The organism is Mesorhizobium sp. Root695 (genome assembly GCF_001428185.1).
In the GTDB taxonomy this organism is placed as follows: Bacteria; Pseudomonadota; Alphaproteobacteria; order Rhizobiales; family Rhizobiaceae; genus Mesorhizobium.
The window spans coordinates 1-197,330 of record NZ_LMHO01000006.1 but is presented as its reverse complement, the minus strand read 5'-3'; the positions used below and the strand labels follow the sequence as shown (position 1 = coordinate 197,330).

Sequence of the window (197,330 nt, the reverse complement as noted above, 5' to 3'; positions counted from 1 at the left end):
GACCGCGAAGAGAAGCGAGTGACCCGCGGGGCGACACGGTCCGAAAAAAACGCAACAGGAGCTTGACCTCAACAACCCCAATCAGAGAAGCCTGCTAGATAACGCCGGTGACCATGGAGACGCCTGCAACCGCAACAAGGGCCCCTGCGGCACGGACCAGAGTTTCGCCACGCGCGCCGGCCTTGCTGGCCATCAGCAGCCCGAGGGCAAGGCCCCAGGCATGCAGCAGCGCGGTCGCAATAACGAAACCAGCACCGTAGGCAAGGCCATTGACGGTTTCCGGCATTTCGGCGCCATGGGCGTAGCCGTGGAAGAAGGCGAAGAAGCCAGCCAGCGCCATGGCAACGGCAATTGCGGTTCTAAAGCCAAGCGCGACCGCGGTTCCGAGCACGACGATCGACAGGCCGATGCCAAGCTCGACAAAGGGTACCAGCATGCCAGCGAAACCGACGGCGCCGCCAATGGCCATGACCAAAACGAAGGCAGCCGGCACTAGATACAGCGCCCGCCCGCCCAACTGGGCGGCGAACAGACCGACCATGACCATGGCGAGCACATGATCGACGCCGCTGATCGGATGCCAGAAGCCATTGGCAAAGCCACCTCTATCGCCAACCCCCACATGGGCGGTGGCAATCGTCGAGCTTGCGGCTAGCATGGCCATAGCGGCCAATGCGGTAATCGGAGTTCTTTTCATCTTCAGTCTCCTTCCATTCGGGTTGTTGTCGGTAATCATGACTGCCTCCCAGTTTCGGCGTGGTGTCGACAACACGCCGAAGGCCGCCTCCACGGAGAGCGCACAAGGCTCGCGCTATTCTGGGTTCAAACTGGTTCGATCAAATGTCTGAATCCGTCCATACATTCTTGAACGAATGCCAATTCTGCCTTGGATTGCGAAAACCCTTGACCCGGGGGTGATAGCAGACGGAGCCACGTTGCAAAGTCAGCATTGGCAGCGCTGGCAGATCGTCCATGATCAGTGCGTGGGCCTTTCGATACAACTTGCTTCGTTGATCGTCGCTCTGGACTTGCCGAGCTTTGTCTAGCAAGCGATCCACGGCGGGACTGGAGTAATATCCTGCATTGAACCCGAACGGCGAGATGTTCCGGGAATGCAGCACTTGCTCCAGCCAAACATCGCAGGACATGCCCCAGCTCATCTGCGAGAGGCCTGCGCCAGCCGGCAAGCCGGATCGCCATTCGTTGCAATACGAAACCCAGTCTTCTGTCCGCACAATCTCTGCGCCGAATCCGATCGCCTCAAGATTCCTCGCCAGATACTCGCAAATTCGGGTGGGCACGAGTTGGCCAGAGCCGGCGCTCGCCGTCATGATGCGCAATCGCCAACCCGGCGGGACGTCTGCTTCCTTCAAAAGCTGCCGCGCACGCTTGGGATTGAATTCATAAGGAAATTTATACCCTTCATCGAAGGACGGCGAAGCAGGCGGTAGCATGCCGGATGCGACGGTGGTGTGTCCACGGAAGATGCTATTGCTCAATCCTTCCCGATCAACTGCGTGTGCAATGGCGTGACGCACTCGAACGTCGCTCAGGACCGGATCGTTCATGTTGAAAATGAAGTACCAGACATAGGGCACCTGGCTTTCAATGACCACAAATCCGCGCCGTTCTAATTCGTCGAGATCGCTCCCCTCTAGGCCATAGGCCAGATCGACATCGCCACTGAGCAATGCGTTGTACCGATCTTCAAGGCTTGGATATGGCTTGAACTCAATACCTTTGAGCTTGGGCGTACCACCCCAGTAGTCTTCATTCCGCCGTAGCCGAACGCCACTGCCGAAAGCTGTTGAAAAGCGATTGTCGATACGAAATGGGCCGGTGCCCGGCGCATGGTCGGCAATGCCTGAATTGCCGTGTTTTTTCAGGGCCGTTGGACTGATGAAGACATGCGCACCTGGTGCGTCCTCCTGTGTCATATAACGGAGGAACTCGGGAAAGGGCTCCTTTAGCGTGAGTAGGATCGTAAATGGCGCCAAGACTTTCACGGACTTCAATGCTTCAAGTCCAATTCGGTTGTAATCTGCCGCCACAGGCGAATATTGAGGCGCCTCACGATTCCACATACGGTCTATGTTGAACCGAACAGCATCAGCATCGAACCGGGTTCCATCGTGGAACCGCACGTCCTCCCGCAGGCGAAACAAATACTGAAGCCCGTCGCCGGAGATCTCGACCGAAGTGGCAAGCGCAGGGATAAGCCGCGTCGGACTGGCTACTTCATCCTCCAGATCGTCCTCATATAGGCTCTCGAACATCTGCTGGACAACTCTGCCAGTATTCCAACCGCCAAACGAGGCGGGCGGATCGATCGCGTCCACCTCCCAGTCAAGGGCGACGCGAAGAACAGAGTCAGGGGTGCTTGGAGATGCCATCATAATGCTTCCTTCGGCTTAAATCGAAAATTTGGATCGCTCAACTCCGACCCGCAGGCCAGAACCTGGTCGGCGACCTTGGTCATCGATGCGCGACCTTCCAGGGACCACCGCCGGATGCATTGATACGCATGCTCCTCGCTGATCGATCGCTCCGCCGCGAGGAGCCGGACCGCGTTGTTCACGACGCGACGCGACCGCAGGGTTTCGTCCAGCTTCGCGATCTTACTGTTCTGCCGGCGTTCGAACCGGTAACGTGAACTTGCCACCGTCAACGTCGACATTATCCCGAAGGGGTGGATGGGCTTACCGATGACGGCATGCACATCCGCTTCAAGCAGTTCGCGGACGATTGTGGGGCTCTCATATTCGACGATGCCGATGAGGGTGCCGTCGCGGCCTCTCTTCAGGGTCCTCACATCGAGTGAAGGGTGGCCGCCGAAAAGGCAAAAGACGACATCGGCATGAGCCGGCCAACGATCGGGTACCGGCCACAGGGTGTCGACCTGGCATCCGATCCGCTTCAAGTGGCGGACAAGTTCATCACAGTCCGAATCCCGTGGATGGATCACACATGCTCGAAGTTTACGCAATTCACGGATCAGCGCCTCACCGGACATTGTCGATCTCCTCGATGCGGCCAAGGCCCACATAGTTCACAAGGTACGGGTCCGGTTTCATCGCCCTCTTAAACTCCGCGACGACCCCGAATTTTCGCCCCGACTCCGTCATCCCGATTCTAGGCCAGAGGTAGGTATGGCCGTTGTCCGGATCGACCATGACCACGCCCTGGGGAGCCGAGATCTCGAGGCCGAGCACCTCTGCGCGAAGCCGTTCCGGATCAAGCGTTCCTGAGCGTTCCAGCGCTCGCGCAAAAAGCAACACGGTAAAATAGGCAGCCTCCGCACAGGCGTCGGCCGGGCGCTTGGCTCCGAAACGTTGGTGATAATTGGCAACGAAAGAGCTATTTCGCGGCGACTGCACCGTTTCAAAATAAGGCGCGGAGACAATGTGGCCCGGCCGGGGCTCGAACCACATTTCTTGGAGGTGTGCCTCGTTGGTCGTAAGGGAGGCGATCGGCATTTCGGCCGGATCTAGTTTCTCGGCCGCGTATGCATCGTAAAGTGCTGCGATTCCCGGCCCCACCACCGTTGAGAAGATGACATCGGCGCCGAGCGATCGCGCTTCCCTGATCACATCCAGAAATGCATCCCTCTGAGCGTCGAACGGCAGATAGTATTCGCCGACGATACTACCCCCGATTTCGGATAGGAGGTCGCCCATGATCCTGTTGGATTCTCGCGGGAAGAGATAGTCCGTGCCGACGCACATAAGCTTTCGTCCGAAGCGCGGAAACAGATATTCGGCGAGCGGCAGGTGCAACTGGTTGGGGGCAGGGCCGGTGTAGATGACGTTGGACGAATATTCGAATCCCTCGTAGCCGATCGAATACCAGAGCAACCCTCCGCGACGCTCGACTACCGGAACCACAGCCTTTCGGCTGTAGGACGCCGAGCAGCCGAATATGTTGGTGACGCCGCGGTCCATGACGAGCGAACTAGCGAGTTGGGTATAGCGCTGCGCGTCGGAAGCCGGATCCAGGATCAAGGGAGAAATCGGCTTTCCAAGTACCCCGCCTGCTGCGTTTATCTCCGAAATGGCGAGTAACGTTCCCTGCAACTGCGAAATCTCCGCAATCGCCGTGATCCCGCTTCTTGAGTATAGGACACCTACCGGCCATGTACCTTCCGAACGATAGGACTCCTCAAGTTCGCCAACCCCGGACATCTCGTTTCCTCCCTGCTAGGTTGCAAACAGGCGCAGTGGATTACGCTGATGCTGCAGCATCGCAATATCCAATTCGAGCGTGGTCGAACTCATGTCGTCCAGATCCAAGAGAAGGGCAGTTTCTGCCGCCCGAACAATAGTCGGGACACATTGATAGAGATGAACCTGCGCCTCGGCCGATCCCATCCGGCCGAGTCGCACGGCTGCTGAAAGGAGACCGTTTGCTGTGCCACGCAACTCCGCTAGGAGCGTGTTTTCAATGCTTATTCCCCTGGAGGCCGAAACGGCTGCTGCGACGACGGCGAGGTTGCCGGCCTCGCGCAGCTGCACTTCGCGGCAGAACGGATCGAGTACCTCGTGCGGCCAGACTTGAAGGGCGAGTGTCGCCAGTTGGCGACCGCACGAGGTCGATGCCTTCCGGGCCGGAACCGATAGCTTTGTGGCCAGAAGACGCTCGTCGACATCATGCAATTGGTCGAGATCGGCCACCGAAAACATTCGATGTGCATGGGCGGCGGCAACGGCGTCGCAGCGGCCCGATCCATGGAGCAGCACCGCTTTGACCACTTCCGCGATCTGAGTCGAATTCTTTGGAAGCTCCTCCAGAATTCCTTCTAATCCGCTGGAATGGACGTAACGCCCAATCGGCAGCGAACTGTCGGCCAACTGAAGGGCCGTCAGGAAACTCGTGTCTATCACGAGTCCTGCCCACATTTCATTCATGAGCGTGCCCTGTCATCAAAAGGGGGCAAGAGGCACCTAGCCGAACGTAGTCGAAACGCAGCGACAGCTCTCCGAGCTGGAGGTCTCGAACCGTCTTCGTCATGAGGTCCTCACTCGACAGCATCGGAACGAGGACAGAGCAACCGTCGACCTCGACCGGTACGTGCTGGTTGCCGAATGCATGGCCGATAAGAGCAGCCTGCCGAACAATATCCGGAACCGATCTGGTCTGGCTGAGGTCCACGATGAGGGCGAGTTCCTCGGGCCTGCACACGACCACCGTGTGATCCTCGCTGTTAAATAGGACAGCGCCGTGAAAAAGGTACTGGCTGTGCTGCATCGATACCGCGAAATCGAGCCCGCCCTTCGTTCGCCGCCGAAGCCGCCGCTTGCCGGCGTCCACCCAAGGCACGTCGATGAAATCCAACGCACCGGCGCAGCATTGCTCTATGTCCAAGGCGCCAACTATTCCGTTCGAGATAAGCATTGGACCTATTTCCTCTTAGATGGCGCTGGCGCCCCAATCATCTGCATGCGAATTCGTGACCAAGCGTCTTCCATGAGACGCGTGATTGTTGAGGATGACCGGGCGAGGACACGGACGATGATGCCTACCGCTCCTGGGAGGGCGCCCACGCCCAATTGAAAATCCTCGCCGGTCATGTCCAGAGATGAAGCGGCATCGTGAACGCCCTTTGCGTTGCCTCCTGGAGTGAGCGCCAGCAGGTTTCCCGAGTAGAAAAAGGAGCCAAGGACGCCTCTTATATTGATCGGCATCGTCGTCGGTTCCATGAGTATACGGTCCGTGAAAAGCGTGCTTCCGTCGACCCTAATCCGCGTTTCCAGTTTGAGGTGGCTGAATGCGAAAATTTCGCCGCGCGCCAACCGTCCCGGCGCGATGATCTCGCTCGCAATGAGCATGGATCCGCGATCGAGATCGATCGTAGTCTCCTGATCGTAGGAGGATTGCGCCTGCGGGATGAGCTGGTCCGGTAGGTATTCGATGTACGACCCCTGTTTTGCCTCCAGCAACACCCTCTGAAATCCTGATCCGTCGAGCATTCGGTGGAGCTTGGTCGCGGACGTGCTGGTGACATGAAGCTTTCCCCCGTTGCGCGCAGCAATCCGCAGCTCCAGCTGGTCGCCGCTAAACACCGCGCCCGACGGATTCTGGACATAAACGAAAGCCATGCCAGGCTGGCTCTCGTCCAGAAAAAGCGGTGTGGTGAAATGTAAGGGAAATCTCTGGACCCGCCGCATCAGGTGTGTTTTTCCCCGGCAGTCGGCTGCAAATTCCAGGTCGAGTAGGCCAGACGAGCGTGTCATGCCCAATCAATGAACCGCACAGCCGAACAAGGCATCCCTTTTTATAGTGGTAAAGACCTCCGAAGCACCCTCCGGAGCCCGCAAATTAGTGTAGATGGTCGCCTTATGAGGGCGGTTGACCTGAACGTCGTGGCGGATGCGGTTCAAATCAGCGCCCACATGCGGAGCGAGGTCGACTTTGTTGACGACAAGGAGATCGGCCTGGAGCATTCCAAGCCCCCGCTTGCGCGGTATGTCGTCGCCTGCAGCGCAGTCGATTACGAAAATCCAATAGTCGACGAGTTCGGAGGAGAATGTCGCCGCCAGATTGTCCCCCCCGCTCTCGATAAGGATCAGATCAAGCGGGTTGTCGCGTTCCAACGTGTCAGCGGCCTGAATGTTGACCGAAGGATCCTCGCGGATCGCGGTATGAGGGCACGCGCCGGTTTCAACGCCGATGACAAGAGTCTCTTCGATGAGACCGCTCGCCTTGACCCGAATCGCGTCCTCCAGAGTCACGAGGTCGTTGGTGATGACCGCAACCTTCAGTCCCGCCTCATGGATAAGGGGCAGGAGACGCTCGATTAGCCTTGTCTTCCCGGAGCCCACCGGACCACCGATGCCGATACGGACGGCCTTTGCGGACATGAAACTCTCCTATTTCAACGTATAAAGGGCACCAAGCGGCACCCTGCTGACCGGAAGTGACGTGCAGTGCTCACCGTCAACTTCCACTCTGTAGGTTTCCGGATCTACCGTTATCTCCGGAACTTTGTCGTTCCAGAGCATGTCTCGCTTGGAAAGCTTTCGTGTTCCTGACACCGACACGCAACGTGCTCGCAGGTCCAGCTTTCCGGCAATATTCAGATCGATGGCCCGCTGGGACATGAAACGCATCGAAAGCGACGGGGCAGCGCGTCCGAACCAGCCCCATTGCGGTCGGTAGCGCAGGGGCTCGCAGCAGTAAAGAGAGGCGTTTGCCTCACCCATCACGGCCATCACCGGGAAGCCTGACTTGAAGACGGCCTCCGGCTTGACGCCGAACAGCCCTGGCTTCCAGAGCACGAGATCGGCCAGTTTGCCCGGTTCGAGGGAGCCGACATATTTATCCACGCCGAACATGCGCGCCGGATTGATGGTGTATTTAGCGATGAATCGCTTGATCCGGGTGTTGTCGTTGCCGCTGCCGACGTCTTCTGGGAGGGCTCCGCGCTGGGCCTTCATGCCTGATGCGGTCTGCCAGGTGCGGGCGATGGTTTCGGCAATGCGTCCCATCCCCTGGGAGTCCGACCCTATGGCGCTAATGGCGCCAATATCGTGGAGCACACCTTCGGCGGCGATGGTTTCGTGGCGGATCCGAGATTCGGCGAAGGCAATATCCTCCGGCAATCTTGGATTGAGGTGATGGCTGACCATCGCCATGTCGAAATGCTCGTCGAATGTATTGACGGTGTATGGATTAGTCGGGTTAGTCGACGAAGGCAGGACGTTCTCGAAGCCGCACACTTTGATGATGTCGGGGGCATGCCCCCCGCCGGCACCTTCGACGTGGTATGCGTGAATGGTGCGCCCGTCGATTGCTTTCAAGGTCCGCTCGAGGAACCCAAACTCGTTGAGCGTGTCAGTGTGCAACTGGATCTGCACGTCCATCTCGTCAGCAGCCACAAGCGCCGAATGGATCGCGGCCGTTGTGGCGCCCCAATCCTCGTGAATCTTCAGCCCTGCGGCCCCTGCCTCCAGCTGCTCTATCAGGGGCTTAGGGCTGTCCGAGGCCGCCTTTCCCAAGAAACCGAAATTGAGCGGGAACGCCTCGGCTGCCTGGAGCATATGTCCGAGGTTCACAGTACCGGTGGAGGCGATCGGAACGGTGGTGGCCCCAAGCCCACCGCCGAACAGGGTGGTGATACCACTGGCCAGCGCCTCTTCGCACTGGCCAGGGTCGATGAAATGGACGTGGCAGTCAAGGCCGCCCGCGGTAACGATCAGGCCCTCCGCTGCGCGAACGTCTGTGTTGGTTCCAACAATCAGTTTCGGGTTCACGCCGTCCATAATGCGAGGGTCGCCGGCCTTGCCAATCCCCGCGATCAGGCCGTCCTTGATCCCTATGTCGGCTTTGATAATTCCGAGGACCGGATCGATGATGGTAGCATTCGTTATCACCAGGTCGAGTGCACCATCTGCCGCAGTGATGTGGCCATGACAGCCGGTGCCCACTCTTAAGGTTTTTCCCGCCCCGAAGACGAGTTCGTCGCCCCGGACCAGGAGATCCTGCTCGACTTCCGCCCAGAGATCCGTGTCCCCGAGACGGACCCGGTCTCCCGTTGTGGGCCCGTACAGTTCGACATATTGACGGCGCGACAGCATCTTAGCCATGGTTAGCTCCCCTGAACCCTTCGGCTGCTGCGCGTGCAACCGCCCTGCGCTTCACCTCCGGGTTGTCCAGGTCACCATCGGTCAGGTTGTTAAGTCCTTCTACGCGCCGCTCGCCGCCGATGGCGACAAGGTCGACTGTCTTCTCGTCCCCCGGCTCGAACCGGACCGTTGTTCCCGCCGGAATGTCGAGACGAAAGCCAAAGGCTACGGCCCGGTCAAATTCCAGCTCGGGGTTTACTTCGAAGAAGTGGAAATGCGAGCCGATCTGAATGGGACGGTCGCCAAAGTTGCGAACGACCACACGCGTTGTCGCACGACCGACATTAATCTCTATTCCTTCTTTCGCCAGGCGATAGCCGCCTGGTTTGTCCTCCTCCTCGCTATCCTGCGGCAGGCCGATGGGGTCGTGGACACAAACGAGCTTTTGACCGTCCGGAAACATCGGCTCGACCATTAGCATTTCCAGAAGCGGCACGACGCCCGGCTGAACGTCCTTGGGTTGCAATACGGTACGACCCAACGCCATCAATTCCGAGACCGAACTCCCTCTTCTGGCCCCTTCGTGGATGGCATCGGCTATTACCGCTCTGGCCTCCGGCAAGTTCAGCCGTATTCCTTCGGCCAGGCGACGACGAGCCATCCCCGCCGCCGCGAAAATTAGAAGTCTGTCGCTTTCCCTGTTGGTCAGATACACGAGATGCCCTTGCCAGTTCGAAGCCTTTTTCCGGAAATGATCAGAGGCTTATGTGGGCCACGATCTTTTCGTGCGTATCCGGGTCGCGTGTGTTTCCGGACCCCGATATTTCGCCCTTATCCAGGAGGACGTATCTATCGGAAACGGCGCGTGTGAACGGAATGTTCTGTTCAACCAGCAGAACGCCGAGGCCCGAGCGATCCCTCTCCGTCTTGATAATTTTCACCAGATTGGAGATGATTGAAGGCTGCATGCCTTCGCTTATCTCGTCGATCAGGAGCACCTTGGCCCCGACTGAGAGGGAGCGTGCCATCAGCAGCATCTTCTGTTCGCCGCCACTGAGCGTGCCGGCTTTTTGCTGCAACCGCTGGAGGAGAAACGGGAAGCAACGGGCAATCGTCGCCTTTGTCTCGTCCCAGCTTGCCGAGCCACGCATCGCCAAGCGAATGTTTTCGTCGACCGTAAGGTCTTGAAATAACGCTTTTTCCTGCGGCACATAAGCCACGCCAAGCCGGGCAATCTGATGGGGCCGGCAGTCGCTGATGGCATGCTGCGCCATCGACACGGAGCCTGAAAACTTCGGCAAATACCCCATGATCGACTTGAGAAGCGTACTCTTTCCCATGCCGTTCTTGCCGACCATAGCGACGATTTCGCCGCGGCCAATCTCCAAGTCCAGGTTCCGTATTACGGTCGCCTGTCCATATCCGCTGCTGAGACCATTCACAGCAAGCACTGCTTCCGTCATGATGTAATCCTCCTCAGTGCCCGGACCCGGCATAGACTGATTTGACGAGCTCGGAATTCACGACCTCATCAACCGAGCCGTTAAGAACAATCCGGCCTTGGTGCAGAACGATCACCCGTGAAGAAATCTCGCGGACGAAATCCAGGTCGTGCTCCACGAGCAGAATGCAGAGTTGCTCCGTTCTGGCGAGTTCCGTCAGGATCGTTCCGATCAGCGTGCGTTCAGACTTGGTGAGACCGGCCGTGGGCTCATCCAGAAGGACGACCTTAGGCTCGAGAGCCAACACCATTGCCAGTTCGAGCGCTTGCTTCTTTCCGTGCGACAGCACTTGAGCAGGTACGTTGAGATCGCTGTGCAGACCCGTGGCCCGGACGACGTGCATGGCGGAAGGCGGAAGGTTGCAAACTCCGGATTTCTGCCACTTAGACAAGGGATCGAGGCGCGCCCGGGCTATCTGGAGGCACTCGCCGACTGTCAAGCTGTCGAAGACGTTGGCCATCTGGAACTTGCGGCCGACACCAAGACGCACGCACTCTTCAGGCGGACGATGAGCGATGTCGTGGCCAGCGATTGAAATCGTGCCGCCGCTGCGCTTTGAGCCGTCGGCGATGCAGGTCATCAGGGTCGTCTTGCCCGCACCGTTGGGTCCCACGAGACTGACGATCTCGCCATAGGTGGCTTCGAAGTCGATGCCCGACAGGACCTCCAGGCTGCCGAACCGCTTCTCGACCCCACTCACGACAAGCGCCGGTCCACGGGACTCAACCCCAATGTTGTTGCGACCGCTCCTACTCGCCTGGCGCAGTTGCAGCTGAGAGTGTTGCTGCGGCTGGGCTATGCCGATGCGATCGCGAAACCAGTTGGCGGCATTCGAAATTAACGGCAGGATCCCGCGCGGCAGGGCCACGATGACCGAAACAAAGACAATTCCGATAGCAAGCTTCCACACGAAGGGAAAATCGCCTTGCAGGTGCGCACTGGCGTAGTCGATGATGATCGTTCCAATCACGGGACCGAACAGCGTGCCACGCCCGCCCAGGGCGACCCAGATCAGTAGCTCAGTTCCGAACGTGAAGCCGGCGATTTCGGGGGCAACCACCATCGTATAGTTGGCGTACATCCAGCCGGCTATGGCGCCGATTGCGGCACAGATCAAAAAGATCACTGCCTTGATATTGGAGGTGTTCAAGCCGAGATACTTGCACCGTTGCTCGTTTTCCCGGATCGCGGTCAAAAGCCGTCCAGCGTCGCTGCGCGTGTACATCCAGGCCACTGTCGTTAGCACGACCAGCCAGACCCCGACGGCCCAGAACCACGCCTCAGAGCTGAGGGGAATGGTGTCGAAGCCGGTCAGGCCGCTGCTCGAGCCGGTATAGGTTCCACCGGAAAACAGAAGCTGCGTGACGATGATCGGCAAGACGAGAGTGATTACCGACGCATAGAGCGCCGACGCGCCATGCCAGAAAGCCAGGAATGCCACCAATCCGGCGAGCGCGACCGCGACCGCGATGCCGATCAGGAGAGCGGCGAACGCATATTCAGCCGAAAAGCCGCCATAGGTGAAGACCAATGCCGTTGCGTAGGCGCCGACCGCGAAGAATGCCGACTGACCGAAAGTCAGGACTCCGAGGTAGCCCCAGAGGATGTCGACCGACAGCGCGATTGCTGCATAGATCATTGACCTCACGAGCACGTTTATGGAATACGCATCCATGAAAAATGGCGCAGCACCAACGCCGATCAGAGCGATCGAGGCGACAATCATCATCCTTGTCAGCGGGCGGACCTGGGGTCGTTGAAGGGAACTGCTTCCCAATTCATTTACGTTTGCGTTACTCATAGGAAAACCCCTGGGGACGGATGCGGAGTATGACAGCGGCCAGAACAGCAATCGTCATGCCGCCGAGAACCGAACCGAAATAGTTGCTCACGACGACTTGGGCGCCGCCCAGAACAACGCTCGCGACGCCTAGGCTAAAAAGGGAGGACCCCGAAACCAGCACGAGCATGAAGGCGCTGATTAGCCAGGCAACGCCCATGTTTGGATCGACGCTGGACAGCGGCGTTATCAGAGCTCCCGCCACCGCCGCCAAACCGGAGCCGAGCGTGAACGTGATGGAGCGGACGAGGCCGCTGTTGATGCCGAGTCCCCGCGCAAGGTCCTCGTTCATGATGACCGCGCGCGTGGAAAGGCCTAGCGATGTGCCCCGAAGCGCAGCCGTCAAGCCGAGGCCGAGCAGCAATGCAAGGGCCGTCAGGATTAGCCGATAGGTTGAGTAGGGCTCACCAAGGATGCTGATGACGCCTCTGATCGGAGGCTCGGCAAAATGAACGCCGCGATCAAAGACAAGGGTGATGATCTGCCCGATGATGATGCTCAGGCCCCAGGTGGCCAAAATGGCATCGAGGGGGCGATTGTATAACGAGCGCACCACGACACGTTCCATGCCAAGCCCGACAATTCCACCGAAAATCGCCGCCAAGGGTATGCCAATCCAGGGATTTAGCCCCATCGCAGTGGCGATGACGGCAGCATAGCCGCCGATCGTCATCAATCCACCATGCGCGAAGTTAATGAGCTTCATGACGCCGAACACAAGAAGCAATCCTGACGATACGATGTATAAGATTGCTGCCGTTGTTATGATATCAAGTAGTACCGGAACCATCTAAGTCTCCGAGATTTCCTCTGTGGCGTGCTGTATTGATCCCAGACGAACGGCGAGGTTCGTTCATCACCGCATCTGGCGAACCACAGCATCGGCACTATTTTATTGGTCAACAGAGTCAGGCGGCGGAATGCGCCGCCTATTCTGGTCACAGTTTGGGGCATTGCTCGCCCGGATCCACGTTGGCGTAGGATCCGATGATCTTGGTGTCGCCCTGAGCATTGACCTGTGCGAGATACATCGTCAGCGGAGCATGGCGCTGTTTCGACATCTGCACCGGACCGCGGGGACCGTCGAAAGTCACTTCGCTCAGAGCCTTCACAACCGCATCCGTGTCCGTCGTCCCGGCCTTCTTAACCGCCAGGGCGTAGAGATGAACGGCATCGTATTGCGGCACGGACAGTTCATTCGGCGTTTCGGTCTTTTCCCCGAATTTCGCATGCAGGGCTTTCAGGAACTGCGCATTCTTCTCCGATTCGATACCGGTGTAGTATGTGCCGCCGAGATAAATCCCTTCGGCGTCGGGTCCAAGCGTCTTAGCGGTACCTTCATCGAGCGCGTAGCTGCCATAGTTGGCGGTGATGCCGGCCGACCGCAACTGCTTCGTGAACGTCACGTTTGGCGCACCGGCGGCAGTCGAGGTGATGATGGCGTCCGGGTTAGTCGCGCGGATCTTGCTGACGATCGCCGTCCAATCCGTCGCATCCATTGGGTTGTATTCTTCTCCGACGAGCGTTCCGCCCTTCTCGGCGATGTACTTGTTCGTATCGCCAAGAAGTCCCCGGCCAAAGGCGTAGTCGCTGCCAACCAGGAAGAACGTCTTTGCGCGATGATCCTTCATGAAGTAATCAACCATGAGGGAAACCATCTGCTGCGGCACCCAGGCGTCGATGTGCTGATATTTGTTGCAGGAGGCTCCTTCGTAGAAGGAGGTGTAGATGTACGGAATCTGCCCCCGCGTGATGATTGGCAGGCCGGCGTTGCGGGCTGCCGTCGTTTCCATTGCAATGATCGCGTCGACCTTCTTTTGAAAGACAAGGGAGTCGTAGGCCTTCTGGGCTCCGGCCGCGCCGGACGCGTCGTCGGCCACCTCTACAACCAGCTTTCTGTTCAGCAACCCGCCGGTATCATTGATTTCGGAGACTGCAAGTTCGGTCGCCTGAATGACAGACGGGGCCACGACGCTGTTTGCGCCGCTCAAGCCGACAGGAATCCCCAACACGATCGGATGGTCTTCCGCAACTGCGCTCCCGGCCCACAGGGCAGTTATGGCAAGCAACACTGAAATCTTCTGCATCGATTCTTTCATTTAAGTTCCCCTTTGTGATTTTTGCCCTCTCAAAGTGCCAACGACATCCATCCGTTGAGCAGACGGCAACCGTCAGCCTAGCGTAGTGGTGTCAACAATTTTGAGATGGATGTTTAACCAACAAATCCGCGCGTCGAGGCAATTGTCCTGAGCGTGGCACGTGGTCTAAGGGTGGCTGTCCCGCCACCATTAAAATGATGGCACATATTCAAAACGGCGTCAACGATTAGTATTCGAGGCTGCGTCACTTCACGGGAAACCACAGCGGGCCTAGCATACCCAGGGCGCGGCTCGCGCAGCGACGCTCCGGTTGAACGAAGAGCCTGATGTGGACGATGGCGCGCCGGTTTGCGGGTTAGGGTCTGTTTTGAAGGATCGCGTGTGTTGAGGCGCAATCCTCATACCGGAGCAATGAGGTGGGCCGATATGAGCCCGCGTCGCCGACATATATATAATAGAGACATGACGCAGCAAGCAACGGTCCTATAAACACGTCGTGGCGAAGTTTCCCAACATTGGGCCGCTATCCGGACCGGCTTGGCCCAGGACATCCCTGCCTTCCAGGTGCATGTGGTCTGGACCGGGATCTCCATCGCCGGCCTTGAATCAGAGGCTGTTCGCTGCGGTTTTCTACTGCCTGACGTTGAGCCATGCCAGCGGCGAGACCCGAAGCTCGGCTTACCACTTGGTCGCGTGAGAAACGCCACCTGAACGCAGGGCTTGTACGCTTAATGTTTCCCATCGGTGAGAAACAGCGCAACCGCCATTGCCCGATTGCGGACGTCGAGCTTATCGTACAAATTTTTCAGATGGTACTTGACCGTGTTCTCCGAAATGCCAGTCCTGGCCGCAATCTGTTGATTGGTCCAGCCATTGGTGAGTACAGTGAGCAATTCCAGTTCGCGCGTCGTTAGGCATGACAACGGCGTTTCGTTGATTTTGGAGACATCCATGAAAGGTATGCAGATGCGGCCGTTTGCGACTGCGGCAACCGTGTCGAACAGAACGCTGGGATCTTCGAATTGATAGCAGAAGCCGTGGGCACCGAGGCGTACACACCGCTTCAGAATGCTTATGTCGTGATCATTGCAGAAGATGACCACGCGCATCGCGAACTGCAGACGCCGAAGTTCGATCAGTAGTTCGCCAGCGTTCATGTCGGATAGCTTCCAGCCGACGATTGCGATGTCAAAGGCCGTCTGCGTCTCCTCAACTGCTTTCAGAAACGCCTTGCCGCTCTGGACGCCGGCTGCGAAGTCGAAACGTTCGTCGCGGCTGATGATATCGCGCAACGCCGAGATCACTAGCTGATTGCGCTCGGCAATGAGCAGCCTTTTCGGCCATGTCGACTTTTCGAGGCCGCCGCCGTGCATCGATCAACTGCAAGCTTCGAGAGCAAACGCCCGGCCGGCTGCACGGAAGGGCGTGGTCAAAGTGTTGGCCATCAGCAGCGCAATCGTCATCGGTCCTACGCCGCCGGGGACGGGCGTTATGGCGCCTGCCTTTGGGGCGGCTTCTTCAAAAGCCACGTCCCCGACCAGGCGGGCTTTGCCGTTGCCGCCGCCGGAAATACGGTTGATACCGACGTCGATCACGGTCGCCCCGGGCTTGACCCAGTCCGCTTTGATCATTTCAGGTCCACCAACAGCCGCAACAGGGATGTCGGCGCTTCTGCACAGCTTCGGAAAGGTCTTAGTGCGGCTGTGGGCGATGGTCACGGTGGCGTTGGCGTGCAGCAGGAGATTGGCCATCGGCTTGCCGACAATTTTAGAGCGTCCGACCACTACAGCGTTGAAGCCCGACATATCACGGCCATGCACGCGCTCGATAAGAACCATCGATCCGGCCGGCGTGCAGGGCACGAAGGCGGTGTCGAGTTGGCCCGTGCCGAGCTTGCCTACATTGATGAAGTGGAACCCGTCGACATCCTTCTCCGGCGCGATCGTCTGGATGATGCGACCGAAATCGATGTGGTCCCGCAGGGGTAACTGTACCAGGATCCCATGGATCCCAAGATCAGCATTGAGCTTTTCGACTAGCGCGACCAACTCGTCCTCGGTCATGTGGGTCGGCAGCGCATGCTCCGTCGAATGGAACCCGCACTCCTCGGCTTTCTTGCCTTCGGGCGCGACATAGACCTGACTGGCCGGATCTTGGCTTACTATGACCACAGCGATACCCGGAACCACACCGGTTTCCCTGGTCAGCTGCTGGGCGACTACTTTGAGCTTTGCAAGCACATCCGCTGCAACCGCAGTGCCATCGTTTATCTTTGACATATTTAAACTCCTTCGGCCTGCCCTGCTCAGCTAAGGCCTTCGATGTCGCCGTTGTCGTTGAGGTAGATGTTTTCCGAGGATGGCTTCGAGGGCAGACCGGGCATGGTCATGATCTCGCCGCAGATGACGACGACGAAACCGGCGCCGGCAGACAGCCTGACCTCGCGCACCGGCACGGTGTGGCCGGTCGGCGCGCCGCGCAGGTTCGGGTCGGTCGAGAAGGAGTACTGCGTCTTGGCCATGCAGACCGGCAGGTGACCATAGCCGGCTTCTTCCCAGGCCTTCAACTGGTCGCGCACCGACTTGTCGGCGATCGCCTCGGAGCCGCGATAGATGCGCTGGACGATGGTGTTGATCTTCTCGAACAGCGGCATGGCGTCAGGATAGAGCGGCGCGAACTGCGAGGCGCCGGATTCGGCCAGCGCCACCACCTTGTTGGCGAGATCCTCGATGCCGGCCGAGCCATGGGCCCAGTGCTTNAGGATAGAGCGGCGCGAACTGCGAGGCGCCGGATTCGGCCAGCGCCACCACCTTGTTGGCGAGATCCTCGATGCCGGCCGAGCCATGGGCCCAGTGCTTGCACAGGATGGCTTCTTCGCCCATCGAGGCGACATAGTCCTTCATCGCCTGGATTTCAGCGTCGGTGTCGGAATAGAAGTGGTTGATGGCCACGACCGCCGGCACGCCGAACTGGCGGATGTTCTCGATGTGGCGGCCGAGATTAGCGCAGCCCTTCTTCACCGCCTCGACGTTTTCCTTGCCGAGGTCTTCCTTCTTGACGCCGCCATTCATCTTCATGGCGCGCACGGTGGCGACGATGACGGCGGCCGCCGGCTTCAGGCCCGCCATGCGGCACTTGATGTCGAAGAACTTTTCCGCGCCCAGATCGGCGCCGAAGCCGGCTTCGGTGACGACGTAGTCGGCAAGTTTCAGCGCCGTCGTGGTGGCGACGACCGAGTTGCAGCCATGCGCGATGTTGGCGAACGGGCCGCCATGCACGAAGGCCGGGCTGTTCTCCAGCGTCTGCACCAGATTGGGCTGCATGGCGTCCTTGAGCAACACGGCCATAGCGCCATCGGCCTTGAGGTCGCGGGCATAGACCGGCGACTTGTCGCGGCGGTAGGCGACGATGATGTCGCCGAGGCGCTTTTCCAGATCCTTGAGGTCGGTCGAAAGGCACAGAATCGCCATGACTTCCGACGCGACGGTGATGTCGAAGCCGGCCTCACGCGGGAAACCGTTGGCGACGCCGCCGAGCGAGCAGATGATTTCGCGAAGCGCGCGGTCGTTCATGTCCATGACGCGGCGCCACACCACGCGGCGGGTGTCGATGCCGAGCTCATTGCCCCAGTAGATGTGGTTGTCGATCAGCGCCGACAGAAGGTTATGCGCCGTGGTGATGGCGTGGAAGTCGCCGGTGAAGTGGAGGTTCATGTCCTCCATCGGCACGACCTGCGCATAGCCGCCGCCGGCGGCGCCGCCTTTCATGCCGAAATTCGGTCCAAGCGAGGCCTCGCGGATACAGACGATCGCCTTCTTGCCGATGCGGTTCAAACCGTCGCCTAGGCCCACCGTCGTCGTGGTCTTGCCTTCGCCGGCCGGCGTCGGGTTGATGGCGGTGACGAGGATCAGCTTGCCGTCCTTGTTGCCCTTTACCGACTTGATGAATTCAGCCGAGATCTTCGCCTTGTCGTGGCCGTAAGGCAAAAGATGCTCGCTCGGAATGCCGATCTTCTGGCCGATTTCCTGGATCTGCTTCTTTCTGGCGCTGCGCGCGATCTCGATGTCGGACTTTATTTCGGCCATGTTTCCCTCCGGAACAGTGTTCGATCCCGGCAGTGCCGGATCGAGATGGGTTCAAAGACGTGGCGACCGCTGACCTGCCGCGCGGAAGACGGGCCAGCCTATTCGCCATCAAAAGCGTGATCGTAATGGGCCAGACGCAGCCATGCACAAGCGTCAGCCAACCGGCTTTTGCCAAGCGATTCGGCCTGCTTTGACGAAGCAAATTTGCGGCCGATATCCCTCGGCTCGCGGTTGAGATCAGACGAGGCCGGCCGAAATGCCCAGCCCCAAACCGGCGACGATCCCACCGGTCAGTCTGACAAGCGGCGAGCCGCCAATTGCAGCGGTGTCCGCGCCAGGCGCCATCCCTGCGGCGTTGAGCGATGCCGTCGTGAGCACGAAACGCAGCGCGGAGCCGGTGCCGCTGCCATCAACGTGCATTTCGGCAACGGCAGGAGCCAGCTGAAACCACCTCCAAATAGATGTCCTACTGGGCGCGCGGCACGATGACCAGGACATAGTCCTAGCCGCAAAGCGGATGAGAGAGAACGGGAGCAAGCCCATCTTCGCGGCCGGTTCCGGGATGAACCTGAGCCGCTGCGGTTGCAAGCGAGATGCAGTCATCAGAAGCGATCTAGTCATAGGGCTTCTCCAGTTGGTCGGAAACAATGCCGGCTGAAAGCTTCCCCGGCTGACGGGGAAGCTTTCAAAGCCTAGATTAGGCAAAGGTCTTGGTGCGGGTGTCGCCGGGATCATACAGCGGCATCACTGACAACTTCGCATCCGCTCGTTTGGCATTCTTCAGCACGACCGCAACGTCCAGGCTCGGAACGGCGTGCGCGGGATTGACATAAGCCATTGCGGTTCCGCGCTTTCTGGTCGGCGAAAAGGATCCGCTGGTGACAATTCCGATCTCGAGGTCGCCGACAACTATCTTGTCGCCGGTTTCAGCCACGTCACCGGACGGAATGTCGAGCCACACCATCCGGCGGGTTACCCCTTCGCGGACAATTCGCTGCAAGGCCGCCTTGCCTATGAAATCCTCTTTTCCAAACTTCACTGCAAAGCCGATGCCGGCTTCGAAGGGATTGGTGCGACGATCATGGTCCTTGCCGACCAAAAGATATCCGGCTTCCTGACGGAGGCTCTCCAGAGCGGCCTGGCCACATGGAACAATGTCGTAGGCCTTGCCAGCCTTCATCACCAGGTTCCAAACGGTCGGCCCTTCACTCGACGCGAAATGCAGTTCGAAACCGGCTTCACCCGTGTAGCCCATGCGCGCAATGATGCATTCGATGCCAGAAATCTTTGCCGGTCTGAAGCGGTAGTAGCCTATGGTGGACAGATCGATGTCTATCAGAGGCTGCAGCACGCGATTCGCCTTCGGCCCCTGCAGCGCAAGCGTTGTATGCTCGTCGGTCACGTTGGTGGTGGTCACGTCGTACGACTTCGCCTGCTTGCAAATCCAGGCGTAGTCGTCTTCCGAACCACTGATGATCATGTACTTGCTTTTGTCCAGGCACCAGATCGTGCAGTCGTCGATCATCTGACCGTCTTCGTCACACATCGCGGTGTATTGCACGGAGCCCATCGTCTTCTTGGAATAGTCGTTCGTCGCGAGCATCTGGATCAACCGAAGCGCATCCGGCCCTTCGATCACGAATTCGCCCATATAATCCAGATCACAAAGTGAAACGCTCTCGCGAGTAGCCGAGTGTTCGCGGGAATGTCCGACGCTGTACTCCCAGGGCAGGAAATAGCCGAATGCCTCGATCATTTTGGCCCCATACTCAAGGCCGCTTTCGTAAAACGGAGTCTTCTTCATCGCTAGCTTCTCCTCGCCAGTGCGCAAAAACAAAAAAGCCCCCGACGGCGCCATCGCGCCAGTCGGGGGCTTCAAATACCCCAATTCCGATGCAGCTAGCCCGCTGCATCCCCTTTCTTATTTTCTTCTCCCGGTTTCTGTCAAGACTTATTGTGACGCGAGGTACCCCCGGCAGAACAGCCCTTGTTGCGCTATAGCCGCGACAAATAGATTTCCGCACGGAAGCCCGGATGCCATACTGTGAAGGTCGCCGGAACTTCAAACGGGTGGCTATGCGCGATTCGCCATTAATCGGGTTCGGATCCCGAGGTCAGGGACACGCCCTCCTCGCAATCTTAGCCAATCGAAGGTACGCCGGAAGCTGCGGACACCTCGGCATCCTCGCTTTCAACACAGACTTATCTGGTGGCAGTTAATCAGGGTCTTCCTCAATTTGTATGGTCATCGAGGACATGAGTCAGCAGCGAGGAGATCGGCGCCGGCTCGTCTGTACATGATCGTTTGAGGGCCGTCAGGCGGTTGATCTGCCCTCCATTTAGCCATTCCTCCAAGGGAAGCGTCGTCTCAAGTGAGACGCTCGACTGGGAGACGTTGCCATTCGCGGCATCGATCCGGCTTAGCCATGCCTATAAGGCTCCGCTGCGCCTCAATCGGTGCTATATTTTCGTAGCTGGCTTGGGGGCAACTTGAATTGATCGCGGAAGCACTTTGAGAAATGCGACGAGGAGATGAACCCACAGGCGACCGCTACGTCCATTACGGGCATGGCCGTCAGTTCGATCAATTGCCGCGCTTTCAATAACCGAAGCGAGAGATAATACCGCCGCGGCGTCATCGAAAGATGCTGAACGAACAGGCGTTCCATTTGGCGACGCGACACTGACCCGCGTCGCGCGACCTCTTCGAGCGGCATCGGATCATCAACATGCGTTTCCATGATATGGATGACGGGCAACAGCTTTTTGCCGGCATTTGCATAACGCAAGCCGGGCGGTGCTGATTGGAAGCTGGCGCCGTCACGCGAGCGGTCAGCTATTACATGCTGGCAGATACTGCGCACCAGCTCAGCACCGGACCTCTCTTCGACGAGGACCATAGCGAGATCGAAAGCCGAAAGCCCACCGGCACAAGTAACGATATGTCCATCGCGGACGAACAGCGCGTCGTCGACAGCGAGGCCGTTGAAGGTTTCTGACAAGGCTGCCTTCGTGTCCCAATGAACAGTGCATCTGACTTCGCTCAGCACTCCAGCGTCGGCAAGAAGCCAAGTCGCGGTGCCAAGAGCGTAAATTGGAACGTGGCTGCGAACGCAACGTCGTAAGAACGCGCGTAGGTTATCAGTGGTGTGATGCTTCACTCCATCTCCCGCGAATATCATCAAAGTGCGGCGCCGTTCGAGCAACAAGGATTTTTGGCGCTCGTCGAAGCTGCCGGCTACTTCAACCGATATGCCGCTGGCGCTCTCGACAGATTCACCGTCAAGGCTCACTACCTGCCATCGGAATAGGGTTCTGCTAGAAAGCGAGTTGGCAAGACGCAGCGGGTCAATCAGCGACGACAAGCACAGTTGCGAGAAGCCCGGAAACAGCAACACGATAAAGCTGATCGGTTCGTGCTCTCCAGGGTGCGACGCCAGCTCACCGACGGTAAGATTCGCCTCGGTCCGGCAGCCTCCAACCTTAAACGTTGCGGGCTTGTCAGGTGCATTCATGTGGCGATCTCCATATCCGATGTCGAAGCCGCCTTCAGAGATGATTGCCCGCAGAGATGTTCCGTGGCCGGACATTTTGCGACTCTTCCTGGTTGAGCCGCTGCCGGAACGCCGAGATGCTCCATGAAGACTAAGAGTTTTGTGCGGTTGCTCGATCGAGATATTGCTAGACGGTTACCTAAGAGTCGACTAACCCGCATCTGAAATAGGCTGGACGACGACGCCTTCATCGCCGCGTCGAGGTCGGCGTCAGAAGATGATCGCCGATTTGCGCCGCGGGCGGAGCAAACGGCGGCGTCGACGTCTTCGATGTCGGTCTCGGCCGCAAGTACGATGAGGGGCTTGAGCGTCTCGAAGTTACGGTCCGAAAGAGGAGCAACCCGACTCCCGCCGATCAGGGGATCCTGTTTTTCGCTCGCTGACACGTCGTTCATTTTGCTTCTCCGATGCCGTCAGCCCCGGCGAGAGCTGGCTTTCGTCCAGGGTTTAAGCGCAGAAATCGAAGCGTCAACATCTTCGATTGCTCGACGGATTGCCCCGTTTTGGTGGCGCTGCCGTCAAAAACCTGATCCATCTTGCCTTCTTAGAGTCGGGAGAAAATGGTGCACTGCCAAAACCTCGGATAAGCTTAGCTATCGCATCAGCACGATTTGGATGTCGGCAACATTCGTGCCGGTGGCGCCAGTGATCAGCAGATCACCCGAACAGGCGAGTGCGTGGTAGGAATCGTTGTTCTCAAGGCTGCAGACCGGATCATGGCCCAGTTGTCGCATCCAGTCCGGTGAACCCGCGTCGACGATGCCGCCTGCAGCGTCGGTGGGACCGTCGAGACCGTCGGTTCCACCGCTGAGAAACACCCACTGTCTGTCGATAGGTTTAAGTTCGTTCAGCAGGGCGAAGCACATGGCCAGTTCCTGGTTCCGCCCGCCCTTGCCGTTGCCTTTCACCTTGACCGTCGTTTCGCCGCCGCAGACCACGGCGACCGGCCCATTGCGTTCCGCGGCAATGCGCGCGATGCGATGAAGCTCCGCAGCAGCGTCGAGCACATTGCCCTCAAGCCAATCGCTCGCGTGGAAAACCGAACCGAATTTGGCTTCGGCCTTGCCAATCACCGCTCGCACGCTGATCGCATTGCTTCCGATGACGATGTTCTCGACATTGTCGAAGTCAATGGCGGTCGCATCAGGGCTGGCTCCCATCTGCTCAAGCCGGCGCTTGAGGGCGTCCGGCAGGTTCTGCCACAGCCCGTATTTGTCGAGCACCTCAAGCGCCCGGGACGCGGAGTTGCGCGGCCAGGCAGTCGGGCCGCTGGCGATCGTGGCGATATCGTCGCCAGGAACATCGGACAGGATGAGCGACAGCACCCGGGCCTTCCCGGCAAGGCGGGTCATCTGACCACCCTTGAGACGGGAGAAAATCGGCCTGACGGCGTTGATCTCGCTGATATCCGCCCCGCAGCGGATCAGCGCATTATTAAGGGCAATCTTGTCGGCGAGCTCCACGCCGGCTGGCGGCGCGCACAGCAGGGCCGAACCACCGCCGCTAACCAGCACGAGAACCAGATCGCCGTCTTGCGCGCGCGAAACCGCGTCTTCGATTGCGGCTGCGCCGGCAATGCTGCCTTCGTCGGGGATCGGGTGTCCGCCTGCGATCACCTCGACGCCATCAATCGGTTCCAAATTCTCGTGGTTGGTGAGCGCGATAGCTGTCAGCAGCCTGCCCCGGACAAAAGGCATGGCGGCCTGTGCCATCGGACAAGCCGCCTTGCCGAACGCGACCAGAACGATCCGCGACGCTTGCTCGATCATCGCCCTGCGTTTGATGAGTGCAGCCGCCATCGCCTGCTCGGGATTGGCCGCGGCCACGCCCTCGCGAAAAAGCGCCACCGCTTCCTGCCGCAGAGACTTGAGCAGGCTGGCGGATTGGGTGATCATTTTCAGGCTACCTTATCCGGCGCAGGACGGCCTTCGAAGAAGGCGGTTAGATTCTCCACCGCCTTCATCCCCATCGCAACGCGTGTTTCTTCGGTCGCCGAGCCGAGATGCGGAAGCAGCACCACGTTTTCCAACCGCATCAGCCGTTCGGGAACCAAAGGCTCTTCGGCGAAGACGTCCAGTCCCGCGCCCGCAATGGAGCGGTTTTCGAGCGCGTCGATGAGCGCACCCTGATCGACCACGTCGCCACGCGCCGTATTGATCAGGAACGCGCTGCGCTTCATTGCGCCGATGCGCCTGGCGTCGATCAGGTGGCGATTTTCAACTCCGCCGGGGCAATGCAGCGATACGAAGTCCGATTGCGCCAGTATGCCCTCGATGGTCGGCAATTGGGTTGCTCCCATCGCCCGGACCTCGTCGTCATCGACCGGTGAGCGGTTGAAGAAGACGATCTTCATGTCGAAGCCGAAATGGGCGCGATTGGCCACTGCCTTGCCGATGCGGCCCATGCCGATGATGCCCAGCGTCTTTCCGGAAAGCCTGGTTCCAATCATGTGGGTCGGGCACCATCCTGCCCATTGGCCGGCCCGCAATTGCCGCTCGCCCTCGCCCGTGCGTCGGGCGACGGCAAGCAGCAGGCTCATGGCAATGTCGGCCGTGCAGTCGGTCAATACGCCCGGTGTGTTGGTCACGGCGATGCCACGTCGCCGAGAGGCTTCCAAGTCGATGTGGCTGAAGCCCACGCCGAAATTGGCGATCAGCTTGGTGCGCGGGTCCTCATTGGGAAAGACCGAGGCGGGAAGCTTGTCGCTAACAGTGGGCAAGACGGCGTCGAAATTCAGGAACGCTGCCTTGAGTTGCGTTGGTGTCAACGGGATGTCGCTGGCGTTCAAAGTGGTGTCGAACCGCTCCGCAAGGATTCGCTCGACGACGGCCGGCCAACGCCGGGTCACAATTATGCGCGGCTTCATGAGATTCCCTGCTGATTGAAGGCGGGTCAGCGGCCAGCGCTGACCCTGATTGGGCGGAAGCCGGGGATTACGCCGCTTTCTTGTGTTCTGCGAGCACACCGGCGACCGTCGGTCCGAATGCGGCCGGCGTCGGCACGATGACAACGCCGGCCTCGCGCAGGATTTCGACCTTCTCCTGGGCCGACTCGCCAAAGGCAGAGATGATCGCGCCGGCATGGCCCATCCGCTTGCCCTTCGGCGCCGAGAGACCGGCAATGTAGGCGATCAGCGGCTTCTTCATGTTCCACTTGGCCCACTCCGCCGCTTCAGCTTCCTGCGGTCCGCCGATTTCGCCGATCATCACCACCGCATCGGTGTCTTCGTCCCCCTGGAATAGTTCCAGCATGTCCTTGAAGGACGACCCATTGATCGGATCCCCGCCGATGCCAACGCTGGTCGACACGCCGATGCCGAGCGCTTTCATCTGCGAGGCAGCCTCATAGCCAAGCGTGCCAGAACGTCCGACGATGCCGACCCGGCCGGGCAGATAGATGTTGCCCGGCATGATGCCCATCAACGCCTGCCCTGGCGTGATGATGCCCGCACAGTTCGGCCCGATCAACTTCATGCGGTCTTCGAAGCGATAGCGCCGCATGTAGCGCTTAACGTGCATCATGTCCTGCGAGGGAATGCCGTCGGTAATGCAGACGCAGAACTTGATGCCGGCATCCGCTGCCTCCATGATCGAGTCGGCGGCGAAGGGTGGCGGCACGAAGACGATGCTCGCATCGGCTCCGGTTTCGCGCACCGCACCCTTCATGGTGTTGAAGACCGGAACGCCGAGATGGGTCTGTCCGCCCTTGCCCGGGGTGACACCTCCAACCACCTTGGTGCCGTAGCGTTTCATATCCTCGGCATGGAAGCTGCCGATCTTGCCGGTAAAGCCCTGCACGAGGACACGGGTGTTCCGATTGAGCAGAATTGCCATATTTTCCTCCCGTCAGCCTGCTTTTTTCATAGTAGCCGCTTGCCACGCAGCAACCGCCTTTTCGGCGGCCTCGGCCAACGTGTCTGCGACGATCACGTCCTCACCGGATTCGGCGAGGATGCGTTTGCCTTCTTCGACATTGGTGCCGGCCAGCCGCACCACGAGCGGAACGTTGACGCCGACCTCACGGATCGCCTTGATGACGCCTTCGGCCACCCAGTCACAGCGGTTGATGCCGGCGAAGATGTTGACGAGGATGGTCTCGACATTCTTGTCGCCCAAAACCGCGCGGAACGATTTCGCAACCCGCTCGGGCGAGGCGCCGCCACCGATGTCCAGGAAGTTGGCCGGTTCGCCTCCGGCAATCTTGATCATGTCCATCGTTGCCATGGCCAACCCGGCGCCGTTGATGATGCATCCGATGTTGCCGTCGAGGCCGACATAGGACAGGCCGCGGTCGCTGGCGAAGGTTTCGCGCGGATCCTCCTGCGACTTGTCGCGCAATTCGGAGATTTCTGGGCGGCGGAACAGCGCGTTCTCGTCGAACGACATCTTGGCGTCCAGAGCCATCAGATTGCCGTCACGCGTAATAACGAGTGGATTAATCTCGAGCATCGAGGCGTCATAGTCGCGAAACACGCGGTAGCAACCAAGCAGCGTTTCGGTCGCCTTGCCAATCAGGTTGCTCTCGAGACCAAGCCCGAAGGCGATCTCGCGCGCCTGATACTGCTGCATGCCCGCGCCAGGGTCGACGGTCGCGCGAATGATTGAATCAGGCTGCTTTTCCGCGATCTCTTCGATCTCCATGCCGCCTGAGGCAGAGGCGACGATCATCACCCGCTCGGCCTTACGATCGAGGACAAAGGCGAGATAGATTTCCTGGCGGATGTCGACGGTCTCTTCGATATAGAGCCGCGACACCAGCTTGCCGCGCGGCCCGGTCTGGTGCGTCACCAGCTTTCTGCCCAGCATTGCCTCGGCCGCATTGCACACTTCCTGGTCGGACTTACAGATGCGGATGCCGCCAGCCTTGCCGCGCGCACCGGAATGGATCTGCGCCTTGACCACCCATTTGCCGCCGCCGATCTCGCTGGCACGGTATGTCGCCTGCTCGGGGCTATAGGCCAGACCGCCGCGGGGAATGTGGACGGAATAGCGCGAGAGAAGTTCCTTCGCCTGATATTCGTGAATGTCCATGTCGAGTTCCTCTTCAGACGTGTGCGGCAGTGCGCGGCTGAGCCGACCGCTCGATGGCCTCGTGCGTCACCAGGACGTTGCGCGCCATGCGTTCCGACGCAGCGTCGATCATCTTGCCGTCCAGCGCCGCGGCGCCCTTGCCCTGCTCTTCCGCTTCCTTGAGCACCTCTATGATCCGGCGGGCGCGGGTGACTTCCTTCTCAGGCGGCGAGAACACATCGTTGGCAAGCTCGATCTGGGAGGGATGGATCGCCCACTTGCCTTCGATGCCCAGGGCTGCGGCGCGCCGGGCGGCCGCCATGTAGCCGTCGGGATCGGAGAAATCACCGAACGGACCGTCGATGGCGCGCAGACCATAGGCCCGGCAGGCAACCGTCATGCGCGACAAGGCCGCGTGCCACTGGTCGCCGGGGTAATCGGGGTTCAGCCCGCCGATGTTGACGGTGCGTGCCTTGCAGCTTGCGGCATAGTCGGCGACGCCGAAATGCATTGCCTCCAGTCGTCCCGGAAAAGCAGCGATCGCCTCGACATTGGCCATGCCGAGCGCCGTCTCGATCAATGCCTCAAGACCGACACGCGTCCGAAAGCCTTTGGCCATTTCGATTTGGTTGACCATGGCCTCGACCATGTACAGATCGGCCGGGACGCCGACTTTCGGTACCAGGATCGTGTCCAAGCGGTCGCCGGCCTGTTCCATCACGTCCACCACGTCACGATACATATAATGCGTGTCGAGGCCGTTGATGCGCACCGAAACGGTCTTGCCCTTGGCGCGCCAGTCGATGTCGTTCAGTGCCTGGATTATATTCTTGCGCGCCCTCTCCTTGTCGGGCGGGGCGACCGCATCCTCGATATCGAGAAAGACGAAGTCGGCGGCGCTGTTGGCTGCCTTGTCGATCATCTCAGGATTCGATCCTGGAACCGCGAGCTCGCTGCGCTGGAGACGCAACTTGCGAAGGTGGTTGATGGTGTGGCTCATGATCTTTCCTCCCGATTGACTGGTCATGCCGCCTTGGCGAGCGTGGTTTTGTTCGAAAGACAGAAATGCTCGATCGCCGCGCCGACACCTGATCCGGCAGCGATCTTCACGCCGCAGTCGAGCAACGCCATTTCGGCAGCTGAGAGTGCCCCGCACACCATCACGTCGTTCAGCCAGCCGAGATGGCCGATGCGGAAGACTTTTCCGGCGACCTTGCTGAGGCCGACGCCAAGTGAGGTGTTGTAGGCTTGGTAAGCCCGCCGAACGACCTCCGCGCTGTCGATGCCGTCAGGGACCAGGACAGCGCTGACCGTGTCTGATTGCCACTTCTGCTCCTTCGCGCAGAGGCGGAGTCCCCAGGCATCGACCGCCCTGCGCACGCCGCCGGCAAGCCGGTGATGGCGGGCAAAGATGTTTTCGAGGCCCTCCCCGGCGATCAGGTCGAGCGAGGCGCGCAGGCCGCGCAGCAACTGGGTTGCCGGCGTGTAAGGGAAGTAGCCGGTATCATTGGCCTTGATCATGTCGTCGAAGGAGAAATAACAGCGATGGTGCTTTGCGGTCTTGGCCACCGCAAGCGCCTTCTGGCTAACGGACAGGAAGCCCAGTCCGGCGGGAAGCATGAAGCCTTTCTGCGAGCCGCTGACAGCGCAGTCGACGCCCCATTCCTCCTGCCGGAAATCGATCGAGCCGATCGACGAGACGCCATCGACAAACAGCAGTGCGGGGTGACCGGCGGCGTCGAGCGCGGCGCGGACGGCGGCGACATCGCTGGTGACGCCGGTCGCGGTCTCGTTGTGCGTGCAGAACACTGCCTTGATCTGGTGCGTCTTGTCGGCCTGCAGCCGCTCGGCGTATATCTCGACCGGCACGCCGGTTCCCCATTCGCAATCGATGGCGTCAACCTGCATGCCGAAGCGTTCGGCCATGTCGATCCACAGATGCGAGAACTGGCCAAAGCGAGACATCAATACCTTGTCGCCCGGGCTGAGCACGTTGGTCATCGCCGATTCCCAGCCGCCGGTTCCCGACGAGGGGAAGATGAACACACGGCCCGTCTCATTCTTGAAGACCTTCTTCATGTCCTCGAACAGCGGCAGGGTGAATGCAGGGAAGCTCGGCGAGCGCATGTCCTCCATGGAGACGTTCATCGCCTGCCGGACCGATTCCGGAACATTGGTCGGCCCCGGTACGAAAAGGTGATTGTATCCAGCCATGACTTCTTCTCCTCAGTTCGACGCAAGGGACCGGGTCAGGACCATGTCTGATCAGGACCGTTGTCTGATTTCCCATGAGGAATACCTTCTCAAAGAGACCGGAAAAACACCTGTCCGGATAGGAAATGTCGCCGCTCGGCATCGGAAAAACCCCAGAGTGAGGAGGCAGGAAAAAACCGAACGGATAGGCTGGACCTACCCGTCGGAAGGCTTGCGCGCGGGCGTGGCCGATGTCAGCCGTGGCGATGTCAAAACCATGACTGTGCCGATCGGAGGCAATTGGGATGCCTCGGCCAATGCATTAATGGCGTTGCCCCTATAAATCTCCGGCTACAGCCGATCCCATCGCAACGGCATCGGCTGATATTCCGATCGATGTCAGTGCGGCGTTGCCGTGTCGGATCGGCGCAGCAGCAAGGGGTGGACTATCAAAAATGCGTCGCGTCCGATGAAATTCATGTCGCGCGCTTTAAATCTTTGTTTTCATGCATGTCCAATACCGATCAGGACTTTGGTGACATGCATCATATGTGGCTGGACACCTCGAACTACCGGCATTTCCACGACCGGTAGTGCCGTTGCGAACGGCCTGATGTGCGCCGGTGGGTTCGGTTTCGGTCGTTGGAGCCGATTGCTGGTGGCGATTTCGGCATCGCGGCTGCGTTTTCCGCGCTAGCATGCGGGGGCAGTTCGCCCTTGGTGCCAGACATGGCGGGTGAAATTGGAGGCGAGATTGGCCATGTCGATCCTTGTCTGGCCAGCGCGATACCGATGGTCCGCCCGAAAACAGGCCCCTGCGAGACTTGTGCTGCGCGAAGCGCGGATTTTTGAGCGTCGGCCATTGGCCCGTGCCATCGCCTCGCTCATCGGCCGGCCTTGAGCCGATGGTGTTCTTGTACAGCACGGTTCGAAGCTGCGCCCCGTCATAAGCCGAGCAGTTGGTGTCGTTCCAGCCGCGGATGAAGCCGTGGGGCGATCGATCGAGGCATGGTTCTTGTAGCCGAAGGCGGGAACGGCGATATCGCGCTGCTCCGTCTTTCCCTCCTCGCCGGCCTTGGCCTTCGAGAACTTCACCGTCCAGCGCGTCCCGGTCCTTCTGGCGCAGCTTGGCTGGCTTCTTCTGACACTCGTCCGGCACCTTTCCTGCCTTGATGTCGGGCCTTTCGGCATCGCTGTTGCGCTGCTTCGGCGCCGCCACGATCGTGGCATCGACGATCTGGCCGCCCATCGCCAGATAGCCCGCCTTGCCGAGGTGCTTGTCGAACCGGGCAAACAGGCTCTCCGCCGCCCGAGCCTGCGTAAGGTGTTCCCTAAACACCAGATCGTTTTGGCGTCGGGAACCTTGTCGCCGAGCCCCTGCCCGAGGAACCGCATGAAGGAAAACCGGTCGTGGATCTGAAACTCGGCCTGATCGTCCGAGAGACTGTAGAGCGCCTGCAGCACCATGATCTTGAACATTATCACCGCATCGAAGGGCGGCCGGCCGCCTTTGGCGCCATCGGACCGCTTCAGCGCCTTGGCCAAAGGCTTGCGGAAAAAAAGGCACCACCGTGTTCAGCTTCTCCAGTGGATCGCCGGCCTCGCTCAGCCGCACATAAGGCTCATCAATGTCCCAGAACCCCGCCCCTCCCCGCATCCAACGCCTCCGAGCAAATCACCAGGCGAAGTGAATCAAAATGCGCTCCCGATATGCGAGGTTTATCGAGGTGTCCAGCTGGCTATAGAGTGTGGGGCCGTCGTGGAGGCGGAGGGGCGCTCCTATGGCGCGGCTGCGACCCCGCGGCGTTCGTAGCAGAGCGCAAGCATCAGCCTTGCACCATCGGCAAATGTCGGGCGACCACCTTCAAGCGACACCCTGTCAGCCGGCCGCAGGATGGCGAAAAGCGCGTCGAGCGTTCGCCTTGGGAGCAGGTCGGTACAATCACTCATCCGACAGAAGATGGAGCTGATCATCAAATGCCGTCCATCGACCTGGATCCTGGGTTCGTCCGCGTCGGCGCCCCGTTTGTCACAGAACTCTAAAGCATCTTGAAATGCCAGGTGCAGCCCGATCGGCGCGTGCCCATCGTGAAGCGGAGCCAGAAATTGCGATGCTTCGCAGCGGCCGCCATGCGGAAAACAGCATACATCAATCTTTTCCATGAAAACGATGGCCTCCACTCGATCACCACCTTGCTCAGCGCACTTGTAACCGTGACGCTGACGTGGATTGGACTTTGCCTATCTGTTAAGTCTAGCTCGACGAAAGCGGCAGATGCCGCCTCCAGATATGTCTCGGTCTGATGCTCGGGACAAGTTCGAAACGGTCGTCCCGCTGGATCATATCGCCGAGCGCAGCCAAAAACAGCGGATTTTGTCCAGCGATCATGACCCTGACTCTGTTGACTTCATACATGGGCGTATCATCAATCCCGGCATATCGATGCTCAGCATCCTACACTCCCGCGCTAAATTTGCGCTTCCCACGCGACCCAAATCACTCGTATATTGGGAACTTGCGTACCAGCGCGCACACCTCATCGCGAACCTCACGCTCGACGGCAGCGTTGCCATCTTCTCCATTGGCCAATAGCCCGTCGACGACCTTCATCGTCAGTTGGCCCACCAGGCGGAAATCCTCGGCAAGAAAGCCGCGTGTCGTGCAGGCGGGCGTCCCCAACCTGACTCCCGACGTGATAGCGGGGCTTTGCGGATCGAAGGGAATGCCGTTCTTGTTGCAGGTGATGTGAGCGCGGCCAAGTGCTGCCTCCACGGCCTTTCCGGTAAGCTGCTTGCGGCGCAGGTCGACAAGCATCAGATGCGTGTCGGTTCCACCCGAGACGATGTCGACGCCGCTCGCCGCGATGGTTGCCGCCAGCGTCTTGGCGTTGGCGACGACGTTTGCCGCATAGCTCTTGAACGCGGGCGTGAGAGCCTCGCCGAATGCAACCGCCTTGGCGGCGATGACATGCATCAGCGGTCCGCCCTGCAGGCCGGGAAACACCGATGAGTTGATCTTCTTGCCAATCTCCTCGTCGTTGGATAGCACCATGCCACCGCGCGGCCCGCGAAGCGTCTTGTGCGTGGTGGTGGTCACGACATGCGCATGCTGGAGCGGATTGGGATGGACGCCGCCGGCGACGAGACCGGCAAAATGCGCCATGTCGACGAACAGCTTGGCGCCGACCTCGTCGCAGATGCCGCGAAACACCTGGAAGTCGATGATGCGGGGATAGGCCGAGCCGCCGGCGAGTACGACTTTCGGGCGGTTCTTGAGTGCAAGGTCGCGGACCTCGTCATAGTCGATCCGCTGGTCTTGCGGCCTCACGCCGTAGGAGACGACATTGAACCATTTGCCGGACTGGTTGACCGGAGAGCCATGGGTCAGGTGCCCGCCAGCGGCGAGATTGAGCCCCATGAACGTGTCGCCCGGCTGCATCAACGCCATGAACACCGACTGGTTCGCCTGGCTGCCGGAATTGGGCTGGACGTTGGCATAGGAACAGTTGAACAGCGCCTTGGCGCGATCGCGTGCCAGGTCTTCGACCTCATCGACATACTGGCAGCCGCCGTAGTAGCGCCGGCCGGGATAGCCCTCGGCATACTTGTTCGTCAGCACCGAGCCTTGCGCCTCAAGCACGGCCTTGGAGACGATGTTTTCCGAAGCGATCAATTCGATCTCCTCGCGCTGCCTGTGCAACTCGCGATTCATCGCCGCGCTGACGGCCGGATCGGATTCGGCCACGCCTGCGTGGAAGAACTGGTCCAGGCTGCCGAGGCCCGGTCTTGTGGGAACGTTCATGAGGACCCTCCTGTTCAGGCGCGACAGCGCCGTCCCTAGTTTCTAGCCGGTCCATCCAAGGCCGGCGGATATGCAATTGATCGACAGCAGAAGCGCATTGATTGCCCGCTTCGGACTTGGTGTTGAAGCATTATGTGTTCGGACCTCGTGCAGCAGTTGGACCTGAAGCCGGTGGATGTCGTCCATCTGCGGACGAATGCGGTCGAAGTGACGCTTGAATGCCGGGAAGCGGGTCGACAGATCGACTCGTCCGGTGATCTCCCCAATCATCCGACGCGTCAGCTCATACTCGGAGGCGATCTTCCTGTGGATGCGCTCGCCGGTTTCTGGTTCGCTGACAAGCCCAGCGTAGAGGCGACCGATCTCCATGTCGGCCTGGTAAAGCGTCTTATCGACCTCGTCGACGATGAGGCGGAAGAAGCGCGAGCGCTCGAACATCTGCTTCAGCAGGTCCGCGCCATGGTCACCGCGCACTGTCACAAAGGAATTGAGCGCGCTGCCGATCCCATACCATCCGGTCAGCAGATGGCGGTTCTGGCTCCAGGCGAAGACCCATGGGATGGCGCGAAGATCGGCGATGCTGCTGGCGCCGAACCGGCGCGGCGGGCGCGATCCGATTTTCAGCAGTGCAAGTTCCTCGACCGGGCTTGCCTGGTTGAAATAATCGATGAAGCCGGGCTCGTTGATGAGGCTGGCGTAAGACGCCTGCGACATGCCGGTCAGTGCCTCGAGCGCCTCTTCGAACTCCGGATTGTCCTTTAGTTCGGCCTCGTCGGCCGACTTGACGCTATGGGCAAGCACGCTCGCCGCCAATATCTCAAGTTGATAGAGGCCCGTCCCGCGATTGGCGAATTTCGATGACACCACCTCGCCCTGCTCGGTCACGCGCATGACGCCACCGACCGTTTGCGCCGGCTGTGCCGCGATCGCCCTGCCGGTCGGCGCGCCGCCACGGCTGACCGATCCACCGCGACCATGGAAAAAGCTGATCTTGATCTGGTTTTTCTGGCCGGTCCGGGTGAGGCGCTTCTGCGCCTTGCTCAGTTCCCAGTTGGAGGCGAGGAATCCGCCATCCTTGTTGGAATCCGAATAGCCGAGCATGATTTCCTGGCGGTTACCAAAATCGCGTATCGAGCGGCGAACAATCGACGTGCCGAGCAACTGGTCCATAATCTCGGGAGCGGCCCGCAAGTCCCCGATCGTTTCGAAAAGCGGCACGACTTTGAGCCTGATCGTGCCCGAGCCGTCGAGCGCGGTTGCCAGACCGCAATACTGGGCGACGAGATAGACGGCCAGGATGTCCTCGGGCGACTGCGTCATCGACAGGATGAAGGCGCCAATCGACGTGCTGCCGGTGCCCACCGCGGCATCGCGAATCACGTCGAACAGATCGAGGAGCTCGCGGGCCTCCTCGGTAAGCTGGTTACGCTTTATCTCGAGCCGTTCGCCGGCATGAAGGCCTTCGCGGATGCGCGCCGACCATTGCGGGGTTCCCGGGCGGGGTGCCGTCGATTGTGCTGGGGCGACCGCGGCAAACAGTTCGGCCAGGACCCGGTTCACCACCGTCGAGTTCTGTCGGATATCGAGCGATACGGTGCGAAAGCCAAAGCTGTCCAGCTGCCGCAGCAGCGGCTGAACGAACCGCTTGGCGATCAGGCTGCCCCCGATCCGATCGAGCACGTTCGACAGCGAAAGTAGATCCTTCCTGAAGGACTCTTCGTTCGGGTAGGCAACGCCGCTCCCCTGACCGCGCAGCGCCTCGAGCCGGCGCAGCATGGCGGCGGCGAACTGCCGAAGCGGCTCGTCGGAATTCCTCGCCGCGATCTCTTGCCTCCCGCCGCTCTTTTCAAGCGCGACCGCCAGCGCCGGCCCAAAGACCTCTGGGATGTCGACAACGTTCGAGCTCGCGCTCAGCACCGTGACCAGACGCCGGACCTGTCCCTGATACCACTCGATCGCGGCATTGCGGCATTCAGACAGGGCAAATGCCGTAATCTTCGCCGTCACATAGGGATTGCCGTCGCGGTCGCCGCCGATCCACGAACCGTAGCGCATGAACGGCGGCGCCTTGAGATCATACTGCGGATAGTGACGCCGCAAAGCTCCGTCGAGCGTCTCGTAAAGCTGTGGCGTCGCCTCGAAGATCACCTCACGGAAGAAATGCAGCCCCCAGGCGATCTCGCGCTCGACGGACGGCCGTTCTAGCCGCAGCTCGCCGGTCATCCACAAGATCTCGATCTCGCTCTTGAGATCGCGGATCAGCAACTCGCGCTCGCGCGGCGCCCATCTTTGCTGTTCCAGCTCGGTCAGCTTGCGGTAGATGCGGCGGTGGATTTCGAGCACCGTGACGCGTTTGGCCTCGGTGGGATGCGCCGTCATGGTCGGGCCAACGCAAAGACTGTCCAGCACCTCCTGCACCGCTTCTGGCGAATAGCCGCGCGCGGCTATGTGGCCGATGACATTGGAAAACGATCCGACGACCTCGTCGGAGCCGCCGGCCTGCTCAAGCTCGCGGCGTGAGCGCATTGCGTTGAGTTCGTTGGCAATGGCGAGCAGCTGAAACCAGACTCCGCTAGCCTGCAAAGCGGCAATGCGCCGCTCTTTGGGAAGCGTGTGGAGATCGACCAGCCCGTTGAGCACCTCCGCTATGTCGGGCTCGCGCTCATTGACGACGGACAGCAACAGGCGAAACAGGAGGCTTCTCGCATCCTCGCGGAAACCAATTGGCCGGCTTTCCTCCAAGGCGTCACCCTGTTCTTCGTAAGAGCGGTGTGTGTGTTCCAGGAGCGTGATCATCTTCGTGCCTTCGCGGCCTGCTGAAGTACCTAAGAGTCTGCCGATATTCCTAGTAGAATAAAATTTTTATGCCGGTGCATTGCGCATCCAGTGCACGCTGCATGTGACACCTTTAAGCAACGTTTTTTGCCTGTGAGGAACGCCCGAACGGGTAGATTCGGCATTCATTCGGGTAGCGTAAGCACTGATCAATTAGTGACCGCGAAGATCGCTCCCGGTTGGGAAAGAGCGCGGTTCCACGGCCAGACTTTGCGCAAGGAAGGATCGTAGCTGACCCTTGATCCCCGTTGCTCTCCGGCATCGGCCGGGATGATCAGCGCGCCACGGCTGGCCGGCTGATGAGTAGATCATCAGCTCATCTGACTAATGGTCTCAAGGGTCATGTAGCGCGCTCGTGGCACGGCCCGTTCATCATTCTGTCCGAGCAGCAAGGCGCCGACGAGGCGGACAAAGGCATCGTCATTGGGAAAGATGCCGACGGCCGCGGTACTCCGCTCAATCTCGCCGTTGAGCCGCTCGATTGATGGAGTGAAGCTTGTCTCCTTCGGAAAGGTCATGTAGGCGAGCACATCGTGTTCGGCTTCATCCATGATGGCGGCGAGCTTCGGTACCTTCGGCCGGATCTGATGAGCAACGGCGCGTCATTGCACGCTTGCGGCCTCGGCCGTCTCCTGGGCAAACGCGATGGCGATGAAGGCCGTGGACCCGGCGCCCCCGCTCCTGCCGGCATGCGCCAGCACGTTGCGCATAAATGAACCCGGCAGCGTGCTAAGATGATCAGTGTTTCTTAAACGCGATCCACATGATAGCCGCGCAAACTCAGATTGCAGTGCCAACTCAACCGGCCTTATGGGATTTTGCTCCTGGAGCCGTGAATCAAAACAGTTTCAGCGCGTCGGAACCGGATGCTCGCCACGGTAGTCGTAGAAGCCGCGGCCGGTCTTGCGGCCGAGCCAGCCGGCCTCGACATACTTCAGTAGCAGCGGACAGGGGCGGTATTTGGAATCCGATAGGCCCTCATGCAGCACCTGCATGATCGACACGCAGATGTCGAGGCCGATGAAGTCGGCAAGCTGCAGTGGCCCCATCGGGTGGTTGGCGCCGAGCTTCATGGCGGTGTCGATGGCACCGACGGTGCCGACGCCCTCATAGAGCGTGTAGATCGCTTCGTTGATCATCGGCAGCAGGATGCGGTTGACGATGAAGGCCGGAAAATCCTCCGAAACTGTGATCGTCTTGTCGAGCTGCTTCACATAGGTCTTTGCCGCTTCGAAGGTCTGATCCTCGGTGGCGATGCCGCGCACCAGCTCAACCAGCTTCATCAACGGCACCGGGTTCATGAAATGTATGCCGATGAAGCGCTCGGGCCGGTCCGTCTGCGCGGCAAGCCGCGTGATCGAGATCGATGAGGTGTTGGTCGCCAGGATGGCTTCGGGATTGAGCTGCGGGCAGAGCTGGGCGTAGATCTTGCGCTTGATCGTCTCGTCATCGGTCGCCGCTTCGATCACCAGATCGGCGCCGGCCAGATCGGCCATCGCCGTCGCGGCGGCAATCCGCGCCATCGCCTGGTTGCGCAGCTTCTCATCAAGTGTGCCGGAGCCCACTTGGCGGGCCATGTTGCCGCTGATGGTGGCGATGCCTTTCTCGACCGGTCAGGCGATATATCGTAAACCAGCACCTTGTAGCCCGCCAGCGCCGATACGTGGGCGATACCGTCCCCCATTTGACCCGCACCGATTATGCCGATCTTTTTGTCATTGCTGCCATCCCATCTTATTCCGAGCGGGTCCAGGTGTTCCTTCAAGAACCAGTCGTCGTGTTTCGCCATGACAAGACCCAAGCTCCTAGGTTGCTATGCGGTCCAGCATAGCAACATACTCGCGCCTTCTGGGGCCGGTATAGAGCTGCCGTGGACGGCCGATCTTCTGGTGCGGGTCCTCGATCATCTCCTTCCACTGCGCGATCCAGCCAACGGTGTGGGCGACCGCGAACAACACTGTAAACATGGTGGTGGGGAAGCCCAGCGCCTTCAACGTGATGCCGGAATAGAAGTCGACATTCGGGTAGAGCTTCTTCTCGATGAAATAGGGATCGGTCAGCGCGATCTTTTCCAGCTCCATGGCGATGTCGAGCAGCGGATCGTCCTTGATGCCGAGCNTTCGGGTAGAGCTTCTTCTCGATGAAATAGGGATCGGTCAGCGCGATCTTTTCCAGCTCCATGGCGATGTCGAGCAGCGGATCGTCCTTGATGCCGAGCTCGCCAAGCACCTCATGCGCCGTCTTCTGCATGATCTTGGCGCGCGGATCGTAGTTCTTGTAGACGCGGTGGCCAAAGCCCATCAGCCGGAACGGGTCGTTCTTGTCCTTGGCGCGGGCGATGAACTCCGGGATGTGGTCGACATGCCCGATCTCGCCCAGCATGTTCAGCGCCGCTTCATTGGCGCCGCCATGGGCGGGGCCCCACAGGCAAGCGATACCGGCCGCGATGCAGGCGAACGGGTTGGCGCCCGACGAACCGGCGAGACGGACGGTAGAGGTCGAGGCGTTCTGCTCGTGATCGGCGTGCAGGATGAAGATGCGCTCCATGGCGCGCGCCAGCACCGGATTGATCTTGTACTCCTCGCACGGCACCGCAAAGCACATATGCAGGAAGTTGGCGGCGAAGTTCAACTCGTTCTTCGGGTAAATGAAGGCCTGGCCGATATGGTATTTGTAGGCCATCGCGGCGATCGTCGGCATCTTGGCGATCAGCCGCATCGAGGCGACCATGCGCTGGTAAGGATCGGAAATGTCGGTGGAGTCATGATAGAAGGCCGACAGCGCGCCGGCCATGCCACACATCACCGCCATCGGGTGCGCGTCGCGGCGGAAGCCGGTGAAGAAGCGCGACATCTGCTCATGCACCATAGTGTGGCGCGTCACACGGTAATCGAAATCGTCCTTCTGCGCCTTGGTCGGCAGTTCGCCGTAGAGCAGGAGATAGCAGACTTCGAGGAAGTCGCCGTGTTCGGCCAACTGGTCGATCGGATAGCCGCGATGCAGCAGAATGCCGGCATCGCCGTCGATGAAGGTGATCGTCGAATCGCAGCTTGCCGTCGAGGTGAAGCCGGGATCGTAGGTAAAGGCGCCTGTTTGATCAAACAGCTTACCTATGTCTATCGCGTGGGGACCCGTCGTGCCCGGGTGGACGTCAAGTACGCACTGGCGCCCGCCCATCTCCAAGACTGTAGTTCCCAAGTCCATTGTCGCACTCTCAATCGGAGGACGGTGGGATCGCATGACACCGAAGCCAGGCTTATAATGGCCCGTTGCACGAGAAAGGCTTACGCGAGCGCTAGCTGAAGCGCCCACCTAAACGACTAGCTCTCAAGCAATCACGCGACGAACTGATTCATGGTGTTTTGAATGCCGCCCGCCGTCAGCGCCGCCTCACCAGCGAAATACTCCTTGTGGTCATCGCCCAAATCGGAGCCGGCCATGTTCTGGTGTTTGACGCAGGCAATTCCTTGACGAATTTGGCGGCGCTGCACGTTGGCCACGTATCCCAACATCCCCTGTTCGCCGAAATATTCCTTGGCGAGATTGTCGGTCGACAGCGCGGCTGTGTGGTAGGTCGGCAAGGTGATCAGATGATGGAAAATGCCCGCACTGGCGGCCGCGTCGCGTTGGAAAGTGCGGATCTTTTCGTCAGCTTCGAGCGCGAGCTCCGAGCTGTCGTAATCTGCGCTCATCAGCTTCGTGCGATCATAGCTGGCAACCTCCTTGTCTTGTGAGAGCCAAGCGTCGAAAACCTGCTGCCGAAAGTTCAGCGTCCAGTTGAAAGATGGTGAGTTGTTGTAGATCAGCTTCGCGTTGGGAATAACCTGGCGAATGCGGTCTACCATGCTTGCGATCTGCTGGATGTGCGGCTTTTCGGTTTCGATCCAAAGAAGATCCGCGCCGTTCTGTAGGGCAGTGACGCAGTCCAAGACACACCTGTCCGCACCGGTGCCTTCCCGGAACCGGAAGAGGTTGGAACGGAGCCGCTTTGGCCGGAGGATCTTGGAGCCTCGGGCAATTAGGACGTCTCCGTTTGAAAGCTCGCGATTGGCAACTTCTTCGCAATCGAGGAAGGAGTTGTAGAGGTCACCGATGTCGCCCTCCTCGGCACTGAACGCGATCTGCTTGGTGAGACCGGCGCCAAGTGAGTCGGTGCGCGCGACGATAATTCCATTGTCGACCCCAAGTTCAAGGAAGGCATACCGACAAGCGCGGATCTTGGCGACGAAATCCTCGTGCGGAACCGTGACCTTGCCGTCCTGATGGCCGCACTGCTTTTCGTCGGATACCTGGTTCTCAATCTGGAGCGCACACGCCCCGGCTTCGATCATTTTCTTGGCCAGCAGATAGGTGGCCTCCGCGTTACCAAACCCAGCATCGATGTCAGCAATGATGGGCACGATGTGGGTTTGGTAGTTGTCGACTGAGTCCAACAGCCGGCGCTCGTGTGCTGCATCGCCGCGTTCTCTTGCCTTGTCGATTTCTCTGAAGATCATGCCAAGCTCGCGAGCATCGGCTTGACGCAGGAATGTATAGAGCTCCTCGACCAACGCAGGAACGCTGGTCTTCTCGTGCATCGACTGGTCGGGCAGCGGCCCGAACTCGGAACGAAGCGCCGCTACCATCCAGCCTGACAAATAGAGATAGCGGCGATCGGTTGAGCCGAAATGCTTCTTTATTGATATGACCTTTTGTTGCCCGATGAATCCATGCCAGCAACCAAGAGATTGGGTGTACTTGCTGGAATCTTGATCATAGGCGGCCATGTCTTGTCGCATGATAGCAGCGGTGTACTTGGCGACGTCGAGGCCGGTCCGAAACCTGTTCTGCAGCCGCATGCGTGCGACTGCTTCCTCCGATATGCCTCGCCAATTCGCATTGGCCCGAATTACGCTGACTGCTTCTTCGAGAGTGTTCAGGTACGACATCGTTCGTGCAAGCCCTTTAATGAAGATTTCATTGTCTAGGCTAGCTCGGATTGGGGGCTCTGTAGAGGGCCGTTTTTGTCATGCTGTAAGACTTTACAGCTGTTGTTGGTAACTATGTAATGTTTGTAATCGTGTCCCACCTAAGCGGCGTTCGGGGTAGGCGTTACGGCCGGGGGCGCATCATGGATGCGGTGGAAATGGCTTCATCGTGATTGCTTGCAAGGGCCAAGCCGGCAGACTCGCCCCGACCCTCTCGGCAGCCCTCGGCCACCCCAAATTGCCGGGCGCTTCGCCACCACTTTCAACTTCGTGATGCGTCGCGGGGTACGGCTCTTTGGTCCAAACATTCAGACGCCGGAGAGCAGCGCATGGCCCATAACATCGAAGACCCAGCCAAGGATGAATATTTGTTAACGGAACAACTTTACAAAAACGCTTTGTGATGTTGTAACTTCGGGATGCAAAAATCCGGTGTATACCTTGGCCCCCGGTTACGGCGGCTTCGCAAAGATCTAGGCCTGACGCAGGCAAATATGGCCACCGAAATAGGCATATCGCCATCGTACATTGCTCTGATGGAAAGAAATCAGCGACCGGTCACTGCGGAGGTGCTGATTCGTCTGGCAAAGACCTATACAATAGAGCTCTCGACCTTAATGGAGGACAAGGATCCGAGCTTGGTGGATCGGCTAAAAGCCACAATGAAGGATCCCATATTCGCCGATATTGAAATCTCGCTGGTCGAGATCGCTGATCTCTTGAGTAACTTTCCGGGTTTTGCGGACGCGATGCTCCGCCTGTACACGGCTTACAGGAGCGAACAATTTGCTCTCGCGGACCTGCAGCAGCTAGCAGGCAGCCGAGGCAACGTGGACGGCCAAACGGATCCAGTTGCTTCTGTTAGGGTATTCTTGGCAGCACACCGAAACTGCTTTCCTCAGCTAGACTCAGCTGCTGAGACAAAGGCTCTGGAAGTCAATCATGCCGGTGGACTGGTAGCGTTTCTAAAGCATCGACATGGGTTGAGTGTGCGACGCTTGCCGCACGACGTCATGATGGGGTCGGTTCGGCGCCTCGATCGGCACCGGAGAGAAATCCTGCTCGATGACGGACTCGATGTAGCTAGCCAGAATTTTCAGTTAGCCCAACAGCTTGCCTACCTGGAGGTCAACGACGAAATTCAGAAGACTGTTGAGGGCGCAAACCTCGTTTGCGAGGACGCCCGCCACCTCGCTCATCGCGCGTTAGCTGGGTACTTTGGTGCCGCGGTTTCTATGCCCTATGCGCAGTTTGCGAAGGCAGCCGAAAGCAAGCGATACGATGTCGAAGCCATCTCCCGGCAATTCAACACAAGCTTCGAGCAGACAGCTCATCGCCTGACTACACTGCAAAAGCCCGGCCAAGAGCGCATACCATTCTTCTTCATCCGCGTCGATAACGCCGGAAACGTTTCGAAGAGGCTAGATAGCGCCAATTTCCCATTTGCGCGGCACGGAGGCGGATGCCCTTTGTGGAGCTTGCATCAGGTATTCACTTCACCAAGAACTGTCGTGACCCAATGGCTGGAGTTGCCTGACGGTCAGCGCTTCTTTTCGATCGCAAGAACGGTGAGTTCGGGCGGAGGAGCTTATGCGTCCGCCCGAGTGACGCGTGCTGTGGCTTTAGTATGCGAAGCACGCCATTCCGAGCGAATGGTTTACTATGACCGCAATATCGCTCCCGTGTACACTCCAATCGGCATATCCTGTAGCCTTTGTCATCGGGCTACATGCTTGTCTCGCTCAGAACCGCCAATCGGGCGTAGCATATTGGCTGATGCCTTCAGACGTGCCGAAGCTCCTTTTGGCTTCTCTGACTGATTGTCAGAAGCCAAAGATCCTAACTATCAGGCGAGTTCCGGATTGCCACGCGCTATGACGTCGTCTGTCTTCAAGAACTCCAAAACATCGGAGGCGATCCGCGAGACGGGATACGGCGCGATCTGGCATGGCCAGAAATCTTACAACGGTGTCGCTATCCTAACTCGCGGAGCAGACCCCATCGAGCGCCGACGCGGGCTTCCCGGCGACCCGGACGACAGCCATAGCCGCTATATCGAGGCGGACGTTAGCGGGCTCGTTGTCGGCTGTCTTTACCTGCCAAACTGAAACCCCGCACCCGGTCCCAAGTTCGACTACAAGCTGCGCTGGTTCGAGCGCCTGATTAGCTACGGCCAGGATCTGCTTGCAGCGGGAGCGCCGACCGTGCTGTGTGGAGACTACAATGTCGTTCCAACTCCGATTGATGCCGTGGTGCCGCGACGATGGATTGGCGATGCGGTTTACTTTCCCGAGAGTCGTCAGGCCTATGCCAAGATGCTTGAGGACGGCTGGATAGATGCAGTCAGGCGCATCCATCCCGAAAAGGGGGTCTATACTTATTGGAATCACTCCTATGGCGGCGGCTACGACAAGAGTTCTGGCCTGCGAATGGACCATTTGCTGGTCAGTCCCTCGTTGTCGCCCAGGCTTGGCGATGCCGGGGTAGATGTTGAGACCCGAGGGTGGGAGAAGCCGAGCGATCATGCGCCGGCATGGATAGAGCTTGAGTAGCCCGATTTTGAGGGGTCGAATTCCGTCAGCGATTCAGACGGCGTTCTTGCAGCAGGCTTCAGACGGTGCCGCGCTTGTCCGAAACTTGTTGCATATTTCGGGCATGCCCGACAGCGTTCACCGGTCGCGCGTGCTTGCACGGATCGAGTCCAAACCCGACGAGATCTGGACCCCAGGCGACTTTGCCGATCTCGACACGCGCGCCGCGGTAGACAACACCCTGCAGCGCCTGGCTGCTGCTCAAGAGCTTCGCCGGATCGACCGCGGTCTCTATGACCGGCCGCGCCACTGTGCCGGACTACCGCGCCGTGATCCGTGCCGTGACCCGCCGCGATAGATCGAGCCGGTGCCCAACATGGTCGATGCGCTTGCGCGGACTACGCCAATACGACGGCTATGATCTTCGGCACTCCACCGAGCTTCGATGACATTATGGCATCGGCGCACCAGATAGAGCAGGACCTTAACAGTCGCACCTAGCAGCCCATACTGGACCGCCGCCGCTCCATTCTGGCCGCCGCCTTTCTTGCCACGCGCAACTCGTCGATCGTGGGCTGCCTCCAAATCCGGTGGTCAAGCTTCGATCCGGGACGCGAGGGCCACGTTTTCACCAGTTCGGCGAGTGTAGCGGGGCGCCATTGCCCCCAAATGCTGAGATTGGGATATCGGCGTAAGAGGCACGAAGGATCTCCGGATCGACCGGCTCGCCATCGCAACCGACAAAGACCACGATGCCATATGCAGATGTCATCACGGGCCGACCAAAGGGCGGCAGGTTATCCGGATCTAACGGATAGCGTCGGCGTCGGCGTTCATTGGCGCGAGCACGCGAGGCTCGTTCCTTTCCGACCCGCGATTAGCTTCTCGGCGTTTCTTGCGCTCTTCTGGTTCGTTGCGCCTGGCCGCCTCCTCGATCCGGCTCCAGTGCCGGCGCAGGACTTCATATGATCGGTAGGGGACCGTCCACGCTCGGCGATCGCCATCCCAGGAGGCAAACGGCACCTCGCGCATTTCGTCAACGAGGGTGCGGGAATAGGGCGTAACCACTTCCAAATGATCATGAAGGCGCCGGAGATACTTCGAGACGATGGGATCAAAGATGAAGGCGTCGCGGCCTTTGAGATGGGCATGCGTTTGCGTCTGCGAAAGCTCTCGTTCGAGCCATCGATTGAAACGCTGCGCGGCGGCTTTGCCTGGAACGAACCATGCCTTCAAATCATCGTTCCAGCGGGCGCGAGGAAAGGTCTTTCGAAACCGCTCGACCGTCATGCGGTCATATGGAAATGCCGCCCTCGCGCCAGAACGATCGTTGCCGTTCGAACTTTCCTTGCTATCGTTCATGCTTGATCAACGCTCTGCAGTCGGCAATCGCTTGTCCCAGAACGTTTGAACCAGGTGCTCGGTTCTGGGCAACCCTCGATTCGGCCTTGTGATGGACACCCTTGTTCATGGCGACACGGTCGGCGCTTGTTTCGGGTAGACCGGGAACTCCGGGGCGAGCGTCAGCCGCAAAACCGCGATCTGGGGAGCACAAGGATGCGCTCTACACAGCCGGCGATCTCGACAGCCGAAAGGCCCTTGGTGGGATTGTCCACGACGGGCCGGTGGAGCGACCGGATAAGAACTCGGCACGCTCAACCAGCACCGGAGTTTCATCCGCGGTTTCGCCGGTCAGGACTTCCTCGAGTAGCTTGTTCGCGAAAGCTTGGATAGATCTCGGGGCGATGTCCTCGACCGGCTCGCCGTACGCGGGTGACATCAAGAAGTCGGCGGTTTCAGCTGGACGACGGCGGCTGTCGCGCTCTCGTCGCGGCTGAGACCAGCCAGACAAGACGATGGCGGTCAGCGATGTCGTCTGGCCGTTCGTGGGTGGCGTCCGCGCTCAACTGCGAGCCGGCGCTGCGGGATCGACCTCGCCTCCGAATCGATGGCTTCATCGTGTCGATTGGATACGTTTGCGCCCGGCTGATTCCGGTTTATGGAGTAGCACTCGGTTGCGGCCGGTTTGCTTGGCAAGATAGAGCGCAGCATCCGCCTGACGCTGTAATTGCTCCGGTGAGATGGCGCCATCAGCACTTTGAGCCGCAACTCCAATGCTTAGGGGACGCAGCGCGACACGCGGGATCCAGGGTTCGGAAAAAGCGGCGGCCTCAACGCTCTTGCGGATTCGCTCTGCCACAGAGACGGCCTCTTCTTCATTCACCCCGGGCAGCAGCACGAGGAACTCTTCGCCGCCGTAGCGGGCCACATGATCGCGATCGCGCCTGACGTTGTCCTGGATAATCCGGGCGACCTCGACCAGACAGCGATCGCCCTCGGCATGGCCATGGTGATCGTTCAGCTTCTTGAAGTGGTCGATGTCGCACATCAGCATCGCGGCACCGTCTGGGCAACGTCCGCCACCGCCCCACAGGTGGTCGAGCCTTTCCGTCATCCAGCGCCGGTTGGCGATGCCGGTGAGCGGATCGGTACTCGCCAGGAGTTCCAGCCGATCGTTCGCGTTCGCCAGTTCGGCGACCCTGTGTCTGTCGCGAAGCTCAAACAGGAAGGTCTTCTGCGCGAGAATTGTCATGATGCGGCGCGCGGCGACCGTTGCGAAAATACCGCTGGCGAAGAACTGCGTCGCAGCCACGGCACTGCCGAGTTCAATAGCCGGGTTCAGCAGCTGAAAAATGAGATAGAGACCCGGCGCCAAGGCGGCGATGGTCAGTGTCCAGGCCAACGGGATGCCGAAGATGATGATGGCTGTAATGGCTACGAACAGCATGACGTTCAAATGCCGTTCGTAGAACTCGCCACCAGCGAGTACGCCCACCAACGCGACCGACAATAAGATAAGAAACATGCCTGCTATCAGCGCTGTCCCCTGCAACCAGGTCGCCCGCGGTTGTCGCCAAACAAGGTCGATGCCGATAGCCACGGGCGGAATGATGGCGCCAGGCAGCAGCATGGGCACCGCGATCCCCCTTGGAAGGATCAGCATATTGAGCGCCAGGGTCAGCACATCCAAAAAGCCACCCAGATCATCCAGGCACGGATGATCTTCGCCGTTTGCGACCAGATGCGTGTTCGAAACAGGTGTTTGATTTCGCCTTTGAGGCGGATATCGCGCGTGCGCCGCGCCAGAAGTTGGTCAACTTCTGCAGTTATGGCAGGGTTATCCTGCACGTCGCGGTGTATCCGATCTAACACAGTCGATTGGCCCTTAAACTGCTTTCTCCTCAACATTTGTGCGACCCGTCCGGTCGTAGGCTTCGAGCGAACATACACGGCTATCCTGAAGAATTGATTTCGAGCAGGAACTGCCGCGAATTTGGTCGTCCACGGCAGCAGTCGCGCCGGTCGATGTCGCGCGCGGTCGCCGGGCAACCACCTAACCGCCTCACTGTCGCGTCGAGCTGCTCTGGGCTTTAGACAGCAGAAGCACGCCTATGTCATCAATGTCAGCTCGGACTTGCCTTCTCGCCTATAAGGAGTGGTGCAGAATGTGCGCCGGCCCTGCTTGCGTCCCTCGACATCAAGCCGACGCTGGACATGATCTTCTATCGTCAGGCGCCGGATATTGTCCGGCTTCTCTCGCATGGATATTACATCGCCGTAATGCATGCGCTGCAACGGATGATCGGGGATAGCCTCGTTGACCTCATCCGCGATCCGGTCAAACATTGCCAATGACCATTCACCATCCTCGGGATCGATGCAGACGGGATGCCCGGTTGAAAGCTCAGCTCGCCTCAGACCGACTAGGAGTGCCTTGGGCTCGATATCGGCACCAATCAACTCGAACACCCGTTTGGCCAGATGTTCCAGGCTGAAACGAAAATGGGATTGATACCCCCACATGAACAGTTTGATAGTGTTCGGCTTCACTGCTTCTCCTCAAAGAACCAAGTCCATCAACTTCACCAGACCCGCCCGCTCCAGAACCGTCAGTAGTTGTTCCAGAAGAGTCTTAGGCTGGTGCGGAATCTTTCATAATTTGCAGTTGACCAGCAAACGTCTTGGTAGTCGCGCACAAGCCAGTGAAGCTCGTTCGCGCACGTCAGGTCATCCCTGTTCGAGTTCTGAATGAAATTGAGGCAGTTGTTCACGGACATTAGGTGGCTATAGCCGTACTGATTGCTCGGGACGTTATAAAGAAGGCCTTCAATGAAGTACGAGGGTGCAACCCCAGCGTCTAGATAGCCTTCCTCGATCATGCGGTTTCGCATGTTTTTGAAGACGCGGAATGTCCTCTTCACCCAGGAACCCGTGGCTTGGTTCTTGTTCGACAGGTTGTCCCGGTGCTGGCGCGGGTAGTTAACGATACGACGGCCGTTCGCGGTCTCGAATACGATGCCTTCCTTATACTGGGGCTCCATGAGGCTTCTGAGGGGCGAGAGATGAGCACCGCCACCCGTTCCCTGCCCCGCACCATCGGCGCCCACGCGATCCTGCTGACCTACACTGCGATCGCGCTGTTTCCGGTGATCCTGGTGATCATGAATTCGTTCAAATCCCGCGCGGGAATCTTCGGCGCGCCGCTGACGCCGCCGACGCCGAAAACCTTTGACCTGATCGGCTACACCACCGTGATCGGCCAGGGCGACTTCATCCACTATTTCCAGAACAGCCTCGTCGTCACCGTCGCCTCGCTGTTCTTCGTGCTTTTGTTCGGCGCCATGGCTGCGTTTGCGCTGTCGGAGTATCGCTTTCGCGGCAATTCGCTGATGGGTCTCTATCTCGCGCTCGGCACCCATATATGACGTGTAGTGCCGGTGCTCTGCCGAAACGAGCACATTCGCATCCCGACGGTTGCCGCTTGCCGGAATGAAAATCGCCTTGTTGCCTACCGTGACACCGGCATAGTGCCGCCTCAGCCAAGCGGCCACGTCTCTCTTGAAGTCTGACAACTCGTAGTCAGATGCAACGCGGTTACGCTGGTATGCCGCCTGCTCGCCCGCCTGAAGGTCATCGGTATTGTGATAGAACGTGGAGGTGAGGCGGATAATGATATCAACGTCGCTGTCCGCATAAATGTTCGTGTCGTTTGCGTAGGAACCCTGAAGAAAGTCGTCGAATGACTTCAGGTAGTATGGTGACTCGGTGCTGTTCAGAACGGCTCTGATAGCCTCGTGGGTGACTTTGGACTGCGTCACTGATCCCTGATGGGACCACGTCTGCAACTGCTCGTCTGAAATAGGCATAAGGTCTCCGCTAGAGCAGAAGCGCCCGGATCGCAGTTTCCTGCTTGCCGAACGAGTCCCGGCCGCGGGTATGAATCAGGTCAAGCTTGGACAGGTCGTGTTCAAGAAGGTCGGTTTCCATTGACGGTTCGGTGAATGCTTCGCTGACGCGGACGGTCTCGATGTCGGGAAAGAGTACGCGGCGAAGCTGCTCCATCGACTGGGAATTAATATTGAAGGTTTTCTGAATCAGTTCGGCTTCTTCCGCCCAGGAGATGAGCCATGCCTTCGTGAACTTCTTCACGCGTGGAACAGGATAGTCGCCGACGCCGACGTTCAGGACCTTGATGCGTTCGTGGGGCACCTTGTACGCGCGAACGGCATCTGCGATCGCGTAAAGTGTCGGGTTGTTAGCGCAGAACCCACCATCCAGCAGCAGAAGCTCATCCCCGTTGATTTTGAGCTGCCGCCTCGCGAAGAATGGGTAGGCAGAACAGGACGCCTGCACGGCGTCGCTTAGAGTGCAGCCGAACCCGGGAACGAAGGTCGCGGCGCGGCCGTGAGCCTGTTTTGGGTCGGACTTGAATATGATAGGTGTCTCCATCACCCACTTGGTCGCGACCACACCCAAGCCGGTCTTTGCCGCATAGAACTTCTTCTTCTTGAAAATCTCGTCGCCCAGATTTTTCAATGCCGCCGACCGATTCGCCTTGTCCCTGGGACGCATCACGTCGGGCACGTGTTTCCGGTAAAGCTCAAGGATTTTAGAGACCGGCGTGCCGATGGCTAGGAGCGTGCCGATGATCGCGCCAGTACTGGTTCCGAAAATGAGGTCGAACGCCTCATGAAGGGGGCTTGCCGAGCATGGCCTCGACTTCGTGAAGCACGCCCAGGGTGTAGAAGCCCTTCGCTCCACCTCCATCCAAGGTCAGGACACGAAAGGGTTTATCGGCAGCTAGGTCCGCCATTGATGCCCTCAAAGAAAATGATCATTTGATGTAGGAGCTCACGCTCAATAACAAAAGGGTATCAGCTAAACTTGGTCTTCTTTATCACTGACATTCTGCTGCACTGCAGCGAGGGCAGACTCAATAATAGGCGTTCATTACGACAAGGTTGACCTCCACCACAGACAAGAAGGTGCGGAGCGACTCATATTCGCGTGCTTCAGCCGAAATATCGGCTTTAAGATCGCGCAACCACAGAGGCCAATTCACTTATAAACAGGTTTCGCCCATAGAGTTGCACGCCGCGATGTTTCACTCTTGAGCACGATATGTTCCTGCAATAAGCAGGAAGATATGAAGATTCTAAATTTGGCCGGCATCTGCAGAATCATTAGAAACAAGGTATGTAAAAAGGCAATGGAAGCTGCTGAAAATACACCCTCCCCGGCAAAACCGTTCAGGGTCCTGTGTCTCGACGGCGGCGGCATGCGCGGCATCTACACTGCTGCGTTTCTCGACCGTTTGCTCGACCAATATCGCAGGATACGCAAGGTGGAACATCTCGACCTGGGCCGAGGCTTCGATCTCATCGCCGGAACAAGCACGGGTGCCATCATCGCCTGCGGCGCGGCCATCGGCCGCCCTATGAGCGACCTCGTCAATCTCTACCGGGACTGGGGTGGTCGAATTTTCCCGGAACGCATCACCGAGAGCAAAGGGACGCTTTTTGCTCGCATCGCGAAGGGTGGCAACATCGTCAGAGCCGGCGACGCGGCGCTGCGAAAAGCCCTCAGTGCGGAACTCGGGGACATCACCATGCTCGATGTCTATAGAAAGCGCGGAATTTCGCTCTCGATCCCCACAGTGGCCATGAGCACGCACCGGGCGTGGGTCTTCAAGAAGACAAAGACGAGCGGCGTCCGCGACGACAATTATAAGCTTGCCGATGTTTGCCTGGCTTCGAGTGCGGCACCGATCTACCGGTCTTTGGCAGCAATAAAGAATCCCGACAGCAAGCACGAGCAGATCGAGGTTTTTGCCGACGGCGGACTGTGGGCGAACAACCCGGTCATGGTGGGGATGCTGGACGCGCTTATGAACGCGGAAAATGGGCAGCCAATCGAAATCTTCTCCCTGGGCACCTGCTCGCGGCCTGAAGGCGAGGAGATTTCGCCGACAAAGGTTCATAGGTCGATGCTTCAGTGGAAGCTCGGCGCCGATGTCGCGCCGCTCAGCATTACGGCCCAAGAGTTCGCTTTCGACAACATGGCCCGCATGTTCTCCAATGTGTTGAGCAAATGCGGCAAGGACGTCCACCACGTCCGCTTCCCGCAGCAGAAGATCCCGGCGTCGAAACTCGAGTATCTCGGTCTCGACGACAGTAGGCCCGAGGCGATGAATGCCCTCATGAGCCAAGCCTCGACAGACGCCGACATGGTCAAGAGCGCCTGTGACGACGCTCGGAACCCGCAAGGTCAACTAATCCACAATCTCATGATGTCTCTGCCCACGATGCCGGAGACGGGCATACCCAAGGAGCTTTTCCAATGAGAGACTGCCATCTCCAGGTAGCGAAATACCAGCGCGAAGAAGTGCGGCTGCCGAACGAAGCCCGCAAAGACATCTTTGCAAGGGCAAAGACCAACCGCAAACGCCTGAAGGACGGCCTCGCCGCGAACGAAGATCCGACCCCAATCGGCCAGCGGACGCAGGGCTCCTACGCCATGCGCACGATGATCGTCGAGAAAGACGAGGACTATGACATCGATGACGGCGTCTATTTCAAGAAGGACGACCTCGTTGGGCCGAAAGGAGGCGATATGACGCCTCTAGCGGCCCGCGATATGGTGTGGGATGCGCTCTATGACAAGCGTTTCACCATTCCCCCGGAAGTCCTCAAGAACTGCGTGCGGGTCTACTACAACGAGGGCTACCACATCGATGTACCCGTCTACCGCCACGTCATCGTGAAGGACGCCTGGACGGGAAAGGAAACGGACCATTACGAACTGGCCAGTTCCAACTGGAAACGCTCGGATGCACTGGCGGTAACGTCGTGGTTCCAGGGCTTCAACAAGGAAAGATGCGCCAACGCATCCAAGGACGGCGACAAGGGGCAGTTCGTTGAGGTCGTCAGGTTGCTCAAGGCCTTCGCGCGCAGCCGGACAAGTTGGAAGGGCAAGATTTCGAACGGTTTCGTTATTTCCAAGCTCGTGGCCGATCTTTGGGCCGGGGTCGCCGACCGCGATGACAAGACGCTGCGCAATGTCGCCAAGGCGATCAGGGACAAGCTTTCGTGGTCGCAAGCAGTTAAGCACCCGGTTCTCGACGAGAATATCATCGAGGAGGGGAATGCGAAGGCCAAGTTCCTTCACGACAGGCTCGATGAGAAGCTGAAGCATCTCGACGTTCTTGACGAGGGGGACTGCGACCACGAAAAAGCGATGAGCGCCTGGGACAATTTCTTCAACACGGACTGGTTCTCCCAGCAACCCGATCCGGACGGGGCGAAGTCGCTTACCCAGAAAGTTGGCCCAGCGATCAAGCGGGGTGAGACCCGGTACGCCTGAAGGCGCGACTCATGCTAACCATCGCCCAGGCAGTTGATGCCGTCTCAGCACTTTTCGAGCGTTATCGGCCGGAGTACATGGGTTACCGGGCCTGCGAGGACGGCAAGGGGCGGCCGACAGGCCGTCACCTGTGGCTGTTCGAGGTTTGGGGCCACGTTCTGTCCATCGTGGCCGACACCGCGTTCCCGTATTCGCGGCCGAACGCCTATATCGTCGACTATGATGCCTCTCAAAACCTGCCGCATGTCGAGCTCGATGGTCGCTTTTGCCTAACGAAAATCGAATTTTCGACCGATCCCGCGGACGCCGCCCGACAGGTGCTGGCGGAAGCTCTCGAACTCCTTGACGCGCATCAGACCGGCGCCGAAGACCACGATCTCCAGGAAGACTTCACCAACTACTGGAACCAGCGCGCCGACGTCGCCGGCCCGGCGCTTTCGTTGCTCTACCAGGAACGTGCTTCGAGTGGTTCCTATGTCCTAGCTGGCAACGAGGTCTTCGCCTTTGCCAGCAAGGAATTGATGGTCCGGTGGTGGGGCAATCGGAACGGGGCGCCTCCTAGGCACACGAATGCCGCCTTTTTCGTCGACCTCAAACAGTTTCCTTTACCTTCGGAGTTCCCCGCGGACTCTAAAAGCCTTCTCGAGCTCCTCCAGACACACGCCGTCGATGGGGGAGAAGCAATGTTAAAGGCTTTGAGTATGGTCCCGAACGGGGTCATCCTGGTCCTGGTCGGCAATGCGCCTTCCGGCCACCGCCAGTTTGCTGGCATCCGGCTGCTGAAAACCCTTCTCCCCCATAAGGCTGGTTCGCGACGCAAACCTCAACTCAAGCTTCGACCCGGGGCCAAGATCGCCGTTGGCGACCTTCTCGGACACTACAACATTCAACGCTTGCACACGTCACTGCTTGACAGTTCGGCGTCCCGCAGCATCATCGCCCTGACCGATCTCGCCAAGAAGAGAGTGGTCGTGGTCGGATGTGGCGCAATCGGCGCTGGTGTGGCGCGCCTGCTTGCGAAAGCGGGCGTCGGCCGTCTTGATCTCGTTGATCATGAGAACCTCGGCTGGGAGAACATTCGACGTCACGAACTCGGTGGCCGCAGCGTTCGGCATTCGAAGGCGCAGGCCTTGGCGTCGGACCTACGGCAAGACCTACCGGAAATCGTCCAGGTGAGAGCTTTCTCGAAAACCGTTCAAGACCTCGTCGTGTCCGGAAGCGACATACTAAAAGGCGCGGACCTTATCGTGGCAACTACAGGGTCATTGCACGCCGACGTCTTCATCGCCGATCTCGCACGGCAGGAAGCTCCACCGATCGCCGTCGTGTTAGGCTGGATGGAGGCATGGGGCGTGGCCGGGCACGCTTTGCTGCTGTCGGGAAATGGCGCTCGGTTCATGGACGGGTTTGAGAATGGTGTTCCTCGGCGCCCTGCCTCGCGAAACGATCGTCAGCCACCCAAGGAATGCGGAAACTCCACGACACCGTTCGGAGCGGTTGAGGTCGTCGCGGTCCAGGCGATGATCGCTGAACTGTGCCTCGATCGATTGCTGGAGCCAGGGTTGGCCGACACATGGCGGACATGGTGGACGTCAGATCGGAATCTTGCCCGCGCCGAAGGGCAATGGACGGAGAGGTTCATGGCGACGAAGCCCGTGGCATCGGTATCAGGAGTGATGGAGCAACAGTGGCCGTAATACTTGAAGGCACTTCAGTCATCGCACAGTTCGATCGCGTTACGGTCCGGTTCTCATCAAACGTCCTCGCAGTCTTCAACGCCCGTCGACAGACGGGTTGGTTCAGCAAGGAGGCCGGGGGACAGCTGTTCGCCGATATCAAGGCCGACCTTTGGCACGTGCTAGCGGCGACCGGCCCAAGGTCGGCGGATCGCCGGGGCCGTTTCCACTTTTGGCCGGACCGCAAGGCTGAGCAGAGGGAGATCGACCGGCATTTCGCTGAGGGACTTCAGTACGTGGGAGACTGGCATACGCATCCGCAGAAGATCCCTGTTCCGTCTCAGAACGACATCGCCAGTATCGAGAACGTAGTCAGGGAATCGACCCTTTATACTCCGGGCCTGTTGCTTTGCATCGTAGGTCTGGCACCGTTTCCAGATGGGTTACACCTATCTTTCCACGCCTGACGGCGGCTGATCTCTGGGCCGCAAGCGTCAACGCTTCATCGCCTAACCCAATCCTCATCCCGATCGGAAAATTCGGGCATGATGTCGCCCGCCAGCAGCCTCTCCTTCGACAGCAGCCCTGCGTCCTCGAGCGCCTCGAAATCCGGCAGCTGGCGCAGCGTGTCGAGCCCGAACTGCGACAGAAAATTTTTGGTCGTCACATAGGTATAAGGCGCCCCCGGCTGCGGGCTGCGCGGCCCCGAGGCGATCAGCTCCTGCGCGCGCAGCACGCCGATCAGGTCGCGCGATACTTCCTTGCCGAAGAAGGAAGACAGCTCGCCCCGCGTGATCGGCTGGAAATAGGCAATGCACATCAAGACGAGCGCCTCCGCCGGCGACAGTTCTTTTGCCCCCTCGCCCGCCGCCTTGCCGAAGGCGGCGCGGATGGTATCGCCAAAAATTTTCTTGGTCCGGTGCTGCCAGCCGCCGGCGACCGCGACCAGCTCGTAGGGGCGGCCGGCGAGCTCGGCGCGGATGTCGTCGATGACCAGCTCCAGATTGCAGTTCTTCCCGATGACGCGCGCCAGCACCTCGCGTGGCACCGGTTCACTGGCCGCAAAGATCACCGCTTCGACGCGGCCCATCCACTCGCGCCAGCGCAGCTCGGCCGGAAGGTGCTCCAGCTCGGTATCCAGCAAAGCCGGCTGAACGTTTGGCTTCCGGCGGGCAGACGCTTCGCTCATCGCTACAACCCAAACAGCCGGAATGTGGGGCGGCCGGAGAGCTCGCGCACGGCCTCCAGTTGCTGCAGCCGCTCGAACAGCCGCCGCGATGCAAAGCGCGACAGATTCTTCGTCGTCAGCGATCCGGAGACGGCGTCTTCACTGAGCAGCAGAAAGATTACGTCGCCGGCACCTTTGGCGCGCAGTTTTGGCGCCAGCGCCAGGAGTTTTTCGGCCCGGCGCGACAGCTCGGCAGCCAACCGGCAGGCCTCCGCCGCCGCTTGAACCAGCGCGACGCAGACCGCGCGCTCAAGATTTTTTTCGCCGGGCCGGATGCGCCGGCCGCCGCTGGCCTCGGTGCGGAAGGATGGTCCAAAAACCTGAGCCATCAGCAGCGGCAGCGACCGCGGCCAGCGCAGGCTGTGCGCCAGCACCAGATCAGCGAGCCACCAGGCAAAAAGCTCGCAGTCGGGGCGTACGGCGACGACGTGAGCGGCAATCGCCGCGGCGGCGAACGGCGCCGGCCGCTGCAACCCCGCCAGTCTTTCGATCTCCGTGCAAAGGTCGGCGAGAGCCGCGCCGTCCCAATGGAACCCTAGTTGGTCGACGATCTTTTCGAGCCGGTCGGGCGTAGCGGCGGGCGGCTGCCCGGCCAACTGCCGCCAGGCGCCAAAGACGGCGCCGGCGGGACCGGGATCAGCACCTGGGGGACGCAAATGCCAGGCGTCGCGCAGGGCGGCCTCGTCTTCTGAGCGCCCGGCGAGCCGCATGCTGGTGGCGGCACAGCGAAGCGCCAGCCTCTGCCGCCAGGCGTCGGACCACGAAGGGGCCGCCCTGGCGAGGCCGTCGAGCGAAGCCAACGCGGCGCCGGCCTGGAAGGCGGCGTTAGCATCGTTGAGAACGCCGCCATGAGCGAGCGCCCAGGCCGGCACGGTCGGAGGCGCGGCGGGGCTGGCGGTCGCGGGATCGAGGCGAATCATGGTTTTGGAGCGTAAAGCGGCCGTGCGCTTTGCGCCATCATTTTCACGCCTAAACGCACAGCCTGTCGTAGCGCTGAAATGAACGATAATGTTGCATTATCGTTCGTTTCTGCGGTAGAGGCGGTAGAGTGAGAAATGGCCATTTTCGTCGCGCAGAAGCCCGAAAATCACGCCCAGCGACCCTCCGGACCATCCCACAGCGCGACGGTCTTTCCTGTAACGGCTACGATAGCGCCTGACGCTTTCAACCCGGCAGGCGCGAGCCTGTCACCGGCCGATAAAAGATCACACGTACCGACGGAACAAGCTGGCTGAGGTAATCGAAATCGCCAACATTGCCGGTCAGGACCGTCGCCCCGAGCATACCGGCCTGGTGAAAGATCAGCGCATCGTTGAGGAAGCGACGTTCATACCCCTTCCCTTTCGGCAGATGGCTCAGCCGGAACAACAGGCCGGCCAGCATGCCGGCGCGTCCCCAGGTGGTGGCGTCGGGTGCATGCAGCCGGTGCGCCGGAATATCCTCGATCGTATCCGCAACGGCTCCCAGGACCGACTTCGTCGTCGGGTGCGCCGGGTCGAGCCGGCCGAACACGTGGCTGAGCTCGGCAAGGCAGACGGCCGAGTGGTGACAGAGCCGATACGTCAGAAGGTTATCGACCGCTTCGGGCGTACGTCCCTGCAGGACATCCAGATAGACGCTGGTGTCGAGGAGCAATACGCCGCCGACAGGCGGCTGGTCACCTGCCCAGGACAGGGCGGAATCTGGTCGCCGTTCCAGCCCTGCCCTACGCCGCTGTGGTTTTAGGGACCGCAGTGCGCCGCCTAGATCAAATGCCAAGATCGATATCCGCGGAGATGCTGCCCTTGCGGGCGACGAGCCGGGCGCCGAAATCATCCTCAAGGGCCAGCCGCGACAAGGCGAGCTCTAGCAGTTCGGTGTCGGAGGTCACATGAGCGCGCTTCTTTGCCGCCTCGATCAATTCCGACGGCACCCTGCCGGAAAGGCGGGTGTTCTTGGCCGCGCCAAGCAGGCCGACCGCCCTCGCCTGCTCAAGCACCAGACGGTTGCGGGTGTGGGCGATCCGCTCCTCGCTTGCGGCTGCCGCTGCTCCACGTATGGTCATCTTGGGATCTCCATCTGTTGAACGGAATATAAAGGATGTTGAACATGAAAGCAAGGAGAGACCTCCCCCTGAGAGGCCATCCCTGGATCGGAAAGGCCCGTCGCGCTCCGCTGATGCGATACCAGGACCGGAGCGGAGGCAATTCCCGCAGCTATTCCGTCACACAGCTCGCGGTGGACAAATCCGGACTTTGGCCGCACCTTCGCTCGCAAGAATCGCATTGCTGCGACATTAGAATGGACGAGGCTGGATGGGCAAAGCCCGTAATTTGATGGTGTCCACCGACGCAATCGACGCCGATGACCTGCCGGACATTGTCGACGTCGTCATGGAGATGGGGCGGCCGGATGAAGGCCCCTCCCCTCCCCCGCCGGTCCTTGACCCGCGACAGACATCATTGCCTACACATCTCGAAAAGCTTGCCGACCGCGCGCGCGATTATGTCGAGGCAGCAAGTTCGGCGAACACCCGTCGCGCCTACGCAGCCGACTGGAAGCATTTTTGCGCCTGGTGCCGGCGCCAGTCTTTTGATCCCTCGCGGCCGGACCCGCAGACCGTCGGCCTCTATATTACCGCGCAGGCTTCGGGCACTGGAAGGGACAAAAAGGCGGTGGCGACGATCGAGCGCCGCCTGTCATCCCTGACCTGGAACTACACGCAGCGCGGCCAATCGCTTGACCGGAAGGACCGTCATATCGCCACCGTGCTCGCCGGCATCCGCAACACGCACGCTGCCCCGCCCCGACAAAAGGAGGCTGTCCTGCGCGACGATCTCATCGCCATGCTGGAGACGCTCGATCGCGGCTCGTTGCGTGGCCTGCGCGACCGCGCCATGCTGCTGCTCGGCTTTGCCGGCGGCCTGCGCCGCTCCGAAATCGTCGGCCTCGATCTTGCCCGGGATCAAACCGAGGATGGCCGCGGCTGGGTCGAGGTGCTCGACAAAGGTGTTCTTGTGACGCTGCGCGGCAAAACCGGCTGGCGCGAGGCCGAGATCGGCCGCGGTTCGTCGGACGCGACCTGCCCGGTTGTCGCGCTCGAGACCTGGCTGAGGTTTGCCCGCATCGCGCATGGCCCCTTGTTCCGCCGTGTTACTGGTCAGGGTAAAACGGTCGGCGTCGATAGGCTCAACGATCAGGAGGTGGCCCGGTTGGTCAAGCGCACGGCCTTGGCCGCCGGCGTGCGCGGCGATCTCTCCGAGGGCGAGCGGGGACAGAAGTTTTCCGGACATTCACTGCGCGCTGGCCTGGCTTCCTCTGCCGAGGTTGATGAGCGTTATGTGCAGAAGCAGCTTGGCCACGCCAGCGCCGAGATGACCCGCAAGTACCAGCGGCGTCGCGACCGTTTCCGGATCAACCTCACTAAGGCGTCCGGGCTCTGAAAAGCCCTCTCTTTTCCCATTGAGCGAACTCGACACCATTACACCGTCCTCCCCCTTGGCGCTTATCGTGAGGCAACGGACTGATGAGTGCTGCCCCCTCTCCTCCGACGAGCTATCACCTGGAACGCTTTGCTTAGCGTCTTCAAGGGAGGTGAAAGACAACATGGCGCTTTGCAATGTCGGGTCAGAACGCGGTCGAGTTTGATCTGCAAATACTCGTCATAGGCTCAGAGTGTCGTGATCACTTGCCAGGCACCGGTGCGGAGCGCCTTAGGAAGCCGACAAGAACTGGGCGTGACGCCTGGGTAAGCAGGATTTGTGCTTGGATGGTAGGCTTTGTCCGCAGACAAAATCGCCGAATTGTGCAGCATATTCAGTTGCATGAATCATATTATTGAGCCCCGTTCCGCGACCGTTAAGCTTTTGTTAACTTTAAATTTCTTGCCCGGGCGAACGAATCGGACATAATGACGGTTGCTTGGCGCTTTTACGTCAAAAATCGTTTTTAGAGAGTCTCGATCGAATGAACGTGAACTCGCCCGTTCCTACAAAGATCCCGCTGCTGTTCGAGAAAAGCATCCTCGATCAAGGCGACCAGATATCGAAGAAGTTGCACCTGCTTTCGATGCAGCGCTTCCCTCCCCACGCGAAGAAAAATCTTCGTTCGTTCTCGCTGGCGGAGGTTGCCACGTATCTGGGGGTTTCCCAGAGCCATCTGAAGAAACTGCATCTGGAAGGAAAGGGACCGGTGCCTGAAACCTCGACGTCGGGCAGACGTTCGTACACTGCTGAACAGATGCTTGAGCTGCGCCAGTATCTGGACCAGTACGGTCGATCTGACGCCCGCATGTATGTTCCCCATCGGCGGCCCAGCGAGAAGCTTCAGATTTTAGCTGTGGTTAATTTCAAGGGAGGCAGCGGGAAGACCACTACAGCTGCCCACCTCGCCCAATACCTTGCGCTTACCGGTCACCGTGTCCTAGCGGTCGATCTCGATCCGCAGGCGTCGCTTTCTTCATTGCATGGGTTCCAGCCTGAACTCGACCAGACGAAATCCCTTTACGACGCGATTCGTTATGACGACGAGAGAGTGCCTCTCTCCGAGATCATCAAGCCGACGAATTTCCCGGGCTTGGACATCGTCCCAGCGAACCTAGAGCTCCAGGAATTCGAATACGACACGCCTCTGGCAATGACTGACAAGTCTTCGAATGCGGGCAGGGCGTTTTTCACACGCATCTCGAAGGCATTGATGGAGGTCGACGATCGCTACGATGTCATAGTTATCGATTGTCCGCCGCAGCTTGGCTACCTGACGATCACTGCACTGACCGCGGCGACTTCAGTGTTGATCACGATCCATCCGCAGATGCTCGATGTGATGAGCATGGGCCAGTTTCTGCTGATGCTCGGGAACATCCTGGAGCCGATCAGAGCGGCCGGTGCCGAGGTGAATCTGGAGTGGTATCGCTACCTTGTTACTCGATTCGAACCTACGGACCAGCCGCAAGCGCAGATGGTGGCATTCCTGCATACGCTGTTCGGCGAATTCATCCTAAAGAACCAGATGCTGAAATCAACGGCGATTTCCGATGCGGGGATTACCAAGCAGACCCTCTACGAAGTCGAAAAGAATGCGATGACCAGGTCCACATACGAGCGGGCAATGGAAGCCTTGGACGTCGTTAATGGCGAAATCGTAGCTTTGATTCATGAAGCATGGGGGCGCTGACTTGTCTGCTGACAAAAGTGCACCTTTTCCAAATGTATTCAACGGCCTACGCTGCCTGGAGGTAAAATATGGCACGTAAGAATCTTCTTTCTGGACTCGTAGAAGCGGAAGCCGGCGAGCGGGAGTCATCTACCGCGGCTGCAGCATATCCGATCCGCGGAGCGTCAAAATCCATGATCCGTTCGGTCAACGAGTTGGCAAAGCAAGCGGATGCGTATCTTGAGGGCGAGCATGTCGTGGAACTCGACCCAAGCGCAGTCGACGGCTCGTTCGTTTCCGACCGCATGGGCGACGACCAGGGGCAATACCAAGAGCTGCTGGAAGCTATTCGGGAAAGGGGGCAGGATTCTCCCATACTTGTCCGTCCGCATCCAGGCTCCGACGGCCGCTACATGATTGTCTTCGGCCACCGCAGAGTCCGAGTCGCTCGTGAGCTGGGACGGAAGGTAAGGGCAGTCGTCAAGGAGATCGACGACAGGGCCCATGTAATTGCCCAGGGTCAGGAGAATTCCGCTCGTGCAAATCTTAGCTTCATCGAGAAGGCGATGTTCGCAAAGCGTCTTGAGGATTTGGGGTACGACAGAGATGTGATCTCGTCAGCATTGGCCTCGAACGCCGCTGCGGTATCAAAGATGGTATCAGTCGTCTCAAGAATTCCGGCGTCTGTGATCGGCAAGATTGGATCTGCTCCGTCTGTGGGCCGCGAGCGGTGGGTTGAGCTGTCTCTCCTCGCCGGCAAGAAATTCGAAATGGTTAATGCAATCTTGTCCGAACCAGAATTCGGTGAGTTGGAAAGCAACGAACGTTTCGAAAAGCTGCTGGGAGCCCTGAATGCGAAGGGGAAGCCGGTTCGCAAGGTAGGTCTGAAGTCCCAAGCACAATCCTGGGTCCCGGAGGACAAAGCAGTTAGCGTCAGCGTTAAGAAGGCAGGCAAGGCCATCACGATCGCCGTGAAGGAGATGGACGGCAGCCGCTTTGGTACGTGGATTTCCGATAATCTGAGCAACCTCTATGAGGCGTTCAGAAAGTCGGAGCAGACCTCAACAGGAGACTGAAACCGCAAAAGAAAAAGGCCCCCGAACGTCACCGTCGCGGAAGCCCTTCTCGTCTGTCGCAAGCTGAGAATCGCATTTCCCCGAATCACTGTCAAGAGTCGTGGCGCCGTTTTGGCGAGCAGATTTCTTTTGCCTAATCGAAGGTGAAAGAAAATGGAGACGGGTATTGCAACGACGCCCTTTGGGCGGCGGCCGATGTCGCTTGCCATGCTGGCAGCGCAAAACGATTCACGTGAAATCCCCAAGGGCAGGGTCGTCGACAAATGGCAGATCTACCGCAACCTCTGCGAGGGCAAGAGCATCGTCGGCATCGGCGATCGTGCGCTGGCCGTCTTGAATGCGTTGCTATCATTCTATCCTGACAGCGAATTGAGTGAGGAAAACGACCTCATCGTCTTTCCCTCGAACGCACAGCTGTCGCTCAGGGCGCACGGAATGCCCGAGCCCACAGTCAGGCGCCACCTGGCGGCTCTTGTTGACTGCGGGCTGATCATCCGTCGGGATAGCCCGAACGGCAAGCGTTACGCCCGCAAGGGCCGGGGAGGGGAGATCGAGGAAGCATTCGGCTTCTCCCTGGCGCCGCTGCTGGCCCGTGCTTACGAGATCGAGGCGGCTGCCGAGCGTGTTCGTGCCGACAACCGGGCGCTCAGGCTTATGCGCGAGCGGATCACCTTGCACCGCCGTGACATCCACAAGCTGATAGAGGCGGCCCTTGACGAAGATGTCCCGGGCGACTGGGGAGGCCTGTGGAAGCGTTTCCGCGGCGTTGTGGAGGCAATTCCGCGCCGAGCTTGCATTGCCGAGCTCGAGCCTATCGTTGCCGAGATGGCCGCCTTGCGTGATGATGTGGATAAGCTGCTGGAAATCCATATGAAATCCACGTATTCGAGCGGCAATGACTCTCAAAACGAGCGGCAGCAATCTGATTCAAATACCGACTCTATTTTTGAATTTGAACCTGCTTTAGAGAAAAGCGGGGCGACGGCCGCGCCCAGTACGAGGTCCGCAGAGGCGCCGAAAACATACCCACTAGGGATGGTGCTGAAGGCTTGCCCCGAAATTGCGGATTATGCCGTCGACGGGATCGGCAATTGGCGCGATCTCATGATAACGGCCGCCCAGGTGCGGGGATATCTGGGCGTTTCGCCGTCTGCGTATGAGGAGGCGTGCCATGTGATGGGCCAAGAGATCGCGGCGATCGTGATTGCCTGCATTCTGCAAAGGGCGCAGCACATCAACTCGGCCGGCGGCTATTTGCGGGTACTGACCGAAAAGGCGACGTCAGGGCAGTTCTCTGTCGGGCCGATGCTGATGGCGGCGCTCAAGGCGAACGGCGCGATGGCGAAGATGACGGGATGACGATCGCCGATCCCGCAGCTTGTCGCTTTGCGCCCAGCTCAAAGCCAATGCGGCCTTTTGGGTCGTTGGTTTCGTCGACCAGCAGCAGTCTTGGTGGTTGTCCGCGCGTCTGACCGACAAGGCACAAGGGTGGGGCAGTATCCGAGAGTCTTGTTTCCAAGCATACGATGCTGGCACTGCTCAATTATCGAGGTGGCGTTAGCGCCCCCACCGCTTGGCGCCAAAAGGTCGTCAAACAGGCCCAAAGACTTGCTATGAGGGCCATTTGCTGCATGTATCTGAAACAGCTGCGGCCAGTGCGGTCGGCCAGCGGACAGGTAGACACTTACGGCAAGGAAACACCTTTATGGCGACTGGAACGGTAAAGTGGTTCAACGCGACCAAGGGCTTTGGCTTCATTCAACCCGACGGTGGTGGACAGGACGTGTTTGTCCATATTTCTGCTGTCGAGCGCGCTGGCCTATCGACGCTTGCTGACGGCCAGAAGGTCAACTACGAGATAGAACAGGATCGGCGGACGGGTAAATCGTCTGCCGGCAACCTGAGCAAGGCTGGCTGAACCAGGCACTCAAATTGGCAATCGCATCAAGCACGCAAGCTTCAGTGCACCAAGAGGACAGGTCTGGTGGCCTACCGGCATGTTGTTGAAGTGTCACCTTTGCTGACCCATATGCGCGGTGCGTCGGATGTTTCCTCCCATTCGTCCGGCGCGTTCCCCTCTGGAGGTTTTAACCTTCATACCTGGCCGGACCTTGGTCCGGCCTTTTTCTTGCGCGCGAGAAACGGGTAAACTGAGGTGACGAGGCCCGGCGGTGATTGCGCGATCTCGCAGCCAGAATTGGGCAGTATCGCGTTGCCACTTCATCGGTGAATTGAGAACCATGGTCAGAGCGGTTAAGCCGATGGCTTATATTCGCCAGCCCGGCTGGCGAAGACTGACCTAAGGCCGTTTCTCGGCCTGCCATTCTCTCCGGTCATTCGAAGGACAATGGCAATTCGCCGCCTGCTTTTGCCGATATTTTCACAAGAGATGTGGAAGAATTGACTATTCTGCAGGATTGTCGAAGACCATGGGCAACCCGCGTGTCGATGCCATCTCGACCACCAGTTCTTCGATAGCTTGGTCGGAAAGGCGGGTCTGCAGTATCGTACGAATCCGCTTGACCAGTTCGTGCACCGGCAAAGGCAAGAGATCCTCGGCATCATCGATAAGCCGACTGACTTCGATCACAACGTCAGCATCGATGTCGCTCGGCAAATTTCGCATATGCCATCTCCGATCGAGGTAGATATTGCCGGTCTACCTGCCCGTTGTCGAGAGGCGCGATGTTCCGCTTCGGCCTCAGTCGCTGCGTAGGATTTTCGCTTCTAACGCCGCTACAACGAAGGCCCGTCTAGCTACCGGCGGCTGTGCTTCACCACGCAGAACCTGAAGACATGCATCCATAGCCAGTTTTCGCTTGTTCGTCTGATGAGGGAGACTCCGCAGCAGGATCGTCGCTGCGTCGTTCACATCGAATATGACGCGCTCACGGTCATGCCGGCCAAATTGGACCACCACGGGCCGGACGAACCTGCTCGACATGCAATTGCACTCTCAATTCCGACCGTGACACGGTCTTCGCGTATCATGACGTTGGGTCAATTTATACAGGTATTGGCTGGGCACAGAAGAGAAACTGCAGTTGCTCAATCTCGAGAGAAGTTGCCTGTCCAATTTCAGCAGGCAGCTACCTCAATCCGGAAGCGCCTCGGTCTTCTCGCGCAAGGAAGCACAGCGGAATTCTGTAGCGTCCGGAAGGTGAAGCGGCGCTTGGTCCCAGGCTCGGGCTTTCCTGAAGGCCGCGCCTTCCTTCCTGGTTGCAAGCCTTGAAGAGGCTGCTGCCGCAATGGCGACGCTTCTGAGGCCCCGCGGTGCCGGGAGAGGAAGAGGGCGGGCGGGGTGCGGTGGCGGGTAAAGGTCCGGGAGAGAGTCTTCCGGCGCCCGCCCAGGAGCAACGCCCATGACCCAGATGGAAATTCACACACCCAAGCGCAACGAGCGTGCCGGTTACAAGGTCGACGTCAGCCGCGGCCAGCGCATCGGCCGCGTGTCGTCTGAATGGTTCAACCGGCCGGCGGACGATCGACACCTGTCACTCACCGACCTGCGGAATTCGGTGAAAAGACGGTCGGAGCGCAGCAAGACCCGCATCGTCGAAAGTGAGCTGATCCGCGTCGAGGCCAGCCGCGACGACCCGGAGCGCCTGAGGCTAATGTTGCCCGATGCGTCGGCCCCAGTTGCTCCCACGCATTGGAGTTTTGGCCAACTCGCCAGCCTGGTCGGCGCACCGGCCACCTATCTGCGCCAGCTTCCGGCTCCGCTCGCGGCGATCAACCTACAGCATGGTCTCCTCAACCATCGCGCCGAGCAGGTTAAGACGCTGGAGATCGAGAACGGACGCCTCGAGTTGCGGGCGGTAACAGGCCCTGACTACGGCAGAATATTTGACTCAGAGCTGGTGGACGCCGTGCAGAAGATCGCCGGCAACGGTACCGGCGATACCCGCTGGAAGGTGCCTGGTGTGCTCGACTGGTCGACCTGTATCTACAATCCGCACGTCGACATCTCCCGCGACACCACGACGCTCTATGCGTCAGATCGCGATGTCTTTGTGTTCCTCGTCGACGATCTGAACCCGATCGAGGCCGGGCGGCTGCCGAATGGGGAACCGGATCTCTATTTCCGCGGCTTTTATTGCTGGAATTCCGAAGTCGGAGCCCGCACCCTCGGGATCGCCAGCTTCTATCTGCGCGCGGTTTGTCAGAATCGCAATCTGTGGGGGGTGGAAGATTTCGAGGAAATCACCATCCGCCATTCAAAATACGCGGCCTCCCGGTTCGCCCTTGAAGCCGAGCCGGCCCTGATCCAGTTTGCCGATTCCTCGCCCATGCCGTTCGTCAACGGCATCAAGTCGGCGCGGCAACGGATCGTTGCCAGGGACGACGAAGATCGCCAGGGCTTCCTGCGCAAGCGGGGCTTCTCCAAGTCCGAGACCACGAAGATCATCGATACTGTTCTCATGGAGGAAGGCAGACCGCCGGAATCGATCTTTGATTTCGTGCAGGGCATCACGCGGGTCGCGCGCGACAAGCCGCATCAGGATGTCCGCCTGGACATGGAGGGCAAAGCCAAGAAGCTTCTCGATTTCGCCGCCTGATCCCGCGGAGGCCGGCAACGAACACTTCCGTTGCCGGCTTCGCCTCCGGGCCGTCCCCATCAATCCCAGCGCTGTCCTCCGAAGCAGAGGACGGCGCTCTTTTCGTGGGAGAACCCGGTGACGCCAATATGCTGGAGGCCCCTCGGGCGGCTCGGCCGCGTCGAGATCCGCGAGCCGGGGCCGGATCGGCGTGAGGCCTGGAGGCAGAGGGGGGAGGGGAGGGCTTCTGACGGGCTTGGAGGTTCGGGGAGAGGCCCCGGGCCGCCCGTCATGGAGAACCTGACCATGGCAAAGAACGCCATTCAGAAGATCGCGATGAACGCCGCAGAGAACATTCCCTATGACAAGCTGATGCTATCGCAGAAAAATGTCCGAGGCATCAAGGACGGCGTGTCGATCGAGCAGCTGGCCAAAGACATCGGACGGCGAAAGCTGATCCAGAGCCTGAACGTCCGTCCCGTGCTCGACGGCGAGGGCGAGGAGACCGGCACGTTCGAAGTGCCCGCCGGCGGCCGGCGTTATCTCGCGCTTGGCATCCTTATTAAGCAAAAGCGCCTGGCGAATAACGAGCCAATCCCCTGCATCGTCAACCGCGGGCAGGAGACCTCGGCCGAGGAGGATTCGCTTGCCGAAAACCTGCGGCGCGCCGACCTCCATCCGCTCGATCAGTTCCGGGCCTTCAAGACGCTCAGGGATCAGGGCCTCGATCCGGACGAGATCGGCGCCCGCTTCTTCGTATCGCCGGCGACGGTGAGGCAGCGCTTGCGGCTGGCATCGGTGTCGCCAAAACTTCTCGATCTCTACGAGAAGGACGAAATCCGGCTCGAACAGATCATGGCGTTTTCGATCTCGGACGATCACGCGCGACAGGAGCAGGTCTGGGAGCGGATTTCCAGCTCGCACACGCAGGAACCCTATTACATCAGGCGCCTGTTGACCGAGACGACGGTCCGAGCCGACGATCGCCGGGCGGTCTATGTCGGCGCCGAAGCCTATGAAGCAGCTGGCGGCGTGATCCTGCGCGACCTCTTCGAGCAGGATGCCGGCGGTTGGTACCAGGATGCGGCGCTCCTCGAGCAGCTTGTCTTCGACAGGCTGAAGGTGGATGCCGAGGCGATCCGGGCCGAAGGCTGGAAATGGGTTGAGGCGGCAATCAGCTTTCCCTATGGCCACACCTCCGGCATGCGGCGCATCTACGCCGAGGCGCAGGAGCTCAGCGCCGAAGAGATCAAACGCTACGACGCGCTGAAGGCCGAATACGACAAGCTGGATGCGGACTATGCTCAGGCCGAGGATGCCGACGAAGCAATCGAGGCGAAGCTCGACCAACTGGGTGCCGAACTCGACGCGATCGATGATCGTCCTCAAAGCTACGATCCCGCCCAGAAGGCCATTGCCGGTGTGTTCGTCACGCTTGCCGCGAACGGCAAGCTCCAGGCCGAAGCCGGTTTCGTGCGGGCCGAGGACGAGCCGCGGACCGAGACCGGCGACGTCGACGAGGGCGAGGAAGGGGGTGCCGACGGTGGAACCGGATCTAATGGCGATGACCATGGCGATGGTGTTGTCGTCAACGGCAAGCCGGTGAACGAGACGTCCGGTGACGATGGCGAGGACGCTGGCATTAAGCCACTGCCCGATAGGCTCGTCTTCGACCTGACCGCGCAGCGGACGCTGGCATTGCGCAACGCACTCGCCGGTGACGTCGATATTGCCTTCGTCGCCGCACTCCATGCCTTCGTCCTGCAGATCTTCTATCGTTTCGCGCCGGACACGTGCCTGGAGATCAGCCTGAAGAGCGGCAGCTTCAGCCAGGTCGACGGTCTTGCCGAGACATCCTGGGCCAAGCAGATCGCCGAGCGGCACGAAGCCTGGGACCGCGATTTGCCCGATGAGGCGGAAGGCCTGTGGGACTTCCTTCTCGGCCTCGACGAAGCAAGCCGCAAGGCGCTGTTCGCGCACTGCGTCTCGCTGACACTCAATGCGGTGGTCGAACCCTGGAACAGGCGACCGAAGGCGCTCGTTCATGCAGACGTGCTTGGCCGCTCGCTCCAGTTCGACATGGTCGACGCCGGCTGGACGCCTATGGTCGAATTCCTCGGGCGACTGACCAAGGCGCGGATTCTACAGGCTGTCCGTGAAGCGCGTGGCGCGGACTCCGCGCAGCTGATCGACCACATGAAGAAGGACATCATGGCCCGTGAAGCCGCCCGTCTTCTCGAAGGATCGAACTGGCTGCCCGAGCCGCTGCGCCTGGAGGTCGATGAAGTGGTTGCCGATGCTGGCGACGCGGTCGCCGGCGACTTGTCGGATAAGGCGGCTCTCGACGGCGATGCCGCCGAGCTGCCGTCCTTCCTCGCCGACGATGCGGGTCCGCCCTCCGATGAGCCGGTGACCATCGACGGCGACGAAACGGACCACCTGCAGGCCGCCGAATAGTCGGCCTCACGCTCGCACCAGGGCCCGGCACTCCCGCCGGGCCCAATCCAGTTCCAACTCACTCTCGAGCCCGGGATCGCCATCGCGACCCCGGGCGCTTGCGTTTCATGGAGATCGACATGTTCGACTGGAACAGAAGCTGCTCCTACGACGAGCAGCAGAAGGTTTCCACACCACAGCCCGTTCACGACTGAAGAAACTTGCCGCTGAACTAAACCTGTCATCGGACAGCTATGACCTGCGCTCAAACAAAGCGGGTATCGCCGTTTGCGGTGAAATTACCCTGCACCATGACCACGCCTACATCCAGGTCGGCCAGTTCGGTTCGTCCTCAGGTCACGGTATCCTGATCCGCACCTGCAAAGGCCGTAAGGACTACACCGGCGGGGCCAACCACTTCGTTGCACCCGGCATGCTTGACGATATCCCGGCGCTCGCCGCCGCCGTCCGTGCCATAACCGGGGTTGGTCGAGACGCTTCGCGTTCCTCCGAACGATGCGCCGCCTGAACCCCTGCAAACCCCATCATCGCCGATGCACGCGCCGGCCGCGGGCTCGGCCCGTCCCAGCCACAACACAGCAAGCAGTTGCCATGGCGCGGTGATGCCGCGCATGGCCGACCTGCCTTCAGGAGAACCTTATGACCGCACATCCACCCTTCAGGAAGGTGCTCGACGGCCTCGCCACCCGCGAGCAGATGTTCCAGCTGTTCAGCCGTCACAAAGACGCTCCCAGCATCGATCCGCTTTCCGGCACTCCCTATTCAGCCGAGTGGTTCGAGATCAACGCGTCAGAATATCACTTCATGCTCGATTTGCTGCCGCCGCTCTTCATGCGCACCGGCATGTTCGGAATGTCTGAGTATAAGGCCGGCAACGTCACCAGCGTATTCTTCGCGATCCGGATCTGGGGCCGCGAGCGCTGGTTTCATGGCTTCTGCGATCTCACGGATCTGCAGTCGCCAGACAAGATGCGCGCCGCCATCATCGCCCACGAGACCCGCGCGAGCGACAGCATGACCCGCGCGGAAAAGCTCGAGGCGATCTGGAACATAATCCCTGTCGAGCTCAGGGGGACCGCCCGCAACGCAGACCCCGAGACCGGGTGGGCCGGACATCAACGCAAACGCACGATTCTCGTTAACGCCGGGAGGCATGATGCTGCCTCGATGATCTGTCGGATCTCGAGATCGTCGAGTTCCTGTCCAAAGTGCGATTGCGTCGGAGCTGACGAAGGAAGGCGACGATGGATATCTATGAGAACCGCGCCTCGACGGCGAAACCTCTCCATCACGGTGACCGACTTTCGCTCAATGTATGCACCCGCGTCCATCCTCAGCTGTTGAGACCTTCGAGACCGTATGGCCAACTGCCCCGAGGAAATAAGCGTCCGCCCTCAGAAAAACGTCTGCTCAGTGCCCGCCACGCGGGAGGTATCCGGCATTGCGTAAAGCGCCGATGAACAGGCTGGCCGGGCCGGCGATACTCGTCCTGGCCTGCGTTGCGAGCGGCAGCGTGTTCCAGTCCTCCAACGGAGCGATAAAGCTGGAGAAAGTACCATTGACCATGCAATGGCTGGTCAACAAGCCTTGCTTATCAAGCACCAGAACGCCTGTCTGATTGCTTGGATACCGGATAGCGGCGACGCGCTGAAGTTCCATGTCGCCATCGATGCGCAAATTGAAAAGCAGCACGCCCTGGCTTCTGTGGGCGACTTCCGCGACTTTTTCCGCGAAAGGAACAGAAAGCGCACGAACGCTGTCGACCGCCATCCCGAAAACAAGCGCGTCCAGCTCTTCCGCCGCCATGAGAGGATTAGTTCCCAAGAATATAAGGATTGCAATCGGTCCAGCCGGATTGTGCACAGTCATCGCACTCCGCCGGCTAGACGCCTGAGCATCGCGTGTATGGGGCAGCTCTCTCTCGGTAGGCATGTTTGCCCCCGTTGATTGAGCCGATTGCCCTAGGCCCATGACACACCGCTTGCTCGTTGCGGGGTTTCTCCGATAAAGCACGGCGAAAGCGATAAGATACATCGGGTACCCGCTAACCCGGGCAGCGACTTGGATTGCAAGTCATGCTCACATCAAGGAAGAGACTATGAAGCGCCAGATCCGGCCATTCATCGTGGAAATGAAACAGAAGCGCGACCTGCAAAAGCCAAGCCATTCGATCTGGGGCGATCTTGACCTGTCCAAAATTGCCACTGAGATGACACAGCCGGACTATGCTGCTCAGCTGCCAAATTCCCAGGTCATTGACTTCAGTATAAGACCCCTTGATGCTGAAGAAGGAGATAAACCACAAGCGGAGTATATGATGGCCGATATTCAGGACGCTCAGACTGTTCAGACGACAGTTGCCCCAGCCAAAGTGGAAGTGCCTGAATCCAAGAAGAAAGTTCCGCGAGCAAAGAAAGCGAAGGCAGAGCTCGTAAAGCCGGTCCGCAAGAACGGAGCGAAACCTGCGCCCCAAGCCGCGGAAGCTCCCGTGGTAGCTAAGACCGCCCGCAAGACATATTCCGAGAATGAACGCACCCAGAAGCTTGCCCAGATCGAGAAATCGATCGCTGCCGGCGCGACCAGCAAGATTGCGGTCGGCCAGGCCGGCATATCGGAGCAGACCTACTATTATTGGAAGAGGGCTGCCGCACCTTCCTCTGACAGCGGCGATCTTCGCGATCTTGTCGCGCTCGAAGAAGAAAACAAACGTCTGAAGAACCTGCTTGCCGACCGTCTGCGCAAGGAAAATGCCGAGCTCAAGAAGAAGCTGGGCCTAGCCTAAGGCATACTGAGGCGCGTTGGAAATTCCGCCCGACGCTCAAAGGGGTAGCGGCGGCATATCGCCTTCGCCGACCCGCCACACCCAGGAGCCGATCTCCGGTCGCGCGGCGATCATTTCGTCGAGCGACGCTTCGTAGTTTTCGTCCGCTCCGGCCGGAACGACAAAGAGCGCTATCGGCTCGTCCCTGTTCTGAAGCAACGCATTGGCGATCGGCTGGTCGGGGTGCAGATCAAAGCGCAATCCCTTCACGCTCTTCTCGCGAAGGCGGGCGAGCCCATCGACGAGCCTTTTCTCCGGGACCGTCTCGTAGGGAATCCAGTTCTCGGAGACCACCATCAACGCAATCTCCTCGACAATGGCGAGGCCGGCCGGGTTCAGTCCGAACGTCGCGATCGTCATGAGATGCGAGCTGGAATCCGCTGCCCACAGGGACAATTCTTTTTCAAAACGCGCCTGCAAGCGGCGATGCAATGCATCGTCGATGATGAAGGCAAAACCGGGCAAATGCCTGATGACGAGTTTCTGACCGGAACGGGCGGGAACCATCTCCTTCATCTCGCCCACCAGGACGAGCAACTTTCGGGGACCTGATTTCGGCGGGAGCGCCGTGCCGAGAACCGCGTTGCGACGCTGTTCGATGGCTTGCCTGTGCTCGGCGCGAAATGGCTCGGGCACGAACAGGATATCCGCGAGAGGTCCGCCCCTCACTGTCATTTGCCCGGCAGCCTCGAGCAGATGCCAACGGACATTCCACCAATGCCGCTTGCCGGCCCACCTCGATGTCCAGACCGTCAGTTCAGCCTCGTGCCAGAGATAGTGAAGCAGGCCACGTAGCGACAGCCTCCTGGGATCGGCCGTTACGCTGGCGGAACTTTGCCCCGCAGGCACCGATGCCGCACGGCTCCCCGTCTTCGACAGGCTGAAGTCCAACTTGAGGGCGGCCATCCCGCTTTGCGGATCGAGTTGTACCGCGCTCCCCATCAAGGCGCCCAGGCCGGACAGTTCGTAAGGCGATTCATATGAATCGCAGGACGGATCATGCCCGCCGCCGCTCAGCGGCATGCGCTTGATCAGATGAAGGTCACCGATGCGGGCGATGTACATCTGGCAGCCCGGCTCGCTGCACAGGCACAGCGGGCGCTCGCTGCGGGCATAGGCGTTCGCCAGCGCCGACTGCAGGTCGGGCGCTCCCTCCTCATAGACCGCACTGCCAATTTTGAACCGTCGCATCCCCTCCACAGCTCCAGGTCGCCGCCGCATCCCTGTGCGCGCATTCAAGTCATGGGTTTGCAAAGAGCGCAACCCCTTTGGTGCATCGGCGCCAGAGGCAGAGGGGAGCCGGGAGGAGCGTGGCCCGGCTGGCGCGCAGAGAGTGTCGGCGCGGGCGCCACTCCCCTCTCGCCAAGGACATTTCCATGAACATTGTTTCGACCACCTCGACCATTGCCCGCACGGCTGCTTCCCTCGCCGCACCGGCACAAGACGCCATCGACACCGCCCAAGCGATCCATCAGGCGGCAATGCGGCTTCTGCCTTTCCTCGAGCAGGGCAAGCCTGTCACCACCGCCGCACTGCGCACCGCCATGACGACCAGTTTTGGCGGCAGCGATGCTCAGGGGTTCTGGGTCTGGAAGGACGCCTATGAGGCGCTCGAAGTCGCCCAGGTGCTGTTCTTGCGCCGGTTCGGCCCGGCGATCCTGTCGCGGTCGAGCACGTCTCAGGCAACGCTGGCGATGATCAAGCGCATCGCGGATCTTCTTCCCACCCATACGCGACGGTCCAACGAGAGCAAGGCCATGCAGCAGCTGTCGACGCCCTTGCCGCTCGCCTTCGTCACGGCGCACGCTGCGGCGATCGCATCTTGCGACCTCGTTCTCGAACCCTCCGCCGGCACCGGTCTGCTCGCCATCCACGCCGAGATGACGCGCGCCTCGATCGCGCTTAACGAGCTTGCCGCGACGCGGGCCGATCTCCTCGGCTTGCTGTTTCCACGGTTCTACGTCTCGCGGCACGACGCCGCCCATATCGACGATCATCTCGACGCGGCTATGAAGCCGTCTGTCGTGCTGATGAATCCACCGTTCAGCGTCGGCGCCTATGTCGACGGCCACGTCACTGACGCGGCATGGCGGCATCTCTTTTCCGCATTCGCCCGCCTGCGCGCCGGCGGGCGCCTGGTAGCCATCACCGGCACCGGGCTGTCTCCCGAAAACCCCAAATGGCGGCCGGCCTTCGAACGCCTGCAGCAGCAGGGCATCGTCATCTTCACCGCGGCGATCGACGGCCGTGTCTACGCCCGCCATGGCACCACCACTGATACGCGCCTGACAGTTATCGACAAGGTACCGACCGCGGACCCGAAAAGCTTCGTCCGGTCGCCGAGCAAGGCCACTGATGTCGAAACGCTGCTCGCCTGGATCACGGATCTGCCGCCCCGGACACCGGGTGGCTTTCCGGATTCGATCGGCACCCTATCGAACGGGATCCTGCGCAATGCCGCCATGCAGATGGCCGCCCGATCCGCGGCGAGAGCCGGACCCGTTGCGGCCGTTGCCGCCGTTCCGCAGGTCATCCGGCCAGTCCGCCCTGTTGTCCTCCGGGCAAAGCCCACCCGCCCCATCATCGCGAGCACCACCCCGGCTGTTCCCCTCGCCTATGAGCTGCGCGACTGGATGCCGGAGGACGGCGGCCGGCTCACCGACACGATCTACGAACCCTACGCGCTCCAGTCGATCGACATTCCCCGCGCAAAGCCGCATCCGACGCCGCTCGTGCAGTCAGCCGCAATGGCCGCCGTCGCGCCGCCAAAACCTTCCTATCGGCCGCTTCTTCCTGATGCGATCATCGACGAGGGCCTGCTGTCGGACGCCCAGCTCGAAAGCGTCGTCTATGCCGGCGAAGCCCATTGCGGCCATCTCGCCGGCACCTGGACGGTTGACGAGACCTGCGATGCCGTCTCGGCCGCGCCAGAAGGGGCTGCGAACGCTGTCCGTTTCCGCCGTGGATGGTTTTTGGGCGATGGAACCGGCTGCGGCAAGGGACGGCAAGTCGCAGGCATCATCCTCGACAATTGGCTGCAGGGGCGCCGCCGTGCGATCTGGATTTCCAAGTCGGACAAATTGCTCGAGGACGCTCAGCGAGATTGGGCAGCACTTGGCCAGGAAAAACTTCTCGTCCAGCCGCTGTCGCGCTATCGGCAGGGCACGCCGATCCGCCTTGCCGAGGGCATCCTGTTCACGACCTACGCGACGCTGCGCTCGCAGGAACGGGAAGGCAAGAAATCCCGAATAGCCCAGGTCCTCGACTGGGTTGGCCAAGAGGCGGGGAGGGCCGAAGGCCCGACAGGGAACGCAGAAGAGTCGGCAGGGAGGGCCGAAAGCCAGACAGGAATTGGAGAAAGCCCGTCGGGGGCGAAAAAATCGTTCGATGGCGTCATCGTCTTCGACGAGGCCCACGCCATGGCCAACGCCGCCGGCGGCAAAAGCGAGCGTGGCGACGTAGCGCCGTCGCAGCAGGGAAGGGCGGGACTGCGGCTGCAGCACGCCCTTCCCGATGCCCGCATCGTCTATGTCTCGGCAACCGGAGCCACGGGGGTCGAGAACCTCGCCTATGCGCAGCGTCTCGGCATCTGGGGCAGCGAGGATTTTCCCTTCGCCAACCGCGCCGAATTCGTCGCCGCGATTGAGGATGGCGGTGTCGCGGCGATGGAAGTGCTCGCCCGAGATCTCAAATCGCTCGGTCTCTATACGGCGCGTTCGCTCTCTTATGACGGGGTTGAATACGACCTGCTCGAGCATGCGCTGAGCGACGAACAGATCCGCATCTACAACGCCTATGCCGATGCATTCCAGGTCATTCACAACAACCTGACCGCCGCACTCGAGGCGACCAACATCACCAGCGAGGCCGGCACGCTGAACCGCGACGCAAAATCGGCGGCGCGTTCAGCCTTCGAGAGCACCAAGCAGCGCTTCTTCAGCCATCTCATCACCTCAATGATGACGCCGACCCTGATCGGCGCGATAGAGCAGGACCGCGCCGACGGTCATTCGGCGGTCGTGCAGATCGTCTCGACCGGCGAGGCGCTGATGGAACGACGCCTTGCCGAAATCCCGACCGAGGAATGGTGTGACCTGCATGTCGACGTCACGCCGCGCGAGTACGTCGGCGGCTACTTGATGCACTCCTTCCCAACCCAATTGTTCGAGGAATATTCGGACGCGGAAGGGAACGTCTATTCGCGGCCTGTCCACGACGAAGATGGCAATCCGGTTCAATGCCGCGAGGCCGTTCGCCGGCGCGACGAGATGGTCGAAAAACTCGCATCGCTGCCGCCGGTCGGCAGCGCGCTCGACCAGATCATCCACCACTTTGGCACCGACACCGTCGCCGAGGTGACCGGCCGGTCGCGCCGCATCGTGAAGAAGACCGGCCGCGACGGCATCGACAGGCTGGCCGTGGAAAACCGCCCTGGCTCGGCCAATCTCGCCGAGACCCAGAGTTTTATGGATGACGACAAGAGCGTTCTGATTTTTTCCGACGCCGGCGGCACTGGCCGCTCCTATCATGCCGATCTCGGGGTCAGGAACCAGAGGCTGCGCAAGCACTATCTGCTTGAGGCTGGCTGGCGCGCCGACAACGCCATCCAGGGTCTCGGGCGGACCCACCGCACAAATCAGAAGCAACCGCCGCTGTTCCGGCCCATGGCCGCGAACGTGAAAGCCGGCAAGCGCTTCCTGTCGACGATCGCACGACGGCTCGACACGCTAGGTGCGATCACGCGCTGCCAGCGCCAGACCGGTGGTGCCGGGCTGTTCCGTGCCGAGGACAATCTCGAAAGCCCCTATGCCCGCGCGGCGCTCAGGCAGTTCTATCATCTGCTGCACCAAGGCAAGATAGAGGGCTGTTCGCTCACAACCTTCGAGACCGTGACCGGGCTGTCTTTGACGACCGACGAGGGCGGGCTGCGCGACGAACTGCCGCCGATCACGACCTGGCTCAACCGGCTGCTGGCGCTGCGCATCGAGACCCAAAACCTGCTGTTCGAGGTGTTCGAGCAACTGATGACGGCGAAGGTCGAGGGCGCGATCGCTGCCGGCTCCTATGACAAAGGCCTGGAGACGATCACGGCGGAGAGTATCGTCGTCACCGATCGCCGCACCGTCTACGCGCACCCAGTCTCGGGCGCGCAGTCGCATGTGCTGACCGTCGCGCGCAAGGACCGAATTCGGCCGCTCAGCCTCGTCGACGCGCTGGCCATCGTCCGGGCCGAGCCGCAAGCGGTTCTGCTGGTGAACGCCCGTTCCAACCGTGCGGCGATCCGGCTGCCCACTGCGAGCCTGATGCTCGACGACGGAACCATCGAACACCGAGTGCGCCTGCTGCGGCCGACGGACGAACAGCGCTTCGGGCTCGACGCCCTTGCCGAGACCCACTGGCAGCCCGCCGACCGGAATCTGTTCTGCGACCTGTGGCAGGCAGAGGTCACTGCCGTCCCGGAGTTCACCACCAGCACCTTTCACATCGTGACGGGCCTGCTGTTGCCAATCTGGCGTCGGCTGCCGGATCATGATTGCCAGGTTTACCGGATCCAGACCGATGCCGGCGAGCGCATCATCGGGCGTCACATCGCGCCGACCCTTGTGGCGACCATGTTGCGCAATCTGGGTATCGATCATGTACCGGCGCTCGCCCCGCAAGATGCCTGGACCGGGCTCGTTGAAGGCAGGATCGGACTGCAACTCGCCGATGGCCTGATCCTGCGCCGCAGTCGGGTCATGAACGACCACCGTATCGAGCTGATCGGCTTTACCGACGCTTTTGTTCCCCGGCTGAAGGCGCTGGGGCTGATCTCCGAAATCATCTCCTGGAAGCTCCGGCTGTTCATCCCGACGTCCGCGCTGGGGTCCGCAATCCTCGCCGCGCTGCTCGACCGCCATACGCTGGTCGGCGTCACCGACCGTACTGCAGCGGCTTGAGGGGGAGGCGATCATGTCCGGTTCGGCCTCCGAGCTGGCACGCCGCCTTGGCGAACATGCCGAGGCGGTGTGCCGCGAATATCTCTCCAACGGCCATCGCTGCGGCAACTACTGGATGGTCGGCGATGTCCGCAACACGCGCGGCCGCTCCATGCATGTGCGGCTCAATGCAGTGGGCGGCAAGGCAGCCGGAAAGTGGGTCGACGAGTCGTCGGGGGAACATGGCGACCTGCTTGACGTCATCGAGCTGAGCTGTGGTCTGGTCGACTTCCGCGAGGTCGCGGACGAAGCACGTCGCTTCCTCTCCATGCCGCTGCCATCGCCCCAGCCTGCGCCCCAGCCCCTTGGCGCGCAGCGCCAGCCTGCCGCGGCACGCGGCTCCCCCGACGCTGCGCGTCGCCTGTTCGCCATGTCTCAGCCAATCGTTGGCACGCTGGCCGAACGATACCTCGCCGGCCGCGGCATTCTGCTCTCCGTGCATGAGCGTACCCTGCGCTTCCATCCCGGCTGCTACTACCGGGATTTCGTGACCGGCGAGACGCGGACCCTTCCTGCCCTCATCGCCGCTGTCACCAGCTTCGACGGGAAGATCACCGGCCTGCAACGCACCTGGCTTGATCCCTCGGGTCAGGGCAAGGCGCAACTCGCCGATCCACGCCGCTCACTGGGTCATCTCCTGGGCAACGCCATCTGGCTTGGCCTTGAGCCCGGTGCGCTCGCCCCGGTCATGGCCGCCGGCGAGGGGTTCGAGACGATGGCGTCGCTTAAGGTGGTGATGCCGGCGCTGCCGGTTGCCGCCGCCACTTCGGCCAATCACCTCGCCGGCCTGACCTTCCCGCCTGGCTGCCGTCGCCTCTACATCGCGGCCGATGCCGATGCCGCCGGCCGGCACGGCATCGAGCGTCTCAGCCAGCGAGCCGGCGAAGCCGGAATCCTCGCCCTGGTGTTGCGGCCGCAGCTCGGCGATTTCAACGACGACCTGCGTCATCTCGGGCCCGCCCGTCTCGCGGCATGGCTCAGCGACCAGCTGGTCCCGGAGGATGCCCGTCTCTTCCTGCCGCTCGGATGAACGCGTCGGGCCGGCACGCGGGCCGGCGCGGCGTCGCCGGACAGCCTGCAGACATGGCGGCGCTCCACCAGAGAGGCCGCGCCCGCGGCCTGCCTGAGAGGCGACCCCTGCCACCCCCCGGTCACGGCCGCAACGGCTGCGCCGTCCTTCGCTCGCGCTCCGGCCTTCGGTGCGGCCGCGCCCGGGGCGCGGCCGGGATGCGCTGTCAGGCCGCGAAGGGCGCGGCCATAACCGACGGAGACACGCCATGACCTACGAGCTTCCCCTCGACGACGCCTACGAGCCCTACCACGCCTCCTCGCCGACCGACCGCGTCATCCTCGAACTGCAGATGTACGGCCATCGCCCGCATCAGGACGAACCTGATCCTCGGCCACTTCCCGACGACGAAGTGATCCGGGCCGGGCTTGCCGGGATCGTGGAAACCTTCGCCGGCATGCTCGGCGACACGAGGCTCGAACCCGATCTCGACGACCTGCTCTGGTCCTTCGCAAACGTCTTCCACCGTGCCGCCGAGCGTGTCGCCCGCAGCCTCGACCGCAACGAGGACGCGCAGCGTTCGAGCCAGCAGGAGCAGGACGGCTCCGAGGTGAAGTCGGTCGATCTCGAACGGCTCACGGCCGAAGGCATCACGTATATCGAGCGCCGCAACGTGCTCGAAATCATGCGCGATGAGGCCGCCGACCTCTACGAGGCACAAACCGGATCGGCATGGCGGCCGCGCACCGGCTCCAAGGTCAGCCACCAGGCTATGACCGCGGCGGTAATCGACTCCCGCGACTTCCTCGCCGCCCGTCGCCACGCCGAAACCGAGGTGCTCGTTCCAGCCGGGACCAAGATCGCCTTCGCCGGCGGCCTCGACTGCAACGATCACGACCGGATCTGGGACGCGCTCGACAAGGCTCGCGAGAAGCATCCCGACATGGTTCTGCTCCACGGCGGCAGCCCGCGCGGCGCCGAGCGCATCGCAGCCTGCTGGGCCGAGAGCCGGAAGGTCACCCAGATCGCCTTCAAGCCGGACTGGAGCAGGCACGCCAAGGCCGCTCCGTTCCGCCGCAACGACCAGCTTCTCTCGGTGGTACCCTACGGCCTGATCGTCTTTCCCGGCTCCGGCATCACCGACAACCTTGCCGACAAGGCCCGTCGGCTGGGCATTCCCGTCTGGCGGTTCGCGGAGGGCGGCGCGTGAGCGCCGTTTTCTTGCAAATCCAGAAAATCCAGATAATATGGAGACTGATCAAGGAGTCCAGCCATGCGCCAGTTCACGACGGGGGATCTCAACAAGCAGGTCGGCGACGTCACCGACGTTGCCAGCCGCGAACCCGTTATTCTCACCAAGCACCGGAAACCCCGGTTCGTGCTGATGAGCTACGAGCACTACGAACGGATGCGCATCGGCGGCGATCCCCGCCGTGCATACCATGTCTCCGAAATGCCGGAGGAACACACGGAACTCTTCGCCGCCGAGATCGACCGATTGGCGCGCGGGGAAGGATACGATGATGAGCGGTAGATTTCTGCCTGGTCAGGTGATCTCCTACCCTTATCTTTGGGCATGGCAACACGAGCGCGGCGAAACGGAAGGCCGCAAGAGCCGGCCGACCTGCGTGGTCATCGCTGTCCGCGGCGCAAGAGATGGCCTGACCCATCTCGCGCTCCTGGCGATAACCACTCAGCCACCGACCAGCGATCGGATCGGTTTGGAAGTCTCCGCTATCGAGTGTCGGCGCGCCGGTCTGACCGATCTCAAACGCTGCTGGATCGTGGTTGACGAATACAACTACGATATTGCCGAACGCTCCTAGTACATCGAATCCGACGGTAAGCCCCTCGGTCGGTTCAGCAAGGCATTCATGATGAAGATCGCAGGCGCCTTTATCGAAGCGCGCAGCGAGGGCCGCCGCGTCAGCCGTCTGGATTGACGTTCTCTTTTCGGCGCCATGCGCTCGATCCAGTACGTGAGCCTCTGGCTGGCCGACAAAGACAACTAGCTCCAAGCGCGAAGCGCCACTAGCCAGATGCGCGTAGCGCCTCCGGCAGCGGCAAGGTCCGGGCGCGCCGGCCTGCGGCCGGCCGGGCTCTCGTCGCGGCGTCCCGCCGCTCCCCGAGCCGGCTTTGCCGTCTCGGCCTTCGGGTGACGATCCCTAGCGCAAGGTCAGGGGGAGAGGGCGGCCGGCGCGGGGCGGGGGACGCGGGAGAGAAGGGAAAGCCACCATGTCGATGATATTCATAGGCGGATCACGCGAGATATTCGAGCTGCCGGAACCTGCCATCGCTCGGATCGGCGCAATCGTTGCTGCCGAGCACGGCGTGCTGGTTGGCGACGCGCCTGGAGCCGATGCCGAGGCGCAGGGTCTGCTCGCCGGGTACAAGTACGAGCATGTCGGGGTCTTCCATGCCGGCAAGGAACCCCGAAACAATCTGAGCGACTGGGCCGCCTACCATGTTCCTTCTCCTGACGATGCCACAGGGGACTTTGTCCACGCCGCCAAGGACCGGGAGATGGCGCGGCGCGCCGACTTTGGCATGATGGTCTGGGACGGCGCATCACCCGGCACGGCCGTCAACGTGCTTCGGCTCGCGATCGCGAACAAGCCGTGCGTCATTTACGATCAGACCAGGGGCCGGATGGCGACGACGTACAATGTGGAGGACTGGTGTGCCATGCTCCGCCATGTCGATCCGGACATTCGCCGCCAGGTCGAAGCCCCGCATGATGCCGGACGAGCGTCTGGCGTTGCCAGAATGATGGATGCGGTCCTGCCGACAGCCGGGCGGGTTCAATCCGATATGTTGGTCCGGCTTCTCGTCGCCCAATCCACTTGTATGAGCGGACGGAGCCGGCCCCTTTTCCACGCGCAGAGCGCCGGGCGTTGTGCGGATGATCATCTTGACCCGTCTCGCCTCTGAAGCGGGTGCAAGCCTGCCGAACAACATCCTGGCTTGCCGGGTCATCCAACCTGACTGCGCGGTATCGTCCCGAGGGGCGTGAAGTTCGCTGCCAGCCGGCTCCGATCTCGAAACCGCTATGCCGCCATACCGAACGCGCAAGGCGGTCACGCGCCGGGCTGCTGTTCGATGTGTTGGCAATGCCGACGACATGACCCGAGAGGCTGCAGCATGTTCCTGCGATCCGCCAGCGTTGTGTCGGCGGTCTGGCGATGGCGGCCTGAGTTCTTTTCCTTCGGTCGCATCCGGGGCCATTCCCGTTTCATGTCGCCTTTGTAGACGACCGCCTGCTTTGTGCGGTCAACCCCCGTTGGGGGTACACTCGGCGAATATTCAGGAAAATTCGATTTCTGTTTTTGGTCTGCGGGCAGGCGAAGGGCCTGCCCGCAATTTTTCGGCAAATAGAATTTTCCAGAATTTTCGCCGAGATGACCGCAGCAGGACGGCCCTCTCCTTTGGCGCCATCGGGAATGGTCCCGATCCAACCGAAGGAGAACTACCATGGCCACCACGATCGCAAACCTCACCACCAAGGCCGACGGCTCGATGGAAGGCGTCTTCGCCACGCTCCGGGTCAATGCCCCGATCACCCTCATTCCGAACACCAACAAGTCGCGCGAGGACGCCCCCGACTACCGGATCGTCAACAAGCGCACGGGCTTCGAGATCGGAGCCGGCTGGCATCGCATCTCCCAGCGTTCGGGCGAGGAATACCTCTCGGTCAAGCTGGAAGCCCCGGAGATCGGCGTGATCTTCGGCAATCTCGCTCCCGCCCCCGGTGGCGAGGAAAACAAGAAGGTCATCCTCTGGAACAACCCCCAGTGAGGCATCGGTGGCCGGCCCCGCAAGGGGCCGGCTCCCCACCGGCCAAAAGGAGGTTGCAATGAGCCGCTATACCATCACTGTCACTGGTACCACCGGAAAAGTCCGCTCGGATCCAGACGCTGTCATCGGCTACGACCCGCCACTTCGAACCCACTTCCTTCAAGCGTTCCCGCACGAAGAAACCGACGAGCCCGGTCTTTGGCTCGGGACCCACGATCGCGCGTTCGAAACGCTTGAGGATCTTCACCGCGCTGCCATCTCACACGGCTACGACTTCATGCCGCTGTCGCCCGAACTGGCCGCAAAGCTGGCCGACGACAAAGCGGCAGCCAGCGGGCGTCCGGTGCAAAACGCAATCCTCGGCCAGGTGCTGAAACACCTCAACCAACCCAAGTAGGCAACACGTCTCAGGGCCCGCGACGGAGTGTTCCGTCGCGGGCCCTTTTTTTGCGCGTCGCAAAAGAGCCACGAACATCACCCGCTACAGCAAGAGACAGCGACTCCAAACCGCCGATTATTCCTTCGGCAGCTTGTGCTTATGAATGCGGATATAGTCCTGCACGGCCTTTCGCAGCAGTTCGGTCATGCTGTGCCCGTTGCTGATCGCCAGCAACTTGAACTGCCGCTGCTCCGCAGCCGTCAGGTAGTAGCCGCAGCGGATCATCTCCTCCTCGCGAATCTTCTTTCCGGCGATGGGGTCCCTTTTCTGACCCTGCCGCAGCAGCTTGCGGAAATCGGGCCCGACTGCCGGGGACGGCTTTGTCGGTACCTGCACCTGTGGCGCAGCTTGCTCCTTGATCCCTGACGTCTCGACCTTCGGCGGGATGAACATGCTGGGCAGCGCCGGCGGCTGCGTGGAGATCGCCTTCATCATGCGGGCTTTCTTGTCTTCACCGGGTTTCGGTGCGGTTTCTTCGCTCATGCCGCGTTCCTTGTGGCTGCGATGAAGGTTTGCAGAAGGTTGTCAAAGACCCCTTCACTCTCGGCAATCGCCTTCGCATCGGGCACATCGGGGCTGTAAAGGGTCTGCCCGGTCTGGAGGTCACGGTAGGCAACGCGATTGTGCAGGACGTGTTCTGCAATCGGCGTGCCGTTGGCCTGGATGATGGCGCGCAGTTCGGTCAGGGCTCGCGCCCTGCCATCGATGATGGTCTGCTTGGTCAGCACGAATATCGCAGGCAGCGGTCTCCCCCGGCTCTCGACCGCCAGCGGGATGTAGTGGTCGGTGATCTGGATGGCGGCGGTCACATCGTCGAGGGCAAAATAGACCGGCACGACGACGATATCGGCGGCGAAGAGCCCGGCCATGAGGTTATCGTTTGTGGTGCCTTCCGTATCGATCAAGACGACCGAGCGTTCACCGTTGTGGGTGGCTGCCGCGCGAAGGATTTCCTGCGGGGTCATCGCGCTCACCATCTGGAGCCTGTCAGGACAATTGCCAGCTTCGCCCAGCATCTGAAACCAACGGTTCATGTTCTGCCGCCGGTCGCCGTCGATGAGAGTGACCGAATAGCCCCTATGCAGCGCGACAGATGCGAGGGCACGCAGCATCGTCGATTTGCCAGTGCCGCCCTTTGGGATCGCAGCGGAGATGATCATGGGGGCCTCCTTCCGGCGTTGTCTCCTTGTCTCCATGTTAACATGGAGACAAGTCATCATGGACACATGAAACAAAATCACGGTCGAAACATCATGACATAGTCGATGGGGAAGCCTGGTTTGGCAACCCAGGCGCGCACAGATAAGGGCTCGCTAAAGATGCAGTTTTTGCGCAGCTGCTTTCGTCAGAAAAGAAGGTCCGGTGGCCCATCGACTGCGCATTTCCGAGTAAGCTTTGCCGGCTGCGCATTGGGCCCGATGTATCCATGTTAACATGGATACAAGTCGCCAACGCATCATAGACACATCGCATCAAATCACGATGGGAATATTTCGCCCGCGCTGCTGCCGCTGACAACTGGGCTAGTGAGAAGACGCGCCCATAACTCCCTTTCCTCGTTTTCTTTTCTTATTGGCAGGATAGCTTATTTTGTGATACACACAAAACAGGCGGCGCGGCCCTGGTGGGCCTTAGAGCCCGCAAGCGGGCTTGAGAGATGGATGCAGACGCCCAGAAACCAACGGCGAAGAGCGCGTCACGGCGCTATGGCGAGGTGACGCACATCCGGTTTTCGGCTGACGAGCTGGCCAGCCTCAAAGCCATTGCGGAGCGGGAGGGCGTAACCGTCAGTGAGGTCGTCCGGCGTCTGGTGCGGGCTGAGGCCGGACATCTGCCTGTCACGTCAGAGGCGTTGCGGCCGGCGATCGTGGACATGACCGTTCAGCTGCGACGCGTCGGCATCAACTTCAATCAGGCCGTGCGCGCCATGAACGACGGCCGAGTTGCCCAGGACGAGGATCTTGAACAGGCGTTGATCGCGGTCGGCGAGCTCGTGCGGCGGTTCCGCGACGAACTGAAGGCAATGACTGGCGGGTCCCGCAAGGCGAGGGAGGCCATGCCATGAGCGGTCGTCTTGCTGGCTATGCGGCCGAAATCGAACGCTATCTGCGGGGCGCTGCCGGCGTGAAGCGTGAGGAGCTGGACGACGACAAGTCACTGACGGGCGCCCGACGCGGGGCCAGCGAATTCCAGGCGATGAAGAGTTATGAGCGGACCGGTGGCGGCGGGCGCCTCGGGCAAGGACAAGCCGGCACGACTGTAGGTGGCGGCAGGAACGCCCCTCGTTCGTCGCCGGCAGGGACAGGAGTGATGGGGAGTTCCGTCTCCAGCGGGACTCCGAAGTTCATGGCTGCGAGCTCGCCCAAGGCCGCTAGCGCGCCGATCATGGTCTATGGCGCCACGCTCGCCGGTTTCCGGCCGGAAGAAGAGGAGGAAGACTGGAAGCGGCGCGGCGGCGGCGGCCGTGGTGCTGGTCACCCGAGCGGTACAGGACGGGCGACGCGGGTCGCTTATCAGGCGCGGGCCGTGGCGGCGAGGGCAGGCTATGCGGCGGGTGCGCAGCCTGCTGTCTTCAAGGTTATGCCCAATCCGCCATCGACCAAGGAAGCGGCGGCTCGGCTGCTCAATTACATCGGGAAGCGCGAAGACGAAAAAGGCGAGAAACACGACATCGAGATTTTTGACGAAGACGGACAGGTCCTTGCGACAGGCGGCGCACGAAAGGCGTTCCTGGAAACGTTTTGCGAGACGTTCGAACCGCCCTTGGAAAATACCAATTTTATCGAAGTTCGTTTCGAGCTCGCCAGCGAGGTCACCGGTGCCGCCTTGAGCGAGGCGTTGAATAAGGCCTTCGGCGCAAAACCGTTCATCTATGCACAGGATGGTCAGGCGGTGGAGGTATACGCGCACACCGATGAGCGGGCTGGACCGCTTGCGAAAGTCTTGGCCGGCGGTCGGGAGAATTCGCGCAGCAAGGCGCTCGACAAGATCGAGGCGCGGTTGTCCGAAGCCATGGGCGCGGCGGGGGTCGTCGCCAAGGCAGAGGTAACGGCGGCCGTGAGCCGGGAACCCAAGGCGAAATATTTCCTGCAGAAGTTCATCCGCACCCACAGCCAGGTTCGCCACGCAAATGGCGAGCCTGTGCCTGGGGCGAAGAATTCCACCAAGGCGGCGGCTTCGGTCTATGAACAATGGCGCCCGCAGTTTTCAGGGCGTGAACGCCGCAATGCCTATCACCTGCTTTTCTCGGCAAAGGCCGGCACCGATGCCAACGCCGTCATGGCCGCGGCGCGCGCCGTGCTCGAGGAGCGCGCGCCAGGATACAAGTTCGTCCTGGCGCATCACAAGGACACCAAGCACGTCCATATCCACGCGATGGTGCAGGCGCGCTCTGCCGACGGCGAACGCCTGAAATTCTACAAGCCAGATCTGGTCGCCTGGCGCGAGACCTTTGCGGAAAAAGCACGCGAGAGCGGCATTGCAATGGTGGCGACGCGGCGCATGGATCATGCGATGACGCGGCCCTTCACGAAGGAGCATGCCGGAGCCTACAGCCGCGCCCAGAGCGATCCGCGCTACCAGGTCAGCGCCAGGACGATCGAGCGGGTGGAGGCCAAGCGGCAACGCCGTTTGGATGGGCAATCCCTTGTCGTTAACGGCGATGCAATCGCTGCCGCATGGCAAAAGACTGTGACGACGATGCGGACCGCGGGCGTGGTCGGTCAGGCTCTCACAGCAGCGGAGTCGATCGGCAACAATTTTCTGCGGTTCCGTCGCGATCGGACAGGGGAGGCGCAGCCAGGTCCTGGCGTGGGTCGCGGGACTGATCAATTGGGGCAGAAGTCTTTCCTGTCCACTCCCGGTATGAGAGAATTGAATGCACTGATAGGAGATTTGAACATGGCGCAAACCCCCTTGGAAATGCGGCGTCAGATGGCCCGCGTCAATCAGGCTCTGGACAACATGCGCGAGACGCTGCCGCCGGCGCATCAAGGACAGTTCGAACAGTATCGTGAAGAGGTCAACGACAAGATGCACGACCGTCTCGCGCGGCTGCAATTCGAGCGGCAGCAACAGCGTCGTGGCGGTGGCAGTGGCGAGCCGATCCCCGAGCGCGAGGCGCGAGGGCAAGACCTTCCAACCCGGGACGATCCCCGCCAGCCGGAGCAGCCGCGCACCGGCACCGAGCAGGAGATGAGAGCCAAGCAGAAGGACGCCAACCAACAGAAGGCAAGGCAGTCGGAAGAGCAGGACCGCAAGACACAGCGCTCAAATGACAACGACTACGAGCGTTGAGCAAAGGTCGCTGCCGGTCTCAAGTCACCACCATCATTGAAACGGCCTGTATAACCTTGGCCGTTCTCACGCCGTCTTGTGTTCGGCCGACGCGGGTTCGTCGGCCGCCTCGCTGTCCTTCTTTACATCGAGGAAGGCCAACTCTTCCCCCAATGCGGCGATCAGGGCCGAGACGCGAGCGCGCACGCGTGGATGAAGATTCATCAAGCCTTCAATCAGGCGCCGGCCTTCCGAGCTGGCGATGAAATCTAAACGTTCGTCGACCGGCAGAGGTCGCGCCTCGACACTTGTCGGTTCGTTTCCCGGCAGTCCCTCGAAGAAGCGGCTGACGGGAACGCCAAGCGACTTGCCAATCTCGTAGAGCATGGACGCGCTCACGCGGTTCTTCGCGTTCTCATATTTTTGAAGCTGCTGAAAGCTGACGCCTATCGATCGGGCAAGTTGTGCCTGTGATACGTCAGACCGCACGCGAACCGACGCAATTTGCCTGCCGACATGCACATCAGCGGGATGGGACGCAATCGCGACTTCGGGGTTTGTCAACGCCTGGAAAATGCGCGGTCGTCCCTGGTTCGACAAAGTCTTTCGATGCGGCATCTGTCATTCGCCGGTTGGTGTGGCTTTTAGTTCCGGGAACCCTGGACACATGGGCCACAAGCTCCGAACCTTATTAGGTCAGAGAGGTTGATGCCAAGTCGACTGGCATCGGTCCTTCGCAGAGTTCGCTATGCCGAGCAATCCGGTCAATATCTTCGAGGGCCGAGCGGATCTGTGGCCAAGGAAACTCACCGCTATCCTCCCACGCCTCTCCTTCCTGCAGGACGGCATCAAGTTTGGCAGCCACACCGGCAAGAGTAGTAGCAGGGGTTTGGGATAATGCCTCAAGCAGGTCCTCCGAACGGTCGGCAGCCTCACGTTCAGCTTGCAACGCCGCTGAATAACCAGTCTCCTTAGCTGCTTCGTCCCAGCGGGCCTGATGAGCCGCAAGATCGGATTCGGCTTTGGCGCGCAAGGCAACGTCTTCTGGATCGAGCACGCCGTGGAGTGCCGCGAGTGAATGTAGCGTCACGCGCTCGCCGCCACGCAGCCGGATATTCATACAAGGGAATCCGACAGTATCGAGGAGCTTTCGCTCCAGGCGCTGTTGCTGATGGCACAGCTGTTCAGTCAATATGTTAGAATCCCGCCACTGGCGCCATACCGCTACCGAAGGATCCATGGTTGGACCTGTTTCGAAATCGTTGCGGTCAAGCCCGTTTCGCTTCCATCCCGCAACTGTTATTGCCGTTCCTGCAAGTAGCTGCCTGCGGGTGACGAGAGGCGAAGTCGTGGTATTGTCGGAATCAGCCATGGATGCGAGCTCCCAAACAGCTTGGTTGTGGTCAGGCCGCACTGCGTGTAGCGAGCACCTGTGCGCCAGCATCGTGGCGAAGCGTTATGTCACTTTTTGTGACGTATTCCAAGAGGAATGTCATGAAAAAGGACATATTGCCGGAGCAGCTGCGAGCAGCTCGAGCATTGCTTGACTGGACAAGAGAGGACTTGGCGAACGTTTCGGGCATAACGGTTCGCACACTTGCAAGGATTGAGAGTTCTCAAACGGTGCCTCGACAGGCGACTCTTGAAGCATTAGCCGCGGCTTTGGAAACGGCCGGGATTGAGTTCATCCCGGAAAATGGTGGTGGTCCAGGTGTCCGCTTGTCACGCCGCTCGAAACGCAACTAATCTTGCCAGTAGGGCTCAGGGAGCCTTCAGCTTTAGATGTTGGCAGTTTCTCTTTTTGTATTCCGCCGCTGCCCACTGAGACAGGTCATTCATGTGGCCGTGAGCCCCATCGATGTCCATGGCGAAAACAGACACAGCCCCAAGAATGTAGTCGTGGCTTGGTCCCCAATATGTGAACTGTCTCGGTATATTGAGAAACTCGCTGCCATTCACACGGCCCGCATCAGCCGCTGCAAGATATTGCCTACCAGCGGTGTATCCGACCTGACGGAGGCGCTTTCCCTCTTCTCCACCGTGTGGCATCGCGCTTGCATAGTAGGAACACTGGAAGGCAATCCAACTTTTGTTTGCAAGCGTAACAGTCGCTTCGTCACCGTAGGCACTCGATATCGGCCAAACCAGCACTGCTAACGAAAGTGGGCCGAAGCGGTTCATCATTTTCATCGCTGAAGTCTTCCAACGAGCCATGCCTAATCATCCTTGCCGACGTACCGCCCGGTGCCACCCTCGTACATCAGAGTGAACGCCGGCTTGCCCGCCTCGCGCTCGATGCCGAGCAGTTCAATTCGTCGACAGCGAAAGCCGTGGTCTTCAGACAGGGCTATCCTGTTGCCGTTTCGGTACTTGCCGTCCTTGCGCTCCCAAACCATGCCCTCCAGGCTCTTATCAATCGGGTGAAAGATCGCCGTCGACTCGCGAGGAAGCGCTTGCCTGAATTGGATGCACTGCGTCGCGGGGATCAGTTCGGCGAGGACCTGGCGTCGATCCTCGAGAGGCCTGTCCCGCAAGTCGTGGCACAACAGGTCGAAGGGCAACGAAATAGAGGTCCTGCTGGCGCCGAGTGATGGCTTTGCGCAACGCGCTGAAGTCAGGCAGGCCGGCCGTCATCGTCGAGCACGACGATCTCGCCGTCGATTGTGGTGCTCTCAACTTCGAGGTCGGCGGAAGCATTTGCCGGGTCGCGATTTCGCTATCCAATCGAGCCCGCGTCAAGTGAAGATGCGAACCCCGCCGGGATCCCAGACGACCTGCGATGACCCTCGAACTTGATTTCATGAATCCAATTGTCCCCTCAGGTGGCTTTTCGACCAGCTCGGGCATCATGGGAGGAATCAACGACAACCGACCATCGTTGGCATGCTTTAGGCATCTGAACCCCACGCAACGCATTTGATTCAAATATCGCGGGACTAGTTCCGTTCCATAGCTTTTACTGAAAAATCTGCTGAACTTCAGGTCGACCAGGGGGAACGACCCGAGAGCGGATATTGATCCTACCCCCGATAGCTGGCGGCGCAGAAGAAGCAGCGAAAGCGGGGTAGATATTCGGCGCTCTCCAGAACCGGGACTTCACCTTCATTCGCCTCTACATCCGCGCAAAGATGCAGATCTCGCGAGCCATCGCGTTAGTGGTGGTGATCGCCACCCCATGGTCGGGCACCCTAGCGTTGATGGCGGCCACAGGCCGCGCGGCTGACGTCGCGGACGTGCGCCCCTCACGGATTGTCTACTCTAAGGCCGACTTGATGATGCGCATCCACGTTGACGCCTGACTGACGTCGACAAGCTTCGCCCCGGCGGTTCCTCTCGAGTTGGCGGCGCAAATCCAACGAGACAACTCGATGATTGATGCGTCTGAAGCCCGGCGTTGCTTAGCGGACGGCCCTGTAGATTGTCGCGCCGCCAATCGGTATCCGCCGGCGAAACGCCGCCAGCGCCGTCGATCCCGGCGGAAATGGTGGTAAACTTGTCATGGTAGATAACCATCTCCCGTATTTGCGGCATCTATAGAAATATATCCATCCCAAATAGAATTTCATGCAGCAGTAAGACGTCAACGCTGTCGCATCGCGTTTTGAGAAAATCACATCAGATTTCGGTGGCAGCGACTTCGCCCCGCCTACGCACAAAGGTCATGAGTCGAGCCAACTTGGCCGGATCGAAGTTGTGAAAGTCGCCGGTATGATTGATCCCGGTTCCGATGATGAAACAGTCGATCATCGGCGCGAAAAGATGCGCATTTTCTTGTGTAAGGCCGGATGCAAGCGCCAGCGCGGCCTCGCCCGTGCCACGACGGAACGTTTCGACCTTGCTCAGTTCCGGCGCGTGTCCCGTGGCTATGCCGGAGGTTGTGACGACATCCATCCAGGAGGCGGCAATTCTGGCCGAAATCTCATAGTGCTCGGGCGCGACCTCCCGCTGCTTCTTGAAGCAGGTGCCGCCGAAATAGAGCCCGTCCCATGCCGATTTACGACGCACATCTGCGATGATCGCTGCTTCTTTCTGGTCCTCGGCATCGCTTGTCTCATCGATACGGGCGTCATCCGCCCAATAGGCGTCGACACGAATTCCCTCACGCTGCAGGTTACCAAGTATCGGGAAGGCGTCCTTGCCGGTGACCGCGAGGAAATTGACACCAATCCAGTATGCCGGGAATTGCCGACGTAGGGCGCGAACGACCGGGAGAAATGCTTCGACGGTAATGTCATGGTTGATCAGCAGCACGCCGGGAGCGCCTTCGTGCATCGCAATCCTGACATTCCGTTCCGCCTGTGCATGGTCAAGCACATGCACCACCGGAAGCACGATAGGGCCGGGCGATTTGAAGAGCCTATGAAATTCCAACCGGTTCATTTCGATATCCGTTCGTTCCTGGATTTGAAGACGAGTTTCGCCGCGCCACTGAATGCATCGGCAGCGAAAGCATGCGTGACGATCAATCGCTTGCTAAGTGGCCACGACCTGAGGCGCCCGGGTCGTCCAGCCGAATTCTATCCGGTCGGCTGGTCCCGGAGGTCTGGCATCGCCAAAGAAGTTGTGCTTGACGGTGAAATTCGGGTTTCCGGGGAGGTCGATCCGCAACCGCGTATGGTCGCCCAGGAAGATGGCATCGGCGACCTCGACGACATATCTGTTTTCGCAGCTTGCTGCCGCCGGTCCCACCAGCACTCGTTCCGGCCGCAAGTAGACGAATACCGATGCGCCCACTGCCAGCCCTGGCTGCGGCCGGGATCGGATGACGAGCCCGGTGTCAGTCTTGACGGTGCAGCCGTCTTCTCCCGAGGCCACGATCGTTCCAACCAGACGGTTGTTCTCGCCGACGAATTCGGCCACGAACGCGCTCTCAGGCCGGTCGTAGATCTCTCTGGGAGGCGCGCATTGCAGGAGCTTGCCATCGTTGAATACCGCCACGCGATCGGACATGGTCATCGCTTCGGCCTGGTCATGGGTAACATAGACCATGGTGACGCCGGTTTCCCGATGGAGTTGCTTCAGTTCGAGTTGCATAGTCTCGCGAAGTTGACGGTCCAGGGCGCCCAGCGGTTCGTCGAGAAGAACGACGCTTGGTTCGAAGACCAGTGCGCGGGCGAGCGCGACACGCTGCTGCTGGCCGCCGGACAATTCGGTCGGACGGCGTTGAGCGAATGCATGGAGTTTGACCATTTCGAGCCCTCGCTGGACCCGCCGTGCTATCTCAGGCTTCGGTAGTCGTCGGGCCTTGAGCGGGTAGGCGAGGTTCTCGGCAATCGTCATGTGAGGAAACAGCGCGTAGTTCTGGAATACGACGCCGATGTTGCGGCGGTGCGGCGGTATGCCGTCAATGGGCCGGCCGTTGAGGAAAATGTGTCCGCTGCTCGGCGATTGCAGCCCGGCGAGCATCATCAAGGTGGTCGTCTTGCCCGATCCGGACGGTCCCAGAAGCGACAAGAACTCACCGCGGCGGATGTCGAGGTCGAGATCCTTCACCACGGTGAGACCGCCATAGGACTTCGATACGCTCTCGTAGCGGCCGATGATGTCGTCAGTCATGTCGGTCACCTGCGTTCTGTGCCTGCGCCGTATGGTCGGCGCGCGGACGCAGGATCGTCCGTCTGGCCAATTCTACCCATCCCCGCCGGCCCTCGCTGTCCTCAGCCTTGCGTCGCTGGGCAACATAGAAATAGGAAGCCTCGCCGTTCAGGCCGAACGCCGCTGCGTGCCATACGCCTGCGTTCATCACAAGCGCGCTGCCGGGTTTGAGGACAAACGCCCGCGCGGTCCGGCCGTCGGGCCGCTCGACGCCGGAGGCATCTTGGATGCCATACGCCACGATTTGCACAATTTCGCCGCAAACTGGGATGATGAGTTCCGTACCCGGTTCGCGCTCCATTTCTGTCACGTCGGGCATCGAGTCTGCCGCCTGGACAAAGCCGACCCATTGCCTACCCTCGCTGAGTTCTGCGCAGCCTTCCCAACATTTCCACCACTCGCCGTCGCTGCTCGGACGAGCAGTGCCGAAGAGAAGCGCCTTACTGAATCCCGCGGCGGCTTCGGCGGTGAGGTGCTCGATCTGTACCTCTTCAATGTCTCTGACGGCGCTCATAGAGTTTGGCTCCAGCGTTTGAACGCGAGGCCAGCCACGATCACGAGATTGCAGTAAGGAATGCATTCGCCTGTGCGAATGATCCCCTTCGCCGACCTCGCATGCTCCTTGAACGTAGCATGCGGCTCATGGTCGATGACGATCTTCTCGCCCTGTGCGCGTTCGGTCGCCGCTATGATGCGTTGCACCTCGGCATGAACCTCCGGGCCGTGGTTTTGCATTTCGGAATCAACGATGACCCGCTCGATAGAGAGTTCTTCGGCGATGACCGAAAACACCTCGGTCAGCCGCGGGATACCGTGAGTGAGGCAGATATCGTAGCGAAGGTCCTTCGGGATCGGCCATCCAGCATCGACGATCATGATCTTGTCCGAATGGCCGAGATCCCCGATCAGGGCAGTAAGGGAACCGTTGAGCAATGTACCTTTACGCATGTAGTTCTTTCCGTTTCCGAGCGCGTGATGCGCGCGTCTGTTAGGCTTTCCTGGTATTTTGTGCATATGCGTCGCTGCGCCGGCGCATTATCTCGCTCAGGATCAGGATCAGGACCGCGAAGCACACGAGTATAGTCGCGACGGCGAGAAGCGCCGGGCTGAGGTGTTCGCGCAGACCGATCAGCATCTGGATCGGGACCGTCTTCTGGTTGTAGGCGCCGATGAACTGGATCACGACGACCTCATCGAGCGACGTCGCGAAGGCAAAGATCGCGCCGGCGATCACTGCAGGCCGGATCAGCGGCAGCGTGACCTTTCTGAAAGTGAGTAACGGGCCTGCGCCGAGCGTCGACGATGCCGCCACCAAACTCCAGTCGAACCGTTCCAAGCTGGCCCGGATGGTAATGACGGCGACCGGCGCGGCCAGGACCGTATGGGCGATGATGACGCCGGTATACGTCCCGATCAACTTCAGGTCGGAAAACGCCGCATAGATTCCGCCTGCCGTCACGACGATCGGGACGATCTGAGGCATCAGGATCAGCGCCGTCCAAAGGCTCTTCATCGGAGTTCCCACCCGAGACAGACCCAGTGCAGCGAGCGTTCCGAGCACGGAGGACAGCAGGGCAGCGGACACTCCAATAAATAGGCTGTTCTTCAACGCCAGGATCCAGTCCCGATCGTGGATCACCTCAAGGTACCACTTGGTCGAATAGGCGGACGGATCGAGTGCCACCATCTGCGGCGTGTAGATCATATACTGGCCAGAGGTGAACGACAGCGGGACAATGACTAGAAGAGGCAGGGCTAGAAAAGCCAGCCCGAGCATGACCCAGATCTTGATGAGATGCTTCACGATGGCCCCCGCTATGCTTTCCGTGCCGGCTTCGGCGTCATAGCGCGAAGCAGTAGGGCGGCCGCGCCGATCACCAGAAGCAGCATCGTGGAGAGCGCCCCTGCCAAGCCCCAGTTGAGCGATTGGGAGAAGTTGTATGCGATCAGGTTTCCGATCAGGCTTCCGCTCGGCCCGCCTACCAGTTCCGGCGTCAGATAGAAGCCGAAAGACAGGACGAAGATGAGGATGCCTCCGGCAAGCACGCCGGGAAGTGTCTGGGGCAGATAGACCGAGAAAAAAGCGCGCAAAGGGCTGGCGCCGAGTGTAAGGGCCGCACTGAACAGCGATGGCTGCACGCGGCTCATGACCGCATAGGTCGGCAGTATCGCGTAGGGCAACAGCACGTAGGACATGACAAGCACGGTCGCGAACAGGTTGTTCAGCAGCTGAGGGCGGCTCGCGGCATCGACCAACCCGCTTGAGACAAGGATGCTGTTGATGACGCCGTTCGATTCAAGCAGGACCTCCCAGCTGGCTATGCGGGCAAGAAGCGGCGTCCAGAAGGGCAGAAGGACCAGTCCCATGGCGCAGGTGAAGACCAGGCCGCGAGCCTTCGAAAGATAGTATGCGATCGGATAGCCGACGAGCGTACAAACGCTTACCACGAAAAGCGCCACGAAGATCGTCCGCGACCAGAGGCGCAGATATATCCGCTGCCCTTCTGGCTTCGCCTCGACGGAAAACGCTGCGGAGGGGTCGGATGTCCTCATATCGAGCGCGTTCAGATAGTATTCCGGAATGACGGAGTGGGTTGCCAGGCTTATCGCGCGCCACGTCTTGGGATCGCCCCAGTGTTTGTCGAACGCAACGAAACCAGCCCGGTCGGGCTCGATCTTGCCGAGTTGAGCGGCGGTTTTGCGAACCAAGCTGTTCATGCCGCCTTCGAAGAAGTTCAATCTTGCGGCCAGCTTCGCGACCCCTTCCGGATCGTGTGCAAGATCCTGCCCGAATGCGGCAAACGCTGCATCGTCAGGAACCGGCCCAGCCGGATGGTCCCTGATTGCCTGCGCCGTCCGGGACAGCGCGTCGGCGACATTGGTGTTGTCCACGCTGAGCAAAGCGAACCGCAGTAGCGGCAATACCAGGAAGAGCATCACCAGAAGAACGAGAGGTGCGATCAGGCAAAGGCCGATGGCAGACGAGCGCTTTGAGCGCCACGGCATCGTTCTCGCTGGGGGCAGCCGGAGGGAAGTTTCGGCCATTGTTCAGCTTCTCCCGGGAGGGATCTGCCGAAGGGCCGAACGTATCCGACGCTTCGGCAGATCGTTGCAATGCAGATCAGAGGCCGGCTTTCCAGGCGGTCCAGCGCTCGGTGACTTCATCCTGATGGTTCTGCCAGTAGTCGACACCCATCTCGATGTAGTTCTTCATGTTGTCTGGAGCGGTCGAGAGATAAGGCCCCACTGCTGTCTTGCCGTCTTCCGACCAAGGCTCGTTCGCCAGAATCTTATCGACCGCCGACTTCCGCCACGGAGCATAGGGAATGTAGCGGGCGGTTTCCGCGATCTGGTCTGTCGAGGTGGCGAATTTCAGGAATGCCTTCACTGCGTCGAGATGGGGAGTGCCCTTTACGACCGCGAAATTCTGGAAGTCCATGATCTGGCCGTCCCACACCTGCTTTATAGGAGCATTTTCCTTCACGACCGCGTTGAAGAACCGGCCGCTCCAGCCGGTGGACATGACCACTTCGCCCTTGGCCAGCAACTCCGGCGGTTCGGCGCCGCCGGTCCAGAATACCAAGCCGCCGTTCGGGTCGTCGTGCAGGACCTTCAGCTTGGCAAGCGCGCGGTCGACGCCGGCCTCGCCCGACTCTTCAAGATACCTGTAAACTTCCTTCGGAGCGACGCCGTCCGCCATCAGTGCCAATTCGATCGCCTGAGTCGGACTGCTCCAGATGCCACGCTTGCCGGGGAACCGCTTGGTGTCGAAATAGTCCGCGACCGCGGCGGGCTGCTCTCCGGAAAATACCTTGTCATTATACGCGAAATCCCAGGAATAAAGCACCGTGCCCACGGAGCACTCATTGGTACGCTTGACCTGGTAGTCGTCCACGGTAGCGCCGTTCAGGGCCGGTTCGGTAATCTGCTTGAGATCGACTTTTTCGAAGATGCCTTCGGCGCAGCCCGTATTGGCCTCCGCGCTGTTCACGTCGACCACATCCCAGGTGACATTGCCGGATTCCACCTGCGTGCGGATTTCTCCGAGGCCGCCCGAATATACGTTCCAGTTGATCTTGTTGCCGAGCTTCTCGTAGGCCTTGCCGTAGCCGAGCTCCTGGCTGCGTTGGTAGGAACCGCCGGTCGAAGTGACATTTACCTCGGTGGCCTGCGCGAGGCAGGTGGCGGCGATAAGAACGGCTGCGGCCGTACCGGCCAGCGGCGTGGAATTCCTTTTCATGCGCTTCCCCTTTTTCAAACTCTCTTGACCGTGCTGCCTTCGTTAGACCGGAAGCGCAGAGGCAGCGTCTGCCTGCTCCAGGTTTCTCAGAAAATCCTCGACCACTTCGACGCTGGCGCGGCCGCTTCGCGGGCCGATCATTGTTGTCGAGCGGGCGGCGGCCAGGTTTGCGAACCGGGCCGATTGCTCTATCGACTGGCCGCAGGCTCGGCCGAAAAGGTAGGTTGCATTGAACGTATCGCCGGCACCCAGCGGGTCGATTGCCGGGATACAAAGACCCGGAATCCTTATCTTTCCGGCACACGAGGCGACAACGCATCCATCCTTGCCAAGGGTCGTGATAACCTCGCCGCCAGTTGCAGCCAATAAGTCCGCGATCGCCGCATCGCTTGTTTTCACACCTCGGAACTTGGTCAAACTCTCGTCGTTGAAGGAGAGAAAATCGGCGAAAGAGAAAGCCCACCAATCATCATCTGTCGAACGGAACGATTCCGCCTCGACATCTATGAAGAGCTTGGCCCCTCTGCCTCGCGCCTCCGCCATGATATTTTCGATATCTGGAATGCGCGTCAGATGGGCAATAGTCGAGTAGATGTACTTGGCGCCGGTAAAAACCGCTCGTTCCTGCGCCGTCAGTTCAAAGGCATAACCTGGATCGACGATAACCAGGGTCTTCTCGTTTCCATTGGCTTCGCTCAAAAAATTGTATGCGTAGGAGTTCCTGAACTCCGGCGAGCGTCGAATGTAGCGCGTGTCGATCCCGGCTTTTGCCAATTCATCCAGAATGGGATCGGCGTCTTCGTTGTCCTCCAGCGGGCCCATTAAAACGGGCGGACGGCCGTAGCCGGCAAAGATTGTGGCGGCGTTCGGGATCATCCCGCCATACACGCGTCCGACGGGCTGTGCGTTGATCTTCTGACCCTCGGCAGGCCAATAGGCGCAACGAAGATAGTGATCGACGGCATGGCTGCCGAAAAACACCACCGTGCCGTCGCTAATAACCGTCTCGGACATGCATTCCTCGTTTGATCGGGGGGACTGGGCATCAGGAAGAGACGTTGCCCATGTCGCTCTTGCCCTTACCCTTGGTCGAAAAAAAGGACGGCAACAAGCGCGAAGAGTTAACGGTTGCCGTAAGCAGGGCTTACGGCGGAACAGTTCCAGTTGTCTACGCGCCGGCGTCTCTATCCGCCACGTTCCTTTTTTCTGATCGGACTGCGCTGGACACGTAAGCCATCTGCCATATAGGGTAATTTTACAGTGGGGTTAGATCAAGTTACTGCACCTGTTTGTTGCGCTGGGAAGGGTTTCAACATCTCGCTCACACATTTCTCGCTCACGGCGCTGCGAACCTTCGAAGTCGCATGCCGCTATTTGAGTTTCACCAAAGCGGCGGACGAGCTTTTTCTGACACGCAGTGCCGTAAGCCAGCAGATCAGCCAGCTGGAGAGCCAGCTCGGTGTGCAGTTGTTCCATCGTATGAACAGCAAGTTGGTGTTGTCGCGCGAGGGCGCGTCGCTCGCTGGCGCCGTGCGAAAATCCTTGCTGAACATCGAAGGTGCGCTCGACAGCATTCGTTCCAGCGATATCTCCGGCAAGCTTGTCATAGGATCCCTGCCGTCCTTCGGCGCCAAATGGCTCGCGCCTCGTCTCAGGCAGTTTGTCGACCTCCATCCCAATGTTGAGGTCCGCCTCCTGTCTTATGTGAGCCTGGACGACGTCATCGCCAACGGTGTTGATATCGCCATCAGTTTCGTGCGGGAGCGTCAATCCGGGGTGTGCCAGGAAATCCTGCTTCAGGATGAGATCTGGCCGATTTGCGCGCATTCGATCCTACGACAGGGCGATCCGGTCGGCATGACCGAAGACCTGTCGGCCTATCCGATCCTTCATACGACGCTTGAGGGCTTGGATTTTGGCGCGAGCTGGGACGAGTGGCTTGCAGCGCTCAACCTGCCGGCCTTCGCCTCGCACCGATCTTTGTCATTCTCGCGCGCTTACATGATGATCGAGGCCGCGTTGCAGGGGCAGGGCATAGGCATCGCGATGCGTTCCCTCGTAGAGCAGGATATCCGCGCCGGCAGATTGATGCGGCTCTTCGGCTTTGATGTAAAGGCAGCCAAGCTGATCGCTATCTTCTATCCTGAAGCCGCCGAAAACCGCCCCGCCATCAGGGCGTTTAGCGACTGGATCCACGGCCTTGTGAAGGTCGAGCGATCCGCCTCCAATCCTGCCGTCGACAACGAATGCAGCGTTGCTGGGCGATGACAACTAACACGTTCAGCGAAGGAATATGGCTGCGAATGTTAGGCATCCTGGAGGCGGACAAGAAATTGAATGTGGCAGAGACGCTCTTCGCGGCACTACACTAGCTGATTTGGAAATCCATCATGGGATCCCTATCAAGGGATGCAAATCGCTGTCGGAATTCAAACAGATATAGGGTCGCATCTTCGTCCGGCCGGCCGGGCCAGTTTCTTCGAGCGCATTGAAAGCCAAAAGGTACAAAGTCTGAGGACTGCCCTGTACACAAAAAGCGTCCGACTTTCGCACAGTGCCTAGCCATTCATTTGGCGCAAGGCAGGCGCCGAGAGGTCCATACTCTTACGGCCTCCCTCTGATCGAACCGCTTGGCCAGCTGCAGTCAAGCAGTCTTGAGGGGCGGAATCGTAAGCTCACGCTTGAAGTGGAGGGCGGCAGGATTGACCAACTCATGCGGTCTGGGCAGAGGCGAGGGACACGGGCTTGGACGGCAAGCTCCAAAGGGAGCGGTTCGCGAAACTTGGATGGTTTATGATGGCAGCTTCGAGCTATATACCAAAGTGGACTTCCGCATGTACGAAACCGTCAGGACATCTTTAGTGACGAGCTTGCAGCCAAGGCAAGAGGGAGCGACGTAGCGGTCGTGCTCGATCGCTGAACGGCTGCGCAGGCTGATAATCGTCTCCTGCCGCTCCGGGGCAGGTGGTGCGAGGCCCACGAAGTTCCACGCCCAGTACGCTGCCCGGCGCCTCGATTCCGCTGATGACCAATTTCGCGCCTTGCATGTAACTGCAGTATGGCCCGGGCTCAGGAGGTTGCGTGGCGATAACGCTTTCTCATCGAGTCATGCAATGTACTTATTTGCCGTCGCGCCGTTGCGAAATTAGCGTGCTGCATCGGCCAAGGCTCACTCAGATGACGCCCGCGCCGTGTTTCCAACCAATGGGAGTGGCGGAAATGAGACATCGCTTAATAGGTCGCATAGTGACCCTGTCGCTGGTGGCGCTTGCGCCACTTTGTTTGAATGCAGCGCGAGCGCAAGACACGCTTTCAGTCATGAGTTTCGGTGGCGCTTACCAGGAAGCGCAGCGCAAGGCCGTTTTTGAAACCTATGCCGCCCAGACGGGGACCAAGATCGACGAGCAGGAATACGGCGGCGAAATCGCCAAGATCAAGGCGATGATCGAATCCGGCAATACCACCATCGATGTCGTCGACGTCGATGCGCCGACGCTGCTGCAAGGATGCGACGAGGGCATTTTCGAAAAGATCGACTGGGCGAAAGTCGGTCCGCAGGACGATTGGATCAAGGGTACCACCTCGGAATGCGGCGTCGGCACGATCGTTTATGCGACGATCCTTGCCTTTGACGGCGCCAAGCTTCCGGACGGACCCAAGACGATCAAGGACTTGTTCGACACCAAGAAGTTTCCAGGCAAGCGCGGCCTCTGGAAAAACCCGGCAACCAACCTGGAATTCGCATTGCTTGCCGACGGCGTGCCGCCTGACCAGGTCTATCAAACGCTGTCGACACCTGCGGGTGTGGACCGGGCCTTCGCCAAGCTCGACACGATCAAGGACAGCATTGTCTGGTGGGAAGCCGGCGCGCAGGCACCGCAGTTGCTCGCTTCGGGTGAAGTGACGATGACGACTGCTTGGAATGGCCGCATCTACAACGCTAACAAGGAAGGCAAGGATTTCCGGATCGTCTGGGACAACCAAATCCTCGATTCCAATTATTGGGTCATACCAAAGGGTGCCAAGAATCCCGATGGATCTCTTGCCTTTATTAAATACGCAGTTGAGCCCAAGGTGCTCGCGGGCATCACCAAATACATTCCCTACGGCCCGGTGCGGAAATCGGCGGCCGAGTTCGTGGCGCCGCAGGACGCCAAGAGCCTGCCAACAAGCCCACAGAATCTGACGGTGTCCCTGACCCTCGACAATGGGTTCTGGGCCGACAACGGAGACGAAATACGCAAGCGGTTCACGACCTGGCTCGCACAGTAACGAGGACTTCCGGAGGAGAGCATCGATGAACTTTTCCCAGCGAATGTCACTTGCAACGGACAAACCAGTCGATGCGCTCGTTCGGTTCGAGGACGTAAAGAAATCCTACGACGGCATCAACTTCGTCGTGAAGGACCTCAACCTCGACGTCCTCCGTGGCGAGTTCCTGACCATGCTGGGGCCGTCCGGCTCCGGCAAGACCACGACGCTGATGATGCTGGGCGGTTTCGAGCAGCCCACGCTCGGCCATATCAGGCTCGACGGCAAGCCGGTCGAGCGGTTGCCGCCGGAGAAGCGCAACATCGGCTTTGTGTTCCAGAACTACGCGCTGTTTCCACATATGACGGTGGCGGAGAATGTAGCGTTTCCGCTCCGCTATCGTGGCATCACTGGCGTGGCCGCGAAGGAAAGGGTCCGTCAGGCGCTCGGCCGCGTCAGTCTCGACGCGCTGGGCGATCGTCGTCCGGCGCAGCTTTCGGGGGGGCAGCAGCAGCGTGTCGCATTGGCCCGCGCTCTCGTGTTCGAGCCCTCGCTGGTGCTGATGGACGAGCCCCTCGGGGCGCTCGACAAGCAACTGCGCGAACGCATGCAGATCGAAATCAAGCAGCTCCAGACCTCGCTCGGCATCACCATGGTTTACGTTACCCATGACCAGTCCGAAGCGTTGACCATGTCGGACCGCATCGCGGTGTTCCATGACGGGCGGATCCAGCAGCTCGCGGATCCGGCAACCCTGTACAACGAGCCGGCCAACCGCTTCGTTGCCTCCTTTATTGGCGAGAACAACTCGCTGCCATGCCACCTGATCGCACGTGAAGGGGGCCTGGCCGTCGTGCGCATGGCCGACGGCACGACGTTGAAGGCTGCTGACGCCAACGTGTCCGGCGCCGGCACGGACATGAGCATATCCATACGGCCGGAGAACATTTCGCTGGCAGGCGAGGGTGTCCGTGCCGATCTCAACCGCTTCTCGGGCAAGGCCCGCGACGTCTTCTTCCTCGGCGACCACATGCGGTTGTCGGTCGAGGCCTTTGGTGGCCAGCTCGTCACCGCGCGCATTCCGGCGCGGCAGGCGCGACATTTCGAGCTGGGCGATGATGTTGGCCTCGAATGCGGCATTTCCGAATGCCGTCTGCTGGAGGTGTGACGCCATGACCGTAGCGGAAATAGACCGCGTCAACATCTTTATGGCCGTCCGTCGGGCCGAGAAGCCCGCCCGGCGTGCCGCGCTTTCGCTGGCCCTGCCGCTGATCGTCTTCCTGGTGGTCGCATTTGTCGCTCCAATCCTCTACCTGCTGGTCACGGCAGTAGGCAATCCGGAGACGCGAGAGGTGCTGCCGCGCACGTTGGTCGCCCTCGAAAGCTGGAATGGCGTTTCAACGCCGGATGAGCCGGTCTACGCCGCGCTCGCCGCCGACTTGAAGATCGCCAAGGACAACAGTACGGCCGCCTTGCTCGGCAAGCGTCTCAACTACGAGATTTCCGGCATGCGCAGCCGCGTGCTTGGTGCAGCGCGGATGGTCGAAAGGCTGGATACGGGTCCGTACAAGGAGAAGTTCCTCGAGCAGAACGCGGATTGGGGCTCGCCGGAAACCTGGGCGATCATCAAGCGCAACGGTGGTTCTTTCACGCCTTACTATCTGCTGACCGCGCTCGACCTCCAGCAGGCTCCGAACGGGTCGGTCGAACGCGTCAAGGGTGATCAGGCGATCTTCCTCGACGTGCTGGCGCGTACGCTGTTCGTCGCGGGGCTGGTGACACTGTTTACCCTTATCCTGGGCTACCCCGTCGCTTACGTGCTGACCATCGCTCCCAAGGCAATCGGCGGCATCATGATACTGATGGTGCTGCTTCCCTTGTGGACGTCGCTGCTCGTGCGCACCACGGCATGGGTCGTGCTGTTGCAGTCGGATGGTATCATCAACGACGTGCTGATGACTTTGCATCTGACAGGCGAGCGGCTTCAGCTCATCTTCACGCGCGTCGGAACCGTCATCGCGATGACGCACATCCAGTTGCCCTTCACCATTCTGCCGATCTATAGCGTCATGCGATCAATTCCCGCCACGCAGCTCAGGGCGGCCCGCTCGCTCGGGGCTCCGCCATCTTCCGCCTTCTGGCGCATCTACGTGCCGCAGACGATGCCTGGCGTCGTTGCCGGATGTCTTATGACGTTCATACTGTCGCTTGGCTACTACATCACGCCGGCGCTTGTCGGTGGGCCACGCGACCAGATGGTGTCCAACTTCATCTCGGTCTACATCAACCGCGATCTCAACTGGGGTTTGGCCGCCGCCCTCGGTGTGGTCCTGCTTTTCGTGACACTTGCCATCTACCTGTTGTTCCTGCGCCTCGTTGGCGCCGACAAGATCAAGCTGGGGTGACGCCATGTGGCTGCCTTCTTACGCGACGCCGTCCGAACGCCTGATGCGCACGCTGGTGGTGGCGTTCGCCATCGCCGTGTTACTGTTCTTGATTGCACCGCTGTTCATCATCGTGCCGCTGTCCTTCTCCAAGGACCCGTTCTTCACGCTGCCCGTGCGGGAGTATTCCCTGCGCTGGTATGCCGATTTCTTTGGCAATGCGCGCTGGATGAACGCCATCTTCAACAGTGCCGTTGCGGCGGTGATGACCACGATCCTGGCCACCACGCTCGGCACGTTAGCGGCGCTCGGCATCTCGCGCCCCAATTTCCCGGCGCGGCGGCTGATCATGGCATTGCTGATCTCGCCGATGATCGTACCGATCGTCATCGTGGCTGTCGGGAGCTATCTCTTCTTTGGCCAGTTCGGCCTGACGAACACGCGCACCGGACTCGTCCTGGCGCATACCGCACTGGCGACGCCTTTCGTGGTCATCACGGTGACGGCAACGCTTGCCACCTATGACACAAACCTGACGCGGGCGGCGTTGAGCCTTGGCGCATCGCCGTCGTCGGCGTTCTTTCGCGTCACGTTGCCGAGCATCATGCCGGGTGTGGTGTCCGGCGCGATCTTCGCGTTTGCGACCTCGTTCGACGAGGTGGTCGTTGCGCTGTTCATGACCGCGGCCGAACAGCGCACGCTTCCGGTGCAGATGTTTTCCGGCATCCGTGATCAGATCAATCCGACCATCATGGCTGCCGCGACGCTGTTGCTTGCGTTGTCGATCATCCTGTTCGCGATGCTGGCCCTGCTGACCCGGCGTCGCGTGAAATAGCCGGCCGGGCCACTGCCTTTCTTCGGACTGGATTCCGAAGTCGTTCTCAGCCGACCTTGGTGGTGCCTTCCCCTGCGACGAACATATCGGCAAATCGGGCGGCAAAACTCTGCGCCACGGTCGACCGCTTGCGGTCGGGACTGACATAGATGCCGACTACGACATCGGCCAGCCGGGGCAGGTGGAATGACGGTTCGATGATCCTGAGTTTCGCCGGAATGATCCGGCGCGCCAGCACCGTCACGCCGAAGCCGGCGCCCACGGCCGCCTCCAGGCCGGCAAGACTTGGGCTCGTGTAGACGATCTCGAAATTGCGGCCGTCGCGCTGCAGCGCAGTCAACATGTTGCGACGGTACAGACACCCCTCGGGATAACAGACAATGCGTAGTTCGCCTCGCTCTGCTAGATCCTCCGCCAGATCGGGAGACTGCGCTCCACAGACCCAGGCCAGCGTCTCCTTCCAGGTCATGAACGCACCTTCGGAAGGCCCATCCGGTGTCATTGCCACAACAATATCGAAGAGGCCGTTGCGCAGGCCTTGCAGCAGATTGTGCGACAGGTCACAGACGACGTCGAAGGTAAGGTCGCCGCCGTCGAGCGCCAGGCTGGCCATCAGCTTGGGCAGGAAATGATCGGCGTAATCATTAGGAATCCCCAGCCGCAGCCGGCCCTTGCTGTCGCGCTTGGATAGCTTCAGCATCATGTCGTCGTTAAGGGCCAGGATCTGGCGCGCGTAGCCGGCGACAAGTTCACCTTGCTCCGTGATTTGTGCGCCGCCTTCCTTGGCGAAGAGCGAGACGCCGAGCAATTCTTGAAGCCGCTTCATCTGCAGGCTGATCGCCGGTTGCGTGCGGCCGAGCTTTTCTCCCGCCCGCGTATAGCCACGCAGGTCGATAACCGTGATGAAGGCGCGGAGAAGGTCGGTTGGGATGCTGCGCATGGTTAGCTCCACATTCACCAATTAGATCACGGCACTCCAAACAAACGCAAGCGAGCCTCCCTTTCCAGGAAGGCCCGCCAGGATTAACGATCGTCGGCGGTCATGCTTTGACGATGTTGTGCTCCGGACCAAACGGGAATTTGGTGATGTTTTCCGCGCCGTCTTCGGTCATCACCAGAATGTCGTGCTCGCGATAGCCACCGGCACCTGGCAGCCCTTCCGGGATCGTCAGCATCGGTTCCATGGAGACCACCATGCCTGGTTGCAGCACAGTGTTGATGTCTTCGCGCAGTTCCACCCCAGCTTCGCGCCCATAATAGTGCGACAGCACGCCGAAAGAGTGCCCGTAACCGAACGAACGATAGCCGAGAAGATTGTGACTCCGGTAGATTTCGTTCAATTCTGTCGCGACGTCGCCGCAACGTGCGCCTGGCTTCAGGAGCGCCAGCCCGCGACGGTGGACGTCGCAGTTAATCTCCCAGATGCGCAGGTGCTCGTCGCTTGCATGGTCGAGGAACAAAGTGCGCTCGAGGGCGGTGTAGTAGCCCGAAATCATCGGGAAGCAATTGAGCGACAGAATGTCGCCCTTCTGAATCTTGCGCGACGTGACCGGGTTGTGGGCGCCGTCGGTGTTGATGCCTGACTGGAACCAGACCCAGGTGTCCATCAGTTCGGCATGCGGAAAGGTCTTGGCGATGTGCCGGACCATGGACTGTGTGCCGGTCAGCGCGACTTCATACTCGGGTACGTTCTCGCGGATGGCGTCGCGAATGGCTTCGCCGCCGATATCGGCGGTGCGCGCGCCTTCCTTGATCAGGACGATCTCCTCGGCCGATTTGATCGTACGCAGCCACATGGTCGGTGCGCCGATGTCGACGAACTCGACGGTCGGGAAAGCGTCTTGCAGGAGCTTCTTGAACTCTAGGTTGACGTGATCGAACTCGATGCCGATACGCTTCACGCCCGGCAGCGTCTGCTGCAGAGCGTAGAAGTAGTTGTCGCGCTGCCAGTCGGTGTAGGTGATGTTGTCGCCGAAGGTTCGGCGCCATGGCTGGCCGGCATCGATGCCGGCCGAAACTGACACCGCCTTCTCCGGCGTGACCACGAAAGCATAGCGGCGGCCGAAATAGCAGAACATGAAATCGGAGAAATAGCAGATATTGTGGTAGGAGGTCAGAACCGCAGCGTCGAGCTTCAGCTCGGCCAGAATACTGCGCAGCCCATCCTGACGACGTGTCATTTCGGCGGCGCTGAAGGTCGCGACAGCCTTCTCGCCATTATGCATTGTCTGCAGACGCAGCAATTCGTTGGGCATGCCCTTGGCGTAGACGTTCATTCTTTCCTCCGCGTTCAAATCGGGTTTCAGGTTGGAAGCGGACTATAAAAATTCATCCCGGCCCCTGGAAATGAGAAGTCGATATCCGGTGATTAGTGTTGCTAATCGCCGATCCTCTCCCGGATAACGGCATGCAGGCTCAGGCGGGGCGGGGCGGGGCGGGGCGGGAGAGGAGTTCGCGCTGGACCACCGCCGTCAACTGCCTGCAAGGCGCTTACTGTCTTGAACTCAAGGCGCGAAAAGCACGACGAACTCGAACAACTCAATCTTGTTCAGGCGCCAACGTCTGGATCACATGGTGCGTCGAGGCGAGCCGTATCCTCCCGAGGGGAATAGCACGCTTCTCTTACGCGCTGGTTCTGAACGCCGCAGGTGTCACGCCGCGGCGTTCGCGGAAGGCCCGGATGAAGTGGGACGAATCGCAGAATCCAGTCGAATTTGCGATTTCCGTTACCGAATACCGCGAGTTTCTGAGCAGGAACTCGGCATATTCGAGACGCATGATCTTGTAGGCCAATGTAGGCGGCATTCCGACCGTGCGCTGGAAGTGACGCTCGATCTGGCGCCGGTTGGCGCCAAGCCGTCGGGCGAGTTCATCGACCGAGACTGGCGTGTCTATGGTCTGCTGCATCAGGAGCAAAGCTCTTTTCACCATAGGGTCGTCGGTGTGCAGGTCGAGTGGGATTCCGGGTTGCGGCGTTTCGGCCCGCTCGGCCTCGTCGATGATCATGATGTGCAGGCTCTTGCGCGCCTGTGCACGCCCGACATGCTTGTCCACCAGATAGGCGGCGAGATGCGCCGAACTGGCGCCGCCCGAACAGGTCAGCCTGTCACGGTCGACGACGAAGATCTGGTCGGAGACCGGCTTCAGCCCGTCGAACTGTTCCAGGAAATCGTCGTGATGGAACCAGCTGACGCAGCATTTGTAGCCGTCCATCAGCCCGGCGCGGTGCAGCGCGAAGGCACCGGTGCAGACGCCGACCAGCGGCACGCCGGCGCCGACCGCCCGGTGCAGGAACCGCACATAGTCCGGATGCAGGTTTTCGATCTCGTCGATCAGTCCGCCGACAACCACGACATAATCAAAACGGGCCGGGTCGCCCAGGCGCTCCTCTGGCTGGACCGCGATGCCCGAACTGGAGACGATTGGGTTCATCGTGGCGGAAAGCACGCGCCAGCCGCACAGGATCGGCCGGCTGCGGTCGCCCTCGTCGGCGGAGAGGCGGAGCACATCGACGAAATTGGCGAAGGCGCAAAGCGTGAAGCGCCTCGCAAGAATGAAGCCGACTGAAAGGCGCCTCGAGCCACCACGCTTTGGCGCAAGTCTCGATTTCGTTCGTACATCCATCGTTTTCGATCCAGCTCGAGCGATCCGCCTGTCGCACTGGTAATACTACTCTGACGCAACTGTTCTGTTCAAGACTGGGCGTTGGGTGAATAGTCGCGACATGTTGAACCCGGGGTAAGTCATGACCCGCTTTTCGTTTTCCGCGCTGTTGCGCAACGCCGCGACCGGCAACAAGAACTGGCAGCCGCAGTGGCCAGACGCCGAGCCGAAGGCCGAGTACGATGTCGTCATCGTCGGCGCCGGTGGCCATGGGTTGGGCGCGGCCTACTATCTCGCCAAGGAACATGGGATTACAAATGTCGCAATCATCGACAAGGGCTGGCTCGGCGGCGGCAACACGGGCCGCAACACCACCATCATCCGCTCCAACTACCTCTACGACGAGAGCGCCAGGCTCTACGACCACGCGCTCGGCCTGTGGGAAGGGCTGAGCCAGGAACTGAACTACAACGTCATGTTCTCGCAGCGCGGTGTGATGATGCTCGCGCATTCGGTGCATGATGTGCAGAGCTTCAAACGGCATATTCATTCCAACCGTCTGAATGGCGTCGACAATGAATGGCTGACGCCGGATCAGGCCAAGGCCTATTGCCCGCCACTCAACATCGCCAGCGACGCCCGCTATCCTGTGATGGGCGCGGCGCTGCAGCGGCGCGGCGGCGTCGCCCGCCACGATGCCGTGGCCTGGGGCTACGCCCGTGGCGCGGCCGCGCGTGGCGTCGACATCATTCAGAATTGCCCAGTGACGGCGATACGCCGCGACGCGTCGGGCAAAGTCATCGGCGTCGACACACCGCGTGGCTTCATCAAGGCCAAGAAGGTGGCGGTGTCGGCCGCCGGCCATACCTCCGTGGTCATGGACACCGCCGGTGTGCGCCTGCCGTTGGAGAGTTTTCCGCTGCAGGCGCTGGTTTCGGAGCCGGTCAAGCCGATCTTCCCGTGCGTCGTGATGTCGAACACGGTGCATGCCTATATGAGCCAGTCCGACAAGGGCGAACTGGTCATCGGCTCAGGCACCGACCAGTATGTCTCCTACAGCCAGCGAGGCGGCCTGCCGCTGATCGAACACACGGTCGCGGCAATCTGCGAGGTGTTTCCGATCTTCACGCGCATGCGCATGCTGCGCAAGTGGGCGGGCATCGTCGACGTCACGCCGGACCGTTCGCCGATCATCGGCAAGACGCCGGTGCCTGGGCTCTACGTCAATTGTGGCTGGGGTACTGGTGGATTCAAGGCGACTCCCGGCGCAGCTCATATCTTCGCCCACACCATCGCCCGCGATGAACCGCACTCGATCAACGCGCCTTATACGCTCGAACGCTTCACCACCGGCCGGCTGATCGACGAAGCCGCCGCCGCCGCCGTCGCGCACTGAGGGAGAAGAAAGATGCTTCTTATCCGCTGCCCCTATTGTCAGACCGAGCGGCCGGAGGTCGAGTTCGTCTATGCCGGTGAAGCACATGTCGGCCGCCCGGTTGATCCCGCCGCACTGACCGACGACGAATGGAAGAATTTCTTGTTCATCCGTTCGAATGCGCGCGGCACGCATTTCGAGCGCTGGCGTCACATGCATGGCTGCGGCCGCTTTTTCAATGCCGTGCGCGACACGATCAGCGACCAGTTCGCCATGACCTACAAGGCCGGCCAGCCGCGCCCGACCGAAATCGAGATCAAGGAAGCGCGTTCATGAACAGCCATCGCGTATCCGGAAAAGGCCGCGTCGACCACAATCGGCCGGTCCGCTTCACCTTCAATGGCGAGATCTTCGAGGGCCGCCAGGGCGACACGCTCGCCTCTGCGCTGCTTGCCAATGGCGTACATCTCATCGGCCGCTCGTTCAAGTATCACCGTCCGCGCGGCTTTCTTTCGGCCGGCTCGGAAGAGCCGAACGCGCTGGTCGGCGTCAATCGCGGCGTCGGCCGCGCCGAGCCCAACACCCGCGCCACGGTGCTCGAAATCTTCGATGGGCTGGACACGGTCAGCCAGAATCATTGGCCCTCGTTGAAGCACGATGTCGGCGCCATCAACGATCCGCTTTACATGCTGTTTTCGGCGGGCTTCTACTACAAAACCTTCATGTGGCCGAAGTCCTTCTGGAACAAGGTCTACGAGCCGTTCATCCGGGGTGCCGCCGGTCTCGGCAAGTCGCCCTCGGCTCCCGATCCCGACACCTATGCCAGCCGCTACGCCCATTGCGACGTGCTGGTGGTCGGTTCCGGGCCGGCCGGTTTCGCCGCGGCCCTCGAATCCGGCAAAAGCGGCGCCAAGGTTATCCTTGTCGATGAGAATCCGGAATTTGGCGGCGCGCTGCTCAGTGAGCCAGAGGCGCGGATTAACGGCGTGCCGGCCTGGGATTGGCTGAAGCAGACCAACGCCGCGCTTGCCGCAATGAAGAACGTCACGTTGCTCAGCCGTACCACGGCGATTGGCTACTACCATCAGAACTTCGTCGGCTTGTGCCAGCGCCTGACCGATCATCTTTCCGAACTGCCGGAGGGCGCGCCGCGCGAGCGGCTGTGGAAGGTGCGGGCAAAGCAGGTCGTGCTCGCGCAAGGGTCGATCGAAAAGCCGCTGGTGTTCGAGGGCAACGACAGGCCGGGTGTGATGCTGGCTGGCTCGGCCCGCACCTATCTCAACCGTTACGGCGTCAAGGTCGGCAACCGGCCGGTGGTCGTCACCTCGCACGACTCGGCTTGGCTCGCCGCTTTCGATATGGCCCAGGCCGGCGCAAACGTTGCGGCAATTGTGGACGTCCGCGCCCGGGTTCCGGACTACTTCATCAAGCGCGCCAGGGCTTTGGGCATCGAAACGCTATGTGGCTGGACCATAAGCGGCACCAAGGGCCGGCATCGCGTCACCTCCGTGCGGGTCAATCCGGTCAGCGCCGGTGGCCATGTCGGCCCAGCCCGGACGATCGCCTGCGACGCACTGCTGATGTCGGGCGGCTGGACGCCGAGCGTGCACTTGTTCTCGCACACCAAGGGCAAGCTCGACTGGTACGAGGAACGACAGATGTTCCTGCCGGGCGCGCGCACTGAAGACAGCCGGTGCGCCGGCGCTGGCAACGGCAAATTCGGTCTGGAAGAGTCTTTGATGGAAGGCGCTTCGGCGGGAGCCGCCGCGGCCATCGATGCCGGCTTCAGCGCCATCGCCGGTTCCTACGCGGTGGAAGGCGAGGTTGTCTGCACTGGTGCCAGCAACCGCGAACTGCCGTCGGACAAGAACGCGTCCTGGGCCAAGGCCTTTGTTGACTTCCAGAACGATGTGACCGCCAAGGACATTCGCCTTGCCGTCCGCGAGGGGTTCAAGTCGATCGAGCACATAAAGCGCTACACCACCACCGGCATGGCGACCGACCAGGGCAAGACGTCGAATATGAACGGCCTCTCTATCGCGTCGGACGCGGTTAAGCGACCATCGCCGTCGGTCGGGCTGACCACGTTCCGCCCGCCCTACACGCCGACCACCTTCGGCGCTTTCGCCGGTTATAATCGCGGCGACCTGTTCGAGGTGACGCGCAAGACGGCGATCGACAGCTGGGCTGAGGAGAACGGCGCGGCCTACGAGCCGGTGTCGCTGTGGCGGCGCGCCTGGTATTTCCCCAAGCAGGGCGAGGATATGCACCAGGCCGTGGCGCGGGAATGCCGGGCGACGCGCCAGTCGCTCGGCATGTTCGACGCTTCGACGCTCGGCAAGATCGAAATCGTCGGTCCGGATGCGGCCGAGTTTATGAACCGCATGTATACCAACGCCTGGGCCAAGCTGGCGCCGGGACGGCTGCGCTATGGCCTGCTGCTCGGCGAGGACGGCTTCATCCGCGACGACGGCGTCATCGGCCGGCTTTCGACGGACCGCTTCCATGTCACCACCACGACGGGGGGCGCGGCGCGCGTGCTCAACATGATGGAGGACTATCTCCAGACCGAATGGCCCGAGCTGAAGGTGTGGCTGACCTCGACGACAGAGCAGTGGGCGGTTATTGCGCTGAACGGTCCGAACGCCCGCAAGCTGCTTGAGCCGCTGGTCGAAGGCATCGACCTCGCCAATGTGGCGTTCCCTCATATGTCGGTCGCCGAGGGAAAGATCTGCGGGGTGCCGACCAGGCTGTTCCGCGTCTCCTTCACCGGCGAACTCGGCTTCGAGGTCAACGTGCCGGCGCGGTACGGCCGCGCCGTCTGGGAAGCGCTTTACGACGCCGGCCGCAAATATGGCATCACACCCTATGGTACGGAGACCATGCACGTGCTGCGCGCCGAGAAGGGCTACATCATCGTCGGCCAGGACACCGACGGTACGGTGACGCCAGACGATGCGAGCCTTGCCTGGGCCATCGGCAAGACAAAGCCGGACTTCGTCGGAAAGCGCTCGCTGACCCGGCCGGATATGCTCAAGACCGACCGCAAGCAGCTGGTCGGGCTGCTGACGAGCGATCCTAAGACTGTACTGGAGGAGGGAGCTCAGATCGTCCTCGACCCAAGGCAGCCGGTGCCGATGAAAATGGTCGGTCATGTCACCTCGTCCTACTGGAGCGAAACGCTCGGCCGCTCGATCGCACTCGCCATCGTCGAAGGCGGGCGAGCGAAGGAAGGCCAGACCATTCACGTCCCGATGCCGGATAGGACCCATGCCGCCAAGATCGTCGGCATGGTGTTCGTCGATCCGGAAAACAAGCGCCTGAACGCCTAGGAGAACCATCATGCTGCAGGAACGCCACCCACTGATGGGGCAGCGGATCTCACTTGCCGAGCGATCCTCCCTTACTATCCACGACGCCGAGGATTCTTCGCGCTTCAATCTCCGCATCGCGCCGGAAAACCTGGGAGCGGCCTCGAAAGCCTTTGGCTGCGTACTGCCGGCGACGATCGGCGCGACCGCGACTTCTTGTGGCAGGCTGGCCCTTTGCCTTGGTCCGGACGAATGGCAGCTCTACGCACCTGTCGACGAAAGCCGCGCCATCGAAACCACCTTCGCCGCGCTCTATACCAGCTGCCCGCACAGCCTGGTCGATGTCGGCCATCGCGAGATCGGCATCGCCGTCGAAGGTGCTGACGCAGTGCTGGCCCTGCGATCGGCCTGCGCTTTCGACTTCGACACCATGCCTTCGGGCACCGGAACGCGCACCATTTTCGACAAGGCGCAGATCATCTTGATCCGCCACCACGAAAACCGTTTCCGCATCGAGGTCTGGCGCTCTTTCGCCGATCACGTCTGGGGACTGCTGCGGGCGGCCAGCCGCGAAATCGCGCTCGGCATCTGAGAATAAAGGACAAGAAAATGACGCTGCACCGGACACAGATGAACGCAACGCTCGGCGATGCCGAAATCTCTGCTTCCATTGGCCGCGAGCTGGATCGACAGACGAGCCAGATCGAACTGATTGCGTCTGAAAACATTGTCTCCAACGACGTGCTTCTGGCGCAAGGATCGGTGCTGACCAACAAATATGCCGAGGGTTATCCGGGCCGCCGCTACTATGGCGGCTGCGAATTCGTTGACGAGGTCGAGACGATCGCCATTGACCGCGCCAAAACGCTGTTCGGCGCCGGCTTCGCCAACGTCCAGCCGCATTCGGGCGCGCAGGCCAACCAGGCGGTGTTCCTGGCGCTTCTGCAGCCCGGCGATGGCATCATGGGCATGTCTCTGGCTCATGGCGGGCATCTGACCCACGGCTCGCCAGTGACGATGTCGGGCAAATGGTTCGACGTCGTCAGCTACGAGGTGCGCCAGTCAGACCAGCAGATTGATTATGATCTCCTCAGGCAGAAGGCGCTCGACACCCAGCCAAAGTTGATCATCGCTGGAGCCTCGGCCTATCCACGCGCCATCGATTTTGGGGCTTTCCGCAGAATCGCAGACGAGGTCGGCGCCTATTTGATGGTCGACATGGCCCATTATGCCGGGTTGATTGCCGCCGGTCTCTATCCCGATCCGCTGCCGCACGCCCATGTGGTCACCACCACGACACACAAGACGCTGCGTGGCCCGCGCGGCGGCATGATCCTGACCAATGACGAGACGCTGGCGAAGAAGTTCAATTCGGCGGTGTTTCCGGGCAATCAAGGCGGCCCGCTGATGCACGTCATCGCCGCCAAGGCAGTCGCTTTCGGCGAGGCGTTACGGCCCGACTTCAGGACCTACGCCGGACAGGTGGTCGCCAACGCCCGGGCGCTGTGTGAGACGCTGATTTCGGGTGGTCTCGACATCGTCTCGGGCGGGACCGACTGCCACATGGTACTGGTTGACTTGAGGCCGAAGGGCGTCAAGGGCCGCGATGCCGAGCAGGCACTGGAGCGCGCCGGACTGACCTGCAACAAGAACTCAATCCCCTTCGATCCGGAAAAGCCGGCGGTCACGTCAGGCGTGCGGCTCGGCACCTCGGCCGGCACGACACGCGGCTTCGGCGAAAGAGAATTCCGCCGCGTCGGCGAACTGATACTGACTGTCATCGAGGCGCTGGCTGAGGTCGGGCCGGAAGGCGATCGCGCTGTCGAGGAGAAGGTTTTGGCGGAGGTTCGCGATCTCTGCAGTCGCTTCCCGATCTATCGGTAGCGTGCCGGCTCGGCGGCCCGTTCCCATGATTTTTCCCATGTCGCCCAAAGGGGCAGGGCGGTAGTGCTTGACCGCATCCAACTGCAGCCAGTCGGAATGTTCAGATGTTCCTTAGCCTATTCGACATCTTCAAGATCGGCATCGGTCCATCGTCTTCGCACACAATGGGGCCAATGACGGCGGCAGTGCGGTTCCTGCAGATGCTGCGTGATCACGGCGAGGACGTTCAGGCCGCAAGCCTGCGAGTAACGCTTTATGGATCATTGGCCTTCACGGGCAAGGGCCATGCGACGGACCGAGCAGTGGCGCTCGGACTTCTCGGCTATACGCCAGCCGATCTCGACGTCGATGCAGCCGAACAGCGCTTGCTCGGGCTCCGCCAGACCAGAACGCTGCGAGCCCTCGGTTTGCCGCCGCTGGCTTTCGATCCAGGCACCGACGTGGTCTTCGACTACGGTCCGTCTCTGCCCGGTCACGCCAACGGCCTGACATTCGAAGCGTTCGATGCCGGCTCCAAAGTCTGCCTGGCTGAGACCTTCTATTCGATTGGCGGTGGGTTCGTCGTCTCGGCTTCACAGCGTGAGGCCCCAGAAGCGGCAACAGGCGGCAAGGCGGGAGCCTGGCCTTATCCATTCGACACCGCCGCTTCAATGCTGCGCATGGCCAAGGAAAACGGCAAGTCGATCGCGACGATGAAACTGGCGAACGAGTTGGCTGCACGACAGCCGCAGGCATTCGAGCAGGGTATCGCGCGGATCTGGGCGACGATGAGCGGCTGCATCGACCGTGGGCTTGCGCTCGACGGCGAACTGCCGGGCGGTCTTCGCGTCAAGCGGCGCGCCAGGAAAATCTTTCAGCAACTTGAGCAGGAACGCGGCTCAAACCGAGCCCAGCCGCATTTCGCCTCCGATTGGCTCAGTGTCTATGCCATGGCGGTCAATGAGGAGAATGCGGCAGGCGGCAAAGTGGTCACCGCGCCGACCAATGGCGCCGCCGGGGTCGTGCCAGCGGTGCTGCGTTACTATCTCGACCACTGTGTCGGCGCCGACTCTGCGCGCATTTCGGAGTTTCTGCTCACCGCCGCCGCCATCGGCGGGCTGATCAAGCACAACGCCTCGATCTCGGGCGCGGAAGCCGGCTGCCAGGGCGAGGTCGGCTCTGCCGCAGCTATGGCCGCTGCGGGGCTCTGCGGGGTTCTCGGTGGCACACCGGACCAGGTGGAGAACGCAGCCGAAATCGCGCTCGAACACCACCTCGGCATGACTTGCGATCCGGTCGCAGGGCTTGTCCAGGTGCCTTGTATCGAACGCAACGGCATCGGTGCCACCAAGGCGGTGGCGGCCGCTTCGCTCGCGCTGCGCGGAGACGGCTCGCACTTCATGCCACTCGACAATTGCATCGAGGCGATGCGCCAGACCGGCGCGGAGATGAGCGTGAAATTCAAGGAAACAAGCCTCGGCGGCCTCGCCGTCAACCTGCCGGAATGCTGAGCAACGCTCCCAAGGATAGGCAGGCGCACCTAAGCCCCGCGCGGTCGGTGGTCGCCACCATGAGCGGTGGGCGCCAAAGTGAAGTCGGCGTCGTCGGGCACGATGACAGGCGTTGCCGTTATTCTCGGTCAAGACAGATCTCCCAATGAAACCTATATCCAGGTTCGCAGTTAATGGCTGGTCGCCAGAAATTCATGCGTCAGGTAGATCTTGTTTCCAGCGGCGCGGTCTGGACCATCAGTAACCAGCGGGCCAACCGCTCCTCGATTTTCGAATGGCCGTTGACCAGTGCGGTCCGGGATGTCGTGAACGAGCCCCCGATATTCAAGCCTTTGGAGGGCGATGGTAACGCCAGGGCGCCGGGCACCAAGCAAGAATGCTTCCCCTTTGCGAACTCACGGACTGGGAACTTGGCTATCTCATTGGGTGAAGCGCGGTCGATGCGGGATTTGCGCTTGAACTCGATTGAGACCTCGGCTCTGCCCCAAACGCGCAGTAATGTCCTCCGCCGTCATGACGAACAAGGTCACGGTAGCCAATGACCTCTCCGCCGCATCGGAATGCTATCCTACCCATCGACTACCTCAGGTAAAGTATCTTCGACGATGCTGAGATTTCGATCGAAAGTCTCGGTGTCGGATGCGTTGGCGCGCAGAGAACGCACCTTGTTCAGGATGGACGCAACCGCCGCTTCTTTGTCGGGCGCTATGCGTGTTGTCACCGCTTTGGCCGCCAAAGCGGCAAAATCTATGGCGGCATAAGCTGGTACGGTAGCGTCTGTTGCTTTCAGCCGTTCTTTTACGATAGCGCGCCGGCCCGGGGGCGGAGCTGTACGGCCAGCTTTTGCTGCGAATGTCGCGCCGCGCCGCAGGCGCGTCTGCAAGAGGCCCGAACGATACGCAGGTGCTGTCGGCACAATGGTCGGGAGCGCCGGGGATGGTCCCGCCGCGGAAGCGTCCAATGCAGGGCTTTTCGTGCGCGAAGCCTCGACAGAGGCGGGGAGGGGCATGAACGCGCGTTTGGCGAGCTGGCCGTCGGCGAAATAGAAATTGCGCGTGCCGAGGATTGGCAGTTCGCCGCGCGGCAATATGATGACCTTGTTTTTGTCGAGCGTACGGATTTCATCCGGCCGCATCAGGGGCCGCCGCACTTGCTTGCGGTGCTCCGAGCGCGTGTAATAAGTGTCGAACAACGTTGACTTGGTGCGCGTCACGTCCTTTTGCACGTCCGACGTTTCTCCTAGCTGCTCGGAAACGTAGCGCAGATCGTCCGCGTCCTGCGCGCCGAAAAAGATCTGCACGCGAGCGGCGTTGATAAGCGTCTTGCGCCCCTCCTGGCGATAGATCTCGTCCACAGCCTTCAGCGACTGCACGAAAAACCACATGGAAACGCCGTTGCCGCCGAGCACGCTCGCCATTTCGGTCACGTTCTCGAGCTTGCCAAGGTTCTGGAACTCGTCGAGCAGCACAAGCACCGGATGCTCGTCCGGACGCGGCATGGTTTCCGACATGAAGTTCATCATCTGCGTGATCAGGACGTTGAACAACGGTCCAAGCGACGTGATCTGCTCGCGCCGTACGTCGAGATAAAGGGAGATCCGCTCGCGCTTGAGTTTGCGAATATCGAACGTGCTGCGCGAGGTAGCTCGCATCAGGCGCTCGTTGAGAAAGGGAGCCATGCCGGTCCGCACGCCGGCGTAGATTCCGGAAAACTGCCGCTCAGACATTTCGAAATATGGCAGCAGGGTTTGCAGCGTAAAATGCGAACATTCGCGGCGGCGCTCCTCGCGTAGAGAGCCGATGAACTCCAGGAGCGGCTGCTCGGCACCGTTCATAATCTCGAGGATTGTGGAGAAGGTCTTCTTCTCGTTCGGAATCGCAGGCGATTCCATGACGAAGGACGCGATGCCGGTAAAAAGGAGGCGGGCATCGTTGACCCAGTAGGGATCCGCGTTCGAAGGGGGGCGCGGAAACAATGCCGCAGCGATGTTGCGAAGGTCGATGTCGCGCTGTGCTGAGTCCAGCGAAATGAAGTCCATCGGATTGTAGCATGCGGTATTGCCGTCCGGATCAGCCGGCGCGAAACGCACCACGCGGCTCATGGTCGAACGGTAACCAGCAGCCGCCGCATAGGTCTCGCCCCGCAGGTCGAGAACCACGAGCGAATGCGGCCAGGTCAAGGCGTTCGGGATGATGAGAGACGTGCCCTTACCGGAGCGCGGCGGCCCTATGACGAAGCCCCCGATATCATCGCCATCAATCCACAATTTCTTGCCACCAATCAGCTTGCGCTGGGTCAGATGAATCTTGCCGGAGCGCTGATCGCGGCCGGGCGACAAAATCTCGGCAAGCTTGCCGCCGGCTCGACCGACGAAGACGCCGCCCACTTTCGTAAGGCCGGTTTTCGATACGTCGCTCGTGGTCATGAAGCGAGAGTCATTGCGCTTTCTCGGACGCATGAGAAACAAGCTGACCAGTGGCAAGAGAAACCCAAAAAATCCCGCCGCAATGGCGTATTGCACCCTGTCAAAATTTCTCGCAGTCACGTCAGCCCAGGCCATACGAACAACCGGCAAGGGATTAGCGTTCAGCTGGTCAAACAGGACGTGGGAGCCAGTCCGGTACCAATCTGTCGCGACATAGGCGACCATGAAGAGCAGGGCGCCCATGGCCATCGCCATGAGCACCATAAAAATTGCTGTTGCGATTTTCTGCATGGATGGGCCTCGCTAGATTGTCTCCGCCTTGGTGAACTTGATCTCGCTGATGCCGCGCCGTCCGCCTTCACTGCGGACCATCTGGACGACCACCGGAATGACCTCGCGCAGATAGTCGAGGATTTCTCTCCGTGAGAGCCCCGTACTGCCCTGCATGACCATGAGCGCCAGCCGCTCGTAGGCGGACCGAGCGGAATTGGCATGAACGGTCGTGAGCGAACCAGGATGGCCGGTGTTGATCGCCTGCAGAAACGCGAACGTTTCAGCGCCGCGTAACTCGCCTAACAACAGACGGTCGGGTCGCATGCGAAGCGAGGCTTCGAGAAGCTGTTGCGCGGAGACTTTGGCAAGGCCCTGGTCGCCCTTCGAGGCTATCAGCGTGACGTTGTTGGGAGCCGGCAGCCTCAGTTCGCGGGTGTCTTCGATCGTGATGATCCGTTCACGGGGCGGGATTTCCTTCAAGAGTGCGTTCAAGAACGTCGTCTTGCCGGTCGACGTACCGCCTGAAACGACGATCGAGACGCGGTTGCGCACCGCATACTGGAGGAACTCCATCGGCGAGGTGTCCTGCAACATTTCGACAAGTCGCTTTTCTTCGGTTGAAAGCGCCAGGCCGCTACCCATCGCCGTGTTCTCGAATGCGCCAAGATCTTTGTAGGCATCAAGGCTCATATCCATGATGACCTGTTTGCGGATTGAGATCGCCCCGCCTTCGGGAGCCGCCGGCGGCAAGATGCATTGGATGCGCTCGCCTGAGGGTAGTGCTGCCGACAGGACCGGTTTTTCTTCGTTGATGACCTGATTTGTCGCCGAGGCGACACCCGTCGAGATGTTGCGGATCCAGCCGGGCGTGACTTCGCGCTTGACGACGTGCTCCATTTCCTTGGCGCCGAGGCGTTCGATGAACAATTCACCTGGCCTGTTGATCGCAATCTCGGAAACCGAGTCTTCGTTCAAATAGGACCATATTGGCTCCAGATGCGCGCGCAGGACCGGAGCTCTTGCCCAAGGGTCGGGGAGGGGATGCAGGGCGTTCATTTCACCGGACTCCCATAGCCGCGATAAAAATGATCCTTTGGCGTCGCGTAAAGAGGCGTCGGATCGATCGCGGCCTTCGGCCGCCCACCTGCCCTCATTCGTGCAACTTCTTCCTGAACCGGATCGGCGTACAAATCCGAGAAATCGAGATCTCGCCGCACCAGCACGACGATGGACGTGCCCTGGTCGACGTAGACTGTCGGGCCAATGTTCTGCGTGTCGCGAAACGCCTCTTGCGCGAGTTGCTGCAAAGCGGTCGATGACTTGTCGAACGCGATACCGCGGGCGTCGCGCTGCGATCCATTGCCACCGTACGTTACGGTTGTGGTCTCACCGGTCACGGGATCGGTCGTCGACACCTGACGCTGTTGTCCATCCTGGCTGCTGTCGCCAAGCGAAGACAGATATTCAGAAACGCCGCCAACGACGGAGAGCATGATGGCGTTGCCGTACCGTTCAACCCAGTGCGTATCGACACGGCCGCCCATGCCGCCTCGGCCGAGCGCATCTGCACCAGACGACTTTATATCGACGGAAATACCGTCCGAGCGAATGACCCTGTTCCAGACGATGAAAACACGCTTTTGACCGCGCGCAAGCCCCGAGCGGTATTCTCCGGTCAAGCGCGAGCCTTTTGGAATGAGGACCCGCCTGCCGTCCAGCGAAAAGACATCCTCACGCACGACAGCGCGCACTGCGCCGGGAAGGTCGGTGTTAACAGCGGTTTCCAAATAGCCGCGAAGGATCGTTCCTTCAGGGATCAACGCATCGGTGCGTCGGAATATTTTGGCTTTAACGATCCCGGAAGAACTTGCCTCGGACTGAGCCAGGAATGCCTTGTTGGGATCACTGTCGGCGCCGGGGACCGGGACGATCTGACCGTCGGGGGCGATTTCGACCTGTGCCGCCTGGGCGCCGGCGTCCGTCGAGCCGGTTTCACCATTCGTCACCATCTGGTTCGATCGCAGGCGTTCCCAAACTGCTTTTTCGTGCTCTGCGGCCTCAGCCTTGCGGCGAGCCTCTTCGTCAGCCTCGGCCTTGCGGCGCGCGTCTTCCGCCTCGGCCTTGCGGCGAGCTTCCTCGGCCGCCATTTGCGCCTCCAGCGCACGCCGCTGCGCATCGAGATCCGCGCCCTCCTGCACGGTCTGATCGACATTATCGGCTTGTTGCGTGCCCTTCTGGTCGTCAGCCGGTGGCGGCACCACGATCTGGTCGATCGTGCCGTCGGCAGGTTGTGGCGGCTTGTTCAACGCCGGCGGGCGGAACTCGGGCGGGTTGAAGTTTTCCTCGCCATCGCTGCGAAGATCGCGCGATACCGGCTCCCGAGGCCAGTTCAGCCATATCAGCGCGCCCACCAGCACCACGCCGAGGCCGACCAGGGCGATTTTGGTACCCACACCCGCACCGCGGCGCGCGACTGTCGGGCTGCCGTCCAGTTGGTTATAATCGATCTGCGTCATCACCGCCCTCCGCTGGACCCGAACAGGGTGGAACCACCTGTCAGTTTCGTTGGACCGTAGACCTGCTCGACTGGATCGATAGCGTTGGGTCGAGCCCGGTTGTAAAGGCAGAGTGTCTTGCCATCGGCTCGCAAGGTGAATTGCCGTGCAACCTTGTCGATGACGGTGTATTTGCCCTGCGTGCGAACGTTGACCAGCGACTCATGGCGCTTGTCGTCGACCACGAAAATCGCCGGAATGTCACCCTTGAACTCCAGAAACACCTTGGTGCCGTCGTCGAATACGGTGCGCGGCTTCAAGCTGTCATCGCCTTTGTACGCATAGTCGTAATTGAGATCGGCATAGTTCAGGTCCTTCAAATCCGGATCGGCGGCGCTCTCCTTGGCCTGCGAGAGCAGGCGCGCGTTGATATCCTCGTCCGGGTATTTGAACCGGACCTGGAAGGATGCCCGGTCGCGGCTATTGTCAGTTGCCTGCAGCAGCAGGGAATAGACGCGCCGGTTGGTGACCACGTTGACGTTGGTCCAAGCATCGCGCTCCAGCGGCTTGACAAACAGAAATCGCGATCCGCGTTTGGGGATGATCGACCAGCCCTTCGTGTCGCCGGCGGAAACGGTCTCGATGACTTCGGTCGGACTGAGTTCGACCATCGTCGAAATACCGAGAGCGGCGCGCACCGACGTCACGTCGTCATTGTTGAAGGTGACATATCGGATGCGGCCATCGCGCGCCGCCGCGCTATGGGTCGCGCAGAAGAGAAGGGCGGCACACAGCGCCAGCTTCACGCGCCGTCTCATTGCAGGCTCCCCGCGGCCGGCGCCGATTCCTGGTCGCGGCGGTAATCCGTAACCTGAAATCCCAACGGGTTGTCGAAACGCCATTCGTTCTTGAGCGGTGTTGAGGTGTAGCGAAATTTTATCACCGCCACCCAATTATCGGCGGTGGATGAATTGTCCCGCCGCGTCGTCGTGGCAAAGCGCACCGAGGCCGTGTTGCGATTGAGCAGGGAAACCGACTTGATCTCGACCGCGACAGTGACATTGCGGCCATAGATCTTGTCCAGCGATTGCGGATTTGCAGGCGTGAAAAGCCAAGTCAGATCCTTGGACGCTGCGTCGGTGGAGTAGAGCTGCGCCAGGTCGTAATTCTGTTTCAGCTCACGCGAATCGTAGGTTTCGCGCGCACGAATGTAGCGCACCAGATTTGCCGCCGTGACGGCCTCGTTCTGCGACAAATCTCCAGGCTTCAGCGCGCGCATGATCTCGAGGTAGCCCGTCGATTTGTCGACCTCGACAACGTACGGTTCGAACTGCCGGAGCGGCAGGATCAGCACGAGCGCCAGCAGCGAAAGTACCGCCACCAGTCCGGAAACGCCGCTGACGATCCAGGCCAATGTACGCGATCGCCGCATTGACCTGTGCGTGTCGTCTTCCCAGGTGGCGCCCGCCCTGTAATAGCGTCTGTCGACGAGCTCGCTGCCGCTGTTAGCAGGTGTTTCCGATGGAGTTGACACTTACTATTGCCTCTTTTTGCGTGACGCATCCTGATCCAGGGCCGCGATCGATGATCGTTGGTGTGTTCTAGGCCAGAGGCCTGGCGTTATCGCGCGCACCTTGCTGGATGGCGGACCGAGCTGCGTCGTCCGCCCTTGCTGCTCGCGGGGATCGGAAGCTGTTTGCCACGAGCTGCCGGGCGCCCCGAGCGGCGCGGCCGGCGGCCCATCGTGCACCGGAGTAGCGCACGGCGTTTGTGCCGAAGTTTCTATAAGGGTTGTATGCGCCCACGGTGCTGAGATACCCGCCGCCATTCAGGATGGAAGCAATCGAGGGTATCTGCATGAGAACGTAGATCCCGATGATCGTCACCAGCACCAGGGGCAGCACCAGCGACATCTTGCTGTCCATAGTCGCTCCACCTGATGTGGCGGTGTTCAGCGCCGCATTGACGAGCGAGAAGTAGAAACCGAGAAAGCCGTAGATCAGGATTTGCTGGATCATCAGGAAGGTGGTCAGCGAAAGAAAGCCTTCGCTCATGCGCGAGGACCATCGGTAAAGCCATAGAATGATCCATATCGGCGCCAGGGCGAGCGTAATGAACAACATCACCTTGGCGGCGATGATCGCGGCAATGGCAAGCGCTGCGAAGATGATGGCCGACAGCAGGACGAGCAGCGACAAGAGCGCGCCAAAGATGTCATAGAAGGATCCGCTATACACCTGATTGGCGACGTCCTGGGCCCCTTTGTAGAGGTTGTCGATGAGCGCCGGAATTGCCGCCTGATCGCTGAGCTGATTGCCGGTGGCTCGCGACACGGCGCCGACGATGACCTTGCCGACCTCATCTGGAATGCTTTGGACAAGCTGATAGATCGTCGCGGAAAATGTGCCCCATCCGGTCAGCAGCAGATAGATGATGACGGCGCGACCCAGGCGATAGGCCGCTTCGAGCGGCGAAATCGACTCCCGCCCGCTCAGGATCGAATAGCCCCACCACACGATATAGAGGGTGAGCATGAGGGTGAAGACGTTGCCCATCGCATTGCCCAACTGCATATAGACGGTGCGGACGAAGTCCTCGCCGATGTTGTCAATGCCACCCAGAATGCTTGCGGCGAGACCGTTCATGAATCCTCGTCAATGATGCTGGCGAACGGCGTTGAATTGACCGGTTTTAGCGCGCCGCATTCGTCGGTGCGGGCATACGCCAAAGGCCCGCACGGCGCTTTCCGTTCGCGATTTGCGCATCCAAACAGCACTGCGCCGAGCCCAATTACAGCGCATATGCGCAGCACTCGCCTCGACAAGCGCTAGCCTCCGCTCTTGCCAAATTCCGCGAACGGATTGACGTTGCGCGGCGTCATCATCTTCTGGACCTGGCTCTGGCGAAGAAGGTCCCCCTTCAGCTTCTCATTCAGGGCCGCGACCGCGCCGTTCTGGACACCGATCAATTCGTTGACCGCGCGCGCATTTTCCAGCTGCATTCGGGTGTTCTGGTCCACTGATCCCTTGACGTCCTGTGACTGCCCGATCTGCCCACTCGCGGACTGGAGGGACTGTTGGCGCTGGGTGACGCCCTGCGAAGCCTGCGAGGTCAATGCGCTTAGCAGCGAGGCCACATTGACGCTGCCGCCATAGGCCGTGTTGACGGCGCTGGTCTCCTTGCCGGCAATCTGCTGGAGCTGCTTCACCAGCTGGAGCCCATTGATGACGGCGCCTGCGATTTTCTGGATTTCGGGCGAAAGGCCACCAAACGAAAGCGCACCGCCGTTCAGGATCGATCCGAACGAGGGAGCCTGGGCAATCGACATGTTGCCGCCAAGACCCATTTGTCCGATGCCGAGCGAACCATCACGACTGCCGCTGAGAGCCTGCAGGATCTCCTCGCTCTTTTTCAGGATATCCTTGTTCGAATCCATGATGGAGTTGGTGTTGTCCGCATTCTTGCGGGCGACATCGAGATTGGCGCCATCAATGACGGCAATCTGTGCGTGGGCCGTGCTTGCCCAAAGCGCCAGACTGGCAGCAATCGCGAATGTCTTCATGTCAGCCTCCTATTACTGTAGAGAATTGATCACGCTGGCAGCGTCAGCAGGGTCTGTGGTGATGGTCATCGAGCTGCTGTCGGCCGAGCTTGCCGCCGCGTTCTCAAGTGCGCATGGTAGCCACCGGCCGCGATCGATCCTCAACCGCTCCAATTCCGCGGGATCACAAGAGAACGGGTTTGGAGAGCCGCTGTTCGGCTGTTGCACCAGCTTGGACGACTGCGATGCCTGAACATTCTGCAACGATAGAAGTTGGCCCAGCAACGTCGTAAAATCCCCCGCCTGGGCGAGGTACTGGTTGGTGACATCGGCGTTGATCCCACGAGCCGACGAGTTCAGCTCCCACGCATCCTTGTATTCGGTAACCTGGCCAACGTTGACCGCCAGCGCGTCGATTGCAGCATTGTTGGCGCCCATCTGCGATGAGCTTGCATCAAGGCCGCCAGCCGCCTTCCTCACCGTGCCCACGGCCGCTTCCTGAGCCGTGCCGCCGGCGCCGTCGGCCGTTACGATCGAGAATGGTGGCGGCGCGGCCGCGGGAGCCTTGCCGCTCGATACATAGTCGTTGAAGTAGCTGTTCCAGCGGCCGACGCCGCCGGCCCATTGGTTCTGCTCGCCTGCGTTCGATCCGTTGTAGAAGGAGGCGAGACAGCTGTAACTCGTCGCGCCGCATTGCTTCACGCCCATTCCGAGATATTTGACGCCGCCTTCGACATTCTGCTCGTTCACGTCGCGGTCGAGTCCCATGGACTTGCCAGTGCCCTTGGTCAGCTGCATCACGCCTTTGACGCCGGTGTGGCTCCCGGCGCATGTATCGAAGCGCGATTCCTGATAGGCAACGGACAGCGCCAGGCCTTCGGGCACGCCATATTTTTGCGCATAGTAGCGGATCATCTTCACGTTGCCCGCGTCGCGCTGCAACGCTTCGGCCGGGGATCGGCGAAACATCTGTGAGCGGTATTTGTTCGAATAGGTGCAGACGACGCTTTTCTTCTTGTCGGTTTCGTCCTTCTTGGCCTCATCCGACTTCGTGCTGTGCTGCTCGTCCTCTTGCCGCTTGTCGAGGTTCGGCCCGTCGATGACCGCGATCTGGGCGACAGCCACGGTCATGGTTTCCGCTGTCGCGAGAGCCACGGCCAGACAAAAGCTGCTAAGCCGCTTCGTCATGCTCGTCCTCCCATCCGCAGAAGTACGGCAACCACATCTGCGGCTCGTCGCCGAAGGTTTCCCGGAGCCGTGCGCATTCCTTGCTGTTGGCTTCGTTCGAGGACAAGACCTTGATAAGATCGGGCATCGCCGACAAATCGAGCTTCGCTACGATCGAGTCGCTGTCGTGTTTGACGAGGAAGGTGCGTGTTTCCTTCGCGGTGCGGCGCACGAACTCGAATTCCTTCGCTGTCAGCGAGAAGCGCTCCACGTAGGATTCTTTGCTCGCCTTGGGGTTGGGGAAGAAAATGTTGGTCTTCGTTTGCTCGATCAGTGACGACGAGATGGAGGAGTTGACGACGTCTTCCGCTGTCTGCGTGCCAAAGCCGACCACGCCGTTGCGGCGACGAATGGTCTTCAGCGTCTCATTGATGAAAGCGGCGAAAACCTCGTCGTCCAGCAGCTTCCAGCCTTCATCGAGGAAAAGCATGATCGGCGAGCCGTCGATGACGTCCTCGAGACGATGGAAGATGTAGAGCAACGCCGCCGAGCGCAGCTTTCGGTCGCCCAGGATCTTCGTCATGTCGAACCCGACAACGGGTTTCGAGAAATCGACCAGATCGACGGGATTGTTGAAAAGCCAGCCCTTGTCCTTCGGGTCGAGCCAGGGTTGTATCCGCGCCGCCAGATCATTCATGCCAGGCATTAGCGAGCCCCGCAGCACTTCCGGCAGCAGGTCGAAGGTCCGCTGTTCGCGCGGTATCTTGTAAATCATGTCGACGGCCGCGTTGATGACGCGCATCTCGGCCACATCAAGCGCGCCGCCTTCCGGCGTCAGAATGTAGAGGAGTAAATCTTCCAGGAAAGAACGGTTTTCCGCCGTGTCATCAAGCTGCAATGGCGCGAACCCGGTCGGCTGAGAGGGTTCCATCACCTCGTAACGACCGCCGAGCGCCCGAACGAAGATCTCGGCGCCGCGCATGTAGTCGAAATAAACACATCGCGGCCGCGGCATGATGCGCATGGCCTGCGCCATCAGGAACGACAGCACCACGGTCTTGCCCGAGCCGGTCGGGCCGAACACCGTGAAGTGCCCGACATCGTGTACGTGGAAATTGAAATAGTAGGCTGTCTGGCTGGTCGTCTCGAGCAAGGCGATGGGCCGTTTCCAATGCAGCCGGTCACGTTGGCCGGACGGGAAATTGTGTCCGGAAAAAAGGCCGGCGAAATTCAGCGACGAGATCAACGCACGTCGCGCGATGTAGCTGAAATTTCCCGGCAACTGCGCCCAGAAGGCCAGTTCCGTGTTCAGTGTCTCGCGGACCGGCACGATCGACATGCGCGAAAGTTCGGCCGTGATGTCGGATAGCGCACGATTGAGACCAGTCATGTCCGGCGCCAATGCCATAACGCTCATGTGATGTTGTCCGAATACGACTTCGCCGCCAGCCAGCTTGTCGGCACCGTCGTGGACGGAGACCTCGACCGTCGTGCCCGCCTCGTCGGAACCCTCGACCTGGTTGGCGATAGTGTTGATCCTGCGCATCGCCGTGACACGGTCTTCGATCGCGAAACTCTGCGTTAGGACAAACTCATGCGGCAGTCGCAAGAGACCGTCCAAAGAACCCGGCGCGGTGAACGGCGGATATTCCTTGATTGACACCATGGCGCCGAGCTTGGCTTGGTCCGGACCGCGAAGTTCCAGCGCCGACTTGCCGAAAAACAGCTGCCGCGTCGCCAGCGCATCGCCAAGGGACATGCGCGGCAAAGGCATTTCCACGTCGCCACCACCGGCGAGGATTTTCGCCAGAAATTCGGCGGGCTCGGAAAAGAAGCTGTCGCGGCGCTTCACGACACCGAGAAGACGTCCCCCATATGCGCTGAAATCCTTGACCATGCCGTCGAGGATGTCATGCAGTTCGGCTATTGCCTCTTCGCGGGTTTCTTCGCCAGCGGTGCTGATACGGAATGCATTGAGCGCCTTGTCCACCCAGCCGACCCGGCCGACCATCGGGCGCCGTATGACCGTCAGATACGCCTCGTTGACGAAAAGGTTTTTCAAGCCAAGCTCGTCCATGTAGCGGGCGTCGAGCTCGGCCACGAAAGGATTGTCAAAGTCGCCTTCGATTTCCGGGGTCACGTGACGGCGGATGATAGTTGTGTAGACCGCAAACCGAGAGGTCGAAAGATTGCGGAACGTGGTGTTGCGGTTGAACATTCGGCTGTTCAACTCGGCCTGGTCCATCGTCTGGAATGGCAGGCCGCTGAGCCGGATGGCGCCGACCAGAAAGCCGCTCTTCGTCACGATCAGATTGTCATCGACATGGCGAAGGTAGGGGATGTGCATCGCAGCCGGCCTTTCGCGGCGGCGCTCACGGCCAAATTTCAGGTCCGCGTCGAGGCTCATGGCGAATAGCTCCTCGCCCCCCAGAAAGTGAGGTTCGCCACGGCTCCGCGTTTGGAGACGCGCCGCTCGAAAATATGAAAGATGTAGGGATCGCGCTGGCACAGATAGGCACTGACCAGATGCACCACGCCGAACACGCCAAGACCCAGCATGAAGCTGCTCGTGGCGATAAAGCCGATCACCGCAAGGATGCCGTTCAGTGCAAAAACTTCATAGCGCACCCCCCATTTCATCGGGGGGCGTGTCAGGGGCAGGCTGACCGGCTCGACATAGACTTCCTCGTCGTCCATGGCTCAGCTGCCTCCTGCCGTCGCGCGAACCGCGTCCACCAGCTGGGCAGCGCCGAAGATAAGAGCGATGCCAATGATGATGGAAAAAGCCATCATCCACGCCAGCCGGCCCGTCATGGCGAGGAAGCCGAGAAAACAGACCGCGATGATGGCAAATGAGCGCGCTATGTTGCCCTGCAGAACGCCGACGAACCATTCCAGCACGTTTTCAACTGGTGCCGCCGACTGCGCGTACGCAGTGGCTGGCGCGAACGCTATTCCGACCGCCGAGGCCAAGGCCAGTTTCAGAGCAAATTTGCCTGCTTTCCTGTATTCCACCCTTGGCTCCTTTCAGTTGCCGAAATCCATGACATGACCCTCCTGCCAAGCGTCTCCGCTTGCTGGCGGACCGGCCGCGAGCATTTCGGATTTGGTCAGAACGGGCTTCTTCGCGACACCGCCGAACTTCCAGCGGTTGAGGATTTTCACGATGTATTCCGCGGTCTCCGGATTCACCGGAATGCCCTGGGCCTTGTAGACGCTGTTGGGCCCGGCGTTATATGCCGCCAGCATCAGCAGCGGATCCTGGAACTCGTCATAGAGTGACTTCAGATAGCGCAAGCCAGCCCGAACATTCGCCTGCGTATCGCAACGGTTGCTCACGCCGAGATCGGCCGCCGTCCCCGGCATCAACTGCATGATCCCAAGGGCTCCGGCCTTGGACAGGCCCTGATTGGCGCCGAGATCGCTTTCAGCCCATGCGATCGCCTCGGCCAGATCGGCGTCGAAGCCTTCGTCCAGCGCGATTGAGCGCACAAGTTGGGCGACCTCAGCACGATTTCCGATTTCACATGCCCCCGGCCTTTGCGCCCCGACTGATGCAAGGGCTTGCCCCGGCGTTGCAAAGGCGACTGCGACGCGGTCTGATGCCAGGTCCCGGGCGTGCGCTTGCAACGGCATTGTAGCGGCACAAAGGGTCAACAGAAGAGCTGTTCGAGTGTTCATACTGTCGCCAAAATTTAACACTTTACTATGGCTACACGCAGCCCTAGTAAAGTGTCAACACCATATGCACCACAGGGACAGATTTCGATGAAACAGATTGCCCTTTGCACGGCTTTGCTGCTCCAGGGTACCGCGACCTATGCTGCCGGCGCCGACGCCCCAAATGCCTTCGCGCAGCCTTCGGAGCGATACCTGCTTCAGTTTGCCAAGCCGGGTGAGAAGATGTTCGTCTATGAGCGCTACGATGCTAAAGGCGCGCTCTTTCAGCGCGATGCGGCCGCCCTCAGCTCGCCGGTCAAGGTGCCGTCGGCAACCGAGCGCGTCATCAACGGCGTGGCCTATCGACTGCGCGGCCTCGCGGCCTGCCCAAAACCAAAGATTACCTACAAGACGCAGGAGTGGGACTGCACGAAGGCCGCGCAGGACTATGAAGAAGGAATCTACAACCATCGTGCTTCTGTCGTGCTTTGCAAAACGCTTGTGCTGCAGAGCAGGAAGGGGGAAGCCGACGCTGTGTCGTGTTTTTCTCTCGTTGGTGCGGGCAATACAAACGACCCGTACAACGTCGCCTACGACGATGACGAAATGGTTTTCCTCGACATGGCCGCAATCGGACGCAACAAGGACGGCAAGTCGCTGCGCCCCGATCTGGAGCACTCCGCCGACCTCGGTGGACAGTTCCAGGAATGAAACAGGCGCGCTTTGCAGTGCTGGCCGTTTTTGGTTTGTGCGTATCGGCATACGCGCAGGATGCATCCGAATCTGCCGCGCCAACGCCCTTCGCAGTATCGAAATCGGCTCAACTGCTGACCGGAGATACCTGGCGTGACGGCGACCACCTTTTCCGCCTCTATGGCGTCCAGTCATGTCTTCGCGGCACGTCGGCTGAACAGCCAAATGGGAACAAAATCGATTGCGGGAACACCTCACTGGCGCACCTGGCCGCGCTGTTCGATAGCGCGGCGGTGACATGCCAGCCGATCGGCTACGCCCTCGACAAGGCGGCCTTTGTCGTGTGCGGTGCGCAGCTGAATGGCGACACAATCGACGTCGGCACCGCGCTCATAGCGACCGGATACGCGTTTGCCGCAACGACAGCAAAGGGCAAAGCCGTCAATGAGAACTACCTCGTCGCGGAAATCAACGCTAAGATGAAACGTGCAGGTTTGTGGGCCACGACGTTTCAGCACCCTGTTCAGCTGCTGCTAAATAAGCGATCGGAGAGACAAGAATGAAGCACGACGATGAGGCGCACAAATATTACTATCCCGTGGAAGGACGCGGTGACGGCGCTATTGGCGGAGCCGCGGTGTTCTTGGCAATCATCTTGGTGCCTGCAGGGCTCTATGCGGCCTGGAATACCGTGGCCTCATGGATTTCAGCGCTCTTCTCCTAGGCCTGCAGTTTCGCGAAAGAACCGAGCAACGCGCGCATATCGTCGACGTCAATCTCGCACCAGTCGTTCCCCAACAACCGACAGAAATAAGCTGCCTTCATTTTCATCTCAACGACATCGGCCACCGGCGCAGCGGCCGCGCGCCGACGCGCGATAACCTCTCCCGCCATGACCGAATCCAATCGCCGGCCGGTCAGGGTCGTGTCCGGCCCTTCTGCCCCCATCCATCGCTTGCCGAGACGTTCAACCATGGCGACTGCCTGACGATGCGCCGCGATCAGATTCGGGACCCCGTCGGCCTCTTCCACCACTCCGTTGTTACAGACCACTTGAATGGGCATCGATTGGCTCCACGCTCATGACAATTCGTAATTGATACCGGGGAGGCGAGAAAAATAGGGATGGCTTCATCCCTCTGCTTCTCAGACTCCCGAAGCCCTGGCTTCCCCTACTTTTCGCTCATGCGGTCGCGACCGATCCGGGCAGCTCAGTGCCTTGGCCGGCGGTTTGCGAAACATCTCCCCCGCAACAACCGTGTGCAGCCTCTCCAGCGGGTCACCAGTCATCGATCGTCTCCCGTGCCGGCCAAATCCAGTTGATAAAAGCGTTGATTGAGCACGAAGGCACGATAAGATACGAAGCCTAGCGAAGCGGAACGAAACTAGAGCCTATAAGCTGTTGTTTAAGAACGGAAAGTTATTTCTCCCTCCGCCCAGAGACGGGAGTGATTTCAAAGAATTATTCAAACGATTGGCGGCGGCGGGCGCGGGTCGACTACTGGGCAAAGACGGGTTTCCTGCCGGCCCATGGACGCCCGAGCTCCTTGCAGAGGCGATTTCACAGATTGATTCCAACCGGGTTGGGGTCGATCTACGAACGGTGCAGCTTTGGTTTCAAGAGAACGAGAAGGGTATTAGCACTGCCAACATTCGTTGGCTGGCGAGGATTCTCGGATGCGATGATCCGGTCGCAACTAGCGAATGGCAGATAGAGCTTAGTGCGGCGCAATCGCGGCTATCGATCAAGAGACGAGGATGGAAGAGAGCCGGAAGCAGCGTTGCACAGGAGATTCCAGACACGGCACTGACGGCGACCTTCGACGACGAGACAGACTCCCCAGCAGTGCTGACACGGGATACTGACCCCAAAGGGCCGAGCCGGCGTTTTAGTTTGGCGAGGAAATCGGAGGCGTTTTTTAGTCGCGGATCTCCCCTGAATTTACCGGCGTCGGTGTTTGCGGGTGTCACCGCTCTTGGGTTTTTGTCGTATCTTACGGGGATTCACAGCGTGACATATGGTCGGGCGGATGGCGTCGTCAAGCAGGTTGGGTTTCTTTGGACAGCGAATTGGACATTCGTCTTCATGGTATTTTTGCCACTGTTTTTTGCCTTCGTGACAGAGCTGGTGACCTTTTGGAAAGATGAAGGCCGCCCAAAGCTTGTAGCGCAGGGCGACAAGATGGAAAGCGACGATGCCTGGGCGCGCAGCGTACAAGCTTCTTCGTATTCATATTGGGCGGTGCTTTTGATTTGTGTGGTATTCGCCGGTCTTTTTCAGTGGATCGGCGTGTCTTTAATCCCGTTGCTCAAAGGTGGTGGCAGCTATGCGACGGACTGGGGCTCGTTAGCGATTGTGCGCCCTGAAGTTATATCGGTGCCGGAAGCGATCGTGTTCACGGGGCTCTCTTACCTATACATGTGCCTATGTTTTTATCTGTTCTTCGTAGGTCTAATTTTGCTTTATACAGTGATCCATGATCTTTGGAGAATTGGAAAGGCAGCGAGTAATTCGCCCGAGGTGGATTATCAATACGGCTTCCATGAAGCCAGCCTCAGGGTTATGCGTGCGATTTTTCGGTGTACTGTTTTGGGTCTTCTGATCGCCATAGTCATGAAGCTCCAGAGTGCTTACCTGACATCGCGTGGAGAGAATATTGTGGCGTGGTTGGTCGGCGATATGTCTTCCGCCTTCTATGGGCGAAATGATGTGACCGCCGTGATCAGCTACCGTAGGCCGACCCATTATAGTAGCCTTCTCATCGCTATTTCGACCTGTGCTGTATTTCTGTACGGCTCCATCCGTGTAGGTGTCGAACCTCGGTTTCGTATGTCTTTGTGGAAGATGTCAGCGATCGTAGCGTTACTCGTGGCTAGCTACTTGCTGATCGATGCATTTGCTGGCTTTTCGATCCTTCTGGGCGTTGGAGTGCTGTTCGCAATATATGGCTTGTTTGATCCAGGGTTGGGGCGACGGCAAGCGATTAAGTTGGGAAACAATCAGAGTGTATCATAGTTGGCTTGATCATTGGGATGAGCGGCGGGCGCGACGCGGTGAGGAAGGGAAGAAGTCAACCGATTTCGCCCTTGACGCGGAACGCGCCTTTCCAGGTGCGGATAAGATAACAAGTATCGAGGAATTCTGTGCCCTTGCGGACCAAGCCGTGGCCGATCCAGCCTTTTTCGATGACCCGAATGTGAGTGTTCAGGGGTTTGAAAGGCTAGATGGGTGGCTCAAATTTCCATCGGACATATCCACTGATATCGAACAGAACAATGTCGTCTCGGCGAAAATCACAGAAAGCGGGTCGTTCGATCAGGCGATGGTGATTTTTCACCATTGGAATGCAACCTTCCGGAATCGTCAGATCGCCAACTTTTTCTCGCAACGTGGCATCACGGTTGTCGAGATCGCTATGCCTTATCACTTCGAGCGCAGCCGTCCCGGCTCCGCGCACGCTGACTATATGCTTAGCCCTAATCTCGGTCGAACGATTCAATCTGTAAGGCAGGCAGTGTTAGATGGGCGAAAGCTCATACGTTGGTTGAAGATCGAAGGCTATCGAGAGATTTCAGTTCTCGGTATGAGCTTAGGCTCCTGGGTTGCGGGCCTTCTCGCGGCGCACGACTCGGCTGTGTCGAAAGCCTCGTTGTTTCTCACGGCGGGGAGTCTAGCGGATATGGTTTGGGCGGGTCGCGCGACACGATTGATACGTGCTAGTCTCGAGCCAGCGATTAAGCTGACCGAGCTCAGAAGGGCTTGGGGTCCACTTAACTTGGAGAATTACGCAGATAGTTTGGCACGGCCTGATCTCGGTCTTCACGTTGTGTTGGCTAAGAGAGACAAAGTGGTGTTGCCAGAGCTATCGGAGAGGTTCATGCAGAGGCTGAAGGACGCCGGAGCTAGGCCAAATATTTTGGAATTAAACTGTGGTCATTATTCGCTCGCCATGCCGCCATACATTTTGTTGGCCGGTTTGAGCTTGAAGCGGTTTCTGTCGCGTGCTGACAAGTCTGCCCGGCAAGCATGAGTTTGGCGTTGGCCGGTCAGTTCACCAGCAAATTCTCTGGTGGGCATCACGACACTAAAGTGATGAATCTGGGTCGCCCCCCTACCGGAACCGACCCCTGGAATTGGCCGACAACGGCGCAGGCGTGACACCGGCAAAAGTCACGACACCCTTCTACTCTACAGGCGCCGGCAATCACACCGGGCTAGGTTTGACGGCTTGTTCTCATATGGTTTCGACCCTCAAGAGGAAGCTCTTCATCAGCAGAATTCCCGACGCCGGCACAGTCGTCCATGTAGTCCCTTATCATCCCCGCTGCTGCAACAGGGTAGCAGCCGACGATGACAGCAGCGGCTCGACAGCCGCGGCGGGGGTGCTAGTCTACAGTCGGCCGCTGGGCCTGACGGGCAGGGGCATGGGAGCGGTCGCCGGCTGGGGGCGTATTACAGGCCCTTTAGGAACACTCGTCACGCGGCTAGATGTCGGCTCCGCCAGGCGGCATCTTTTCGGAAAAGAGGAAGGTCGCTGGATCAAGTTTCAACGCCTTGGCGATCGCCGCAATCGTGTCCACGCTGATATTGCCGCTCGCGCGTTCCAGTTTCGTGAATGTCGCCTCCGCCACGCCGATTAGTTCGGCCATCTCATAACGGTGCAAAGTACGTCGTTGTCGCTCAAAATCGATGATGTGCGCCAGCCGCTTGCGAATCGCATTGTCGTCCAACCGATGCGCCCATTCCGGAACTTTCTTGCCGCCGGCGAGCAGTGATGCAAAAGACAGTTGCAAGCCGTTTGCCATGATCTGCAGCGTCGTCAATGTGACATTGTTTTTGTGACGCACAGTCTGAATGTAGGTTCGATAGGCCAGTTTTTCGCCCTCGGGGGTCCGAAACAGTTCGGCCATGTGCATATGGGTTAGGCCGCGTCTGGCTCTCTCCCGCTCAAGCGTCAGTGCAATGTTGGCGCGCAGCGGGTTGTCGACCACGCCTCCGTCGTCTCGTTTCATAAATCGATGTAGTCGCACAAACCTGCCTTTTCGACCTGTCCTTTTTCGCGCCGATCGTCCATAGTAAACTGTCAAATCTGTAGCGAGGAAAGGCTATGACCATACTCAAATTCCTACTAGGGGGTGCCGTCGCCATCGCGGGCGCCGCAGCTCTTCCATCCCAATCGAAAGCGTCGGAATGGGGCTGTCAGGTCCTCCTATGTCTTTCCGGCGACTGGCAAGGCACCCCGTCGTGCCACCCGCCAATTTACAAGTTGATTGCGGCGATGGAAGCCCCGGGTTTTAATTGGCCGACCTGTCCGCAAGCCAACTCCAGCGCGGCGAGATTTGAGAAGTATGAGGATTGTCCGTCTGGCTGGCAAGCAGTTGGCAGCTCCGAATCCGATCGGCCGGGCTTAGGTCAAGAACGGAACATCTGCCGCATCGCGGCCGACAGGCTCTCCTTGCCCGTTGTTTTCAAAAACAACGCCCTCGGCGGGCATCATCGAGACGGATCACGTCCGGTCCAAATCGAAATCGACGGTAAGGTGGTTGCGGCAACAATCCAGCCTGTGGGAAACGATCGAGGGCATTCCCTTGGTAATGGCCCCACCTACTACACCATCCCTCGACCGATGCGCGGAAAGCCCTGGGTCCTCGAGTATGATGACGCGAACGGCGTGCGCCAGAAAAGCTGGTTCAATCTCAACATGCGCTAAGCCAGGCGATCGAGCAGGACGAGGCACTATGAGGGTCACAATTCACGGAGGTTTGTAGTGTTCAAGGTGCTTCTCCTGTCCACGGTGATTTTGAACACAGGCGCTGTGTTGGCGGCGGCTGGTCAGAGCGACAAGCTCCGATCAAACGTAGACAATCCTATGTGGCCCGCTTCACTGAAATGGGACTGCAAGACCGCTGCCAAAATCGTGTGTGAGCGCGATGGCAGTTGCTCGGTGGCTGAGGACCACACCGGATTTGTGCTGAACTACGGTAGCAACGAAGCTGAGTTCCCGGCCAGCAATGTCAGGATCAAACGCCACTATCAACAGACCGTGCAGGGGAGCCCTTTGCAGCAGGAAGTTAGAGTGGAACTGGCCGACAATCGCGTTCTTTGGCTGACGGCGGTGGATGCCAGCCGCACTTATTCGCAAGCGTGGGTCGGCGCACTGAGCGAGTTGAAGGGTGGCGCGGTACTGATGGAATCCGAGGGCGTGTATTGTATGCCGCACAAGTGAGTGCACCGAGAGGGGTGGCGAGCGAGCGAAGGCCGATATGGTCTGACCTGGGACGCCGGCGGTTGAGAAGAGGCCATAGTCGCCCGCCAAGTTTTGATCAGGCGGTGAGATGGGGCCATTAACATCGATCTGTTGATCTGAGGCTTGGAGTAGGCTTGACTGTGGAAACTGATCGTATTTCTGTCGATCGCAATCGGAAAGACCGGGATAAAGTGTTATAAATACTTTGCGGTGTTAAGAAATATTAACTTGCACTGGTGATGAAAGTCGCATAATCTACTTGCCGGCTGTACGATCAAAGTTAAAATGTCCCACTTCTGCAAAGTAGGGATGTCGCTTCCCCTTTGCTGAATGCTATTCTCCCTGGCGCCGTTTGTGAGGGAGACAGCAAGTGGGATTTGTTCTGATGAGCGAACGCGAGCTCCAACGCATAGAGGTTCTATCGAAGGCCATCGAGCGAAGGATGACGACTGTCGCGGCAGCACATGTGCTTGGATTAACCAGGCGCCAGGTGCAGAGGCTTTTGAAGTCGTTTCAGGCCGATGGTGCTTCCGGACTGCGCCACAAGGCGCGCGGCCGACGCTCGAACCGTCAGATTGTCGACGGCGTTCGGGACTTCACTCTATCGCTCATCCGCGAACACTATCTGGACTTCGGCCCGACTCTTGCGGCTGAGAAGCTGGCTGAGGATCATGGTGTCACCGTATCGCGTGAGACGCTTCGCAAATGGATGGCTGAGGCCGGAATTTGGCTGTCGCGCAAGCAGCGCCGGACATTCCATCAGCCGCGCTTGCGCCGCGAAGCCTATGGCGAGTTGGTGCAGATCGACGGCAGTGAGCATCGGTGGTTCGAGGAGCGGGGTGATGCATGCACCCTGCTCGTCTTTATCGATGATGCCACCGGCAAGCTTCAGCAGCTACGTTTTGTGAAGTCGGAGAGCACGTTCAGCTACTTCGAGGCGCTGGAGCTCTATCTGGAGGCGCACGGCTGCCCGGTGGCGTTCTATTCCGACAAGCACACAGTGTTCCGGGTTGCCAAGGCCGAGGCGCGGGCCGGCCGCGGCATGACACAGTTCGGCCGGGCTCTGGCGGAGCTGAACATCGAGATCCTGTGCGCCAATTCCAGCCAAGCCAAAGGCCGCATGGAGCGCGTCAATCGCGCGCTCCAGGACCGGCTTGTGAAGGAACTGCGCCTCGCGGGCATATCCGACATCGAGGCGGCCAACGCCTTCCTGCCGGCGCTCACGTCGAGCTTCAACGAGAAGTTCGCCAAGGTCCCTGCCCGGCCGGACAATCTGCATCGCGCCTTGAACGTCGCGCCCAATCGGCTCCGCGACGTGCTTTGCAAGCGCGAGCAGCGCTATGTCGGCCAGCAGTTGTCGTTCTCCTACGAACGCAAACAGATCATACTCGAGAAGAACGACATCTCGTGCGGGCTGGTTGGCAAGTATGTCGATATCCACGAGTTCGCCAACGGCCAACTGGAAGTTCGATGGAAGGCATGCTCGCTGCCCTACACCGTTTTCGACAAGGAGCAGCGCGTCACGCACACTGCGATCACTGAGAATAAGCGGCTTGGTGAAGTGCTTTCGTGGATCAAGTCTCAGCAAGACGAGGCGCGACCTGCGCCGAAGATAAAGACTAACAGCGAGCAGACCGCCTATAAGAAGCGCGGAACGAAGCCGGGCCGCAGGACGGATTTCGTGAACGATCCATCTGTCATCGCCCGGCGTGAAGAGGCATTGGCGGGGATGTTGGCTGCGGAGTAGATGTCCAGTCCGGCATTCAAAGCTAAAGCCGAGGAAGCCCTACTGGAACGCACCCGATCGGGCTGCGTAACCCGGACCAATTGACGCCCGATCGGACGCTCACGCGGTGCCAAGAAGCGCGTCACTGTCACGTCTCTAAATTGCTGCGTCCTGCCTCGAATTGCCCCGGGGGCGACATTTCTACTTTGCTGGCCGCGCGACATTCGAACTTGGTTGCAACAGCCGGCAGTTTCAGGAGTGTTGCAATCCCAGGCCGCGAGCGTATCTGCGCATCGGCTTCCTTTCTTCCGGAGGAAGACTGCTTCGTCGACGCATTCGCAGCGTTGAATGAGGTGGTTGCGGGCCGCGAAGCGGAGCTCCTCAATAGAGGAGCGTAGCGGCCAGTAAACACCGGCAGGCTGGGGAAATTGCAACGACGGTATGTTTTTCGTTGCAGTGTGAAGTTACCTTCGAGGCATGCCGTGTTTGAAGCTCCGCCATCCATCGCTGCCTCCATCGTTGGCTGCCTGGGTCCTGACAGACCAGCACGGCCGGCCGCGCTATTGGCCGACGATCTGGGTGAAGCAGGGTTGCGACGCCTTGAGCGCCTGTACGGGCAATTGAGCCGCACGCCTCCCGTCGACCGGGACTCTTACCAAGCTGGTTGCGGCCGTTTTCTAGGCGGTCTCGACACCCTATTGAAGGGCGGAATCGAGCATCATTTTGTTGAGAACTGTGATGTCAAATACAGGAAGCCGGCTCGCCGCCCGAAGCTGCTTGCTAACCAATGGAAACGACGTGCATTCGCACAAGACCGCCGCGATTTCAGGGTGCTCATCGCGCATACGGCTGAGCGTTGCGAACACGTCGCACTCTATAGCCGGAATGTCCATGGGTGGGCACGGACGCATCATGGCATCACGCCAGTACTTCGTTCCCTCAATGCCACCAATCACGATCCGATCTCTGTCACTGTCCTTTCGAGCCCAAAGAGATCATCGGTACAGTAATTCGAATCTGCCGTGAGAACCGCCAGCTTCTTTTGGGGGTTCAACTGCTTGAGCAGTGTTGGCACCAGAAGCAAACTGGACAGAGCGACCGGCACGTTCACCGAGGCCGCAACGGCTGCTTGGTGACAGATGAAAAAGCCGCAGTTGCAGTCAGGGCTATGGCGCCGTCATCAACGAGCTGCCGCGCAGCACGTATACATGCCGTCTCCAGCCGAATATCGCCCGCGATAACGACCTCCGCCCATGCCCCCTCGACAACCCGTGAAATGACGGAAGGTTGTACGAAAGCGGGTTGATCATAGCTCCCTCCGCGTCATCGGGGAACCAAGCGTCACCGTGTCGGGGATAATATGGTAAGATTCACTTCCGGTGAACTTCGGCACGGACACGACCAGCGCTTCCGTCGGATCAAGGTTTTCGTGACACCAGAGTCTGAAGAGCCAAGACAAACTGTGCCCCGACGACGCCTCGGCAGGCTGGAAAATAAGCGCTACTGAGCCTTTAAAATTCCGTGTTGCAGCGAGATGTTTTGCAGCGCCGAGCAGCATGGCGGTATGCATCCATATCTGCGCGCAGGCCAATGGTCGGGCCGTCGCCGCCGGTGCCTTGGATCACAGCCACCACGCCAGTCTCGGCAATACCAGTCTCAATGTGGTTGATGCCGAAAGACGCCAGCTTTTCAGCCACAAAGTTCGCGGTGTTGTGAACCCTGTAGTCGAGTTCGGGATTGGTGGAGGTGATGGCGCCAGGTGATAGCCTCTTGATGTATTTCCCGGAAATCATTGACGCTGCGCATTCGTGTGGTTCTCCTACCAAAATCACCGGACCCGCCCGGTGGGCGACGAGGTGTTGCGCCGCCTGCTAAATACGCAGCCCAAGCCGCATGACGTGCCGAAGCCCAAGAGTACGAGCGCTCGCCGGGCGTCGATGAAGGAGATGGCCGCAACGGCAAAGACGATCGGGAAGCCAAGCTCGATAACCGCACCCACAGGATCAGCACGTTGATCCCGGAATAGGCGCGGCCGGAGGCGGCATTGGCCGGCATGGCGGGGCGCTTGCGCCGCCGCTGTGCCCCAGGGCTGCACCCAGGGAAAGCGGCTGGCTTCCGGCTCGGCGATGATCAAGTTGGTCTCGGCCCGGTCGATACATCATGCGTCCGCCCGAGGAAGCAACAGATTCGAAAGGCAAAAAACGGTCCTCGAATAAAGAGCCGTGGTACGTCGCGATGGAGCGCGAGGCGGCGGAGGCGGACCGGGCATATCTGGCCACGATTCTCGAACCTTGGGAAATGGACGATTCCCCGGAGCATCAGGCATGGCTCCGGATGCGCTATGAGGAGGGAAATAAAGGAGGCTCAGCGAGCGGGTGAGTAGGTGGGTGTCCGCATTGTAGGCCTTGGGTCGAGCATCCTCTATCCCTGCTGTGATTGGTTGACGGCAGGGGATAATGTTGTCGCCATTGCCGTGTCATCGAAGCGACCTTGGACGAAGTCATGCCTGTGCGCCGGGTAGATTTACTGGCCGGGAAGCTCAAGAATTTCGTTATGTTGCTCCCTCATCCTTCATTTTTTCTGACCGCTCGGCTTCAATTTATTCCGCTTGTCCTGTGAAATTTTCGGCCCCAATCTCTGCCCCGAGCAGAGCATAAAAACCAAGCAGATGCTCTAAAAGAGGAGAACAAAATGAAGAGCCTACTCATGGCTTCGGCCATTTCCGCTGCCATTTATGGATCCTTCTTCGCAGCGGCCACGTCAGCGAATGCGACTAATCTGGACGCGATGAAGGCCGAGATCGCAAAGCATCAGCGGGTCCCGGAATTCGTCGCCGCGGGCGAACCGTTCGATGCCACGAATTGCATGAAGGGAAAGAAGATCCTGTCAGTGCCGTTCTCAAATAGCATCGCATTCGTGAACACTGTCATGGAAGCGATGACGACGGCTGCAAAGAAGGTCGGTTTCCAGTTTGACCAGTACAAGAACAGCGGCCAGCATTCTCAGTGGATCCAGGGCATCCAACATGGCGTCAATCAGAAATACGATCTGATCGATCTCTTCGCTCCGGACCTTCTGTCGCTCGTGCCTCAGGCACAGGAAGCCAAGAAGGCAGGCATACCCGTCGTGGCTTCGCACGACGGCGGCTTCGACCAGAAGCGCCCTGATGCATTCCTGTCCGTGCCGATCGACTACCAGAAGGCTGGTGAGCTCGAAGCCATGTGGGCGATCACCAAGACCGAAGGCAAGGCCAACGTCCTGGTTATCACGGCTCTCGACTCCTTCTCGTCTGAAGCGATCGTGAAGGGCGTGAAGACCACCTTGGAGAAGTGTGGGGACTGCAAGGTCGAATACGTGAACGTCGCGGTCGGTGACTGGTCCTCGCGCATCCAGCCTCTCGTGCAGGCTGCGCTGCTTAGGAATCCGAAGATGAACTTCATCATCCCGACCTACGACGACATGGCTCGCTACGTCGTTCCGGCGGTGGAACTGACGCAATCCAGCGATCGGGTGAAGATCGCGACGTTCAATGGCACACCCGCTATCCTCGATCTCGTGCGTCAAGGCAAGATCGACATGGACATCGGCGAAAACCTGGATTGGATCGGTCACGGCGTAATTGATGCCGAGATGCGGATCGTCTGCGGGCTTCCGCACATCAAGGATCCCAAGATCCCGCTCTACATCTTCGACAAGTCCAACGTCGAGGCCGCTGGTGTTCCCGCCAAGGCATCGGCTGGTATGGGTGACGCGTATGTTGAAGGCTACAAAAAGCTCTGGATGCTGAAATAATGCCGTCCGCTGCGGAAAAGGGCGAGGATATTCCTCGCCCTAACCTCGTCATCAAAGGGATGTCCAAGTCATTCGGTGGCGTCCAGGCGCTTTCGAATATCGACCTGACCGTAAATCACGGCGAGATACATGGCCTTCTCGGCCAGAACGGCTCCGGCAAGTCGACGTTGATTAAGATCCTGAGCGGATTCCACGAGCCGAACGGCGAAGGATCGATCGAGCTCGGAGGCCGCCAGCTCAAGCTTCCCATTCTGCCAAACGAGTCCGCAGCTCATGGCATCTCGATCGTCCACCAGTCCCTTGGGCTCGTGCAGAGCCTGACAGTGACAGAGAACCTGTTCGTCGATCGCCTCGTCAGGAAATCGAACTGGTCGATCAGATGGTCCAAGGCTCGCCAAGACGCGAGAAACCTGCTTCGCAAATATCAGCTGGATATTCATCCGGACGCTCGCGTTTCGGATATCCCCCCAGTCGAACGCGCCCTGCTGTCTATAGTTCGAGCGTTCCACGAACTGGGCGACATAGACGAGTCTGAAGGCAAGCTTCTCATCCTCGACGAGCCGACTCCATTCCTGTCGGCTGCCGACGTCAAACGGCTATTTAGTTTGGTACGCACAGTGGCGGAACGCGGGGTGAGCGTCATTTTCGTCTCGCACGATATCGACGAGGTCAAGGAGCTTACTCACCGGGCGACCGTCCTCAGGAACGGCAAAGTGGCCGCTACTCTGGATACGGCCACCAGCTCCCGAAAGGAATTCATCAAAGCGATCGTCGGAAGAGACGTCGAGTTTGAGCAACGTGTTTCGATCCAGCATTCGGGCACCGCTGCGGTCAAGATAGATGGCATGACCTCGCAGGGACTGGCGCCGTTTGATCTCACCGCGATGCGTGGCGAGGTTATAGGCCTTACTGGGCTACTGGGTTCTGGCTACGACAAGGTTCCATATCTGCTATATGGGGCTCATACTGCCAAAGGTGGTGCAATGACAATAAACGGTCGGAAGGTCCCGTTGGCATCGCAGACCACTGTGAATGCCATCAAGCAGCGGATCGTACTGATCCCCGCCGACCGCCAGAAGGAAGGAATCGTTTCGGAACTCTCGATCGCAGAGAACCTCGCGCTCCCTGTCCTCGGCAAAAACATTTCCAACTGGTTCGTGCGCCGCAGCGGCATTGACAAGAACGCCCTGCCTCTGGTGCGCGACTATGACATCAGACCTTCCAATAGCTCGCTTCCCTTGAAGGCGCTCAGTGGTGGTAACCAACAGAAGGTCGTCCTCGCGAAGTGGTTGCAGACAAACCCTGAGCTAATTCTCCTGGATGAGCCTACGCAGGGCGTGGACATTGGCGCCCGAGACCAGATCTTCAGGATGATCTCGCAGGCGGCCCGCGCTGGAGCCTGCGTTCTATGCGCGAGTTCCGATCACGAACAACTGGCGGCCATTTGCGACCGCGTGCTCGTTTTCGCTCGAGGTCGGGTAGTTGCCGAACTCTCATCGGATCAGGTTACGAAGGAACAGATCACAGAGAGCTGTTTCACGAGTCTCGAACCGGAATTCTCGAATTGACCAGCGGCAGGAGTTGAACATGGCCGATCTCACAATCCAGGGTCAGAGCATGAACCAGAGCGACCGTCGTGAAATTCTAGTGGAACTGGAGCGGTTCGGCCTCCTGTTGGTTTGGATGGCGATCATCGCGCTTTTCGCCTTCCTTCTTCCGGACATCTTCCTGACTTGGCCGAATTTCTCCAGCATGTTCGGCTCGCAGGCGGTCCTGGTGATCCTCACGCTTGGCCTGATCATCCCGCTCACTGCCGGCGACATGGACGTATCGGTGGCCCAAGTCTTGGTACTGTCTTCGATGATGTTCGCGGTCCTCAATGTCGACCACGCGTGGGGAGTCTTCCCCTCTTTGCTTGCCGCGGTCGCGGCGGGTGTCGCAGTGGGCTTGGTGAATGCCTTCTTCATCCTGTATTTCCGCATCCATTCGTTGATCGTGACACTGGGAACGGGAACTTTCCTTCACGGCATAACCCTTTGGATCAGCGACTCCCGCACGATCAGCGGAATCGATCAGAGAGTGGTCGACGCAGTGCTGACGGTCAGACTCTTCGGCATCTCGTTGAGCTTTTACTACGCAGTCGCGATGTGCCTGCTCCTGACCTATCTACTGGGCTTCACCTCGGTGGGTCGAAAGATCCTCTTTGTCGGAAAGGGCCGCGACGTGGCCCGTCTGAGCGGCATTGCGGTGGATCGTGTCCGCCTTGGCTGCCTCGTGGCTTCGGCGATCATCGCATCGCTTGCCGGAATAGTGTTCGCCGGAACCTCGGGCGCAGCGGATCCGAACTCCGGAACGTCGCTGCTGCTCCCAGCATTCGCTGCAGCGTATCTCGGAGCGACGACCATCAGCCCCGGACGCTTCAACCCAATCGGTACCTTCATCGCCGTCTACGCCCTGGTCACAGGTATTTCCGGTCTCTCCCTGATGGGTATCGATACATACGTGCAGGATCTCTTCTACGGCGGAGCGCTCGTGGTAGCCGTGGCGCTGTCGCAACTGGTTCGCGGGCGCCAAGAGTCCCTGACATAAACCGCACTGAAGCGACAATTCTACGAGGAGACTTCCATGATCGAACGCCAGAATTCAAATCGTCGCATGAGCCAGATCGTGACCTTCCCGCTGTCTGGCACGGGCGTGATGTTGGCCGGCCAGGTGGCCGACACCAAGACCCTGGATGTCGAAGGCCAGACAAAGGAAGTCTTATCAAAAATCGACGCTCTCCTAAAACAGGCAGAAGCCTCCAAGGAACAGGTCGTCTCCGCGTGGATCTGGCTGAAAGACATCAAGGATTTCGACAAGATGAACGCGCACTGGGATGCCTGGGTGGCTCCTGGCCAAGCTCCTGCCAGGGCCTGCGTGGAGTCCAACCTGGCATTCGAGGAACTCCTCGTCGAAATCCAGGTCATGGCCGTAAAATAGAGCAAGGGTGCAGTTGTGAACGGTGCTTCAACGGCCGGCGGCTACCGAGCGGCGGATCTGGTCGGCTACGCGACGGAGCTGCTGGCAGGGGTGGGTTTGCCACAGGAAAAGGCAAGCCGGACCGCTGAAATCCTTGTGGAAGGAGACATGCTTGGCCACACGACCCACGGCTTGGCCCTTCTTCCCCGGTACCTTAGCGCGTTGCAAGATGGATCGATGTCGAAAGACGGCGATCACCTCGTCGTAGCCGACAGCGGTGCCACGGCGACTTGGGACGGGAGACGACTTCCTGGTCCTTGGCTGGTCAGCACAGGCATCGAGCTTGGCATCGCGCGAGCGAAAATGCATGGGTCATTTACCCTCGCGATCCGTCGAAGCCATCATATCGCGTGCTTGGCGGCTTACCTGCAAAAGGCGACTGACGAGGGTCTCGTCATCCTCGTGGCAAGCTCGGACCCGGCGGTAGAGAGCGTGGCGCCTTTCGGCGGCACTCGCCGGATGATCACGCCGAATCCGTTGGCGGCTGGCATTCCGACAAGCGGGAAACCCATACTGCTCGACATCAGCATGTCGACGACAACGAATGCCATGGTGACACGGGCCCGCAACGAAGGGGCGGCTCTGCCACACAGCTGGCTGCTGGATGCAGATGGAACTCCAACGTCGGACCCCGGAGCATTCTTCACCGATCCACCGGGAAGCATTCTCCCGCTCGGCGGCACCGAATTGGGCTACAAGGGTTTCGGACTGGGCTTGCTGATCGAAGCTCTCACCTCGGGACTCGGCGGCCATGGGCGCGCTGACCCCGCAGAGGGATGGGGCGCGTCGGTGTTCATTCAGCTCTTCGATCCAACGGCATTCGGCGGATGGGACAGTTTCAACCGCCAACTCGACATTTTAGCCGACCGGGTTCGCCAGAATCCGCCCGTTCCCGGAAACGATAAGGTCCGGCTGCCAGGCGAACGCGGTCTCGCCCTCAAAGCTAGGCAGTCGCGGTCCGGCGTGGAGCTTCATGCCTCGATCATGCCTGCACTGAAAACATGGGCAACGAAACTCTGGGTTCAGATACCGCGAATCCAAGAACCGATTGAGCTCACCGAACAAAGCTGAAAGAGAAAACGATGGATACGATTATCAAGAACGGCACTGTCGTGACCGCCGGCATGGAGTCGGCCGCAGACGTAGGGATCGAAGATGGCAAGATCGTCGCCATTGCCGCCAACCTGGACCCGTCTCTCGCAAAGCGGGTCGTAGACGCCAAGGGCTGCTACGTCATCCCGGGCGGCGTCGATGTCCACACGCATCTGGATACGCCTGTTTTCAATTCGGTGACCGCAGACGACTTCAGGACTGGCACGATCGCCGCCGCCTGCGGCGGAACCACTTCAATCGTCGATTTCTGCCAGCAGGAGATCGGTCAATCCCTGGCCGACGCCCTCGCCACTTGGCACGAAAAGGCGAAGGGCAAGGCATGCATCGACTACGGCTTCCATGTGATCGTGGTGGACCTCACGGACGACGTGGAGGCGGAAATGCGGAAACTTCCGGCAAACGGAGTTTCCAGCTTCAAGCTGTTCATGGCCTACAAGGGGATGCTTGGCATCGACGACGGCACTCTTGTCAGAGCGCTGGATGTCGCCAAGGACGCGGGCGCACTCGTGATGGTGCATGCCGAGAACGGCGACGCTGCCGACTACTTGCGAAAGAAAGCCCTCGCCAGAGGCGATATCGAGCCGAAGTTCCACGCCGAAACGAGACCGCCGCGCGTAGAAGCGGAAGCGACCGCTCGCGCGATCGCTCTGGCAGAGATCGTAGGCACTTCGATCTACATCGTGCATCTCACATGCGAAGAGGCGCTGGAGGAGCTTTTCGACGGGCGTCTGCGCGGCGTCGACGCTCTGGCGGAGACGTGCACTCAGTATCTCTACACCACCAAGGAAGACCTCGCGCGCCCCAATTTCGAGGGCGCAAAGTACGTCTTCACCCCTCCCGCACGCTCGCGAAAGGATCAAGAGCTGCTGTGGCGTGCGCTGGCCCAAGGAACCCTCCAGACCGTGTCCTCTGACCATTCGACCTGGAACTGGAAGGGTCAGAAGGACATGGGAAAGGACGACTTCACCAAGATCCCGAACGGCGCCCCTGGCATCGAGGAGCGGCTCATGATGGTCTACCAGGGCATTCGTCAGGGCCGCATGAGCATGACGCAGTTCGTGGATATGGTCTCCACCAGACCTGCCCGTACATTCGGCCTCTTTCCACGGAAGGGCACCATCGCGATCGGAAGCGATGCCGACGTGGTGATCTGGGATCCAGAGGCGAAGTTCAAAATGGCTTCGGCCGAACTCCATCACAATGTCGACTACACCCCGTACGAGGGTGCCGACATCCAGGGCGCGCCCCGCACGGTTCTTCTGCGTGGCGAGGAGATCGTTTCCGACCGTCAGTACGTGGGACAGATCGGCTCAGGCCAATTCCTGAAACGCAAGAGGTTCCGGGGCAGCGGCACCATCTAAAGCGAAACTTCCGGAATTTCAGGAACAGGGCCGCACGTTCGGAACGTGCGGCCGGTCACGGAATCAACATGACCCAGTCCAAGGCACAGTCGCCCCGCACCCTTCGCCTGAATGTCGAAGACAATTTGATAATCGCGATCGACCGAATAGCCCAGGGAACCACGATCGGGCAGGTGACCGTCCAAGTGGAGATACCTCGTGGTCATAAGATGTCGATCCGATCCCGGCAAGCTGGCGATCTTATGATCAAGTTCGGCCAGGTCATCGGTTTGCCGGAGAGCGGACGGCAGCCGGTGACGGGCTCCATACGGTGAAGCGGAATACGTTCCGTGGCAACTAGGCGCCACAATGTAAGGCACCAAGGGGATCTTCATGAAAGCTTTAGTGACAGGTTCATCGGGGTTCGTAGGCCAGGCCCTATGCCGTTCCCTTGTTGAGCAGGGACACGACGTTCTTGCACTGGATGCCATGAAACGCGACGACGACCGCCTAACCGTCGTCTGCGACCTGCTGGACAGCCCTAAGCTGCAGGGGTTGGCAGAGGAGTTTCGAGCTACGCAGATCGTTCACTGTGGCGGGGTCTCAGGCCCTATGCTTCTGGTAGACCAACCGTCCTTAATAAGTGACATCAACGTGAAGGGCACTGTGAACCTTCTTGAAATAGCGCGGAAGACCGGAGCCGACCGCTTTATTTTTTGTTCGTCCATCGCCGTCTACGGCGGTGCATACACTGTCAATCCAGTTCCCGAGAACGTCCCTCTGTTCCCAACGACGGTATACGCGGCCACGAAGGTAGCAGCAGAAGCACTCGTCACTGCTTACGCCGTCTCGTTCGGCCTATCAGCGACCAGCCTGAGGATAGGTAAGGTGTTTGGCCCAAGCCGCGCGACTGCATGCGAGATGAAAACACTGATCTCGGATGCCCTTGAGGGACGCTCGACTTTATTGACGGCACCTCCCAGTTACCTCCACCACTACATCTACATCGATGACGTCGTCATGGCCATCGAGCGCGCCATGACAGCCAATGCAGAGTTCAATCCGGCCTACAACATCGTAAGTCCCGAAGATCCCAGCCTCGACCAAATCGTGGAATTTTTACGAGACGAATTACCTTCGGCCGACATCCATTTCGCCTGCGACGCTTCTGTCTCAGCGGAACGGATACCTACGCTTAGTTGCCAAGCCGCGTCTCGAGACCTGAACTTTCAAGCGCCGACCGCCATTCGCGAAGGAGTCCGCCGCTATGCCTCGCATATCGCTCGATGCCGGCATGATGGTAGCGCGAGGACTTCCGGATGACGAGCAATCTCCTCGCCGGACGTTCCGCTCTGATAATCGGCGGAAAAAGCGGTATCGGTGCGGCTGTGGCTCGGCAGATGACCAGCGCTGGGGCGCGCGTCGCGGTCGCCGACATTCCGCCCAATGTTCTGCCGCAAGGTTTTGCAAAGACCTTCCTGGAGTGCGACGTGCGGTGCGAGGCCAGCGTCTCCGTGGCCATTGGTGCAACTATCGAGGAATTCGGCAAGCTAGACATCCTCGTGAACAACGCGGCCGTAGCTAACGGAAAGCCATTCCTGGACATGGGCTGGGAAGAATGGAACCGGACGCTGCAGATCAACTTGAATGGCGTCGCATACGGTATGAAGCATGCCTTACCACACATGATCGAGCGCGGTTACGGGAGGATCATCAACACGGCCTCCCAGCTCGCCCACAAGCCTGCCCCCGACAACGCCGCGTATTGCGCTTCCAAGGCAGCCGTGGTCGCGCTTTCTGCATCCGTCGCGCAAGAGGTAGCCACTACCGGAGTCACGGTGAACTGCGTGTGCCCGGGTCCGACCGATACGCCCATGTGGCGGGGTAGTGACGAAGCCTGGAAGACGTGGAAGGTTTCCCAGCTGCCAATCAAGCGCGTAGGCACCCCCGACGAGATTGCGTCGGCCTACATCTATCTGGCGAGCGAGGGTGCAAGCTTCATGATCGGGCAGAGCATCTCTCCCAACGGCGGTGACGTAATGTGGTGACCGACGTGTAGCCGGCTCACGAAAGCACCAATTGTGTCCGCTACGCCTGTCGGTTGGGCGGAGCGAAGGCTTCGCCGAAAAGTATAAATCGAGGTTTAGGATGAATCATTCTGCTTTCTCTACGGGGACTTTCGTCGGTCGCATGTGGATGCCGCAGGCTCAAGGTCCAAGTGTTGTCACCCTAAGGAACGGCGACCTCGTCGATATCACTTCGAAGGTTTTACCTACAGTCCGTGATCTCTTGGAACTACAGGATCCCACGTCCGTCGTGAGGGCTGCCGACGGTCGTCGGATTGCTTCGGTTTCTGATGCCCTTGCCTTGGATGTTGATCGATCGAAGGACGGGCTACGTCTCCTAGCGCCTTGCGATCTCCAGGCGATCAAGGCCTGCGGTGTGACGTTTGCACGCTCGATGGTGGAACGGGTCATTGAAGAGCGCGCTGCCGGAAACCCAGCGCTTGCAGAATCGATCCGGGCGAAAGTGGGAGACTTGATCGGCGAGAGCCTGCGGAATCTGAAGGCGGGTTCGGAGGAGGCCGCCAAGGTAAAGGAGATCCTGATTAAGGAAGGCCTTTGGTCTCAGTATCTCGAGGTGGGCATCGGCCCCGACGCCGAGGTGTTCACGAAGTCCCAGGTGATGTCATCGGTTGGGCATGGAGACGATGTCGGACTCCACCCCATCTCCAAGTGGTCGAATCCAGAGCCTGAGATAGTTCTCGCCGTGAATTCCGCCGGCATTGTCCAGGGCGCCAGCTTGGGAAATGACGTGAACCTGCGGGATGTCGAGGGGCGGTCAGCTCTCCTCTTGGGAAAGGCCAAGGACAACAACGCATCTTGCTCGATCGGTCCCTTCATCCGCCTGTTCGATGACACCTACACTCTCGACGATGTTCGGGCCGCAGAGCTCACGCTGACCGTGAAAGGCGAAGATGGATTCGAACTCACGGGCCGAAGCAGCATGAGCGAGATCAGCCGGGACCCGCTGGATCTGGTTTCTCAGACCATCGGGACACATCATCAGTACCCCGACGGCTTCATGCTTTTCATGGGTACGCTCTTCGCACCCACGAAGGACCGCGACGAGGCTGGACAAGGCTTCACTCACAAGATCGGCGACCTCGTTACGATCTCGAACGAGAAGCTTGGATTGCTCACGAACAAGGTGCGCCTCTCCACGCAGTGCGACCCGTGGACATTCGGTTCGTCACACCTGATGCGAAACCTGGCCCATCGACGCCTGATCTAGGCAGAATGCGCGGCGCGGCAATCAACGTGAGAGCGCAGCGTCGATCAGGATGAGAATGCCGGCGGATTGGAACGCAGGGAGGGCGTAGGCCCGACTGGAGTTTCAATCCGCCGGCGGCGCGTTCCTTTTTCGGGGGCGTTCGTCTGGTGATCACGGTCGACCGGGTATGCCGGCGGTTTTTCCTGTTGGGGAGGAATCACTTTGTGCTCGGCCGCCACGTAACCGATCACCAGATGAGGCTTTTCATGAAGTTCCGGCAGACCAAAACGACGGCCGTCGCGGCGGCGAAGGGTCGATCAGCACGGCCACGGCCTGTCGCATCGAGAAGGATTTGAGGCTGCCCTCGCAAAAGAAGGTTCCGCGGCAACGGCGCCGGCCCGATCCGCTCGCTTAGATTTTCGACGCCGAGATCGTGCCGCTGCTGCGGGCGGCTCCCGGCATCCGGTCGATCGCCATCTTCGATGAGATGATCCGGCGTCATCCCGAGCTTGGAGCTGGCATTCGCCGCACGATCGAGCGCCGGGTCCGAGCCTGGCGCGCCGTCCATGGCGAGGAACAGGAGGTCATCTTCCGGCAGGTTCACGTATCCGGGCGCATGGGATTGTCGGATTTCACCGACATGGCCGCCGCCGGCGTCACGATCGCGGGCCAGCCACTCGATCACCGGCTCTACCATTTCCGGCTCGCCTATTCCGGCTTCGAGCCTGGGCATGTCGTGCTCGGCGGCGAGAGTTTCGTCGCTCTGGCGGAAGGCCTGCAGAACGCGCTGTGGTCGCTTGGCGGGGCTCCCCGCGAGCATCGCAGCGACAGCCTCTCGGCGGCATTCCGCAACCTTGACAAGGACGCCCGGGAGGACCTGACGAGCCGCTACGACGAACTGTGCGGCCACTACGGCATGATCCCTTCCCGCAACAATCGCGGCATTGCGCATGAGAACGGCTCCGTCGAAAGCCCGCACGCCATCTCAAGCGGGCGATCAATGACGCGCTGCTGATGCGGGGATCGATCGATTTCGACGACCTGGCAGCCTACCGTCGCTTTGTCGACGAGATCGTCAGCCGCGTGAATGCTCGCAACTCCAAGCGCCTCGGCATCGAGCGGGCCGAACTCCAGGAACTGCCCGCCCGGCGCACTTCCGACTACGAGGAGGTCACCGTGCGCATCACGTCATCGGGCGGGTTCACGATGCGTAAGGTGTTCTACACCGTGCCCTCACGCCTGATCGGCCACCGCCTCAGAGTGCGGCTCTTCGATGATCGGCTGGATATCTTCATCGGCGGCACGCATCTCATGACGCTGCCGCGCGGGCGCGCCTCTTCAACCGGCAAGCACGACCAGGTCGTCAATTATCGGCATGTCATCCATCCGCTGCGCCGCAAGCCCATGGCGCTGCTAAACCTCGTCTATCGTGACCAGCTCTTCCTCCGCGAGGCCTACCGGCGAACCTTCGAGGTGCTCATAAAGCGACTGCCTGAGCGGCAGGCCTGCCGCACCATGGTCGAGCTTCTCGCCATGGCGCACGAGCGCGGCTGCGAGAGCGAACTGGCTGATCTACTGACCGCCTCGCTAGAGGCACGGCGATTGCCCGACATGGCTGCCCGCCCGGCTGCCGAGTGTCGTCGTGCGTCTTGCTCCGCTCAACGCCTATGAAGCCCTGCTTGGCGCCAACCTGACAGGAGATGCGGCATTAACACGAACCCCGCTGTCGATTCCGCCAGGCTGAGCTTGCTCCTCAACGAACTGCGCCTGCCGGCCATCAAGGTTATGTGGCCGCAGTTTGCCGAATAGGCCGACAAGGAAGGCTGGCCGGCCGCTCGCTTCCTGGCTGCGATCATTGAACATGAACTGGCTGAGCGCGACCGGCGACGTATCGAACGCCATCTCGCCGAGGCGCGCCTCCTGCCGGGCAAGACCCTCGACACATTCGAGTTCGAAGCCGTTCCGATGATCTCCAAGGCGCAGGTGATGGCCATTGCCGCCGGCGACAGCTGGCTCGAGAAGGGAGCTAACCTGCTTCTGTTTGGCCCTCCAGCCGGCGGAAAGAGCCATCTCGCCTCAGCCATCGGACTTGCCCTTATCGAGACCGGATGGCGGGTCCTGTTCACCCGTACCACTGATCTCGTCCTGAAGCTTCAGGTCGCGCACCGCGAACTCGGCCTCGAGGCCGCCATAAATCGCCTCGATCGCTTCCACCTGATGATCCTCGACGACCTCGCCTATGTCACCAAGGACCGGGCCGAAACGAGCGTGCTATTCGAGCTCATCAGCGCCCGTTACGAGCGGCGCTCCATGCTCATCACCGCCAACCAGCCCTTTGGCGAATGGGGAAAGGTCTTCCCAGATCCCGCCATGACGCTCGCCGCGGTCGACCGCCTTGTCCACCACGCGCCAATCTTCGAGCTGAATGTCGAGAGCGGCGCGAGGCCATCGAGCGAAAGCGAGGGCTAGGCCGGCCGGCCTCGTATGCGACGCCCGCAAACGCCAATCCTGATTGACGCGCCGCGACAATCAACCGATAAAACCTCTTGCGCGCGACAATCAATGCCGCGATCATTAGCATCGCCGCGACACCAGATTCTCATCCAGATTGTCGCGCTATAGCAGAACGCGCGAAATGGAAATGACAATCTTCACAAACCTGGTCAATGGCGAATGGATCGCTCCCCACGAAAGCTCGCTCAATGTGAGCCCATCGGACACGAACGATCTCGTAGGTGAGTAAGCGCGAAGGCGCGCAGCTGGCGTTCGGCGGCGAAACGGTATCGCGCGACACACCTGGCTTCTATCTCCAACCGACATTGTTCACCAATGCCACCAAGGAGAGGCGCATTTCTCGCGAGGAAATATTCGGCCCTGTCATCGCAGTGATCCGTGTCAAGAACTACGACGAGGCGCTCGAGACCGCCAACGACACACCGTTCGGACTCTCGTCTGGAATTGCGACTACGAGCCTCAAGCTCGCAACGCATTTCAGCGAAAATCCGAAGCCGGGATGGTGATGGTCAATCTCCCGACTGCAGGCGTGGACTTCCACGTCCCGTTCGGCGGGCGAACGAAGTCGTCATATGGGCCACGAGATCAGGGACGCTACGCAGTCGAGTTCTACACTTCGGCGAAGACGGCCTACACGGCAGCCTGAAGCCATCAGGCAAGCTAACCGGCCTCTTCCTTCCTTGTTCTTGCAAAAGTCGAGACCTCGGCGGCCACGGTCTCTATGGCCCTAAGCACGAGACTGTCGGACAAAGTGGCACGGATGAAGAAGTGCTCCATTGGAGCGGGCTCTTGATCACACGCGACTACCCGAAGTTGCCCGTCCGCAAGTTTTTCCTCGTAGATCGGGACGGGCAGGAAGGCGACGCCCAGCTTGGCCGAGACAAGCTTTTCGGCGATGACAAAGGTGTTGCAGATGTAGGGCTTCTTTATCCGCAAGTGATATTTGGTGGCCCAGTCTAAGAGCGTGCCGCGAAAATTCTGTTCCCTTGACGTGACGATCAGCGGCATGTCGCCAAGGTCACGAACGCTAACGCTGTGTGGTACATCGAGCGACGGACTGCACATCCAGCGGAAAGGAATCTCGCCGACCGTGGTGTGCGTGAAGCGAGACTTCGACATCGAGCACGGCGCTAGGATGGCATCGATCTGTCCCGCGTAAAGCTTGTCCTCGAGCACGTGAGAAAGTGCAACTTCGACCTCGATCTGGATACCGGGGAAGTCGTCTCGGAGCTTATCGATCAATTGCGACAGCCAAGTCATCGCGATGGTCTCGACCACGCCTAGCCGAACGTAGCCGTTGAGCGACATCTTCGATGTCTTGAAGCTCGATATCTGCTCGGCCGCCTCCAGCATCTGCTCCGCCGCGGGTAGGAGATGGATGCCGTCCGACGTGAGTTTCGCCGCTCTTTGCGAGCGGTCGAACAGCTTGATTCCGAGGCTCATCTCCAACTCTTGAATACGCATTGAAATCGCGGAGTGGGTTGCATTTAGCTTCTGGGCGGCCTTCGCAAAACTGCCAAGGCGAGCAGCCCAATAGAAAGTCTCAACCTGACGCAGGCGCATGGCATCGTCCTTCCTACGACAAGTTCCAGAGCCGGAAGCGATGTACCAGCATATCAGACCGCCTGTTGGTTTTGAAGATGAATGGCGGCAACGTCCGTCAAATTCCTTGAAGGGTGCCTATCAAAATATTCCGTTTGTCCACCTCCTGTCTCCGTAGCATTTTCGCCTCACTACAGATCAGAAACGCGCGCTCCCCGATTGAAGCGTGCGAACACCCAAGTACAAGGTAATTGACAATGGTGAAGATTAACGAAGAGCGGCTTCTGGCCTCTTTGAGAGAAGTAGCGCAGTTCGGTGCATACAAAACGGGTGTACATCGGCCAACATTTTCTCCTCAGGACATGCAGGCCCGCGAGTGGCTGAAGCAACGGATGGAGAACGCGGGACTGAAGGCCACGATCGACGGCATCGGCAATGTGATCGGCAAGAGTCAGCGCCCTGGCCGCGCGCTCCTTACGGGCTCCCATTCGGAATCGCAGAATTACGCCGGCTGGCTCGACGGCATCCTCGGGGTAATGTTCGGCTTAGAACTCGCACAAAGCATCCATGATCAAGATCTCCCGCTGGCGGTAGATGTCGGTGCCTGGGTCGACGAGGAATGTCACTACATCCAGTTCCTCGGAAGCAGGTCATTCTGCGGCGATCTTAACGAGAGCGAGATCGATACGGGGAAGAACAAGGACACGGGCGAGACAGTGCGGGCTGCACTCAAGCGCGTCGATCTGACCGGACGGAAGCGCGAACACGTCGATGTCTCGCGTTACGTGGGGTACTTGGAGGCCCACATCGAGCAGGGAGACTATCTCGACACTCAAGGTCTCAAGGTCGGCATAGTGACGAGCCTTGTAGGACTCTGGCAGTATCGTCTGACATTCATCGGCGAGCAGAACCATGCTGGTGCCACCCGCATGGCGGCGCGCAAGGATGCAGGTGCTGCGCTCGTCAAGCTCACCGCTGCAATCGAGAAGCGATTCCGGGAGATTACGGCGGAGCGCTCAGTTTGGACTGTTGGACGGATTACTCTCGATCCCGGTGCGCCGTCGATCATTCCAGGGGGCGCGGAACTGGTCTTCCAGTTCCGCGACGAGTCTGTGGAGCAGTTGGAAAAGTTCGAACGCGAACTCTTCGCACTGGTCGAAGAAGCCAACCAAATGGGACCATGTCAGTGCAAGATCGATATTATCGACAAGGCTACCCCCAAGCGCATGGACGCGTCGATGCAGGCTCACCTTGAAAAGGCAGCGCGGGATCTGGCTCCTGGCAAGTATGTCCGGATGCCGAGCGGCGCGATGCACGATGCTCAGGTGTTTGCCAAACTAATGCCGGCGAGCATGTTGTTCGTTCCCAGCATCGGCGGCATCAGCCACCACTACACCGAAAACACCGCCGACGAGGATATCAAGCTTGGCGGACAGGTCTTCGCTCAGGCAGCCGAGGACATTCTCGTGAGCCACAAGCAGGCATGGTGAGCCTCGCGTTCTGATCTCGCTTGCGGTCGGTCCGGACTCTACCATTTTCGCCCCAGCTCTCTTTGAGACTAGAAGGCATAACCAGAATTCCGGTTATGCCTTCTAGTCTGGAGCTGGCCTGTGCCTCCCCGCCACAGGCCTATAACTGCAGAGCTATCGGAGGCCCCGGTCCGAATGCTATCGAGGCCAGACATGCCAAGGCGGCCATGGTCGCAATGAACCGCAACAATGCCCGATCCATCGCGCATCTGATCCGCTCGGGCTGGTTCAAGGCGGTGCATTTGAAGTCGGTGCAACAAGCTGCGCGACCACGAGAACGAGATACGCGGCCTGCTTCGGCCTTCGGCCTGAAGGTCGGACGCGTCAGTGCAGGCGGCTTCGATGCCCGGGTCCGCGCTTTGGTCAACGGTATCGGCCCGACGATCGTTGACCTCCTTACCGACAAGGAAAAGCTTGCGCGCTGCAAAGCGGAGTTCGAGGAGCGCACCGGCGGCGGTATCGGAGGAAGTAGATGGGTTGCGCCGCTTCTAGGAGAGAACCATGCACCGCCGATTGATGACGGCTGGCCAGAATATGTTTTGACGACGCGCGGGTTTGAGTGGTGTGTACCAGTCAGTGCGTGACGTTGTAAGAGCCCGGTGGAGAACCGCTATTGATGGGTGCTCCTCTGCGACGTGGATCATTTCTTCGGAACGATACGCTCCTCGAAACGGCGCCATCGGGTCACAACCTGAAGGTGCGCTCGACGCTTTGCGCTCGCACATGGTGGGGATGAGTGCCACATTCGCGCTGCCGCCTTGGCGTGGGCTTTAATAACTCCCCGAGGCAAAAGCGAAGTGGTTAGTTGCGACTGGACAATGAGCCAGCCCGATACTCGCAGGGCAGATTCGATCACAACACTTCACGATCCGACCTAGCTCCTTCAGATGTTGAACTTGTGAATATCAGGAGCGCCTGCCGAGGCTGTAGCAGTACATGCCCTCCCGTTCGGTCGTGTTCCGGCAAAGCGCTGGCAATCAGCTCTTTCCAGTGCCCTTTGTCAGAGAGAGAGGGCCTCAAGTGCCTTGTCGACTTCGTCGCTAGACCCTCATGATTACGTCCTGTTGCATCGGCAGGCCTATATTGTTGGAAAAGGCATACCACTCGTTGTAGTGGGCCGCGGTGAGCCGGGACCAATGGTCGAATGCCGCTTCCGGGCTCGGGAAGCGCCAGATTTCCACCGTCTGGAAATCATGCTGCCCGCGAATGTGATAGCGGCCCAGGGTCTCGGCGCCGGTCCTAGCCGACTGCGCTGCAATGGCCTGCCACGCCGTAGCCTGCGCGCGTTTCTCGTCGGCCGTAAGTTTGTACCAATGCGGTCGCGGCCGGGCGTAGTGGATCCAAATGCTTGTCTCGTTCATAAGGGAACTTTCTACCTGATCAGCACGTCGAGCGGGGTGACGCGACCGATAATGTGGCGAGAGGTGGTGAACATGAAATCGGACGCTTGTTCGTGGCCGCTGATCGCCGCATCGATGATTTCGGGTGAGGCGGCTTCCCAGATGCCGAGATGGTGCCAGCCATGGGCCCAGTCAAGCCGGTGACGCCCGGCGATATTTATGTTGAACCCGAGGTCGCCCCTGAAGGCGACATCGCATTCGGCATCGTAGTCGCGGCGCTCGTCGGGCGAAGCGGCCGACCAGGCATCGTTCCACTCCCAGAGCGCCAGAAATCCCCACGGCCGGTCGCTCGACGCGCCGATGCCGGCGACGACGGCGAATTCGCGTGGCCCAAGCAGCCACTCGGTGGTGAAGAGTCGATCCCAGCCGGCCTGCTCCAGCCGCACAGTCCCGCGCAGTGCTGCCGCAAGGCTCGGGGCTTCGAATACCCCGGCGATGTCGACATCATGGGCAAAGCCGGTATCGAGCACGAAGGCGTTCGGACTGGCGTGGGCGTCGAACATCTTGCGGATCGAGAGATGCCAATCCTCCCTCTCCAGTTGCTTGAGCACCCCCTGCACGCCATCGGCCGCGGCCGCATCCATCTCGCCCGGTTCGCGCTGACGCTTCAGCAAAAACATAACAACGCAGCGTCCGGCGGTCTGCGCCGAGGAAAAGACTTCGGTTTCGCCGGTGAGTAGCGTCATGCGGCACCTCGCGCCTTGGCGACCGCCTCCACCAGCGCGGCGACGCGTCGCGGATCGACCGGGTTCCACCACAGTCCGTCTTCCTTGAGCCACTGTCCGATGATTGCGCCATCGGCGGCGGCAAAGAGCTTCGGCACCTGCTCGGGCGACAGGCCTGAGCCGACGATCACCGGCAGATTGGTGCCGCCGCGCACCTCATCGACCTCCCGCCGCTCGGTCGGCGAGCCCGTGCGGGCCCCGGTGGCGATCAGCACGTCGGCATCGAACCATTCGGCATCTGTCGCCTGCTCGGTAATGCTGCGATCGGCAGTAATCGCGTGTGCGCCGAATTTGACATGCACGTCGGCAAAGATTGCGACATCACGCGCGTCGATCATGGCGCGATAGCGCATGGCTTCGGGCGCCGCAGCGTTGAGCAGACCTTCATTGGCGACATAAGCGTTGGCCCATTGGTTGACGCGCACCCACTTCGCGCCTACGGCCTTGGCAACGGCTAGCGCCGGAATGGCGCCGTTGGCGACACAGGTGATGCCGATTGGTACATCAACCGCGCCGCGCACCTCCATGCACGCAGCGGTCAGCGCTGCCACGGTCTCGTGCCCAATATGCTCGGGCCGGCTGAATGGCATGTCGCCGGCATTCTCGACGATGATCCCGTTGATGCCACCATCGGCGAGCGTCTTCGCGTCGCGCACCGCCGCTGCATAGACCTCGGTCATCGCCTCGCGCACGTAGCGGGGGGCCCCGGGGAGCGAGCGCAAATGGATCACGCCGATGACCGGCTTGCGTACCGAAAAGATGGCGTCGAGGGTATTCGGCTTGGTCGGCAGGACTTTCGGGCTTGGCATCTCAATCCTCGTGTTGCACTTGAAGTCGTGAAAGTTCGACCGGCATAGCAAAAGCCTGCAACGCTTCGGGCGTCGGATAGGAAGTCTGCGCGCCCGGATGCTCGCAGCTGAAGGCTGCGGCCAGAACCGCTGATTGCAGCGCTTCGACTGCCGAACGCCCGCGCAGCCGCTGGGCGATGAACCAGCCGGCGAGACAATCGCCGGCGCCGGTGGTATCGCGAACCACTGGTCGGATCGGACTTTCGATGGCGGTATCGGACCCGCCGCGCTCGATAAGGCGCACGCCCTTCGAACCGAGCGTCATGACGACGGCGCCGACTCCCATCGCCAGCAGGGTCGCCGCGGGCGCAGTCTCGATCTGGCGAGCCGCCCGCTCGTTACAGAACACCACCGCGGCCCCTGTGATCACGTCGGCCAACTGCGCAAGACCTGTGGCGAACGAGGCCGGTTCCAGATCGAGCGACCACGGAATTCCCGCAGCGCGGCATCGGTCGATCAACCGAGGCGCCGCGATGCCGTAGGCGGCCGTGTGTACCCAGGCGACGCCACCCAAATCCACCGCCTCGACCTGGGCTTCGGAAGGATACATCGAGACCCCCGGATCGAGGAGCAGCCGCTTTTCCCCGTGCGGTTCCAGCAGGATCACCACCTGACAGGTCCGTCCTTCGGTCACTTCGCTCTCAACCTGGATGCCGATACCTTCCAAGTCGGTGCGCACGAACTGCGCACCCGTATCATGGCCGGTTTGCATCAGCATTCGGGTCGAAGCCCCTGCCCGCGCGCACGCCGCCGCCGCGTTGGCGACGACGCCGCCCGGCGATTCGCACGACGAGGTGACATGCACCTTCTCGTCGGGCGCCGGCACGTGGTCGATAACCAGAGTGAGATCGAGGCTGACGTCCCCGACGAACAGGGCAGTTGCGGCAGTCATGGAAGGAATCCTCAGGTAAAGGCTCAGGCGACGAAGTTTTCCATCGCCGTCTTGCCGACCGCCGCGACCTTAACCGGGTCTTCGGCCCAATAGTCCTCGTTTAGCAATTCCAGCGCCCAATAGCCGTCATAGCCACGGGCCAGCAGACCGTCCCGGATTGCCTTGAGCTGCAGCGCGCCGTCTCCCGGCATCAGGCGGTGCTTGTCTTCCCAGCTATCGGGCAGCATGTCGGGCAGGTCGCAAATATGCACATGCAGCACTTGGCTCGGCCGCAGTGCCGCGATGTCGGCGAGCGTGCCGCCACTGCGGATGAAGTGGAACACGTCGAAATTGATGCCAACTGCGGGATGGTCGACCTTCTCGACAAACTGCCGCGTCTCGTTGAGTGCTGCCAGGAGGAATGGTCCAATCGGCGGATTGAGGCTCAGCGCCTCGACGCCGATGGCAACGTCATGGGCCTGCGCCAGATCGGCAGCCACCCTGACGTTCCGTACGGCGCCCTCGACCCACTCCTTACCGGTAACGCCTCGGCCCGGATCGGCGCCGATGCCGAGGCAGCGGATCCCGAGCTCTTCGCACATCAGGATTTGCCGCTTCAGCGAGACCATGTAGGCGTCGAAATCAGCCCCACGCGCCAGGAACAGGCCCGGTCCAGTCGGCGCAAGACCGATCGCGGCGATCGGCGTCAGGCCGCTTTTGGAGAGCAGTGCTTTGAGGTCGACAAGGCTGTGGGCGGCCAGATATTTATCGGCCTTCTCGATCGAGAGCTCCACGGCTGTCCAACCGGTTGCGGCAAAGGCCTTGAAATCGGCTTCGAGATCGGTCGGCAGTGTGGTGATTTCCGAAATGCAGATCTTCATGTCGTCCTCCGAGAAAGCTTCGCCACGGCCGGGTGATCGGCGTCAACCGAACTCGCCGGCGAGCGGGCATGGATGAGGCGGTCGTGGTTCGCGTCAGGCCATGTAGCGCGACAGCGTCTTATAGCCGAGGGTCAGTCCGAACTCGTCGCGGCCGTAATTGCCGACCACGTCGGCCTCGCTCTGATGCTCGGTAAAGGCCGAGGTGTTGGCAAACACGTCGTCTTCGTGCTCGATGTCGAGGTTGCCCTTGTAGCCCGAGTCGTAGAGGGCGGTGATGAGCTTGGGCCAATCGACCTCACCCCAGCCGGGGGTGCGCGCGCGCGGCCAGCCATGCGCCATGACGTGACCCTGGAAGGTCGTCGCCGAGCCGAGAATGCTGACTCGGCTCATGATGTCACGGCGTATTTCGAGATCCTTGGCGTGCACGTGGAAGATCTTCTTGGCGTACTGTCTGATGGCTTCGATGTAGTCGATATGCAGCCAGATGCAGTGCGAGGGGTCGAATTCGAGCCCGAGGTTTTCGGAAGGTACCAGCCGGAAAATTTCATCCCAGAGCTCGGGGCTGTAGGCGATGTTGTCGCCGGTGCCGGTCATGAAGTCGTGCATCGGGCAATTCTCGATTGCAACCCGGATGCCCTTCTTTTCCGCCAGGTCCATGAGCGGCGAAAACACCTCCTTGAACGGCGCAAAGCTTTCATGGACCGGGCGCGACTTACGACGCCCGGCAAAGGTCGAGACCACTCCGACTTCCATGCGCTCGGCAAGTCCGATGACCTGCCTTAGGTAGCGCTGTGCTTCCTTGCCGGCGGTATCATCCTCGCTAAGCACGTTGGGGTAGTAGCCGAGCGCTGAAATCTCGATGTTCTTGGACGCCAGATCGTCCTTGATTTCCGCGATCCGGGCATCGGTGATCGCATCCGCGTTCAGCGACGATTGGGGCCAGGCAGAGAGTTGCAGGGAGGTGAAGCCGGTGCGGTGCGCAAACGCAGACACCTGCTCTGAGTAATCGGTGAAGAATCCTAGTCGCATATGGTCCTCGTGAGACGTGGGAGAGTTGGGCGGCTCCCGCATGGGCGCAAGCCGCCTGTCAGGTCAAAAGCTGATGACGCCCTTGATGTACGTTTTGTCCTTACTGCTATCGAAGAGGCGCTGGGCCTCGTCCATCGGCGCGCGGTGGGTGACGAGGTCGGCCATGTTGAGGGCGCCGCGCTCGAGCAGACCGACCGTCCGGTAAAAGATCTGCGTGAAATCGGCGGCGATCATCGGCGAGGCGTTGAGGACGCGGATGCCACGCATGTGCCAAAGCGTGCCGTCGATGGTGGTGGTACCTTCCTGGTGGCCGAACATCACGAGGGTGCCGCCGACGCGGACCAACTCGCTGGCGCGCTTCAGACCCGACGCGGTGCCCGAGGCTTCGAATACCACGTCGCACGGCCCGCCTTCGAAGCCGGGCACGACATACTGATTGGGCATCGGGCGCGCCGGGGCGAGTTTCACGATCTGGGCGATCACGTCATCCGCATCCGACCGCAGCGCGTGGTCGGCGCCGTTGCGGAGCGCTTGCTCAAGACTGAAATCGCGAAGCGCCAGGGCAATCCGCAGCCGCGCCGGTGATTGGCGCAGGCATTGCAGCAACCCGAGACCCATGAAGCCGCAGCCGACAACGGCCACCACATCGTCGGGCTGAATGCCGGCGATGGCGACCCCGTTGACGCAGCAGGCGATCGGCTCCACCACCCAGCGGCTCCAGTCCTCGACCGGACCGGGAATCAGCATCGCCTGGGATTCCTTGGCGACGGTGTGGGTGCTGAAGCGTTCTTGGCCGAGCAACGCCACCGCGTCGCCGATTTTGAAGCGGGTCACTTCGGCGCCGACTGCCTCCACTTCACCCGCCGCCTCATGCCCGGCAAATGCCGGAAAGCTTGCGGCTCGGTCGCTATGGAAAAGGGAGACATCGCCGTGGCAAACCCCGCAAGCCCGCACCCTGACGCCGATTTCGTCCGGACCAGGAGCGGCAATAGTCCTCTCCTTGATTTCCACCGTGCCTTTGAGTGGGAAATGCAGTGCTTGCGACTTCATGATGGTCCTCGAAATGCGGCCTGACGGCCGGTGTTGGAAAAAACGGCGGGGGTCACGAAAGGCCAGCATTGGCCCGTCCACGTCTTGCCAGCGCATCGACCGAAACCGCAATGAGCAGAACGATCCCTGTGACGACGTACCGGGTCGCTGCTGAGAGGCCAAGAAGGCCCATGCCGTTGTCGATCATGGCAATGACAAGGCCGCCAAGTATAGCGTGGACGGCCTTGCCGCGTCCGCCGAACAGACTGGTACCGCCGATGACGGCCGCAGCGATGCTGTAAAGCACGAGAGTACCGCCATCGAGATTGGTCGAAACCGAGCGAAGTCTCGAGGCATAGATGATGCCGGCCACCGCGCCCATCAGGCCGGAAATGCCGAACACCAGGACGCGCGCCCTGCCGACCGCTATGCCGGCGCGCCGCGCGGCCTCGGCGTTGCCGCCGATGGCGTAGATGTAGGTACCAAAGGCGGTGCGATTGAGCAGAACGGTCCACACGATGACGAAGAACAAAAGGATGAGCACAATCCAAGGAACCCCGGTCACGGGCGCGAAATTGCCGCGATTGACGCTGCAGAGCCCGACAATGGCGATGGCCAGAGCCGCGACGAGCCCGATGCGCACATACGTCATCAGCGGCGCACGCACGGCGTTTCCATTACGGCGGCGGTTTCGGTCAGCTACCAGGTTATCGGCGGCAAACAGCACGATGAGGCAGGCGGCGATAATCCAGCCGATCGTTGGTGGCATCACGCCGTTGGCAAGACTGACGACTACAGGATCCTGGATCGGCACGGTGCCGCCATTGCCGAGAATGATGAGCATCACCCCGTTCCAGGCCAGGAGCCCCGCCAGTGTCACGACGAAGGACGGCAGCCGCACAATGGTGATTATCAGTCCGTGGAAAATGCCTATGGCAGTTCCCGCGAGCAGACCGCAAGCGATGCCGGTATACCAAGGGTTGCCGGCGTCTCCGTAGATGAGCGTCGCCACGATGACGCCCGCCACTCCGCCAATAAAGCCGATCGACAGGTCGACTTCTCCGATCAGGAGAACGAAAACCATGCCCATCGCGAGCAGCATATAGACAGCGCCCTGCACCATGAGATTGACCAGGTTGCCCGGCGTCAGAAAATTGCCGTTCAATGCCTGGAAAATTACGGCGAGGATGACGAGCCCTACCAGCACCGGCAGCATGCCCATGTCGCCTGAACGCATTCCGGCAAATGTTTCGACGAAGGCCAACCGTCGCGCCCCCGGCGCCGCCTGCGCTTCGACCTCGATGTTCGACGAGAGTTCTTGGATGGGTGTCACGTTTCTATCCCCGGCGTGGATGACTGGGCTGCTGCGCCGGCCTGACGCAGGGCATCGCTTGCAAGCTCGCCGCGAAGACGGCCGGTGGTGATGAGTTCGACCAGTTGCTGGCTGTCGACTTCGTCGCGCTGCACCTGGGTGACAAGGCGCCCGAGCCTGAGGACGGCGATGCTGTCCGAGACGCTGAGCACATCCTCGAGGTTGTGGCTGACCAGCAGCACCCCGAGGCCGCGCTCGGCGAGCCGCCGCACCAGAGCGAGCACCTGCTTGGTCTGAGCAACGCCCAAGGCGGCGGTCGGCTCGTCGAGCACCACAAGCTTGGAATTCCACATGACCGCCTTGGCGACGGCTATCGACTGCCGCTGGCCGCCCGACAGGCTGGCCACGGGCTGGCGCACCGATTTCACCGTCGTCACCGACAGGCCCGCCAGCACGTCGCGGGCAGCGGCCTCCATGGCATTATGGTCGAGCAGGAAGCCGCATTTTCGCTCACGTCCGAGGAACATGTTCTGGACGACATCGAGGTTGTCGCAGAGCGCCAGATCCTGGTAGACGAATTCGATCCCCACGGCCGAAGCGGCCTTCGGGTTGGCCACCTTGACCGGCTGGCCCTCCCAGCTCATCTGACCGCTGTCGGCCTGATAGATGCCGGCGATGCACTTAATCAGCGTCGACTTGCCTGCGCCGTTGTCGCCGACAAGGGCAGTCACGGATCCGGCCTTGATGTCGAGATCGACGCCCAGCAGCACCTGCACGGCGCCAAAGCTCTTCTTGATATCTCGCAAACTCAGCAATATCGGCGCGCTCATCAGCAGCCTCGTCTCGGTTGGTCGAAAGACGGGGCGCGCTCGGCGCGCCCCGTCCGCAATTACTTGATGCCTGCGGCCTTGCACAGATCGGCGAAGCCGCTCACGCAGAGTTCCTTGGGATCGACAAACTTGTCGGCGACCACTGTCTTCGCCATGTTCGCGGTGGTGACACTGACCGGCTCTAGCAGGATCGAGGGTACCTTGTGGCTTTGCGCATCGTATTCGCCGTTTACGAGCTTGGCACCCGGAGTCTGGCCGGCACGCAGGATCACCGCCACCGCTGCGGCAGCCGCGACCTCGCGATAGATCGGCTTGTAGACCGTCATACACTGATACCCGCTGAGGATGTTCTGCAAGCCTTGAACAGTTGCGTCCTGCCCCGTCGTCGGGAAGCTGCGAGGCGCCACCCCATTGTTCTTGAGCACGGCGATGGCCGACTGCGCGAGCCCATCATTAGCGCTCAGTGTCGCATTGATTTCCGGATTGGCCTGCAGCGCCTGCTCGAACATAGTGAGCCCGACCTGGTTGTCCCAGTTGGGCACGCGCACCGCGCCCACTTTCACCGCCGTCTTGGCATCATAAAGCTTGTCGAGCACCGAATCGTAACCCTGCTCAACCAGTGTCGCATTGTTGTCGGTGGGCGAGCCGCCGAGGTGGAAAATTTTCGGCGACTTGACTTTCCAGTCGGCGATGCACTGCTCCAGCCCTTCGGCCATGCGCACCCCTACATTCTTGTTGTCGAAGCTGACGTAGAACTTGGCCGAGCCGTTGAGCGTCAACCGGTCGTAGTCGATCGTGACGACGCCTTTCGATTCGGCATCGGCCTGAATGGCGGCGCCGCTGCCGGAATCGAGATTGGTGATGAGCAGCACGCTAGCGCCATCGGTGATGGCCTGCTCGGCCTGAGTGCGCTGGGTCTGCGGCATGCCTTGTGCGTTGCTGATGATGTAGTCGTTAGGCGTCAGCCCCATCTGCTTGAATGCCCGTTCGAAGCCGGGCGCATCGACCGTTGCCCAGCGCGCGCTGGAGCGGGTATCGGGCAGCAGCACGGCGATCTTGCCCTTGCCGGCCGCCGCCACATTCTTAAGCGTGTCGAGGCGCCCGAAAATATCGGCCGGACCGCCAGTGGTGAAGTCGGAGGCGGCCAGGTCGACCGGCTTTGCCTCTTCAGCAAGGCCACCCCCGGTCATGGCAAGCACCAAAGCCGAGACCAGCGGCAAGCATGTAGCTGATTTCTTGGTATCCATATTGGGCATTCCGATCTCCTCCGTCTATCCCAAATATTTTGTTTAATGGCTAACCGAATTAAATAGGTCGGCTATTTCGTTGTCAAGAGGTCTGGCGCGCAGACCAATCGAAATATAAGATCAATTTCTCAACATGGAACGCAGGACTGAAGGAGCACGACACGAATGAGGGGCAGGAGGCGCATGAGGAATTCGAACGGCGAGACACAGACCCAGCCGGCCGACCAAAAGACGGTCCGACGCCACAATTTGGGCCTCGTTCTCAACAACATTGCCAAGGGGGGGCGGCGCTCGCGTGCCAGGATTTCGGACGAGACGGGCCTCAATCCGTCCACAGTTTCCAGCCTGATCGCCGATTTGATCGAGCGCGGCCTGTTGCTCGACGTGGGAGCCGAGCAGTACGGCTCGGTTGGCCGGCCGGGCCGTGCACTGGAACTCAATCCCGATGGCGGCGCAGCGCTCGGTATCGAGATCAGCGATGACGGGATCGGCGTCCTGGCGCTCGATCTTGCCGGCACGCCACGTTACCGTACCTATTTCAGCCAATCGAACAAGGGCCTGAGGCCTGAAGACGTGATGCGTCAACTAGCCGAGATGACCAGAGAAGCGCTGACCTATTTCAAGGGCAAGAACCTGAAAACCGCGTGCACTATGGCGCTGCCAGGCCTGATCGGGGCCAGCGGCGAACTGCTCGAGGCACCCAACATAGAGTGGCATCAAGTCCCCATTCTCGATTTGTGGCGTGAATTTTCCGGCCCCCTGCCCTTAGCGACGGAGAACGAGGCCCGGCTTGCAGCCTACGCCGAAATGACGAGCGGAATCGCCCGCGATCTGCGCACTTTTTTCTATGTGTCCGGTGGAACGGGCTTGGGCGGCGGCATCGTGCTCGATCGCAAGATTTTCCGAGGCGCGCATGGCTTTGCCGGTGAATTCGGGCATATCACCATCGAACGCAATGGGCCGAGTTCAGAGTGGGGCGCGCGTGGTACGGTGCAGACCTTGGCCGGCGAACGCGCCCTTGCCGAACTCGCCCAACCGGCGCCCCAAGACCGGTCCGATCGCAGCGATCCCGATTGGATCGGCCGCCAGATCGCGGCGCGCGCCGCGAAGGGCGATCGGCCTGCGCTGGAGGCGCTGCAGCAGGTCGGCCATGCGCTTGGCGTCGGCATCGCCGTCGTTTCCAACCTCTTCGACATGGAGGCGATTGTGCTGGGAGGTTATTTGACCCATTTGGGCGAATGGCTGCGCGGGCCGATCGAGCAAGAACTGTTGGCCGGCGTCATTTCGCAACGCTGGGCTCATTCGCTTGTACTGTTTTCCACCATGGGACGCGAAGCCGCCGTCCAGGGTGCGGCAACCTGGTCGCTCAATGCCATCCTCGACCGCGCCGGGCATGAAGATTTCGCCGAAATGTGGTGATGCTGCACCCGCCTCGATCGACCGATCAGCTGCCCGTTGTCCCTCAACCACCTCATACCTGAAGCGCGGATCACGGTCATCATTATCGGCGCTCGTTGAATTCGGCCGATTCGATTGCCGATGGGAAAACCGCTCGCTCTTGGGCGATTCATCCTTGACAGTAGCCAGCCTCCTTATAATTTGATGCCGCATCCAATTAATTGTAAAAGGGAATGGGAGTGAGAATATGAATAAATCCTGTGGGGCTAAAATCAGCCTGCTTTCGGGCGCCGCACTTTCGCTTGTGCTGGGCCTCGGCGTACCTGCGTCATTGGCGCAAACCGCCGTGGGCCTGAAAGTGACGGATTTCGCCGTCGGCGGACCGGAGGACGTCTTCAGCAAGCTCAATCAGTTGAAGGACTTGGCGGTAGCCGGCAAGGGCAAGATCGCCGTGCTGCTGCCCGATACCCGCTCTAGTACGCGGTGGATGACCGCCGACGCGCCCGGCTTCGAACGGGCCTTCAAGCAGATGGGGCTGACGCCTAACGACTACATCATCAGCAACGCACAAGGCATGCCCCAGACCCAGCGCATCCAGGCCGAGCAGGCCATCACCGATGGCGCCAGCGTGCTGCTCATCACCAATCTCGATTCCGGCAGTGGCGCCGCCATTCAGGCTGACGCCAACGCAAAGGGCGTGGTCGTTATCGATTACGACCGGCTGACGCTCAACGGCTCGGCCAAGTTCTACGTCAGCTTCGACAACCAGAACGTCGGCGAGCGTATGGCGCAAGGTCTGGTAAAATGCATCGCCGACTGGGGCGTCAAGGCACCGCATATCTACGAACTCGGCGGCTCCCCCACCGATAACAACGCCACACTCGTCGAAGCCGGCTACAATTCGGTGCTCGAGCCGCTCTATGGCGCCCAAGCTGCCACAAAAATCGGCGCGGTTCGCGTACCCAACTGGGACAATCAGGTCGGGCTCACCATGTTCCAGCAGGCGTTGCAAGCCAATCCGCAGATCAATGCCGTCCTCTCCGCCAGCGACGGGCTGGCACAGTCAGTGATCTCGGTGTTGAAGAACGCCGGCGTCGCGCCGCGCACTGTGCCGACCACCGGGCAAGACGCCATCCTGTTCTCTCTGCAGAACATTCTTGCCGATTACCAATGCATGACCGTCTACAAACCGATCTATCGAGAAGCAGCTGCGGCAGCCGCGGTAGCAGTGATGATCAGGGCGGGCGAGACACCGGGACCCCACCTGATCAATGGCGAATACGATGCCGAGACCCACAAGGTGCCCTCAATCCTTCTCGACCTGGTGACGGTCGACAAGGCCAACATGGCGGCGACAGTCGTCGCCGACAAGTTCGTCGATCCAAAAGATCTCTGTGCCGGTGAGTTCGGCAAGCTGTGCACGGAGAACGGCATCAAATACTGATCTAGAACTCTTTCTTCAATCCCATTGTCGAGGACACCACGCCGCGCGTGCATCTCTACCCAGCAGGCCCGGCACGTCCGATACTGACAGCTTACGCAAGGACCTTTTTGTGACCGACGTGATATCGCGCCGCAACTCCACAGTCCGGGCAATCGTCACCGGTGGAACGCAAGGTGTCGGTTTTGCCATCGCCCAGCGACTGGCGTGCGAAGGCGCGCCAGCCTTGGTGATCGCCGGCCGCGACGCCACGCGCGGAGCCGCGGCGGCAATGGCGCTGTCCGAACTGGGGACTCAGTGCCGTTTCGTGCGTACCGACGTTTCGGTAGCCGATGACTGTTACCGCCTCGTCGATGTGGCGCTAGCCGAATTCGGCAGCATCAACGGGCTCATCAACGCCGCTGGAACGGCTGAACGCAGCACGTTGCTAAACACTAGCCTCGATCAGTGGGACGCCCATTTCAACACCAATGCGCGTGGCCCGTTCCTGCTGATGCAACGGCTCGTCGCGCATCTGGTCACGAGCGGGCAATCCGGCAGCATCGTCAATATCGTCTCGATGGCGGCGCATTGCGGAGGGCCCATGGTCACTCCCTATTCGAGTTCGAAAGCGGCGCTCGCCAATTTGACGAAAAATGTCGCCAACGCCTTTGCCCGCAATCACATCCGCTGCAATGGCATTCTCGCCGGCTGGATGGATACGCCCGGCGACGACGCGATCCAGCGCAAATTCCACGGTCACGGCGATGGTTGGCAGGAAAGCGTTGCCGGATCGCTGCCAATGAGCCGTCTCGCTCGGCCGGCGGAACTCGCCGGCCTTGCCGCCTACTTGTTGAGCCCCGATTCCGGCGTGATGACCGGCGCGCTGATCGACTATGATCAAAACGTGCTCGGAGCCTGAATGCCCATGACTGCGACACCGGACATCGTCATCATCGGCTCGGGCATCGGCGGCGCGACACTGGCCGCCGGTCTGGCTGGCAGCGGCGCCAGCGTGGTGATCCTCGAGCGCGGCGAGCGGCTGCGGGACAGTCCGCAAGCACGCAACGCCCGTGCCATCTTCATCGACAAATTCTTTCGCACCAGTGAGCGCTGGCGCGATTCGCGCGGACGCCATGTCCAGCCCAGCCACTATTATTGCGTTGGCGGCAATTCGAAGTTCTACGGCGCCATCCTCGTACGCTATCGCCGCGAGGATTTTGGCGAAAAGCAGCACTACGCCGGCATCTCGCCCGCTTGGCCGTTCCCTTACGAGACGCTCGAGCCCTGGTACTGCAAAGCCGAACAGCTCTACAAGGTGCGGGGCGCGCTCGGCGAGGACCCGACCGAGCCGTTTCATTCCCGCCCATACGACTATCCGCCGGTCCCCGATGAGCCGGCGATCGCGTATTTCCGCGGCAAGCTCGCAGCCAACGGCCTGCATCCTTCGTCATTGCCGCTAGGCATCGACATCGATGCCTGGCTGGCACGTGGCCAGGACCCGTGGGACGCCTATCCCGATACCACGGGTGGCAAGATGGACGCCGAAAGTTGCGGGCTGAGTGCCGCTCTCGCCGATCCCGACATCCGCATGATGACCGGCGCCCGGGTCGAGCGGCTCGAACTTGCCGCCGATCAAAGAACCGTCAAGGCCGTGCATTACCGCCAAGGCGGCGAGTTGAAGGTGATGATGCCCAAGCTGGTGGTGTTGAGCGCCGGCGCGATCAATTCAGCCGCGCTTCTCCTGCGATCAGGAGGGGTCGCGAACAGTTCGGACCAGGTGGGCCGCAACTTCATGAACCACAATGGCGCCGCGCTGCTGGCGATCGATCCCCGGCGTCGCAACGACGCAGTTTATCAAAAGACCATCCAGTGCAACGATTTCTACTTCGGCGAAGGTGGCGACACGCGGCCGCTCGGCAATTGGCAAATGATCGGCAAAATCTCGGGCGACATGCTGCAGTCAAGTGTCAAATTCGTGCCGAGGCGGGTGCTCGATTATATCGCGCGGCACTCGGTCGATTGCTTCGTAATGAGCGAGGATCTGCCAGATCCCGAAAGCCGGGTCACGGTGAATGGCGACGAGATCAGTGTCCATTGGCAACGTACCAACGTTGAGGCCCTGCGGCGGCTGATTGCAGTAGTCCGTGGCCGGTTGCGCCAATGCGGCTATCCGATCGTTCTCACTCAGCGATACACCGAAGAAAATCCCGGGCATCAGTGCGGCACCGTCCGCATGGGCATCGATCCATGTACCTCCTCTCTAGACACCTTCTGCCGCTCGCATGACCACGGCAATCTGTTTGTAGTCGACGCCAGCTTTTTTCCCAATTCCGCGGCGGTAAATCCCTCGCTGACGATTGCTGCGCAAGCGTTGCGGGTCGCGGATCATATTCGTACGACGCTCGCCTGAACGTTTCGGGGAGCAAGTCGTCCTGACATCGCAGAGCGGCGCGAATCAGGTTTGAGAGCCAGCCGATCTCGACCCTGGCGCTTGATCTTCACCGACGAGACCGGCGCCAACACGAAGATGGCGAGGTTGCGCGCCCAGCGCCGCGTAGCTTTCGTGTGCGCGCCAGACCCCTCTTCTGCACCGGCGCGATTTCTGTCAACAGCAAGGCCAGCGCTCGAAGCTTGGTTCCCGCACCACCGCGGAGGCGCCTGGATCGGTAACCGCAAGTGCGTCGCGCCCCGTGCGCTCGGCATCGCCCCGCCCTACACGCGGTTGTATTTTCCCGAAAGTGTTCATCTCGCTTGCGGCAGCTGAGCTCAATGCATGGATCCTTCCCTTACGGTACCCTCCGCGGATGTCGCGTTTGACACATTTTTGTGCAGGCGAAGAGCTAAAAGTGCCGATGGGCGCGATGTTGACGCACCGACGATTATCGTAGAAAACCAATCTAAATCGGTTCGGCTGCTGCCGCAGCGGAACTCAGCCCAGCCAGTTTAGGGATCATGGACCATCAGGAAAAGCCGACCAGGCAACGCAGACCTGGAGGCAAGGGCAACAACGTCAAGGCGGACCTGATCGCCGTCGTCGTCGCCGTGAACAACAGCGTCCCTTGCGTTCTCACCATCTCGCAGGCAAACGCCCTGCCGTCAGGCCCGTTCGAACTCGCCCACCGTTCGCTGCAGTCGGGCCTCAGGGGATGGGTCGAACAACAGACCGGCCACCCGCTCGGCTATATCGAACAGCTCTACACTTTCGCAGATCGCGACCGGATTGGCGCGGAGGAGCGCATAATCTCGATCAGCTACCTCGCGCTTACGCAGATCGAAGATGTGGGCGCCGCGGCCAGGCGATCCTGGGCAAGCTGGTACGACTACTTTCCATGGGAGGATCACCGCTCCCGTGCGCCGGCGGTGCTGGAAAATCTTCGCCCACTCCTGAGGGAGTGGGCGGATAGCGCTGAGGACACCGCCATCCGGCTCGATCGCCGGCGGCGCACGGCGATTGCCTTCGGCTTCGACAACCGGTCATGGAACGAAGAGTTCGCGCTGCAGCGTTATGAGCTTTTCTACGAGGCGGCGCTAGTGGAGGAAGCGATACGCGCTAGACCTTCAGCCGCACCTACTCTCGTAGCCGGCAAATCGATGATCGCCGATCACCGCCGCATCCTGGCAACGGCTATTGCGCGGCTGCGCTCCAAGATCAAATACCGGCCCGTCGTGTTCGAGCTCATGCCGCCGCTCTTTACGCTTTTGCAGCTGCAGCGAACCGTGGAAGCACTCTCCGGCAGGCTTATCAACAAACCAAACTTTCGCCGGCTCATAGAGCAACAAGAGCTGGTGGAGAAAACCGGCGAAACGACCACTGAGACCGGCGGCCGACCGGCGCAGCTCTACCGCTTCCGTCACGACATTCTCGATGAGAGGCCGGTGGCCGGGACAAAATTGCCGCTTACGAGGGCTTGACACCCTTATAGTCACAAAGGATATATGGTCTTATATTCTTGTCGACTATAACTGGAGAGGCATCATGAGCGCCATCCTCCCTTCAGGCGCGTCGCTGTACGACCGCGTTCGCCGCGTAATTCCCCCGATCGAATGGCCGGTCTTTGCCGAGGACATCGAGGCCATTCTCGACCTCAAGCGGCAGCGAAACGCCGTCATCCTGGCGCACAACTATCAGACGCCGGAGATTTTTCACTGTGTCGCCGATATCGTCGGCGACAGCCTGGCGCTTGCCCGCAAGGCGATGTCGGTCGAAGCCGACGTCATCGTTCTCGCCGGCGTGCATTTCATGGCCGAGACGGCGAAGCTTCTCAATCCGCGAAAGACGGTGCTCATTCCTGATTTGCGCGCAGGCTGTTCGTTGGCCGACTCGATCACCGCCGCAGACATTCGCCTGCTTAGGCAGCGCTATCCCGGCGTGCCTGTCGTCACCTATGTCAACACGTCGGCCGAGGTCAAAGCCGAGTCCGACATCTGCTGCACCTCGGGCAATGCGAAAGCCGTCGTCGAGTCGCTCGGTGTTCCCCGGGTGATCATGCTGCCGGACGAATATCTGGCAAAGAATATCGCCACCCAGACCGACGTGAGGATCATCGCCTGGAAAGGGCATTGCGAGGTGCATGAGCGTTTCGCGCCTGCCGACATTCGCCAGGTGCGCGAGGACCATCCCGGTGTGACGGTGCTCGCACATCCTGAATGTCCGCCCGATGTGGTCGCAGAGGCCGATTTTTCCGGCTCGACCGCTGCCATGTCCGACTATGTCGGGCGACAAAAACCGCCTCGCGTCGTGCTGCTGACGGAATGTTCAATGAGCGACAATGTCGCGCTCCAGCATCCGGAACTCGAGTTCATCCGACCCTGCAATTTGTGCCCACATATGAAGCGGATAACGCTCGCCAATATCCGCGCCGCGCTCGAGCAGAACCGCTATGTCGTAACCATCGAGCCGGAGATCGCCGGGCGCGCGCGGCTTGCCGTCGAGCGGATGCTCGCCGTATGAGCGCGGATGTCCGCAGCTTCTTTGGCCGGCCTATAATCATCGGCGGCGGCATTGCCGGGTTGATGACCGCACTTCACCTGGCGCCCGAACCGGTGCTTGTCCTGTCCAGGACGCCGCTTGGAGCCGACGCTTCAAGCACATGGGCGCAGGGGGGGCTTGCTGCCAGCCTCGGCGATGATGATTATCCGGCGCTGCACCTGGCCGATACGCTCGCCGCCGGGGATGGTCTGTGCGACGCGGAAATCGCCAGTCGCATCCTCCATGCGGCTCCTAGTGCGATTGAGACCCTAGCGAACCTTGGGGTCCGCTTCGATCGGAAGCCGGAAGGCACATTGCGCCTCGGATTGGAGGCCGCGCATGGCCGCCGTCGTATCGTTCATGCCGGCGGCGATGGCAGCGGACGCGAAGTCATGCGTGCCCTGGTCGAAGCCGTGCGTTCTGCTCCCTCGATTGTGGTCGTCGAAGGCGTGGAAGCGCGCCGGCTGGCGGTCAAGGAGAATGCGGTCCGCGGTGTCTGGGCAAGCTGTTCGATGGGTTCGGTATTCTTCGGCTCGCGACGGGTGGTCCTCGCCACGGGCGGGATTGGCGGGCTGTTTTTCGACACCACCAATCCGTTGGGCAGTTGCGGGCAGGGCCTGGCACTTGCAGCCCGCGCGGGTGCTGTCCTTGCCGATCTGTAATTCATCCAGTTTCATCCGACCGCGCTCGACGGGCCTGACCGTCCCATGCTGCTCATCAGCGAAGCGGTTCGCGGCGAAGGCGCTGAGATCGTCGATGAAACCGGCCACCGCTTCCTCGAAGGTTTACAAGGTGCGGCACTCGCGCCACGCGATGTCGTTGCGCGCGCCGTCTGGAAACATCTTTCGAAAGGCCACAGCGTCTTTCTCGATGCGCGGGAAAAACCCGGCACGGCCTTCGCGCGACAGTTTCCGACGATCGCGGCAGCCTGCCGCGATGTCGGCATTGATCCGGCTCATGACCTCATTCCCATTCGCCCCGTCCAGCACTACCACATGGGTGGTGTCGCCGTGGACGGGTCCGGCCGCACCTCGGTCAAGGGGCTCTGGGCCTGTGGCGAGGTGGCCTCGACGGGATTGCATGGCGCCAACAGGCTCGCCAGCAACTCCCTGACCGAGGCCGTCGTGTGCGCGCGCTGGGTCGCTGAAAGCGTCGCTGGTACGCCTGCGCACAGGACAAAGCTTGTGCTTGCACGCGATTACCCGTCGCCCGATCCCATACCAATGCGCCCTCTCCTGTCGAACGCACTCGGCATCGTCCGCAATGGTGAATGTTTGAAAGCAACCGCGCGCGCTTTGTTGCCGCTCGCCGAGGCCAATGACGCGGCATCGGATCCGGCTTCTGTCGGGTTGATGATGACGATCGCCGCCTTGTCGCGCAAAGAAAGCCGCGGCGCCCACTACCGCGCCGACTTTCCCCATCGTGAAGCCGTTGCCAGACGTTTCAAGCTTACCCTCGCCGATGCCCTGGCGGTGGCGCGGGAACTCGCACACGTTCCGAGGCTTGAGGGGGCCAGATGATGAAGCTCGCACCACTTCCCACGGTGATGCTGGAGCCGCTTGTCCGGTCAGCTCTCCTCGAAGACCTCGGCAGAGCCGGCGACGTGACCACCGACGCGGTCGTGCCGAAGAATCATCGTGTGACGACGGTGCTGGTTGCGCGGCAGACCGGAGTCGTCGCTGGGCTTGATCTGGCGATGCTCGCCTTCCGGCTCATCGACCAGAACGTCGAATTGACCGTTGAGCGGGCAGACGGCGACGATGTCACGCATGGGGAAGTCATTGCATCCGTGGTTGGGCCGGCCCGAGCCATTCTCACAGCAGAACGGACGGCACTCAATTTTCTGTGCCATCTGAGTGGTGTCGCCACGGCAACCGCATCGATCGTCACTGCGGTGCGCGGACATGGCGCAAAAATCGTCTGCACGCGCAAGACGACGCCCGGATTGCGGGCGCTGGAAAAATACGCCGTGCGCGCCGGTGGCGGCTGCAATCACCGCTTCGGCCTCGACGACGCCATCCTGATCAAGGACAACCACATCGCAATCGCCGGCGGAATTCGCGCCGCGCTCGAGCGGGCACGAGCGAGCGCCGGCCATCTGGTCAAGATCGAAGTCGAGGTCGATACACTGGCCCAGCTGGAGGAAGTCCTCGGTTTCGCTCCGGACGCGGTCCTTCTCGACAACATGTCCCTCGAGCATTTGCGCCGTGCCGTCGCAATCGTCGGCGGTCGGGCAATCACGGAGGCTTCCGGCACGATCACATCCGATACGGCGCGTGCGATTGCCGCGACCGGCGTTGATCTGATTTCCATCGGCCGACTGACCCACAGCGCGCCGATCCTGGATATCGGTCTCGACTATCGGAGCTCATGATCGCGGGATGAACGGAAGGACGGAGATCGATGGCCGTTTCGATCGCCGGCAAGCGCACAAGAAAGACGCGGCAAGAGCAGGACCGAGGGAACAGGATGGACATGCACGCAACCAGTTCAACGAAGACATTGTCGCAGGCTCAAGCCCCTGACACGGGCATGTGGACCCTGGAGAAGGCTCGGGCAGTTCACGACGCTCCCTTCAACAATCTCCTCTTCCTCGCGCAAACCGTACACCGCGAGAATTTCGATCCCAACAAGGTCCAGCTCAGCCGGCTCCTCAGCATCAAGACAGGCGGATGCCCGGAGGATTGCGGTTATTGCAGCCAGTCGGCGCATCACGAAACCGGTCTGAAGGCGTCGAAGCTGATGGAGGTCAAGCGCGTCATCGCCGAGGCGACCAAGGCGCGTGATGCGGGCGCCACTCGATATTGCATGGGCGCGGCCTGGCGAAATGCCAAGGTGCGTGACATGGATGCAGTGGTGGCGATGGTCGAAGGCGTGAAGGCGCTGGGCATGGAGACCTGCATGACGCTCGGCATGCTCGATCTCGAGCAAACCGCTCGTCTGAAACAGGCTGGTCTCGACTATAACAACCACAACATCGATACGTCGGAACGCTACTATAGCGAGATCATCAGCACGCGCAGCTTTGCCGACCGGCTCGAAACGCTCGAACAGGTTCGCCAATCCGGCATCAAGGTCTGCTGCGGCGGCATTGTCGGCATGAAGAGCCGGAGGACCGGGAGGCGCAATTAGCCGGGCACCGCTTGCCCGCTATGACGCGACCTTGCAGGGGGCTGGCGCCCAAGGACCGGTTGCGGACGCTGGCGCCGCGCGCCGGGCTCGACTTTTCCGAACGACTATCTCGGGCTTGCCGCCTCGAGGAGACTAGGCGAAGCGGGTTGCAGCAGCCATTGCGCGGGGGATGTCGGTTGGCGCCACCGGGTCGCGGCTGTTGCGCGGCAACGCGCCGGAACATGAGCAACTACTGGAGGCAGTCGCGGCGGCGTTCTTCGGGGCTGACTACGCGGTGTTCTTCGGCAGCAACTTCGCTCTCCTGGCCGCGCTGCCGCAGAAGGGCGACCCGCTGGTCCTCGACGAACTCGCCCATGCCAGCATGCATGAGGGCGCCCAGGCCGGGCGCGCCCAGTTCGTGCTGGCCGCACACAACGACGTCAAACGCTGTCGAGGATGCGATCACGCGCCGGCGCACCGAAGGCGGCATGGGGCGCGTCTGGATCGCGGTCGGAAGTCTCTACAGCATGGATGGCGACCGCGCACCGATGGAGAGCCTCGTCGCACTTGACGATCGGCATGAAGCATTCATCGTCGTCGACGAAGCGAATGCCACCGGCGTCTGGGGGCCGGACGGCCGGGGACTGGCCACCGCATCGAGGGCGCGACAACATTGTCGTACTCCACACATGCGGCAAGGCGCTCGGCGCATCCGGCGCGCTGGTCACCGGGTAGCGAACGCTATGCGATTATCTCGTCAACCGTTGCCGGCCATTCATCTACGCCACCGCGCCATAGCCGCTGATGGCAGTCGCGGCGCGCGAGGCGATTGCCATGCTGTCCGTTGAGCCCCAGCGCCGTGTCCAGCTGCAGGAGCGCGTTGCCTTCGCGGGCGCCAATTGGCCGAGCGCTGCGGCCTGAAGCCCAGCGACTCGTAGATCCAAGCCCTTTGTCGTCGGCGACAACAGGCGCACCATGGCGGTGGCCGCGGCACTGCAGGCTCGTGGCTTCGATATCCGCGGCATTCGTCCGCCTACCCTGCCCGAGGGCACGCCGCGCCTGCGCATCTCGCTGACGCTCAACGTCGATGAAGCCGACATTTCCGCCATGGTCGAGGCGCTCGCAGAAGTGTTGGCAACGGTATGAACAAGCGCATCATCGTCACCGGAACAGATACCGGAATTGGCAAGACGGTATTTTCGGCGGGGCTCGCCGGTCTGCTCGACGGCTTCTACTGGAAGCCGGTGCAATCGGGCCTCGACGGCGAGACCGACAGCGAGGTCGTTGCGCGGCTTGCCGGCCGGCCGCCGGGGCGCGTGCTGCCGGAAGCCTACTCGCTTGAGCAAGCCCCTGTCGCCGCATCGTTCAGCCGAAATCGACGGCGTCGCGATCGAGGCGGCAAAGCTCTCGCTTCCAGCCTTGCCGGGTCCGCTTGTCATCGAAGGTGCTGGCGGACTGATGGCGCCGCTCAACCGACAGACAACGTTCATTGGCATATCCGCGCAATGGCCGCTGCCGGTCATATTGTGCGCGGGCACCACGCTCGGCACCACACCTTGTTTTCGATCGAGGCGCTGCGGGCGCGCTCTATCCCGCTGATCGGCGTCGCTTTCATCGGCGATGAAGCCGGCGCAGGCGCCGGTCAGATCGATCGCGCCGGCGCGGCCGAGCCCCAGATGATGGGCGACCAGCGGCGCGCTTGGCGGCAGGAGGTGGTCGGGCGTCGACGTGGCAAGCAACAGCAGACCGATGTCGCTGCGGTCAATGCCGGCGCTCGCCAGCGCCATGTCGCCGGCTTGCGTGGCCAGGCCCGATAGCGTGTCTTCGTCCGTTGCCCAGAAGCGTGACCGTATCACGGTGCGCCGTTCGATCCACCCGGGTTCGAGCCCGAGACGGTTCTCGATTTCCGGGTTCTCGACCCTGCGCGCCGGCGCATGATGGCCGAACCCGATGAAGGCGCGACGATCGGCTCATGGCTTCGCGCCGAAGAGTTCGCCGGCCTCCTCGATGGCGTCATAGAGCCTGTCCAATTCGTTGCAGGTGATGCAATAGGGCGGCAGGATATAGAGGACGTTGCCGAGCGGGCGCACGAGTAGGCCGCGCTCGAGGAAGAAAGTCCGCAGCTTCGGACCGATCTCGGCCAGATAACCTGCGGAACCGGTTCGGAGGTCGAGCGCTGCGATCGTGCCGGTCACCCGGCTGTCGGTGAAGTGAGGGTTGTCGCGAAAGCGTTTAAGTCCGGCGGCTGCCTCGCCCCTAAGGTCGCAATGCGCTTGGCCACCGGCTCGTCCCGCCAGATTTCGACATTGGCGAGTGCGGCCGCGCAGGCAAAGAAGGTCTTCCTTCGGTCCTCGGAAAAGTGAGCCTGGAAGATGGGGTCGGTGGCAAGCGTGGCCGCCAGAGGGATCACGCCGCCGGTCAAGCCCTCCGAGGTGCAAAGGATATCTGGAGACATCGATGCCTGCTCGCAGGCGAACATGGTTCCGGTTCGTCCCGAGCCTGTCATCACCTCGTCGGCGATCAGCAGCGTACCGGAGGCTTCTGCGATCTTCTTCAATTCGGTCAGAACCCAGGCCGGATACATCAGCATGCCGCCGGCGCCGAGCACGAGCGGCTCGACGATCAGCGCGGCGGCGCCGCCGGTCGCGGGAGACTGCTTCGAACCGATCCAGGGCCTCCTGCTCGCGTCCCGTGGCCGGGAAGGGGACCAAGCATCGCTCACGAAACGGCGAAACTATCTCGACATTTTCGCGACGACGGTTCCCGATCCTATCGAACTCGGCCTAAAGGCCGCCGAAGCTCAAGCATAACGAGCCGCGAACTGAGGGACTCTTTATGCGAATTCACGAGCGAAGTGTAGCGCTCAGAACAAGAGTGCAATGCCCGCGGCGCAGGGAATGCCGAGGGTCGAAAACTGTAATATGGAAGATTGCCGAGGTGTCGACTGTTCCTTGAGATCATGTAAGCTCTCGGTCGAGTTAGCTTTATTGCAAAAAGTCGTGACGCCGCTCTCGCCGAACATCAGTGATCAATGAGCGCGCGCCGGCGCGAAAACAGCGGTGCGGCGACGGCGAAAACCGCCGATGAAAAGCGAGGAGTAGCACGGACCTCACCCCATCTCCGGCCGCTCGAAGTCGCCGGTATCGTTGTTCATGACCCAGAGCTCACCGGCCGAGATGTCGAACCAGCAGCCATGCACCGCCAGCCGCCCCTTGCCTTCGAGGATCGAGACGCGCGGGAAGGTTCTGAGATTGGCAAGCGAGTAGCGGATCGAGATGCGCTCCAGCGCGGTCTGGCGTTCCGTTGCCGTCATGAAGGTGCTGGAAGAGACTGTTTCGGCGGCCGGCGCGATCAGGCTCATCCATTTGCCGATGAAGTCGCCCGGCGACAGGGGTGCCGCGGTGGTGTCAAGCGCGGCGCGGATGCCGCCGCAGCGGCCGTGGCCCATGACCACAATGTTCTTGACCTTGAGGCTCTGGACCGCGAATTCGAGCGCGGCCGAGGTCGAGTCAAACTCGCCTTCGGGCTCGTAGGGTGGCAGCAGATTGCCGATATTGCGCAACACAAAGAGTTCGCCGGGGCCGGCGCCGAAGATCGTCTCGGGCGCCGCGCGGGAGTCGCAACAGGCAACGATCATCGTTTCCGGCGCCTGGCCTTGGCAGGCAAGCGAGCGGTAGCGTCCGCTTTCGGCAAGATAGCGTCCGCTCATGAAATTGCGGTAGCCGGCGAGAAGGTGGTCGGGGAGCTGGGGCATCGGCGTCATATGCGTTTCCGGGTTGGCGGCGGCAGCTCGGTTCAGTTCAAAATGGCTCTATCTCTAAAAGCACGTCGTGAGCAATGGCCAAATCGCCGGGGCTCCAAACGTCGCTCGGATTGCAGACTGAGACGAAGGGGCGTGTTGCACCGCTTGACTACCTGCGCTGTGGCACAGCCCTACGGAACCCTATTCGGATCTGCTGAGATTCTAAATTATCGCATCGAGCAGGGCCGTCGCCGCGTGGAGCGCCGTATCTGGCCGACGCTCGGCCCAAAATCAGTAGGATCGGCCGCGATCACTCCGCTCGCATCGAAATGGTTCATAACGACAGGCGAGGTCCATTTGGCCGACACGCGGCAGCGGTGTTACGTATTTCGTCAACTGGTTTATCAACCTGTTCTCGACGCGATGCTTTGCCAGTTTGTCATAGGCTGTCCACTCCGCACGAGATATTCTATTTTCCGCGACAGCGAATCTGAGCCTGATGCCTGCCGGTGCCCCGTCAGGTGGACAAGCGGATGGTCCCTGCCAGCGTCACGTCATAGCCGGTGAGTTCCGCCGCGCGAATTGCCAGGTCGCCGTTCGCGAGGAAGCGGAGCAACACCTGCAGCTGTGACTGAAAATAGACGCGCTGGCGCATAAGCAAGTCAAAATCCTCCCATAGCAAAGGCACAAAGTCGAGGCCGGAGGAACGCGCCGCCGCCCGCGTTGCGACGCCGCAATCCGCCTCGCCTACACGAATGGCGGATGCGAGGTCGGGGCCGGTCAGGCAGGTCGGATCGAGCCGGTTCAGATCCGATCGGGCTGCGCCTGACTGAGCTAATAGAACGTCAAGCAGCATTTGCGCTCCGGCACCGTTCTGCCTGACGGCAATTTTCGCATTCGTGGCCAGGACGTCGCCAAGGCTCTGCAACCCTTTCGGATTGCCCGGCGCCAGTAAAAGCCCCTGCTCTCGGCGCGTCAGAGCGACAAGCACCGCGTCATGCAGACGCGGCATGGCCCGTACGGCCGCGACATTGGCCGACTCTTCGCCATCGCCTGCGCCATGAAAATGAATGGCGGCAGCGGCGATTTCGCCGCGCAGCAGTCGGGCGACGCCACCCTCGGTGCCCTCGTTCAGCGAGGCCAGACCCGAACCGGACCGGCGTAGGCACCATTCGAGCAAATCGTCCTGGCTGCCGCCGACGATCGGCGGGGCTTCGGCAGGGATCATTCCTTCCGGCCGTCCGAGGCCTGACAACACCCAGCGGTCAAGCTCGTGACGAGGAAACAGCCATTTGCCCGTCATCTTGCTGCAGGGGATCGCGTTGCCGGCGACGAGTTCATAGAGCTTGCGTTCGCCGAGGCGGAGATAGTCGGCGGCTTCGGCCGTGGTCAAGAGATCCATGCCTGCATCTATATGCATAATTTGGGTTTGTTTCAAATGTTTGACAGAACGGGAATCTTTGCAGACAAAGCCCGCGGAGGCGAGAATGCCGGATGGTCTCGACGCTTGGCAGCTGATTATCACCGGTGACGCCGCGCTTTACACGATAGTGCGGCTTTCACTAGCCGTCAGCCTGTCGGCGGTGGCGATCGCGGTTGTGGTCGGGCTGCCGCTCGGGGCCATGCTTGCGCTGACGCGCTTTCGCGGCCGCACCTTGCTGATCGTGCTGCTGAACTGTTTCATGGGCCTGCCCCCGGTCGTGGTCGGCCTGACTGTGTTTCTTCTCCTGTCGCGTTCGGGGCCGCTTGGCGTACTTGGCATTCTGTTCACGCCGGTGGCCATGATCATCGCCCAGGCGCTGCTGGTGGTACCGATCATCGCCGCGCTCACGCGCCAGACGGTCGAGGATCTGTGGCGCGAATATTGCGACGAGCTGACGGCGATGAATGTCGGGCCATCTGGCCGGATAGCGACGCTATTGTGGGACAGCCGCTTCGGTCTCATCACTGCACTCTTGGCGGGTTTTGGTCGTGCCGCCGCCGAAGTCGGCACAGTGATGATCGTCGGCGGCAACATTGACGGCTTCACCCGCACCATTACCACGGCGATCGCGCTTGAAACTTCGAAGGGAAATCTGCCGCTGGCCATGGGACTAGGGCTAATCCTCATTGCGTTGATCCTTGTGATCAACGCCGCCGCCTGGGCCGTCCGTGCATGGTCCGAGCAAAAGGCGGGTTGACCATGCGAGACCTGTCAAGCGATCTCCCCGTCACGTTCCAAAGCGTGGCGCTGTGCGCCGGTGCCACGAAAATTCTTGATCGCTTGAACCTTACGATCACCCCCGGCGCGCCGACGTTCATTGTCGGGCCGAACGGATCGGGCAAGACCTCGCTGCTCAGACTGTGCATGGGCCTTGTTGCTCCTACAGAAGGTAGAGTTAGCTGGAGCGGGCGCGACGCGGTAGGTCCCCGCCGCCTGGCCATGCTGTTCCAGCGTCCGGTCATGCTGCGGCGCTCGGTCGCAGCCAACGTCACCTACGGCCTGAAGCAGGCGGGTCTACCGCGAAGCCTTCGCAAGGCGCGCATGGAAGAAGTGCTCGCCCGCGTCGGGCTCCTGGAACTTGCCGATCGCCCAGCCAGACGACTTTCAGGCGGCGAACAGCAGCGTGTGGCGCTCGCTCGCGCCCTGGCGCGCGAACCTGAGTTGCTGCTGCTCGACGAACCTACCGCCAATCTCGATCCGGCAGCGGCCCGCAGCGTCGAAGAGATCGTGCTGATGGCGGCGCAATCCGGCATCAAGGTCGTCATGGCCTCGCATGATCTCGGCCAGGTGCGAAGGCTGGCAGGCGAGGTGATATTTCTTGTTCGTGGCCGCCTTTGCGAGCGCGCCGGCGCAGCCGATTTCTTCGACCGTCCTTCGACCCCCGAGGCTGCCGCGTTTATTCGCGGCGATCTCGTCATCTGATCGGCACACAAGGAGTTATCATATTGCGCCCTCTCTTTTCCGCCTTAGCCGCACTAGCTTTGCTCTCTTTCGGCAGCGTCGCCGCAATTGCGCAGGACAAATCCATCGTCGTTGCCTCGACCACCTCGACGCAGGATTCAGGCTTGTTCGACTATCTTCTACCGATCTTCAAGGCCAAAACCGGCATCGACGTGAAGGTCATCGCGCAGGGCACCGGGCAGGCGCTCGACACGGCGCGCCGTGGCGATGCTGACGTCGTGTTCGTGCACGCCAAGGCGCAGGAGTTGAAATTCCTCGAAGAGGGCTTTGGCGTGAAGCGCTACGACGTGATGTACAATGATTTCGTGCTGATCGGCCCCAAGAGCGATCCGGCCGGCATCAAGGGAACCACGGATATCACCGCCGCCTTCGACACAATCCGCATCAAAAAAGCGCCGTTCGTTTCTCGCGGCGACAAGTCCGGCACAAATAGCGCCGAACTGAGGCTCTGGAAGGAAGCGGGCGTCGACATCGATACGGCCAAGGGCGCGTGGTATCGCGACATCGGCCAAGGCATGGGCGCGGCGCTGAACACCGCCGGGGCCATGAACGCCTATGTCCTTTCCGACCGTGGCACGTGGCTCTCGTTCAAGAATAGCAGCGATCTCGAAATCGAGGTTGAGGGCGACAAGCGGCTCTTTAACCAATATGGCGTCATGTTGGTCAATCCGAAGAAATTTCCGACAGTGAAAGCCGACCTCGGCCAGAGCTTCATCGACTATCTGGTTTCTGCGGAAGGGCAGAAAGCGATCGCCAACTATCAGATCGACCGACAGCAATTGTTCTTTCCCAACGCCAGCCGCGACCCGTCTTAGTCGGGTCACCGTGCCTGCATTGAGGCGGGACGACGGTTTCACCTGCGTCAATGACAGTTGCAATCCGGATCACAGCTGGCCCATCATTGGGCATGAGCAGAGCGCAGCTTTCGAACGGCACGTTGACCAGCCTCGAATCGGCGCTTGCCGAACTGCTCGACGGCTTGGTTCCGGCCCCCCGCACATCCGTGCCGCTAGCGCAGGCGCGGGGCCGTATTGCCGCTGAAATGGCAGCGCTTGCAAGCCCGCTGCCTAAGCGTAACAGGGCCGTGATCGACGGCTGGGCGCTTCGTTCGCTCGATCTTGCCGGCGCATCGTCCTATTCGCCGGTGCCTTTGATGGGTGCCCCGGTGTGGGCCGAAGCCGGCGATGCGCTTCCCGATGGCTGCGACTGCGTGCTGGAAGCCAATCTGGTCGACTGCGCAGGCCCAATCGCGCAAGCCTTCGCGGATGCGATTCCCGGCGAGGGCACCCGTCGTTCCGGCGAGAATATTGCCGCTGGCCGGCCCGCCACAATCGCCGGCCGCCCCCTGTCCGCCGCCGATCTTCTGGCCGCTCGCGCCGCCGGATTTGAGACGGTCGCGGTGCGTTCGCCGAATGTTCGCCTGATCGATGTCGCGGCGATCGATGGCAATTTGCTGACGGTGGAGTTCATCGCCGAATTGCTGCAGGCGGCGGGAGCACGCGTTTCGGTTGAAACTGCCGCGCGCGATGCACGGTCGATCACCGATACGCTGGATGCTCACTCATGCGACCTGATTGTTACCGTCGGCGGCACCGGCTTTGGTCGTTCCGACGCCACCGCCGAGGCGCTGACGATGCGCGGTGCATTGATTGCGCACGGCATTGCCCTTCGGCCCGGCCGCACTGCGGCGATCGGCAAACTGGGCGCTCTTCCGATCATAGCGCTGCCCGGCGCGCCGGATCAGGCTTTAGCGGTCTATCACGCGCTGTTGCAGCCAATACTTGACCGTCTGACAGGCCGTACGGGCAGGGTCGGCATCATGCTGCCGCTGGCTCGCAAGATATCCTCGGAAGTCGGCATTACCGAGATCGCACTGCTCAGACATGAGAAATCCGCCTGGCTCCCACTTGGCGTTGGCGATCTGTCGCTGGACCATATTCGCATGGCCGATGCATGGCTTGCCATCGCCGGCGACTGCGAGGGATATGCTGCGGGCACGCCCGTCGAAGCCTTTCCACTGCGGGTGACCTGAGATAATGACGCAGACATGACCAAATCCTCTCAGTCACCAGCTTCCCGCCAGCGGCAAGGGGTTGCCCAGGATCAGTTCCTGACCATCCTGTCGCGGGAGGAAGCGATGGCCCGCTTTGAGGCGGCGCTTTTCCCACGCGACATGCTCCAAGAAGAGCGCCCGCTGGCCGACGCGCTTGGCTTGGCGCTGGCCCGCGATATCGTTGCGCCGGTCGATGCGCCGCCTTTCGACCGTTCGAATGTCGATGGCTTTGCCGTGCGATCCGCGGATATCGCATCCGCATCGGAAGCAGCCTCGCTGCGCCTTTCGTTAAATGAGGAAATCATCGCTTGCGGCGTCGCGCCTGCTGAGACTGTACGGGTCGGCACCGCAACCGCAATCGCGACCGGTGGGCCGCTTCCGCGCGGCGCTGATGCAGTCGTCATGGTGGAACATACCCAGCCTGCGGAAGATGACGCCATCGAGATCCGGCGGAGCGCAGCGCCTGGCCAATTCGTATCCTATGCCGGATCCGATATTGCCCGCGGCGAGGTCTTGCTCCGCGCGGGAACTCAGATTGGCTCGCGGGAAATCGGGATGTTGGCCACCTGTGGCATTTCGCACGTCGCTGTCGCACGCAAGCCTCGCGTTGCAGTGCTGTCGACTGGTGACGAGCTCGTCCAGCCAGGCGAACTCTTGCGCCCCGCTGCCGTCTATGATGCCAACGGCTCGGTCGTCACCGCGGCAGTCGTCGAAAATGGCGGCGAGGCGGTGTTTTTCGGCGCTATTGTTGACGACGAAGTCCTGCTCGAAAGTGCCATGCGCGAGGCACTTAAGGCTTCCGATATGCTGATCCTGTCCGGCGGGTCTTCGAAGGGCGCCGGCGATGTCAGCCACCGCATCATCTCCCGCCTCGGCAAACCGGGCATCATTGCGCATGGTGTAGCACTAAAGCCCGGTAAGCCGCTGTGCCTTGCTGTCTGCGACGGCAAGCCGGTCGTCATCCTGCCGGGCTTCCCGACTTCGGCGATGTTCACCTTCCACGACATGATCGTGCCGGTGCTGCGCCGCATGGCCGGTCTGCCGCCGAGGGCTGAGATGCAGGTAGCGGCAACAATTCCGCTGCGCATCGGTTCAGAACTTGGCCGCACCGAATTTGTCATGGTGTCTCTGATTGAAGGCGAAAACGGGCTGGTCGCCTATCCGACTGGCAAGGGCTCCGGCGCGGTCACCTCGTTTGCGCAGGCTGACGGGTTCGTGCGCATCGACGCGCTTGCCGACCACATGCCTGCCGGCGCGCTGGTCGAGGTAACGCTGTTTACGCCGCATGTGAGGGTGCCGGACCTTGTCATCATAGGGAGTCATTGCACCGGGCTCGATTTGGTGCTGGCGCCGCTTGCGCGCGCCGGCCTGTCTACCCGATCGCTTGCCGTCGGCAGCCTTGGCGGGCTGGCGGCGGCCCGGCGTGGTGAATGCGACCTGGCGCCGATCCATCTCTTCGACGACAGGACCCAGACCTACAACACACCGTTCCTGAGCGAGGGGTTGGAACTCGTGCCCGGCTGGCGGCGCATGCAGGGCTTCGTCTATCGGCCGGGCGATCCGCGCTTCGAGGGCAAGTCTGCTGAAGACGCGCTTGCCACAGCTCTTGCCGATCCGACCTGCATGATGGTCAACCGCAATCAGGGTGCGGGAACCCGCATTCTCATAGACAAATTGCTCGGGCAGGCGCGACCGGACGGCTACTGGAACCAGCCGCGCTCGCACAATGCCGTCGCAGCAGCGGTGGTGCAAAGGCGCGCCGATTGGGGTGTCACCATTGCGCCTGTCGCTCGCGCCACCGGCCTCGTCTTCGTTGCGCTGACCGAAGAGCATTACGATTTCGCGTTGGTCTCGATGCGCAAGTCGCGGCCGGCGGTCCAGGCATTCCTGACCGCGCTGCGGTCGCCCGCAAGCCGTATAGCCATGGAAGAGGCGGGGTTTCGGCCGGCTTGAATCAACCAGCGGCCAGTTTTGCCAGTCGTTCGGCCTCGGAAAGATCCTCGACTGTATTAGCGTTGAAAAACGGATCAACAGGCTCCAGAGGCCACGCCACGGTGGCGAGCCGATAGCGCGCCGTCCAGCGGTCGATCTTGCGCAGGTTCTCCTCGACCAGCGCGTTGCGCAGTTCGTGGCGCAGCGCCACACTCCACAGGCCGATCACCGGATGAGACCGCCCGCCCGACGACGCGACGGCCAGTTCGGCACTCTCGTCCTGTTGTGCCCGGTGGAAGCGCTCAACCAGATCGCCGGGCAGGAATGGGCAATCCCCGGCGACGCTGACCACCCACAGGGTTTGGGGTCTGTTCTCTGCCGCCCAGTCGAGCGCGGCAAGCACACCGGCGAGTGGCCCCGGATAGTCCGCTACAGTGTCGGCGAGAACCGGCAGGCCGAACGACGCGAAGCGGGCCAGGTCGCCATTGGCGTTCAGAACCAGTTCGTCGCATTGCGGTGAAAGCCTTTCGATGACGTGATCGAGAATTGTGCGCCCGGCGATCTCGCGCATCGGCTTGTCGCCGCCACCCATGCGGCGTGCTAATCCCCCCGCCAGAACCACGCCGAGTATCTGCGGCAACTTACTCGTCATTTTCGGCGCCCTTGCGTGCGTGCCGTGGCTGTTCCTCTTCGACGGCGGAAATATCCTGATCGAAGACGATCCGCTCCTCGCCGGAAAGCGCCGTAAACCGCTTGCCGCGCGCGCGGCCGACAAGCGTCAACCCGACCTGCCGCGCCAGCGTCACGCCCCACGCGGTGAAACCTGAGCGCGAAACCAGAATCGGAATGCCCATTCGCACCGTCTTTATGGTCATTTCGGAGGTGAGCCGGCCCGTCGTGTACAAGATCTTGTCGGCGGGGTCGACACCATGGCGGTACATCCAGCCAGCGATCTTGTCGACGGCATTATGGCGTCCGACATCTTCCATATAGCAGATCGGCTCGCCATGCCTGCACAGTACGCAGCCATGGATCGCGCCGGCCTCGAGGTAAAGCGAGGGCGTGGTGTTGATGGTACGGGTCATCTGATATAGCCAGGATGTCCGCAATTCAGCGGTCGGCAGTTCAATATCCTCCACCGCCTCCATCAGATCGCCGAAGGCGGTGCCCTGCGCGCAGCCCGAAGTCAGCGTCCGCTTCTTCAGCTTCTGCTCGTAATTCGTGTTTCGATCGGTGCGCACGACTACTACCTGGAGGTCATCGTCATATTCGACCTCGGTCACGATATCGTCGGGCTTGAGCATATTCTGGTTGAGCAGGTAGCCGAGTGCCAGATAGTCTGGGTAGTCGTTGATCGTCATCATAGTGACGATTTCCTGCGCATTGAGATAAAGTGTCAATGCGCGTTCGACCGGAACCGTGACCTCGACCGGCGCGCCCGTCTGGTCGACCCCTCTCACCCATTCCGTCAGTCGCGAATCCCCCGGATTGGGCATGATAGCCGCGATATCGGGGCGGTCTTTACTATATTTCATGGCGTTCCCGTTTATGTGCCGGCCGACGAGATTGCAGTCGGAAACTGTGTTTGTGACGTTTTACACGAAATGGCTCGCGCGTCAGCCTTATGTAGTGATAGGTCGCGAATGCCCAATGGTTCAAGAGATGGTGAAAAGGTGGAGTTTGGACGATGGCGCAACTTTCGGATGACTGCTTTGCCTTCGGCGGGCCGCTGTTGCCGGTGGACGACGCCATGGCTCTGCTCGCCGCTCGCTTGGGTGCGGTGGAAGGGACCGAAGCTCTTTCGCTTGTCCTGTCCGATGGACGCGTCCTCGCGCAGGATATTGTCGCGCCGCTGCCATTGCCGCCTTTCACCAATTCCGCCGTCGACGGCTATGCCCTGCGCAGCACGGACCTTCCGTCCGGTGCGCATAAGGCGTTTGCCGTGGCGGGTCGCGTTCATGCAGGCGCTGCCGCAACTGTCGCAACCGCGCCCGGCGAGGCTGTCCGCGTCTTCACAGGCGCACCCATGCCAGCCGGCGCAGACACCGTCTTCATGCAAGAAGATGTGGACCTCGACTGTGAGGGCCGCGTTATTCTGCCGCCTGGCCTGAAGCGCGGCGCCAATGTCCGCCCGGTAGGCGAAGACGTCACTGCCGGACAGATCGTACTACAGGCAGGGCGCCTTATGCGGCCGCAGGACGTGGCGCTCGCAGCTGCCCTTGGCCTGACCCAAATCGAGGTTCGCCGGCGCATCCGGGTCGCCGTCTTTTCAACCGGCAACGAGATCGTTGCGCCCGGCGCCCAGCGCGGCCCGACGCAGGTTTTTGATTCCAATCGGTTCATGCTGATTTCCATGCTGGCTCGCCTGGGGTGCGAAATCGCAGATCTCGGCATTCTCGGCGACGATCCCGGCTCGACAGCTTCTGTGCTCAAAAGCGCCGCTGCAACGCATGATCTGGTCCTTACGTCCGGCGGCGTGTCGACCGGCGACGCGGATTATGTCAAGGCGGCGGTGCAAAGCCTCGGCACACTGGTTTTCTGGCGCATGGCCATCAAGCCCGGCCGCCCCGTCGCTATGGGGGTGATTGGCGGGACCCCATTTGTCGGGTTGCCTGGAAACCCGGTGGCGAGCTACGTCACTTTTGTCCATGTTGCCCGTCCGGCCATATTGGCGCTCTCCGGCACGCCGCCACAGGCGCCTGTCGCTGTCCCGTTGCGCGCCGCCTTTTCCTACAGAAAGAAGGCCGGCCGCCGCGAATATGTGCGCGTCAGTCTGCGCAAGGCCGCAGACGGCGCTATCGAGGCGGTAAAATTCCCGCGCGAGGGAGCTGGGCTTCTGTCCTCGCTTGTGGAAACGGATGGCCTTGTCGAGCTTCGCGAGGAGACGACAAGCGTTGACCGGGGCCAGACGGTTACCTTTCTGCCCTATTCTAGCCTGGTCTGAAAGCCACCATTCGAATCCGGCCTAGCGTGCCCTTTTAGCTCCATGTTTTGTGCTTGGCCTCGACTGAGGAAGATTATACTTTCCGCCTATGACAACGATAAAGCTTGATCTCACTGGGCTGAAATGTCCCCTGCCGGCCTTGAAGACCCGCAAGGCTCTTAGAGCGATCAGACCGGGCGATAGGCTCGAAGTCCATTGCTCGGACCCTTTGTCGGCTATTGACATTCCCCATCTAATTAGCGAAACCCGGGATCGCATTGAGAATACCGCGCAGGACGGCGACCGGATAATATTCTTGATCGAAAGGCACATGGACCCGTGAGGTCGTCTGCCTCAATGTTGGATATGCTTTCGTGCCCTGCGGTGGGCTAGCATATCTAGGCACCGCGTTCGGAATCACTGAAAATTGGTGTGGCGTGAGGAATATTGCGCCTTCTAATGAAATCACGATGGCCTCTCGTTGAGCCCGCCGCGAAGTAAACGACGTAAAGGGAGAGAGCATGACAGTTCAAGCTCGCCGCCGCCGCGATCGTGGGCCCAAGGGCCGCGGGCTCGATGATCGCGCGCTCGCGGATGTCAGAGCGCTTTTGGGCGCCAAGCCGCTGCGGCGCGATCTGCTGATCGAGTTTCTGCATCTCATCCAGGATAAGTATGGTTGCCTTTCGGCTGCCCACTTGCGTGCCCTTGCCGAAGACATGCGGCTTTCGCAGGCCGAAGTATACGAAGTTGCCTCGTTCTACGATCATTTCGATGTCGTCAAGGAAGGCAAGACGCCACCTGCGCCGCTGACGATTAGGATCTGCGATTCCATCAGCTGCATGCTGGCGGGTGCCGAAAGTCTGGTTGCCGAGCTTGCGACCAGCATCGACCCGAGCGCAGTTCGTCTCGTGCGCGCCCCTTGCATGGGTCGCTGCGCTGGCGCACCGGCCGCGCGCATCGGCGACCACGAAGTCGATCACGCCACAGTTGAGAGCTTGCTGGGAATGTCGAAGTCCGGCGACACAAAGGTCGTGGTGCCCGGCTACACGACGCTTGAGGCTTATCGGACGGCTGGCGGCTACAAGCTTCTCCAGAAGGTGCGAGATGGCGGCCTTGCCACCGAGGCGATCATCGCCACCATGCAAAGCGCGGGGCTCCGCGGCCTTGGTGGCGCAGGCTTTCCTGCCGGCAAGAAGTGGGAGTTCGTCCGCTCATATCCCGGCCCGCGGCTGATGTCGATCAATGGCGACGAGGGCGAACCCGGCACTTTCAAGGACCGCGTATACCTCGAACGCGACCCGCATCGCACACTGGAAGGTGCGCTGATTGCGGCACATGCGGTCGAAGCCGAACGCATTTATTTCTACATGCGCGACGAATATCCGGCGGTGTTGCATATTCTCCGCACCGAGATCGAAGCGTTGGAAATGGCCGGCATCGCCAAGCCGGGCTTCATCGAACTGCGGCGCGGCGCCGGCGCCTATATTTGCGGCGAGGAAAGCGCGATGCTGGAAAGCATCGAGGGCAAGCGCGGCCTGCCCCGCCACCGCCCGCCATACATCGCCGAGGTCGGTCTGTTTGGTCGTCCCACGCTCAACCACAATGTCGAGACGCTGTGGTGGATCCGCGACATCATCGAGAAGGGCGCGGAATGGTTTGCAGCGCTCGGGAAGCCAGGCCATCCCGGGATTAGGTCGTGGTCGGTATCGGGACGCGTCAAGAACCCCGGCGTCAAGCTGGCCCCGGCCGGCGTCACCGTGCGCGAACTGATTGAGGATCATTGCGGCGGCATGCAGGACGGCCATGTCTTCAAGGCTTATCTGCCGGGCGGCGCTTCAGGCGGCATGCTACCGGCGTCGATGGGCGATATCCCGCTCGATTTCGGCGGCGAGCTGGCCAAGCAGGGAGCCTTTGTCGGTTCGCATGCCGTGGTGGTGTTCTCGGACAAGGACAGCGCCAAGGCGGCGACGGTCAATCTGCTGAAATTCTTCAAGCATGAGAGCTGCGGTCAGTGCACGCCGTGCCGTGAGGGAACCGGCAAGATGGTTTCGTTGTTGCAGAGAGACGGAGCGCTCAACGAGGTTGCGCTGCGCGACCTGGAAACGGTTATGCGCGATTCTTCCATCTGCGGCCTGGGTCAGGCCGCGCCCAATCCGGTCCACCATTTGCTGACGCATTTCCGTGAGGATATCTGAGATGACGGGTAAGGTCGAATTCACCCTTGACGGCAAGGCGGTCGCCGCAGCCGAAGGCGAGACCATCTGGGACGTGGCAAAGCGCGAAGGCACCAGTATCCCGCATCTGTGCCATGTCGATCTGCCCGGTTACCGCACCGACGGCAATTGCCGCGCCTGCATGGTCGACATCGAGGGCGAACGGGTGCTTGCAGCCTCCTGTATTCGCAAGCCGACTGCCGGCATGGTGGTAAAGACTGATACCGAGCGCGCCGAGAAGTCGCGCGAAATGGTGTTCGAACTTCTGGCCAGCAACATGCGCCCCGCCAATGACGGCCCCGATAACCAGTCGGCTTTCTGGCAGTGGGCTTCGTCGATGGGGATTTCCGGCAGCGACCGGTTCGAGTCCAAGTTCGATGCCGCCGATGCCGCCGAGTTCGACATTTCCAATCCGGCCATCGCCGTCAATCTCGATGCCTGCATCGCCTGTGGCGCCTGCGTGCGCGCGTGCCGCGAGGTCCAGGTCAACGACGTCATCGGCATGGCCGACCGCGGCGGCCATACAATCCCGGTCTTCGACATGCACGACCCGATGGGTCTGTCGACCTGCGTAACCTGCGGAGAATGCGTGCAGGCCTGCCCGACCGGCGCGCTCTACGAAAAGACGCTTATGGACAAGGTCGGCAAGACCCGCGTCATCCAGGAATTCGACAAGGTCGTCGACACACTCTGCCCGTTCTGCGGCGTCGGCTGCCAGACCAGCGTCGCCGTCAAGGACAACAGGATCGTCCAGATCGACGGCCGCGATGGGCCGGCTAACGAGAACCGCCTCTGTGTCAAGGGTCGGTTTGGCTTCGACTACGCGATGTCGCCGGAGCGACTGACCAAGCCGTTGATCCGCCTCGACGATGCGCCGAAATCCGGCGAGGCCGATATGCGCAATGTCGATCCGCTGACTGTCTTCCGTGAAGCCACGTGGGAAGAAGCGCTGGATCGCGCCGCTGGTGGTCTGAAGACCATCCGCGACGAGCATGGCGGGCAGGCGCTGGCCGGCTTCGGCTCGGCCAAGGGCTCCAACGAAGAAGCCTATCTATTCCAAAAGTTCGTTCGCCAGGCGTTCGGCACCAACAATGTCGATCACTGTACCCGGCTTTGTCATGCCTCCTCGGTCGCGGCCCTTATGGAGGGCGTCGGCTCGGGTGCTGTGTCGGCGCCATTCATGGATGCGATGAAGGCCGAATGCGTCATCATCATCGGCGCGCGTCCCACGACCAATCATCCTGTCGCCGCCACCTATTTCAAACAGGCGGTCAAGCGCGGCACCAAGCTGATCATCATGGATCCGCGCGGCCAGGATCTGATGCGCCATGCTACCCATTCGCTTCGCTTCAGGCCGGGCAGCGACGTCGCCATGCTGAATTCGCTTCTGCATGTCATCATCGATGAGGAACTCTATGACGAGCAATATATCCAGGCCAATGTCAGCGGCTTCGAAGCGCTGAAGGCAAAGGTCAAGGATTTCTCGCCCGAGGCGATGTCCGAGGTCTGCGGCATCGAGGCAAGCGTGCTGCGCGATGTCGCGCGCACCTATGCCAAATCCGAGCGCTCGATGATCTTCTGGGGCATGGGCATTTCCCAGCACACCCACGGCACCGACAATTCGCGGTGCCTGATCGCGCTTGCGATGATTACTGGCCATGTCGGGCGGCCGGGCACCGGCCTGCACCCGCTGCGCGGCCAGAACAACGTCCAGGGCGCTTCCGACGCCGGCCTGATCCCGATGTATTACCCCGACTACAAGTCGGTGGAAAATATCGACATTCGCGGCCAGTACGAGAATTTCTGGGGACAGACGCTCGATCCCAAGCGCGGCCTGACTGTGGTTGAGATCATCGACGCCATCCATGCCGACGAGATCAAGGGCATGTACATTATGGGCGAGAACCCGGCGATGTCGGACCCCGACCAGATCCATGCCCGCGCCGCCCTTGCCAAGCTCGACCATCTCGTGGTGCAGGACATCTTCCTGACCGAAACCGCGTGGCACGCCGATGTCGTGCTGCCGGCTTCCGCGCATGCCGAAAAACTTGGCACCTTTACCAACACGAACCGGCAGGTGCAGATCGGCCGGCCGGCGCTCGACCTGCCGGGCGAGGCGCGTCAGGACCTGGACCTGATCATCGACCTTGCCAGGCGTATGGGCGTCGACTGGAACTACAACCACGTTTCGGAAGTCTACACTGAGATGGCGCGGGTTATGCCGTCGCTGAAGCACATCTCTTGGGAGCGCGTCGAGCGCGAGGGGTCGGTGATCTATCCTGCCGATGGCGAGGACGTGCCGGGCAACGAGATCGTCTTCTCGTCGGGTTTCCCGACCGCCGACGGGCGCGGCCGTATTGTGCCGACTGACCTTCTGCCGCCCGACGAAGTACCAGACGAGGAGTATCCGCTGGTATTGACCACCGGCCGCATGCTCGAACATTGGCATACCGGCGCCATGACCAGGCGCGCGGGCGTGCTCAATGCCATAGAGCCCTACGGCATTGCCGCCATGAACCCATATGAGATCGAGCGGCGCAGCCTGTCGATAGGCGACGTTGTCCAGGTTGAGACCAGGCGCGGCACGGTCGAGGCAATTCTGCGCGCCGACCGCGAGGTCGCTGATGGCATGGTGTTCATGCCGTTCTGCTTCAATGAAAGCCCGGCCAACAAGCTGACGAATCCGATGCTTGACCCTTACGGCAAGATTCCAGAGTTCAAATACTGCGCGGCGCGCGTCGCGCCGCTGCCCCGACACGCTGAGGCTGCCGAGTAGCTGGGCTCAAACCTGGGTGGTGCGTTAAGCCGAGGCGGGAGCTTGCGGGGGGCCGCTTATGTGGTTTTGACGTCAGGCGTCGGGCAAGGCGACGGCTGTGTTGCCATGATGTCGGGACATAAAGCGACAGTCGACGGATCTACGACCGTCTCGTTAAGGGACGCACGGCGCGGTCTGCAGCGGATCGAGTCCAATGGCACCGAAAGCTCAAGGGCACCTCGCCGGATTGCCGCGGAAAATCGTCCCGCTGAAGGGGCGATTGCCGATTTCGTAGTAAAGAATTTGTTGGGCGAAAACTATTGTTTAGGGTTCAGCGCAGGACGCCCCTACACTTGGCTAATCGAGAAGCGGGTATGCCGCAATCATCTGCAACAATGTATTTATCCCACGGCCCGCCAAAGTCCTAACGTCAGACCGCTGCCGAACTTTATGTTTGCCATCGGCGCGTCATATATTCTCTATCGGCGACCCACAATGCCCTCGCTCTCTTGAGCCCATATGTGGACGGCACCCTTCTCGCAAGATTGTTGAGCAATGATTTGAACGATCGATCCGAGACCCGAGTTCCCAACATCATGGCGGTCTACAACGACCAATGGGTCAACGGAGTGTCTCGCGTCTCGGATCGATCGATCACACCAGTAGAAATGTTCCCCGTGTCTGGCCGATCTCTATGCGGCGCGCGCTAAGGCTGGCGGTATAGGCTTTGCTTTGCAGACATTCCTGCTTACCATTAGCTTCCAGGCAATGCGCGCGATCTTGTTCGCTAGCGCCACGGCGGCGGGTTTTGCGATTGCGGATCAGCCGGTCGCGCAGGCCAACCAGCATAAATGCCGCCTGTTGTTTAGCGGTCTTGACCGGCACAAACCGCATTGTCGGCCGGCTCAGCGCCTCGCACAGCGCTTCGGCATCGGCCGCATCGTTCTTACCGCGCTTGACGTACGGTTTGATATATTGAGGAGGAACTAGCTTCACCTCATGCCCAAAGGACTGCAGCGGGCGTGCCCAGTGGTGCCAGCCCCTCACGCTTCGGTTGCAACCACTGTCGACGGCAGCTTCTCAAAGAACGCCATCACCTCCTTGCGCCGCAGTTTTTGCGCAGCGCCGGCTCCTCAGCTGCGTTCACACCATGGAGCTGGAAGATGTGTTTTGACGTGTCGATGCCGTGCGGGGCCGTCCACCCCAACATCATCATGCGGCGGCCCTAACGTCGACCGCGAAGAGAAGCGAATGACCCGCGGGGCGACATGGTCCGGAAAATATTAAGAGGAGCTTGACTCAACGACCCCAATCAGAGAAGCCTGCCTGTTAGCTTAAGTCGCTATTCGCCGTACCGGCGCTCCAGCGCGTTGGCAATTCGCTCGCAAAGCAATTCTGAGGTCACGACTGTGAGGTGGAGACGGAGGCGATTTCCGTGTTTATCAACTATCGTAGTGACAATACCGCGATAAGAATACTCGGCGAGGTCGAGAACATCGTTGATGATGAAGTCTGGTATTTCACGAAGCCTCTTAGGGCGCTCATCCACCGGGTTCTCCTCCCAAATTGGTGGCTTTCTAGGCAGGCCGAGCCTAACTCTCTGGAATTCGGCGTAGCTCTCGGCAACGGCTTGAGCGTTGAATGAATGCCGAGTTACTCTGCCATTTTCGACGACCTGAACAATCCATCGGCCGTCGACGTTTTTCAATCGCACGTCATTCGGTTCTCCGGCAACCATATCCGTCATCCGCTTCAGCAATCAAGAATGAGCAATAACCGGAAGTTCCAAGACCCTGTAGACAAACAACTTCCCCCGATGTGATATTCAACTCTAGAGTTCCACGCAGCATGTCGTCGCTACACGATGGTAATATATTCGACTCAGTCAGATGCTTCACGCTCTCGCCATGGGCAGCAACCTGCTACGAAGAAGCCCTCACCCGTGAGTTTCCAACCGGGCTCTAAGCGAACCTATCGTCGTCTTCACGAAGACGGCATCGGCAACCTTCGGCATATCGTCGAGAGCGCAGGGCTGCCGGTCACGCACCGCCGAAACCCACCGCAGAAAAACCGTCGCCCGAAATCATAGCTACCGCGGCCCCGGCCGAATGGTTACTCTGCTTTCATGGCGGCGACGAAGCAGACTTCGTCGCCCGCAAACGTACTTTCTTCCACAGATGGGGTGATTGGGGTCTCGGTCGAGCCTAACTGAGGGCGGCTGCTCCTGTCGGGATGTGAGAACGTGGTCGATGTGAATCGCCACAAACATCGG

The 197,330-nt window shown here is 60.4% G+C and carries 168 protein-coding genes and 23 pseudogenes; 85 read left to right on the top strand and 106 right to left on the bottom strand.

Going from position 1 to position 197,330, the window contains the following annotated elements:
- Positions 1-94: 94 nt before the first annotated feature.
- The 29 genes and pseudogenes from ASD99_RS08660 to ASD99_RS08530 all read right to left on the bottom strand — a co-directional run bounded on the left by ASD99_RS08660 (position 95) and on the right by ASD99_RS08530 (position 28,864).
- The gene (locus tag ASD99_RS08660) at positions 95-697 is read right to left on the bottom strand and encodes a HupE/UreJ family protein (RefSeq protein WP_057143346.1); all 603 of its coding nucleotides are present in this window, start codon (positions 695-697) and stop codon (positions 95-97) included.
- 139 nt (positions 698-836) lie between these two features.
- The gene (locus tag ASD99_RS08655) at positions 837-2,393 is read right to left on the bottom strand and encodes an ABC transporter substrate-binding protein (RefSeq protein WP_057143345.1); all 1,557 of its coding nucleotides are present in this window, start codon (positions 2,391-2,393) and stop codon (positions 837-839) included.
- Entirely contained in the window at positions 2,393-3,013 is a 621-nt protein-coding gene (locus tag ASD99_RS08650) for an ANTAR domain-containing response regulator (RefSeq protein ID WP_162256685.1), read from the bottom strand. Before ASD99_RS08650 ends, ASD99_RS08655 begins: the two co-directional genes overlap by 1 nt.
- Positions 3,003-4,181, bottom strand: coding sequence for a transporter substrate-binding domain-containing protein (locus tag ASD99_RS08645; RefSeq protein WP_082583198.1), 1,179 nt, complete (start codon positions 4,179-4,181; stop codon positions 3,003-3,005). Before ASD99_RS08645 ends, ASD99_RS08650 begins: the two co-directional genes overlap by 11 nt.
- Before the next feature lie 15 nt (positions 4,182-4,196).
- On the bottom strand, positions 4,197-4,904 hold the full coding sequence (locus ASD99_RS08640) for an urease accessory protein UreF (RefSeq protein ID WP_082583197.1): 708 nt from the start codon (positions 4,902-4,904) through the stop codon (positions 4,197-4,199).
- A complete protein-coding gene (locus ASD99_RS08635) occupies positions 4,897-5,391 on the bottom strand; it encodes a hypothetical protein (RefSeq protein WP_057143330.1) in 495 nt (164 codons plus the stop codon). The genes ASD99_RS08640 and ASD99_RS08635 overlap by 8 nt, the downstream gene beginning before the upstream one ends.
- Before the next feature lie 5 nt (positions 5,392-5,396).
- Positions 5,397-6,095: an urease accessory protein UreD gene (locus ASD99_RS08630; protein WP_162256684.1), complete on the bottom strand. Its 699-nt coding sequence runs from the start codon at positions 6,093-6,095 to the stop codon at positions 5,397-5,399.
- A gap of 141 nt (positions 6,096-6,236) precedes the next feature.
- Positions 6,237-6,857 carry an urease accessory protein UreG gene (gene ureG, locus ASD99_RS08625; RefSeq protein WP_057143328.1) on the bottom strand — a complete coding sequence of 207 codons (621 nt, stop codon included), beginning with the start codon at positions 6,855-6,857 and terminating at the stop codon, positions 6,237-6,239.
- Positions 6,858-6,866: 9 nt separating this feature from the next.
- Positions 6,867-8,582: an urease subunit alpha gene (ureC, locus tag ASD99_RS08620; protein WP_057143327.1), complete on the bottom strand. Its 1,716-nt coding sequence runs from the start codon at positions 8,580-8,582 to the stop codon at positions 6,867-6,869.
- The gene (ureB, locus tag ASD99_RS08615) at positions 8,575-9,276 is read right to left on the bottom strand and encodes an urease subunit beta (RefSeq protein ID WP_057143326.1); all 702 of its coding nucleotides are present in this window, start codon (positions 9,274-9,276) and stop codon (positions 8,575-8,577) included. The genes ureC and ureB overlap by 8 nt, the downstream gene beginning before the upstream one ends.
- A gap of 40 nt (positions 9,277-9,316) precedes the next feature.
- Entirely contained in the window at positions 9,317-10,024 is a 708-nt protein-coding gene (locus ASD99_RS08610) for an ABC transporter ATP-binding protein (protein ID WP_057143343.1), read from the bottom strand.
- 13 nt (positions 10,025-10,037) lie between these two features.
- Positions 10,038-11,792, bottom strand: coding sequence for an ABC transporter permease subunit (locus ASD99_RS08605; protein WP_244497668.1), 1,755 nt, complete (start codon positions 11,790-11,792; stop codon positions 10,038-10,040).
- 64 nt (positions 11,793-11,856) lie between these two features.
- Complete coding sequence (locus ASD99_RS08600) at positions 11,857-12,693, bottom strand: branched-chain amino acid ABC transporter permease (protein WP_057143324.1); 837 nt, start codon at positions 12,691-12,693, stop codon at positions 11,857-11,859.
- 148 nt (positions 12,694-12,841) lie between these two features.
- Positions 12,842-14,002: a substrate-binding protein gene (locus ASD99_RS08595; RefSeq protein ID WP_057143323.1), complete on the bottom strand. Its 1,161-nt coding sequence runs from the start codon at positions 14,000-14,002 to the stop codon at positions 12,842-12,844.
- Between the two features lie 728 nt (positions 14,003-14,730).
- Positions 14,731-15,375, bottom strand: coding sequence for a response regulator transcription factor (locus tag ASD99_RS08590; RefSeq protein WP_057143322.1), 645 nt, complete (start codon positions 15,373-15,375; stop codon positions 14,731-14,733).
- A gap of 3 nt (positions 15,376-15,378) precedes the next feature.
- A complete protein-coding gene (gene folD / locus ASD99_RS08585) occupies positions 15,379-16,281 on the bottom strand; it encodes a bifunctional methylenetetrahydrofolate dehydrogenase/methenyltetrahydrofolate cyclohydrolase FolD (protein ID WP_057143321.1) in 903 nt (300 codons plus the stop codon).
- Between the two features lie 26 nt (positions 16,282-16,307).
- Positions 16,308-16,760: pseudogene (locus ASD99_RS34610) on the bottom strand (formate--tetrahydrofolate ligase); the annotation flags it as partial.
- A gap of 1 nt (position 16,761) precedes the next feature.
- Positions 16,762-18,087 (bottom strand): formate--tetrahydrofolate ligase (locus ASD99_RS08580; protein ID WP_244497666.1); only part of this gene is annotated, 1,326 nt, incomplete at its 3' end.
- 237 nt (positions 18,088-18,324) lie between these two features.
- Complete coding sequence (locus ASD99_RS08575; RefSeq protein ID WP_057143320.1) at positions 18,325-18,507, bottom strand: hypothetical protein; 183 nt, start codon at positions 18,505-18,507, stop codon at positions 18,325-18,327.
- Between the two features lie 277 nt (positions 18,508-18,784).
- Entirely contained in the window at positions 18,785-19,891 is a 1,107-nt protein-coding gene (gcvT, locus tag ASD99_RS08570; RefSeq protein ID WP_162256683.1) for a glycine cleavage system aminomethyltransferase GcvT, read from the bottom strand.
- Between the two features lie 646 nt (positions 19,892-20,537).
- Entirely contained in the window at positions 20,538-21,602 is a 1,065-nt protein-coding gene (locus ASD99_RS08565; RefSeq protein WP_057143318.1) for a GlxA family transcriptional regulator, read from the bottom strand.
- On the bottom strand, positions 21,599-22,036 hold the full coding sequence (locus tag ASD99_RS33195; RefSeq protein ID WP_057143317.1) for a hypothetical protein: 438 nt from the start codon (positions 22,034-22,036) through the stop codon (positions 21,599-21,601). Before ASD99_RS33195 ends, ASD99_RS08565 begins: the two co-directional genes overlap by 4 nt.
- The gene (locus tag ASD99_RS33190) at positions 22,033-22,176 is read right to left on the bottom strand and encodes a hypothetical protein (protein ID WP_156388951.1); all 144 of its coding nucleotides are present in this window, start codon (positions 22,174-22,176) and stop codon (positions 22,033-22,035) included. Before ASD99_RS33190 ends, ASD99_RS33195 begins: the two co-directional genes overlap by 4 nt.
- A gap of 58 nt (positions 22,177-22,234) precedes the next feature.
- The gene (locus ASD99_RS08555) at positions 22,235-23,536 is read right to left on the bottom strand and encodes a glycerate kinase (RefSeq protein ID WP_057143316.1); all 1,302 of its coding nucleotides are present in this window, start codon (positions 23,534-23,536) and stop codon (positions 22,235-22,237) included.
- A gap of 2 nt (positions 23,537-23,538) precedes the next feature.
- Entirely contained in the window at positions 23,539-24,507 is a 969-nt protein-coding gene (locus ASD99_RS08550) for a 2-hydroxyacid dehydrogenase (protein WP_057143315.1), read from the bottom strand.
- 67 nt (positions 24,508-24,574) lie between these two features.
- Positions 24,575-25,474: a succinate--CoA ligase subunit alpha gene (gene sucD / locus ASD99_RS08545; RefSeq protein WP_057143314.1), complete on the bottom strand. Its 900-nt coding sequence runs from the start codon at positions 25,472-25,474 to the stop codon at positions 24,575-24,577.
- A gap of 12 nt (positions 25,475-25,486) precedes the next feature.
- Positions 25,487-26,671 carry a malate--CoA ligase subunit beta gene (locus ASD99_RS08540; protein WP_057143313.1) on the bottom strand — a complete coding sequence of 395 codons (1,185 nt, stop codon included), beginning with the start codon at positions 26,669-26,671 and terminating at the stop codon, positions 25,487-25,489.
- Between the two features lie 13 nt (positions 26,672-26,684).
- Entirely contained in the window at positions 26,685-27,650 is a 966-nt protein-coding gene (locus ASD99_RS08535; RefSeq protein WP_057143312.1) for an HpcH/HpaI aldolase/citrate lyase family protein, read from the bottom strand.
- A 23-nt stretch (positions 27,651-27,673) separates the two neighbouring features.
- The gene (locus ASD99_RS08530; protein ID WP_057143311.1) at positions 27,674-28,864 is read right to left on the bottom strand and encodes an aminotransferase class V-fold PLP-dependent enzyme; all 1,191 of its coding nucleotides are present in this window, start codon (positions 28,862-28,864) and stop codon (positions 27,674-27,676) included.
- 43 nt (positions 28,865-28,907) lie between these two features.
- On the opposite strand from ASD99_RS08530, the gene ASD99_RS33185 reads away from it, so the two are divergent.
- Positions 28,908-29,186, top strand: a complete 279-nt coding sequence (locus tag ASD99_RS33185; RefSeq protein ID WP_156388950.1) for a hypothetical protein — start codon at positions 28,908-28,910, stop codon at positions 29,184-29,186.
- Between the two features lie 350 nt (positions 29,187-29,536).
- On the opposite strand, the pseudogene ASD99_RS31935 reads toward ASD99_RS33185, so the two are convergent.
- The 9 genes and pseudogenes from ASD99_RS31935 to ASD99_RS08495 all read right to left on the bottom strand — a co-directional run bounded on the left by ASD99_RS31935 (position 29,537) and on the right by ASD99_RS08495 (position 40,408).
- Positions 29,537-30,500, bottom strand: a pseudogene (locus ASD99_RS31935) (transposase).
- Between the two features lie 122 nt (positions 30,501-30,622).
- Positions 30,623-31,006 (bottom strand): hypothetical protein, encoded by a 384-nt coding sequence (locus tag ASD99_RS33180; RefSeq protein ID WP_156388949.1) that lies wholly within the window; start codon positions 31,004-31,006, stop codon positions 30,623-30,625.
- A 334-nt stretch (positions 31,007-31,340) separates the two neighbouring features.
- Positions 31,341-32,645, bottom strand: coding sequence for a serine hydroxymethyltransferase (gene glyA / locus ASD99_RS08520; protein WP_057143309.1), 1,305 nt, complete (start codon positions 32,643-32,645; stop codon positions 31,341-31,343).
- Between the two features lie 42 nt (positions 32,646-32,687).
- Positions 32,688-35,441, bottom strand: coding sequence for a phosphoenolpyruvate carboxylase (locus ASD99_RS08515; protein WP_244497664.1), 2,754 nt, complete (start codon positions 35,439-35,441; stop codon positions 32,688-32,690).
- A gap of 313 nt (positions 35,442-35,754) precedes the next feature.
- A pseudogene (locus tag ASD99_RS31930) lies at positions 35,755-36,207 on the bottom strand (transposase); the annotation flags it as partial.
- A 121-nt stretch (positions 36,208-36,328) separates the two neighbouring features.
- Positions 36,329-37,164, bottom strand: a pseudogene (locus ASD99_RS08505) (3-hydroxybutyryl-CoA dehydrogenase).
- Positions 37,165-37,285: 121 nt separating this feature from the next.
- A pseudogene (locus tag ASD99_RS34605) lies at positions 37,286-37,528 on the bottom strand (citrate/2-methylcitrate synthase); the annotation flags it as partial.
- 71 nt (positions 37,529-37,599) lie between these two features.
- On the bottom strand, positions 37,600-38,657 hold a 1,058-nt coding region (gene gltA, locus ASD99_RS08500; protein WP_244497670.1), incomplete at its 3' end, for a citrate synthase.
- 158 nt (positions 38,658-38,815) lie between these two features.
- Positions 38,816-40,408, bottom strand: a complete 1,593-nt coding sequence (locus ASD99_RS08495) for an isocitrate lyase (RefSeq protein ID WP_057143308.1) — start codon at positions 40,406-40,408, stop codon at positions 38,816-38,818.
- Between the two features lie 458 nt (positions 40,409-40,866).
- Here ASD99_RS08495 and ASD99_RS08490 point away from each other — a divergent pair, with 458 nt between their 5' ends.
- Entirely contained in the window at positions 40,867-42,267 is a 1,401-nt protein-coding gene (locus ASD99_RS08490; protein ID WP_057143307.1) for a helix-turn-helix domain-containing protein, read from the top strand.
- A 47-nt stretch (positions 42,268-42,314) separates the two neighbouring features.
- Positions 42,315-42,999: pseudogene (gene xth, locus ASD99_RS31925) on the top strand (exodeoxyribonuclease III); the annotation flags it as partial.
- A 58-nt stretch (positions 43,000-43,057) separates the two neighbouring features.
- Here xth and ASD99_RS33175 read toward each other — a convergent pair.
- The 4 genes and pseudogenes from ASD99_RS33175 to ASD99_RS08460 form a co-directional block, all read right to left on the bottom strand.
- Positions 43,058-43,243, bottom strand: coding sequence for a hypothetical protein (locus ASD99_RS33175; RefSeq protein WP_156388948.1), 186 nt, complete (start codon positions 43,241-43,243; stop codon positions 43,058-43,060).
- A 232-nt stretch (positions 43,244-43,475) separates the two neighbouring features.
- Positions 43,476-44,340, bottom strand: a pseudogene (locus tag ASD99_RS08475) (hypothetical protein).
- A gap of 592 nt (positions 44,341-44,932) precedes the next feature.
- A complete protein-coding gene (locus ASD99_RS08465; RefSeq protein ID WP_413813924.1) occupies positions 44,933-46,003 on the bottom strand; it encodes a GGDEF domain-containing protein in 1,071 nt (356 codons plus the stop codon).
- Between the two features lie 425 nt (positions 46,004-46,428).
- Entirely contained in the window at positions 46,429-46,869 is a 441-nt protein-coding gene (locus ASD99_RS08460) for a hypothetical protein (protein ID WP_057143303.1), read from the bottom strand.
- 512 nt (positions 46,870-47,381) lie between these two features.
- On the opposite strand from ASD99_RS08460, the pseudogene ASD99_RS08450 reads away from it, so the two are divergent.
- Positions 47,382-47,741 (top strand): annotated as a pseudogene (locus ASD99_RS08450) (carbohydrate ABC transporter permease); the annotation flags it as partial.
- A gap of 454 nt (positions 47,742-48,195) precedes the next feature.
- Here ASD99_RS08450 and ASD99_RS08445 read toward each other — a convergent pair.
- Positions 48,196-49,086, bottom strand: a complete 891-nt coding sequence (locus ASD99_RS08445) for a patatin-like phospholipase family protein (RefSeq protein WP_200950976.1) — start codon at positions 49,084-49,086, stop codon at positions 48,196-48,198.
- 379 nt (positions 49,087-49,465) lie between these two features.
- Here ASD99_RS08445 and ASD99_RS08440 point away from each other — a divergent pair, with 379 nt between their 5' ends.
- Genes ASD99_RS08440 through ASD99_RS08425 form a run of 4 tightly spaced genes read left to right on the top strand, consistent with a single transcriptional unit; the run spans position 49,466 to position 53,824 of the window.
- A complete protein-coding gene (locus ASD99_RS08440) occupies positions 49,466-50,662 on the top strand; it encodes a patatin-like phospholipase family protein (protein WP_244497663.1) in 1,197 nt (398 codons plus the stop codon).
- Positions 50,659-51,681, top strand: a complete 1,023-nt coding sequence (locus ASD99_RS08435) for a cyclic GMP-AMP synthase DncV-like nucleotidyltransferase (protein WP_057143301.1) — start codon at positions 50,659-50,661, stop codon at positions 51,679-51,681. The genes ASD99_RS08440 and ASD99_RS08435 overlap by 4 nt, the downstream gene beginning before the upstream one ends.
- An 11-nt stretch (positions 51,682-51,692) precedes the next feature.
- Entirely contained in the window at positions 51,693-53,378 is a 1,686-nt protein-coding gene (locus ASD99_RS08430; RefSeq protein ID WP_082583194.1) for a ThiF family adenylyltransferase, read from the top strand.
- Entirely contained in the window at positions 53,369-53,824 is a 456-nt protein-coding gene (locus ASD99_RS08425; protein WP_057143299.1) for a Mov34/MPN/PAD-1 family protein, read from the top strand. Before ASD99_RS08430 ends, ASD99_RS08425 begins: the two co-directional genes overlap by 10 nt.
- A 35-nt stretch (positions 53,825-53,859) precedes the next feature.
- Here ASD99_RS08425 and scpB read toward each other — a convergent pair whose 3' ends face one another.
- From scpB to ASD99_RS08405, 4 genes are all read right to left on the bottom strand, one after another.
- Positions 53,860-54,546 (bottom strand): SMC-Scp complex subunit ScpB, encoded by a 687-nt coding sequence (gene scpB, locus ASD99_RS08420; RefSeq protein WP_057143298.1) that lies wholly within the window; start codon positions 54,544-54,546, stop codon positions 53,860-53,862.
- A gap of 2 nt (positions 54,547-54,548) precedes the next feature.
- The gene (locus ASD99_RS08415; protein ID WP_057143297.1) at positions 54,549-55,505 is read right to left on the bottom strand and encodes a DUF1403 family protein; all 957 of its coding nucleotides are present in this window, start codon (positions 55,503-55,505) and stop codon (positions 54,549-54,551) included.
- 244 nt (positions 55,506-55,749) lie between these two features.
- On the bottom strand, positions 55,750-56,343 hold the full coding sequence (locus ASD99_RS08410; protein WP_057143296.1) for a type II toxin-antitoxin system VapC family toxin: 594 nt from the start codon (positions 56,341-56,343) through the stop codon (positions 55,750-55,752).
- Positions 56,333-56,629: a hypothetical protein gene (locus tag ASD99_RS08405; protein WP_057143295.1), complete on the bottom strand. Its 297-nt coding sequence runs from the start codon at positions 56,627-56,629 to the stop codon at positions 56,333-56,335. The genes ASD99_RS08410 and ASD99_RS08405 overlap by 11 nt, the downstream gene beginning before the upstream one ends.
- Positions 56,630-56,879: 250 nt before the next feature.
- On the opposite strand from ASD99_RS08405, the gene ASD99_RS08400 reads away from it, so the two are divergent.
- The 5 genes from ASD99_RS08400 (at position 56,880) to ASD99_RS08380 (ending at position 62,712) form a co-directional block, all read left to right on the top strand.
- Positions 56,880-58,007: a site-specific integrase gene (locus ASD99_RS08400; RefSeq protein WP_057143294.1), complete on the top strand. Its 1,128-nt coding sequence runs from the start codon at positions 56,880-56,882 to the stop codon at positions 58,005-58,007.
- A gap of 523 nt (positions 58,008-58,530) precedes the next feature.
- Positions 58,531-59,739, top strand: a complete 1,209-nt coding sequence (gene repA, locus ASD99_RS08395; RefSeq protein ID WP_057143293.1) for a plasmid partitioning protein RepA — start codon at positions 58,531-58,533, stop codon at positions 59,737-59,739.
- Between the two features lie 68 nt (positions 59,740-59,807).
- On the top strand, positions 59,808-60,794 hold the full coding sequence (gene repB / locus ASD99_RS08390; RefSeq protein ID WP_057143292.1) for a plasmid partitioning protein RepB: 987 nt from the start codon (positions 59,808-59,810) through the stop codon (positions 60,792-60,794).
- A gap of 153 nt (positions 60,795-60,947) precedes the next feature.
- Positions 60,948-62,153 carry a plasmid replication protein RepC gene (repC, locus tag ASD99_RS08385; protein WP_057143291.1) on the top strand — a complete coding sequence of 402 codons (1,206 nt, stop codon included), beginning with the start codon at positions 60,948-60,950 and terminating at the stop codon, positions 62,151-62,153.
- Between the two features lie 346 nt (positions 62,154-62,499).
- The gene (locus ASD99_RS08380) at positions 62,500-62,712 is read left to right on the top strand and encodes a cold-shock protein (protein WP_057143290.1); all 213 of its coding nucleotides are present in this window, start codon (positions 62,500-62,502) and stop codon (positions 62,710-62,712) included.
- Positions 62,713-63,198: 486 nt separating this feature from the next.
- Here ASD99_RS08380 and ASD99_RS08375 read toward each other — a convergent pair whose 3' ends face one another.
- Positions 63,199-63,420: a hypothetical protein gene (locus ASD99_RS08375; protein WP_057143289.1), complete on the bottom strand. Its 222-nt coding sequence runs from the start codon at positions 63,418-63,420 to the stop codon at positions 63,199-63,201.
- 75 nt (positions 63,421-63,495) lie between these two features.
- Positions 63,496-63,738 (bottom strand): DUF982 domain-containing protein, encoded by a 243-nt coding sequence (locus tag ASD99_RS08370; protein WP_057143288.1) that lies wholly within the window; start codon positions 63,736-63,738, stop codon positions 63,496-63,498.
- Between the two features lie 418 nt (positions 63,739-64,156).
- Between ASD99_RS08370 and ASD99_RS08365 the strand changes: the two genes are divergently transcribed.
- Both ASD99_RS08365 and ASD99_RS08360 read left to right on the top strand, forming a co-directional pair.
- On the top strand, positions 64,157-65,353 hold the full coding sequence (locus ASD99_RS08365; protein ID WP_057143287.1) for a hypothetical protein: 1,197 nt from the start codon (positions 64,157-64,159) through the stop codon (positions 65,351-65,353).
- 285 nt (positions 65,354-65,638) lie between these two features.
- Complete coding sequence (locus ASD99_RS08360) at positions 65,639-67,789, top strand: ParB/RepB/Spo0J family partition protein (protein WP_057143340.1); 2,151 nt, start codon at positions 65,639-65,641, stop codon at positions 67,787-67,789.
- Positions 67,790-68,120: 331 nt separating this feature from the next.
- Here ASD99_RS08360 and ASD99_RS33170 read toward each other — a convergent pair whose 3' ends face one another.
- Positions 68,121-68,402 carry a hypothetical protein gene (locus ASD99_RS33170; RefSeq protein WP_057143286.1) on the bottom strand — a complete coding sequence of 94 codons (282 nt, stop codon included), beginning with the start codon at positions 68,400-68,402 and terminating at the stop codon, positions 68,121-68,123.
- A gap of 26 nt (positions 68,403-68,428) precedes the next feature.
- On the opposite strand from ASD99_RS33170, the gene ASD99_RS08350 reads away from it, so the two are divergent.
- A complete protein-coding gene (locus ASD99_RS08350) occupies positions 68,429-69,133 on the top strand; it encodes a DUF1419 domain-containing protein (RefSeq protein WP_244497662.1) in 705 nt (234 codons plus the stop codon).
- Between the two features lie 66 nt (positions 69,134-69,199).
- On the opposite strand, the gene ASD99_RS08345 is transcribed toward ASD99_RS08350, so the two are convergent.
- The gene (locus ASD99_RS08345; protein WP_057143285.1) at positions 69,200-69,595 is read right to left on the bottom strand and encodes a hypothetical protein; all 396 of its coding nucleotides are present in this window, start codon (positions 69,593-69,595) and stop codon (positions 69,200-69,202) included.
- A gap of 292 nt (positions 69,596-69,887) precedes the next feature.
- On the opposite strand from ASD99_RS08345, the gene ASD99_RS08340 reads away from it, so the two are divergent.
- Positions 69,888-70,571 (top strand): transposase, encoded by a 684-nt coding sequence (locus ASD99_RS08340; RefSeq protein WP_244497661.1) that lies wholly within the window; start codon positions 69,888-69,890, stop codon positions 70,569-70,571.
- 36 nt (positions 70,572-70,607) lie between these two features.
- On the opposite strand, the gene ASD99_RS08335 is transcribed toward ASD99_RS08340, so the two are convergent.
- A complete protein-coding gene (locus ASD99_RS08335) occupies positions 70,608-71,801 on the bottom strand; it encodes a DUF1173 domain-containing protein (RefSeq protein ID WP_057143284.1) in 1,194 nt (397 codons plus the stop codon).
- A gap of 185 nt (positions 71,802-71,986) precedes the next feature.
- On the opposite strand from ASD99_RS08335, the gene ASD99_RS08330 reads away from it, so the two are divergent.
- From ASD99_RS08330 to ASD99_RS08305, 6 genes and pseudogenes are all read left to right on the top strand, one after another.
- Positions 71,987-76,549, top strand: a complete 4,563-nt coding sequence (locus tag ASD99_RS08330; RefSeq protein ID WP_057143283.1) for a strawberry notch family protein — start codon at positions 71,987-71,989, stop codon at positions 76,547-76,549.
- Positions 76,550-76,562: 13 nt separating this feature from the next.
- On the top strand, positions 76,563-77,618 hold the full coding sequence (locus ASD99_RS08325) for a toprim domain-containing protein (protein ID WP_057143282.1): 1,056 nt from the start codon (positions 76,563-76,565) through the stop codon (positions 77,616-77,618).
- Positions 77,619-77,865: 247 nt separating this feature from the next.
- A complete protein-coding gene (locus ASD99_RS08320; protein ID WP_057143281.1) occupies positions 77,866-78,807 on the top strand; it encodes a DUF2493 domain-containing protein in 942 nt (313 codons plus the stop codon).
- 63 nt (positions 78,808-78,870) lie between these two features.
- Positions 78,871-79,131, top strand: a complete 261-nt coding sequence (locus ASD99_RS08315; protein WP_057143280.1) for a type II toxin-antitoxin system prevent-host-death family antitoxin — start codon at positions 78,871-78,873, stop codon at positions 79,129-79,131.
- A pseudogene (locus ASD99_RS08310) lies at positions 79,121-79,540 on the top strand (hypothetical protein). The gene ASD99_RS08315 and the pseudogene ASD99_RS08310 overlap by 11 nt, the downstream one beginning before the upstream one ends.
- 292 nt (positions 79,541-79,832) lie before the next feature.
- Positions 79,833-80,528 (top strand): hypothetical protein, encoded by a 696-nt coding sequence (locus ASD99_RS08305; RefSeq protein ID WP_244497660.1) that lies wholly within the window; start codon positions 79,833-79,835, stop codon positions 80,526-80,528.
- Between the two features lie 16 nt (positions 80,529-80,544).
- On the opposite strand, the pseudogene ASD99_RS35410 reads toward ASD99_RS08305, so the two are convergent.
- Positions 80,545-80,709: pseudogene (locus ASD99_RS35410) on the bottom strand (DUF736 family protein); the annotation flags it as partial.
- A 359-nt stretch (positions 80,710-81,068) separates the two neighbouring features.
- On the opposite strand from ASD99_RS35410, the gene ASD99_RS08300 reads away from it, so the two are divergent.
- Entirely contained in the window at positions 81,069-81,392 is a 324-nt protein-coding gene (locus ASD99_RS08300; protein ID WP_006205585.1) for a DUF736 domain-containing protein, read from the top strand.
- 58 nt (positions 81,393-81,450) lie between these two features.
- The gene (locus ASD99_RS08295; protein ID WP_057143279.1) at positions 81,451-81,789 is read left to right on the top strand and encodes a hypothetical protein; all 339 of its coding nucleotides are present in this window, start codon (positions 81,451-81,453) and stop codon (positions 81,787-81,789) included.
- Between the two features lie 117 nt (positions 81,790-81,906).
- On the opposite strand, the gene ASD99_RS08290 is transcribed toward ASD99_RS08295, so the two are convergent.
- Complete coding sequence (locus ASD99_RS08290; protein WP_057143278.1) at positions 81,907-82,314, bottom strand: hypothetical protein; 408 nt, start codon at positions 82,312-82,314, stop codon at positions 81,907-81,909.
- Positions 82,311-82,991 (bottom strand): ParA family protein, encoded by a 681-nt coding sequence (locus ASD99_RS08285; RefSeq protein WP_057143277.1) that lies wholly within the window; start codon positions 82,989-82,991, stop codon positions 82,311-82,313. Before ASD99_RS08285 ends, ASD99_RS08290 begins: the two co-directional genes overlap by 4 nt.
- A 497-nt stretch (positions 82,992-83,488) precedes the next feature.
- On the opposite strand from ASD99_RS08285, the gene ASD99_RS08280 reads away from it, so the two are divergent.
- Together ASD99_RS08280 and ASD99_RS08275 are read left to right on the top strand one after the other, a co-directional pair.
- On the top strand, positions 83,489-83,896 hold the full coding sequence (locus tag ASD99_RS08280) for a plasmid mobilization protein (protein WP_057143276.1): 408 nt from the start codon (positions 83,489-83,491) through the stop codon (positions 83,894-83,896).
- Complete coding sequence (locus ASD99_RS08275; protein WP_057143275.1) at positions 83,893-86,127, top strand: relaxase/mobilization nuclease domain-containing protein; 2,235 nt, start codon at positions 83,893-83,895, stop codon at positions 86,125-86,127. The genes ASD99_RS08280 and ASD99_RS08275 overlap by 4 nt, the downstream gene beginning before the upstream one ends.
- Positions 86,128-86,193: 66 nt before the next feature.
- Here ASD99_RS08275 and ASD99_RS08270 read toward each other — a convergent pair whose 3' ends face one another.
- Both ASD99_RS08270 and ASD99_RS08265 read right to left on the bottom strand, forming a co-directional pair.
- Positions 86,194-86,724: a helix-turn-helix domain-containing protein gene (locus tag ASD99_RS08270; protein ID WP_082583191.1), complete on the bottom strand. Its 531-nt coding sequence runs from the start codon at positions 86,722-86,724 to the stop codon at positions 86,194-86,196.
- A 73-nt stretch (positions 86,725-86,797) separates the two neighbouring features.
- Positions 86,798-87,478: a hypothetical protein gene (locus tag ASD99_RS08265; protein WP_057143337.1), complete on the bottom strand. Its 681-nt coding sequence runs from the start codon at positions 87,476-87,478 to the stop codon at positions 86,798-86,800.
- A gap of 122 nt (positions 87,479-87,600) precedes the next feature.
- Between ASD99_RS08265 and ASD99_RS31905 the strand changes: the two genes are divergently transcribed.
- Positions 87,601-87,852, top strand: a complete 252-nt coding sequence (locus tag ASD99_RS31905; protein ID WP_082583203.1) for a helix-turn-helix transcriptional regulator — start codon at positions 87,601-87,603, stop codon at positions 87,850-87,852.
- A 15-nt stretch (positions 87,853-87,867) separates the two neighbouring features.
- Here the strand turns inward: ASD99_RS31905 and ASD99_RS08260 are convergent, their stop codons facing one another.
- Positions 87,868-88,320: a hypothetical protein gene (locus ASD99_RS08260; protein ID WP_156388945.1), complete on the bottom strand. Its 453-nt coding sequence runs from the start codon at positions 88,318-88,320 to the stop codon at positions 87,868-87,870.
- A 2-nt stretch (positions 88,321-88,322) separates the two neighbouring features.
- Positions 88,323-88,667, bottom strand: a complete 345-nt coding sequence (locus ASD99_RS08255; RefSeq protein ID WP_057143273.1) for a hypothetical protein — start codon at positions 88,665-88,667, stop codon at positions 88,323-88,325.
- A gap of 29 nt (positions 88,668-88,696) precedes the next feature.
- Between ASD99_RS08255 and ASD99_RS33165 the strand changes: the two genes are divergently transcribed.
- Positions 88,697-88,849, top strand: coding sequence for a hypothetical protein (locus ASD99_RS33165; protein ID WP_156388944.1), 153 nt, complete (start codon positions 88,697-88,699; stop codon positions 88,847-88,849).
- Between the two features lie 872 nt (positions 88,850-89,721).
- Here the strand turns inward: ASD99_RS33165 and ASD99_RS08250 are convergent.
- From ASD99_RS08250 to ASD99_RS08215, 8 genes are all read right to left on the bottom strand, one after another.
- Positions 89,722-90,486 (bottom strand): BtpA/SgcQ family protein, encoded by a 765-nt coding sequence (locus ASD99_RS08250; RefSeq protein ID WP_057143272.1) that lies wholly within the window; start codon positions 90,484-90,486, stop codon positions 89,722-89,724.
- Between the two features lie 93 nt (positions 90,487-90,579).
- Positions 90,580-91,662 (bottom strand): ABC transporter ATP-binding protein, encoded by a 1,083-nt coding sequence (locus tag ASD99_RS08245; RefSeq protein ID WP_057143271.1) that lies wholly within the window; start codon positions 91,660-91,662, stop codon positions 90,580-90,582.
- On the bottom strand, positions 91,655-92,215 hold the full coding sequence (locus tag ASD99_RS08240) for an ureidoglycolate lyase (RefSeq protein WP_057143270.1): 561 nt from the start codon (positions 92,213-92,215) through the stop codon (positions 91,655-91,657). Before ASD99_RS08240 ends, ASD99_RS08245 begins: the two co-directional genes overlap by 8 nt.
- A complete protein-coding gene (rbsD, locus tag ASD99_RS08235) occupies positions 92,212-92,715 on the bottom strand; it encodes a D-ribose pyranase (RefSeq protein ID WP_082583202.1) in 504 nt (167 codons plus the stop codon). The genes ASD99_RS08240 and rbsD overlap by 4 nt, the downstream gene beginning before the upstream one ends.
- Positions 92,690-93,505 (bottom strand): ABC transporter permease, encoded by an 816-nt coding sequence (locus ASD99_RS08230; RefSeq protein ID WP_244497659.1) that lies wholly within the window; start codon positions 93,503-93,505, stop codon positions 92,690-92,692. The genes rbsD and ASD99_RS08230 overlap by 26 nt, the downstream gene beginning before the upstream one ends.
- An 11-nt stretch (positions 93,506-93,516) precedes the next feature.
- On the bottom strand, positions 93,517-94,746 hold the full coding sequence (locus ASD99_RS08225; protein WP_082583189.1) for an ABC transporter permease: 1,230 nt from the start codon (positions 94,744-94,746) through the stop codon (positions 93,517-93,519).
- A gap of 76 nt (positions 94,747-94,822) precedes the next feature.
- Entirely contained in the window at positions 94,823-95,941 is a 1,119-nt protein-coding gene (locus ASD99_RS08220; RefSeq protein WP_057143266.1) for an extracellular solute-binding protein, read from the bottom strand.
- A gap of 42 nt (positions 95,942-95,983) precedes the next feature.
- Complete coding sequence (locus ASD99_RS08215; RefSeq protein WP_057143265.1) at positions 95,984-96,955, bottom strand: carbohydrate kinase family protein; 972 nt, start codon at positions 96,953-96,955, stop codon at positions 95,984-95,986.
- 246 nt (positions 96,956-97,201) lie between these two features.
- Here ASD99_RS08215 and ASD99_RS08205 point away from each other — a divergent pair, with 246 nt between their 5' ends.
- The 5 genes from ASD99_RS08205 to ASD99_RS08185 all read left to right on the top strand — a co-directional run bounded on the left by ASD99_RS08205 (position 97,202) and on the right by ASD99_RS08185 (position 103,411).
- Entirely contained in the window at positions 97,202-98,209 is a 1,008-nt protein-coding gene (locus tag ASD99_RS08205; RefSeq protein ID WP_082583188.1) for a LysR substrate-binding domain-containing protein, read from the top strand.
- A 936-nt stretch (positions 98,210-99,145) separates the two neighbouring features.
- Entirely contained in the window at positions 99,146-100,213 is a 1,068-nt protein-coding gene (locus ASD99_RS08200; RefSeq protein WP_413813923.1) for an ABC transporter substrate-binding protein, read from the top strand.
- Between the two features lie 25 nt (positions 100,214-100,238).
- Positions 100,239-101,360 (top strand): ABC transporter ATP-binding protein, encoded by a 1,122-nt coding sequence (locus tag ASD99_RS08195; protein WP_244497655.1) that lies wholly within the window; start codon positions 100,239-100,241, stop codon positions 101,358-101,360.
- Between the two features lie 4 nt (positions 101,361-101,364).
- Positions 101,365-102,597, top strand: a complete 1,233-nt coding sequence (locus ASD99_RS08190) for an ABC transporter permease (RefSeq protein ID WP_057143260.1) — start codon at positions 101,365-101,367, stop codon at positions 102,595-102,597.
- Between the two features lie 4 nt (positions 102,598-102,601).
- Positions 102,602-103,411 (top strand): ABC transporter permease, encoded by an 810-nt coding sequence (locus tag ASD99_RS08185; protein WP_057143259.1) that lies wholly within the window; start codon positions 102,602-102,604, stop codon positions 103,409-103,411.
- A gap of 46 nt (positions 103,412-103,457) precedes the next feature.
- Here ASD99_RS08185 and ASD99_RS08180 read toward each other — a convergent pair whose 3' ends face one another.
- From ASD99_RS08180 to ASD99_RS08170, 3 genes are all read right to left on the bottom strand, one after another.
- On the bottom strand, positions 103,458-104,351 hold the full coding sequence (locus tag ASD99_RS08180) for a LysR substrate-binding domain-containing protein (protein WP_057143258.1): 894 nt from the start codon (positions 104,349-104,351) through the stop codon (positions 103,458-103,460).
- A 100-nt stretch (positions 104,352-104,451) separates the two neighbouring features.
- The gene (locus tag ASD99_RS08175) at positions 104,452-105,666 is read right to left on the bottom strand and encodes a M24 family metallopeptidase (protein ID WP_057143336.1); all 1,215 of its coding nucleotides are present in this window, start codon (positions 105,664-105,666) and stop codon (positions 104,452-104,454) included.
- Between the two features lie 367 nt (positions 105,667-106,033).
- Positions 106,034-107,035, bottom strand: coding sequence for a GlxA family transcriptional regulator (locus ASD99_RS08170; protein ID WP_057143257.1), 1,002 nt, complete (start codon positions 107,033-107,035; stop codon positions 106,034-106,036).
- A 121-nt stretch (positions 107,036-107,156) separates the two neighbouring features.
- Between ASD99_RS08170 and ASD99_RS08165 the strand changes: the two genes are divergently transcribed.
- The 6 genes from ASD99_RS08165 to ASD99_RS08140 all read left to right on the top strand — a co-directional run bounded on the left by ASD99_RS08165 (position 107,157) and on the right by ASD99_RS08140 (position 115,074).
- Complete coding sequence (locus ASD99_RS08165; RefSeq protein ID WP_057143256.1) at positions 107,157-108,410, top strand: sarcosine oxidase subunit beta family protein; 1,254 nt, start codon at positions 107,157-107,159, stop codon at positions 108,408-108,410.
- A gap of 12 nt (positions 108,411-108,422) precedes the next feature.
- Entirely contained in the window at positions 108,423-108,725 is a 303-nt protein-coding gene (locus tag ASD99_RS08160; protein ID WP_057143255.1) for a sarcosine oxidase subunit delta, read from the top strand.
- Positions 108,722-111,721, top strand: coding sequence for a sarcosine oxidase subunit alpha (locus ASD99_RS08155; protein WP_057143254.1), 3,000 nt, complete (start codon positions 108,722-108,724; stop codon positions 111,719-111,721). The genes ASD99_RS08160 and ASD99_RS08155 overlap by 4 nt, the downstream gene beginning before the upstream one ends.
- Before the next feature lie 10 nt (positions 111,722-111,731).
- A complete protein-coding gene (locus ASD99_RS08150) occupies positions 111,732-112,292 on the top strand; it encodes a sarcosine oxidase subunit gamma (RefSeq protein ID WP_057143253.1) in 561 nt (186 codons plus the stop codon).
- A gap of 17 nt (positions 112,293-112,309) precedes the next feature.
- Positions 112,310-113,584, top strand: coding sequence for a serine hydroxymethyltransferase (gene glyA / locus ASD99_RS08145; protein WP_057143252.1), 1,275 nt, complete (start codon positions 112,310-112,312; stop codon positions 113,582-113,584).
- A 104-nt stretch (positions 113,585-113,688) separates the two neighbouring features.
- Complete coding sequence (locus ASD99_RS08140) at positions 113,689-115,074, top strand: L-serine ammonia-lyase (protein ID WP_057143251.1); 1,386 nt, start codon at positions 113,689-113,691, stop codon at positions 115,072-115,074.
- A 182-nt stretch (positions 115,075-115,256) separates the two neighbouring features.
- On the opposite strand, the pseudogene ASD99_RS34600 reads toward ASD99_RS08140, so the two are convergent.
- The 13 genes and pseudogenes from ASD99_RS34600 to ASD99_RS08075 form a co-directional block, all read right to left on the bottom strand.
- Positions 115,257-115,378: pseudogene (locus ASD99_RS34600) on the bottom strand (Crp/Fnr family transcriptional regulator); the annotation flags it as partial.
- A 264-nt stretch (positions 115,379-115,642) separates the two neighbouring features.
- Complete coding sequence (locus tag ASD99_RS08130; RefSeq protein WP_082583187.1) at positions 115,643-117,790, bottom strand: type IV secretory system conjugative DNA transfer family protein; 2,148 nt, start codon at positions 117,788-117,790, stop codon at positions 115,643-115,645.
- A gap of 12 nt (positions 117,791-117,802) precedes the next feature.
- Positions 117,803-118,828 (bottom strand): P-type DNA transfer ATPase VirB11, encoded by a 1,026-nt coding sequence (gene virB11 / locus ASD99_RS08125; protein WP_057143248.1) that lies wholly within the window; start codon positions 118,826-118,828, stop codon positions 117,803-117,805.
- Positions 118,825-120,288, bottom strand: a complete 1,464-nt coding sequence (virB10, locus tag ASD99_RS08120; RefSeq protein ID WP_057143247.1) for a type IV secretion system protein VirB10 — start codon at positions 120,286-120,288, stop codon at positions 118,825-118,827. The genes virB11 and virB10 overlap by 4 nt, the downstream gene beginning before the upstream one ends.
- Positions 120,288-121,085: a TrbG/VirB9 family P-type conjugative transfer protein gene (locus tag ASD99_RS08115; protein ID WP_057143246.1), complete on the bottom strand. Its 798-nt coding sequence runs from the start codon at positions 121,083-121,085 to the stop codon at positions 120,288-120,290. Before ASD99_RS08115 ends, virB10 begins: the two co-directional genes overlap by 1 nt.
- Positions 121,082-121,801 (bottom strand): virB8 family protein, encoded by a 720-nt coding sequence (locus ASD99_RS08110; RefSeq protein ID WP_057143245.1) that lies wholly within the window; start codon positions 121,799-121,801, stop codon positions 121,082-121,084. The genes ASD99_RS08115 and ASD99_RS08110 overlap by 4 nt, the downstream gene beginning before the upstream one ends.
- Positions 121,802-121,868: 67 nt before the next feature.
- Positions 121,869-122,912 (bottom strand): type IV secretion system protein, encoded by a 1,044-nt coding sequence (locus tag ASD99_RS08105; protein ID WP_057143244.1) that lies wholly within the window; start codon positions 122,910-122,912, stop codon positions 121,869-121,871.
- Positions 122,913-123,094: 182 nt separating this feature from the next.
- Positions 123,095-123,829 carry a type IV secretion system protein gene (locus tag ASD99_RS08100; protein WP_057143243.1) on the bottom strand — a complete coding sequence of 245 codons (735 nt, stop codon included), beginning with the start codon at positions 123,827-123,829 and terminating at the stop codon, positions 123,095-123,097.
- Positions 123,830-123,841: 12 nt separating this feature from the next.
- A complete protein-coding gene (locus ASD99_RS08095; RefSeq protein WP_082583185.1) occupies positions 123,842-124,996 on the bottom strand; it encodes a transglycosylase SLT domain-containing protein in 1,155 nt (384 codons plus the stop codon).
- Positions 124,980-127,382 carry a VirB4 family type IV secretion system protein gene (locus tag ASD99_RS08090; protein ID WP_057143241.1) on the bottom strand — a complete coding sequence of 801 codons (2,403 nt, stop codon included), beginning with the start codon at positions 127,380-127,382 and terminating at the stop codon, positions 124,980-124,982. The genes ASD99_RS08095 and ASD99_RS08090 overlap by 17 nt, the downstream gene beginning before the upstream one ends.
- Complete coding sequence (locus ASD99_RS08085) at positions 127,379-127,672, bottom strand: type IV secretion system protein VirB3 (protein WP_006339854.1); 294 nt, start codon at positions 127,670-127,672, stop codon at positions 127,379-127,381. The genes ASD99_RS08090 and ASD99_RS08085 overlap by 4 nt, the downstream gene beginning before the upstream one ends.
- 3 nt (positions 127,673-127,675) lie before the next feature.
- A complete protein-coding gene (locus ASD99_RS08080; protein WP_057143240.1) occupies positions 127,676-127,990 on the bottom strand; it encodes a TrbC/VirB2 family protein in 315 nt (104 codons plus the stop codon).
- Positions 127,991-128,002: 12 nt separating this feature from the next.
- Complete coding sequence (locus ASD99_RS08075; RefSeq protein WP_156388942.1) at positions 128,003-128,677, bottom strand: lytic transglycosylase domain-containing protein; 675 nt, start codon at positions 128,675-128,677, stop codon at positions 128,003-128,005.
- Between the two features lie 66 nt (positions 128,678-128,743).
- On the opposite strand from ASD99_RS08075, the gene ASD99_RS08070 reads away from it, so the two are divergent.
- Genes ASD99_RS08070 through ASD99_RS33160 form a run of 3 tightly spaced genes read left to right on the top strand, consistent with a single transcriptional unit; the run spans position 128,744 to position 130,052 of the window.
- Positions 128,744-129,346 carry a hypothetical protein gene (locus ASD99_RS08070; protein ID WP_057143238.1) on the top strand — a complete coding sequence of 201 codons (603 nt, stop codon included), beginning with the start codon at positions 128,744-128,746 and terminating at the stop codon, positions 129,344-129,346.
- A complete protein-coding gene (locus tag ASD99_RS08065) occupies positions 129,343-129,891 on the top strand; it encodes a thermonuclease family protein (protein ID WP_057143237.1) in 549 nt (182 codons plus the stop codon). Before ASD99_RS08070 ends, ASD99_RS08065 begins: the two co-directional genes overlap by 4 nt.
- The gene (locus ASD99_RS33160; RefSeq protein WP_156388941.1) at positions 129,888-130,052 is read left to right on the top strand and encodes a hypothetical protein; all 165 of its coding nucleotides are present in this window, start codon (positions 129,888-129,890) and stop codon (positions 130,050-130,052) included. Before ASD99_RS08065 ends, ASD99_RS33160 begins: the two co-directional genes overlap by 4 nt.
- Here the strand turns inward: ASD99_RS33160 and ASD99_RS08060 are convergent.
- A complete protein-coding gene (locus ASD99_RS08060; RefSeq protein WP_057143236.1) occupies positions 130,049-130,393 on the bottom strand; it encodes a hypothetical protein in 345 nt (114 codons plus the stop codon). The two genes, ASD99_RS33160 and ASD99_RS08060, sit on opposite strands and share 4 nt — an antisense overlap.
- A 337-nt stretch (positions 130,394-130,730) precedes the next feature.
- Between ASD99_RS08060 and ASD99_RS08055 the strand changes: the two genes are divergently transcribed.
- Both ASD99_RS08055 and ASD99_RS08050 read left to right on the top strand, forming a co-directional pair.
- A complete protein-coding gene (locus tag ASD99_RS08055; protein ID WP_057143235.1) occupies positions 130,731-132,344 on the top strand; it encodes an RcgA family putative transporter in 1,614 nt (537 codons plus the stop codon).
- A complete protein-coding gene (locus ASD99_RS08050; RefSeq protein ID WP_057143234.1) occupies positions 132,334-133,359 on the top strand; it encodes an RcgR family putative quorum lactone hydrolase in 1,026 nt (341 codons plus the stop codon). The genes ASD99_RS08055 and ASD99_RS08050 overlap by 11 nt, the downstream gene beginning before the upstream one ends.
- A gap of 454 nt (positions 133,360-133,813) precedes the next feature.
- Here ASD99_RS08050 and ASD99_RS08045 read toward each other — a convergent pair whose 3' ends face one another.
- Positions 133,814-134,320: a helix-turn-helix domain-containing protein gene (locus ASD99_RS08045; protein WP_244497654.1), complete on the bottom strand. Its 507-nt coding sequence runs from the start codon at positions 134,318-134,320 to the stop codon at positions 133,814-133,816.
- 116 nt (positions 134,321-134,436) lie between these two features.
- Between ASD99_RS08045 and ASD99_RS08040 the strand changes: the two genes are divergently transcribed.
- From ASD99_RS08040 to ASD99_RS08030, 3 genes are all read left to right on the top strand, one after another.
- Positions 134,437-135,039: a hypothetical protein gene (locus ASD99_RS08040; protein ID WP_057143232.1), complete on the top strand. Its 603-nt coding sequence runs from the start codon at positions 134,437-134,439 to the stop codon at positions 135,037-135,039.
- Between the two features lie 57 nt (positions 135,040-135,096).
- Complete coding sequence (locus ASD99_RS08035) at positions 135,097-135,555, top strand: hypothetical protein (protein ID WP_057143231.1); 459 nt, start codon at positions 135,097-135,099, stop codon at positions 135,553-135,555.
- Between the two features lie 391 nt (positions 135,556-135,946).
- Complete coding sequence (locus ASD99_RS08030) at positions 135,947-137,323, top strand: ISNCY family transposase (RefSeq protein WP_057143230.1); 1,377 nt, start codon at positions 135,947-135,949, stop codon at positions 137,321-137,323.
- Between the two features lie 1,432 nt (positions 137,324-138,755).
- Here ASD99_RS08030 and ASD99_RS08020 read toward each other — a convergent pair.
- Both ASD99_RS08020 and ASD99_RS34595 read right to left on the bottom strand, forming a co-directional pair.
- Positions 138,756-139,108 (bottom strand): annotated as a pseudogene (locus ASD99_RS08020) (amidohydrolase); the annotation flags it as partial.
- 163 nt (positions 139,109-139,271) lie between these two features.
- Positions 139,272-139,457: pseudogene (locus tag ASD99_RS34595) on the bottom strand (ArdC-like ssDNA-binding domain-containing protein); the annotation flags it as partial.
- A 5-nt stretch (positions 139,458-139,462) separates the two neighbouring features.
- Between ASD99_RS34595 and ASD99_RS33850 the strand changes: the two are divergent.
- From ASD99_RS33850 to ASD99_RS07950, 14 genes and pseudogenes are all read left to right on the top strand, one after another.
- Positions 139,463-139,681, top strand: a complete 219-nt coding sequence (locus ASD99_RS33850; RefSeq protein WP_057143228.1) for a hypothetical protein — start codon at positions 139,463-139,465, stop codon at positions 139,679-139,681.
- A 312-nt stretch (positions 139,682-139,993) separates the two neighbouring features.
- On the top strand, positions 139,994-141,094 hold the full coding sequence (locus ASD99_RS08010; RefSeq protein ID WP_082583182.1) for a sugar ABC transporter substrate-binding protein: 1,101 nt from the start codon (positions 139,994-139,996) through the stop codon (positions 141,092-141,094).
- Complete coding sequence (locus ASD99_RS08005; protein ID WP_057143226.1) at positions 141,094-142,662, top strand: sugar ABC transporter ATP-binding protein; 1,569 nt, start codon at positions 141,094-141,096, stop codon at positions 142,660-142,662. The genes ASD99_RS08010 and ASD99_RS08005 overlap by 1 nt, the downstream gene beginning before the upstream one ends.
- Before the next feature lie 19 nt (positions 142,663-142,681).
- Positions 142,682-143,683 (top strand): ABC transporter permease, encoded by a 1,002-nt coding sequence (locus ASD99_RS08000; protein WP_057143225.1) that lies wholly within the window; start codon positions 142,682-142,684, stop codon positions 143,681-143,683.
- 36 nt (positions 143,684-143,719) lie between these two features.
- Positions 143,720-144,073 carry a RidA family protein gene (locus ASD99_RS07995; protein WP_057143224.1) on the top strand — a complete coding sequence of 118 codons (354 nt, stop codon included), beginning with the start codon at positions 143,720-143,722 and terminating at the stop codon, positions 144,071-144,073.
- Between the two features lie 15 nt (positions 144,074-144,088).
- A complete protein-coding gene (locus ASD99_RS07990) occupies positions 144,089-145,183 on the top strand; it encodes an Ldh family oxidoreductase (RefSeq protein ID WP_057143223.1) in 1,095 nt (364 codons plus the stop codon).
- Positions 145,184-145,194: 11 nt separating this feature from the next.
- The gene (gene hydA, locus ASD99_RS07985) at positions 145,195-146,586 is read left to right on the top strand and encodes a dihydropyrimidinase (RefSeq protein WP_057143222.1); all 1,392 of its coding nucleotides are present in this window, start codon (positions 145,195-145,197) and stop codon (positions 146,584-146,586) included.
- A gap of 68 nt (positions 146,587-146,654) precedes the next feature.
- A complete protein-coding gene (locus ASD99_RS07980; RefSeq protein ID WP_057143221.1) occupies positions 146,655-146,900 on the top strand; it encodes a hypothetical protein in 246 nt (81 codons plus the stop codon).
- Positions 146,901-146,958: 58 nt separating this feature from the next.
- Complete coding sequence (locus tag ASD99_RS07975) at positions 146,959-147,888, top strand: NAD-dependent epimerase/dehydratase family protein (protein WP_057143220.1); 930 nt, start codon at positions 146,959-146,961, stop codon at positions 147,886-147,888.
- A complete protein-coding gene (locus ASD99_RS07970) occupies positions 147,885-148,613 on the top strand; it encodes an SDR family NAD(P)-dependent oxidoreductase (RefSeq protein ID WP_057143219.1) in 729 nt (242 codons plus the stop codon). Before ASD99_RS07975 ends, ASD99_RS07970 begins: the two co-directional genes overlap by 4 nt.
- Before the next feature lie 100 nt (positions 148,614-148,713).
- Entirely contained in the window at positions 148,714-149,859 is a 1,146-nt protein-coding gene (locus tag ASD99_RS07965) for a fumarylacetoacetate hydrolase family protein (protein ID WP_057143218.1), read from the top strand.
- 233 nt (positions 149,860-150,092) lie between these two features.
- Positions 150,093-151,582, top strand: a pseudogene (istA, locus tag ASD99_RS07960) (IS21 family transposase).
- Positions 151,546-152,416 (top strand): annotated as a pseudogene (gene istB / locus ASD99_RS07955) (IS21-like element helper ATPase IstB). The pseudogenes istA and istB overlap by 37 nt, the downstream one beginning before the upstream one ends.
- A gap of 157 nt (positions 152,417-152,573) precedes the next feature.
- A pseudogene (locus ASD99_RS07950) lies at positions 152,574-152,998 on the top strand (aldehyde dehydrogenase family protein); the annotation flags it as partial.
- Between the two features lie 14 nt (positions 152,999-153,012).
- Here the strand turns inward: ASD99_RS07950 and ASD99_RS07945 are convergent.
- Complete coding sequence (locus ASD99_RS07945) at positions 153,013-153,915, bottom strand: LysR family transcriptional regulator (protein WP_057143216.1); 903 nt, start codon at positions 153,913-153,915, stop codon at positions 153,013-153,015.
- Between the two features lie 236 nt (positions 153,916-154,151).
- Between ASD99_RS07945 and ASD99_RS07940 the strand changes: the two genes are divergently transcribed.
- Both ASD99_RS07940 and ASD99_RS35405 read left to right on the top strand, forming a co-directional pair.
- A complete protein-coding gene (locus ASD99_RS07940; RefSeq protein ID WP_057143215.1) occupies positions 154,152-155,384 on the top strand; it encodes a Zn-dependent hydrolase in 1,233 nt (410 codons plus the stop codon).
- 206 nt (positions 155,385-155,590) lie between these two features.
- A complete protein-coding gene (locus tag ASD99_RS35405; protein ID WP_057143214.1) occupies positions 155,591-156,007 on the top strand; it encodes a hypothetical protein in 417 nt (138 codons plus the stop codon).
- Between the two features lie 456 nt (positions 156,008-156,463).
- Here the strand turns inward: ASD99_RS35405 and ASD99_RS07930 are convergent, their stop codons facing one another.
- From ASD99_RS07930 to ASD99_RS07885, 10 genes are all read right to left on the bottom strand, one after another.
- Complete coding sequence (locus tag ASD99_RS07930; RefSeq protein WP_057143213.1) at positions 156,464-156,784, bottom strand: hypothetical protein; 321 nt, start codon at positions 156,782-156,784, stop codon at positions 156,464-156,466.
- Between the two features lie 11 nt (positions 156,785-156,795).
- Entirely contained in the window at positions 156,796-157,509 is a 714-nt protein-coding gene (locus ASD99_RS07925; protein WP_057143212.1) for a hypothetical protein, read from the bottom strand.
- Entirely contained in the window at positions 157,506-158,357 is an 852-nt protein-coding gene (locus ASD99_RS07920) for a BtpA/SgcQ family protein (protein WP_057143211.1), read from the bottom strand. The genes ASD99_RS07925 and ASD99_RS07920 overlap by 4 nt, the downstream gene beginning before the upstream one ends.
- A gap of 1 nt (position 158,358) precedes the next feature.
- Complete coding sequence (locus ASD99_RS07915) at positions 158,359-159,288, bottom strand: carbohydrate kinase family protein (RefSeq protein WP_057143210.1); 930 nt, start codon at positions 159,286-159,288, stop codon at positions 158,359-158,361.
- 23 nt (positions 159,289-159,311) lie between these two features.
- Positions 159,312-160,148, bottom strand: a complete 837-nt coding sequence (locus ASD99_RS07910) for a sugar phosphate isomerase/epimerase family protein (RefSeq protein ID WP_057143209.1) — start codon at positions 160,146-160,148, stop codon at positions 159,312-159,314.
- Between the two features lie 93 nt (positions 160,149-160,241).
- Positions 160,242-161,219 (bottom strand): sugar phosphate isomerase/epimerase family protein, encoded by a 978-nt coding sequence (locus ASD99_RS07905; RefSeq protein ID WP_082583181.1) that lies wholly within the window; start codon positions 161,217-161,219, stop codon positions 160,242-160,244.
- A gap of 21 nt (positions 161,220-161,240) precedes the next feature.
- A complete protein-coding gene (locus tag ASD99_RS07900) occupies positions 161,241-162,227 on the bottom strand; it encodes a zinc-dependent alcohol dehydrogenase (protein ID WP_162256682.1) in 987 nt (328 codons plus the stop codon).
- 52 nt (positions 162,228-162,279) lie between these two features.
- A complete protein-coding gene (locus tag ASD99_RS07895; protein WP_057143206.1) occupies positions 162,280-163,539 on the bottom strand; it encodes a sugar ABC transporter permease in 1,260 nt (419 codons plus the stop codon).
- Positions 163,536-164,348, bottom strand: coding sequence for an ATP-binding cassette domain-containing protein (locus ASD99_RS07890; RefSeq protein ID WP_057143205.1), 813 nt, complete (start codon positions 164,346-164,348; stop codon positions 163,536-163,538). The genes ASD99_RS07895 and ASD99_RS07890 overlap by 4 nt, the downstream gene beginning before the upstream one ends.
- 59 nt (positions 164,349-164,407) lie before the next feature.
- Positions 164,408-165,604 carry a sugar ABC transporter substrate-binding protein gene (locus ASD99_RS07885; RefSeq protein ID WP_082583179.1) on the bottom strand — a complete coding sequence of 399 codons (1,197 nt, stop codon included), beginning with the start codon at positions 165,602-165,604 and terminating at the stop codon, positions 164,408-164,410.
- Between the two features lie 348 nt (positions 165,605-165,952).
- Here ASD99_RS07885 and ASD99_RS07880 point away from each other — a divergent pair, with 348 nt between their 5' ends.
- The 12 genes and pseudogenes from ASD99_RS07880 (at position 165,953) to bioD (ASD99_RS35100) (ending at position 178,095) form a co-directional block, all read left to right on the top strand.
- The gene (locus ASD99_RS07880) at positions 165,953-167,014 is read left to right on the top strand and encodes an ROK family protein (RefSeq protein ID WP_162256681.1); all 1,062 of its coding nucleotides are present in this window, start codon (positions 165,953-165,955) and stop codon (positions 167,012-167,014) included.
- A gap of 226 nt (positions 167,015-167,240) precedes the next feature.
- Positions 167,241-168,437, top strand: coding sequence for a substrate-binding domain-containing protein (locus ASD99_RS07875; protein WP_082583177.1), 1,197 nt, complete (start codon positions 167,241-167,243; stop codon positions 168,435-168,437).
- Positions 168,394-169,335, top strand: coding sequence for an SDR family oxidoreductase (locus ASD99_RS07870; RefSeq protein ID WP_244497652.1), 942 nt, complete (start codon positions 168,394-168,396; stop codon positions 169,333-169,335). Before ASD99_RS07875 ends, ASD99_RS07870 begins: the two co-directional genes overlap by 44 nt.
- 6 nt (positions 169,336-169,341) lie before the next feature.
- Positions 169,342-170,826: a GMC oxidoreductase gene (locus ASD99_RS07865; protein WP_057143335.1), complete on the top strand. Its 1,485-nt coding sequence runs from the start codon at positions 169,342-169,344 to the stop codon at positions 170,824-170,826.
- Between the two features lie 542 nt (positions 170,827-171,368).
- On the top strand, positions 171,369-172,328 hold the full coding sequence (locus ASD99_RS07860; protein WP_057143200.1) for an NUDIX hydrolase: 960 nt from the start codon (positions 171,369-171,371) through the stop codon (positions 172,326-172,328).
- Positions 172,329-172,392: 64 nt separating this feature from the next.
- Complete coding sequence (gene nadA, locus ASD99_RS07855; protein WP_057143199.1) at positions 172,393-173,367, top strand: quinolinate synthase NadA; 975 nt, start codon at positions 172,393-172,395, stop codon at positions 173,365-173,367.
- A pseudogene (locus ASD99_RS07850) lies at positions 173,364-174,905 on the top strand (L-aspartate oxidase). The gene nadA and the pseudogene ASD99_RS07850 overlap by 4 nt, the downstream one beginning before the upstream one ends.
- Positions 174,905-175,759: a carboxylating nicotinate-nucleotide diphosphorylase gene (gene nadC / locus ASD99_RS07845; protein ID WP_057143334.1), complete on the top strand. Its 855-nt coding sequence runs from the start codon at positions 174,905-174,907 to the stop codon at positions 175,757-175,759. Before ASD99_RS07850 ends, nadC begins: the two are co-directional and overlap by 1 nt.
- 158 nt (positions 175,760-175,917) lie before the next feature.
- Positions 175,918-176,487, top strand: a pseudogene (gene bioB / locus ASD99_RS07840) (biotin synthase BioB); the annotation flags it as partial.
- A 25-nt stretch (positions 176,488-176,512) separates the two neighbouring features.
- A pseudogene (locus ASD99_RS07835) lies at positions 176,513-177,642 on the top strand (8-amino-7-oxononanoate synthase).
- Positions 177,639-177,845 (top strand): annotated as a pseudogene (gene bioD, locus ASD99_RS35105) (ATP-dependent dethiobiotin synthetase BioD); the annotation flags it as partial. The pseudogenes ASD99_RS07835 and bioD (ASD99_RS35105), both read left to right, overlap by 4 nt.
- Complete coding sequence (gene bioD, locus ASD99_RS35100) at positions 177,781-178,095, top strand: ATP-dependent dethiobiotin synthetase BioD (RefSeq protein WP_320410759.1); 315 nt, start codon at positions 177,781-177,783, stop codon at positions 178,093-178,095. The pseudogene bioD (ASD99_RS35105) and the gene bioD (ASD99_RS35100), both read left to right, overlap by 65 nt.
- A 20-nt stretch (positions 178,096-178,115) precedes the next feature.
- On the opposite strand, the pseudogene ASD99_RS34585 reads toward bioD (ASD99_RS35100), so the two are convergent.
- The 4 genes and pseudogenes from ASD99_RS34585 to ASD99_RS07815 form a co-directional block, all read right to left on the bottom strand.
- Positions 178,116-178,470 (bottom strand): annotated as a pseudogene (locus ASD99_RS34585) (3-oxoacyl-ACP synthase); the annotation flags it as partial.
- Positions 178,467-179,204 (bottom strand): annotated as a pseudogene (locus ASD99_RS07825) (aminotransferase class III-fold pyridoxal phosphate-dependent enzyme); the annotation flags it as partial. The pseudogenes ASD99_RS07825 and ASD99_RS34585, both read right to left, overlap by 4 nt.
- 401 nt (positions 179,205-179,605) lie before the next feature.
- Complete coding sequence (locus ASD99_RS07820; protein WP_057143333.1) at positions 179,606-180,250, bottom strand: carbonic anhydrase; 645 nt, start codon at positions 180,248-180,250, stop codon at positions 179,606-179,608.
- Positions 180,251-180,755: 505 nt separating this feature from the next.
- Positions 180,756-181,640 (bottom strand): helix-turn-helix transcriptional regulator, encoded by an 885-nt coding sequence (locus ASD99_RS07815; protein ID WP_057143198.1) that lies wholly within the window; start codon positions 181,638-181,640, stop codon positions 180,756-180,758.
- 85 nt (positions 181,641-181,725) lie between these two features.
- On the opposite strand from ASD99_RS07815, the gene ASD99_RS07810 reads away from it, so the two are divergent.
- The 5 genes from ASD99_RS07810 to ASD99_RS07790 all read left to right on the top strand — a co-directional run bounded on the left by ASD99_RS07810 (position 181,726) and on the right by ASD99_RS07790 (position 187,188).
- Complete coding sequence (locus ASD99_RS07810) at positions 181,726-182,418, top strand: ABC transporter permease (protein WP_057143197.1); 693 nt, start codon at positions 181,726-181,728, stop codon at positions 182,416-182,418.
- A 2-nt stretch (positions 182,419-182,420) separates the two neighbouring features.
- Entirely contained in the window at positions 182,421-183,143 is a 723-nt protein-coding gene (locus tag ASD99_RS07805; protein ID WP_082583176.1) for an energy-coupling factor ABC transporter ATP-binding protein, read from the top strand.
- Positions 183,144-183,160: 17 nt separating this feature from the next.
- Positions 183,161-183,997, top strand: coding sequence for a substrate-binding domain-containing protein (locus tag ASD99_RS07800; protein ID WP_413813922.1), 837 nt, complete (start codon positions 183,161-183,163; stop codon positions 183,995-183,997).
- A gap of 92 nt (positions 183,998-184,089) precedes the next feature.
- Positions 184,090-185,214, top strand: a complete 1,125-nt coding sequence (locus tag ASD99_RS07795; RefSeq protein ID WP_057143194.1) for a molybdopterin-binding protein — start codon at positions 184,090-184,092, stop codon at positions 185,212-185,214.
- Between the two features lie 15 nt (positions 185,215-185,229).
- On the top strand, positions 185,230-187,188 hold the full coding sequence (locus ASD99_RS07790) for a molybdopterin biosynthesis protein (protein WP_057143193.1): 1,959 nt from the start codon (positions 185,230-185,232) through the stop codon (positions 187,186-187,188).
- Position 187,189: 1 nt separating this feature from the next.
- Here the strand turns inward: ASD99_RS07790 and mobA are convergent, their stop codons facing one another.
- Both mobA and ASD99_RS07780 read right to left on the bottom strand, forming a co-directional pair.
- A complete protein-coding gene (gene mobA, locus ASD99_RS07785) occupies positions 187,190-187,819 on the bottom strand; it encodes a molybdenum cofactor guanylyltransferase MobA (protein WP_057143192.1) in 630 nt (209 codons plus the stop codon).
- A complete protein-coding gene (locus tag ASD99_RS07780; RefSeq protein ID WP_057143191.1) occupies positions 187,809-188,702 on the bottom strand; it encodes a formate dehydrogenase accessory sulfurtransferase FdhD in 894 nt (297 codons plus the stop codon). The genes mobA and ASD99_RS07780 overlap by 11 nt, the downstream gene beginning before the upstream one ends.
- 152 nt (positions 188,703-188,854) lie before the next feature.
- On the opposite strand from ASD99_RS07780, the gene glp reads away from it, so the two are divergent.
- From glp to fdhF, 4 genes are all read left to right on the top strand, one after another.
- On the top strand, positions 188,855-190,111 hold the full coding sequence (gene glp, locus ASD99_RS07775) for a gephyrin-like molybdotransferase Glp (RefSeq protein ID WP_057143190.1): 1,257 nt from the start codon (positions 188,855-188,857) through the stop codon (positions 190,109-190,111).
- 88 nt (positions 190,112-190,199) lie between these two features.
- On the top strand, positions 190,200-190,433 hold the full coding sequence (locus tag ASD99_RS07770) for a sulfurtransferase TusA family protein (RefSeq protein WP_057143189.1): 234 nt from the start codon (positions 190,200-190,202) through the stop codon (positions 190,431-190,433).
- 178 nt (positions 190,434-190,611) lie between these two features.
- The gene (locus tag ASD99_RS07765) at positions 190,612-192,285 is read left to right on the top strand and encodes an NAD(P)H-dependent oxidoreductase subunit E (RefSeq protein WP_057143188.1); all 1,674 of its coding nucleotides are present in this window, start codon (positions 190,612-190,614) and stop codon (positions 192,283-192,285) included.
- Between the two features lies 1 nt (position 192,286).
- Positions 192,287-195,079, top strand: a complete 2,793-nt coding sequence (gene fdhF, locus ASD99_RS07760) for a formate dehydrogenase subunit alpha (RefSeq protein WP_057143187.1) — start codon at positions 192,287-192,289, stop codon at positions 195,077-195,079.
- Positions 195,080-195,868: 789 nt separating this feature from the next.
- Here fdhF and ASD99_RS07755 read toward each other — a convergent pair.
- Positions 195,869-196,268 (bottom strand): annotated as a pseudogene (locus ASD99_RS07755) (IS110 family transposase); the annotation flags it as partial.
- 132 nt (positions 196,269-196,400) lie between these two features.
- Entirely contained in the window at positions 196,401-196,796 is a 396-nt protein-coding gene (locus ASD99_RS34265) for a hypothetical protein (protein WP_200950974.1), read from the bottom strand.
- Positions 196,797-197,330: the final 534 nt, after the last annotated feature.

Coding starts and splice junctions, on each gene's coding strand:
- mobA (WP_057143192.1), bottom strand. CDS start 187,819: ATGACGAGTAAGTTGCCGCAGATACTCGGCGTGGTTCTGGCGGGGGGA.
- ASD99_RS08550 (WP_057143315.1), bottom strand. CDS start 24,507: ATGAAGCCGCGCATAATTGTGACCCGGCGTTGGCCGGCCGTCGTCGAG.
- ASD99_RS08225 (WP_082583189.1), bottom strand. CDS start 94,746: ATGGCCGAAACTTCCCTCCGGCTGCCCCCAGCGAGAACGATGCCGTGG.
- ASD99_RS08005 (WP_057143226.1), top strand. CDS start 141,094: ATGCCGTCCGCTGCGGAAAAGGGCGAGGATATTCCTCGCCCTAACCTC.
- ASD99_RS08440 (WP_244497663.1), top strand. CDS start 49,466: ATGAAGATTCTAAATTTGGCCGGCATCTGCAGAATCATTAGAAACAAG.
- ASD99_RS07970 (WP_057143219.1), top strand. CDS start 147,885: ATGACGAGCAATCTCCTCGCCGGACGTTCCGCTCTGATAATCGGCGGA.
- ASD99_RS08130 (WP_082583187.1), bottom strand. CDS start 117,790: ATGCAGAAAATCGCAACAGCAATTTTTATGGTGCTCATGGCGATGGCC.
- repC (WP_057143291.1), top strand. CDS start 60,948: ATGGAGACGGGTATTGCAACGACGCCCTTTGGGCGGCGGCCGATGTCG.
- ASD99_RS08155 (WP_057143254.1), top strand. CDS start 108,722: ATGAACAGCCATCGCGTATCCGGAAAAGGCCGCGTCGACCACAATCGG.
- ASD99_RS07860 (WP_057143200.1), top strand. CDS start 171,369: ATGGACCATCAGGAAAAGCCGACCAGGCAACGCAGACCTGGAGGCAAG.
- ASD99_RS33160 (WP_156388941.1), top strand. CDS start 129,888: ATGAAGCACGACGATGAGGCGCACAAATATTACTATCCCGTGGAAGGA.
- ASD99_RS08350 (WP_244497662.1), top strand. CDS start 68,429: ATGACCGCACATCCACCCTTCAGGAAGGTGCTCGACGGCCTCGCCACC.
- ASD99_RS08590 (WP_057143322.1), bottom strand. CDS start 15,375: ATGCACGGCGGCGGCCTCGAAAAGTCGACATGGCCGAAAAGGCTGCTC.
- fdhF (WP_057143187.1), top strand. CDS start 192,287: ATGACGGGTAAGGTCGAATTCACCCTTGACGGCAAGGCGGTCGCCGCA.
- ASD99_RS08295 (WP_057143279.1), top strand. CDS start 81,451: ATGAGCCGCTATACCATCACTGTCACTGGTACCACCGGAAAAGTCCGC.
- ASD99_RS08095 (WP_082583185.1), bottom strand. CDS start 124,996: ATGACGAAGCGGCTTAGCAGCTTTTGTCTGGCCGTGGCTCTCGCGACA.
- ASD99_RS08220 (WP_057143266.1), bottom strand. CDS start 95,941: ATGAAAAGGAATTCCACGCCGCTGGCCGGTACGGCCGCAGCCGTTCTT.
- ASD99_RS08085 (WP_006339854.1), bottom strand. CDS start 127,672: ATGGACGACGAGGAAGTCTATGTCGAGCCGGTCAGCCTGCCCCTGACA.
- ASD99_RS07975 (WP_057143220.1), top strand. CDS start 146,959: ATGAAAGCTTTAGTGACAGGTTCATCGGGGTTCGTAGGCCAGGCCCTA.
- ASD99_RS08010 (WP_082583182.1), top strand. CDS start 139,994: ATGAAGAGCCTACTCATGGCTTCGGCCATTTCCGCTGCCATTTATGGA.
- ASD99_RS08365 (WP_057143287.1), top strand. CDS start 64,157: ATGACCCAGATGGAAATTCACACACCCAAGCGCAACGAGCGTGCCGGT.
- ASD99_RS07820 (WP_057143333.1), bottom strand. CDS start 180,250: ATGCCCCAGCTCCCCGACCACCTTCTCGCCGGCTACCGCAATTTCATG.
- ASD99_RS33185 (WP_156388950.1), top strand. CDS start 28,908: ATGTCTGATCAGGACCGTTGTCTGATTTCCCATGAGGAATACCTTCTC.
- ASD99_RS08655 (WP_057143345.1), bottom strand. CDS start 2,393: ATGGCATCTCCAAGCACCCCTGACTCTGTTCTTCGCGTCGCCCTTGAC.
- ASD99_RS33195 (WP_057143317.1), bottom strand. CDS start 22,036: ATGAACGACGTGTCAGCGAGCGAAAAACAGGATCCCCTGATCGGCGGG.
- ASD99_RS08215 (WP_057143265.1), bottom strand. CDS start 96,955: ATGTCCGAGACGGTTATTAGCGACGGCACGGTGGTGTTTTTCGGCAGC.
- ASD99_RS08640 (WP_082583197.1), bottom strand. CDS start 4,904: ATGAATGAAATGTGGGCAGGACTCGTGATAGACACGAGTTTCCTGACG.
- ASD99_RS08555 (WP_057143316.1), bottom strand. CDS start 23,536: ATGATCACCCAATCCGCCAGCCTGCTCAAGTCTCTGCGGCAGGAAGCG.
- hydA (WP_057143222.1), top strand. CDS start 145,195: ATGGATACGATTATCAAGAACGGCACTGTCGTGACCGCCGGCATGGAG.
- ASD99_RS08065 (WP_057143237.1), top strand. CDS start 129,343: ATGAAACAGGCGCGCTTTGCAGTGCTGGCCGTTTTTGGTTTGTGCGTA.
- ASD99_RS08340 (WP_244497661.1), top strand. CDS start 69,888: ATGAAGCGCCAGATCCGGCCATTCATCGTGGAAATGAAACAGAAGCGC.
- ASD99_RS08290 (WP_057143278.1), bottom strand. CDS start 82,314: ATGAGCGAAGAAACCGCACCGAAACCCGGTGAAGACAAGAAAGCCCGC.
- ASD99_RS08245 (WP_057143271.1), bottom strand. CDS start 91,662: ATGACTGACGACATCATCGGCCGCTACGAGAGCGTATCGAAGTCCTAT.
- ASD99_RS07925 (WP_057143212.1), bottom strand. CDS start 157,509: ATGACGCTACTCACCGGCGAAACCGAAGTCTTTTCCTCGGCGCAGACC.
- ASD99_RS08175 (WP_057143336.1), bottom strand. CDS start 105,666: ATGCCCAACGAATTGCTGCGTCTGCAGACAATGCATAATGGCGAGAAG.
- ureC (WP_057143327.1), bottom strand. CDS start 8,582: ATGGCTAAGATGCTGTCGCGCCGTCAATATGTCGAACTGTACGGGCCC.
- ASD99_RS34265 (WP_200950974.1), bottom strand. CDS start 196,796: ATGGTTGCCGGAGAACCGAATGACGTGCGATTGAAAAACGTCGACGGC.
- ASD99_RS08170 (WP_057143257.1), bottom strand. CDS start 107,035: ATGGATGTACGAACGAAATCGAGACTTGCGCCAAAGCGTGGTGGCTCG.
- repA (WP_057143293.1), top strand. CDS start 58,531: ATGAACGTGAACTCGCCCGTTCCTACAAAGATCCCGCTGCTGTTCGAG.
- ASD99_RS08595 (WP_057143323.1), bottom strand. CDS start 14,002: ATGAAAGAATCGATGCAGAAGATTTCAGTGTTGCTTGCCATAACTGCC.
- ASD99_RS08600 (WP_057143324.1), bottom strand. CDS start 12,693: ATGGTTCCGGTACTACTTGATATCATAACAACGGCAGCAATCTTATAC.
- ASD99_RS07795 (WP_057143194.1), top strand. CDS start 184,090: ATGAGCAGAGCGCAGCTTTCGAACGGCACGTTGACCAGCCTCGAATCG.
- ASD99_RS35405 (WP_057143214.1), top strand. CDS start 155,591: ATGGTCGCAATGAACCGCAACAATGCCCGATCCATCGCGCATCTGATC.
- ASD99_RS08315 (WP_057143280.1), top strand. CDS start 78,871: ATGCGCCAGTTCACGACGGGGGATCTCAACAAGCAGGTCGGCGACGTC.
- ASD99_RS08360 (WP_057143340.1), top strand. CDS start 65,639: ATGGCAAAGAACGCCATTCAGAAGATCGCGATGAACGCCGCAGAGAAC.
- ASD99_RS07905 (WP_082583181.1), bottom strand. CDS start 161,219: ATGCGGGAGCCGCCCAACTCTCCCACGTCTCACGAGGACCATATGCGA.
- ASD99_RS08540 (WP_057143313.1), bottom strand. CDS start 26,671: ATGGACATTCACGAATATCAGGCGAAGGAACTTCTCTCGCGCTATTCC.
- ASD99_RS08415 (WP_057143297.1), bottom strand. CDS start 55,505: ATGATTCGCCTCGATCCCGCGACCGCCAGCCCCGCCGCGCCTCCGACC.
- ASD99_RS08060 (WP_057143236.1), bottom strand. CDS start 130,393: ATGCCCATTCAAGTGGTCTGTAACAACGGAGTGGTGGAAGAGGCCGAC.
- ASD99_RS08515 (WP_244497664.1), bottom strand. CDS start 35,441: ATGATCACGCTCCTGGAACACACACACCGCTCTTACGAAGAACAGGGT.
- ASD99_RS08105 (WP_057143244.1), bottom strand. CDS start 122,912: ATGAACGGTCTCGCCGCAAGCATTCTGGGTGGCATTGACAACATCGGC.
- ASD99_RS08160 (WP_057143255.1), top strand. CDS start 108,423: ATGCTTCTTATCCGCTGCCCCTATTGTCAGACCGAGCGGCCGGAGGTC.
- rbsD (WP_082583202.1), bottom strand. CDS start 92,715: ATGCACAAAATACCAGGAAAGCCTAACAGACGCGCGCATCACGCGCTC.
- ASD99_RS07780 (WP_057143191.1), bottom strand. CDS start 188,702: ATGAAATATAGTAAAGACCGCCCCGATATCGCGGCTATCATGCCCAAT.
- ASD99_RS07890 (WP_057143205.1), bottom strand. CDS start 164,348: ATGAGCGCGCCGATATTGCTGAGTTTGCGAGATATCAAGAAGAGCTTT.
- ASD99_RS08565 (WP_057143318.1), bottom strand. CDS start 21,602: ATGAATGCACCTGACAAGCCCGCAACGTTTAAGGTTGGAGGCTGCCGG.
- ASD99_RS08100 (WP_057143243.1), bottom strand. CDS start 123,829: ATGAAGACATTCGCGATTGCTGCCAGTCTGGCGCTTTGGGCAAGCACG.
- ASD99_RS08400 (WP_057143294.1), top strand. CDS start 56,880: ATGGGCAAAGCCCGTAATTTGATGGTGTCCACCGACGCAATCGACGCC.
- ASD99_RS08140 (WP_057143251.1), top strand. CDS start 113,689: ATGTTCCTTAGCCTATTCGACATCTTCAAGATCGGCATCGGTCCATCG.
- ASD99_RS08240 (WP_057143270.1), bottom strand. CDS start 92,215: ATGAGCGCCGTCAGAGACATTGAAGAGGTACAGATCGAGCACCTCACC.
- ASD99_RS08250 (WP_057143272.1), bottom strand. CDS start 90,486: ATGAACCGGTTGGAATTTCATAGGCTCTTCAAATCGCCCGGCCCTATC.
- ureG (WP_057143328.1), bottom strand. CDS start 6,857: ATGTCCGCAAAGGCCGTCCGTATCGGCATCGGTGGTCCGGTGGGCTCC.
- ASD99_RS08190 (WP_057143260.1), top strand. CDS start 101,365: ATGACCGTAGCGGAAATAGACCGCGTCAACATCTTTATGGCCGTCCGT.
- ASD99_RS08000 (WP_057143225.1), top strand. CDS start 142,682: ATGGCCGATCTCACAATCCAGGGTCAGAGCATGAACCAGAGCGACCGT.
- ASD99_RS08300 (WP_006205585.1), top strand. CDS start 81,069: ATGGCCACCACGATCGCAAACCTCACCACCAAGGCCGACGGCTCGATG.
- ASD99_RS07885 (WP_082583179.1), bottom strand. CDS start 165,604: ATGCCCAATATGGATACCAAGAAATCAGCTACATGCTTGCCGCTGGTC.
- repB (WP_057143292.1), top strand. CDS start 59,808: ATGGCACGTAAGAATCTTCTTTCTGGACTCGTAGAAGCGGAAGCCGGC.
- ASD99_RS31905 (WP_082583203.1), top strand. CDS start 87,601: ATGAAAAAGGACATATTGCCGGAGCAGCTGCGAGCAGCTCGAGCATTG.
- ASD99_RS08490 (WP_057143307.1), top strand. CDS start 40,867: ATGCAAAAATCCGGTGTATACCTTGGCCCCCGGTTACGGCGGCTTCGC.
- ASD99_RS08275 (WP_057143275.1), top strand. CDS start 83,893: ATGAGCGGTCGTCTTGCTGGCTATGCGGCCGAAATCGAACGCTATCTG.
- ASD99_RS08645 (WP_082583198.1), bottom strand. CDS start 4,181: ATGTCCGGGGTTGGCGAACTTGAGGAGTCCTATCGTTCGGAAGGTACA.
- ASD99_RS08260 (WP_156388945.1), bottom strand. CDS start 88,320: ATGGCTCGTTGGAAGACTTCAGCGATGAAAATGATGAACCGCTTCGGC.
- ASD99_RS07810 (WP_057143197.1), top strand. CDS start 181,726: ATGCCGGATGGTCTCGACGCTTGGCAGCTGATTATCACCGGTGACGCC.
- ASD99_RS08195 (WP_244497655.1), top strand. CDS start 100,239: ATGAACTTTTCCCAGCGAATGTCACTTGCAACGGACAAACCAGTCGAT.
- ASD99_RS07995 (WP_057143224.1), top strand. CDS start 143,720: ATGATCGAACGCCAGAATTCAAATCGTCGCATGAGCCAGATCGTGACC.
- ASD99_RS08325 (WP_057143282.1), top strand. CDS start 76,563: ATGTCCGGTTCGGCCTCCGAGCTGGCACGCCGCCTTGGCGAACATGCC.
- ASD99_RS08605 (WP_244497668.1), bottom strand. CDS start 11,792: ATGATGATTGTCGCCTCGATCGCTCTGATCGGCGTTGGTGCTGCGCCA.
- ASD99_RS33190 (WP_156388951.1), bottom strand. CDS start 22,176: ATGGATCAGGTTTTTGACGGCAGCGCCACCAAAACGGGGCAATCCGTC.
- ASD99_RS08345 (WP_057143285.1), bottom strand. CDS start 69,595: ATGGCGGCGGAAGAGCTGGACGCGCTTGTTTTCGGGATGGCGGTCGAC.
- ASD99_RS33850 (WP_057143228.1), top strand. CDS start 139,463: ATGCGTCCGCCCGAGGAAGCAACAGATTCGAAAGGCAAAAAACGGTCC.
- ASD99_RS08270 (WP_082583191.1), bottom strand. CDS start 86,724: ATGCCGCATCGAAAGACTTTGTCGAACCAGGGACGACCGCGCATTTTC.
- ASD99_RS07965 (WP_057143218.1), top strand. CDS start 148,714: ATGAATCATTCTGCTTTCTCTACGGGGACTTTCGTCGGTCGCATGTGG.
- ASD99_RS07945 (WP_057143216.1), bottom strand. CDS start 153,915: ATGCGCCTGCGTCAGGTTGAGACTTTCTATTGGGCTGCTCGCCTTGGC.
- ASD99_RS07980 (WP_057143221.1), top strand. CDS start 146,655: ATGACCCAGTCCAAGGCACAGTCGCCCCGCACCCTTCGCCTGAATGTC.
- folD (WP_057143321.1), bottom strand. CDS start 16,281: ATGTCAAAGATAAACGATGGCACTGCGGTTGCAGCGGATGTGCTTGCA.
- gcvT (WP_162256683.1), bottom strand. CDS start 19,891: ATGAAGAAGACTCCGTTTTACGAAAGCGGCCTTGAGTATGGGGCCAAA.
- ASD99_RS08635 (WP_057143330.1), bottom strand. CDS start 5,391: ATGCTTATCTCGAACGGAATAGTTGGCGCCTTGGACATAGAGCAATGC.
- ASD99_RS08530 (WP_057143311.1), bottom strand. CDS start 28,864: ATGGCTGGATACAATCACCTTTTCGTACCGGGGCCGACCAATGTTCCG.
- ASD99_RS08285 (WP_057143277.1), bottom strand. CDS start 82,991: ATGATCATCTCCGCTGCGATCCCAAAGGGCGGCACTGGCAAATCGACG.
- ASD99_RS07900 (WP_162256682.1), bottom strand. CDS start 162,227: ATGAAGTCGCAAGCACTGCATTTCCCACTCAAAGGCACGGTGGAAATC.
- scpB (WP_057143298.1), bottom strand. CDS start 54,546: ATGAGCGAAGCGTCTGCCCGCCGGAAGCCAAACGTTCAGCCGGCTTTG.
- ASD99_RS07910 (WP_057143209.1), bottom strand. CDS start 160,148: ATGAAGATCTGCATTTCGGAAATCACCACACTGCCGACCGATCTCGAA.
- glp (WP_057143190.1), top strand. CDS start 188,855: ATGGCGCAACTTTCGGATGACTGCTTTGCCTTCGGCGGGCCGCTGTTG.
- ASD99_RS08305 (WP_244497660.1), top strand. CDS start 79,833: ATGTCGATGATATTCATAGGCGGATCACGCGAGATATTCGAGCTGCCG.
- ASD99_RS08200 (WP_413813923.1), top strand. CDS start 99,146: ATGGGAGTGGCGGAAATGAGACATCGCTTAATAGGTCGCATAGTGACC.
- virB10 (WP_057143247.1), bottom strand. CDS start 120,288: ATGACGCAGATCGATTATAACCAACTGGACGGCAGCCCGACAGTCGCG.
- ASD99_RS07940 (WP_057143215.1), top strand. CDS start 154,152: ATGGTGAAGATTAACGAAGAGCGGCTTCTGGCCTCTTTGAGAGAAGTA.
- ASD99_RS08265 (WP_057143337.1), bottom strand. CDS start 87,478: ATGGCTGATTCCGACAATACCACGACTTCGCCTCTCGTCACCCGCAGG.
- ASD99_RS08330 (WP_057143283.1), top strand. CDS start 71,987: ATGAACATTGTTTCGACCACCTCGACCATTGCCCGCACGGCTGCTTCC.
- ASD99_RS07920 (WP_057143211.1), bottom strand. CDS start 158,357: ATGCCAAGCCCGAAAGTCCTGCCGACCAAGCCGAATACCCTCGACGCC.
- ASD99_RS08090 (WP_057143241.1), bottom strand. CDS start 127,382: ATGAGCCTCGACGCGGACCTGAAATTTGGCCGTGAGCGCCGCCGCGAA.
- ASD99_RS07915 (WP_057143210.1), bottom strand. CDS start 159,288: ATGACTGCCGCAACTGCCCTGTTCGTCGGGGACGTCAGCCTCGATCTC.
- ASD99_RS08380 (WP_057143290.1), top strand. CDS start 62,500: ATGGCGACTGGAACGGTAAAGTGGTTCAACGCGACCAAGGGCTTTGGC.
- glyA (WP_057143309.1), bottom strand. CDS start 32,645: ATGAACGTTCCCACAAGACCGGGCCTCGGCAGCCTGGACCAGTTCTTC.
- ASD99_RS08375 (WP_057143289.1), bottom strand. CDS start 63,420: ATGCGAAATTTGCCGAGCGACATCGATGCTGACGTTGTGATCGAAGTC.
- ASD99_RS08630 (WP_162256684.1), bottom strand. CDS start 6,095: ATGGCTTTCGTTTATGTCCAGAATCCGTCGGGCGCGGTGTTTAGCGGC.
- ASD99_RS08185 (WP_057143259.1), top strand. CDS start 102,602: ATGTGGCTGCCTTCTTACGCGACGCCGTCCGAACGCCTGATGCGCACG.
- glyA (WP_057143252.1), top strand. CDS start 112,310: ATGACGCTGCACCGGACACAGATGAACGCAACGCTCGGCGATGCCGAA.
- ASD99_RS08180 (WP_057143258.1), bottom strand. CDS start 104,351: ATGCGCAGCATCCCAACCGACCTTCTCCGCGCCTTCATCACGGTTATC.
- ASD99_RS08405 (WP_057143295.1), bottom strand. CDS start 56,629: ATGACCATACGTGGAGCAGCGGCAGCCGCAAGCGAGGAGCGGATCGCC.
- ASD99_RS07930 (WP_057143213.1), bottom strand. CDS start 156,784: ATGAACGAGACAAGCATTTGGATCCACTACGCCCGGCCGCGACCGCAT.
- sucD (WP_057143314.1), bottom strand. CDS start 25,474: ATGGCAATTCTGCTCAATCGGAACACCCGTGTCCTCGTGCAGGGCTTT.
- nadA (WP_057143199.1), top strand. CDS start 172,393: ATGAGCGCCATCCTCCCTTCAGGCGCGTCGCTGTACGACCGCGTTCGC.
- ASD99_RS08370 (WP_057143288.1), bottom strand. CDS start 63,738: ATGTCGAGCAGGTTCGTCCGGCCCGTGGTGGTCCAATTTGGCCGGCAT.
- ASD99_RS07770 (WP_057143189.1), top strand. CDS start 190,200: ATGACAACGATAAAGCTTGATCTCACTGGGCTGAAATGTCCCCTGCCG.
- ASD99_RS08435 (WP_057143301.1), top strand. CDS start 50,659: ATGAGAGACTGCCATCTCCAGGTAGCGAAATACCAGCGCGAAGAAGTG.
- ASD99_RS33165 (WP_156388944.1), top strand. CDS start 88,697: ATGGCTTTGCGCAACGCGCTGAAGTCAGGCAGGCCGGCCGTCATCGTC.
- nadC (WP_057143334.1), top strand. CDS start 174,905: ATGAAGCTCGCACCACTTCCCACGGTGATGCTGGAGCCGCTTGTCCGG.
- ASD99_RS08165 (WP_057143256.1), top strand. CDS start 107,157: ATGACCCGCTTTTCGTTTTCCGCGCTGTTGCGCAACGCCGCGACCGGC.
- ASD99_RS08495 (WP_057143308.1), bottom strand. CDS start 40,408: ATGTCGTACCTGAACACTCTCGAAGAAGCAGTCAGCGTAATTCGGGCC.
- ASD99_RS07875 (WP_082583177.1), top strand. CDS start 167,241: ATGAATAAATCCTGTGGGGCTAAAATCAGCCTGCTTTCGGGCGCCGCA.
- ASD99_RS33170 (WP_057143286.1), bottom strand. CDS start 68,402: ATGCGCGGCATCACCGCGCCATGGCAACTGCTTGCTGTGTTGTGGCTG.
- ASD99_RS07765 (WP_057143188.1), top strand. CDS start 190,612: ATGACAGTTCAAGCTCGCCGCCGCCGCGATCGTGGGCCCAAGGGCCGC.
- ASD99_RS07790 (WP_057143193.1), top strand. CDS start 185,230: ATGACCAAATCCTCTCAGTCACCAGCTTCCCGCCAGCGGCAAGGGGTT.
- ASD99_RS08610 (WP_057143343.1), bottom strand. CDS start 10,024: ATGACGGAAGCAGTGCTTGCTGTGAATGGTCTCAGCAGCGGATATGGA.
- ASD99_RS08650 (WP_162256685.1), bottom strand. CDS start 3,013: ATGTCCGGTGAGGCGCTGATCCGTGAATTGCGTAAACTTCGAGCATGT.
- ASD99_RS33180 (WP_156388949.1), bottom strand. CDS start 31,006: ATGGAAAAGATTGATGTATGCTGTTTTCCGCATGGCGGCCGCTGCGAA.
- ASD99_RS08335 (WP_057143284.1), bottom strand. CDS start 71,801: ATGCGACGGTTCAAAATTGGCAGTGCGGTCTATGAGGAGGGAGCGCCC.
- ASD99_RS08660 (WP_057143346.1), bottom strand. CDS start 697: ATGAAAAGAACTCCGATTACCGCATTGGCCGCTATGGCCATGCTAGCC.
- ASD99_RS08040 (WP_057143232.1), top strand. CDS start 134,437: ATGACCATACTCAAATTCCTACTAGGGGGTGCCGTCGCCATCGCGGGC.
- ASD99_RS08445 (WP_200950976.1), bottom strand. CDS start 49,086: ATGGAGGTGGAGCGAAGGGCTTCTACACCCTGGGCGTGCTTCACGAAG.
- ASD99_RS08320 (WP_057143281.1), top strand. CDS start 77,866: ATGACCTACGAGCTTCCCCTCGACGACGCCTACGAGCCCTACCACGCC.
- ASD99_RS08115 (WP_057143246.1), bottom strand. CDS start 121,085: ATGAGACGGCGCGTGAAGCTGGCGCTGTGTGCCGCCCTTCTCTTCTGC.
- ASD99_RS08535 (WP_057143312.1), bottom strand. CDS start 27,650: ATGAGCCACACCATCAACCACCTTCGCAAGTTGCGTCTCCAGCGCAGC.
- ASD99_RS08280 (WP_057143276.1), top strand. CDS start 83,489: ATGGATGCAGACGCCCAGAAACCAACGGCGAAGAGCGCGTCACGGCGC.
- ASD99_RS08070 (WP_057143238.1), top strand. CDS start 128,744: ATGAAACAGATTGCCCTTTGCACGGCTTTGCTGCTCCAGGGTACCGCG.
- virB11 (WP_057143248.1), bottom strand. CDS start 118,828: ATGAACGCCCTGCATCCCCTCCCCGACCCTTGGGCAAGAGCTCCGGTC.
- ASD99_RS07805 (WP_082583176.1), top strand. CDS start 182,421: ATGCGAGACCTGTCAAGCGATCTCCCCGTCACGTTCCAAAGCGTGGCG.
- ASD99_RS08150 (WP_057143253.1), top strand. CDS start 111,732: ATGCTGCAGGAACGCCACCCACTGATGGGGCAGCGGATCTCACTTGCC.
- ASD99_RS07815 (WP_057143198.1), bottom strand. CDS start 181,640: ATGGATCTCTTGACCACGGCCGAAGCCGCCGACTATCTCCGCCTCGGC.
- ASD99_RS07865 (WP_057143335.1), top strand. CDS start 169,342: ATGACTGCGACACCGGACATCGTCATCATCGGCTCGGGCATCGGCGGC.
- ASD99_RS08430 (WP_082583194.1), top strand. CDS start 51,693: ATGCTAACCATCGCCCAGGCAGTTGATGCCGTCTCAGCACTTTTCGAG.
- ASD99_RS08575 (WP_057143320.1), bottom strand. CDS start 18,507: ATGCACGTTGATGGCAGCGGCACCGGCTCCGCGCTGCGTTTCGTGCTC.